218 protein-coding genes, 5 tRNA genes, 2 other RNA genes, 1 pseudogene and 1 riboswitch (1 of these 227 only partly in view) are annotated in these 225,507 nt (G+C 68.4%); of the genes and pseudogenes, 95 read left to right on the forward strand and 131 right to left on the reverse strand.

Translation table 11 applies throughout. The features are described from left to right. The 4 genes from F787_RS15360 to F787_RS0100020 all read right to left on the reverse strand — a co-directional run. Positions 1-330, reverse strand: a 330-nt coding sequence (locus tag F787_RS15360) for a GTP-binding protein (RefSeq protein ID WP_042805503.1), incomplete at its 3' end; no start/stop codon positions are given. A gap of 70 nt (positions 331-400) precedes the next feature. Next, a tRNA-Thr gene (locus tag F787_RS0100010) sits at positions 401-476 on the reverse strand. A 20-nt stretch (positions 477-496) separates the two neighbouring features. Continuing rightward, positions 497-570: transfer RNA gene (locus F787_RS0100015), tRNA-Gly, on the reverse strand. A 53-nt stretch (positions 571-623) separates the two neighbouring features. Beyond that, positions 624-708 (reverse strand) — tRNA-Tyr (locus tag F787_RS0100020). Positions 709-968: 260 nt separating this feature from the next. On the opposite strand from F787_RS0100020, the gene pilB reads away from it, so the two are divergent. From pilB to zapD, 5 genes are read left to right on the forward strand one after another with little or no spacing between them, the layout of a single operon-like run. Then, entirely contained in the window at positions 969-2,684 is a 1,716-nt protein-coding gene (pilB, locus tag F787_RS0100025; RefSeq protein ID WP_028490936.1) for a type IV-A pilus assembly ATPase PilB, read from the forward strand. Between the two features lie 19 nt (positions 2,685-2,703). Further along, complete coding sequence (locus tag F787_RS0100030) at positions 2,704-3,915, forward strand: type II secretion system F family protein (RefSeq protein WP_018869890.1); 1,212 nt, start codon at positions 2,704-2,706, stop codon at positions 3,913-3,915. A gap of 22 nt (positions 3,916-3,937) precedes the next feature. Beyond that, positions 3,938-4,804, forward strand: coding sequence for an A24 family peptidase (locus tag F787_RS0100035; protein ID WP_018869889.1), 867 nt, complete (start codon positions 3,938-3,940; stop codon positions 4,802-4,804). 9 nt (positions 4,805-4,813) lie between these two features. Then, a complete protein-coding gene (gene coaE, locus F787_RS0100040) occupies positions 4,814-5,425 on the forward strand; it encodes a dephospho-CoA kinase (protein ID WP_028490937.1) in 612 nt (203 codons plus the stop codon). A gap of 55 nt (positions 5,426-5,480) precedes the next feature. After that, positions 5,481-6,251 carry a cell division protein ZapD gene (zapD, locus tag F787_RS0100045; RefSeq protein WP_018869887.1) on the forward strand — a complete coding sequence of 257 codons (771 nt, stop codon included), beginning with the start codon at positions 5,481-5,483 and terminating at the stop codon, positions 6,249-6,251. Between the two features lie 28 nt (positions 6,252-6,279). On the opposite strand, the gene F787_RS0100050 is transcribed toward zapD, so the two are convergent. From F787_RS0100050 to F787_RS0100065, 4 genes are read right to left on the reverse strand one after another with little or no spacing between them, the layout of a single operon-like run. After that, entirely contained in the window at positions 6,280-7,266 is a 987-nt protein-coding gene (locus F787_RS0100050; protein ID WP_026279491.1) for a Nudix family hydrolase, read from the reverse strand. After that, positions 7,247-8,464 (reverse strand): bifunctional glutamate N-acetyltransferase/amino-acid acetyltransferase ArgJ, encoded by a 1,218-nt coding sequence (gene argJ, locus F787_RS0100055; protein ID WP_028490938.1) that lies wholly within the window; start codon positions 8,462-8,464, stop codon positions 7,247-7,249. The genes F787_RS0100050 and argJ overlap by 20 nt, the downstream gene beginning before the upstream one ends. Then, complete coding sequence (secA, locus tag F787_RS0100060; protein ID WP_028490939.1) at positions 8,464-11,268, reverse strand: preprotein translocase subunit SecA; 2,805 nt, start codon at positions 11,266-11,268, stop codon at positions 8,464-8,466. Before secA ends, argJ begins: the two co-directional genes overlap by 1 nt. Positions 11,269-11,326: 58 nt before the next feature. Further along, positions 11,327-12,196, reverse strand: coding sequence for a M23 family metallopeptidase (locus F787_RS0100065; protein WP_028490940.1), 870 nt, complete (start codon positions 12,194-12,196; stop codon positions 11,327-11,329). A 51-nt stretch (positions 12,197-12,247) separates the two neighbouring features. On the opposite strand from F787_RS0100065, the gene F787_RS0100070 reads away from it, so the two are divergent. After that, positions 12,248-12,691: a DciA family protein gene (locus tag F787_RS0100070; RefSeq protein WP_019021422.1), complete on the forward strand. Its 444-nt coding sequence runs from the start codon at positions 12,248-12,250 to the stop codon at positions 12,689-12,691. Between the two features lie 6 nt (positions 12,692-12,697). On the opposite strand, the gene lpxC is transcribed toward F787_RS0100070, so the two are convergent. From lpxC to rsmI, 19 genes are all read right to left on the reverse strand, one after another. Continuing rightward, a complete protein-coding gene (lpxC, locus tag F787_RS0100075) occupies positions 12,698-13,618 on the reverse strand; it encodes a UDP-3-O-acyl-N-acetylglucosamine deacetylase (protein WP_081617416.1) in 921 nt (306 codons plus the stop codon). A 119-nt stretch (positions 13,619-13,737) separates the two neighbouring features. Continuing rightward, positions 13,738-14,907 (reverse strand): cell division protein FtsZ, encoded by a 1,170-nt coding sequence (ftsZ, locus tag F787_RS0100080; protein WP_019021424.1) that lies wholly within the window; start codon positions 14,905-14,907, stop codon positions 13,738-13,740. Positions 14,908-14,984: 77 nt separating this feature from the next. After that, positions 14,985-16,220, reverse strand: coding sequence for a cell division protein FtsA (gene ftsA, locus F787_RS0100085; protein ID WP_018869879.1), 1,236 nt, complete (start codon positions 16,218-16,220; stop codon positions 14,985-14,987). Between the two features lie 14 nt (positions 16,221-16,234). Further along, positions 16,235-17,014: a cell division protein FtsQ/DivIB gene (locus F787_RS0100090; RefSeq protein ID WP_051245961.1), complete on the reverse strand. Its 780-nt coding sequence runs from the start codon at positions 17,012-17,014 to the stop codon at positions 16,235-16,237. Continuing rightward, a complete protein-coding gene (locus F787_RS0100095; protein WP_024328179.1) occupies positions 17,011-17,961 on the reverse strand; it encodes a D-alanine--D-alanine ligase in 951 nt (316 codons plus the stop codon). The genes F787_RS0100090 and F787_RS0100095 overlap by 4 nt, the downstream gene beginning before the upstream one ends. Then, the gene (murB, locus tag F787_RS0100100; protein WP_019570411.1) at positions 17,958-18,932 is read right to left on the reverse strand and encodes a UDP-N-acetylmuramate dehydrogenase; all 975 of its coding nucleotides are present in this window, start codon (positions 18,930-18,932) and stop codon (positions 17,958-17,960) included. Before murB ends, F787_RS0100095 begins: the two co-directional genes overlap by 4 nt. Beyond that, entirely contained in the window at positions 18,929-20,353 is a 1,425-nt protein-coding gene (murC, locus tag F787_RS0100105) for a UDP-N-acetylmuramate--L-alanine ligase (protein ID WP_018869875.1), read from the reverse strand. The genes murB and murC overlap by 4 nt, the downstream gene beginning before the upstream one ends. Then, on the reverse strand, positions 20,350-21,447 hold the full coding sequence (murG, locus tag F787_RS0100110) for an undecaprenyldiphospho-muramoylpentapeptide beta-N-acetylglucosaminyltransferase (protein ID WP_028490942.1): 1,098 nt from the start codon (positions 21,445-21,447) through the stop codon (positions 20,350-20,352). The genes murC and murG overlap by 4 nt, the downstream gene beginning before the upstream one ends. Further along, positions 21,444-22,652 (reverse strand): putative lipid II flippase FtsW, encoded by a 1,209-nt coding sequence (gene ftsW / locus F787_RS0100115; RefSeq protein WP_026332678.1) that lies wholly within the window; start codon positions 22,650-22,652, stop codon positions 21,444-21,446. Before ftsW ends, murG begins: the two co-directional genes overlap by 4 nt. Beyond that, on the reverse strand, positions 22,649-24,001 hold the full coding sequence (gene murD, locus F787_RS0100120; RefSeq protein ID WP_028490943.1) for a UDP-N-acetylmuramoyl-L-alanine--D-glutamate ligase: 1,353 nt from the start codon (positions 23,999-24,001) through the stop codon (positions 22,649-22,651). The genes ftsW and murD overlap by 4 nt, the downstream gene beginning before the upstream one ends. Beyond that, positions 24,001-25,083, reverse strand: a complete 1,083-nt coding sequence (mraY, locus tag F787_RS0100125) for a phospho-N-acetylmuramoyl-pentapeptide-transferase (protein WP_028490944.1) — start codon at positions 25,081-25,083, stop codon at positions 24,001-24,003. Before mraY ends, murD begins: the two co-directional genes overlap by 1 nt. Next, positions 25,064-26,437 carry a UDP-N-acetylmuramoyl-tripeptide--D-alanyl-D-alanine ligase gene (gene murF / locus F787_RS0100130; RefSeq protein ID WP_028490945.1) on the reverse strand — a complete coding sequence of 458 codons (1,374 nt, stop codon included), beginning with the start codon at positions 26,435-26,437 and terminating at the stop codon, positions 25,064-25,066. The genes mraY and murF overlap by 20 nt, the downstream gene beginning before the upstream one ends. Continuing rightward, positions 26,434-27,951 (reverse strand): UDP-N-acetylmuramoyl-L-alanyl-D-glutamate--2,6-diaminopimelate ligase, encoded by a 1,518-nt coding sequence (locus F787_RS0100135; RefSeq protein ID WP_028490946.1) that lies wholly within the window; start codon positions 27,949-27,951, stop codon positions 26,434-26,436. The genes murF and F787_RS0100135 overlap by 4 nt, the downstream gene beginning before the upstream one ends. Next, positions 27,948-29,660, reverse strand: coding sequence for a penicillin-binding protein 2 (locus tag F787_RS0100140; RefSeq protein WP_028490947.1), 1,713 nt, complete (start codon positions 29,658-29,660; stop codon positions 27,948-27,950). The genes F787_RS0100135 and F787_RS0100140 overlap by 4 nt, the downstream gene beginning before the upstream one ends. Further along, a complete protein-coding gene (gene ftsL, locus F787_RS0100145) occupies positions 29,648-29,932 on the reverse strand; it encodes a cell division protein FtsL (protein ID WP_018869867.1) in 285 nt (94 codons plus the stop codon). Before ftsL ends, F787_RS0100140 begins: the two co-directional genes overlap by 13 nt. Continuing rightward, a complete protein-coding gene (rsmH, locus tag F787_RS0100150) occupies positions 29,932-30,867 on the reverse strand; it encodes a 16S rRNA (cytosine(1402)-N(4))-methyltransferase RsmH (protein WP_028490948.1) in 936 nt (311 codons plus the stop codon). The genes ftsL and rsmH overlap by 1 nt, the downstream gene beginning before the upstream one ends. After that, on the reverse strand, positions 30,867-31,307 hold the full coding sequence (gene mraZ / locus F787_RS0100155) for a division/cell wall cluster transcriptional repressor MraZ (protein WP_019021436.1): 441 nt from the start codon (positions 31,305-31,307) through the stop codon (positions 30,867-30,869). The genes rsmH and mraZ overlap by 1 nt, the downstream gene beginning before the upstream one ends. A gap of 274 nt (positions 31,308-31,581) precedes the next feature. After that, positions 31,582-31,936, reverse strand: an RNA gene (gene rnpB, locus F787_RS16090) — RNase P RNA component class A. Between the two features lie 51 nt (positions 31,937-31,987). Continuing rightward, on the reverse strand, positions 31,988-32,884 hold the full coding sequence (gene rsmI / locus F787_RS0100160) for a 16S rRNA (cytidine(1402)-2'-O)-methyltransferase (protein WP_081694053.1): 897 nt from the start codon (positions 32,882-32,884) through the stop codon (positions 31,988-31,990). A 105-nt stretch (positions 32,885-32,989) separates the two neighbouring features. On the opposite strand from rsmI, the gene F787_RS0100165 reads away from it, so the two are divergent. The 3 genes from F787_RS0100165 to F787_RS0100175 are packed head-to-tail and all read left to right on the forward strand — an operon-like array spanning position 32,990 to position 36,539. Further along, positions 32,990-34,813: a penicillin-binding protein activator gene (locus tag F787_RS0100165; protein WP_042805506.1), complete on the forward strand. Its 1,824-nt coding sequence runs from the start codon at positions 32,990-32,992 to the stop codon at positions 34,811-34,813. Beyond that, on the forward strand, positions 34,813-35,169 hold the full coding sequence (locus tag F787_RS0100170) for a YraN family protein (protein WP_019570421.1): 357 nt from the start codon (positions 34,813-34,815) through the stop codon (positions 35,167-35,169). The genes F787_RS0100165 and F787_RS0100170 overlap by 1 nt, the downstream gene beginning before the upstream one ends. Further along, positions 35,166-36,539 carry an FAD-binding oxidoreductase gene (locus F787_RS0100175; protein ID WP_028490951.1) on the forward strand — a complete coding sequence of 458 codons (1,374 nt, stop codon included), beginning with the start codon at positions 35,166-35,168 and terminating at the stop codon, positions 36,537-36,539. The genes F787_RS0100170 and F787_RS0100175 overlap by 4 nt, the downstream gene beginning before the upstream one ends. 9 nt (positions 36,540-36,548) lie before the next feature. Here F787_RS0100175 and F787_RS0100180 read toward each other — a convergent pair whose 3' ends face one another. The 6 genes from F787_RS0100180 to F787_RS0100205 all read right to left on the reverse strand — a co-directional run bounded on the left by F787_RS0100180 (position 36,549) and on the right by F787_RS0100205 (position 41,432). Next, a complete protein-coding gene (locus F787_RS0100180; RefSeq protein WP_028490952.1) occupies positions 36,549-36,977 on the reverse strand; it encodes a ClpXP protease specificity-enhancing factor in 429 nt (142 codons plus the stop codon). After that, on the reverse strand, positions 36,974-37,600 hold the full coding sequence (locus F787_RS0100185; protein ID WP_018869859.1) for a glutathione S-transferase N-terminal domain-containing protein: 627 nt from the start codon (positions 37,598-37,600) through the stop codon (positions 36,974-36,976). The genes F787_RS0100180 and F787_RS0100185 overlap by 4 nt, the downstream gene beginning before the upstream one ends. Before the next feature lie 100 nt (positions 37,601-37,700). Beyond that, positions 37,701-38,438: a cytochrome c1 gene (locus F787_RS0100190; RefSeq protein ID WP_018869858.1), complete on the reverse strand. Its 738-nt coding sequence runs from the start codon at positions 38,436-38,438 to the stop codon at positions 37,701-37,703. Further along, positions 38,438-39,847, reverse strand: coding sequence for a cytochrome bc complex cytochrome b subunit (locus tag F787_RS0100195; RefSeq protein WP_018869857.1), 1,410 nt, complete (start codon positions 39,845-39,847; stop codon positions 38,438-38,440). The genes F787_RS0100190 and F787_RS0100195 overlap by 1 nt, the downstream gene beginning before the upstream one ends. Then, the gene (petA, locus tag F787_RS0100200) at positions 39,847-40,452 is read right to left on the reverse strand and encodes a ubiquinol-cytochrome c reductase iron-sulfur subunit (protein WP_026279485.1); all 606 of its coding nucleotides are present in this window, start codon (positions 40,450-40,452) and stop codon (positions 39,847-39,849) included. The genes F787_RS0100195 and petA overlap by 1 nt, the downstream gene beginning before the upstream one ends. Before the next feature lie 233 nt (positions 40,453-40,685). Next, on the reverse strand, positions 40,686-41,432 hold the full coding sequence (locus F787_RS0100205; protein ID WP_028490953.1) for a Nif3-like dinuclear metal center hexameric protein: 747 nt from the start codon (positions 41,430-41,432) through the stop codon (positions 40,686-40,688). Positions 41,433-41,843: 411 nt separating this feature from the next. Here F787_RS0100205 and F787_RS0100210 point away from each other — a divergent pair, with 411 nt between their 5' ends. Beyond that, on the forward strand, positions 41,844-42,965 hold the full coding sequence (locus tag F787_RS0100210; protein WP_028490954.1) for a trypsin-like peptidase domain-containing protein: 1,122 nt from the start codon (positions 41,844-41,846) through the stop codon (positions 42,963-42,965). Between the two features lie 42 nt (positions 42,966-43,007). Here F787_RS0100210 and hisC read toward each other — a convergent pair whose 3' ends face one another. The 11 genes from hisC to F787_RS0100265 form a co-directional block, all read right to left on the reverse strand. Then, entirely contained in the window at positions 43,008-44,069 is a 1,062-nt protein-coding gene (hisC, locus tag F787_RS0100215; protein WP_051245967.1) for a histidinol-phosphate transaminase, read from the reverse strand. 32 nt (positions 44,070-44,101) lie between these two features. Then, the gene (gene hisD, locus F787_RS0100220; RefSeq protein WP_028490956.1) at positions 44,102-45,406 is read right to left on the reverse strand and encodes a histidinol dehydrogenase; all 1,305 of its coding nucleotides are present in this window, start codon (positions 45,404-45,406) and stop codon (positions 44,102-44,104) included. A 22-nt stretch (positions 45,407-45,428) separates the two neighbouring features. Further along, positions 45,429-46,496, reverse strand: a complete 1,068-nt coding sequence (locus F787_RS0100225) for a 3-deoxy-7-phosphoheptulonate synthase (RefSeq protein ID WP_018869851.1) — start codon at positions 46,494-46,496, stop codon at positions 45,429-45,431. An 11-nt stretch (positions 46,497-46,507) separates the two neighbouring features. Further along, the gene (gene hisG, locus F787_RS0100230; protein ID WP_018869850.1) at positions 46,508-47,158 is read right to left on the reverse strand and encodes an ATP phosphoribosyltransferase; all 651 of its coding nucleotides are present in this window, start codon (positions 47,156-47,158) and stop codon (positions 46,508-46,510) included. A gap of 1 nt (position 47,159) precedes the next feature. Further along, positions 47,160-48,419 carry a UDP-N-acetylglucosamine 1-carboxyvinyltransferase gene (murA, locus tag F787_RS0100235; protein ID WP_019021448.1) on the reverse strand — a complete coding sequence of 420 codons (1,260 nt, stop codon included), beginning with the start codon at positions 48,417-48,419 and terminating at the stop codon, positions 47,160-47,162. A gap of 99 nt (positions 48,420-48,518) precedes the next feature. Next, positions 48,519-48,851, reverse strand: a complete 333-nt coding sequence (locus F787_RS0100240) for a lipid asymmetry maintenance protein MlaB (protein WP_018869848.1) — start codon at positions 48,849-48,851, stop codon at positions 48,519-48,521. After that, a complete protein-coding gene (locus tag F787_RS0100245) occupies positions 48,848-49,540 on the reverse strand; it encodes a phospholipid-binding protein MlaC (RefSeq protein ID WP_019021449.1) in 693 nt (230 codons plus the stop codon). Before F787_RS0100245 ends, F787_RS0100240 begins: the two co-directional genes overlap by 4 nt. 35 nt (positions 49,541-49,575) lie before the next feature. Further along, positions 49,576-50,034 (reverse strand): outer membrane lipid asymmetry maintenance protein MlaD, encoded by a 459-nt coding sequence (mlaD, locus tag F787_RS0100250; protein ID WP_028490957.1) that lies wholly within the window; start codon positions 50,032-50,034, stop codon positions 49,576-49,578. 17 nt (positions 50,035-50,051) lie between these two features. After that, a complete protein-coding gene (gene mlaE, locus F787_RS0100255) occupies positions 50,052-50,834 on the reverse strand; it encodes a lipid asymmetry maintenance ABC transporter permease subunit MlaE (RefSeq protein ID WP_018869845.1) in 783 nt (260 codons plus the stop codon). Next, complete coding sequence (locus tag F787_RS0100260) at positions 50,827-51,660, reverse strand: ABC transporter ATP-binding protein (RefSeq protein ID WP_019589122.1); 834 nt, start codon at positions 51,658-51,660, stop codon at positions 50,827-50,829. The genes mlaE and F787_RS0100260 overlap by 8 nt, the downstream gene beginning before the upstream one ends. 103 nt (positions 51,661-51,763) lie before the next feature. Then, entirely contained in the window at positions 51,764-52,393 is a 630-nt protein-coding gene (locus F787_RS0100265; protein WP_028490958.1) for a hypothetical protein, read from the reverse strand. Positions 52,394-52,492: 99 nt separating this feature from the next. On the opposite strand from F787_RS0100265, the gene F787_RS0100270 reads away from it, so the two are divergent. The 15 genes from F787_RS0100270 (at position 52,493) to F787_RS0100340 (ending at position 63,913) form a co-directional block, all read left to right on the forward strand. Next, positions 52,493-53,578, forward strand: coding sequence for an LLM class flavin-dependent oxidoreductase (locus tag F787_RS0100270; RefSeq protein WP_028490959.1), 1,086 nt, complete (start codon positions 52,493-52,495; stop codon positions 53,576-53,578). Positions 53,579-53,582: 4 nt separating this feature from the next. Then, on the forward strand, positions 53,583-54,530 hold the full coding sequence (locus F787_RS0100275; RefSeq protein ID WP_028490960.1) for an NAD-dependent epimerase/dehydratase family protein: 948 nt from the start codon (positions 53,583-53,585) through the stop codon (positions 54,528-54,530). A gap of 18 nt (positions 54,531-54,548) precedes the next feature. Then, a complete protein-coding gene (locus F787_RS0100280; RefSeq protein ID WP_028490961.1) occupies positions 54,549-55,523 on the forward strand; it encodes a calcium/sodium antiporter in 975 nt (324 codons plus the stop codon). Beyond that, entirely contained in the window at positions 55,514-56,491 is a 978-nt protein-coding gene (locus F787_RS0100285) for a KpsF/GutQ family sugar-phosphate isomerase (protein WP_019589118.1), read from the forward strand. The genes F787_RS0100280 and F787_RS0100285 overlap by 10 nt, the downstream gene beginning before the upstream one ends. Continuing rightward, positions 56,491-57,027, forward strand: coding sequence for an HAD family hydrolase (locus tag F787_RS0100290; RefSeq protein WP_042805511.1), 537 nt, complete (start codon positions 56,491-56,493; stop codon positions 57,025-57,027). Before F787_RS0100285 ends, F787_RS0100290 begins: the two co-directional genes overlap by 1 nt. Further along, entirely contained in the window at positions 57,024-57,602 is a 579-nt protein-coding gene (gene lptC / locus F787_RS0100295; protein WP_019589116.1) for an LPS export ABC transporter periplasmic protein LptC, read from the forward strand. Before F787_RS0100290 ends, lptC begins: the two co-directional genes overlap by 4 nt. Beyond that, positions 57,599-58,141, forward strand: a complete 543-nt coding sequence (lptA, locus tag F787_RS0100300; protein ID WP_042805513.1) for a lipopolysaccharide transport periplasmic protein LptA — start codon at positions 57,599-57,601, stop codon at positions 58,139-58,141. The genes lptC and lptA overlap by 4 nt, the downstream gene beginning before the upstream one ends. Then, positions 58,138-58,878: an LPS export ABC transporter ATP-binding protein gene (gene lptB, locus F787_RS0100305; protein WP_028490964.1), complete on the forward strand. Its 741-nt coding sequence runs from the start codon at positions 58,138-58,140 to the stop codon at positions 58,876-58,878. Before lptA ends, lptB begins: the two co-directional genes overlap by 4 nt. 84 nt (positions 58,879-58,962) lie before the next feature. Next, positions 58,963-60,492: an RNA polymerase factor sigma-54 gene (locus F787_RS0100310; RefSeq protein WP_028490965.1), complete on the forward strand. Its 1,530-nt coding sequence runs from the start codon at positions 58,963-58,965 to the stop codon at positions 60,490-60,492. Positions 60,493-60,495: 3 nt separating this feature from the next. Continuing rightward, positions 60,496-60,834, forward strand: coding sequence for a ribosome hibernation-promoting factor, HPF/YfiA family (gene hpf / locus F787_RS0100315; RefSeq protein WP_018869833.1), 339 nt, complete (start codon positions 60,496-60,498; stop codon positions 60,832-60,834). 4 nt (positions 60,835-60,838) lie between these two features. Beyond that, positions 60,839-61,303: a PTS sugar transporter subunit IIA gene (locus F787_RS0100320; protein WP_019570440.1), complete on the forward strand. Its 465-nt coding sequence runs from the start codon at positions 60,839-60,841 to the stop codon at positions 61,301-61,303. 2 nt (positions 61,304-61,305) lie between these two features. Further along, positions 61,306-62,346 (forward strand): HPr(Ser) kinase/phosphatase, encoded by a 1,041-nt coding sequence (gene hprK / locus F787_RS0100325; RefSeq protein ID WP_028490966.1) that lies wholly within the window; start codon positions 61,306-61,308, stop codon positions 62,344-62,346. A gap of 5 nt (positions 62,347-62,351) precedes the next feature. Further along, a complete protein-coding gene (rapZ, locus tag F787_RS0100330; RefSeq protein ID WP_019021463.1) occupies positions 62,352-63,239 on the forward strand; it encodes an RNase adapter RapZ in 888 nt (295 codons plus the stop codon). 4 nt (positions 63,240-63,243) lie between these two features. Continuing rightward, complete coding sequence (locus F787_RS0100335; RefSeq protein ID WP_018869829.1) at positions 63,244-63,669, forward strand: PTS sugar transporter subunit IIA; 426 nt, start codon at positions 63,244-63,246, stop codon at positions 63,667-63,669. After that, a complete protein-coding gene (locus F787_RS0100340; protein ID WP_018869828.1) occupies positions 63,641-63,913 on the forward strand; it encodes an HPr family phosphocarrier protein in 273 nt (90 codons plus the stop codon). The genes F787_RS0100335 and F787_RS0100340 overlap by 29 nt, the downstream gene beginning before the upstream one ends. 3 nt (positions 63,914-63,916) lie before the next feature. Here F787_RS0100340 and F787_RS0100345 read toward each other — a convergent pair whose 3' ends face one another. The 12 genes from F787_RS0100345 to aceE form a co-directional block, all read right to left on the reverse strand. Then, positions 63,917-64,849: an AEC family transporter gene (locus tag F787_RS0100345; protein ID WP_028490967.1), complete on the reverse strand. Its 933-nt coding sequence runs from the start codon at positions 64,847-64,849 to the stop codon at positions 63,917-63,919. A gap of 99 nt (positions 64,850-64,948) precedes the next feature. After that, complete coding sequence (gene trxA / locus F787_RS0100350) at positions 64,949-65,341, reverse strand: thioredoxin (RefSeq protein WP_018869826.1); 393 nt, start codon at positions 65,339-65,341, stop codon at positions 64,949-64,951. Between the two features lie 56 nt (positions 65,342-65,397). After that, complete coding sequence (locus F787_RS0100355) at positions 65,398-66,000, reverse strand: LON peptidase substrate-binding domain-containing protein (RefSeq protein ID WP_028490968.1); 603 nt, start codon at positions 65,998-66,000, stop codon at positions 65,398-65,400. Beyond that, on the reverse strand, positions 65,997-66,632 hold the full coding sequence (locus F787_RS0100360; protein WP_018869824.1) for a flavin prenyltransferase UbiX: 636 nt from the start codon (positions 66,630-66,632) through the stop codon (positions 65,997-65,999). Before F787_RS0100360 ends, F787_RS0100355 begins: the two co-directional genes overlap by 4 nt. After that, complete coding sequence (gene mpl / locus F787_RS0100365) at positions 66,629-68,029, reverse strand: UDP-N-acetylmuramate:L-alanyl-gamma-D-glutamyl-meso-diaminopimelate ligase (protein ID WP_019591029.1); 1,401 nt, start codon at positions 68,027-68,029, stop codon at positions 66,629-66,631. The genes F787_RS0100360 and mpl overlap by 4 nt, the downstream gene beginning before the upstream one ends. Then, positions 68,026-68,544 carry a hypothetical protein gene (locus F787_RS0100370; protein WP_019570445.1) on the reverse strand — a complete coding sequence of 173 codons (519 nt, stop codon included), beginning with the start codon at positions 68,542-68,544 and terminating at the stop codon, positions 68,026-68,028. Before F787_RS0100370 ends, mpl begins: the two co-directional genes overlap by 4 nt. After that, complete coding sequence (locus tag F787_RS0100375) at positions 68,541-69,317, reverse strand: VacJ family lipoprotein (RefSeq protein ID WP_028490969.1); 777 nt, start codon at positions 69,315-69,317, stop codon at positions 68,541-68,543. The genes F787_RS0100370 and F787_RS0100375 overlap by 4 nt, the downstream gene beginning before the upstream one ends. Before the next feature lie 43 nt (positions 69,318-69,360). Further along, positions 69,361-70,584, reverse strand: coding sequence for an argininosuccinate synthase (locus F787_RS0100380; protein ID WP_028490970.1), 1,224 nt, complete (start codon positions 70,582-70,584; stop codon positions 69,361-69,363). An 86-nt stretch (positions 70,585-70,670) separates the two neighbouring features. After that, a complete protein-coding gene (locus tag F787_RS0100385) occupies positions 70,671-71,663 on the reverse strand; it encodes an OmpA family protein (RefSeq protein WP_028490971.1) in 993 nt (330 codons plus the stop codon). Between the two features lie 30 nt (positions 71,664-71,693). Beyond that, positions 71,694-73,475, reverse strand: a complete 1,782-nt coding sequence (lpdA, locus tag F787_RS0100390) for a dihydrolipoyl dehydrogenase (protein ID WP_028490972.1) — start codon at positions 73,473-73,475, stop codon at positions 71,694-71,696. 16 nt (positions 73,476-73,491) lie between these two features. Next, positions 73,492-74,856, reverse strand: coding sequence for a dihydrolipoyllysine-residue acetyltransferase (gene aceF, locus F787_RS0100395; protein ID WP_019570450.1), 1,365 nt, complete (start codon positions 74,854-74,856; stop codon positions 73,492-73,494). 27 nt (positions 74,857-74,883) lie between these two features. Then, positions 74,884-77,547, reverse strand: a complete 2,664-nt coding sequence (aceE, locus tag F787_RS0100400; protein ID WP_019570451.1) for a pyruvate dehydrogenase (acetyl-transferring), homodimeric type — start codon at positions 77,545-77,547, stop codon at positions 74,884-74,886. A 229-nt stretch (positions 77,548-77,776) separates the two neighbouring features. Between aceE and rnt the strand changes: the two genes are divergently transcribed. Then, positions 77,777-78,463, forward strand: a complete 687-nt coding sequence (rnt, locus tag F787_RS0100405; RefSeq protein WP_018869815.1) for a ribonuclease T — start codon at positions 77,777-77,779, stop codon at positions 78,461-78,463. A gap of 63 nt (positions 78,464-78,526) precedes the next feature. Here rnt and grxD read toward each other — a convergent pair whose 3' ends face one another. From grxD to F787_RS0100450, 10 genes are all read right to left on the reverse strand, one after another. Then, a complete protein-coding gene (gene grxD / locus F787_RS0100410; RefSeq protein WP_018935295.1) occupies positions 78,527-78,865 on the reverse strand; it encodes a Grx4 family monothiol glutaredoxin in 339 nt (112 codons plus the stop codon). Positions 78,866-78,961: 96 nt separating this feature from the next. Continuing rightward, on the reverse strand, positions 78,962-80,056 hold the full coding sequence (gene ychF / locus F787_RS0100415) for a redox-regulated ATPase YchF (RefSeq protein WP_019570452.1): 1,095 nt from the start codon (positions 80,054-80,056) through the stop codon (positions 78,962-78,964). 31 nt (positions 80,057-80,087) lie between these two features. Continuing rightward, complete coding sequence (gene pth, locus F787_RS0100420) at positions 80,088-80,684, reverse strand: aminoacyl-tRNA hydrolase (protein ID WP_018869812.1); 597 nt, start codon at positions 80,682-80,684, stop codon at positions 80,088-80,090. Between the two features lie 23 nt (positions 80,685-80,707). Further along, positions 80,708-81,406 (reverse strand): 50S ribosomal protein L25/general stress protein Ctc, encoded by a 699-nt coding sequence (locus F787_RS0100425; protein ID WP_018869811.1) that lies wholly within the window; start codon positions 81,404-81,406, stop codon positions 80,708-80,710. A gap of 129 nt (positions 81,407-81,535) precedes the next feature. Then, the gene (locus F787_RS0100430) at positions 81,536-82,492 is read right to left on the reverse strand and encodes a ribose-phosphate diphosphokinase (RefSeq protein ID WP_018869810.1); all 957 of its coding nucleotides are present in this window, start codon (positions 82,490-82,492) and stop codon (positions 81,536-81,538) included. Between the two features lie 121 nt (positions 82,493-82,613). Beyond that, a non-coding RNA gene (locus tag F787_RS16270) (RtT sRNA) lies at positions 82,614-82,743 on the reverse strand. A gap of 30 nt (positions 82,744-82,773) precedes the next feature. Beyond that, positions 82,774-82,848, reverse strand: a tRNA-Gln gene (locus tag F787_RS0100435). Further along, positions 82,839-83,714: a 4-(cytidine 5'-diphospho)-2-C-methyl-D-erythritol kinase gene (gene ispE, locus F787_RS16080; RefSeq protein WP_028490973.1), complete on the reverse strand. Its 876-nt coding sequence runs from the start codon at positions 83,712-83,714 to the stop codon at positions 82,839-82,841. Before ispE ends, F787_RS0100435 begins: the two co-directional genes overlap by 10 nt. Beyond that, on the reverse strand, positions 83,714-84,337 hold the full coding sequence (gene lolB, locus F787_RS0100445) for a lipoprotein insertase outer membrane protein LolB (RefSeq protein WP_028490974.1): 624 nt from the start codon (positions 84,335-84,337) through the stop codon (positions 83,714-83,716). Before lolB ends, ispE begins: the two co-directional genes overlap by 1 nt. Before the next feature lie 5 nt (positions 84,338-84,342). After that, positions 84,343-86,064, reverse strand: a complete 1,722-nt coding sequence (locus tag F787_RS0100450) for a tetratricopeptide repeat protein (RefSeq protein ID WP_028490975.1) — start codon at positions 86,062-86,064, stop codon at positions 84,343-84,345. Between the two features lie 157 nt (positions 86,065-86,221). Between F787_RS0100450 and hemA the strand changes: the two genes are divergently transcribed. The 3 genes from hemA to prmC are packed head-to-tail and all read left to right on the forward strand — an operon-like array spanning position 86,222 to position 89,495. Further along, the gene (hemA, locus tag F787_RS0100455) at positions 86,222-87,547 is read left to right on the forward strand and encodes a glutamyl-tRNA reductase (RefSeq protein ID WP_028490976.1); all 1,326 of its coding nucleotides are present in this window, start codon (positions 86,222-86,224) and stop codon (positions 87,545-87,547) included. Then, positions 87,544-88,629: a peptide chain release factor 1 gene (gene prfA, locus F787_RS0100460; protein ID WP_028490977.1), complete on the forward strand. Its 1,086-nt coding sequence runs from the start codon at positions 87,544-87,546 to the stop codon at positions 88,627-88,629. Before hemA ends, prfA begins: the two co-directional genes overlap by 4 nt. After that, positions 88,629-89,495, forward strand: a complete 867-nt coding sequence (gene prmC / locus F787_RS0100465) for a peptide chain release factor N(5)-glutamine methyltransferase (protein ID WP_028490978.1) — start codon at positions 88,629-88,631, stop codon at positions 89,493-89,495. The genes prfA and prmC overlap by 1 nt, the downstream gene beginning before the upstream one ends. An 84-nt stretch (positions 89,496-89,579) precedes the next feature. Here the strand turns inward: prmC and F787_RS0100470 are convergent, their stop codons facing one another. Next, entirely contained in the window at positions 89,580-90,026 is a 447-nt protein-coding gene (locus tag F787_RS0100470; RefSeq protein WP_042805518.1) for a hypothetical protein, read from the reverse strand. A gap of 157 nt (positions 90,027-90,183) precedes the next feature. Here F787_RS0100470 and F787_RS0100475 point away from each other — a divergent pair, with 157 nt between their 5' ends. Then, a complete protein-coding gene (locus tag F787_RS0100475) occupies positions 90,184-90,930 on the forward strand; it encodes a molybdopterin-synthase adenylyltransferase MoeB (RefSeq protein ID WP_028490980.1) in 747 nt (248 codons plus the stop codon). Between the two features lie 167 nt (positions 90,931-91,097). On the opposite strand, the gene hslO is transcribed toward F787_RS0100475, so the two are convergent. The 4 genes from hslO to gatC form a co-directional block, all read right to left on the reverse strand. Next, positions 91,098-92,024 carry an Hsp33 family molecular chaperone HslO gene (hslO, locus tag F787_RS0100480; protein WP_051245963.1) on the reverse strand — a complete coding sequence of 309 codons (927 nt, stop codon included), beginning with the start codon at positions 92,022-92,024 and terminating at the stop codon, positions 91,098-91,100. Then, positions 92,021-93,457 carry an Asp-tRNA(Asn)/Glu-tRNA(Gln) amidotransferase subunit GatB gene (gene gatB, locus F787_RS0100485; protein WP_018869801.1) on the reverse strand — a complete coding sequence of 479 codons (1,437 nt, stop codon included), beginning with the start codon at positions 93,455-93,457 and terminating at the stop codon, positions 92,021-92,023. Before gatB ends, hslO begins: the two co-directional genes overlap by 4 nt. A gap of 11 nt (positions 93,458-93,468) precedes the next feature. Then, on the reverse strand, positions 93,469-94,923 hold the full coding sequence (gene gatA, locus F787_RS0100490) for an Asp-tRNA(Asn)/Glu-tRNA(Gln) amidotransferase subunit GatA (RefSeq protein WP_028490982.1): 1,455 nt from the start codon (positions 94,921-94,923) through the stop codon (positions 93,469-93,471). Between the two features lie 78 nt (positions 94,924-95,001). Further along, on the reverse strand, positions 95,002-95,289 hold the full coding sequence (gene gatC, locus F787_RS0100495; protein WP_028490983.1) for an Asp-tRNA(Asn)/Glu-tRNA(Gln) amidotransferase subunit GatC: 288 nt from the start codon (positions 95,287-95,289) through the stop codon (positions 95,002-95,004). A gap of 153 nt (positions 95,290-95,442) precedes the next feature. Here gatC and F787_RS0100500 point away from each other — a divergent pair, with 153 nt between their 5' ends. The 5 genes from F787_RS0100500 to rnd all read left to right on the forward strand — a co-directional run bounded on the left by F787_RS0100500 (position 95,443) and on the right by rnd (position 99,462). Beyond that, positions 95,443-96,489 carry a rod shape-determining protein gene (locus F787_RS0100500; RefSeq protein WP_018869798.1) on the forward strand — a complete coding sequence of 349 codons (1,047 nt, stop codon included), beginning with the start codon at positions 95,443-95,445 and terminating at the stop codon, positions 96,487-96,489. A gap of 81 nt (positions 96,490-96,570) precedes the next feature. Further along, on the forward strand, positions 96,571-97,434 hold the full coding sequence (gene mreC, locus F787_RS0100505) for a rod shape-determining protein MreC (protein WP_255325656.1): 864 nt from the start codon (positions 96,571-96,573) through the stop codon (positions 97,432-97,434). After that, entirely contained in the window at positions 97,431-97,922 is a 492-nt protein-coding gene (mreD, locus tag F787_RS0100510; protein ID WP_018869796.1) for a rod shape-determining protein MreD, read from the forward strand. Before mreC ends, mreD begins: the two co-directional genes overlap by 4 nt. A gap of 81 nt (positions 97,923-98,003) precedes the next feature. Continuing rightward, a complete protein-coding gene (locus F787_RS0100515; RefSeq protein ID WP_018869795.1) occupies positions 98,004-98,309 on the forward strand; it encodes a DUF1244 domain-containing protein in 306 nt (101 codons plus the stop codon). Continuing rightward, complete coding sequence (gene rnd, locus F787_RS0100520) at positions 98,302-99,462, forward strand: ribonuclease D (RefSeq protein WP_018869794.1); 1,161 nt, start codon at positions 98,302-98,304, stop codon at positions 99,460-99,462. The genes F787_RS0100515 and rnd overlap by 8 nt, the downstream gene beginning before the upstream one ends. A 62-nt stretch (positions 99,463-99,524) precedes the next feature. On the opposite strand, the gene F787_RS0100525 is transcribed toward rnd, so the two are convergent. After that, positions 99,525-99,971: a hypothetical protein gene (locus F787_RS0100525; RefSeq protein ID WP_018869793.1), complete on the reverse strand. Its 447-nt coding sequence runs from the start codon at positions 99,969-99,971 to the stop codon at positions 99,525-99,527. A 140-nt stretch (positions 99,972-100,111) separates the two neighbouring features. Here F787_RS0100525 and F787_RS0100530 point away from each other — a divergent pair, with 140 nt between their 5' ends. Continuing rightward, positions 100,112-100,609 carry a SprT-like domain-containing protein gene (locus F787_RS0100530; protein WP_018869792.1) on the forward strand — a complete coding sequence of 166 codons (498 nt, stop codon included), beginning with the start codon at positions 100,112-100,114 and terminating at the stop codon, positions 100,607-100,609. A 105-nt stretch (positions 100,610-100,714) separates the two neighbouring features. Beyond that, on the forward strand, positions 100,715-102,508 hold the full coding sequence (gene msbA / locus F787_RS0100535; RefSeq protein WP_028490985.1) for a lipid A export permease/ATP-binding protein MsbA: 1,794 nt from the start codon (positions 100,715-100,717) through the stop codon (positions 102,506-102,508). Positions 102,509-102,754: 246 nt separating this feature from the next. Here msbA and F787_RS0100540 read toward each other — a convergent pair whose 3' ends face one another. From F787_RS0100540 to F787_RS0100550, 3 genes are read right to left on the reverse strand one after another with little or no spacing between them, the layout of a single operon-like run. After that, positions 102,755-104,035, reverse strand: coding sequence for a 3-deoxy-D-manno-octulosonic acid transferase (locus tag F787_RS0100540; RefSeq protein ID WP_028490986.1), 1,281 nt, complete (start codon positions 104,033-104,035; stop codon positions 102,755-102,757). Beyond that, positions 104,035-104,607: a D-glycero-beta-D-manno-heptose 1,7-bisphosphate 7-phosphatase gene (gmhB, locus tag F787_RS0100545; protein WP_028490987.1), complete on the reverse strand. Its 573-nt coding sequence runs from the start codon at positions 104,605-104,607 to the stop codon at positions 104,035-104,037. Before gmhB ends, F787_RS0100540 begins: the two co-directional genes overlap by 1 nt. After that, a complete protein-coding gene (locus tag F787_RS0100550) occupies positions 104,604-105,179 on the reverse strand; it encodes an SIS domain-containing protein (RefSeq protein ID WP_028490988.1) in 576 nt (191 codons plus the stop codon). The genes gmhB and F787_RS0100550 overlap by 4 nt, the downstream gene beginning before the upstream one ends. A gap of 140 nt (positions 105,180-105,319) precedes the next feature. Here F787_RS0100550 and F787_RS0100555 point away from each other — a divergent pair, with 140 nt between their 5' ends. From F787_RS0100555 to F787_RS0100580, 6 genes are all read left to right on the forward strand, one after another. After that, positions 105,320-106,351 (forward strand): lysophospholipid acyltransferase family protein, encoded by a 1,032-nt coding sequence (locus F787_RS0100555; RefSeq protein WP_028490989.1) that lies wholly within the window; start codon positions 105,320-105,322, stop codon positions 106,349-106,351. After that, a complete protein-coding gene (locus F787_RS0100560) occupies positions 106,341-107,435 on the forward strand; it encodes a glycosyltransferase family 9 protein (protein WP_028490990.1) in 1,095 nt (364 codons plus the stop codon). The genes F787_RS0100555 and F787_RS0100560 overlap by 11 nt, the downstream gene beginning before the upstream one ends. Then, the gene (locus F787_RS0100565; protein WP_028490991.1) at positions 107,428-108,573 is read left to right on the forward strand and encodes a glycosyltransferase; all 1,146 of its coding nucleotides are present in this window, start codon (positions 107,428-107,430) and stop codon (positions 108,571-108,573) included. Before F787_RS0100560 ends, F787_RS0100565 begins: the two co-directional genes overlap by 8 nt. A gap of 64 nt (positions 108,574-108,637) precedes the next feature. Next, on the forward strand, positions 108,638-109,372 hold the full coding sequence (locus F787_RS0100570) for a sulfotransferase family 2 domain-containing protein (protein ID WP_028490992.1): 735 nt from the start codon (positions 108,638-108,640) through the stop codon (positions 109,370-109,372). Between the two features lie 2 nt (positions 109,373-109,374). Continuing rightward, positions 109,375-110,214 (forward strand): sulfotransferase domain-containing protein, encoded by an 840-nt coding sequence (locus F787_RS0100575; RefSeq protein WP_028490993.1) that lies wholly within the window; start codon positions 109,375-109,377, stop codon positions 110,212-110,214. Next, complete coding sequence (locus F787_RS0100580; RefSeq protein ID WP_028490994.1) at positions 110,211-111,110, forward strand: sulfotransferase; 900 nt, start codon at positions 110,211-110,213, stop codon at positions 111,108-111,110. Before F787_RS0100575 ends, F787_RS0100580 begins: the two co-directional genes overlap by 4 nt. On the opposite strand, the gene F787_RS17080 is transcribed toward F787_RS0100580, so the two are convergent. Both F787_RS17080 and F787_RS0100590 read right to left on the reverse strand, forming a co-directional pair. Further along, positions 111,074-111,469: a hypothetical protein gene (locus F787_RS17080; protein WP_231373374.1), complete on the reverse strand. Its 396-nt coding sequence runs from the start codon at positions 111,467-111,469 to the stop codon at positions 111,074-111,076. The genes F787_RS0100580 and F787_RS17080 overlap by 37 nt on opposite strands. A gap of 363 nt (positions 111,470-111,832) precedes the next feature. Continuing rightward, on the reverse strand, positions 111,833-112,927 hold the full coding sequence (locus F787_RS0100590; protein WP_019591009.1) for a glycosyltransferase: 1,095 nt from the start codon (positions 112,925-112,927) through the stop codon (positions 111,833-111,835). Positions 112,928-113,008: 81 nt separating this feature from the next. Here F787_RS0100590 and F787_RS0100595 point away from each other — a divergent pair, with 81 nt between their 5' ends. After that, positions 113,009-113,782, forward strand: a complete 774-nt coding sequence (locus F787_RS0100595; RefSeq protein WP_028490995.1) for a sulfotransferase family protein — start codon at positions 113,009-113,011, stop codon at positions 113,780-113,782. On the opposite strand, the gene F787_RS0100600 is transcribed toward F787_RS0100595, so the two are convergent. The 3 genes from F787_RS0100600 to F787_RS0100610 all read right to left on the reverse strand — a co-directional run bounded on the left by F787_RS0100600 (position 113,771) and on the right by F787_RS0100610 (position 116,700). Beyond that, a complete protein-coding gene (locus F787_RS0100600; protein WP_028490996.1) occupies positions 113,771-114,529 on the reverse strand; it encodes an AAA family ATPase in 759 nt (252 codons plus the stop codon). The genes F787_RS0100595 and F787_RS0100600 overlap by 12 nt on opposite strands. 3 nt (positions 114,530-114,532) lie before the next feature. Next, complete coding sequence (locus F787_RS17085) at positions 114,533-115,327, reverse strand: phosphotransferase (protein WP_231373375.1); 795 nt, start codon at positions 115,325-115,327, stop codon at positions 114,533-114,535. A gap of 242 nt (positions 115,328-115,569) precedes the next feature. Further along, positions 115,570-116,700: a glycosyltransferase gene (locus F787_RS0100610; protein WP_028490998.1), complete on the reverse strand. Its 1,131-nt coding sequence runs from the start codon at positions 116,698-116,700 to the stop codon at positions 115,570-115,572. A 176-nt stretch (positions 116,701-116,876) separates the two neighbouring features. On the opposite strand from F787_RS0100610, the gene F787_RS0100615 reads away from it, so the two are divergent. From F787_RS0100615 to F787_RS0100640, 6 genes are read left to right on the forward strand one after another with little or no spacing between them, the layout of a single operon-like run. Continuing rightward, positions 116,877-118,271 (forward strand): O-antigen ligase, encoded by a 1,395-nt coding sequence (locus tag F787_RS0100615; RefSeq protein WP_018947466.1) that lies wholly within the window; start codon positions 116,877-116,879, stop codon positions 118,269-118,271. Beyond that, entirely contained in the window at positions 118,271-119,011 is a 741-nt protein-coding gene (locus tag F787_RS0100620) for a 3-deoxy-D-manno-octulosonic acid kinase (RefSeq protein ID WP_081694058.1), read from the forward strand. The genes F787_RS0100615 and F787_RS0100620 overlap by 1 nt, the downstream gene beginning before the upstream one ends. Next, positions 119,008-120,150 carry a glycosyltransferase gene (locus tag F787_RS0100625; RefSeq protein ID WP_028491000.1) on the forward strand — a complete coding sequence of 381 codons (1,143 nt, stop codon included), beginning with the start codon at positions 119,008-119,010 and terminating at the stop codon, positions 120,148-120,150. The genes F787_RS0100620 and F787_RS0100625 overlap by 4 nt, the downstream gene beginning before the upstream one ends. Continuing rightward, on the forward strand, positions 120,147-120,749 hold the full coding sequence (locus F787_RS0100630) for a hypothetical protein (protein WP_028491001.1): 603 nt from the start codon (positions 120,147-120,149) through the stop codon (positions 120,747-120,749). Before F787_RS0100625 ends, F787_RS0100630 begins: the two co-directional genes overlap by 4 nt. Positions 120,750-120,797: 48 nt before the next feature. Then, complete coding sequence (locus tag F787_RS0100635; RefSeq protein ID WP_028491002.1) at positions 120,798-121,478, forward strand: sulfotransferase family 2 domain-containing protein; 681 nt, start codon at positions 120,798-120,800, stop codon at positions 121,476-121,478. Further along, positions 121,453-122,745, forward strand: a complete 1,293-nt coding sequence (locus F787_RS0100640) for a hypothetical protein (RefSeq protein ID WP_028491003.1) — start codon at positions 121,453-121,455, stop codon at positions 122,743-122,745. Before F787_RS0100635 ends, F787_RS0100640 begins: the two co-directional genes overlap by 26 nt. Before the next feature lie 18 nt (positions 122,746-122,763). Here F787_RS0100640 and F787_RS0100645 read toward each other — a convergent pair whose 3' ends face one another. The 5 genes from F787_RS0100645 to glnE are packed head-to-tail and all read right to left on the reverse strand — an operon-like array spanning position 122,764 to position 129,212. Further along, complete coding sequence (locus tag F787_RS0100645) at positions 122,764-123,573, reverse strand: sulfotransferase (protein ID WP_028491004.1); 810 nt, start codon at positions 123,571-123,573, stop codon at positions 122,764-122,766. Continuing rightward, positions 123,570-125,006 (reverse strand): bifunctional D-glycero-beta-D-manno-heptose-7-phosphate kinase/D-glycero-beta-D-manno-heptose 1-phosphate adenylyltransferase HldE, encoded by a 1,437-nt coding sequence (hldE, locus tag F787_RS0100650; protein WP_028491005.1) that lies wholly within the window; start codon positions 125,004-125,006, stop codon positions 123,570-123,572. The genes F787_RS0100645 and hldE overlap by 4 nt, the downstream gene beginning before the upstream one ends. 46 nt (positions 125,007-125,052) lie before the next feature. Next, entirely contained in the window at positions 125,053-125,280 is a 228-nt protein-coding gene (locus F787_RS0100655) for a zinc-finger domain-containing protein (protein WP_018869775.1), read from the reverse strand. 39 nt (positions 125,281-125,319) lie between these two features. Then, positions 125,320-126,240, reverse strand: coding sequence for a branched-chain amino acid transaminase (locus tag F787_RS0100660; RefSeq protein WP_028491006.1), 921 nt, complete (start codon positions 126,238-126,240; stop codon positions 125,320-125,322). Positions 126,241-126,275: 35 nt separating this feature from the next. Next, positions 126,276-129,212: a bifunctional [glutamate--ammonia ligase]-adenylyl-L-tyrosine phosphorylase/[glutamate--ammonia-ligase] adenylyltransferase gene (glnE, locus tag F787_RS0100665; RefSeq protein WP_028491007.1), complete on the reverse strand. Its 2,937-nt coding sequence runs from the start codon at positions 129,210-129,212 to the stop codon at positions 126,276-126,278. A 168-nt stretch (positions 129,213-129,380) separates the two neighbouring features. Between glnE and F787_RS0100670 the strand changes: the two genes are divergently transcribed. The 6 genes from F787_RS0100670 to F787_RS0100695 all read left to right on the forward strand — a co-directional run bounded on the left by F787_RS0100670 (position 129,381) and on the right by F787_RS0100695 (position 141,865). Further along, positions 129,381-130,451, forward strand: coding sequence for a Fe(3+) ABC transporter substrate-binding protein (locus F787_RS0100670; RefSeq protein WP_028491008.1), 1,071 nt, complete (start codon positions 129,381-129,383; stop codon positions 130,449-130,451). Positions 130,452-130,605: 154 nt separating this feature from the next. Then, positions 130,606-132,408: an iron ABC transporter permease gene (locus tag F787_RS0100675; RefSeq protein ID WP_019569517.1), complete on the forward strand. Its 1,803-nt coding sequence runs from the start codon at positions 130,606-130,608 to the stop codon at positions 132,406-132,408. Further along, the gene (locus tag F787_RS0100680; RefSeq protein WP_019022744.1) at positions 132,408-133,493 is read left to right on the forward strand and encodes an ABC transporter ATP-binding protein; all 1,086 of its coding nucleotides are present in this window, start codon (positions 132,408-132,410) and stop codon (positions 133,491-133,493) included. Before F787_RS0100675 ends, F787_RS0100680 begins: the two co-directional genes overlap by 1 nt. A gap of 120 nt (positions 133,494-133,613) precedes the next feature. Next, entirely contained in the window at positions 133,614-135,374 is a 1,761-nt protein-coding gene (locus tag F787_RS0100685; protein WP_369774270.1) for an autotransporter assembly complex family protein, read from the forward strand. Continuing rightward, positions 135,371-139,555 carry a translocation/assembly module TamB domain-containing protein gene (locus tag F787_RS0100690; protein ID WP_028491010.1) on the forward strand — a complete coding sequence of 1,395 codons (4,185 nt, stop codon included), beginning with the start codon at positions 135,371-135,373 and terminating at the stop codon, positions 139,553-139,555. The genes F787_RS0100685 and F787_RS0100690 overlap by 4 nt, the downstream gene beginning before the upstream one ends. 96 nt (positions 139,556-139,651) lie before the next feature. After that, complete coding sequence (locus F787_RS0100695; protein ID WP_028491011.1) at positions 139,652-141,865, forward strand: bifunctional diguanylate cyclase/phosphodiesterase; 2,214 nt, start codon at positions 139,652-139,654, stop codon at positions 141,863-141,865. Here F787_RS0100695 and F787_RS0100700 read toward each other — a convergent pair. From F787_RS0100700 to F787_RS0100720, 5 genes are all read right to left on the reverse strand, one after another. Beyond that, the gene (locus F787_RS0100700; RefSeq protein ID WP_028491012.1) at positions 141,822-144,263 is read right to left on the reverse strand and encodes a transporter substrate-binding domain-containing protein; all 2,442 of its coding nucleotides are present in this window, start codon (positions 144,261-144,263) and stop codon (positions 141,822-141,824) included. The genes F787_RS0100695 and F787_RS0100700 overlap by 44 nt on opposite strands. Before the next feature lie 130 nt (positions 144,264-144,393). After that, on the reverse strand, positions 144,394-145,041 hold the full coding sequence (locus F787_RS0100705; protein ID WP_019569511.1) for an OmpA family protein: 648 nt from the start codon (positions 145,039-145,041) through the stop codon (positions 144,394-144,396). Positions 145,042-145,326: 285 nt separating this feature from the next. Next, entirely contained in the window at positions 145,327-146,994 is a 1,668-nt protein-coding gene (gene groL / locus F787_RS0100710) for a chaperonin GroEL (protein WP_018869764.1), read from the reverse strand. A 51-nt stretch (positions 146,995-147,045) separates the two neighbouring features. Then, positions 147,046-147,336, reverse strand: a complete 291-nt coding sequence (gene groES, locus F787_RS0100715) for a co-chaperone GroES (protein ID WP_018869763.1) — start codon at positions 147,334-147,336, stop codon at positions 147,046-147,048. Between the two features lie 154 nt (positions 147,337-147,490). Then, entirely contained in the window at positions 147,491-147,991 is a 501-nt protein-coding gene (locus tag F787_RS0100720) for an FxsA family protein (RefSeq protein ID WP_028491013.1), read from the reverse strand. Between the two features lie 164 nt (positions 147,992-148,155). Here F787_RS0100720 and F787_RS0100725 point away from each other — a divergent pair, with 164 nt between their 5' ends. The 13 genes from F787_RS0100725 to F787_RS0100785 all read left to right on the forward strand — a co-directional run bounded on the left by F787_RS0100725 (position 148,156) and on the right by F787_RS0100785 (position 159,713). Beyond that, complete coding sequence (locus F787_RS0100725) at positions 148,156-148,710, forward strand: thioredoxin family protein (RefSeq protein ID WP_028491014.1); 555 nt, start codon at positions 148,156-148,158, stop codon at positions 148,708-148,710. Positions 148,711-148,786: 76 nt separating this feature from the next. Next, positions 148,787-150,091, forward strand: coding sequence for a TolC family protein (locus F787_RS0100730; protein WP_028491015.1), 1,305 nt, complete (start codon positions 148,787-148,789; stop codon positions 150,089-150,091). Continuing rightward, the gene (locus tag F787_RS0100735) at positions 150,088-150,891 is read left to right on the forward strand and encodes an efflux RND transporter periplasmic adaptor subunit (protein ID WP_042805525.1); all 804 of its coding nucleotides are present in this window, start codon (positions 150,088-150,090) and stop codon (positions 150,889-150,891) included. The genes F787_RS0100730 and F787_RS0100735 overlap by 4 nt, the downstream gene beginning before the upstream one ends. 34 nt (positions 150,892-150,925) lie before the next feature. Then, positions 150,926-151,258: a divalent-cation tolerance protein CutA gene (gene cutA / locus F787_RS0100740; RefSeq protein WP_028491017.1), complete on the forward strand. Its 333-nt coding sequence runs from the start codon at positions 150,926-150,928 to the stop codon at positions 151,256-151,258. Beyond that, positions 151,246-153,555 carry a protein-disulfide reductase DsbD gene (locus tag F787_RS0100745; protein WP_028491018.1) on the forward strand — a complete coding sequence of 770 codons (2,310 nt, stop codon included), beginning with the start codon at positions 151,246-151,248 and terminating at the stop codon, positions 153,553-153,555. The genes cutA and F787_RS0100745 overlap by 13 nt, the downstream gene beginning before the upstream one ends. Then, complete coding sequence (locus F787_RS0100750) at positions 153,552-154,124, forward strand: redoxin domain-containing protein (RefSeq protein ID WP_019569505.1); 573 nt, start codon at positions 153,552-153,554, stop codon at positions 154,122-154,124. The genes F787_RS0100745 and F787_RS0100750 overlap by 4 nt, the downstream gene beginning before the upstream one ends. Positions 154,125-154,263: 139 nt before the next feature. Beyond that, positions 154,264-154,707, forward strand: coding sequence for a type II 3-dehydroquinate dehydratase (gene aroQ / locus F787_RS15370; protein ID WP_018869755.1), 444 nt, complete (start codon positions 154,264-154,266; stop codon positions 154,705-154,707). 6 nt (positions 154,708-154,713) lie between these two features. Then, positions 154,714-155,172, forward strand: a complete 459-nt coding sequence (accB, locus tag F787_RS0100760) for an acetyl-CoA carboxylase biotin carboxyl carrier protein (protein ID WP_019022731.1) — start codon at positions 154,714-154,716, stop codon at positions 155,170-155,172. A 34-nt stretch (positions 155,173-155,206) separates the two neighbouring features. Next, the gene (gene accC, locus F787_RS0100765; protein ID WP_028491019.1) at positions 155,207-156,550 is read left to right on the forward strand and encodes an acetyl-CoA carboxylase biotin carboxylase subunit; all 1,344 of its coding nucleotides are present in this window, start codon (positions 155,207-155,209) and stop codon (positions 156,548-156,550) included. A gap of 7 nt (positions 156,551-156,557) precedes the next feature. Further along, positions 156,558-157,439 (forward strand): 50S ribosomal protein L11 methyltransferase, encoded by an 882-nt coding sequence (gene prmA / locus F787_RS0100770; protein ID WP_028491020.1) that lies wholly within the window; start codon positions 156,558-156,560, stop codon positions 157,437-157,439. Positions 157,440-157,466: 27 nt separating this feature from the next. Continuing rightward, positions 157,467-158,342, forward strand: a complete 876-nt coding sequence (locus F787_RS0100775; RefSeq protein ID WP_028491021.1) for a zinc-ribbon and DUF3426 domain-containing protein — start codon at positions 157,467-157,469, stop codon at positions 158,340-158,342. Positions 158,343-158,385: 43 nt separating this feature from the next. Next, positions 158,386-159,396, forward strand: coding sequence for a tRNA dihydrouridine synthase DusB (gene dusB / locus F787_RS0100780; RefSeq protein ID WP_028491022.1), 1,011 nt, complete (start codon positions 158,386-158,388; stop codon positions 159,394-159,396). Further along, entirely contained in the window at positions 159,393-159,713 is a 321-nt protein-coding gene (locus tag F787_RS0100785) for a helix-turn-helix domain-containing protein (RefSeq protein WP_019022727.1), read from the forward strand. Before dusB ends, F787_RS0100785 begins: the two co-directional genes overlap by 4 nt. A 13-nt stretch (positions 159,714-159,726) precedes the next feature. Here the strand turns inward: F787_RS0100785 and F787_RS0100790 are convergent, their stop codons facing one another. After that, positions 159,727-160,506, reverse strand: a complete 780-nt coding sequence (locus F787_RS0100790; protein WP_019022726.1) for an inositol monophosphatase family protein — start codon at positions 160,504-160,506, stop codon at positions 159,727-159,729. Positions 160,507-160,639: 133 nt separating this feature from the next. Between F787_RS0100790 and F787_RS0100795 the strand changes: the two genes are divergently transcribed. Beyond that, a complete protein-coding gene (locus F787_RS0100795) occupies positions 160,640-160,957 on the forward strand; it encodes a DUF2322 family protein (protein WP_028491023.1) in 318 nt (105 codons plus the stop codon). A gap of 1 nt (position 160,958) precedes the next feature. Here the strand turns inward: F787_RS0100795 and F787_RS0100800 are convergent, their stop codons facing one another. Genes F787_RS0100800 through F787_RS0100810 form a run of 3 tightly spaced genes read right to left on the reverse strand, consistent with a single transcriptional unit; the run spans position 160,959 to position 162,540 of the window. Beyond that, positions 160,959-161,558 carry a histidine phosphatase family protein gene (locus F787_RS0100800; protein ID WP_028491024.1) on the reverse strand — a complete coding sequence of 200 codons (600 nt, stop codon included), beginning with the start codon at positions 161,556-161,558 and terminating at the stop codon, positions 160,959-160,961. Further along, complete coding sequence (ampD, locus tag F787_RS0100805) at positions 161,555-162,163, reverse strand: 1,6-anhydro-N-acetylmuramyl-L-alanine amidase AmpD (RefSeq protein WP_028491025.1); 609 nt, start codon at positions 162,161-162,163, stop codon at positions 161,555-161,557. Before ampD ends, F787_RS0100800 begins: the two co-directional genes overlap by 4 nt. Next, complete coding sequence (locus F787_RS0100810) at positions 162,160-162,540, reverse strand: thioredoxin family protein (RefSeq protein ID WP_028491026.1); 381 nt, start codon at positions 162,538-162,540, stop codon at positions 162,160-162,162. The genes ampD and F787_RS0100810 overlap by 4 nt, the downstream gene beginning before the upstream one ends. 61 nt (positions 162,541-162,601) lie before the next feature. On the opposite strand from F787_RS0100810, the gene F787_RS0100815 reads away from it, so the two are divergent. After that, positions 162,602-164,713, forward strand: coding sequence for a UvrD-helicase domain-containing protein (locus F787_RS0100815; protein WP_051245965.1), 2,112 nt, complete (start codon positions 162,602-162,604; stop codon positions 164,711-164,713). Here the strand turns inward: F787_RS0100815 and F787_RS0100820 are convergent, their stop codons facing one another. After that, positions 164,714-166,441 carry a potassium/proton antiporter gene (locus F787_RS0100820; RefSeq protein ID WP_019569497.1) on the reverse strand — a complete coding sequence of 576 codons (1,728 nt, stop codon included), beginning with the start codon at positions 166,439-166,441 and terminating at the stop codon, positions 164,714-164,716. Here F787_RS0100820 and F787_RS0100825 point away from each other — a divergent pair. Together F787_RS0100825 and F787_RS0100830 are read left to right on the forward strand one after the other, a co-directional pair. After that, positions 166,440-167,477 carry a lipid A deacylase LpxR family protein gene (locus F787_RS0100825; RefSeq protein ID WP_028491028.1) on the forward strand — a complete coding sequence of 346 codons (1,038 nt, stop codon included), beginning with the start codon at positions 166,440-166,442 and terminating at the stop codon, positions 167,475-167,477. The genes F787_RS0100820 and F787_RS0100825 overlap by 2 nt on opposite strands. A gap of 57 nt (positions 167,478-167,534) precedes the next feature. Then, entirely contained in the window at positions 167,535-168,137 is a 603-nt protein-coding gene (locus tag F787_RS0100830) for a DUF502 domain-containing protein (RefSeq protein ID WP_028491029.1), read from the forward strand. Between the two features lie 40 nt (positions 168,138-168,177). Here F787_RS0100830 and ilvD read toward each other — a convergent pair whose 3' ends face one another. Continuing rightward, positions 168,178-170,034, reverse strand: a complete 1,857-nt coding sequence (ilvD, locus tag F787_RS0100835) for a dihydroxy-acid dehydratase (protein ID WP_028491030.1) — start codon at positions 170,032-170,034, stop codon at positions 168,178-168,180. An 84-nt stretch (positions 170,035-170,118) separates the two neighbouring features. On the opposite strand from ilvD, the gene F787_RS0100840 reads away from it, so the two are divergent. The 3 genes from F787_RS0100840 (at position 170,119) to argA (ending at position 172,448) form a co-directional block, all read left to right on the forward strand. After that, positions 170,119-170,394 (forward strand): heavy-metal-associated domain-containing protein, encoded by a 276-nt coding sequence (locus F787_RS0100840; protein WP_018869738.1) that lies wholly within the window; start codon positions 170,119-170,121, stop codon positions 170,392-170,394. A gap of 15 nt (positions 170,395-170,409) precedes the next feature. Further along, positions 170,410-170,946, forward strand: a complete 537-nt coding sequence (locus tag F787_RS0100845; RefSeq protein ID WP_028491031.1) for a DUF192 domain-containing protein — start codon at positions 170,410-170,412, stop codon at positions 170,944-170,946. A gap of 143 nt (positions 170,947-171,089) precedes the next feature. Further along, positions 171,090-172,448 (forward strand): amino-acid N-acetyltransferase, encoded by a 1,359-nt coding sequence (gene argA / locus F787_RS0100850; protein WP_081694059.1) that lies wholly within the window; start codon positions 171,090-171,092, stop codon positions 172,446-172,448. Between the two features lie 18 nt (positions 172,449-172,466). Here the strand turns inward: argA and dksA are convergent, their stop codons facing one another. Next, entirely contained in the window at positions 172,467-172,868 is a 402-nt protein-coding gene (gene dksA / locus F787_RS0100855) for an RNA polymerase-binding protein DksA (protein WP_018869735.1), read from the reverse strand. 110 nt (positions 172,869-172,978) lie between these two features. Here dksA and F787_RS0100860 point away from each other — a divergent pair, with 110 nt between their 5' ends. From F787_RS0100860 to murU, 3 genes are read left to right on the forward strand one after another with little or no spacing between them, the layout of a single operon-like run. Beyond that, the gene (locus tag F787_RS0100860; RefSeq protein ID WP_019569490.1) at positions 172,979-173,764 is read left to right on the forward strand and encodes a metallophosphoesterase; all 786 of its coding nucleotides are present in this window, start codon (positions 172,979-172,981) and stop codon (positions 173,762-173,764) included. A 7-nt stretch (positions 173,765-173,771) separates the two neighbouring features. After that, positions 173,772-174,803: an aminoglycoside phosphotransferase family protein gene (locus F787_RS0100865; RefSeq protein ID WP_028491033.1), complete on the forward strand. Its 1,032-nt coding sequence runs from the start codon at positions 173,772-173,774 to the stop codon at positions 174,801-174,803. Between the two features lie 8 nt (positions 174,804-174,811). After that, positions 174,812-175,510: an N-acetylmuramate alpha-1-phosphate uridylyltransferase MurU gene (murU, locus tag F787_RS0100870; protein ID WP_042805540.1), complete on the forward strand. Its 699-nt coding sequence runs from the start codon at positions 174,812-174,814 to the stop codon at positions 175,508-175,510. Here murU and F787_RS15375 read toward each other — a convergent pair. From F787_RS15375 to F787_RS0100885, 3 genes are all read right to left on the reverse strand, one after another. Next, on the reverse strand, positions 175,495-175,932 hold the full coding sequence (locus F787_RS15375) for a DsrE family protein (protein WP_231373376.1): 438 nt from the start codon (positions 175,930-175,932) through the stop codon (positions 175,495-175,497). The two genes, murU and F787_RS15375, sit on opposite strands and share 16 nt — an antisense overlap. Positions 175,933-175,995: 63 nt before the next feature. Then, positions 175,996-176,919 carry a hypothetical protein gene (locus tag F787_RS0100880; RefSeq protein WP_028491035.1) on the reverse strand — a complete coding sequence of 308 codons (924 nt, stop codon included), beginning with the start codon at positions 176,917-176,919 and terminating at the stop codon, positions 175,996-175,998. Continuing rightward, positions 176,912-177,502 carry an RNA polymerase sigma factor gene (locus F787_RS0100885; RefSeq protein WP_028491036.1) on the reverse strand — a complete coding sequence of 197 codons (591 nt, stop codon included), beginning with the start codon at positions 177,500-177,502 and terminating at the stop codon, positions 176,912-176,914. The genes F787_RS0100880 and F787_RS0100885 overlap by 8 nt, the downstream gene beginning before the upstream one ends. A gap of 147 nt (positions 177,503-177,649) precedes the next feature. Here F787_RS0100885 and F787_RS0100890 point away from each other — a divergent pair, with 147 nt between their 5' ends. Genes F787_RS0100890 through F787_RS0100900 form a run of 3 tightly spaced genes read left to right on the forward strand, consistent with a single transcriptional unit; the run spans position 177,650 to position 180,608 of the window. Further along, complete coding sequence (locus F787_RS0100890) at positions 177,650-178,108, forward strand: hypothetical protein (protein ID WP_018869728.1); 459 nt, start codon at positions 177,650-177,652, stop codon at positions 178,106-178,108. Between the two features lie 3 nt (positions 178,109-178,111). After that, positions 178,112-179,548 (forward strand): glutamate--cysteine ligase, encoded by a 1,437-nt coding sequence (locus tag F787_RS0100895; protein ID WP_028491037.1) that lies wholly within the window; start codon positions 178,112-178,114, stop codon positions 179,546-179,548. Positions 179,549-179,564: 16 nt separating this feature from the next. Next, positions 179,565-180,608 (forward strand): M14 family metallopeptidase, encoded by a 1,044-nt coding sequence (locus F787_RS0100900; RefSeq protein WP_018869726.1) that lies wholly within the window; start codon positions 179,565-179,567, stop codon positions 180,606-180,608. Between the two features lie 15 nt (positions 180,609-180,623). Here the strand turns inward: F787_RS0100900 and F787_RS0100905 are convergent, their stop codons facing one another. The 5 genes from F787_RS0100905 to F787_RS0100925 all read right to left on the reverse strand — a co-directional run bounded on the left by F787_RS0100905 (position 180,624) and on the right by F787_RS0100925 (position 183,939). Beyond that, positions 180,624-180,833 (reverse strand): hypothetical protein, encoded by a 210-nt coding sequence (locus F787_RS0100905; protein WP_024328285.1) that lies wholly within the window; start codon positions 180,831-180,833, stop codon positions 180,624-180,626. 163 nt (positions 180,834-180,996) lie between these two features. Beyond that, positions 180,997-182,391, reverse strand: a complete 1,395-nt coding sequence (gene yjjJ / locus F787_RS15380) for a type II toxin-antitoxin system HipA family toxin YjjJ (RefSeq protein WP_028491038.1) — start codon at positions 182,389-182,391, stop codon at positions 180,997-180,999. 314 nt (positions 182,392-182,705) lie between these two features. After that, positions 182,706-182,782 (reverse strand) — tRNA-Met (locus tag F787_RS0100915). A gap of 65 nt (positions 182,783-182,847) precedes the next feature. After that, complete coding sequence (locus tag F787_RS0100920; protein ID WP_018869723.1) at positions 182,848-183,153, reverse strand: ferredoxin; 306 nt, start codon at positions 183,151-183,153, stop codon at positions 182,848-182,850. A 48-nt stretch (positions 183,154-183,201) separates the two neighbouring features. Beyond that, the gene (locus tag F787_RS0100925) at positions 183,202-183,939 is read right to left on the reverse strand and encodes a YdiY family protein (RefSeq protein ID WP_028491039.1); all 738 of its coding nucleotides are present in this window, start codon (positions 183,937-183,939) and stop codon (positions 183,202-183,204) included. 103 nt (positions 183,940-184,042) lie between these two features. Here F787_RS0100925 and F787_RS0100930 point away from each other — a divergent pair, with 103 nt between their 5' ends. Together F787_RS0100930 and coq7 are read left to right on the forward strand one after the other, a co-directional pair. After that, positions 184,043-185,230 carry a (Fe-S)-binding protein gene (locus F787_RS0100930; protein WP_081694060.1) on the forward strand — a complete coding sequence of 396 codons (1,188 nt, stop codon included), beginning with the start codon at positions 184,043-184,045 and terminating at the stop codon, positions 185,228-185,230. A 27-nt stretch (positions 185,231-185,257) separates the two neighbouring features. After that, on the forward strand, positions 185,258-185,899 hold the full coding sequence (gene coq7 / locus F787_RS0100935) for a 2-polyprenyl-3-methyl-6-methoxy-1,4-benzoquinone monooxygenase (RefSeq protein WP_018869720.1): 642 nt from the start codon (positions 185,258-185,260) through the stop codon (positions 185,897-185,899). Positions 185,900-185,935: 36 nt separating this feature from the next. Here coq7 and speD read toward each other — a convergent pair whose 3' ends face one another. Both speD and F787_RS0100945 read right to left on the reverse strand, forming a co-directional pair. Next, a complete protein-coding gene (speD, locus tag F787_RS0100940; RefSeq protein WP_018869719.1) occupies positions 185,936-186,745 on the reverse strand; it encodes an adenosylmethionine decarboxylase in 810 nt (269 codons plus the stop codon). An 85-nt stretch (positions 186,746-186,830) separates the two neighbouring features. Beyond that, positions 186,831-187,259: an OsmC family protein gene (locus F787_RS0100945; protein WP_019569482.1), complete on the reverse strand. Its 429-nt coding sequence runs from the start codon at positions 187,257-187,259 to the stop codon at positions 186,831-186,833. 154 nt (positions 187,260-187,413) lie between these two features. On the opposite strand from F787_RS0100945, the gene crp reads away from it, so the two are divergent. After that, positions 187,414-188,028: a cAMP-activated global transcriptional regulator CRP gene (crp, locus tag F787_RS0100950; protein ID WP_018947530.1), complete on the forward strand. Its 615-nt coding sequence runs from the start codon at positions 187,414-187,416 to the stop codon at positions 188,026-188,028. Positions 188,029-188,043: 15 nt separating this feature from the next. On the opposite strand, the gene trpC is transcribed toward crp, so the two are convergent. The 12 genes from trpC to purE form a co-directional block, all read right to left on the reverse strand. Continuing rightward, positions 188,044-188,853 (reverse strand): indole-3-glycerol phosphate synthase TrpC, encoded by an 810-nt coding sequence (gene trpC / locus F787_RS0100955; protein ID WP_019022707.1) that lies wholly within the window; start codon positions 188,851-188,853, stop codon positions 188,044-188,046. A gap of 3 nt (positions 188,854-188,856) precedes the next feature. Further along, positions 188,857-189,888 carry an anthranilate phosphoribosyltransferase gene (gene trpD / locus F787_RS0100960; protein WP_028491042.1) on the reverse strand — a complete coding sequence of 344 codons (1,032 nt, stop codon included), beginning with the start codon at positions 189,886-189,888 and terminating at the stop codon, positions 188,857-188,859. Positions 189,889-189,952: 64 nt separating this feature from the next. Then, the gene (locus tag F787_RS0100965) at positions 189,953-191,170 is read right to left on the reverse strand and encodes a multidrug effflux MFS transporter (RefSeq protein WP_028491043.1); all 1,218 of its coding nucleotides are present in this window, start codon (positions 191,168-191,170) and stop codon (positions 189,953-189,955) included. An 85-nt stretch (positions 191,171-191,255) separates the two neighbouring features. After that, positions 191,256-191,849: an aminodeoxychorismate/anthranilate synthase component II gene (locus F787_RS0100970; protein ID WP_028491044.1), complete on the reverse strand. Its 594-nt coding sequence runs from the start codon at positions 191,847-191,849 to the stop codon at positions 191,256-191,258. Between the two features lie 111 nt (positions 191,850-191,960). Continuing rightward, positions 191,961-193,448, reverse strand: coding sequence for an anthranilate synthase component I (trpE, locus tag F787_RS0100975; protein WP_028491045.1), 1,488 nt, complete (start codon positions 193,446-193,448; stop codon positions 191,961-191,963). A 98-nt stretch (positions 193,449-193,546) separates the two neighbouring features. Next, entirely contained in the window at positions 193,547-194,230 is a 684-nt protein-coding gene (locus tag F787_RS0100980) for a phosphoglycolate phosphatase (RefSeq protein WP_026279475.1), read from the reverse strand. A gap of 48 nt (positions 194,231-194,278) precedes the next feature. After that, on the reverse strand, positions 194,279-194,968 hold the full coding sequence (gene rpe, locus F787_RS0100985; protein ID WP_028491046.1) for a ribulose-phosphate 3-epimerase: 690 nt from the start codon (positions 194,966-194,968) through the stop codon (positions 194,279-194,281). Positions 194,969-195,118: 150 nt separating this feature from the next. After that, a complete protein-coding gene (locus F787_RS0100990) occupies positions 195,119-195,442 on the reverse strand; it encodes a c-type cytochrome (RefSeq protein WP_018869709.1) in 324 nt (107 codons plus the stop codon). Positions 195,443-195,566: 124 nt separating this feature from the next. Continuing rightward, positions 195,567-196,232, reverse strand: a complete 666-nt coding sequence (locus F787_RS0100995) for an energy-coupling factor ABC transporter permease (RefSeq protein ID WP_019569478.1) — start codon at positions 196,230-196,232, stop codon at positions 195,567-195,569. Positions 196,233-196,235: 3 nt separating this feature from the next. Further along, a complete protein-coding gene (locus F787_RS0101000) occupies positions 196,236-196,856 on the reverse strand; it encodes a class I SAM-dependent methyltransferase (RefSeq protein ID WP_018869707.1) in 621 nt (206 codons plus the stop codon). Next, entirely contained in the window at positions 196,853-198,016 is a 1,164-nt protein-coding gene (locus tag F787_RS0101005) for a 5-(carboxyamino)imidazole ribonucleotide synthase (RefSeq protein WP_028491047.1), read from the reverse strand. Before F787_RS0101005 ends, F787_RS0101000 begins: the two co-directional genes overlap by 4 nt. A gap of 7 nt (positions 198,017-198,023) precedes the next feature. Further along, positions 198,024-198,539, reverse strand: coding sequence for a 5-(carboxyamino)imidazole ribonucleotide mutase (purE, locus tag F787_RS0101010; RefSeq protein WP_019022698.1), 516 nt, complete (start codon positions 198,537-198,539; stop codon positions 198,024-198,026). A gap of 96 nt (positions 198,540-198,635) precedes the next feature. On the opposite strand from purE, the gene F787_RS0101015 reads away from it, so the two are divergent. Both F787_RS0101015 and bioD read left to right on the forward strand, forming a co-directional pair. Continuing rightward, a complete protein-coding gene (locus F787_RS0101015; protein ID WP_028491048.1) occupies positions 198,636-199,544 on the forward strand; it encodes a phosphoribosylaminoimidazolesuccinocarboxamide synthase in 909 nt (302 codons plus the stop codon). After that, positions 199,541-200,257, forward strand: coding sequence for a dethiobiotin synthase (bioD, locus tag F787_RS0101020; RefSeq protein WP_028491049.1), 717 nt, complete (start codon positions 199,541-199,543; stop codon positions 200,255-200,257). The genes F787_RS0101015 and bioD overlap by 4 nt, the downstream gene beginning before the upstream one ends. On the opposite strand, the gene F787_RS0101025 is transcribed toward bioD, so the two are convergent. From F787_RS0101025 to tkt, 6 genes are all read right to left on the reverse strand, one after another. Further along, positions 200,188-200,976, reverse strand: coding sequence for a lipid-binding SYLF domain-containing protein (locus tag F787_RS0101025; RefSeq protein WP_018869702.1), 789 nt, complete (start codon positions 200,974-200,976; stop codon positions 200,188-200,190). The genes bioD and F787_RS0101025 overlap by 70 nt on opposite strands. Before the next feature lie 107 nt (positions 200,977-201,083). Beyond that, positions 201,084-202,148: a class II fructose-bisphosphate aldolase gene (fba, locus tag F787_RS0101035; RefSeq protein WP_028491050.1), complete on the reverse strand. Its 1,065-nt coding sequence runs from the start codon at positions 202,146-202,148 to the stop codon at positions 201,084-201,086. Between the two features lie 62 nt (positions 202,149-202,210). Beyond that, entirely contained in the window at positions 202,211-203,641 is a 1,431-nt protein-coding gene (gene pyk, locus F787_RS0101040; protein ID WP_018869700.1) for a pyruvate kinase, read from the reverse strand. 42 nt (positions 203,642-203,683) lie between these two features. Beyond that, entirely contained in the window at positions 203,684-204,862 is a 1,179-nt protein-coding gene (locus F787_RS0101045; protein WP_019589039.1) for a phosphoglycerate kinase, read from the reverse strand. A 131-nt stretch (positions 204,863-204,993) separates the two neighbouring features. Further along, positions 204,994-205,992: a type I glyceraldehyde-3-phosphate dehydrogenase gene (gene gap, locus F787_RS0101050; RefSeq protein WP_019022692.1), complete on the reverse strand. Its 999-nt coding sequence runs from the start codon at positions 205,990-205,992 to the stop codon at positions 204,994-204,996. A gap of 41 nt (positions 205,993-206,033) precedes the next feature. Further along, on the reverse strand, positions 206,034-208,034 hold the full coding sequence (tkt, locus tag F787_RS0101055; protein ID WP_018869697.1) for a transketolase: 2,001 nt from the start codon (positions 208,032-208,034) through the stop codon (positions 206,034-206,036). A 340-nt stretch (positions 208,035-208,374) separates the two neighbouring features. Between tkt and metK the strand changes: the two genes are divergently transcribed. From metK to F787_RS0101075, 4 genes are all read left to right on the forward strand, one after another. After that, positions 208,375-209,544 carry a methionine adenosyltransferase gene (gene metK, locus F787_RS0101060; protein ID WP_018947551.1) on the forward strand — a complete coding sequence of 390 codons (1,170 nt, stop codon included), beginning with the start codon at positions 208,375-208,377 and terminating at the stop codon, positions 209,542-209,544. A 30-nt stretch (positions 209,545-209,574) separates the two neighbouring features. Then, a riboswitch (S-adenosyl-L-homocysteine riboswitch) is annotated at positions 209,575-209,653 on the forward strand. A gap of 19 nt (positions 209,654-209,672) precedes the next feature. Then, on the forward strand, positions 209,673-211,085 hold the full coding sequence (gene ahcY, locus F787_RS0101065; RefSeq protein ID WP_018869695.1) for an adenosylhomocysteinase: 1,413 nt from the start codon (positions 209,673-209,675) through the stop codon (positions 211,083-211,085). A gap of 94 nt (positions 211,086-211,179) precedes the next feature. Further along, entirely contained in the window at positions 211,180-212,034 is an 855-nt protein-coding gene (gene metF / locus F787_RS0101070) for a methylenetetrahydrofolate reductase [NAD(P)H] (RefSeq protein WP_018869694.1), read from the forward strand. Between the two features lie 2 nt (positions 212,035-212,036). After that, positions 212,037-212,816 (forward strand): 16S rRNA (uracil(1498)-N(3))-methyltransferase, encoded by a 780-nt coding sequence (locus F787_RS0101075; RefSeq protein WP_028491051.1) that lies wholly within the window; start codon positions 212,037-212,039, stop codon positions 212,814-212,816. Positions 212,817-212,825: 9 nt separating this feature from the next. On the opposite strand, the gene F787_RS0101080 is transcribed toward F787_RS0101075, so the two are convergent. The 6 genes and pseudogenes from F787_RS0101080 to F787_RS0101105 form a co-directional block, all read right to left on the reverse strand. Further along, complete coding sequence (locus tag F787_RS0101080; protein WP_028491052.1) at positions 212,826-213,359, reverse strand: hypothetical protein; 534 nt, start codon at positions 213,357-213,359, stop codon at positions 212,826-212,828. 28 nt (positions 213,360-213,387) lie between these two features. Further along, positions 213,388-219,123 carry an Hpt domain-containing protein gene (locus F787_RS0101085; RefSeq protein WP_028491053.1) on the reverse strand — a complete coding sequence of 1,912 codons (5,736 nt, stop codon included), beginning with the start codon at positions 219,121-219,123 and terminating at the stop codon, positions 213,388-213,390. A gap of 60 nt (positions 219,124-219,183) precedes the next feature. Beyond that, a pseudogene (locus tag F787_RS0101090) lies at positions 219,184-221,175 on the reverse strand (methyl-accepting chemotaxis protein); the annotation flags it as partial. A 36-nt stretch (positions 221,176-221,211) separates the two neighbouring features. Continuing rightward, positions 221,212-221,790, reverse strand: coding sequence for a chemotaxis protein CheW (locus F787_RS0101095; protein ID WP_028491055.1), 579 nt, complete (start codon positions 221,788-221,790; stop codon positions 221,212-221,214). Beyond that, positions 221,787-222,152 (reverse strand): PleD family two-component system response regulator, encoded by a 366-nt coding sequence (locus F787_RS0101100; RefSeq protein ID WP_028491056.1) that lies wholly within the window; start codon positions 222,150-222,152, stop codon positions 221,787-221,789. The genes F787_RS0101095 and F787_RS0101100 overlap by 4 nt, the downstream gene beginning before the upstream one ends. A 48-nt stretch (positions 222,153-222,200) precedes the next feature. Continuing rightward, positions 222,201-222,623: a PleD family two-component system response regulator gene (locus F787_RS0101105; RefSeq protein ID WP_042805529.1), complete on the reverse strand. Its 423-nt coding sequence runs from the start codon at positions 222,621-222,623 to the stop codon at positions 222,201-222,203. Between the two features lie 129 nt (positions 222,624-222,752). Here F787_RS0101105 and gshB point away from each other — a divergent pair, with 129 nt between their 5' ends. The 4 genes in view from gshB to F787_RS0101125 are tightly spaced (at most 2 nt apart) and all read left to right on the forward strand, a layout consistent with a single transcriptional unit that may run on beyond the window. Beyond that, on the forward strand, positions 222,753-223,700 hold the full coding sequence (gene gshB, locus F787_RS0101110) for a glutathione synthase (protein WP_028491058.1): 948 nt from the start codon (positions 222,753-222,755) through the stop codon (positions 223,698-223,700). Beyond that, positions 223,697-224,758, forward strand: a complete 1,062-nt coding sequence (locus tag F787_RS0101115; RefSeq protein ID WP_028491059.1) for an FAD:protein FMN transferase — start codon at positions 223,697-223,699, stop codon at positions 224,756-224,758. Before gshB ends, F787_RS0101115 begins: the two co-directional genes overlap by 4 nt. Continuing rightward, positions 224,755-225,135: a NusG domain II-containing protein gene (locus F787_RS0101120; protein ID WP_019590955.1), complete on the forward strand. Its 381-nt coding sequence runs from the start codon at positions 224,755-224,757 to the stop codon at positions 225,133-225,135. Before F787_RS0101115 ends, F787_RS0101120 begins: the two co-directional genes overlap by 4 nt. Before the next feature lie 2 nt (positions 225,136-225,137). Further along, positions 225,138-225,507, forward strand: the 5' portion of a protein-coding gene (locus F787_RS0101125; RefSeq protein WP_028491060.1) for a Gx transporter family protein. 179 nt of this gene lie beyond the right edge of the window; only the first 370 of its 549 coding nucleotides appear in the window; the start codon lies at positions 225,138-225,140; the stop codon falls past the right edge of the window.

Consider the following 225,507-nt stretch of genomic DNA (forward strand, 5'->3'; position numbering starts at 1 on the left):
GTCGGCCGCCGACACCACCAGGATCGCGCCGTCCATCTGCGCCGCACCCGTGATCATGTTCTTCACATAGTCCGCGTGCCCGGGGCAGTCCACGTGCGCATAGTGGCGCGTGTCCGACTCGTATTCCACGTGCGCCGTCGCAATCGTGATCCCGCGCTGCTTCTCTTCCGGCGCGTTGTCAATCTGGTCAAAGGCACGCGCATCGCTGCCGTACTTCTTCGCCTGAACCACCGTCAACGCCGCCGTCAGCGTCGTCTTCCCGTGGTCCACATGACCAATCGTCCCCACATTCACGTGCGGCTTCTTGCGTTCGAACTTTTCCTTGGACATATCTCGCTTCCCCGGATCGTGACGCTGTCGTTACGACGGCAGCACTGACGCTGCTACGTGCCTGAAAAAATGGAGCTCATGACCGGACTCGAACCGGTGACCTCTTCCTTACCAAGGAAGTGCTCTACCTGCTGAGCTACATGAGCCTGACCTGCAAGCCAGAATCTGGAGCGGGTGATGGGAATCGAACCCACATCATCAGCTTGGAAGGCTGAGGTTCTACCATTGAACTACACCCGCAGAACCCTGGCTTTCTCGCCATCGCCCGCTCGGGTCGCTGGCATGAAACTGGGTGGTGGAGGGAGGAGGATTCGAACCTCCGAAGGCTGTGCCAGCAGATTTACAGTCTGCCCCCGTTGGCCGCTTGGGTATCCCTCCTGAACCAAGCCGTGCATTCTGAGAGACAGATCAGGGCAAGTCAACCCCGCGCGAGAGGCCGTTCGCAAAACCTTCGATCGGCCCGCATCGAGGGCGCTGACGGCGAAAAACCTTGCACCCATCCTTGTAATCCGCCGAATAACCGCTCTAATATCGAGCGAATGCACGGGTCGGCCGCGGCGCCGCCCCGGACATGCGTTTTCATTCCGGACCGCGCCACGTAGAGTGTGGATCATCCCCAATAACGTCTGCGAACACCCATGGCCAACAGCAACACGACGCCCCGCCTGCCGGGGCTGGCGAAACGCCTCGTCGACAACGGGCTGATTGCACAGGACATCGCCCAGCAGCTGGTCGAACAGGCGCGGACCCAACAGACCCCCCTCATGGCGCTGCTGGCCGACAAGGGCGACGTGCCGGAACCGCGACTGGTGGAGGCGGCGGCCGAGGAGTTCGGGCTTCCGGTGCTGGACATGGCGGCCTTTGACGAGGAAGTCATCCCGCGTGACCACCTGAACGAGAAGCTGATCCAGAAGCATCATGCCCTGCCTCTGATGCAGCGCGGCAACCGGCTGTTCATCGCCGTGTCCGATCCCACCAACCTGGTGGCCACCGACGAATTCAAGTTCGCCACCGGAATGCCCGTCGAGGCGGTGCTGGTGGAACCGAAGAAGCTGGACCGGGCGATCGACGACGCGCTCAATGCTGCGTCGCAGCTGATGGAGGACCTGGGCGACGACGAACTCGACAGCCTGAACGTCGAGGCGGATTCCGACGCCGACAACGCATCCGAGGAAGGCGACGCAGTCGACGACGCCCCGGTCGTTCGCTTCGTCAACAAGCTCCTGATGGACGCCATCAACCGCAAGGCGTCGGATATCCACCTGGAGCCGTTCGAGAAGGATTTCCGCGTGCGCTTCCGCATCGACGGCGTGCTGCACGAGGTGGCCCATCCACCGACCTCGCTGGCCCCGCGCATCCTGGCGCGCGTCAAGGTCATGTCGCGCATGGACATCGCCGAGCGCCGCATTCCGCAGGACGGGCGCATCAAGCTGAAGCTCTCGCGCACCCGCGCGATCGATTTCCGGGTCAGTTCGCTGCCCACGCTGTTCGGCGAAAAGATCGTGCTGCGAATCCTCGACCCGAGCTCGGCATCGATGGGCATCGATCAGCTCGGTTACGAGGAGGAGCAGAAGGCGCAGTACCTGGAGGCCCTCGGCCGCCCGTACGGGATGATCCTGGTGACCGGACCGACCGGCTCCGGCAAGACCGTCTCCCTCTACACCGGTCTCGGCATCCTCAATACGTCGGACCGCAACATCTCCACCGCGGAAGACCCGTCCGAAATCAACATGCCCGGGGTGAACCAGGTCAACATCAACCCCAAGGTCGGACTGACATTCGCCAGCGCATTGCGCGCCTTCCTGCGCCAGGACCCCGACGTAATCATGGTCGGCGAGATCCGCGACCTGGAAACCGCCGAAATCGCCATCAAGGCCGCCCAGACCGGGCATCTGGTACTCTCCACCCTGCATACCAACGATGCGCCGCAAACCCTGACGCGCCTGGCCAACATGGGGGTGCCACCGTACAACATCGCCTCGTCCATCCTGCTGATCATCGCGCAACGACTGGCGCGCCGTCTGTGCCCCGCCTGCAAGGCACCCGAGGAACTGCCGGAGGAAACGCTGCGCGACGAAGGCTTTACCGACGAGGAGCTGGAACAGGGCTTCACGGTGTACCGGCCGGTGGGCTGCGATCAGTGCACCAACGGCTACAAGGGCCGGGTCGGGATCTACCAGGTTCTGCCGATCTCGGAGGAACTTGAACGGATCATCCTTGAAAATGGCAACAGCACCGAACTCGCCCGCCAGGCCGAAAAGGAAGGCATCAAGGACCTGCGGCGGGCGGGCCTGCACAAGGTCATCGAAGGGCTGACCAGCCTGGAAGAAGTCAACCGCGTGACCATCGACTAGCGGCTAAGGGGGACAGGGAATGGCCGATTCCGGCACGATCTACACTTGGGAAGGCCTCAACAAGAACGGGGACCGCGTCAAGGGCGAAGTGCCCGCGGAGAACGAGACCTCCGCGCGCGCCGAACTGCGCAAGAACGGTGTCAACGTTCTGAAGATCAAGAAGAAGCCGAAGCCCCTTCTGGGTGGCGGGCAGAAGAAGATCATCCCCGCCGACATCGCGTATTTCCTGCGGCAGATGACCACCATGCTGCAGTCGGGCGTACCGCTGGTGCAGGCGTTCGAAATCGTGGGACGGGGCAACGAAAAGGCCTCGATGCGCGATCTGATCATGCAGATCAAGACCGACGTCGAGGGCGGCGACACCTTCGCCACCGCCCTGTCGAAGCACCCGAAGCACTTCGACGACCTCGTGGTGAATCTGGTCGAGTCGGGCGAGCAGTCCGGAACCCTGGAGACGCTGCTCGACAAGATCGCGACCTACAAGGAGAAAACGGAGGCCCTCAAGGCCAAGATCCGCAAGGCCCTGTTCTATCCGGCGGCGGTCATCGTGGTGGCCATCGTGGTAACGGCGATCCTGCTGATCTACGTGGTGCCGCAGTTCGAATCCCTGTTCCAGGGCTTCGGCGCGGACCTGCCGGTGTTCACCCGCATGGTCATTAACATGTCGGAGTTCGTGCAGGCCTGGTGGTGGGCCCTGCTTGGCGGGGCCGTTCTGGCCGGTTTCCTCTTCGTCCAGGCACGCCAGCGTCTCCCGAAATTCGATCGCTTCCTCGACATCGCGATCCTGCGTGCCCCGGCATTCGGGCCCATCCTGCGCAAGGCCGCGGTGGCCCGTTTCGCCCGCACGCTGTCCACCATGTTCGCCGCCGGCGTGCCTTTGGTGGACGCCCTCAACTCGGTCTCCGGCGCCACGGGTAACGCCGTTTATCGCGAAGCGACCGAGCGCATGCGCGATGAGACCGCGGCCGGCGGCCAGCTGCAATGGTCGATGCGCAATACCGCCGTGTTCCCCAACATGGTGGTGCAGATGGTCGCGATCGGCGAGGAATCCGGCTCGCTGGACACCATGCTGGGCAAGGTCGCCGACTTCTACGAAGAAGAGGTCGACAACGCGGTGGACAGCCTGTCCAGCCTGCTCGAGCCGCTGATCATGGTCGTGCTGGGCGTGCTGGTCGGCGGCCTGGTCATCGCCATGTATCTGCCGATCTTCCACATGGGGCAGGTTCTGTGACGGCCACCCGCGGCCGCCGGCCATGAGCGATCTGCTGGCCAATCCGGCGATCGCGATCGCGGTCGCCGCCGTTCTCGGGCTCGTGATCGGCAGCTTCATCAACGTCGTGATCGCGCGGCTGCCGGTGATGCTCGAACGGGAGTGGCAGGCCGAGGCCCGCTACGTCCTGGATGGCGAGGAACCGCCGGCGGATACCACCGCGGAACGTTTCGACCTGATCCATCCCCGCTCGCGCTGTCCGAACTGCCAGCGCGCCATCCGCGCGATCGAGAACATCCCGCTGCTCAGCTTTGCGTTCCTGCGTGGCCGCTGTCCCGGCTGTGGTGTGCGCATCAGCTGGCAGTATCCGGCGGTGGAACTGCTCACCGGGATCCTGTTCGCAGTCACCGTCTGGTATTTCGGCACGGGCATCGAAGCCGGCATGGCCCTGATCCTGACGGCCGTCCTGATCGCGGCCGGGGGGATCGACGCCCGCACCACCCTGCTGCCGGACCAGCTGACGCTCCCGCTGCTGTGGCTCGGCCTGCTGGTCAACAGCTTCGGGCTGTTCACCGACCTGCAGTCCGCGGTGTTCGGGGCCATGGCGGGTTACCTGCTCCTGTGGCTGATCTTCCACGGCTTCCGCCTGCTCACCGGGAAGGAAGGGATGGGGTATGGCGATTTCAAGCTGCTGGCCGCCCTGGGCGCGTGGCTGGGCTGGCAGGCCCTGCCCGTCATTCTGCTGCTCGCGTCACTGGTGGGTGCGGTGGTCGGGATCGCGCTGATCGCCCTGCGCGGGCGCGACCGCAACATCCCCATCCCTTTCGGCCCGTACCTCGCCGCCGCCGGCTGGCTGACGCTGATCACCGGCGACGCGTTGCTGCGCATCTATTTTCCTCACGGCCTATAATCCGGGGGTATGGAACGGGCGGGCCTGACCGGCGGCATTGGATCCGGGAAAACCCGGGTGGCGGCATTGTTCGCGGAACTGGGGGTACCGGTTCTGGATGCCGACCGCGTCACCCGCGAACTGCAGGAACCCGGCCAGCCCCTGCACGGGGCCATCGTTGAATACTTCGGCCCCGGGGTGCTCGATCCGCGCGGTCACCTCGATCGCCGTGCGCTGGCCGCGCGCGTGTTTGCCGACCCGGCCGAGCGCGAAGCGCTGGAAGCCATCGTTCACCCGCGGGTCCATCGGGAGATCCATTCCCGACTCCAGCAATACGACACGGACGCCCCGTATGCCCTGATCGTGGTCCCGCTGCTGTTCGAGGCCGGCTGGGAGGACGATTTTGTTCGGGTGATCACCGTCGAATGCACGCCCGAGGAGCAAATCGAACGAGTCACCCGGCGCGACGACCGGACCCGGGAGGAGGTCGCCGCCATCATGGAGCGTCAGCTCGGGTCCGACGAACGGCGCCGGCGGGCGGACGCCTGGATCGACAATCGGGACAGCGTGGACGATGGCCGGCTTCGCCAACAGGTACTGACCATCGACCGCGAATTGCGCTCCCTCACTTCCGACGGGTAGAAACCATGGCCCCCAATGTTCGATACTGCAGGATCTTCAATCCAATGGCGCCGCCGTGACCCGTCCGCTGATCTTCGAACAGCCCCTCCACGAACGGATCCGCCTCCTGCTCCGGCTGGAGGCGCTCACGCAACGTTTCGGTGACGCCCTGCAGGCAGGGCAACCTTACGACCATCACGAAGCCCTGGTCTCCCTGGTCGACATCTATGCGCTGGTCACGCGCGTCGACATCAAGCGCGAACTGATGGGCGAGATCGAACGCCAGACCGCCAATCTGCAACGACTGGCCGACCAGCCCGGGATCGACGCCAGCCGTTTCCGAAGCACGATGGACGACCAGCGACGCCTGCATACCGCACTCGAAGAGCAGGCCGGGGCGCTGGACGGGGCGGTCCGCGAGAACGAATTCTTCAACAGTGTGCGCCAGCGGATGGCCCTGCCCGGGGGAGCCTTCGACTTCGATCTGCCGATCTACCACCACTGGCTGTCACAGCCCGTGGAAGCACGCACCGAGCTGCTGCTGGAGTGGTTCCGGCCGCTGGAGAGCGTGACCGAGGCCACGCAGCACGTGCTGCGCTATATCCGCGGATCCGGCAACGACCGCAGCGTCACCGCGGAGGAGGGCTTCCTGGAACAGCCCCTGGACAGCCAGCACGCCTGGCAGATGATCCGGGTCAGCGTGGACCCGCAGCTGGGCATCTACCCCGAGATCTCGGGCGGGCGTCAGCGCTTCACCGTGCGCTTCATGGATCCCGGCGATTTCCGCTCGCGCCCGAATCCGGTGCGCGAGGATGTGACGTTCGGCCTTTGCTGCTGCGCCCTGTAGTTAGGACCGGGCGGCACCGCCCGTGCCGTCACTCCCCGCCGCCCGGCGGCTCTCCGAGCAGACCACGAATGGCCGCAATCCCGCAGGCACCGGCGGCGCGGGCCGGCGCGAGGCTGCCCGCGTCCAGCCCCCCCAGGGCGTAGACCGGCACCGGACTCGCAGCGGTCAGACGTGCCAGACCGTCCCAGCCCAGCGGCGTCGCCCCCGGGTGCGTCCGGGTCGGCCGGACCGGACCGACCACGGCCAGATCGGGCGCCAGCCTCCCCGCCTCCTGGAGACCCGTGACATCGTGCGCCGAGACGCTGATACGGCCGGCTACCGCGGGGCGCCGGGACAGCGCCCGCCAGCGCCGCTCCGGCAGATGCACCCCGGCCGGCGGCAGCTCGTCCAGCCAGTCCAGCGGCGCGTTCAGCAGCACTTCGGTACCCAGCGACTGCGACACCGCCACCAGATCCCGGGCAAAGCGGAGATAGTCGTCCCGTGCCAGCCCCGGCGCACGGATCTGCAACAGCCCCACGTCCCCGTGCCGGAGGCGGGCCGCCACACGGTCCACCACGGCGGCGATGCCGTCGGACCCGGCCGGGTCGGGCGTCACCAGAAGGAAATCGGGGAGCTGCAACAGGCGCAGTATCGGGCCGTTGGCGGCCGGGAAATCCGCCGGATCCAGCGCGGCCGCCTCGCGCCAGCACAGGGCACGTCCTTCGCACTCCCGGACCTCGCCGCTCCAGTCCGGCACCCGGAACACGTGCAACCTGACGCGGCGGTCGCCGTAGTCGTGCTCCAGCCGCAGGCAGGGGATGGCCTGCTCGACCCCCAGGCCGGTCTCCTCCCGGATCTCGCGTACCAGGCCCGCGACCGGGGACTCGTCCGCCTCCAGCTTGCCGCCGGGGAATTCGAGGCGGCCCGGCTGATGCTGCCCGGCCCCGCGCTGACCAACCAGGACCCGGCCGGCCCCGTCCTCGATCACGCCCAGCGCCACATCAAGCGGTGCCGCCTCAGGAGCGGTATTCGGCATTGATGCGCACGTAGTCGTGGGAGAAATCGCAGGTGTACTTGCGCGCCCGCGCATCGCCCCGTCCAAGGTCGATGGCGATGGTGATCTCGTCGGCCGCGAAGGCGGCCTGGCCGTCTTCCTCGCGGTATTCGGGCGCGCGGCCGCCAGCGCGCACGATCGCCAGACCGTTGATGTCCACCGTGACACCCTCGATCCGGAGATCGCTGACGCCGGCCCGTCCCACGGCTGCGAGGATGCGCCCCCAGTTCGGGTCGCTGGCGTACAGCGCGGTCTTCACCAGAGGGGACAACGCGACCGTCTCGGCAACGCGCTCGGCTTCCGCCCGCTCGCATGCGCCCGTCACCTCCACGGTCACGAACTTGGTCGCCCCTTCCCCGTCGCGCACGATCGCGGTCGCCAGTTCCAGACACAGTGACCCCAGCGCCTGCGCGAACGCGGTGCGGTCGGCATCGCCGGCGAGGCGGACACCGCTGGCCCCGCTGGCCATGCAGACCAGCGCGTCATTGGTCGAGGTATCGCCATCCACGGTAATGGCGTTGAAACTGTCACGGTTCGCCTCGCGCAGCAGCGCGTCCAGCTCGTCCGCATCGGTGGCCAGATCGGTGCCGACAAACCCCAGCATCGTCGCCATGTCGGGATGGATCATCCCCGATCCCTTCGCCATGCCTGTCAGCCGCACGCACCCTTCGGACAGATGCACCTCGCGGCTGGCGACCTTGGGCACCGTGTCGGTGGTCATGATCGCCCGCGCTGCCCGCAGCCAGCTTTCGCCATCCTCGGCCAGTCCGGCGTGGAGCGCAGGCAGGGCCGCCTCCAGCCGCTCCAGCGGAAACGGCTCGCCGATCACCCCGGTGGAAAACGGCAGCACCGCCGAGGCCTCGCTGTCGACCAGCCGGGCCAGGGCCGTGCAGCTGGCCTCGGCCGCACGCAGCCCGGGCTCGCCGGTACCCGCGTTCGCGTTCCCGGCGTTGATCAGCAGCCAGCGGGGGCGCCCGTCCGCCTGATGGCGGCGAGCGACCTCCACCGGCGCGGCGCGAAACGCGCTGGTGGTGTACAACGCGGCGACCACTGCGTGTTCGCCACCGTCCATCAGCACCAGGTCATCACGACCCGCATAACGGATGCCGGCCGCGCCGGCAGCCAGACGGATGCCCGACACGGCCGGCGGCGCCGACGGTTCCTGCAGTCCCACGGCCATCAGAGCCGGCCGTGGCAGTGCTTGTATTTCTTGCCGGAACCGCACCAGCAGGGCTCGTTGCGTCCGAGCTTGGGCTCCTCCCGCCGGTACGTCTCGTCACCACCGGCGACCTTGCGTGCGCCCTCGTCCGCGGCGCCCCCGTCGTCCTCGTCCGCGGCCAGCGGACTGTCGGGATTCTCGTGGCGGAAATTCATGGCCCCGGTGTCCGGTGCCTGGCGCTCCGGCTGCAGCTGTTCGGCTTCCTCGGCCGAGCGCAGCTGGATGCGCAGCAGCATCTTGATCACGTCGTGCTTGATGCGCTCCAGCAGCGACTGGAACATCGCGAACGCTTCTTTCTTGTATTCCTGCTTGGGATTGCGGTTGGCATACCCGCGCAGGCCGATCCCCTGGCGCAGATAGTCCATCGCCGCCAGGTGTTCCTTCCACTGCGAATCCAGCACCTGCAGCATCACGTCGCGCTGCAGGCGATTCATGGTGGCATCACCCAGCTGTTCGCGCTTGCCGTTGAGGGCCTCGCGCGCCCGCTCGATGATGCGCTCGCGCAGCGGCTCCTCGTGCAGGTCGTCCTCGTCATCCAGCCACTGCTTGACCGGCAGTTCCAGGCCGAATTCGTTGCGCAGCGCCTGCTCCAGCCCTTCCGGATCCCAGATATCCTCGATGCTGCCGGGCGGGATGTATTCGCTGATCTGCGCATTCATCACGTCGGCCACCAGGGCATCAATGGTGTCGCTGATGTCCTCGGTGGTCAGCAGCTCCGCGCGCTGCTCGTAGATGACCTGGCGCTGATCGTTGGCGACGTCGTCGTATTCCAGCAGCTGCTTGCGGATATCGAAGTTGTGCGCCTCGACCTTGCGCTGGGCGTTCTCGATGGCGCGCGAGACCCAGGCGTTCTCGATCGCCTCGCCTTCCTTCATGCCCAGGCGTCCCATCAGGGACTTCACCCGTTCGGATGCGAACACCCGCATCAGGTTGTCTTCCAGGGACAGGAAGAACCGGCTGGAGCCCGGGTCACCCTGGCGCCCCGAACGCCCGCGCAGCTGGTTGTCGATGCGCCGCGATTCGTGCCGCTCCGAGCCGATGATGTGCAGGCCGCCGGCGGCGAGGACGTCGTCGTGACGTTTCTGCCAGTCCTCGCGGATGCGTTCGCGCTGCTGCTCGTCGTTCGGATCGACACCGGCCAGTTCCGCGTCGAGACTGCCGCCGAGGACGATGTCGGTACCGCGCCCGGCCATGTTGGTGGCCAGAGTCACCGCCCCCGGACGTCCGGCCTGGGCGATGATGTGCGCCTCGCGCTCGTGCTGCTTGGCGTTGAGCACCTCGAATTCGATGCCCTTCTCCTTGAGGGACTTCGCCAGCCGCTCGGAGCTGTCCACCGAGGCCGTGCCGACCAGCACCGGCTGGCCGCGTTCGACGCACCACTGGATCTCCTTGGCGATCGCGTCGTACTTCTCGTCCTGGGTCAGGTACACCAGATCCTGCATGTCCTCGCGGATCAGCGGCTTGTTCCCGGGAACCACCACGACCTCCAGGCCGTAGATGGTCTGGAACTCGTAGGCCTCGGTATCCGCGGTGCCGGTCATGCCCGCCAGCTTGTCGTACTGGCGGAAGTAGTTCTGGAAGGTGATCGAGGCGAGCGTCTGGTTCTCGCGCTGGATCGGCACGCCCTCCTTGGCCTCGATCGCCTGATGCAGCCCCTCGGACCAGCGCCGACCGGTCATGATGCGGCCGGTGAATTCGTCGATGATCTGGACCTGGTTGTCGCGCACCAGATAGTCGACATCCCGATGGAACAGGGCATGCGCGCGCAGCGCTGCGTTCAGATGGTGCAGGACCGCGATCGCGCCGGCGTCGTACAGCGACTGGTCCTCCTCCAGCAGGCCGGCCTCGCGCAGCAGGGCCTCGGCCTTCTCGTGGCCCTCCTCGCTGAGGAAGACCTGTTTGGCCTTCTCGTCAACGAAGTAATCGCCCTCGCTCTCTTCGTCTTCCTGCCGCGTCAGCTGCGGCGGGATCGCGTTCATGCGCTCGTACAGCTCGGAGTCCGAGCCGGACGGGCCGGAAATGATCAGCGGCGTGCGCGCCTCGTCGATCAGGATCGAGTCCACCTCGTCGACCAGCGCGTAGTTCAGGCCCCGCTGCACGCGCTGATCGGCCGAGAAGGCCATGTTGTCGCGCAGATAGTCGAAACCGAACTCGTTGTTCGTGCCATAGGTGATGTCGGCCGCGTAGGCCTCGGTACGGGTGACCGGTCGCAGCCCGTCCATGCCTTCCTCACCCGCCACATGGTCGGGGTCGAAAACGAACGAGGACGCACCGCCCGACTGCCCGCCGGAAGAGTTGATGACACCGACCGTCAGCCCCAGGGCCTGGTAGAGCCGTCCCATCCAGGCCGCATCGCGGCGGGCGAGATAGTCGTTCACGGTCACCACGTGCACGCCATCGCCCGGCAACGCATTGAGATAGGCCGTCAGGGTCGCGACCAGGGTCTTGCCCTCGCCGGTACGCATTTCCGCGATCCGTCCGTCGTGCAGGACCATCCCGCCTATCAGCTGGACATCGAAGTGGCGCAGACCCAGCACGCGGTCGCTCATCGCGCGGCAGACCGCGAAGGCTTCGGGCAGCAGCGCATCCAGGTCCTCGCCCGACTGCAGCCGCCGGCGGAATTCATCGGTCTTGTGCCGCAGCTCTTCCTGCGGCAGATCGTCGATGGCCGGGGCCAGGGCATTGATGCGCTCGGCCTTTTTCGCGTAGCGCTTGATGATGCGGTCGTTGCGACTGCCGAAGAACTTGCGTACGAGCTGCTTCATGGGGATCCGGAAGATTGGCTGAAACCGACCTAGGATAAACGATCCGCGGAGGTCACGCTCAGCGATGGACGTAGTCGGCCGGATTTTCCGGCCCGCCGGGACCGTGGACTTCGAAATGGAGGTGGGTATCCGTCGCCCGTCCGGTACTGCCCATGCGGGCGATGGGCTGGCCCGCTTCCACCCGCTCCCCGGGATCGACCAGCAACTCCGAATTATGCGCGTAACGGGTCAGCAATCCGTCGGCATGAACGATGTCGACGCTGCGCCCGAACCCGCCGTTGGTGTCCGCCCGGACCACGATCCCGTCCGCGGCCGCACGGATCTCGGATCCCTCGCGTCCCGCGTAGTCGATGCCGGAATGGAAACGCCGCTCGCCGGTGAACGGATCGTCGCGGTATCCAAAGGCCGAACTGACCCAGGCCTCGGATTCCACCGGCCGGACGCCGGGGCGCATGCGCGCGTCCCGGGCATCGCCGCGCACCGCCTCGTCCAGGCGCGCGACCGTCGTGTCGCGCCGCCCCAGCAGGTGATCCAGCGCAGCGATGCGACGGTCCATCGCGGCCGCGGAATCCGGCGGCGCGGGTCCGCCGCGACCTCCGGTCTCCGGTTCCAGCGCCTCCGGGTCCAGATCCAGGGCGTCGCCCAGACCGGACAGGCGCAGGTCCAGACGCGCCTGGCGGTTTTCCAGCTCGACCAGACGGGACGCCAGCGACTCCACCCCCTCTCGCGCGAGCTCGCGTTCCGCGGGTTCGAGATCGGGCGAGCCCACGGTCGGAAGCACGGGGATTTTGACCACGTCGCGCTGCTGCTGGCCCAGCTGATAGCCGGCGGTCACGACCGCGGCCAGCACCCCCAGCAGCATCGGAACCACCAGCCACAGCGGGATCCGGGTACAGACACCGCCGGCTCGTAGTAGCATCAGGTCCATGCAACCTCCGTTGATTCCTGCAAGCCTCGAGCGGAAGGCGCCATGTCAGCCATGACGCCGCCCCGCATCGGCCGATACATCCGCGCCGCGTGGCAGAGCCACGTCACCCCGGACCGGGCACTGGAACGGGCGCTGGCCGGGCTGGTCGGAACGCACGTCGCCAGCGGGCGACTCCAGCTGGTGCGCCACGACACCACCCTGGTGGCGGTCTGCCGCGACCGTGCCCTGTGTACCGAGATGCGCTTCCAGCAGCGCGAGATCCTCAAGACCCTGCAGGCGGCCGGCTACCCCGAAGTGGAGCGCGTGCGGGTCGCCCTGGGCGGTGCGGCCCGCTCCACCGAACCGGATCCGGTGCGCAGCCGTCCGCCGATCCCGGACAGCGCCCGCCAGACCCTGGAACAGACGGCCGGCGAGGTCGACGATCCCCGGCTGGCGGGAGCACTGCGGCGGCTGGCCCGCGCCCGTCCCCGCGATGCGGGGAACGACAGAGAGTGACGTCCCTCAGCCGGTGGCGCCCGGCTCCAGCTGCCCGAACGAGATCGGCAGCGGCTCGGAGGGATCCTCGAAGGTGACCTTTTCCCAGGCCGTCCGATCCGCGGCCAGCTGACGGATGAGCTGATTGTTCAGGGCATGGCCGGACTTGTGCCCGGTGAAGGCCCCGATCAGGCTGTGGCCCAGCAGGTAGAGATCGCCGACCACGTCGAGGATCTTGTGTTTTACCAGCTCGTTGTCGTAGCGCAGCCCGGTCTCGTTGAGGATCTTGAAGTCGTCCAGCACCACGGCATTGTCCAGGCTGCCGCCCAGTGCCAGCTGATTCGCACGCAGGGCCTCGATGTCGCGCATGAACCCGAAGGTCCGGGCGCGCGAGACTTCCTTCACGAACGAGGTCGACGAGAAATCCAGCTCGGCGCGCTGGCTCCCGTCCGTGAACATGGGGTGTTCAAAGTCGATGCAGAAGCCGACCTTGAACCCTTCATAGGGATCGAAGCGCACCCATTTGTCGCCGTCGCGAACCTCCACGCTGCGCTTCACCCGGATGAATTCCTTGGGAGCATCCTGCTCCTTGAGACCCGCGGACTGCAGCAGGAACACGAACGGTCCCGCGCTGCCGTCCATGATCGGGACCTCCGCAGCGCTCACGTCGACGAAGAGATTGTCGATGCCCAGACCGGCCACCGCCGACAGCAGATGTTCCACGGTGGAAACCCGCGCATCGCCGTTGACCAGGGTCGTGGACAGCCGCGTGTCCCCGACGTTCTCGGCCCGTGCCGGGATTTCCACCGGCGGGTCGAGGTCATCGCGGTGAAACACGATTCCGGTATTGGGGGGGGCCGGACGCAGCGTAAGGACCACCTTCTCGCCCGTATGGAGCCCCACTCCGGTCGCCCGGATGCTGTTCTTGAGCGTTCTTTGCCTGATCAACGCACTGCCTCTTCTGCGAGAGCGCATGGAGGGGAGCCCGGGCCCTCCCGGGCTCCGTTCATGCACACAACGAATACTCCATTATTGCAGGATTCCGCTCCTCCTGCATGTCAAGTCCCTCAGTCAGCCTGCTTGCGCAGGAAAGCCGGGATGTCGAGCACATCGATATTCGACTGCTGGTTACCGCTGCCGTAATCGGTCGCGACCTCGTCCTGGCCGCGGCGCTGACGCTGGTGCGTGGGGCGGTCGAAATCCACGTCGGAACCCGCCGCCGCCTGCTGCGGCTGGGCATCCACCACGCGCACCTGCGGGCGTTCGGGCTGCTCGGTCTGCGCGCCCAGGCCGGTGGCCACCAGCGTGACCCGCATCTCGTCGCTCATCTCGGGATCGATGACGGTACCCACCACCACGGTGGCGTCCTCGGAGGCCAGCGCCTTCACCGCTTCGCCGACTTCCTCGAATTCGCCGATACCGACATCCATGCCGCCGGTCACGTTGACCAGGATGCCGCGGGCCCCGGAGATGTCGATGTCCTCCAGCAGCGGGCTGGCAATCGCGGCCTCGGCGGCCTGGCGCGCACGGTCTTCGCCGGAACCGGTGCCGGTACCCATCATCGCCATGCCCATCTCGCGCATCACGTTGCGTACGTCGGCGAAGTCGACGTTGATGAGGCCCGGACGGGTGATCAGCTCGGCGATGCCCTGCACCGCGCCGAACAGCACGTCGTTGGCGGCCTTGAAGGCATCCAGCAGGGTGGTGTTCTTGCCCATCACCGTGAGCAGCTTCTCGTTGGGGATGGTGATCAGGGAGTCCACCTGCTCGGTCAGCGCCTTGATCCCGGACATTGCGACCTGCATGCGCTTCTTGCCCTCGAACGGGAACGGCTTGGTCACCACGGCCACGGTCAGGATGCCCATCTCCTTGGCGATCTGCGCCACCACCGGGGCCGCGCCGGTGCCGGTGCCGCCGCCCATGCCGGCGGTGATGAACACCATGTCCGCGCCGTGCAGCAGGTCCTGCACCCGCTCGCGATCCTCCAGTGCGGCCTCGCGGCCCACCGACGGGTCGGCCCCGGCGCCCAGGCCCTTGGTGATGTCCCCGCCCAGCTGCAGCAGGGTCTTGGAATCCAGGCTCTTGAGCGCCTGGGCATCGGTATTGGCGCAGATGAAATCCACACCATCCAGCTGCGAATGAACCATGTGCTGTACGGCGTTGCCGCCGCCGCCACCCACGCCCACGACCTTGATCGTGGCGCTCTGGCTAAAGGTATCCATCAGTTCGAACGTCATGATTGCGTCCTCTTGTTTCGTGTGTACATGTCCTTCCTTCTCGGTAGCCGGAGAGCGGTCCGGCCCTTCGGTCCGGCCTAGAACTGGCCGGTAAACCAGCGCTTCATGCGCGCCCAGATCCCCTGGAACCCGGATTCCACCGGGCGGGCCTCCTGCAGGGCCCGTGACTCGCGGGCATACAGCAGCAGGCCCACCCCGGTGGCGTGCACCGGGTTGCGCACCACGTCCAGCAGCCCGGTCACGTGCTGCGGGACCCCCAGGCGAACGGGCATGTGGAAGACCTCCTCGGCGAGATCCACCCCACCTTCCATCCGCGACGATCCGCCGGTCAGAACGACACCGGCGGCGATCATCTCCTCGGTCCCGGAACGGCGCAGTTCGGCCTGAACCAGCTGCAGCAGCTCCTCGTAACGCGGCTCCACCACCGAGGCGAGGGTCTGCCGCGACAGCCGGCGCGCTTCGCGGTCGCCCACCCCCGGGACCTCGATGGACTCCCCGGGGTCGGCCAGCGAGCGCAGCGCGCAGGCGTATTTCATCTTCAGTTCTTCGGCGTACTGCGTCGGCGTGCGCAGCGCGACCGCGATGTCGTTGGTCACCTGGTCGCCGGCGATCGGCAGCACCGCGGTGTGCGCGATGGCGCCGTGGGAGAACACCGCGATGTCGGTGGTGCCGCCCCCGACATCGACCAGGCAGACCCCCAGATCCTTCTCGTCCTCGGTCAGCACCGAATACGACGACGCCAGCTGTTCGAGGATGATGTCGTCCACCCGCAGCCCGCAGCGTTCCACGCATTTCACGATGTTCTGCGCCGCCGACACCGCGCCGGTGACCAGATGGACCTTGGCCTCCAGGCGCACGCCGGACATCCCCACCGGTTCGCGGATGCCTTCCTGCTCGTCGATGATGTATTCCTGCGGGAGCACGTGGAGGATCCGCTGGTCGGCGGGGATCGCGATCGCCCGCGCGGCGTCGATGACCCGCTCGACGTCGCCCGGCCCCACCTCGCCGTCCTTGATGGCCACCACGCCGGTCGAGTTGTAGCTCTTCACGTGGCTGCCGGCGATGCCGGTATACACCGAGTGGATTTCGCAGCCGGCCATCAGCTCGGCCTCCTCCACCGCGCGCTGGATCGACTGCACGGTGGACTCGATGTTGACCACCACGCCCTTCTTCAGGCCGCGCGAGGGTGACGAGCCGATGCCGATGATCTCGATCTCGCCATCGTCCTTCAGCTCGCCGACGATGGCCTCGATCTTCGAGGTCCCGACATCCAGCCCGACGATCAGACCCGATTCCGCCTTCTTTGCCATCATCTCCCCGCGTCCTTTCACTGTGTCCCGGGATCGCCGGCGGCGTCCCCGTCTTCTTCGGCCCAGGCCACCGCCATGCCGTGCGGATAGCGCAGGTCCCAGCGTTCCACCGGCGCGTCGCGGCGCTCGCGCACGACGTCGGCCGCCCGTACCAGAGCATTCAGGCGGGCCGCCTCGGCGTCCCGCCCCATCAGGATCCGCCCCCCGGACTCCAGACGGATGGTCCAGTCATGCCGACGCCCCTCGGCCACGCCGGCCACCTCCAGGCCGGCATCCGCCAGACGTGCCGACACCTCGAGGTAGCGGCGCATCAGCACCACCTGGCGCCCGTCCTGCCCCTCCAGAGCGGGCAGGTAGTCCCACTCGGCCTGATCCACCGGCCCGAAAACCCGGCCATGCCGATCGACCAGCTGCTCCTCGCCCCAGCGCGCCACCGGCACCGGTTCGCGCACCTCGACCACCAGCGTCCCCGGCCATTGCCGGCGCAGCTGCACACCATCGATCCAGGGCTCGGCGACCAGCGAACGTTCCAGCGCCGCCAGATCGGCGGTAATGAACCCCGGCGCGTGGCGACGCGCGAGTTCACGCACCCGCTCCACGTCCGCGTAGCGCGGCTCGCCGGCGATCTCGATGCTCTCCACCGGCACCAGCGCGTCCGGCTCGATGCGGGTCGTCGCCAGCAGGACCAGCACGATCGCCGCGGCCAGCACCATTCCGGCCAGCAGACGCAGGGCCGGACCGGACACGCTGCGCAGCCGCGCGAAGCGCGCTGCCGGCGGGGTGCGCCGGCGATTCATCGCAGCCCTCCGCACTGGAAACTGGAGTCCAGGATGCGCAGGCACAGGGTGTCGAAATCGATCCCGGCCTCGGCCGCCGCCTTGGGCACCAGGCTGTGATCCGTCATGCCGGGCACGGTGTTGATCTCGATCAGATGGTTGTCGCCGTGCTCGTCCTGCAGGATGTCGACCCGCCCCCAGCCACAGGCCTCCAGCGCGGCAAACGCACCCAGCGCCAGTGACTGCAATTCGAGTAACGAGCTTTCATCCAGCGGCGGCGGGCAGACATACCCCGTGCGGTCCGACTCGTATTTCGCGTGGTAGTCGTAGAACCCGCCGTCGGCGCGGATCTCGACCACCGGAAGCGGCTGGTTGTCGAGAATGGCCACGGTGTATTCGTGGCCCTCGATCCACTGTTCGGCGAAGATCTGCCCGGGCTGGCTGCGCGCCGCCTCCCACGCGGCCGGGAGATCGGCCGCCCGATCCACCCGGGTAATGCCCAGGCTCGAGCCCCCGCGGGCCGGCTTCACGATCAGGGGCAGCCCCAGCGCCTCGGCCACCGCATCCGGGTCGAACCCCGGGTTCAGCAACCGGTAGGGCGCACTGGGCAGGTTGCTCCCGGTCCACAGTCGCTTGCAGGCCAGCTTGTCCATCCCCAGGGCGGAACCCAGCACGCCGGTGCCGGTGTAGGGCATGCCGGCCAGGTCCAGGCAGCCCTGCAGGGCCCCGTCCTCGCCACACTCTCCATGCAGCGCGATGAAGACCCGGTCGAACCCCTCCAGGGGGAGGTGCAGATGCCCCATGTGCGCCCGCGTGAGATCGACCGGATGCGCATCCACGCCCTGACGTCGCAGAGCCGCCAGCACGGCGTTGCCGCTGGCCAGCGAGACCTCGCGCTCTCCGGACCAGCCGCCCATCAATACCGCCACCCGGCCATAGTCGCGGGGTTCTGCGTCGTTACGATTCATGCCGTTCCCTCGCTGTCGTCGCCCGGGTCGATGAACCGGCCCAGGATGCGTACCTCCGGCTCCAGGCGGACGCCGAACCGCTGCTCCACCGTGTTGCGCACCGTGTCGATCAGGCGCTCGATGTCTTCCGCCCGCGCCGTACCGTCGTGAGTGATGAAATTGGCATGCACCGGCGACACCTCGGCCGCGCCGGCGCGCAGGCCCTTGAGCCCGGCGGCCTCGATCAGGCGTGCGGCGTGATCGCCTTCCGGGTTGCGGAACACCGAGCCGCAGGACGGCTGACCCAGCGGCTGTTTCGCCGAGCGTTCGCGCAGCAGTTCGCGGATGCGCCGGGTACCCGCCTCCGGGTCGCCCGGGCTCAGACGCAGGGTCGCCCCGGTGAACCACAGACGCTCGCGCGGATCGAGCCCCTGGACCCGGCGGTAACCGACCCGGAACGCATCCGGGCGGCGGGTTTCCAGCCGGCCCTCACGGTCGATCACCTCCACCGATTCCACCAGGGGCCAGGTCTCGCCGCCCCAGGCCCCGGCGTTCATCTGCAGGGCGCCGCCCACGGTGCCGGGGATGCCGGCGAGGAACTCCGCCCCCACCAGGCCCTCGCGGGCACAGAAGCGCGCCGCCTGGGCACAGGCCAGCCCGCCACCCAGGAACACCCGGTCGCCGTCCAGGCGTTCGCGCTCGGCCAGAACGCCCTGCAGATGCACCACCAGCCCGGCAACGCCGCCGTCGCGCACCAGGACGTTGCTGCCGAGCCCGAGGAAGGTGATCGGCAGGTCGGGCGCGAGGCGGGCGACCTGCGCCAGCAGGTTCGCGAGATCCTCGCGGTCCGCGGGGCGGAACAGCCAGTCGGCGTGCCCGCCGGCACGCCATGAGGTCAGCGGTGCCAGCGGTGCCCGCGCCTGCAGTTCGCCGCGTGGCTGCAGCTCGTGCAGATGACGCGCCGCGGCCAGGGCAGGGTCCAGCGGTGTCATGCGCCACCTCCGGTTAGCTCTTGCGGCAGCAGGGCCGCCAGGCGACCGATGTCGCCCGCCCCCTGGGCGATGATCACGTCGTCCGCCTGCAGCAGGCCCTCCAGCACGCCGGCCACGTCCGCGGCCTGTTCCACGAAAATCGGCTCGACCTGGCCGCGCAGACGGATGGCCCGCGCCAGGCTGCGCCCGTCGGCGCTGGCGATCGGCGCCTCGCCCGCGGCATACACCTCCAGCAGGATCAGCACGTCGGTCTCCGACAGCGCCTCCACGAAGTCCTCGAACAGGTCACGGGTGCGGGTGTAGCGATGCGGCTGAAACACGGTGATCCGCCGGCGACCGGGCCAGGCATCCCGCGCCGCGGCCTGGGTCGCGGCGATCTCGCGCGGGTGATGGCCGTAATCGTCGACCAGCGTCACCGGCCCGGCCGGCCCCGCCCACTCGTGGACCTGGAACCGCCGCCCGATGCCCTGGAAGCGTTCGAGCGCCGTGGCGATCGCCTCGCGCGGGGCCTCCAGCTCCCAGGCCACGGCCGCCGCGGCCAGGGCATTGAGCACGTTGTGGCGCCCCGGGAGATTGAGGGTGACCGGGAACGGCTCGCCGGCCTCCGGCAGCTGCAGGCGGAAACGCGTCTGCACGCCCTCCTGGCGCACGTCCAGGGCGCGCACATCGGCGTCGGCATCGATCGCGTAGGTCAGCCGCGGGCGTTCCAGCTCCGGCATCAGCTCGCGCACCTGCGGGTCATCGGCGCACAGGATCGCCAGCCCGTAGAAGGGCAGGTGGTGCAGGAACTCGAGAAAGGTCTCGTGCAGCTGGCGAAAATCATTGCCATAGGTCCCCAGGTGATCGGCATCGATGTTGGTCACGATCGCGAGCAGCGGCTGCAGATGCAGGAACGAGGCATCGCTCTCGTCGGCCTCGGCCACCAGATAGTCACCCGCCCCCAGGCTCGAGTGGCTGGCGGTGGAATTGAGTCGGCCGCCGATCACGAAGGTCGGATCCATCCCCGCCTCCGCCAGCACGCTGGCCACCAGACTGGTCGTGGTGGTCTTGCCATGGGTCCCCGCGACCGCAATCCCGAAGCGGAAACGCATCAGTTCCGCCAGCATCTCGGCACGCCGCACGATCGGGATACCGCGCTCGCGCGCCGCGGCGACCTCGGGGTTGGACGGATCGATGGCCGAAGACACCACCAGCACATCGGCCTCGGCCACGTTCTCCGGCCGGTGCTCGCCGACCACGCGCACGCCCATCTCCACCAGGCGGTCGATCATCGGCGACCGCCCCAGGTCCGAACCCGAGACCCGGTAACCCAGCTGATGCAGCACCTCGGCGATGCCGCTCATCCCGGAGCCGCCGATCCCCACGCAGTGGATCCGGCGGATGCGGCGCATCGCATGTTCCGGCAGGCGCGCGTGGCTCATGATCCCTCCCCCGCGGGGCCCGGCCCCGCCAGTTCCACACAGACATCGGCGAGGCGCGCGGCACTGTCGGGGCAGGCCAGCGCCCGCGCGCGTTCGGCACGGTCGCGCAGGGTCTCGCGGTCCAGCGAGCCCAGCAGCTGCGCCAGCGCCTGCGGCTCCAGCTCGGCATCGCGGAAACGCCAGGCCGCCCCGGCGTCCACCAGGGCCTGAGCATTCGCATACTGGTGATCGTCCACCGCATCCGGATACGGCACGAACACCGCGGCCACACCGGCGGCCGCCACTTCGGCTACGGTCAGCGCTCCGGCGCGACAGATCACCAGATCCGCCTCGGCCCAGGCCGCCTCCATGTCCGCGATGAACTCGGTGACCGTGGCTTCCACCCCGGCGTCGGCATACGCCGCGCGGGCTTCTTCCAGGGTGCGCGAGCCGGCCTGGTGCAGGACCTGCGGGCGCTGTTCCGACGGCAGCAGGCCGAGCGCGGCGGGCACCGCGTGATTCAGCGAACGCGCGCCCAGGCTGCCCCCCAGGACCAGGATATTGAGCGGCCCGCTGCGTGCGGCGTAGCGCTCGCCCGGGGCGGGCAGGGCCGCGATCGCGGAGCGCACGGGATTGCCAACCCGCGTGGCGCGCACCTCGGGCGGGAACGCACCGTCGAAACCGGCGAACACGCGGTCGGCGACCTTCGCCAGCCAGCGATTGGTCAGGCCGGCCACCGCATTCTGTTCGTGAATCACCAGGGGGCGTCCCAGGGCCGCGGCCATCAGCCCGCCGGGTCCCGCGGCAAACCCGCCGAAACCGATCACCGCATGCGGGCGAATGCGCCGGAGCAGCACCAGGGCCGCCCACAGCGACAGCCCCAGGCGCCAGGGGGCAAAGGCCAGGCCGAACAGCCCCTTGCCGCGAATACCGGCGATCGGGAGGGTATGCAGGTCAATCCCGGCCTGCGGCACCAGGCGCGCCTCCACGCCCGCACGAGTCCCCAGCCAGACCACCTCGACCCCGCGCTCGCGCAGGGCCTCGGCCACCGCCAGCCCGGGGAAGACATGGCCGCCGGTACCGCCGGCCATGATCAGCACGCGCGGGGCCGTCATGCCGCACCTCCGCTCTGCCGGGCGGCGCGCGAACGCCGGCGAGGCACCGGGGCCGGTGCCGGAGTCCGCGCCTCGCGGGCCACCCGCAGTACCAGACCGACCGCAATCAGACTGACGATCAGCGAACTGCCGCCGTAGGACAAAAACGGCAGGGTCATCCCCTTGGTCGGCAGCAGCCCCATGTTCACGCCCATGTTCAGGGCCGCCTGCAGACCCAGCCAGATCGCCACGCCGAAGCTCAGATGGGCACCGAAGGCATGACCGCTGCGCTGGGCCTCCAGGCCGATGCGCAGGCAGCGCCAGACCAGCCCTGCGAACAGTGCGATCAGCACCAGCACGCCGAAGAAACCGAACTCCTCGGCGAACACCGCGAACAGGAAATCGTTATGCGCCTCCGGCAGGTAGAACAGCTTCTGCACGCTGCCGCCCAGCCCCGAGCCGGTCACCCCGCCGGAGCCGATCGCGATCAGCGACTGGGTCAGCTGAAAACCGCTCGCGAACGGGTCCTGCCACGGGTCCAGGAAGGCCGTCAGGCGAGCCATGCGGTAAGGCGCCGCAACCGCGGCGACCGCCATGCCCGCCGCGATCGTGCCCCCCAGCGCGAGGAACTGCGACAGGCGGGCGCCGGCGAGGAACAGCATGCCCATGCCGATCGCCAGCATGATCGCGGCCCCGCCGAAATCCGGCTGCAGCAACAGCAGGACGGTACCGGCCCCCAGCACCACCAGCGGACGCACGAACCCGGCCAGCTGCAGGCGCAGGGTGGAGTAATGGCGCACGATGTAGCCCGCCAGGTACATCACCACCAGCAACTTGGCCAGCTCGGCCACCTGCAGGTTGAACGCTCCCAGCGGAATCCAGCGGGTTGCCCCGTTGACCGTGCGTCCGACGCCGGGCAGCAGGACCACCACCAGGATCAGCAGGAACAGCGCCAGCAGCCACGGGCCGGCGCGTTCCCAGCGCGCCAGCGGCACGTTCCATGCCGCCACCGCGGCCATCGTACCCAGGGCGGCAAACAGCACCTGGCGCTGCAGAAAGTGCCAGGCATTGCCGAAATCACGCGCACCCATCTCCATGGAGGCCGAAGCGACCATCACCAGCCCCAGCGCCACCAGCGCCGCGGTCAACGCCAGCAGCGGCAGGTCCACCTCCTGCTGCAGGCGCCGGACCATGGGCGAAGTCGGCTGGCTGACCGGGGCGCTCATGCGGCCAGCTCCCGCACGGCCCGGGCGAAGTCGTCACCCCGGGCGCGATAGTCCGGATACATGTCCAGGCTGGCGCAGGCGGGCGACAGCAACACGGTGTCTCCCGGCTGCGCCCATTCCGCGGCATGCGCCACCGCCGCATCCATGTCGTCGACCCGCTGCACCGGCACCACCGGGGCGAGGGCACGCGCGATCAACGGTGCGTCCTCTCCCAGCAGCACTGCGCCGCGCACCTTGCCGGCCAGCTGATCGGCCAGCGGGGCGAAATCCTGCCCCTTGGCCTGGCCACCGGCGATCAGAACCAGCGGCCCGGGCGTGCCGCGCAATGCGGCCAGGGTGGCACCGAGGTTGGTGCCCTTGGAATCGTTGATCCAGTCCACGCCGTCGACCGAGGCGATCCACTGCGAGCGATGCGGCAGCCCCGGGAAATCGGCCAGCGCCGCCAGGGCCCGCGCCCGGCGCCCGGCCGAGTCCAGCCACGGCCAGACCAGGCCCAGTGCGGCCAGGGCGTTGGCCCAGTTGTGCTGGCCACGCATGCGCAGGCGCGCGGTCTCCAGCAGGGCCTGGCCGCCACGACACAGGTGCGGTCCCTCCCCGTGGCCGCCGACACAAACGCCCCAGTCGGCGTCCGCCGCCGGCACGCCCAGACCGAAGGTCTCGCGTGCCATGCCCGGCGGTGTGGTCAGTTCCGCCACCATCGGGTCGTCACGATTGAGCAGTCCGCGCCGCGCGCCGCGGAACACCCGCTGCTTGGCGCGCAGATAGGCGGCCATGTCGGGATAGCGATCGAGGTGATCCGGCGACAGGTTGAGCACTACGGCAGCAGCGGGCGCCAGATCGTGACACCGTTCCAGCTGGAAGCTGGACAGCTCCAGCACGAACACCTCCGGGTCGCGTTCCAGCAGGTCCAGCGCCGGGGTCCCGTAGTTGCCCCCCACCGCCACCGCGTAGCCGGCCGCATCCAGCAGCTCGCCGACCAGCGCCGTCACCGTGCTCTTGCCGTTGGAACCGGTGATCGCGATCACCGGGGCTCCGGCCTCGCGGGCGAACAGGTCGATATCCCCGGTGACTTCGGCACCGGCCTCACTGGCGGCGGCGATCACCGGGTGCTCCAGGACCACCCCGGGCGAGACGATCAGGCGACGCACCCCGCTCGCATCCAGGCCGTCCAGCGGGCCGACCCAACGCTCGTTCAGGATCCGCGCCAGTTCGGGATCGTCACAGGCCGGCGGCTCGCGACGGGTATCGGTGACCGCGAACGACATCCCGCGCGCGAGCAGGTAGCGCGCCACCGACTGCCCGGTGGCGCCCAGCCCGACGATCAGGTTGTCGCTTCGCACCCGTTCCATCAGCGCACCTTCAGGGTCGCCAGACCGATGAGGACGAACACCACGGTCAGGATCCAGAAACGCACGATCACGCGCGGCTCCGGCCAGCCCTTGAGTTCGAAGTGGTGATGCAGCGGCGCCATGCGGAACATTCGCCGTCCGGTCAGCTTGAACGAGGCGACCTGCAGCATGACCGAGACGGTCTCCAGCACGAACACGCCGCCCATGATCAGCAGCACGATCTCCTGGCGCGTAAGGATGGCCATCATTCCCAGCGCCGCGCCCAGGGCGAGGGCCCCGACATCGCCCATGAAAACCTGCGCGGGATAGGTGTTGAACCACAGGAACCCGAGCCCCGCCCCCACCAGCGAGGCGGCGAAGATCCCCACCTCGCCGACCCCGGGCACCGCGGGAATGCCGAGATAGTTGGCGAACACCGCATGGCCCGCGGCATAGGCGAAGATGCCCAGCGCGCCGGCGACGAGAACCGCCGGCATGATGGCCAGACCGTCCAGCCCGTCGGTCAGGTTCACCGCATTGGACGAACCGACCACCACCAGCCACACCAGCGGGATGAACAGCCAGCCCAGACTGAATTCGATGTCCTTGAACACCGGCAGATAAAAGGTGGTTTCCACCGGATCCTGGGCCGTGAGCATGATCACCCCGGCGGCCACCAGGGCGAACAGGGTCTGCCACAGCAGCTTGGATCGGGCCGACAGCCCCTGGCTGTTGCCGTAACGCAGCTTGAGATAGTCATCCCAGCCACCGACGGCGCCGAAGGCCAGCGTGGTCAGCAGCACGATCCAGACGAAACGATTCGTCAGGTCGCTCCACAGCAGGGTGGCCACCGCCACGGCCACCAGGATCAGCGCACCGCCCATGGTGGGCGTGCCGGCCTTGCTCAGGTGCGATTCGGGGCCGTCCTCGCGGATGTTCTGGCCCACCTTGCCGAGGGTCAGACGGCGAATCACCGAGGGGCCGATCAGCAGCGCGATCGCCAGCGCCGTCACCACCCCGAGGATGGCGCGCAGGGTCAGGTACTGGAAGACCGTGAACCCGGAATGGAACTGGGCGAGATATTCAGTCAGTGCGAACAGCATCCGCCGCCTCCGGGTTCACGGGCTGCGCGTCCAGCGCCTCCACGATGGATTCCATGTGCTGGCTGCGCGAACCCTTGACCAGCACGGTGGTTCGCTCGTCCAGCAACCCCTGCAGACGCGCGACCAGTGCGGCATGATCGGGGAACCACTCGCCCTGCTCGCCGAAGGCATCAGCGGTTTCGCGGCCCAGCTCGCCCAGCGCCAGGCAGAAATCGATCCCCATTGCTCGGGCCTCCCGCCCGGTGGCCACGTGCAGGGCCGCGGCATCGCCGCCCAGCTCGCCCATTTCCCCCAGCACCAGGATGCGCCGACCAGGCACCGCCGCCAGCACCTCCAGACCGGCCCGCAGGGAATCGGGGTTGGCGTTGTAGCTGTCGTCCCAGATGCGGGCACCGCCGGCGTGCTGCAGCGCCTGCAGGCGACCGGCGACCGGGCGCCAGTCGCCCAGTCCCTGCGCGATGATGTCGATCGCGGCGCCCGCGGCATTGGCGGCGGCAGCGGCCGCCACGGCATTCGCCGCGACATGGCGGCCGGGACCGGCAAGGCGGATCTCGCGGCTGGCCCCGAGGATCGTGAGGCGCAGGCGATCCGGGGCGACCCACACGCCCTCGACCTCGCCGCCCCCCTCGAGGGAGAAGCGCTGCAGATGATGGTGCTCGTTGAGCGACAGCCAGTAGTCGGCGAACGGGTCGTCCAGATTCACCACTGCGGTTCCGCCCTGGGCCGGCAGACACGAGTAGATCTCGGCCTTGGCGTGCGCCACGCCTTCCAGGCTGCCGAAACCTTCGAGGTGGGCATGACCGGCATTGGTGATCATGGCGACGTGCGGCTGGGTCCACGCGGCCATGCGGCCGATCTCGCCGGCGTGGTTGGCGCCCAGTTCGATCACCGCGAAGTCGGTATCCTCCGGCATCGCCAGCAGGGTCAGCGGTGTCCCGATCTCGTTGTTCAGGTTGCCTTCGCTGGCATGCACCCGCCCCATGCGCGCGAGGATCGAGCGCAGCATCTCGCGGGTGGTGGTCTTGCCGTTGGAGCCGGTCAGCGCGATCACCCGCGCGTGGCACCGCCTGCGCCAGGTCGCGGCCAGTCGCCCCAGGGCCTCGCCGGTATCGGGCACCACCACCTGGGTCTGCGGCAGGTCTTCGCGTGCGCGGCGAACCAGCAGCACCGGTGCCGGCAAGTCGGCGTGCAGATGGTCATGGGCATCAAAGTTCGGACCGCGCAGGGCGACGAACAGCCCGCCTTCACGCGGGTTACGCGTGTCGCTGAACACGCCGGTGAATGCCGCCCCGGCGTCCCCCTGCAGGCGCCCGCCCACGGCGGTCGCCAGTTCTCCGGCCGTCATCCGGATCATCGCTCCCCCTCCCCGGAAATCCCCTCGCGCGCCAGCCGGGCGGCCAGCTCGCGATCACTGAATGGATGAAACCGGTCACCGATCTGCTGGGTGGTTTCGTGCCCCTTGCCCGCCAGCAGCACGATGTCGCCCGGCCCGGCATCGGCGACCGCGGTACGCACCGCGGCTTCGCGATCGCCCATCTCGCGGCAGCGCGCGGGATCGTCACAGCCCTGGAGCACCGCGTGACGGATGGCCGCCGCGTCCTCGCGGCGCGGATTGTCATCGGTCACGATCACCCGGTCCGCTGCACGCATGGCCACGCGCCCCATCGCCGGACGCTTGCCCCGGTCGCGATCGCCGCCGCAGCCGAAAACCACGAACAGGCGGCCACGCACATGCGGACGCAACGCACTCAATGCGGCCTCCAGGGCCTGCGCGGTGTGGGCGTAATCGACCACCAGCTGGGCTCCGCCCGGCAGATCGTGACGCTCCATGCGCCCGGGGACCCCGGGCAGCTCGGCCACCGCGTCCGCGGCGGCCTCCCAGGCATGTCCGAGGGCATGCAGGGCGGCCAGAGTGGCCAGCAGGTTCTCGACCTGAAACCGTCCGTACAGCCGCGACCGCACCGGCACGCGCCGCCCGTCGGCAACGAGCACGAAGTGCAGCCCCTCCGGGCCGGCCTGGATCGCCTCGGCACGCGCCATCGCTGCGGAAGACTCCAGACCCCAGGTGATGTCGGTGATGCCCTCGGGCACCGGACGGCGCAGAAGCTCGTGACCGAGCTCGTCATCGGCGTTGATCACCCGCGTGCGCAGTCCCGGGCGGTCGAACAGCATGGCCTTGGCCTCGGCATACGCGGCCTGACTGCCATGGAAATCCAGATGATCCGTGCCCAGGCGGGTCAGCACCGCGACGCGCACCGGAACCCCGTCCAGACGCCCCTGGACGAGCCCGTGCGAAGAGGCCTCCAGCGCCGCGGCTTCGCAGCCTTCGCGCGCCAGCCCGGCCAGATGCCGATGGAGCTCGAGCACGCCCGGGGTCGTGTGCCCGGCCGGGCGCAGCTGCCCCGGACGCCCGACGCCCAGGGTGCCAACCAGTCCGGTCGGGGTACCCAGACGTTCGAGTGCCGCTGCAATCAGATGCGTCACCGAGGTCTTGCCGTCGGTGCCGGTCACCGCGACGATCGGTGCGGCCTCCGGCCAGGCGCCGAATACCCGCTGCGCCATGACCGGCAACAGGGCACGCAGCCCCGGCACATGAACGCCGGGCACCCCGGGCGAGCCGGCGGGGGGCCCCGCATCGGCCTCGTCCCACAGGATCACGCCGGCGCCGCGCGCCGCGGCATCCTCGGCGTGGGCCAGACCGTGCTCGCGGGTTCCCCGGAGGGCCACGAACCCGGCGCCCGGGGTCACCGCGCGGCTGTCCTGCACCAGGTCGGTCACGACCAGCGGGCCGTGGCCATCCAGGGCCTCGGGGAACTGCGCGTGCAGATCCACCCCGGCCACCCGTGGATCGGTCGCCGCGGCGGTCATGGCTGCGCCTCCTCGCCGGTGGCGAGCTGCATCGGGATCTCGGGCATCGCGTCCGGGCGCACGTTGTACATGCGCAGGGCCGAGGCGGTGACCTCGCGGAACACCGGCGCCGCGACCGCCCCGCCGTAATGCACGTCGGCGGGTTCGTCCACCACCACCGCCATCACGAACCGTGGCTCGGATGCCGGGACCAGACCGACGAAACTGGAGTAGTAACGGTCCTCGGCATAACCGCCGCGCACCGCCTTGCGCGCGGTGCCGGTCTTGCCGGCGACCCGATATCCGTCGATCACGGCCTGGCGCGCGGTGCCCTCGCTGCCCACGGTATGTTCCATCATCGCGCGCAGGCGTCCGGCGGTGTCCGCGCTCATCACCCGTTGCGGCTCGCGGGCATCATCGGCGGTCTCGACCAGGCGCACCGGCAGGCGACGTCCGTCATTGGCAAAGGCCGTGTACCCGGCAGCCAGCTGCAGCGGCGTGACCGCGAGCCCGTAACCGTAGCCGAGCGTGGCCTGCTCGACCTCGCGCCAGGCGGTGAAGTCGCGCAGGGTGCCACGCGCCTCGCCCGGAAAATGCAGGCCGGTTGCCTGCCCGAAACCGGCGCGGTGCAGCGTCTGCCAGAAATCGGCCGGCTCGGTGTCCAGGGCAAGACGCGTTGCGCCCACGTTGGAGGACCGCGCGATCAGCGTGGTCAGGTCGATGGTGCCGTAGTCGCGCAGATCACGGACCGTCAGACGTCCCACCTGCATCGTGCCGGGCGCGGTGTCCAGGGTCACGTGAGGGTCGACCGCATCGGCATCCAGGGCCGCCGCGACGGTAAACGGCTTGATGACCGAGCCGGGTTCGAACGCGTCCACGACCGCCCGGTTGCGAGCGCGATCGGAGCGGATCGAACTGCGATTGTTGGGGTTGAAACCGGGCTGATTGACCATCGCGAGGATGTCGCCGCTGCGCGCATCCAGCAGCACGGCCGATCCGCCGCGCGCGTCGTGGCGCTGCACCGCGGCCTTGAGTTCGCGGTAGGCCAGGAACTGCAACCGGGCGTCCAGCGTCAGCCGCAGGGGGTTGCCTTCGCGCGCCGGACGGATGCTGGCGACGTCGCGGATGGTACGACCATGCCGGTCGCGCAGTACCCGCTTGGCGCCCGGCTGCCCGGAGAGCCAGTAGTCGAACGCGAGCTCGACCCCTTCCTGGCCCTGGTCGTCGATGTCGGTGTAACCCAGCACATGCGCGACCGCCTCACCATGCGGATAGTAACGGCGAAACTCGCGCGTCAGGGACACCCCGGGGACGCGCAGGGAGGCCACCGCTTCGGCCCGGGCCGGCAGCATGTGCCGACGCAGATAGACGAACTCGCGGTCGGCGCGATTTTCGATGCGCTCCGCCAGGGTCTCGCGGTCCATGTCCAGGGCCGCGGCCAGCTCGCCCCAGCGTTCGCGCGCCTCCAGCAGCGCCCCCGGATGCGCCCACGCGGTCTGCACCGGTGCCGAGATCGCCAGCGGTTCGCCGTGGCGATCGGTAATCGCACCGCGGTGGGCGGTCTCGGTCAGCGTGCGCACCTGGCGCGCCTCGCCCTGGGCGGACAGGAACTCGCTCTTGAACATCTGCAGATCGGCGGCGCGCAACACCAGCGCGATCAGCATCAGGACCAGCAGGACCACCAGCGCCCGCAGACGGCCCATCGAGATTTCGCGTTTCAGCGCGCCCATGCGTCCCTCCCGATCACCACGAGGCGATCCGCATCGGGGCGCAACATGCCCAGCTCCTCGCGCGCATGACGCTCGATACGCCCGGGCGTCGCCCAGGTGGACTGCTCGATCTGCAGCCGGGTCCATTCCAGGTTGAGCCGGTCGCGCTCGGCCAGCACGGCCTGCTGCTCAACGAACGCCTGACGCGCCTCGTGGCGCGCCACCACCACGCCAATCGCCGACGCAAACGCGCCCACCGACAGCGCGACGATCGCGAGCCCGCGCCAGACCATCAGTTGCGCTCCGCCACGCGCAGCACGGCCGAACGTGCCCGCGGATTGCGTTGCTGTTCCCCGGCATCCGCCCGCACCGGCTTGCCCAGCGGGCGCAACGGGCGCGGTGCCGCCTCCGGCATGACCGGCAGCCCGCGCGGGATGCGGGGGGCATCGTCACGGTCCCCGCGGAAGGCCCGCTTGACCATGCGATCTTCCAGCGAGTGGAAGGCAATCACCACCAGGCGCGCCCCGGCCGGCAGGACCTCGGGGATGGTTTCCAGCCACGTCTCCAGCTCGCGCAGCTCGGCGTTCACGTGGATGCGCAGGGCCTGGAAGGTGCGCGTCGCGGGGTGCTTGCCGGGCTCGCGGCGCGGCACCGCGGCACGCACCAGTTCCGCCAGGCGCGCCGTGCGGCTAATCGGACCTTCGGCACGGGCGCGCACGATCGCGCGAGCGATGCGCCGCGAGAAACGCTCCTCGCCGTACTGGTAGATCACGTCCGCGATCTCCTTTTCCTCGGCGCGCGCCAGCCAGTCGGCCGCGCTTTCGCCGGACGACGGGTCCATGCGCATGTCCAGCGGGCCGTCATGCTGGAAACTGAAACCGCGCGCGGCATCGTCCAGCTGCGGCGATGACACCCCGAGATCGAGGAACACGCCATCCGGCCGGCGATCCGGGTAGCGCTGCCGCAGCAGCTCGGCCATGGACGAGAACGGCGCGGACTCGAACGCGAAACGCGGATCCCCCAGAAACGAAGAGGCGGCCTCGGCCGCCTCGGGATCCCGGTCCATCGCCAGCAGGCGACCGTCCGGCCCCAGACGGTCAAGCAAGGCGCGGCTGTGCCCGCCCCTTCCGAAGGTGCCGTCCACGTAGAAACCGTCAGCGCGCACCGCCAGCCCCTCGAGCACGGCGTCCAGCAGGACCGGAACATGGGCCTGTTGCGGTTCCTGCATCACAGCGAGATCGACTCGAGTTCTTCGGTATCGATGCCATCCTCGAACATCTCCTCGCAGCGCTGATCCCAGGTCGCCTGATCCCAGATCTCGAACTTCTTGCCCTGACCCAGCAGGGCGACCTGCTTGTCCATGCCGGCAAACTTGCGCAGCGGCTGCGGCAGCAACAGGCGCCCGTTGCCGTCAAGCTCGCAGTCGGAGGCATGCCCGACCAGCAGGCGCTGCAGGCGGACCACGGCCGGCTTCAGGTTGGGGCGCGACATCAGGTTCTGCTCGACCCGCTCCCATTCCGGGCGCGGATACACCAGAAGACAGCGATCCGGGTGAACCGTAACCACCAGCTGGCCGTCGCAGGACGCCACGAGCTCATCGCGATAACGCGCCGGCATGGCCAGGCGTCCTTTCGCATCCAGATTGAGCTGACTGACGCCTCGAAACATGGCCGCTGGCGGTGGAATCCCACCTTCTCCCACTTTTCCCCACTTGAATCCACTATAGGTACACCCCTGTTGAGGGTCAAGGAAAAACGGGCTTGCACGAGAAAAATAAGCCTTGCATCACAGAGACTTACGAGACGCGGTCAATGCGACGGGAGAGGACCGGAACGGACCGTTGAAAACCAGGAGCCTGGCGATCACTCTTGAGAAATTACTTGATGATTTCGCGAGCACCCGGCCGGGGCGCGCGAGACACGCGGGGACAATGGTGGGGAAAAGTGGGAGCCGGCCTGTAAGCCGGGTTCTGTCGAGAACGATCATTCATCTGGGACGTCCGTCACCGGACGCCTCAAGCAGCCTACCCGGGTGCGATGCGGGCCACACCATGCACCCCTATTTGGCCTTGCTCCGGACGGGGTTTACCGTGCCACGGACTGTTACCAGCCGTGCGGTGCGCTCTTACCGCACCATTTCACCCTTGCCTGTGCCCGGACGAGCCGGGCCATCGGCGGTATGTTTTCTGCGGCACTTTCCGTCGGCTCGCGCCGCCCAGGTGTTACCTGGCGTCCTGCCCTGCGGAGCCCGGACTTTCCTCCACGCCACGCGGGCGCAGCGACCGCCCGGCCGACTCCCGCCTCCCTTTTACCCGCGCCCTGCTCCCGATGCAAGGATATCCGGGGCAGTCAGGCGGGATCATCGCCCTGTTCGCGGTCCGCCTGCTGCAGTTCCAGCGCGCGGGCGTAGAGCCGGTTGCGCGGCAGCCCGGTGGCATCGGCCAGCAGGCGCACGGCCCGCTTGACGGGAAGCTCGGCGACCAGGCCGGCCAGCAGCCGTTCATGTTCACCCGACAGCGCGTCGCCGTCTTCGTCGACGGTCGGCGCCGGGGCCAGCACCAGCACGAATTCGCCGCGGGTGCGCCAGGCATCCGCCTCCAGCCATTCGGGCAGGCAGCCGGCCGGACCGTAATAATGTTCCTCGTATTGCTTGGTCAGCTCGCGCCCGAGGAACACGGAGCGGTCCGGCGCCTGCGCGGCCAGCTCCCGGGCCGCCGCAAGGATGCGATGCGCGGACTCGAACACGATGCCGGTCTGCGGACGCGCCAGCAGTTCGGCCAGGCGCCTTTCGCGCGCGCCCGCGGCGTGCGGCAGGAAGCCGTCAAAACAGAACCGGTCGCTCGGCATCCCCGAGACCGCCAGCGCGGCCAGGGGGGCGCTCGGGCCGGGCACCGCGCGCAGGGCATGGCCGGCTTCGCGGGCCCCGCGGACCAGGCGAAACCCGGGGTCCGACACCAGCGGGGTGCCCGCATCCGAGATCAGCGCCACATCTTCGCCCGCGGCCAGCTGCGCGAGCAGCCCCGCGACGCGCTGTTCTTCATTGTGTTCGTGCAGACTGACCAGCGGCGTGTCGATGCCCAGCGGCGCCAGCAGCGCGCGGCTGTGACGCGTATCCTCCGCCGCGATGCGCGAGACATGCGACAATACATCCCGGGCGCGCTGTCCCAGATCGGCCCGATTGCCGATCGGGGTGGCCACCACCCACAGGGTTCCGCCCTGCGTTGACACTGTTTCGCGCGCTTCCAATACTGACTCCTTATCGCCAATCCGATGTCTGCCGTGAACCGACTCCCGCTCCCGCTACGCCCGCTACGCCGCTCCGTGCCGGGCCCGGGCCTGACGCGCCCGCTCATGGTACTGCTGGCGGCCGGCCTGATGGCCGCCTGCGCTGCGCCGCAACCGGATCCCGCGCCGACACCGGACCCGGACCCCGAAATCCCGGCCGAGATCGAGCTGGCCCCGGAGCCGCTGGCCGAGCATCGGCTCGAGCAGATCGAGGCGTTGCCGGACGAGCAGGCCGAGCCGGAGGAATTGCGGGCCGCGGTCGACGCGGTGCTGGCACTGGACCCGGTCCCGGAACCGCTGCTGGAACGCGCGGAGGCGGCCTGGATCCGCCTGCCCGACGCGGAGCCACGCCCGCTTGCCGACCGCGTGCGCGGCGGCTGGCTGGCCTGGCACCGCGGGGAGGCCGACCTCGCGGCCGAGCGCCTGGGGGCCGACGATCCGGACGATCCGACACGCACCCCGGAATTCCATCGACGCGGTATGGAGCTGCATGCCCGGCTGCTGGAATGGGAACAGCAATGGTATCAGGCCCTGAATGTGCGATTTCGGCTGGATTCGCTGCTGACCCTGGAACCCGATCTGCAGACCGCCAACCATGAGCGGATCTGGGGCCTGATGGCCGCCCTGCGCCCGACCCAGCGGGAACGACTCGAGCGCGAGGACATCGTCGGGGCCGATGGCTGGCACGAACTGTTTGGGGGACTGGGCCGGGCGGACGATGCCGCTGCAGCGGAAACGTTTGCCCGACGCTGGCAGCAAGCCTTCCCCCGGCATCCCGCGAACAGCCACCTCCCGGAGCTGCTCGCGGCGTCGCCCGCCAGCGCGGACCCGGCCGGAGATACGGTGGTCCTGCTGCCATTGTCGGGCAATCTGGCCGACCTGGGGGAGGCGGTTCTCGACGGCATCACCCGGGCTCATTACGCCGACGGCCAGGGGCAGCTCCGGGTGCGCGATACCCGCGGCGATCCACGCCAGGCCGTTGCCCTTTATCGCGATGCAGTACTCGAAGGTGCCGATCACATTATCGGCCCGCTGCAGCGCGATGCCGTCGCCGCGGTCGCCGACCTCGAGGATCATCGGCCCGGGGTGCTCCTCAACCGCACCGCCAACGCCCTGCCGCGCGGCGTAACCACACTGGCGCTGGATCCCGAGGCCGACGCCCGCGCCGTGGCCGACCGCGCGGCTCGCACCGGCTGGGGCGCCGGCCTCGGCATCATCGCCGAGGGGGCCTTCGGTGATCGCCTGGCATCCGCATGGTCACTGGCCGCCGAGGAACACGGGGCACCCCCACGGGAGGTGGCGCGAGTGGACACCCGTGCCGGGGACCTCAACGACCGCATCGCCGCCCACGTCGGGATTGATCGCAGTCGCGAGCGCATTGCGTCGGTGTCCCGCCGCCTCGGACTCGGCCTCGAAGGCGACCCGCAGATCCGCGCCGATGTCGGTTACATCTTCGTCGCGGGAAGCGCTGCCGACGTACGCCGCATCGCGCCGCATCTGCACTTCCACCAGGCCTCACGCCTGCCGATGATGTCCACACCACATGTCTATCCCGGTCGCCCCGACGCCTCGCGCGACCGCGATCTCAACGGGATCGCGTTCCCGGATGCGCCCGGGCTGTTCACTGAAATCGCCGCGCTGGGGAACACCGGAGCCGAGCCGCTGCGGGAACAATCCGGGCTGCCGCGCTTCTATGCCCTGGGCATGGACGCCCGGCGCCTGGCCGTACGCGCCGATACAAGCTACGCGGCCCCGCATACAACGCTCGTCGGTACCGCCGGCGAGTGGCAACTCAACCCGTTGACCGGTGACTGGCAGCGGACGCCGGCCTGGGCGCGGTTCGTCCGTGGTGAACCCCGGCGGCTGGATGCCGGAACTCCCTCCGACTGATGTTCCGTCCGGGAGAATCCGGCCAGCAGGCCGAACAACGCGCCGCGCGCTATCTCCAGGATCGCGGGCTGCGCCTCGTGGCCAGCAATGTCCGGCGTCCCTGGGGCGAGCTGGATCTGATTCTGCGCGAGGGGGACACCGTGGTCTTTGTCGAGGTCCGCATGCGCAGCAATCAGGATTACGGAGGCGGACTGGAGAGCGTCGACCGGCGCAAGCGCCGCAAGCTGGTGCGCATGGCGGAAACCTGGATGCTGGAGGAAGACTGGAACGGCCCGGCGCGCTTCGACGTGGTGGCGCTGGACGGTGATGGCGGCGTGGAATGGATCGTGGACGCGATCCGGGCGGACGACTCATGAGCGATCTGGCGCGCGAGATCGAACGCCTGCTGTCGCCGGAGGACCGCCTGCTGGACCCGGCGGACTGCTGGGCCTATGGCGCCGATAATTCGCGCCTGCACGCCGCGCCCGAAGCCGTGGCGTTCGCCCGCGACAGTCAGACCGTCGTCGAACTCGTCCGCCTGTGCCGGCGCCTCGGGGCGCCGCTGGTGGCGCGCGGCCGGGGCACGGGCACAACCGGCGCGGCGGTTCCCGACCGCGGCGGACTGGTGCTGTCCCTGGAGCGCATGAACCGCATCGTGGATGTGGATCCCGCGAATCGCTGGCTGATTGCCGAACCCGGGGTCACCAACGCCGAGATTCAGGCCGCGGCAGGCGAACACGGTTTCTTCTGGCCCCCCGACCCGACCAGTGCCGCGTATTGCACCCTGGGAGGGAATCTCGCCTACAACTCGGCCGGGCCGCACGCAGTGAAGTACGGAACACCGCGCGACAATACGCTTGGTCTGGAGGCCGTCGCGGGCACCGGGGAACACTTTCGCACCGGCGTACGCACCACCAAGGGTGTGGTCGGCTACGACCTCACCCGCCTGCTGATCGGCTCGGAGGGAACTCTGGGGATCATCACCCAGGCGACCCTCAAGCTGACACCGCGCCCGGAGTGTACCCGCCTGCTGCAGGCGGTCTACCCGAGCATCGATGCGGCGGCCCGGGCAGTCGCAAGACTGATGGCACGCGCGGAATCGCCTTCGGCGCTGGAGTTCATGGACCGCTCGGCGATCGGGATGATCCGCGGGTATGGCGGGGTGGAACTGCCGGAAGACGCCGGGGCCATCCTGATGATCGAGGCCGACGGTCCCGCCGAGATCATCGAGACCCGGACCGACGGGATCCGCGGGGCGGCCGCCGAAGGGGCCCTGAGCGTGGATGTCGCGGACACACCGGAGGCGATGGAGCGTCTCTGGCAGGTACGCAAGGCCCTGTCACCGGCGCTGCGGACCATTGCCCCGAAGAAGATCAACGAAGATGTCGTGGTGCCGGTATCGCGGATCCCCGCCCTGATCGGCGGCCTGGAGCAACTGGCCGAGCGGCACGCCATCCGCATCGTCAATTTCGGCCACGCCGGCAACGGCAACATCCACGTGAATCTGCTGGTCAATCCGGACGATCCGGAAGAGATGCAACGGGCCGAAGTGTGTCTGGATGAAGTGTTCCGCCTCGTCCTGTCGCTCGACGGCAGCCTGTCGGGGGAACATGGTGTGGGACTGGTCAAGCGACCGTTCGTGGATCGCGAACTGGATCCGGCCGCACTGACGCTGATGGAAGGGGTGCGGGCGGTGTTCGATCCGGACGGGATCCTCAATCCGGGGAAGGCGCCGCCCGCGCCGTGACGCGCGTCCTTACTTGACCACGGTCAGGGACGGGCCGCCCTTGCGCCGGGGCGCCTCGTCGCCGCCCTCACCCGCGTCGTCGCCGTCATCCGGCGGCCCGTCTCCGGGACCGGGGTCCGGATCCGGCCCGGGCTCGCTGCCGAACATCATCCCCTGGCCGTTCTCGCGCGCATAGATCGCCATCACCGCGGTCTGCGGCACGAAGACATCCATCGGACTGCCGGCGAACCGTGCCGAGAACGACACGTACTCGTCCCCCAGCTCCAGACCCTGCACGGCCGTGGGGCCCACATTCAGGGTGATCTTGCCCTGCTCGACGAAGGCGTCCGGCACGACCGTGCCGTCGACCGTGGCATCTACCAGCAGGTGCGGTGTCATGCCGTTGTCGGTGATCCAGCCCCACAGGGCACGCAGCAGATAGGGGCGGGAAGAAGTCAAAGCCGCAGCTCCCGTTCGGCTTCGGTCAGGCTGATGGAGAAGGATTCGCGCCGGCACACCCGTTCGGCATAGTCCTGGATCGCCTGCGGCAGGCTTTCCAGTTCGATGCCCACGGCCGGCAACCGCCAGATGACCGGGGCGATGGCCGCATCCACGATACTGAACTCGTCACTCAGGAAGTACGGCTTGAGTTCAAAGATCTCGCCGGACGCGATGAAGCTCTCCTTGAGCACCTTGCGGGCCTTGCTGACCCCGGAACCCGAAGCCTTCGCGAGGTTGTCCAGTCCCTCGTACCAGTCGCGCTCGACGCGATAGAGCGCCAGACGCGCGGCCGCGCGCGAGACCGGATCCACCGGCATCAGTGGCGGATGCGGGAAGCGTTCGTCGAGATACTCGGTGATGACATGGGTCCCGTACAGGGCCAGATCCCGGTCCACCAGGGTGGGGACCTCGTTGTACGGGTTCAGGTCGGAGAGATCTTCGGGCATGTCGTCGGGCCCGAGATTGACCACGTCCACCGCGATGTCCTTCTCGGCGAGGATGATGCGCACCCGGTGACAGCGCACGCAGTCGTGTGCAGAAAACAGCGTCATAACGGAACGGCGGTTGGCGACCAGCGCCATGGCATTCTCCCTAGCCCGGCATGGGGTTCCGCCGGGTCGACGGTACAGGATGCCGGCGCACCCCGGTCCTCCGGGGCACGCCGACTACGGCTCGTCCCGCCTAGTGTACGTCCTTCCAGTATTCCTTTTTCAAGAAGTACGCCAGCACGGTAAAGAAGGCGAGGAAGATCATCACGAAGACCCCGATCCGCTGGCGCTCCAGCTGCACGGGTTCGCCGATGTACGACAGATAGGTAACGATGTCGCGCACCGCTCGATCGTATTCGGTCGGACTCATGCTGCCGCTCTCGACCAGCTCCAGGCGTTCGTTGCCATCCTCGTCCTCGACCAGCTCCTGCCAGCCCTGCTTGTGCCACAGGACATGCGGCATGCCGACATTACTGAAGATGGTGTTGTTGGCGCCCAGCGGACGGGACTCGTCGCGGTAGAACGACTTGAGGAAGGTATACAGCCAGTCCTCGCCGTGGATGCGGGCGGTCAGGGTCAGATCCGGCGGGACGACGCCGAAGGCCTCTTCGGCATAGTCGTCTTCCATGGCGATCTCCATCAGCGAACCGACACCTACCGGCTCACCCTCTTCGTCGGTGACGAAGATGAAGTGCTCTTCCATGTGCTCTTCGGTCAGGCCGATACCCTTGCCGACCCGGTTATAACGCTCGTACTTGGTCGAGTGGCATCCCATGCAGTTGTCCGCGAACAGGCGGGCACCCCGCTGCAGCGCGTTCTGGTTGGAGATGTCCACGTTGGCCGACATCAGCTCGCTGGCGCCGGCGGTACCCGCCGGCCCCATGAACAGGGCCGCAAGGCCCACGAAGGTTGCAGCAATCAGCTTTTTCATCACGAAGTCACCCTTTGCGGAACGGCACGGTCACGGCCCAGACCACGTGCGAACACGGGGGCCACCATGGTCACGAACAGATAAACGGTCGGGATGAGCCAGCCCCACATGATCAGGGAGGCTTCGTCCGGATCGAAGCGGACCACGTCGTAGAACGTGTAGATCGCGACCAGCACCAGGAATGCCAGGATGCTGAAGCCGGCCGAACGCTCCCGCGACAGGAACCACAGCAGGAAGAAGAACAGGAAGTACACCTGAGCGAAGCGCAGGCTCATGTCGCTCACCGCGGTGGTGGCCTGCTGCAGGCCCAGCCAGCCGAGGATCACGAACGCAACCACGAACACCGCCAGGTTGAACTTGGCCGCGAACGAGCGATAGCGCATCGACTTGACGGGGTTCCGGTCCAGCCAGGGGATGACGAACAGGATCACCACCGCGGCCCCCATGGCCACCACGCCCAGGAACGGATCCGGCACGGAGCGCAGCACCGAGTACATCGACGTGAAGTACCAGACCGGCGGGATCAGGTCGGGGGTCACCAGCGGATCGGACGGGATGAAGTTGTCCGGCTTCAGGAAGTAGCCGCCACCCTCGGGGGCGAAGAACACGATGGCAAAGAAGACGATCAGGAACACGCCCACGCCCACGATGTCCTTCACCGTGTAGTACGGGTGGAACGGGATGCCGTCCTTCGGAATGCCGTTCTCGTCCTTGTGGGCCTTGATCTCGACGCCGTCGGGGTTGTTCGAACCCACCTCGTGCAGCGCGATGATGTGCGCGGCCACCAGCAGGATCAGCACCAGCGGCAGGGCCACCACGTGCAGGGCGAAGAACCGGTTCAGCGTGGCATCCGAGAGCAGGAAGTCACCGCGAATCCAGGTCACCAGCTCCGGCCCGATGTACGGGATGGTCTGGAACAGGTTCACGATCACCTGCGCGCCCCAGTAGGACATCTGGCCCCACGGCAGCAGGTAGCCGGCGAAGGCCTCGGCCATCAGCACGACGTAGATCAGCATGCCGAAGATCCAGATCAGCTCGCGCGGCTTCTTGTAGGAGCCGTACAGGAGCGCCCGGAACATGTGCAGATAGACCACGACGAAGAACATCGAGGCGCCGGTGGAATGCATGTAGCGGATGAGCCAGCCCCATTCCACGTCACGCATGATGTACTCGACGGACGAGAAGGCGAGCTCCGCGTCCGGCTTGTAGAACATGGTGAGGAAGATGCCGGTGACGATCTGGATGACCAGCACCAGCAGGGCCAGCGAGCCGAAGAAATACCAGAAGTTGAAGTTCTTCGGCGCGTAATACTTGGCCAGGTGGTCGTTCCACATCTGGGACAGGGGGAAGCGTGCGTCCACCCAGCCCAGGAAGCCGCCCTGGATCTTTTCGTCCGGATTACTGGCCATCAGACGGTCCCTCCTTCTTCGTCGTCTTCACCCACCAGGATCACGTCGTCCGTGAGGTACTTGTACGGCGGGATCACGAGATTGGTGGCCGCCGGCATGTTGGAGTAGACGCGTCCGGCCATGTCGAAGCGGGAACCGTGGCAACCGCACAGCCAGCCGCCCTGCCAGGCGGCCCCCATCTCGGGATCACCGATTTCCGGACGATAGCTCGGCGAGCATCCCAGATGGGTGCAGATGCCGATCACGACCAGGAACTCGGGATCGATCGAACGGTGTTCGTTCTGGGCGTAAGGAGGCTGCTGCTCCTCGACTTCGGAGTGCGGATCGCGCAGACGGTCCGTGATCTTGGACAGCCCTTCGATCATCTCGTCCGTGCGCCGGACCACCCAGATGGGCTGGCCGCGCCACTCGACGGAGATGCGCTGGCCCGGTTCGATCTCGCCGAGGGCGACCTCGACCGGGGCTCCGGCCGCCTGGGCGCGCGCACTCGGCTGCAGGGACGCCAGCATCGGTGCGGCTACTGCAGCCACACCGGCCCCGCCCACGACCGAAGTCGCGGCGACGAGGAACCGGCGACGGCCTCGATTTACGCCTTGGTTTGCCATGTTTGTCTCTCCAAACAACGTGTTGAAAGCGTGATGCGAGGATGCACCCGCCGGGCGCAGCCTGCTCGAAGGAGCCTTGTGGCTCTCTTGTTCGGACCCGACGGGCGGGCAGGAAAATCGTAATAGAATTCCCGAACACGCTAATAAGGTCAAGTACGACGCGGATCGTCGCGGCGTCGCAGGATCCGGGGCGTCCGCCGGCAGCAGACGGCTGCGGCCCGCGGCGCAGGGTATCAGGCCGGGTTGTCGAGATCGAGGAATTCGTGGGTCAGGTCGAACGTCCGCGCGCACCATTCGCCCAGCGCCCGCGGTCCGCCCCGCTCCGTCGCGTGGTGGCCGGCGGCCAGGTAGTGCACGCCCAGCTCGCGCGCCTCGTGCGTGGTCTGTTCGGAGATCTCGCCGCTGATGTAGGCATCGGCGCCCAGCTCGGCGGCGCGGGGCAGCAACGACTGGGCGCCCCCGCTGCACCAGGCCACCCGGCGCACGGGGTGTTCGCCGGCGGTGACCAGCAGGGGCTCGCGCCCGAGGGCGGTGGCGATGCGGCTGGCAAGCCCCGGGGCCGAGAGCGGCTCGTCCGGCGCGCCGACCAGGCCCACGCCGTCGTCGCGCAGCGTACCGTCGGCCACCAGCCCCAGGTCGCGTGCCAGGGAGGCGTTGTTGCCCACCTCCGGATGGGCGTCCAGGGGCAGATGGTAGGCGACGAGGTTCATCCCGCTCTCCAGCAGACGGCGGATCCGGCGCTGCTTCATGCCGGTGATGACCTGCGGCTCGCCTTTCCAGAAATAGCCGTGATGCACCAGCAGGACATCGGCGCCGCGCTCGGCGGCGGCCTCGATGGTGGCAGCAGAGGCGGTCACGGCACTGACCACGTGGCGTACCTCGGCGCGGCCCTCGACCTGCAGGCCATTGGGACAGTAATCGGTAAACCGGGCAGGCTCGAGTTTGGCGTCGAGGCCCGCAAGCAGCTCGTCACGATGCATGGGAGGGACTCCGGTTCCGGCCGGGCCGACGACCCGGGCAAGGGGTTGGGACTGGGGGTGCCAGGATCACATGATCCGCGCGGGCGGGCGTGCACATGGACCCGCGTTTCCTTAAGGAAACACTGGTCCATGTGCACGTTCGCGCTCGAGACGCTTTTGCGTGCGAACAAGGCGCGGCGACCGCCGTGCAGTCATTCTGCACAAGGAAGCCGCAACGCCGTGCGCGCGCCCGTTTTGATCAACAACGGGCGGCCGAGCCCCTTCGGGGTTGGCGCCCCGGGTTCCCCGATCCTGCGTTGCGCCGCTTGCGGGTAAGAACCACTACCCGCTGCACGACGCGCCTTGTCTCGGAAAACCCGGGGCACCAACGCGCACGTGCACATGGACCAGTGTTTCCTTAAGCTGCCCCATATGGTGAATTTTTCTCGCTTCTTCCTGCAAGCTGCGGCGACCGGCGTGCTGATCGCGGTGGCGATCGCGGTGTTCTTCCCGGACTGGCTCGGTACGGGTGAGGACGGCACGACCGTGGACCGGGTGGCAACGCCGGCCGAGGATGCCACAGCCGCGCCCGCTTCCTATGCGCCGGCCGTGGAACGCTCGGCCCCGGCCGTGGTGAACATCATGGCCTCGCGCACCGTGGAGCCGGACCCGGGCATGCTGCTGGAGGAATTCTTCGGCCGCCGGGTCCCGCCGCCCGGCGAACGCGAGGAGTCCAGCCTGGGCTCGGGCGTGATCATGACCGGGCAGGGGCACATACTGACCAACCATCACGTGATCGAAGAAGCCGAGGCGATCGCCGTGGTCCTGCCCGATGATCGGGCGCTGCCCGCGGAGATCATCGGGATCGATCCGGACACCGACCTGGCGGTGCTGCGGGTGGAGACCGAGGAGCCGCCGGTCGCCCCCCTCGGCCGGTCCAGCGATCTGCGGGTGGGCGATGTGGTCCTCGCCATCGGCAATCCCTTCGGGGTGGGCCAGACCGTGACCCAGGGCATCGTGTCGGCCACCGGCCGCAACCGTCTGGGCATCAACACCTTCGAGGATTTCATCCAGACCGATGCCGCCATCAATCCCGGCAATTCGGGCGGGGCGCTGATCAATGCGCACGGCGAGCTGGTGGGGATCAACACCGCGATCTTTTCCCGCTCCGGCGGTTCCCACGGGATCGGCTTTGCCATCCCGGCGGATCTGGCCCGTGACGTGATGACCCAGATCATCGAACAGGGCTATGTAACGCGCGGCTGGCTGGGGATCGAAGTCCAGTCCCTGAGCCCGGACCTCGCCCGTTCGTTCGGGCTCGACGATGCCCTGGGAGTACTGGTCGCCGGTGTGCTGCGCGAAGGACCCGCCGCACAGGCCGGCATCGAGCCCGGGGACGTGATCACTCACCTCAACGGTGACCGGGTGGAATCCCCGCGCGATGCCCTCGACATCATCGCCCGCACGGCGCCGGGCGAATCACTGGACATCCGCATCGAGCGCGCCGGCGACCGCCACGAGCTGGCAGCGGAAGTCGCCCAGCGCCCCATCTGACGCCGGCCGCCACCCTCTCCCGGGTGCCGCGGCCTCGGGGCCTCAGCTCTGCCCCAGCGCGGCCTCCAGCGCCTCGAGGAAACGGTCGTTGTCCTCCGGGCGGCCCACGGTGACCCGCAGGTGGTCGGCCAGCAGCGGATGCGCGCGCCCCACGTCCTTGATCAGCACCCCGCGCTCGCGCAGCCCGGCGAACACCGCCGGCCCCTGCCCTTCGTGCACGCGGAACAGCACGAAATTCGCCTGCGAGGGCACCACCGAAGTGACCCCGCCCAGCGCCTCCAGGGCCTGCAGCAGACGCTCGCGCTCGGCCACGATCGCCCGCGCCTGACCATCCAGCACATCGCGGTGATCGAGGGCAAAGCGGACGCTGCGCTGCGTCAGGGTGTTGATATTGTAGGGCAGACGCAGCCGGTCCAGCGCATCGATCCAGGCAGGCTCCGCCGCCAGATAACCCAGCCGGGTACCCGCCAGGCCGAGCTTGGATACCGTCCGCATCACCAGCAGGCCTGCGGTACCCCCGGCCTGGGGCATGAAGCTGTGACCCGCGAACGGCGCGTAGGCCTCGTCCACCACCGTGATGCCGGGATTGGCTTCGATCACCGTCTGCACCGTCGCGGGGTCTTCCAGACGGCCGGTCGGATTGTTGGGATGGGCCAGGAACACGATCGCCGGCTGCTCCTCGCGGATCGCCGCCAGCAGGGCCTCCAGGTCCAGGGAAAAGTCGGGCCGCAGGGACACGCCCCGGAAGGGTACACCCAGCGCGCGCGCCAGCACGCCGTACATCACGAATCCGGGCTCGGGCGCGATCACCGGCCGCCTGCTGCCGGCCACCGCCTGGATCAGGATCTGGATCAACTCGTCGGAGCCGTTCCCGAACATCAGGCCGGCGCCCTCGGGCACCGCCTCGGCCGCGCGCAGGCGTGCCGCGAGCCCCCGGGCCGCGGCATCCGGGTAGCGATTGAGCTCGGGCTCGCGCAGGGCTTCCAGCCAGGCGGCCTCCAGCTCGCCCGGCCAGGGCCAGGGGTTCTCCATCGCGTCCAGCTTGAGCAGCCCGGTGGCGTCCGCCACCGCGTAGGCCGGCTGCGCCAGGACCTCCGGGCGCATCAGGTCTTCCGGCCGGTCGTGGCGGCCCGCGCTCACGATTCCCGCCGCAGTTCCGCGGAGCGTGCGTGCGCGGTCAGCCCCTCGCCATGGGCCAGCTCCGCAGCGGTGCGCCCCAGCCGCGCCGCGCCTTCGGGCGAGCACTGGATGATGCTGGAGCGTTTCTGGAAGTCGTAGACCCCCAGCGGGGACGAGAAACGGGCAGTGCGCGAGGTCGGCAGCACGTGGTTGGGCCCGGCGCAGTAGTCGCCCAGGGCCTCGGAGGTGTGCCGGCCCATGAACACCGCGCCGGCATGCCGCAGGCCGGCGTCCAGCGCCGCCTGCGGGTCGGCCAGCGACAGCTCGAGGTGTTCGGGGGCGACCCGGTTGGCCACCGCAACCGCATCATCCAGGTCGCGCGCGGCGATCAGCGCGCCGCGGTCCTGCAGGCTCGTGCGAATGATCTCGGCCCGCGGCATGTCCGCCAGCAGGCGGTCCATCGCCTCGTTCACCCGATCGAGGAAGGCATGGTCCCAGGACACCAGGATCGCCTGCGCCTGCTCGTCGTGCTCGGCCTGCGAGAACAGATCGGCCGCGATCCACTCGGGGTCCGTCTCGCCATCGCAGACCACCAGGATCTCCGACGGACCGGCGATCATGTCGATCCCCACGGTGCCGAAGACCTCCCGCTTCGCCGCGGCGACGAAGATGTTGCCGGGGCCGACGATCTTGTCCACCGCGGGGATGGTGGCGGTTCCGAACGCGAGCGCCCCGACGGCCTGGGCACCGCCCACGGTGAACACCCGGTCCACCCCGGCGACCGCAGCAGCCGCCAGGACCAGATCATTCAGCTCGCCGTCCGGCGCCGGCACCACCATGATCAGCTGCTCGACCCCCGCGACCCGCGCCGGCACCGCATTCATCAGCACCGAGGACGGGTAGGCGGCCTTGCCGCCCGGCACATACAGCCCCACCGAGTCCAGCGGGGTCACCCGCTGCCCCAGCACCGTGCCGTCGGCGTCGGTGAACTGCCAGTCCTGCATCGACTGGTGTCGGGCGTATTCGCCGATGCGTTCGGCGGCCGTCTCCAGCGCCTCGCGCTGCGCAGCGGGTATCGCCTCCAGCGCCGCCTGCAGGCGTTGCTGCGGCACTTCCAGCCCGGCGACCGAGTCGCGCTCCAGGCGGTCGAAGCGCTCGGTGTAACGCAGCACCGCGGCGTCCCCCTCGGCCTTCACCGCGTCGAGGATCTCGCGCACCGCGTCGCGCACCCCGGCCTCCTCGCCTGACTCCCAGGCGAGCAGGCGCTCCAGCTCGGTTACGAATCCGGTCTCCCGCGTATCGAGTCGCTTGATCGAAGGCATGGCGTGTCCTCGTGCCCGGGCGTCAGGCCGGGGTGTTGTGCTTGCGGCGCGCGCGCACGGCTTCCGCCAGCCCGCGCAGGGTGGCCTCGGAGTCATCCCAGCCCATGCAGGCGTCGGTAATGCTCTGGCCATAGTTCAGCGGCTGCCCCGGGAGGATATCCTGGCGCCCGCCGAGGAGATGGCTTTCCAGCATCACCCCGATGATCCGCCGATCCCCCCCGGCGATCTGCTCGCCCAGCACCCGCGCGACCTCCATCTGCTGCGCCGGGTCCTTGCGCGAGTTGGCATGGCTGCAGTCCACCATCACCTGTTCGGGCAGCTCGGCCATCTGCAGCTCCCGGCACGCCTGGTCGATGCTTTCGGCATCGTAGTTGGGCTGTTTGCCACCGCGCAGGATGATGTGACAGTCGTCGTTGCCGGTGGTGGAGAAGATCGCCGAGCGCCCGGCCTTGGTCACCGACAGGAAGTGGTGCGGCCGCGACGCCGAACGGATCGCGTCGATCGCTACCCGCAGACTGCCGTCGGTGGAGTTCTTGAAGCCCACCGGGCACGACAACCCGGAGGCCAGCTCGCGATGCACCTGGCTTTCGGTGGTACGGGCGCCGATCGCGCCCCAGGCCACCAGGTCGGCAATGTACTGCGGGCTGATCAGGTCGAGGTACTCGGTGGCCGCGGGCATGCCCTTGACCGCGAGATCCCGCAGCAGGCCGCGCGCGACCCGCAGGCCCTTGTTGATGTGGAAGCTGCCATCCAGATCCGGATCGTTGATCAGGCCCTTCCACCCCACCGTAGTGCGCGGTTTCTCGAAATACACCCGCATCACGATGTTCAGCGCATCGGAGAGCTCGTCACGCAGAGGCTTGAGGCGGTCGGCATAGTCCAGCGCGGCATCCACGTCGTGGATCGAGCAGGGGCCCACGATCACCTGCAGGCGGTCGTCCTCGCCATGCAGGATCCGATGGCAGGCCTGGCGGGCCTCGTACACCGTGTCGGATGCCGCATCGGTGATCGGCAGTTCGTCGCGCACGGTGTCCGGAGCGGACACCTCCTGGATGTCACGGATCCTGAGGTCGTCGGTATCGGCGGTCATGGCAGTCTCGGTTACGTCGTCGCGGGCGTCACGGCTTCGCGCAGGTTCTCAATGAGATTTTGAATCAGTCCATGTCTCATCTTCATGGCTGCCTGATTCACGATCAACCGGGAACTGATGGGGGTAATCTCCTCCAGCGGCTCCAGGCCGTTGGCGCGCAGCGTATTGCCGGTATCCACCAGATCCACGATGTAGTCGGCCAGCCCCACCAGCGGCGCGAGTTCCATCGAGCCATACAGCTTGACGATCTCCACCTGGCGCCCCTGGCTGGCGAAATAGTTGCGCGTGATATTCACGAACTTGGTCGCGATGCGCAGGCGCGTGCCCGGGTCCGGCTGCTGCCCCGGGTGGCCCGCCAGCATCATGCGGCAGCGGGCGATGCCCAGGTCGAGCGGCTCGTACAGCCCGGCGGCCCCGTGCTCCATCAGCACGTCCTTGCCGGCCACTCCCACCGCGGCGGCACCGTGCTGCACGTAGGTCGGCACGTCGGTGGTCCGCACCACCACGATCTTCACGTCCTCGCGGGTGGTGTCGAGGATCAGCTTGCGCGTCCTGTCCGGATCCTCCAGCGGCTCGATCCCCGCCTGTGCCAGCAGCGGCAGGGTGTCCTCGAGGATGCGGCCCTTGGACAGGGCAATGGTCAGGGTGTTGGCGTCCATCATGTCAGGCAGGCTCCCGGCGAATCGTTGCGCCGATCTGGCTCAGTTTTTCCTCGATGCATTCATAACCGCGATCGATATGGTAGATACGTTCCACGGCGGTCTCGCCCTCGGCGACCAGACCGGCGAGGATAAGGCTGGCCGAGGCGCGCAGGTCGGTGGCCATCACCGGCGCACCCACCAGCTGTTCCACACCCTCGACGATCGCGGTGTTCCCCTCGATGGTGATCCGGGCGCCCATGCGCTGCAGTTCCAGCGCATGCATGAAGCGGTTCTCGAACACCGTCTCCACCACCGAACCGGTTCCCTCGGCGACCGTGTTCATCGCCATCATCTGCGCCTGCATGTCGGTCGGAAACGCGGGAAACGGCGCGGTCCGCAGATTCACCGCCCGCGGGCGACGCCCCCGCATGTCCAGATCGATCCAGTCCGGACCGGTCTCCACCCGGGCGCCCGCTTCGTCCAGCTTGGCCAGCACCGCATCGAGCAGCTCCGGCCGGGTGTTGCGGGTGCACACATGCCCCCGGGTCATCGCGGCTCCGACCAGGAAAGTCCCGGTCTCGATGCGATCGGGCATCACGTCGTAATCGCAGCCATGCAGGCGCTCCACGCCCTCGACCCGGATGGTGTCGGTCCCGGCGCCGCGGATCCTGGCCCCCATCGCGGTCAGGCAGTCGGCCAGGTCCACCACCTCCGGCTCGCGGGCGGCGTTTTCGATCAGGGTCTCGCCCTCGGCCAGGGTCGCCGCCATCAGCAGGTTCTCGGTGCCGGTGACGGTGACCTGGTCGAACACCACCCGCGCGCCCTGCAGCCGCCCGGCCCGCGCATGGATGTAGCCACCATCGACGTCGATCTCGGCGCCCAGCGCCTCCAGCCCGCGCAGATGCAGATTCACCGGCCGCGAACCGATCGCGCAGCCCCCGGGCAGGGACACCTCGGCCTCGCCGAAGCGCGCCAGCAGCGGCCCCAGCACCAGGATGGACGCGCGCATGGTCTTGACCAGATCGTAGGGCGCAACGCACTGGGTCAGGGTGGCGGGATCCACCTCGATGCGCATGCGCTCGTTCACCGTGAGGCTCACGCCCATGCGCCCCAGCAGTTCCATGGTGGTGGTCACGTCCTGCAGGTGCGGTACGTTGCCGATCACCATGGGGCTGTCGGCCAGCAGCGTCGCCGACAGGATGGGGAGTACCGCGTTCTTGGCGCCGGAGACCCAGACCTGACCGTCCAGGGGCTCGCCGCCGGTGATGATGAGCTTGTCCATGTATTGCCCGGTTCGCACGCCGGGCCAGGAGCGGACCGGCAAAACCCGCAATGATAACGAAACTGCGTCGCCGGCGCGCGGCGCCCCGCCCCGGGCCGGTCAGTGGCAGCCGGGCGGATCCGCCGCCTTCGCCGCGGATTCACTGATCACGCCCCGCAGGTCGTACAGTTCCAGCAGGGGCGCCAGCCGTGCGGGCACCGGCTCGAACACCAGGAAATGCCCCCGGTGCCGGGCCTGGCGCCACAGGGTCACCAGAAACGCCAGACCGGCACTGTCGATGCGCCCGGTGTCGTCCAGCGCCACCCGGGCATGTTCGGGCAGGCCCTGCCACAGCGGCCGCACCTGGCGTTCCAGCCCCGGCACGGTCACGAAGGTCAGATGACCGCGCAGCACCAGGCCCGCGTCATCGGCGGTAATCCGGGCGTCGCTCACCGGTCCTCCGCAGCGCCGGTCTCCTCGGCCACGTCGTCCACCGCCTCCTCGATCAGCTCCTCGTCGCCATCCTCCAGGCGCACGATCAGCTCCTCGAGCCCGTCACGGGAGATCTCGTCACCGAAGCGGCTGCGGAAATTGCCCACGAACGACAGCCCCTCGGCCTCCACGTCGAACACCTTCCATTCGCCATTGACCGGACGCAGGCGGTAATTGACCTGCAGGTTGGACTGCCCGGACCCCATCACGATCTCGCTGGCCACCACCGCCATGCGGTCGTCCTCGCGCGAGCGCCGTTCGATGATGCGCACTTCCTTGTCCAGGTGATCCGCCAGCTGCACCCCGTAGACCTGCAGCAGGGTCGTGGTGAAGGCCTCGGTGAAGCGGCTGCGCTGCTCGTCGGACGCATCGCGCCAGTGGCGCGCCAGTACCAGCCGTGCCATGCCGTCCACGTCGACATGCGGCAGCACCCGCTCGCGCAGCACCTCGATCACGAACTCGGGCTCTTCCTGCGCGCGCTCCTCGTTCTCGCGCAGGACCTCGTACACCTCGTTCACCGAGCGCTCCATCATCTGCACCGGGCTTTCGGCCTGAGCGGCCGGGGCCAGCGTCGCCAGCAGCAGGGCCGCCGCGGCCAGCCATGCCGGCGCGGTACGCGGGGAACGAACGAAATTCGGCAACAAACGCATGGCACACTCCCTCGGGGTTGGGTGGCCGGGATGACTCAGTCATCCCCCATGTTGGTCATGAACCGACCGATCAGGTTCTCGAGGACCACGGCCGACTGGGTGAACAGGATCCGGTCACCGTCCTGCAGGGTATCGTAGTCGCCACCCGGCTCCAGCGCGACGTACTGCTCGCCCAGCAGGCCCGCAGTATGAATGCTCGCCTGGGTATCCGCCGGCAGGTAGTCGTGTTCCGAACGAATCGCCAGGGTTACCTTCGCCTCGAAGGCCTCGGGGTCGTAGCGGATGTCGGCCACGCGGCCGACCCGCACCCCGGAGATGTTGACCGGCGCGCGCACCTTCAGCCCGCCCACGTTGGAGAAGTAGGCGGTTACCTCGTAGGTGTCGCCGTCGCGGTATTCGGTGATGTTGCTGACCTGCACCGCCAGATAGAACAGCCCCGCCACGCCCAGGAGCACGAACACCCCGACGGCCAGTTCGACGAAACGCATCTTCATGATTGCTTCTCCACTTCTCAGTCCCCGCCGAACATCAGGCCGGTCAGGATGAAATCGAGCCCCAGCACGGCCAGCGAGGAGACCACGACCGTCTGCGTGGTCGCGCGCGAGATGCCCTCCGAGGTCGGCGAGGCGTCCACGCCCTGGAACACCGCGATCCAGGTGACCACGAAGCCGAACACGATGCTCTTGATGACCCCGGAGAGGACATCCTCGTTCCAGTCGGTGACCGCCTGCATCTGCGAGAAGTAGGCCCCGCTGTCGACGCCCAGCAGCCCGACCCCGACGATGTAACCGCCCATCACGCCCACCGCGCTGAACATCGCGGCGAGCAGGGGCATGGACAGGAAGCCGGCAACGAAGCGCGGGGCGAACACCCGGCGGTAGGGATTCACCGCCATCATCTCCATCGCCGAGAGCTGCTCGGTGGTCTTCATCAGGCCCAGTTCGGCGGTCAGCGCGGAGCCGGCGCGTCCGGCGAACAGCAGCGCGGTCACCACCGGCCCCAGCTCGCGCACCAGTGACAGCGCGACCACCCCGCCCAGGGCCTCGGCGGCACCGAAATCCACCAGCGTGATGTAGCCCTGATAGCCCAGCACCATGCCCACGAACAGCCCCGAGACCACCACGATCAGCAGCGAGCGCACGCCCACCGAATAGACCTGCCACACGGTCAGGCCGAAGCGCCGCACTACGGCATCCAGCGCGGCGAAGGTCCGCAACAGGAACATCGAGGCCCGCCCCAGCACCGCCAGGGCATTCAGGCTGAAGCGCCCGACCGACGCGATCGCGTCAATCATGGTTGCGCCCTCCCGCGTCCAGCAGGTCGTCCTGATACGAGGCCCCGGGATAATGGAACGGCACCGGCCCGTCCGGCCGACCTTCCAGGAACTGGGCGGACCAGTCGGATGCCCGCGCCTGAAGCGCATCCGGCGGGCCGGCGTCCACCGCGCGTCCCTCGGCGATCAGCACCACGTGATCGGAGATACTCATGGCCTCGTTCACGTCGTGCGACACCAGCACGCTGGTGAGCCCGAGGCTGTGGTTGGTGCGCCGGATCAGGGTCACGATCTGACCCATGGTGATGGGATCGAGACCGGTGAACGGCTCGTCGTACATGATCAGTTCCGGATCCAGCGCCAGCGCCCGCGCCAGCGCCACGCGCCGGGCCATGCCGCCGGACAGCTCGGCCGGGTCCATGTCGCGTGCCGCGCGCAGGCCGACCGCCTCCAGCTTCATCAGCACCAGGGTACGCAGGATATCCTCGGGCAGATCGGTGTGCTCGCGCAGCGGGAAGGCCACATTCTCGAACACCGACAGGTCGGTCAGCAGGGCCCCGGTCTGGAACAGCAGTCCCATGCGCTTGCGCACCGCGTACAGACGGCGTGTGGACAGCCGCCCGATCTCCTCGCCGTCGACCAGGATGCGTCCCGCATCCGGACGCAGCTGGCCGCCGATCAGCCGCAGCAGCGTAGTCTTGCCACTGCCGCTGGGGCCCATCACGGTGGTCACGCGCCCGCGCGGCACCTCCAGCGAAAGCCCGTCAAACACGGGCTTCCGGCCACGGCGGAAATGCAGGTCCTCCACCACGATGTGCGGCGTTTCGGCGGATGCGGACTGGCTCACATTCGAGTCTCCCGGGATGCGGGCGCGGCGTCCCTTGCGGCGCGGCGCAGGCATGGACGCCGGAGTCTGGCCCCGGCCGCACGGTGCGTCAAACCAGCGTGAATCACGTCGCCCCACCCAACAGTTTCACGATGGTGCGCACATCGTCGAGCACGCCCGGCGAGGCCTCGAGGAACACCGGCACCGCCCCTGCGGGGCTGCATCCGGCCACGGCCTCCACCAGCACGCGCCAGTCGGCGGGATCCGGATCGCCCGCAGGACGCAGACGCCAGAACCCCGGCCCCTCTCCGGCATGGAGCTGCGGGTACCAGATCGCCTCGTCCACCCCGGGCAACCCCACGGATTCGCCCGGACCTGTCGCCTGCAGGCGTTCCAGGCCCGCGCCCCGCAGCCCGGCAACCGCCGCCTCGACGGCCGCCCCCGGCTCGAACGCCACCCCCTCGAGACGCTCGCCGAGGGTCGCGGCGAGGCGGGCCAGAGCGGCGGCCCCCGCCTCCGCGGGCATGTCCGCGGGCCAGCTGACGGTCACGCGCAGGTTGGGCGGCACCGCGTCGTCCCAGTCCCCGAACGGGGCGGAGAGCGCCCCGTCGGCCCCCAGCACCCCGGGCACGAACACCCGCGAACGAAAATGGCCGAGATAAGCCAGCTGCCAGTCCAGCGGCAGACTGGCCGGGAAATACCCGTCCCAGGCCGGCGTACCCGGCCGGGCGACCGCGGCCGGCTGAAGCCGCACGCGCCTCCCTTCGGTTGCCGCGTCCGATGGATCTCCTGCCGTCATGTGTCTCCCCCGTTGCGACTTGCCAGCACCCCGGTGGCGCGGCACAGTTTCCCGATGCACTTCGACCTCTTCCACGAGATCTCGGTCCCCGAATTCCTCGGTATCGACGAACACCGCGCGATCGAGGACACCCTGGCACTGTGGGATCTCGCCGACACCCTCGGATTCAACACCGCGTGGCTGGTGGAACACCACCTGATGCCGGAATTCTCGCATTCCACCGCGCCGGATCTGGTGCTCGCCGCGGCCAGCCAGCGCACCCGGAACCTGCGCCTGGGCCTGGGGGTCGTGCCCCTGCCCTATCACCACCCGCTGCGGGTCGCGCAGCGCGTCGGCATGCTCGACCAGCTCTCCGGGGGACGCCTGGAGCTGGGCATCGGCCGCGGCTTCTCGCCGCCGGAATATGCCACATTCGGCGCCGAGATGAGCGAGGGCCGCGCCCGGGTGGATGCCGGACTGGATGCGCTGCGCCAGGCCTTCGCCACCGGCCGCATCACCCAGCACGGGCCCTTCCACCACCTCGACGACGTCCCGGTGATGCCGGCACCGCTGCAGGACCCGCACCCGCCGCTGTGGACCGCCGCGGTCAGTCCCGAGTCATTCACCTGGGCGGCGGAACAGGGCATCGGTGCGCTGGCCGGCCCGTTCAAGCCGTGGCAGATGATCCGCGAGGACATCCGCCTGTACCGCGAGGGCTGGACCCATGCCGCCGGCGACACCCCGCATCCGCCGCGCGTGGGCATGACCCTCGGCGTGCTGTGTCTGCCGGACGGCAAGCGTGCCCGACGCGAGGCCAAGCCCGCGTTCGAATGGTTCTACCACAACATGTTCCGGCAGACCCTGCCGGTGCTGGAACGCCTGATCGAGGGCTACGACTACTACCGCTCGCTGGGCCGCTTCCGCCACCTGGTCAAGGCCGGGATCAATCTGAAGATCCTCGACATGCTGGGCATGACGCTGGTCGGCACCCCCGAGGAATGCCGCGAGCGCATCGAGGCCCTGCGCGAGGCGGGCGTGGACCATCTGCTGCTGGCCTTCGGCGCCGGGGCCGTGCCGCGCGAACTGGCGGAGGAGTCCATGCGCTGCTTCGCCGCAGAGGTCATGCCGGAATGCCTCGATGGCCCCGCCCCGACCCGATAACCGCATGCGCGTTGCCGTCACCGGTGCGGCGGGTCGCATCGGCCGGGTCCTGCTGCCCGAACTGCTGCACACCCCGGAGGTCGAGCGAACCATTGCCCTGGATCGCGAACCGGCCGACTTCCCCGGTGCCGCGACCCTGCCGGCGGACCGCTACGACCTGCGCCAGAAGGATCTGGCGCAACTGACGCCCGAAGACCTCGCCGGGACCGATACCCTGGTGCACCTGGCCTTCCAGCTGATGGGCGGGCACGGCGGACGCCGGCGCCACGACCGCGACTGGGTGCGCCGGCAGAACGTGGACCTGTCGCGCTCGGTCTTCGCGGCCGCCGCGCAGGCCGGTGTGCGCCATGTGGTGTTCCTCTCCAGCGCCGCGGTCTACGGCCCGTGGCCGGACTCGCCCGTCCCCCTGAGCGAGGACCAGCCGCCCCGCCCGCGCTTCCCCTATGCCGAGGACAAGGTCGCCACCGAACAGGCCCTGGAGGCTCTGGACCGCGAGCATCCGGAGCTGGTGACCACCGTGCTGCGGCCGCCCGCGGTGGTCGGGCCACATGCCCAGCCGCTGCTGCAGCGGATCGCCCGCAGCCGCCTTCACCCCGCCGGGATCGACGCACCGGTGCAGATCCTGTGGGAGGAGGACGCCGCGCGAGCGATCGCCGCCGCAGTCACCCGCCGTGCCCCGGGCTGCTTCAACCTGGGCACCGAACCGGTGTGGTCGCTGCGCGCCATGGCCCGTCACGGTCGGCGCCTGACCCTGCCGGTGCCCGCCGGCCTCATCCGCAGACTGCACCCGCTGGCCTGGCGCCTGAGCGCGCGCGCCGGCGACCCGGGCTGGGTGCGCGGGCTCGACGGCCCGCTGGTCCTGGACTGCACCCGCGCACGCCGGGAACTCGACTGGCAACCCCGGGTCACGACCCCGGAGTGCCTCGAGCGCCTGCGGGTCGGCAATCGATAGGGGGCGACCGGACCACGCATGCTGCTGCCGCTGCTCGCCGTCGTCGGTGGTCTCGTGCTGCTCGCCGCCAGTGCCGATCGCTTCGTGTTCGGCGCCGCCGGCCTGGCGCGCGGGCTCGGGGTCTCGCCGGTGCTGATCGGCCTTACCGTAGTCGCCTTCGGCACTTCGGCCCCGGAGATCATCGTCTCGCTGCTGGCCAGCCTGCAGGGAGCGCCGGGGCTGGCGGTGGGCAACGCGATCGGCTCGAACATCGCCAACCTGGGACTGGTACTCGGGCTGGCCGCCCTGATCACCCCGATCGTCGCCGGTCACGGGCTGGTACGACGCGAACTGCCACTGTTGCTGCTGGCCACGCTCGGCGTGCTGTTGCTGCTGCTGGACGGCCGGCTGGCGCGGGCGGAAGGGGTGATCATGCTGGCCGGCCTGATCGCGGTCGTGGTCTGGATGATCCGCGCGGCCCGCCACCCCGGCACGCCCCCGGAGTCCGACCCCGGGCTGGCCCCGCCCCCGCCGGCGGCCACGCCCGGCGGTCTCCCGACCGCCCTGGGGTGGCTCGCCGGCGGTCTGGTGGTGCTGCTGGCGAGCAGCCAGGCGCTGGTCTGGGGGGCAGTCGAGATCGCCACCGCCCTGGGAGCCGGCGAACTGCTGATCGGCCTGACCCTGGTCGCGATCGGCACCAGTCTGCCGGAGCTGGCCACCACCGTGGCCAGCGCGCTGCGGCGCGAAACCGGCATGGCCCTCGGCAACGTCGTCGGCTCCAATCTGTTCAACCTGCTGGCGGTGCTGGCGGTACCCGCCCTGATCGCGCCACTGGCGGTGGAACCCGCAGTGCTGACCCGTGACTATCCGGTGATGCTGGGCCTGACGGTGGCGGTGCTGCTGGCCGCCCGCTTCGGCGCCGGCCGCATCACCCGCTGGCACGGGGCCCTTCTCCTGCTGGCCTTCAGCGGCTACCTTGTGAGTCTCGCAATCACGGCACCGGCATGGATCTGAACCCCGAAACCACCCGCAAGCTCGCCCTCGCGGTCCTCGAAAATGAGGCCGACGCGGTGCGCGGCCTCACCGCGCGCATCGACGACGCCTTCCTCGCGGCCTGCCGGCACATCCTCGCCTGTCGCGGGCGGGTGGTGGTTACCGGCATGGGCAAGTCCGGCCACATCGGCAGCAAGCTGGCGGCCACCCTCGCCTCCACCGGCACGCCGGCGTTCTTCGTGCATCCGGGCGAGGCCAGCCACGGCGATCTCGGCATGATCACCCGCGACGACGTAGTGATCGCCCTGTCGAACTCCGGCGAGACCGACGAGATCCTCACCATCCTGCCGCTGATCCGACGCCTGGACGTCCCGCTGATCGCGATGACCGGCAACCCCGGCTCGCGCCTGGGCACCGATGCCAGCGTACACCTGGATGTCAGCGTGGAACACGAGGCCTGCCCGCTGGGGCTGGCGCCGACCTCCAGCACCACCGCGGCCCTGGCGATGAGCGATGCCCTGGCGGTGGCGGTGCTGGATGCGCGCGGCTTCACCGCCGACGATTTCGCGCGTTCGCACCCCGGCGGGCGCCTCGGGCGGCGCCTGCTGATCCACGTCGGCGACATCATGCATACCGGCGAGGCGATCCCGCGCATCGCACCAGACGCGCCGCTGAAGGATGCGCTGTTCGAGATCACCCGCAAGGGACTGGGACTGGTGATCGTCAGCGACGCCGACGCGCGAATCCTGGGGGTCTTCACCGACGGCGACCTGCGCCGCACCCTGGACCGGGGCGAGAGCCTGGAGACGCTGACCATTGGCGAGGTGATGACCCGGGGCGGGCACACCGCCCGCGCCGACTGGCTGGCCGCGGAGGCCCTGGAGGTGATGGAAAGCCGCCGCATCAACGCCCTCCCGGTCGCCGATGCGGACGGCCGGCTGCAGGGGGTGATCAACATGCACGACCTGCTGCGCGCGGGGGTGGCCTGATGCATGACGACATCGATCTCGCCGGCCTGCAGCGCGGCACCCGACTGCTGATCCTGGACGTCGACGGCGTGCTGACCGACGGCGCGCTGTTTCTCGGCGACGGTGGCGAACAGTACAAGGCCTTCCACAGCCGCGACGGCCACGGCCTGCGCATGGCCATGGACGAAGGCCTGGAGGTCGCGATCCTGACCGGGCGGCAGTCGGCGGTCGTCGAACATCGCCTGCAGGATCTGGGCATCCGCCACTGCATCCAGGGCCGGCGGGACAAGGGGGAGGCACTGGCACAGCTGCTGCAGCAGACCGGGCACCGCGCCGACGAGGCCGCGTTCGTCGGCGACGACGTGGTCGATCTGCCGGCGATGCGACGGGTTGGCCTGGGCATCGCGGTCGGCGACGCCCATCCGTTCGTGCGCCAGCACGCGCAATGGGTCACCACGGCCGGTGGCGGGCGCGGCGCGGTCCGCGAAGTCTGCGAGGACCTGCTGGCCGCGCGCGGCCGCCTTGAGACCGTGCTCGAAAGCTACCTGCAAGCATGACCCCGGATCCGCGCCGCGCCCCGCTCGCCGCCCGGCTGCTGGCCGCCGGATGCCTGCTCGCCGGGCCGGCAGCGGCCGAGCCGCCCGCCGAACCCGCGGCCGACGCGGAACCCACGCTGCAGATCGAGGGGTTTACCGCGCATGTCACCGGCGAGGACGGGCGGCCCACCCACCGCCTGCAGGGGTCGCGGCTGCGCGAATACGACCGGGATGCGGTCCAGTTCATCGATGACCCGGAGCTGGATCTGCTGGACCAACGGGGCCTGAACTGGACCTGGCGCGCCCCGCGCGCGGCACATCAGCCCGATCGCGAACTGCTGCATACCTTCGGCCACACCCGCGGCGTGCGCCCCGAACGCGACGCGCGCGTACGCACGGTGATCGAGTCGCGCGACGTGCGCGTGGCGCTGGACACCCGGCTGACGACCTCGTCGGCCCCGAGCACCCTGGAACAGCCGGGACTGTTCCAGCGGGGTACCGGCCTGCGCGCCGACCCGCAAGCGGATACCATTGAGCTGCTCGCCGAGGTCTACACGCTGTACAGCGACCTGCCGCAGGAGGACCGCCCGGAATGAACCCGGCCACAACCGAACATCGCCGCGCGGGCATCCGCCGACCGGCCCCGCTGCTTGCCGTGGCGGGCATACTCGCAGTGTTCCTGGCGGCCCCGCCGGCGACCGGCCGCGAGGATGCCCTGCCGGTGGAGATCACCGCGGACCACGCCGAGATGGACGAACGCGCGGGCACAGGCACCTACACCGGCGACGTGATCGTGGTGCGCGGCGATGCCACCCTGGAGGCGGACCGCGTGATCGTGCACATGCGCGAGCGCCGCCCCTACGAGATCGAGGCCCACGGCGAGCCCGCACGCCTGGAGTCGCCCGATCCCGAGACCGGCGAGACGCGCATCGCCGAGGGGCTGCGCATCGACTATTTCCTCGACGAGGAACGCGTGATCCTGACCGAACGGGCACGCGTCATCACCGCCGCCGAGGATGCCCGCGGGCAGCGCATCACCTACGATCTCGAACGCGACGTGATCCGCGCCGAACGCGGCGACACCGATGACGAGCGCGTGCACATCCGCCTGCAGCCACGCGAGGACGATCCATGACCCCCGCGGCCGACGGCCATCTGGTCGCCCGCGAGCTGAGCAAGCGCTATGGCCAGCGTACCGTGCTGGACGCGATGGATGTGGACCTGGTGCCCGGCGAAGTGGTCGGCCTGCTGGGACCCAACGGGGCCGGCAAGACCACCTGCTTCTACAGCCTGGTCGGACTGATCCGGCCCAATACCGGGCGCATCACCCTGGGCGGGCGCGACATCACCCGGGCGCCCATCCACGAACGCGCCCGCGCCGGGCTGGGCTATCTGCCACAGGAGGCCTCGATCTTTCGCCGCCTGTCGGTCGAAGACAACCTGCAGGCGGTGCTGGAACTGCGCCCGGAACTCGACCGCCACGAGCGCCGCCGCATCGGCGACGCCCTGATCGAGGAATTCCAGCTGGAGACCGTGCGCCACAGCCCCGGGATCGCGCTGTCCGGAGGCGAGCGGCGGCGCGCCGAGATCGCCCGCGCGCTGGCCGGCGATCCGCGGTTCATCTGTCTGGACGAACCGTTTGCCGGGGTCGATCCGATCTCGGTCGGCGAGATCCAGGAAGTCATCCGCCACCTGGCCGAACGCGGCATCGGCGTACTAATCTCGGATCACAACGTACGCGAGACCCTGGGCATCTGCCATCGCGCGTACATCCTCAGCGAGGGGCGCCTGCTGAGCGCGGGCACGCCGGACGAACTGCTGGCCGACGCCCGCGTGCGCGAGGTCTACCTCGGCGAAAACTTCCGCCTGTGACACCGACCGCCGCACCGGGGCGGTGCACAAGCCCGCAGCAAGGGATTACTATTCACTTATGGTGACCAACGCCTTTCCCAACTCATGCTGAAGCCCGGGCTGAATCTGCAGCTCGGTCAGACGCTGACCATGACGCCGCAGCTGCAGCAGGCCATCCGGCTGCTGCAGCTGTCCACGCTGGAGCTCCAGGCCGAGATCCAGCAGGCGCTGGAAAGCAATCCCATGCTGGAACAGGCCGAGGATGACGAACTCGGTGCCGACGCGGGGGACACCGCGGACACCGACAGCGACGCGAACACCGACGACGGCGAGAGCGGCAGCGACGCCGCCGGCACCGGCGAAACGGTGGATGCCGGCGGCTCGGAGGACATCATCCCCGACGAGCTGGTGACCGACAGCCGCTGGGAAGACATCTACGACGCCAGCGCCAGCCCGCGCGGTCTGGACGACCGCGACCCGCTGGAGAACACCTCGGACGACGACGGCGGCGGGCTGCAGGATCACCTGCTGTGGCAGCTGCATCTGTCGCACCTGACCCCGCGCGACCAGCGCATCGGCGCCGCCCTGATCGACACCATCAACGGCGACGGCTACCTCGAGGGCGACGTCGAGACCCTGGCCGAGACCATCAGCCGGAGTGAAGACCCCCCCGTCGACACCGACGAGGTCGAGGCCGTACGCCACTGGTTGCAGCACTGCGACCCGCTGGGGGTCGGTTCGCTGGATCTGCGCGAGTGCCTGGAGGTCCAGCTGGGCGAGCTGGCGCCGGACGCGCCCTCGCGCGAGGCGGCGCGCGCGCTCCTGGAACACGGCATGGACGCCCTTGCCCGGCGTGACTACAAGGCCCTGCAGCGCCAGAGCGGCGTACGCGATGGCGACGAACTGGCCGCGGCGCTGGACCTGATCCGCACGCTCAACCCGCGCCCCGGCGCCCAGATCAGCTCGACACCGCCGGAATACGTGGTCCCGGATGTCTACGTGCGTCATACCGACCGGGGCTGGCAGGTCGACCTGAATCCCGAGATCGCCCCGCGCATTCGCATCAACGACCTCTACGCCGGCATGGTCCGCCAGGTCTCCGATGCCCGCGACAGCGCCTTCATGCGCGATCAGCTGCAGGAGGCGCGATGGTTCATCAAGAGCCTGCACAGCCGCAACGACACCCTGCTGCGCGTGGCGCGAGCGATCGTCGAACGCCAGCAGGGGTTCCTGGAACACGGCGAGGTGGCGATGCAGCCGCTGATCCTGCGCGACATCGCCGAAGCCCTGGAGATGCACGAGTCCACGATCTCGCGGGTCACCACGCAGAAATACATGCACACCCCCCGCGGGGTGTTCGAATTCAAGTATTTCTTCTCCAGTCACGTGGGCACCAGCGACGGCGGGGAATGCTCCGCGACCGCGATTCGTGCCATGATCCGCGAACTCATCGAAGAGGAAACGCCGGGCAAACCGCTCAGCGATTCCCGCCTCGCCCAGATCCTGGCGGATCGGGGCATCAACGTGGCCCGGCGTACCGTGGCCAAATACCGGGAGGGCATGAACCTGCCATCCTCCAGCGAGCGCCGCCAGATGGCCGCCATGCCGACCGGAAGCAAACCGAAAGGAGCCTGACCCATGCAGATCAATCTCACCGGACACCACGTCGACATCACCGACGCCCTGCGCGACTACGTCAACGAGAAATTCCAGAAGCTGGAACGCCACTTCGACAAGGTGATCGACGTGCACGTGGTGCTGAACCACGAGAAGACGCAGAAGCTGCACAACAAGGCGGAAGCGAATCTGCAGGTCAGCGGCAACCACATCCACGCCGAGGCCAGCCACGATGACATGTACGCCGCCATCGACGGCCTGATCGACAAGGTCGACCGCCAGCTGATCAAGCACAAGGAGAAGGTCAAGGATCATCATCGCGCCGAGGGCGCCCAGCGCAACCGCGAACAACCCGAGTAAGCCGATGAATCCGGCCGAGCTCATCACCCCGGAGCGCATCGGACTGGAAACCGACTGCTCCAGCAAGAAACGAGCGCTGGAAACCCTCGCCGATCTGCTGGTGGACGGGGCCGCGGACGGACTGGCGGCCAGTGCCGCGTTCGAAGCCATGTCGGCCCGCGAAAAACTGGGCTCCACCGGGCTCGGCCATGGCGTGGCGATCCCGCACGGCCGTCTCGCCGAGCTGGATACGCCCCGCATCGCGGTCCTGCGTCTGGATCAGGGCGTGGATTTCGAAGCCATGGACCACGAACCGGTGGACATCCTGATCGCCCTGCTGGTGCCGGAAGAGGCCACCAGCGAACACCTGGACCTGCTGGCCCAGCTCGCGCGCGGGCTGTCGCAGCCGGACACCCTCGCCGGCATCCGGCGCGCCGCGGACAGCGCGGGGGTCCAGCAGGCCCTCACCCGGGCCCTGGGAGATACCTGACCATGGCCGACCGGGCGGAAGCGGCAGCCGACGGCACCGCGAGCAACATCACCATCGCCGCGCTCACGCGGGCGATGGGGAGCCGTCTGGACCTGCGCTACGTCCACGGAGAGGAGGCCGCGGGCGACCGCGAACTCCTGGGATTCGGGGATGGCGACCTGCCGCTGGCCGGCCACCTGAACCTGATCCGCCCCAACCGCATCCAGGTCATCGGCGACTACGAGGCCCGCTACATCGCCGGCCTGTCCGACGAGCAGCGTGACCACCTGGTGCTGGAAATGGCCCGCACCGGTACTACCATGGTGATCTTCGCCGAGGACACCTGCCCGTTCCCGCGCATGCCGCAGACAGGTGACGACCCCCTGCCGGTGATCCTGTGCACACGCACATCCTCGCACGAAGTCATCGCGCTGCTGCGCTATTTCCTGCAGCAGCGCCTCGCCCATTTCGAGGTGCGCCACGGGGTGTTCATGGAGATCCTCGGGATCGGTGTACTGATCTCGGGGGCCTCCAGCGTCGGCAAGAGCGAGGTCGCACTCGAGCTGATCTCGCGTGGCCACCGGCTGATCGCCGATGATGCCCCCGAGTTCGCGCGCATTGCCCCCGATATCGTGCGTGGACACTGCCCCGCCCTGCTCCAGGATCTGCTCGAGGTGCGCGGCCTGGGCGTGCTCAACATCCGCGCGATGTACGGCGACTCGGCGATCAAGGGCGGCAAGTATCTGCGCCTGATTATCGATCTGCGCGATCACAACGAGCCCTCGCCGGTGCCGGACGATCGCCTGAACGGGCGCCGCGGCGAGAGCGAGATCCTCGGCCTGCGCATCCCGCTGGTCAGCCTGCCGGTGGCGCCGGGGCGCAACATCGCGGTCATGATCGAGGCCGCGGTCCGCAATCACCTGCTGCACATGCAGGGCTACATCGCCGGGGACGACCTGCGCGCCCGCCAGCGGCGCCAGATGGGCGAGGATCAGCAGGAGGAATCCATCTTCCACATCGGCGGGCCCAGCACCACGGTCCCCAACCCCGATCCCGAGGGCTGACCGACATGCGTCTGCTGCTGGTCAGTGGTCTGTCGGGTTCCGGCAAGACCGTCGCCCTGCATACCCTGGAGGACGCCGGCTACTTCTGTGTCGACAACCTGCCGCTGCCGATGCTGCCGGAACTGGTGGAGAAGGTCCGCAGCGGTCATTACGACACCGGCGGTGACCGCCATCTGGCCGTGGGCGTGGACGTCCGTTCGGGCCTCGACGCCCTCAGCGGATTCGGCCAGCTGCTGGGCGAGCTGCGTGGATCGGGCCTGGAGGTCGAGGTGCTGTTCCTCAATGCCTCCGACGAGGTCCTGCTGCGTCGCTACCACCTGACCCGCAGACGCCATCCGCTGGCACGCGACGGCATCCCGCTGGTGGAAGCGATCGGCATGGAACGGACCTGGCTGGGGCACGTGGCGGTGGAGGCCGACCTGACCGTGGACACCAGCCGGCTGTCGATGCACGACCTCGCGCGCACGCTCCGGGCCCGGGTCGGCAGCCGCGAGACCGCCGGCCTGTCGCTGCTGTTCCAGTCCTTCGGCTTCAAGCACGGCTCGCCGCTGGATTCCGATTTCGTGTTCGACGTGCGCTGTCTGCCCAACCCCTACTACGAGCGCGAACTGGCGCCACTGACCGGACTGGATCCGGCGGTAGCGCATTTCCTCGACAGCCATGGCGAGGTCGGGGCGATGTTCGACTCCATCCACGGCTTTCTCGACACCTGGATCCCGCGGCTGGTGGCGGACCATCGCAGCTATGCCACGGTCTCCATCGGCTGTACCGGCGGGCGCCACCGCTCGGTCTACCTTGTGGAACGGCTGGCAGCTGCGTGGCGCGAACGGGAACATGTTACTGTTAGCACCCGTCATCGCGAGCTCGATTCTCTCTCCCCTGAAACGGAGTAGTTCCATGGGCGTCGGTCTGATCCTGATCACGCATCAAAACCTGGGCGATACACTCCTGCAGACCGCGCAGAGCATGCTGGGAGACCTGCCCGAGGACTGCGAGTCCATGGCGATGTCGCAAAGCGACGATCCGGACGATATCCAGGCGCAGGCCCGCGCCCGCATGGAGACCCTCGACAGCGGTGCCGGTGTGCTGGTCCTGACCGACATGTTCGGCTCCACGCCGGCCAACGTGGCCAGCCGCGTGGCGCGCGGACACAACGCGCGCGTGATCGCGGGCGTCAACCTGCCGATGCTCGTCCGCGTACTCAACTACCGCCATCTGCCCCTGAGCGAACTGGTCAACAAGGCGCTGTCCGGGGGCCATGACGGAATCCTTCTCTGCGACCAGGAATCCAGCGATGCCGCAGCGCGCAGTTCCCATCGTTAACCGGCTGGGCATGCATGCCCGGGCCGCCGCGAAGTTTGTCAGCCTCGCCAGTCAGTACACCGCCGATGTCACCGTCGCCCGCAACGAACAGGAAGTGAACGGCAAGAGCATCATGGGGGTGATGATGCTGGCCGCCGCCCAGGGCTCGGAGATCACCATCCGGACCGACGGCGCGGAGGATGCCGAGGCGGCGCTGGATGCCCTGACCGAGCTGGTCGCGGACCGCTTCGGCGAGGAATCCTGAGGCTCACCCCCCCAGAAGACCGCCGGCCAGGGCGAACCACAGCGGCAGGGTAATCAGCGAAAGGGCCGTGGTCAGGGTCACCGCGGCCGCGTACAGCCCCGTATCCAGCCCGAAGCGGTCACAGAACACCAGCCCCAGCACCATCGCCGGCATGGCCGCCTCCAGCACCGTTCCGGTCGCGGGGATCCCCTCCATCCCCAGCAGCCACACCAGCCCCAGCGCCACCGCCGGTGCCAGCAGCAGCTGGATCCCCACAACGACCGCCAGCGGCCGCGCGTCGCGCCCGTGAAAGCGGTGGAACACCAGTGCCAGGCCCAGCGCGAACAGCATCAGCGGCGACACCGAATCCGCCAGCAGTCCCAGCCACTCCTCCAGCCAGACCGTCTGCGGCACCCCGCCCAGGTTCAGGGTGACACCGGCGAGGGCGGCCCAGATCGACGGCACCGACAACAGGCCGCGCAGCGGATGCACCGCCGGCATGCGACCATCGCCGTAGCGACGCGCGAGAACCACGCCCAGGGTCAGCACCAGCGGCAGGCAGGCGAACAGGTCGTACTGGATGGCCACCGCGCGCCCCGCCTCGCCGAACAGACTGTCGAGGATCGGCAGGCCCAGATAGGTCGCGTTGGGCCAGGCAGCGGCCAGCAGCATCGCGCCCACCGCGGCGCGGTCGGCAGTGCATGCTCGGCAGGCACCGGCAGTAACGGCCAGGGTGATCAGGACCGTCGCCGCGGCGACCAGGGCAATGCGGACCGAGTCCAGACCCAGCGGTGCGGTCCACAGGACCTGCAGCACCAGCGCGGGCAGCAGCAGGTAATAGACGAGCGTGGTGAGGACCCGGCGGGTGGTTTCGGCATCCAGACCGCCGGGCTGCAGGATCCGCCAGCCGACCCCGGCAACGATCAGGGCCCCCATCTGGGTCATCACGCTGAACACGGGGGGGAGGGACCTCGTCGGTTTGTCAGGGTCGGTTCGAGTGGCGGACGGAGCGGCCCGGGAACGGGCCGCGGGAGGTTATTGCGGCAGGTGCCGGACTCAGGCGTTGCCGCCGGCCTGCTGCTCCTGTTCCTGCTGCTGCTTTTCGATGTCGGCGCGCACGGCCTCCATGTCCAGCTCGCGCACCTTGCCCAGCACCTCGTCCAGCTGCGCCGCGGACAGCACGCCGGGCTGCGAGAACACGATGACCTGCTCGCGGAAGATCATCAGGGTCGGGATGGACCGGATCTGGAAGGCCCCGGCGATGCCCTGCTCCTCGTCGGTGTTGACCTTGGCGAAGACGACGTCGTCGTGCTTGTTCGAGGCTTCCTCGAAGGTCGGCGCGAATTGCTGGCACGGGCCGCACCACGGCGCCCAGAAATCCAGGATGACGATGTCATTCCCGGTGATGGTGGATTCGAAGTTGTCCTGCGTGAGTTCCTGAACGGCCATGATCGGCTCCGGCTTGAAATTACGGCCCTTTACCTTAACAGGCCGCCCGGATGCTGTCAGGGAGACGACTGCGCGAGCATGGCCGCCCGCAGACGCTCGAGACGATCGATCGGATCATCGGATTCCAGCAGCGACTGCTTGACCGCGAGATCCACCGGCAGCAGCTCGGCGAGCCGTCCGGCCACCCAGGCCGAATCATTCAGGTGGCGTTCGAGATGCGACCACGGCGTGCCCAGCTGATCCAGCAGACGCTCCAGCAGATCGGCCAGCGATGCATAGTCCACCGGCAGGCTGACCGCCGGCCATTCGTCCAGCGGCTCCACCTCGCCCAGCCACAGTCCGTCATCTCCGCGCCGCGGGTTGTGGATCTGCTGGCGCTGCGCCCCCTTGGCGAGGATGCCCAGCAGGCCATCGGAGCGCTGGTCCCAGTCGATGATGCGCGCCTCGGTGCCCACCGCATGGAACCCCACCGTCGGATCCGATTCGTCCGGCGGCTCTTCGCCCTCGGCGGGCGGCTCGATCGCCACCACCACGAAGCCGCTGTCGTCGCGCAGGCAGCCACGCACCATGTCGAGATAGCGCGTTTCGAAGATCCGCAACGGCAGCAGACCACCCGGGAACAGTACGGTGTTCAGCGGAAACAGCGGAAGCGTCTTCATTCGGGGCCGTCCTCTCCGGCTTGGCCATGCCCGGCCCCCCAGCGGGGACCCAGTGCGTGTTCGATCTGCAGGTGATCCAGGACCCGCGCCACCATGAAATCGATCAGGTCCTGCAGACCTTCAGGGCGATGGTAGAACGCCGGATTGGCCGGCATCACCACGGCGCCCATGCGGGTCAGGCGCAGCATGTTCTCCAGATGGATCTCGGAGAACGGGGTCTCGCGCACCACCAGGATCAGGCGGCGGCGCTCCTTCAGGACCACGTCGGCGGCGCGTTCGATCAACCCGCGCGAGGCCCCGGTCGCCACCGCCGAGACCGTGGCCGTGGTACAGGGGCACACGACCATGGACTCGGGGGCCGCCGAGCCGCTGGCCACCGGGGCGGTCCACTGATCCGGGCCGTAACACTGGATCTGACCCGGCGCGGCAGCGTAGCGTTCACTGAAGAACCGGGCGATCTCCGCCGGCCGCCCGGGCACGCCGAGGTCGGTCTCCATCCCGAGCACCACCTGCCCCGGCTTCGACACCATCAGATGCACTTCGACCCCGGCCTGCACCAGACACTCCAGCAGGCGCAGGCCATAGGGGGCCCCCGACGCGCCGGTCAGGGCCAGGGCGATGCGCCGACTCATGACCGCTCCTCCCGCAGGCGGTCGATCAGGCGCTGATGCAGCCCGCCAAAACCGCCGTTGCTCATGATCACCAGGGTGTCGCCGGGTCGCAGGCCGTCCAGCAGCCCCTGCAGCAGCTCATCCACCGACGCCGCCACCGTCAGGCGTTCTTCCAGGCGGGTGCGCAGCGGACCGATGGCCCAGTCCAGGTCGGGTGGCCGGTACAGGTGCACGCCGTCGGCGCGATCCAGGGCATCGCCCAGCGCACCCGCGTGCACCCCCATGCGCATGGTGTTGGACCGGGGCTCCAGCGCCACCAGCAGGCGCCCGCCCTCGTCCAGTCCGCCGCGCAGACCCTCGAGGGTCATGCGGATGGCGGTGGGGTGATGGGCGAAGTCATCCAGGACCCGGACCCCGGCGATCTCCGCGCGCAGTTCCTGGCGTCGACGGACCCCGCGAAACTCCGGCAGCGCTGCGAGCCCGGTGGTCAGCGGCACGCCGGCGTGGCGGGCCGCGGCCAGCGCCGCCAGGGCATTGGCCTGGTTGTGCCGACCGCACATCGACCATTCAACGCGACCACACGGCTGTTCGTTTTCCAGGACCTCGAAGCAGCGCCCGTCGGCTGACAGCGAGCGAGCGCTCAGCGCGACCGGCGAGTCTGCGGGGCCATCCTCGCCGGTCGCGAGCCGCTCCACCGGTGTCCAGCAGCCGGACTCCAGCACGCGTTCCAGCGCGGCGTCCCCGGCGGGCATCAGGATCTTGCCCTGGCCCGGCACGGTGCGCACCAGATGATGAAACTGACGCTCGATCGCCTGCAGATCCGGGTAGATGTCGGCGTGATCGTACTCGAGGTTGTTCAGCACCAGGGTCCGTGGCCGGTAATGGACGAACTTGGCACGCTTGTCGAAGAACGCACTGTCGTATTCGTCCGCCTCGATCACGAAGAACGGCGACTCCCCGAGGCGCGCGCTCACGCCGAAGTTGCCGGGGACCCCGCCGATCAGGAACCCCGGCGCCATGCCGGCGTATTCCAGGATCCAGGCCAGCAGCGAGCTGGTGGTGGTCTTGCCGTGGGTCCCCGCGACCGCCAGCACCCAGCGGTCGTGCAGCACGTGCTCCGCCAGCCACTGGGGACCGGAGGTGTACGCCTGCCCGCGGTCCAGCATCGCTTCCACCGCGGGCGTGCCACGGGTCATCACGTTGCCCACCACCACCGGGACGTCCTCGGGCAGGGCTTCGGCCTCGTAACCCGCGTGGTAAGGGATGCCTGCGGCCGCCAGCTGCTCGCTCATGGGGGGATAAAGCGTCTGCGCGTCGGCGCCGCTCACGCGATAGCCGCGGGCGCGCGCCAGCTGCGCCAGCCCTCCCATGAACGTCCCGCCGATCCCGAGGATGTGCAGATCGGCGGAGCGGTTCATGCCGTCACCGCCCCGGCCACGCCCTGGGTGATCACCGACGAGATCAGCACGAACCCCAGCGCGATCACGACCCCCGCCATGCGGTTCGACAGTTCGAGGGCCTGGTGCAGGATGTGGCCATATACGAACAGCAACCAGCCCAGCAGGAGCAACATGCCCAGCACTGCCAGCGGCGGAGCCTCCCCGGCCTCCGGATCAATCGGAGCGACCAGCGTCAGCAACGCCATCAGCAGGCCGAGGATCGCGCCGGTGCCCACCATCGCGGTATAGGTCTGGACCTGGCGCCCGACAAAGCCCTGAAACCGCAGCGCCAGGGCCACGAAGCCGAACAGCACCGCCACGTCCACCAGATTCATGACCAGGGCCGGGGTTGCGCCGTACATCGGCACGCCGATGGCCAGCCCCACGGCCACCGCGACCCCGGTCCAGAACACCGCGAGCGCGGGGTCCGCCGGCAGGTCCTGCGGGCCACGCCGGGCCCGCAGGATGTCCAGCATCACCAGCAGGCCGTTCACTCCTCGGCCTCCATGGCTTCCAGCGCCTCCAGTTCCTCGAGTTCGTCCAGCATTTCTTCGGCCCGCTCGTCGGCTCGCCGGCCCCCGGTAAGGAAATCGCGCCGCTGCAGATACGCCCGGCGCATGGCGATGTAGGGGTCATCGGAAAGCTGTTCGATCATGGCCTCGGTGTCGATCAGCCCCGCGCGCATGTCGACCACGTCCACCACCACCAGGCCGACCCACAGCGGCGTGCGATCGCGCCGGATGCTGCGGACGTTGCGCGGATCGGTCTGACTGTCGACCAGGCGGGCGGGCGCATCCCGTGCGGTGCTGGGCCCCAGCAGCGGCAGCTGCAGATAGGGCCCGGACGGCACCCCCCAGGCACCGAGGGTCTGGCCGAAATCCTCGTTGTTCTTGTCCAGTCCCATCGGCGAGGCGACGTCGATCAGGCCGGCCAGACCGAACGTGGTGTTGAACATCAGCCGGCTGGTATCCGAGGCCGCGGCGTGCAGATTGCCCTGCAACAGGTTGTTGAACAGGACCGTCACGTCGTTGAGGTTGGAGAAGAAATTGCCGACGCCCGTCTGCACCGGGTCGGGCAGGCGGCGGTACTGCACGGCCGTGGGCCTGAGGATCGCCTGGTCCACCTCCTGGTTGAAGGCGAACATCGCGCGGTTGTAGGACTCCCAGGGATCATCCGGATGGCGGTCCTCGGACGGTACGCTGGCGCAGCCGGCCAGACCAAGCAGCAGACCGAGCGCCAGCCCGGGCACGACCAGCCACCGCAGCATGCCCCGCGCCGACCCTCGCGGACGCCCCGGGAAGCCCATGACCTCAGGTCCCGCTGCGGTTGCGGCTGGCCGCGATCCGCAGGCGCAGCGCGTTGAGCCGGATAAAGCCTTCGGCGTCCTTCTGGTCGTACGCGCCGGCGTCGTCCTCGAAGGTCGCGATGGACTCGTCGAACAGGCTGTCCGGCGACTGGCGACCGGCCACCATCACGTTGCCCTTGTACAGGCGCAGGCGCACCTCGCCGTTGACCACGCCCTGGGACTCGTCGATCGCGGCCTGCAGCATGCGCCGTTCGGGGCTCCACCAGTAGCCGTTGTAGATGATGCTGGCGTAGCGCGGCATCAGCTCGTCCTTCAGGTGGGCGGCCTCGCGATCCAGGGTGATCGACTCCAGCGCGCGGCGCGCACGCAGCAGGATGGTACCGCCCGGGGTCTCGTAGCAGCCGCGCGACTTCATGCCGACATAACGGTTCTCGACGATGTCCAGCCGGCCGATGCCATGGGCCCCGCCGCGCTCGTTCAGCTTCGACAGCAGCGCGGCCGGCGACAGCTTCTCGCCGTTGATGGAGACCGGGTCACCGTTCTCGAAGCCGATGGTGAGGACCTCGGGCTCGTCCGGCGCGGCCTCGGGCGACACCGACCAGCGCCACATGTCTTCCTCCGAGTCGGTCCACGGATCCTCCAGCGGACCGCCCTCGTAGGAAATGTGCAGCAGGTTGGCGTCCATCGAGTACGGAGACTTCTTGCCCGCCTGGGCATAGTCCACCGGAATGCCGTGCTGTTCGGCGTACGCCATCAGGCGCTCGCGCGAATTGAGATCCCATTCGCGCCACGGAGCGATCACCTCGATCCCCGGCTTGAGCGCGTAGGCACCCAGTTCGAAGCGCACCTGATCGTTGCCCTTGCCGGTCGCGCCATGCGCGATCGCGTCGGCGCCGGTCTCCTCGGCGATCTCGACCAGCCGCCGCGCGATCAGCGGTCGGGCGATGGAGGTCCCCAGCAGGTATTCGCCCTCGTAGACCGTGTTGGCGCGGAACATCGGGAAGACGTAGTCGCGCACGAAGATCTCGCGCAGGTCCTCGATGTAGATCTGCTTGACCCCCAGGGCCTCGGCCTTGGCGCGGGCCGGTTCGACCTCCTCGCCCTGCCCGAGGTCGGCAGTGAAGGTGATGACCTCGCAGCCGTACTGCTCCTCCAGCCACTTGAGGATGACCGAGGTATCCAGACCGCCGGAATAGGCGAGGACGACGCGCTTGATGTTCGAACTCATGGGCATGCAATCCTTGGGAAAGACACTGAATCAATGTTTACGCCGGCCAGTCGGCCGGGCGCATCGAGCCATGGCGGCGGGTCCGGCTACCAGGCCGTACCGTCCCCGGGTTCCACCGGCTGCGGAGCGGCCGGGGCACCCCCGGCGGGGTCGGCGTCACCGGCAGCCTCCGGTGCCGGATCCTCACCCGGAGCCCCGGAGCGGCTGCTGTCGCGCTCGCCCACCCACCAGATCTCGGCGCGACGGGCATCGCGTGACTCGTCCTCGACCCCGGGAGCGACGCCCCCGGCCTCGATTTCGATCTCGGCTTCGCCCAGGCCGGCCTCGCCAAGCGCGTCACGCACGGTTTCGGCCCGCTGCTGGCTGATTCGCCGGTTCACTCTGTCCGGGCCTTCGGCATCGGTCAAGCCGATCACCCGCAATCGTGGCCCTTCGACCCCGTCCAGCGCGGCCACCACCCGGTCCAGCGTCGCCCGGGCCTCACCGTCCAGAGCCGTGCGCCCGGAATCAAAATAGACCACCCAGCGCTCGCGTGCCGTTCCGTCACCGGCCTCCGGGGCCCCTTCGGCCATACGCTGCTCCGCCTGACAGATGCGGAATCCCTCGACCCGGCGGCCGAAACGGATGCCACGGAAATGCACGATGTCCTCGCCGTCGGGGAACCCGATGCGCACATCATGGCCGGCGAGCAAACGGGCCTTGAGGGCCTGCACGCGATCGTCCGGCACACGGAAGCGGTCGTCCGGGCCCGCCCGCAGCATCAGCGACAATGGCGCCGGGCCGTCGCCGGGCAGCCATTCCGGTGCCCCGGTTTCCAGCGGCGCCTGCGAGCGCCCGGACATGGGATAGGGCGGATCCCAGAACGCGCGGACCGCCAGACCGGGACGGGTCTCGAACTGCAGCGAACCGCCGTGGCGCACCCGCTGTTCCAGGCGGCACAGGTCGTCGATCTCGACGCGGGTCCAGTCCGAGCGCTCGAGCGTCTCCTGATGCAGCGTGCCGCCCGGCGCCGGAGCGGCCAGCAGGACCAGCGCGGCGCCGGTCAGCCAGGCCGCCAGCCGCCCGGCGACCCGCGGCAACCCCGGACGTGACTCGCGGCGCACCCGCCTCTAACCCTTCTTCGGCGGCAGGATGTCGGTAATCGAGCCGTGCGCGGCCTCGGCGGCAAAGGCCACCGTCTCGCTCAACGTCGGATGCGGATGCACGGTCAGGCCGATGTCCTCCATCTCCGCGCCCATCTCCAGCGCCAGCATCGCCTCGCCGATCAGGTCGCCGGCGGACGGGCCGACCAGGCCGGCGCCGATCACCCGGCCCTCGGCGTCGAACAGCAGCTTGGTCATGCCGTCCTCGGCGCCCAGCGCGATTGCCCGGCCGGAGGCGGCCCAGGGGAATACGCCCCTGGTATATTCGATGCCGTCGGCCTGCGCCTGTTCCTCGGTCACGCCCATCCACGCAACCTCCGGGTGGGTGTAGGCCACCGACGGGATCGCGCGGGCGTCGAAGTGCACCTTGTGCCCGGCGATCACCTCGGCCGCCACCTTGCCCTCGTGGGTGGCCTTGTGCGCCAGCATCGGCTGGCCGACCACGTCGCCGATGGCGAAGATGTGCTCGACATTGGTGCGCTGCTGGCTGTCGACCTCGATGAAGCCGCGCTCGCTGACCTGTACCCCGGCGGCCTCGGCGTTGATCTTCGCGCCGTTCGGGCTGCGCCCCACGGCCACCAGCACGCGGTCGAAGGTGTCCTCTTCCGGCAGGCCCTTCGCCTCGCCCTCGAAGCGGCAGACGATGCCCTGCTCGGTGGCCTCGGCCCCGGTCACCTTGCTCTTGAGGAAGATGTTCTCGAAGCGCTTCTTCGCGCGCTTCTCGAACGGGCGCACGATGTCGCGGTCCGCCCCCGGCATCAGGGTGTCCGAGAGTTCCACCACCGTGACCTTCGTGCCCAGCGACTCGTACACGCAGGCCATCTCCAGGCCGATGATGCCGCCGCCGACCACCAGCATGCGCTCGGGGATGTCAGCCAGATCCAGCGCATCGGTGGAGTCCATCACCCGGTCATCGTCCCAGGGAAAGCCGGGCAGTTTCACCGCCTGCGACCCGACGGAGATGATCGCGTGCTCGAAACCGATCACCTCGCGGCCATTGTCGCCCTCGACGGCAATGCTGTGGGCCCCGGTGAATTCGCCGACGCCCTGCACCACGCGCACCTTGCGCTGCTTGGCCAGCTGCTTGAGGCCGCCGGTCAGCTTCTTGACCGTCTTGTCCTTGTAGCCACGCAGGCCGTCGAGGTCGATCTCGGGCTCGCCGAACTTGATGCCCAGCGCGGCGAAGCGCTCGGCCTCGTGCAGCACCTCGCCGGCGTGCAGCAGTGCCTTGGACGGGATGCAGCCGACGTTCAGGCAGACCCCGCCGATCTGGGGATAGCGTTCGACCATCACCACGTCCAGGCCCAGGTCCGCGGCGCGGAACGCAGCGGTGTAGCCGCCGGGGCCGGAGCCCAGCACCAGCACCTGGCACTGGCTGTCGGTGTTCGGGTCGGCCGCGGCCTGCGGCGCCGGGGTGGAGGACGCCCCGGCCGCGCCGGCGGGCTCCGCGGACGCCGCCTCGGTATCCTCCGCCGGGGCGGGCGAAGCCTCGCTGTCCGCGGCCTCCGCGCCGGCCTCCAGTTCCAGGATCGGATCCCCCTGTGACACCCGCTGGCCGGTCTTTACGTGCACGGATTTGACCGTACCCGCCTGCGGTGCCGGGACATCGATGGTCGCCTTGTCCGATTCGAGCGTGATCAGCGGGTCTTCCGGGGCGATCGTGCTGCCCGGCTGGACCAGGACCTCGATGATCTCGACATCCTTGAAGTCGCCGATGTCGGGGACTTCGACGGTGGTGGTCTGACTCATGACAAAGCTCCGGTGATTACAGCAGCATGCGCCGCATGTCGGACAGCAGCGCGCTCAGCGTGGTGGTGAAGCGGGCACCCAGGGCCCCGTCGATCACCCGGTGGTCGTAGGACAGGGCCATCGGCAGCACCAGACGCGGCTCGAATTCCTCGCCGTTCCAGACCGGCTGCATCGAGGCCTTCGACACCCCGAGGATGGCGACCTCCGGGGCATTGACGATGGGCGTGAACTGGGTACCACCGATGCCGCCGAGGCTGGAGATGGTCAGGCAGCCGCCCTGCATGTCGGCGGGCTTGAGTTTCTTCTCGCGCGCCCGCTTCGACAGGTCCATCAGTTCGGAGGCGATGTCCACCAGACTCTTGCGGTCCACGTCACGCACGACCGGAACCACCAGACCATCCGGCGTATCCACGGCCACGCCCAGGTGGTAGTACTGCTTGATCACCAGGTTCTCGCCGGTCGCGTCCAGCGAGGCATTGAAGCGCGGGTATTCCTTGAGCGCGGAGACCACCGCCTTCATCAGGAACGGCAGGAAAGTGATCTTGATCCCCTGCTTCTCGTATTCGGCCTTCAGCGACTTGCGGAAGTCCTCCAGCTCGGTGATGTCGGCCTCGTCGAACTGCGTCACGTGCGGAACGGTGACCCAGTTGCGATGCAGGTTCTGGCCGGTGAGCCGGTTGATCTTTGACAGCGGCTGGGTCTCGATCGGACCGAACTCGGAGAAATCGATCTCCGGCATGGGTTCGACCCCCAGTCCGGAACCGGCGGGCTGGCTGAGCGCGCGCTTGACGAAAGCCTGCACGTCCTCGCGCAGGATGCGCCCCTTGCGACCGCTCCCCTCGACCTTGGACAGGTCGACGCCCAGCTCGCGCGCGAACTTGCGCACCGCGGGCGAGGCGTGGGCGCGACGGAACGCGGACTCGTTCTCGATATGGGCGGTGGGCGATGGCCGCGGGCCACCCTGGCCGCCCTGCCCGCCGGTACTACCCGAGTCGCCGGCCGATGCCCTGGCCGGCGCGGACCCCGTATCCGGCGCGCTGGCCGAGGCCGCGGGTGCCGTTTCTTCGCCTCCGGCGGAGGCGGCCGGCTCGGCGGTGGCCTCCGCCGGAGCTTCCCCGGCACCACTGGCGGCAGCCTCGTCCGCGGGGGCCAGTTCGAGGATCGCATCCCCCTGCGAGACGCGGTCCCCGGCCTTGACCTTCATGCCCTGCACGGTACCGCCCTGCGGTGCCGGGATCTCGATGGAGGCCTTGTCCGACTCCAGGGTGATCAGCGGGTCCTCGGGCGCCACGGTGTCACCCGGCTTGACCAGTACCTCGATGATCTCGACGTCCTTGAAGTCACCGATGTCGGGGACTTCAACCGTAATCGTGTCGCTCATGTCTGCTCCTGCCTCGGGACGCCGGCCTCAGGCCTGCAGGGGGTTGGGACGATCGGTGTCGATCTCGTATTTGTCGATCGCCTCGCGGACGGTCTTCGCCTCGACGGTCCCGGCATCGGCCAGGGCCTTCAGTGCGGTCACCGCGATGTGGTAGCGGTCGACTTCGAAGTGGCGCCGCAGCGCGGAGCGCAGGTCCGAACGGCCGAAACCGTCGGTGCCCAGCACGCGATAGTCGGCGGGCACATAGGCGCGGATCTGATCGGCGAAGTTCGACACGTAGTCGGTGGCCGCGACCACCGGCGCCTCGGAACCGCCCAGGCACTGCTCGACCCAGCTGCGACGCGGCTTCGCGTCCGGATGCAGCCGGGCATGGCGCTCGCAGTCGCGACCGTCACGCGCCAGCTCGGTGAAACTGGTCGCGCTCCAGACCTCGGCCGACACACCGAAGTCCTGCTCCAGCAGCGCCGCGGCCTCGATCGCCTCGCGCAGGATGGTGCCGGAACCCAGCAGGCGGACCTTCTTTTTCTTGCGTCCTCCGGCCTGGAAACGATACAGGCCGCGGCGGATGCCCTCTTCGGCGCCCTCCGGCATCGCCGGCTGATGGTAGTTTTCGTTCATCGCCGTGATGTAGTAGAAGACGCTCTCCTGCTCGCGGAACATGCGCCGCATGCCGTCCTGCACGATCACTGCCAGCTCGTAGGCGAACGTCGGGTCGTAGGCAATGCAGTTGGGCACGTTGGCCGCCATCATGTGGCTGTGGCCGTCGTTGTGCTGCAGCCCCTCGCCGGCCAGGGTGGTGCGGCCGGCGGTGCCGCCGATCAGGAAACCGCGCGCCCGCTGGTCGCCGGCGGCCCAGATCAGGTCGCCGATGCGCTGGAACCCGAACATCGAATAGAAGATGTAGAACGGGATGGTCGCCACGCCGTGGGTGGAGTAGGACGTCGCGGCGGCGATCCAGGAGGAGATCGAGCCGGCCTCGTTGATCCCTTCCTCCAGGATCTGGCCGCCCTTGTCCTCCTTGTAATACATCACCTGGTCCTTGTCCTGCGGCTCATAGAGCTGACCGACCGAGGAATAGATGCCCAGCTGGCGGAACAGGCCTTCCATGCCGAAGGTACGCGCCTCATCCGGGACGATCGGGACCACGTGCCGGCCGATCTTCTTGTCGCGCGCGAGGATCTGCAGCATGCGCACGAAGGCCATGGTGGTGGACATCTCGCGGTCGCCGGAATCCTCCAGCAGCCCGGAGAAGGCGTCCAGCTCCGGGACCTCCAGCGGCGTAGTCATGTGCCGCCGCTGCGGCAGGTAACCCCCGAGCGCCTTGCGCCGCTCGTGCATGTACTGCATCTCGTCGGAGTCGGGATCCGGCTTGAGATACTCGGCCCGTTCCACCTGCTCGTCGGACAGCGGGATGTTGAAGCGGTCACGGAAGTGCTTCATGTCCTCCGTGTCCATCTTCTTCTGGCTGTGGGTGCGGTTCTGGGCCTCGCCCGCCGACCCCATGCCGTAGCCCTTGACGGTGTGCGCCAGGATCACGGTCGGCTGCCCGGTATGCTCCATGGCCGCCTTGTAGGCCGCGTAGACCTTGACCGGGTCGTGACCGCCGCGATTCAGGCGCCAGATCTCCTCGTCGGACATGTTGGCGACCATCGCCTTCAGCTCGGGATACTTGCCGAAGAAGTGCTCGCGCACGTAGGCCCCGTCGTTGGCCTTGTAGTTCTGGTAGTCGCCGTCGACCGCCTCCATCATGCGCTTCTGCAGCAGGCCGTCGGTGTCCTTGGCCAGCAGCGGCTCCCAGTAGCGCCCCCACAGGACCTTGATGACGTTCCAGCCGGCGCCACGGAAGATCGCTTCCAGCTCCTGCACGATCTTGCCGTTGCCGCGCACCGGCCCGTCGAGGCGCTGCAGGTTGCAGTTCACCACCCAGGTCAGGTTGTCCAGCTTCTCGCGCGAGGCCAGGGTGATCGCCCCCATGGTCTCGGGCTCGTCGACCTCGCCGTCGCCGACGAAGCTCCACACATGACGATTCTCGGTCTGCGCCAGCCCGCGATCCTGCAGGTAGCGCATGAAGCGCGCCTGATAGATGCTCATGATCGGGCCCAGCCCCATGGACACCGTCGGGAACTGCCAGAAGTCCGGCATCAGCCAGGGGTGCGGGTAGGAGGACAGCCCCTTGCCGTCCACCTCGCGGCGGAAGTGATCCAGCTGCTCCTCGGTCAGGCGCCCTTCGAGGAAGGCACGGGCGTAGATCCCCGGCGAGGAATGCCCCTGAGCGAACACCAGATCACCGCCGTGCTCGTGCGACGGGGCGCGCCAGAAATGGTTGAAGCCGACGTCGTAGAGCGTGGCCCCGGAGGCGAAGGACGCGATGTGACCACCCAGTTCCGGCGACACCCGGTTGGCCTTGACCACCATCGCCATCGCGTTCCAGCGGATGTAGGAACGGATACGATGTTCCAGCGCGCCGTCGCCGGGGTACACCGGCTCGAGGTGCGGCGGGATGGTATTCACGTAGGCGGTGTTGGCCGAGTACGGGAGATAGGCTCCGCTGCGCCGGGCCTTGTCCACCAGGGCCTCCAGCAGGGCGTGCGCCCGTTCGGGCCCGTCGGCCTCCATCACGGAGGCAAGGGCGTCGATCCACTCCTGGGTTTCCTGCGGATCGATGTCATTCGGGATGGCGTTCAGGTCCATGCGTCTACCCCTGAAAACGGGTTGGGAAACGGTTCGCGGGCGCGGGGCCGTGCCACCGGGCGCGGGGCGGTTCTGCTACCATGCCGCGGCCCGGGCGGACAGAAAGGCGCAAGTATCCCGACTGTGTTGCCAACAGGTCAAGCGAAAGCGTTCTATGGCGCCGATCTCCCGCAAAACGGGAAGGATATGCAAAGATCTTCCCGGAATCGATCCGAACCAAGGTAACCGCATGGCCGCACCCGCCCAGCTCGACCCCTCGCACCGCCCCATGGCCCACCGCTTCCGCGGCTTCCTGCCCGTGGTCGTCGATGTGGAAACCGGGGGTTTCGACTGCGAACGCCACGCACTGCTGCAGGTGGCCGCGGTCTTCCTGCGCCGCAACGAGCAGGATCGCCTGGAGCGCGCCCATACCGTCAGCCTGCACGTGCGTCCGTTCGAAGGCTCGGAGATGGATCCGAAGTCGCTGGAGGTCAACGGGATCGACCCCTACCATCCGCTGCGCGCGGCGTGGCCGGAGGATCAGGCCATGGGCCGGCTGTTCAGTGAGGTCCGTCGCGAGGTCAAGCTGAATCTTTGCAAGCGCGCGATCCTGGTGGGACACAACGCCCATTTCGACCTCGGGTTCGTGCACAAGGCGGCGGACCGCTGCGGGATCAAGCGCAACCCCTTCCACCCGTTCAGCAGCCTGGACACCGTGTCGCTGGCCGCACTGGCCTACGGCCAGACCGTTCTTGCGCGCGCGGCGCGCGCCGCCGGGCTGGAGTGGGACAACGATTCCGCGCACAGCGCGGCCTTCGATGCCGAAAAGACCGCCGACCTGTTCTGCGCGGTCGCCAACCACTGGCAGGACCACATCGGCGTGCCGCAGGCCGCGCTGCAGCTGCCCGACCCCGAGGAACTGCCGCCCGGCAGCTGAGCACAAAAAAGGCCCGCCACCGCAATCGCGATGACGGGCCGGGCACGCCGCGGGCCAGGCGCCTCAGCCGGCGTTGCGCTGGGCGTGCTTGTCGTGGGCCTCGTCGACCATCTTCTTCAGCTCGCCGCTTTCGAACATCTCCAGGGTGATGTCGCAGCCGCCGATGAGCTCGCCGTCGATATAGACCTGCGGGAAGGTCGGCCAGTCGGCGAAGCGCGGCAGATTCTGCATGACCTCCTGGTCGGCGATCACGTTCACGTAGCCGAACTCGCGCTCGCAGCGCTTGAGCGCCTCCACCGCGCGGCTGGAGAAGCCGCACATCGGGAACTGCGGGCTCCCCTTCATGAAGATCACGACCGGGTTTTCTTCCACCTGCTGGCGGATACGGTCCATTACATCCATTGCTGTACTCCTGATACGGGCCTGATGGGTGATTGCGATAAGGAAACGTGCCGGGCGCAGCGGTGCCGCCCCCGCGACAAAGTCCGAGTATTATACTCAGACATTGAAGCGAAAATGTACAACGTCCCCTTCACGCATGACGTATTCCTTGCCTTCGAGCCGCCACTTGCCGACATCCTTGGCCCCCTGTTCGCCGCCATGCTCCACGTAGTCGTCGTAGGCGACCACCTCGGCACGAATGAAGCCCTTCTCGAAGTCGGTGTGGATCACGCCCGCGGCCTGCGGCGCGGTGGAGCCCCGACGCACGGTCCAGGCGCGCACCTCCTTCTCTCCGGCGGTGAAGAAGGTCTGCAGGTCCAGCAGCTCGTAGGCGGTGCGGATCACCCGGTCGAGACCGGGTTCCTCGAGACCCAGATCGGCCAGGAACTCGGCACGCTCGTCAGGTTCCAGCACCGCGATCTCGGCCTCGATGGCAGCGCACACGCTGACCACCTGCGCGCCCTCCTCGGCGGCCTTCTCGCGCACCGCGCGCACCTGCTCGTTGTCCTCGGCCAGCCCCGCTTCATTCACGTTGGCGATATACATCAGCGGCTTGATGGTCAGCAGGTGCAGATCGCGCAGCAGCTCGAGCTCCTCCGGCTCCAGCGCCTGGGCACGCACCGGGATGCCCTCGCCCAGCCCCTCGGCGACCTTCTCCGCGGCCTGCAGCCGGGCGATGGCTTCCTTGTCCTGGGACTTGGCGGCCCGAGTCAGGCGCGTGAGGGCCTTGTTGACGGTCTCCAGGTCCGCCAGCATCAACTCGGTGCTGATGGTCTCGATGTCCGCCAGCGGATCCACGCGCCCGGATACGTGAACGATGTCATCGTCCTCGAAGCAGCGCACCACCTGTGCGATGGCATCGGTCTCGCGAATATGCGCGAGGAACTGATTGCCCAGCCCCTCGCCCTGAGCCGCCCCGGAGACCAGCCCCGCAATGTCGACGAACTCCACGGTCGTCGGGAGGACCCGCTCCGGCGACACCAGCGCTGCCAGTTTCTCCAGCCGCGGATCCGGCACCTCCACCACGCCAACGTTGGGGTCGATGGTGCAGAAGGGGTAGTTCTCCGCGGCGATCTCCGCGCGCGTCAGGGCGTTGAACAGGGTCGACTTGCCGACGTTGGGCAGGCCGACGATGCCGCATTTCAGACTCATGGGATTTCCTCGGATGTAACTCGGTGCGGGCTCAGCCGGAGCCGCGACCGTGCAGATGGCGCACGGCCTCGTCCCAGCGGCCGGCCAGCAGGGCCGGGATCTCGCGCGCCGCGTCGTCCAGTGCCTCGCCGATCGCCCGAGCCGCATCGCGATCGGGACGATCCAGCACGAACGGGACCACCTGGTCGCGTTCGCCGGGATGACCGATACCGACGCGCAGACGGCAGTAGGCGGGGCCGCCCAGGTGCCGGTGCAGGTCGCGCAGACCGTTGTGCCCGCCATGCCCTCCGCCATGCTTCAGGCGGACCACCCCGGGCTCGAGATCCAGCTCGTCGTGGACGACCAGGATCTCCTCCGGGGCGATGCGATAGAAATCGGCGCATTTGCGCACCGGCAGGCCGCTCCTGTTCATGAAGGACATCGGCTTGAGCAGCCAGGCATCACCTTCGGGGAGGGTCAGCCGGGCAGCCTCGCCATCGAAGCGGTTCTCCGGGCGAAAGCGGACGCCGTGATCACGGGCCAGGGCATCCACAAACCAGAAGCCCGCGTTATGCCGGGTTTCGGCGTAACGCGGGCCCGGGTTGCCCAGCCCGACCACCAGGCGAATCGGCGCAGGTCGGCTGGTCATGCGGGAGGTCGTGACCGCGGCGTTCAGCCGTTGTCTTCCTCGCCGCCGGCTTCCTCGCCCGCGGCCTCGTCACCACCTTCCTCGCCTTCGGCGCCCTCGGCGGCGGCCGCACCACCACCGCCGCCACCCTTGGCGGAACGCGGCAGCTGCACGGTCACGACCGCGTAGTCGTATTCGTCGCCCTGCATCAGCGCGACCATCTCGACACCCTTGGGCAGATTGCCCTTCAGGTCGGACAGGTGCAGCGTCTCGCCCACGTCGACGTCGGTCATGTCGATGTCGATCGATTCCGGCAGGTCGTCCGGCAGGCACTCGACCTCGATCTCGTTGACCTGACGGTTGATCATGCCGCCGCCGGGCTTCACGCCCTTGCAGGTCTCCTCATTGAGGAAATGGATGGGCACGTTCACGCGGATCGGCTGGTTGGCGCTCACGCGCAGCAGATCCACGTGATAGATGGTGGGCTTGAACGGATGGCGCTGCACATCGCGCAGGATCGCCTTCTGCGACTGGCCGTCCAGCTTGACCGTCAGGATGTGCGAGTAGAACGCATCTTCCTTCAGGTTGTGGACCATCGCGTTGTGATCCAGCGTGATCGGCACTGCGGGATCTTCGCCGCCATACAGAATGGCAGGCAGCTTGCCGGCGCGACGCAGGCGGCGGCTCGCACTCGAACCCTGTTCGTCACGCTTTTCGGCTTCAAGGGTAAAACTCATGCTCATGATGACGTTCTCCAGAATGAACGCGCCCCACCCGCGACCAGGTGAGGCGTAAAGCGGGAGGCCCATCCTCCCGGATTCGGGGCAGCCGGCGACCGCCGGCGACGCAGGCCGGGTTCCGCCGGCCCGGGCTCAGTCCACGAACAGCGAGCTCACGGACTCCTCGCGGTTGATGCGGCGGATGGTCTCCGCGAGCATCTCCGCGACCGAAAGCTGCCGGATCTTCGGACAGGCCTGCGCGTTGGGCTGGAGGGCCAGGGTGTCGGTCACCACCAGCTCGTCCAGCGCCGAACCGTTTATGTTATCAATCGCCGCGCCGGAAAGCACGGGGTGAGTGGCATAGGCGCTGACCGAGGAGGCGCCATGCTGCTTCAGCGCCTTCGCCGCCTGACACAGGGTGCCGGCCGTATCCACCAGGTCGTCGATGATGATGCAGGACTTGCCGCGCACGTCCCCGATGATGTGCATCACTTCGGATTCGTTGGCGCGCGGACGGCGCTTGTCGATGATGGCCAGGTCGGCATCGTCCAGCCGCTTGGCGATGGCGCGGGCGCGCACCACCCCGCCGACGTCCGGCGAGACCACCGTCAGGTCGCCGGAGACGTGCCGCCAGACATCGCCCAGCAGCACCGGCGAGGCATAGATGTTGTCCACCGGAACGTTGAAAAACCCCTGAACCTGATCGGCATGAACGTCGATCGTCAGCACGCGATCGGCGCCCACCGCCTCGATCATGTTGGCCACGACCTTGGCCGAGATCGGCACCCTTGCCGAGCGCACGCGGCGATCCTGGCGGGCATAACCGAAATACGGAATCACCGTGGTGATACGCCCGGCCGAGGCGCGGCGCAGGGCATCCACCATGATCACGAGCTCCATCAGGTTCTCGTTGGTGGGCTGCCCGGTGGGCTGGATCAGGAAGACGTCGCGTCCGCGAACGTTTTCCAGGATCTCGACCTGGACCTCGCCGTCACTGAACCGGCCGACGGTTACCTTGCCCATCGGCAGGCCGAGATGCTCGGCAACGCCCTGTGCCAGTCGCGGGTTGGCGTTCCCCGCGAAGATCATCATGCGACTCTTGTCGACCACGACTTGTCCCGGTCTGGGTGGTGCGGAACCGCGCCCGGATGGCGCGGTCTCCAGTAAGGAACCCCGGCCGGGGCCGGGGTTCGGGAATATGGCCCCTCGCCTTCGGCGCGGGGCGATTGTATGGCTGGGCCGGCAGGATTACGGCGCTGCGCGCCGCCCTCCGGGCCGCCGCCTTCGGCGGCGTTCTCTCGCGGCTGCGCCGCTCGAGTCGAACCTTTCACGGTTCTCATCCTGCCGCCCGGTTGTCAGGTGCCCCTCGCCTTCGGCGCGGGGCGATTGTATGGCTGGGCCGGCAGGATTCGAACCTGCGCATGACGGGATCAAAACCCGTTGCCTTACCGCTTGGCTACGGCCCAGTAGAATGGCGGCCCGACTCGGGCAACCACGCCCGCAGGGGCGACTCGTTGCGCAGCCGGGTGACCCGGCTGCTCCAGGGCAGCGGCTGCTCCTCGCGTGCCCTTTCGGCGTCGGCGCGCTCGCGAAACAGCCCGAACACGCAACCGCCGGTTCCGCTCAGGCGGGCCCGGTCGGTCTGCGAGCCCAGCCAGTCCAGCGCCCGGGCGATATCCGGATAGCGCGTCCGAACCACCGGTTCGAAGACGTTCCCAAATGCCGCGCCGTCGACCGCGTGCGAAATTCTCTCGGTGGGACAGTCGCGTGTCAATTCTCCTGATCCGAACATGGTTCCGGTGGCGACCGGGACACCGGGGTCGATCAGCAGCGCCCAGGGGCAGTCGGGCCGCACCGGAACCAGGGTTTCGCCCACGCCTTCGGCCCATGCGGCGCGGCCGCGCACGAAGACCGGCACGTCCGCGCCGAGACGCAGGCCGAGATCGGCCAGGGTCGATTCGTCCAGGCCCAGCTCGAACAGATAATTCAGCGCAACCAGGGTAGTGGCGGCGTCGGAGCTGCCTCCGCCCACCCCGCCACCGACCGGAAGGCGCTTGTCGAGGTGGATCGTCACCCCCTCGTGCCGGCCGGCGGCCTCGAACACCAGGCGGGCAGCGCGCACGCACAGGTTTTCCGACCCGTCCACCGCATCCGCGGAGGCCATCGCCACCTCCCCGCCGGGGCGCGGCTCGAAGCGCAGCCGGTCCTCCAGATCGATGAACTGGAACACGGTCTGCAGCTCGTGGTAGCCGTCCGCGCGCCGACCGGTGATGTGCAGGAAGCGGTTGATCTTCGCGGGCGCGGGGAAGATCTGCGCAAAGAGCTTGTCCATCAGGCGGATCCGTCTCCCATCTGCCACTGGCGGATCACGGCGCGCAGCGTGAGCGCATCGCGCTGCAGCTCCATGCGCACCGGCAGGGACTCGCCGTCGAATTCCTCGTACTCGCCGTATTCGATTTCCCAGCCGGCCTGACGGATGCGGATCGGACGCCCTTCGGCATCCACTTCGCGCTCGTAGGCATGCGCCGGGTCCGGGAGCCCGCGTACCCAGTAGACCATCCCCGACACCGGAATCGCATCGCCGGTGAGACGCTGCGCCAGGACATCCGGATCGCGCGCGCTGTGATGCTGGCCGTCGCGCGTCACCAGCCGCGCCGGCTGCCCCTCGGCGAGGGTCAATCGACCGCCACCCCGTCCCATCGGACCGGACAGATCGAGGATATGCGTACCCTCCTGCACCCGCCAGTTGAGCTGTGCGGACCAGTATTCACGCTCGGTATCCAGCCCCAGGCGGGCCACCAGGCGCCAGGTTTCGATGGCGGCGAGCCTCTCGCTGCGCTCCTCGAAGGCCCTTTGCGCGGCGTCGCCCCGATCCACCTCGGGCAGGGCGGCACACCCGGCGAGCAGTATTACGATCAGCAGCGCGAGTGCCGCGCGCACACCCGACCCTCTCATTCGCGTCATTCGAGCAGCTCGCGCCGGACGCGCTGCAGCCGCTCGTGTCCGGGTTCGCGCTCCAGCGCCTTCTCGAGCAGATCGCGCGCCTCGTCGCGCTCGCCCTGCTCCCACAACACGACGGCCAGATTACTGGCGATCTCGCCGTCCTCCATCATGCTCCAGGCCCGCCGCAACTGCTCCTCGGCCTCGTCCAGCCGCCCGAGCTTGTAGAGCACCCAGCCGTAGCTGTCGACCACGGCTGCGTCATCGGGACGCTGCTCGAGGGCCTGCGTGATCAGCTCGTAGGCCTCCTCGTAGCGGTCGGTCCGGTCGGCCAGGGTGTACCCCAGCGCGTTCATCGCGGTGGCATTGTCCGGTTCGTTGTCAAGGATCGTGCGAAAGTCCTGCAGCGCCGCGTCCACCCGGTCCAGGCGCTCGTGGATCAGCCCGCGCAGATACAGCAGGTCGCTCTCCTCCGGGAAGGCATCCAGGGCCGCATTGGCGCGTTCCAGTGCACGTTCGTAGGCCTCTTCCTCGCGCAGGGTGTTGACCTCCACGACCCAGGCCTCGCGCGCCACGTCGGCGTCGTCGTGCGTCTGCAGTTCGTCGAACGCAGCGCGCGCCGCCCCGGCACCGTTTTCGCGCAGAGTCAGGGCCGCCAGGCGCAGCCGCGCATCCGCGCGAAACTCGCCCTCGCCGACCCGCTCGAAGAATGTCCTGGCCCGGTCCGCATCCCCCTCCAGTTCGTGCAGACGGCCCAGATAATAGGCCACCTCGTTCTCGCGCACGCCGCGGGCATCCAGGGCCTCCAGCTGCTCGCGCGCGGCCTCGTTCCAGCCGCTCTCGAGGCTCAGCAGGGCCAGCGTCAGGCGGGCCTCGTGGTCGTCGGGGGCCAGCTCTGCCAGCCGCGCGATCTCCTCCGGGCCCCGGTCGTCGTCGGCATGGTCGGTCAGCGCATGGGCGTAACCGATGCGGGCGTCGCGACTGTCCGGGTGGGCGGCGACGGCCTCGCGCATCAGGGCCAGGGCCTCGTCCCCGCGTTCGTCTCGCTCCAGGGCCTGTGCCCGCAACAGGTACAGGCTGATGGCGTCGGGATGCTGCTCGAGACCCCGCTCGGTGGCCTGCAGGGCCGCCCCGGTCGCGTCGAACCGCAGCGCGAGTTCGGCATACACCCGCCACGTGTCGCGATCCCCGGCCCGCCGCGTGGCGAGGTGGTCCAGGGTCTCCAGCGCGTGGTCCCGGTTGTCGGCCTGCACCATCAGCGAGGCCAGCGATGAATAGGGACTGGCACCTTCCCGCGCGCGCCGCTGCATCAATTCATCCAGCAGCTGTGCGGCGGCCTCGACCTGCCCGGCGTCGATGCGCAGCAGCGCAACGATCTGTACCGCCTCCATGTGTTCGGGCGACAGGGCCAGCCAGCGCTCCCCGGAACGCAGGGCCTGCTCACGATCCCGCGCGAACAGGGCAATGCGGGTGGCCCGCTCGGCGATCTCCGGGTCGTGGCTCAGCGCCGCCGCCGCACCGTAGAAGGCCGCCGCGTCGGCGGTCTGCCCGGAACGCACGGCGATCTCGCCGGCAAGCACGCTGAACATCAGCGCCGCCTCCGGATCCTCCTGCAATCCGCTCTCGGGCAGGGTCACGATCTCCGGGGCGTCGGTTTCCAGCGGCTCGCCGGCACCGAGCGAATGGTGCGCACAGCCGCTGACAAGGAGGACAACGGCCGCGGCCAGCAGGGTTCGGGTCATAAAGGCTTTCCATGCATGTCAGCTTTCAGTGAGACGGCACCGGGCCGCGCCAGGTTCCTTCGGGCCCGGCATCCGGATTCCTGCGCACTGTACCGAACCCTTTCACCGCGTACACTACTGACCCGCAGGGGACGTTTTGCGGCACAATACGCAGGTTATGCTCTTCGCACTCGGAATCAATCACAAGACGGCGCCGGTCGAGATCCGCGAGCGGCTGTCGGTCAGCCAGCACGAACTGGACGATGCGCTGCATTCGCTGCGCTCCGGCGTGCGGCTGCCGGAGAGTGCGATCCTCTCCACCTGCAACCGCACCGAGGTCTATTTCCGCGAGAGCGGGGAGGACAGCGAACACCGAGTGGTGGACTGGCTGGGCGGCTACCACGGGATCGACCGCGCCGAACTGCGACCCTATCTCTACCTGCACCACGACGGCTCGGCGGTGCGCCACACCCTGCGGGTCGCCAGCGGTCTGGATTCGATGGTGCTGGGCGAGCCGCAGATCCTCGGCCAGATGAAGACCGCCTACCAGTACGCGCACGACGCCGGCACCCTCGGACTGTCGCTGGAGCGGCTGTTCCAGCACGCCTTCGCCACCGCCAAGGACGTGCGCACCGAGACCGCGATCGGCCAGAGCGCGGTCTCGGTGGCCTTCGCCGCGGTGTCCCTGGGGCGGCAGATCTTCGGCGACCTCAAGCCACTGACCGCGATGGTGGTGGGCGCCGGCGAGACCATCGAACTGGCCCTGCAGCACCTGCGGGGCCTCGGTATCGGCCGGGTGATCGTGGCCAACCGGACCGAGGAACGCGCGCGCAGCGTGGCCGAACGCTTCGACGGCGAGCCCATCGGCCTGGACCATCTGGGCGAACGCCTGCCGGAGGCCGACATCGTGATCTCCTCCACCGCCGCGCCGGTACCGATCCTCGGCAAGGGGGCAGTGGAGCGTGCGCTGCGCAAGCGCCGCCGCAAGCCGATGTTCATGGTCGACATCGCGGTCCCGAGGGACATCGAACCCGAAGTCGGCCAGCTGGAGGACATCTACCTGTACACGGTGGACGACCTCCAGGAAGTAATCGACGACAACATGGCCTCGCGTCAGGCCGCCGCGGAACAGGCCGAGGAGATCATCAACCAGCGCGCCGGCGAGTTCATGCGCTGGCTGCGCGCGCGCGACTCCATCGACAGCATCCGTCAGCTGCGCGAACGCGCGGAGACGGTGAAGGACGAGACCGTGGAGCGCGCCCTGGCGATGATCCGCGCCGGACGTCCGCCCGACGAGGTCCTGCCCTGGCTGGCCCATACCCTGACCAACAAGCTGATGCACCACCCCTGCAAGAGTCTCAACACCGCGGCCCACGAGGGCGACGCCCGCCTGCTGGAGGCCGCGCATCAGCTGTTTCAGCTGCCCGAACGCGAGGACGACCCCGGACATGAACCGGGACCTGACCGCGGCGCAGAATCCAACAACACCAGGGACGACGCGTGAAGGATTCCTTTCGCGCCAAGCTGGAGGGCCTGGCCGAACGCCATGCCGAGATCGCCGGCCTGCTCGCCACCCCGGATGCCGCCGAGGACCCCGAGCAGCTGCGCCGCCTGTCGCAGGAATACAGCCAGCTGGAACCGGTGGCCGAGGCGTGGAAGGCCTGGAACGAAAACCGCGCCGCGCTGGAGGAAGCGCGCGCGATGCTCGAGGACGACGACCCCGAACTGCGCACGATGGCCGAGGGCGAGATCGAGACCCTCAGTGCACGCACCGAGGAACTGGAGGCCGAACTCCACCGCCACCTGATCCCGAAGGACCCGCACGACGACGCCAACGTCTTCCTCGAGATCCGTGCCGGCACCGGCGGTGACGAGGCGGCGCTGTTCGCCGGCGACCTGCTGCGCATGTACAGCCGCTACGCGGAACAGCGCCACTGGCAGCTGGAGATCCTGTCGGCCAGCGAGGGCGAACACGGCGGCTACCGCGAGGTGATCGCCCGCCTCGCCGGCCAGGGGGCCTATTCGCGGCTGAAGTTCGAATCCGGCGCCCACCGCGTGCAGCGCGTACCCGAGACCGAATCCCAGGGCCGCATCCACACCTCGGCGGCCACGGTCGCGATCCTCCCCGAACTGGAGGAGGTCGAGATGCCGGAGATCAACCCGGCCGACCTGCGCGTGGACACCTTCCGCGCCTCCGGTGCCGGCGGCCAGCACGTGAACAAGACGGATTCCGCCGTGCGCCTGACCCACCTGCCCACCGGCATCGTGGTCGAATGCCAGGAAGAGCGCTCCCAGCACAAGAACCGCGCCCGCGCCATGAACTTCCTCGCCGCGCGGCTGTACGAGGACGAACGCGCCGCGCAGGCCGAGGCCCAGAGTGCCGAGCGCAAGGGTCTGGTGGGCAGTGGCGACCGCTCGGAACGCATCCGCACCTACAACTTCCCCCAGGGGCGGATCACCGACCACCGCATCAACCTGACGCTGTACAAGCTGGAGCAGGTGATGGCCGGCGACCTCGACCCGGTGATCGACCCGCTGATCCACGAGTACCAGGCGGAACAGCTCGCCTCCCTCGCCGACGCCTGATGGACCACCCGGCCACGCTGGACGCCCTGCTGGCCAGCCTGCGCAACCGGCTGCAGGAGGCCGGCGTGGAGGCCCCCGGGCTGGAGGCACGCCTGCTGCTCGGCACGGCCACCGGCCTGAGCACCGCGCAACTCATCGCGCGCGGCGGCGATGCCCCCGGCCCCACGCAGGCAGCCGCGGCCGAGGCGTTGTGCCGACGCCGCCTGCAGGGCGAACCGATCGCCCACATCCTCGGCCGGCGCGGCTTCTGGACCCTGGATCTGGGGGTCTCCCCGGCCTGCCTGATCCCGCGCCCCGAGACCGAGGTGCTGGTCGAGGCCGCGCTGGGGGTCATCGACGCGGCGCCGGAAGAACACCCCCGGGTGCTGGACGCGGGCACCGGCTCCGGGGCCATCATCCTTGCGCTCAAGGCCGAACGGCCGGCGATCGACGGCTTCGCCAGCGACACCAGCCTCGACGCCCTGACCCGCGCCCGCGCCAACGCCCGCGAACTGGATCTGGACGTCCGCTTCTTCGCCGGGGCCTGGCTGCAACCGCTGGCGGCCTCCGCGCGCTTCGACCTGATCGTCTCCAATCCGCCGTACATCGCCGCGGACGACCCGCATCTGCAACGCGGCGACCTGCGCTTCGAGCCACGGGATGCGCTGGTCGCGGCGCAAACGGGACTGGCGGACCTGCATGAACTGATCGCCACCGCACCCGATCACCTGACGGACGACGGCTGGCTGCTGCTGGAACACGGATTCGACCAGGACGCGGCGGTACGGGCACGACTGGAGACCGGGCCGTGGACGGACATCACGACCTGGCCGGACACCGCCGGTCATCCCCGCGTGACCGGGGCGCGCCTGCGGGCCCGGCGCTGACTGACAGACATGCCGAAGCCCCCGGCGCATGCACCGGGGGCCCTGCGTGCCATGCTCCGGACCGGCGAGCGGCCCGGCTGCACATCACGGACGCGGCAGCGGCAGTGGCAGCTTGAGGTGGATGCTGCCGGAGGAACGCCGGTCACCACGATCCCGCGGCCCCGAACGGTGCGAACGACCGTAGTAGTGATGGTGGTAGTGCCGTTCCGCGCCGCGGTGGCCCGGCCCACGCCCGCGCGAATGACCGCGCCGGGAATGCTTGTGGCCGCGCGCGCCCGGATGCCCGCGCTTGTGCTTGTAGCCACGACTCCCGGGATGCCCGCGCTTGTGCTTGTAACCGCGTTTGCCCGAGCGCCGATCATGGCGGACCTCCTGCAGGCCCTCGACCGAGAACTGCAGCGTGGCCCCGCCGGATGCCCCCTTGACCGGCGTCGCGGCCTGGGCCGGTGCCGCGACCACAAAGGCGAGCAGTGCGGCGGGCACGACCACGGCGGTCAGACGCTGCAGGATGGATTTCTGTTCGGGGTTCATGGGACGCCTCCTTCCCTTTCTCTTCTGGCCGGATTGCCGGGAACCAGACTAGCTCTCCCGACTGAACCCCCCTTGAACCGCCTGCCGCGTTGCGTGAAGTCCGCCGCAGTTCCGGCACGCGGTCCGCGCGGCCATGTGACGGAGTTACAATCTACCCATGAATGACGACGAGCTCCTGCGCTACGCACGCCAGATCATGCTGCCCGGTATCGGGGTCGAGGGCCAGGAAAGCCTGCGCCGGGCGCATGCGGTGGTGATGGGCGTGGGCGGACTGGGTTCGCCGGTAGCGGCCTACCTGGCGGCGGCCGGGGTCGGCCGGCTGACCCTGGTGGACCCGGATCACGTCGAGACCAGCAACCTGCAGCGCCAGATCCTGCACGGCGAGGCCGACGTGGGCGCGGACAAGGTCGCCTCCGGTGCGCGGCGCCTCGCGGCGTTGAACAGCGCCTGCCGGGTGGAGACCCGGGCCGAACGACTGAACGCCGACGCGATGCGCGCGCTCTTCGCCGGCGCCGACGTGGTGCTGGACGGCACCGACCATTTTGCCGCGCGTGGCGCGATCAACCGCGCGGCGGTCGCCACCGGCACGCCGCTGGTCTCCGGCGCGGTGATCCGCTTCGAGGGCCAGCTCACCACCTTCGATTTCCGCGACCCGCAGGCGGCCTGCTACCACTGTCTGTACGGCGACGAAGGCGCGGACGAGGACACCTGCGCGACCAGCGGGGTGCTGGCGAGCCTGCCGGGGGTGGTCGGGAGCCTGCAGGCGACCGAGGCCCTCAAGCTGCTGGCCGGCCTGCCGACCCTGGCGGGGCGCCTGCTGCTGATCGACGGCCTGCACATGCAGTTCCGCGAGATCGGCCTGCAGCGCGACCCGGCCTGCCCGGTCTGCGGAGATCCCCCGTAGGAGGCCAGCCCCTGGCCAATTCGGCGCCGGAGACAGCCCGGACGCCCGATCGGCCGGAGGGGCCGGCCTCCCACAGGGGGTTTGCCGATCGGCCAGGGGGCTGGCCTCCTGCGGGGCACGGGGCGCCCCCCTGTTCGCAGGGCGTCGACCGACCGGCCGATGCGGCCCTATTGCGAGGTATCGGGTCCCGGCGGCCGCGCGCTGTCGGGGCGGCACAGGGCCTCGGCATCCACCGCATCGAAGACGTACTGCGCGTTGCAGAACTCGCAGGTGACCTCGATGCGGCCCTGCTCGGCCAGGATCGAGCGGATCTCGTCCACCCCGAGGCTCTGCAGGGTGGTGGCCACGCGCTCGCGCGAACAGTGGCAGTGGAATTCCACCGGGGAGCCGTCGAACAGGCGCACGCGTTCCTCGGCGAACAGCCGGCCCAGCAGCGAGCCGGCGTCCAGTTGCAGCAGTTCGGCCGCCGTGGTGGTTTCGGCCAGGGTGGTCGCGCGGTTCCAGTCCTCGCTGTCGCGCGACAGCGGCTGCCCGCTGTCATCCGGCAGCCCCTGCAGCAGCATGCCCGCGGCGCGCTGGCCGTCGGCGGCCAGCCAGACCCGCGTGGGGAGCTGCTCGGACTGTTCGAAATACCCGTCCAGGGCGTCGGCCAGGGTCTGCCCGCGCAGCTCCACCACGCCCTGATAGCGCTCGCCGCCGTCCCCGGGGTCCAGGGTCATCATCACCCGCGCGTCCTCGCCCAGGATCGCGTCCAGCGTGCCGTCCTCCGGCGGGGTCTCGTGATAACGGGCCACGCCGCGCAGATGGCCCTGCCCGTCGGCCTGTGCCACCAGCATGTGCAGCGGCCCGGAACCCGTGACTTGCAGGATCAGGGAGCCCTTGAACTTGAGCGTGGCGGCGACCAGGGTGACCGCGGCACAGGCCTGTCCCAGCAGGTCGCGCACCACCGGCGGGTAGGGGTGGCGCTCCAGCACCGCCTGCCATGCCCGGTCGAGGTGCACCCATTCGCCGCGCACCCCGGTGTTTTCCAGCATGAAGCGGTGCAGGGTATCGGCTTCGCGCGCGGATGCCGCGCCCATGCCCGCCTCACTCATGCCTGATCCAGGCGTTCCTTCAGCCGCTCGTTGACCTGGGCGGGGTTGGCCTTGCCCTGGGTGGCCTTCATCACCTGGCCGACGAAGAAGCCGAACAGCTTGTCCTTGCCGCCCTTGTACTGCTCGAGCTGCTTGGGATTGTTCGCGATCACCTCGTCGATGATGGCGTCGATCGCGCCGGTGTCGGTGATCTGCTTGAGCCCCTTGGCCTCGATCACGCTGTCGGCATCGCCCTCGCCGTTCCACATCGCCTCGAACACCTCCTTGGCGATCTTGCCGGAGATGGTCTCGTCCTGGATGCGCGCCAGCAGCCCGGCCAGCGCCCCGGCATCCACCGGGGCCTCGGCGAGCTCCACCTCGGAGCGGTTGAGCGCGGCGGAGAACTCGCCCATCACCCAGTTGGCGGCCAGCTTGGGCGCATTGCAGCCCCGCACCACCGCCTCGTAGAAGTCCCCCATCTCGCGGGTCGCGGTGAGCACGCCGGCATCGTATTCCGGCAGTTCGTACTCGCGCACGAAACGCTCGCGCTTGGCGTCGGGCAGCTCCGGCAGGCGGCCGCGGATCTCTTCGATGAAGCCCTGATCGACCTCCACCGGCAGGAGGTCCGGATCAGGAAAATAGCGGTAGTCGTTGGCCTCTTCCTTGGTGCGCATCGAACGCGTCTCGTCGCGGTCCGGATCGTACAGGCGGGTCTCCTGCACCACGCGGCCGCCACCCTCGATCACGTCGATCTGGCGTTCGATCTCGAAGTTGATCGCACGCTCGACGAAGCGGAAGGAGTTGAGGTTCTTCAGCTCCGCACGGGTACCGAATTCCGCCTGGCCCTTCGGACGGATGGACACGTTGGCGTCGCAGCGGAAGCTGCCCTCCTGCATGTTGCCGTCACAGATGTCGAGGTAGCGCACCAGCGAGTGCAGCTTCTTCATGTAGGCGACCGCCTCCTTCGCCGAACGCAGGTCCGGCTCGGAGACGATCTCCACCAGCGGGGTGCCGGCGCGGTTGAGATCGATGCCGGTCATCGCCTCGAAGCCTTCGTGCAGGCTCTTGCCGGCGTCTTCCTCGAGATGCGCACGGGTCACGCCGATGCGCTTGGTCGAGCCGTCCTCCAGCTCGATGTCCAGATGCCCGCTGGCAACGATCGGCAGCTCGAACTGCGAGATCTGGTAGCCCTTGGGCAGGTCCGGGTAGAAGTAGTTCTTTCGTGCAAAGACCGAGCGGCCGGCAACCTCGGCGTCCAGCGCCAGGCCCAGCATCACCGCGCGCTCGACCACCCCGCGGTTGAGCACCGGCAGCACGCCGGGCATGCCCAGGTCCACCGGGCAGGCCTGACGGTTGGGCTCGGCGCCGTAGGCGGTGGGCGCCCCGGAAAAGATCTTGGAGACGGTATTGAGCTGGGCGTGGATCTCCAGCCCGATGACGGTTTCCCATTCCATGCTGCGACCCCTCAGGCAAAGGCCGACGGCACGCGGGCGTGCCAGTCGGTCTCCTGCTGAAACTGGTGTGCGACGCCGATCATGCGCGCCTCGTCGAAATAGTTGCCGATCAGCTGCAGCCCGACCGGCAGCCCCTGCACTTCGCCCGCCGGCAGCGACATCGCCGGCAGCCCCGCCAGATTGGCGGCGATGGTGTAGATATCCGAGAGGTACATCTTGACCGGGTCGGCGCTCTTGGCCCCCAGCTCGAACGGCAGTTCCGGCGTGGTCGGGCCCAGCAGCAGGTCGACGTCGGCGAATACCCGGCGGAAGTCGTCGGCGATCACCCGGCGGACCTTCTGCGCCTTGAGATAGTAGGCGTCGTAGTAACCGGCGGACAGCACGTGGGTGCCCACCATGATGCGCCGCTTGACCTCGGCGCCGAAGCCCTCGCCGCGCGAACGGGTGTACAGGTCCAGCAGGTCCTGCGGATCCTCGCAGCGATAGCCGTAGCGCACGCCATCGAAGCGCGACAGGTTGGACGAGGCCTCGGCCGGGGCCACCACGTAGTAGGCCGGCACCGACAGGTGGCTGTTGGGCAGGCTGACCTCGCGGATCTCGGCGCCGCGTTCGCGCAGCACCCGGATCGCCTCGTCCAGTACGGCGCGGATGCCGTCATCCAGGCCTTCGCCGAAGAACTCCTGCGGCAGGCCGATGCGCAGCCCGGTGAGGTCGGCGTCCAGCGCCGCGGTGAAGTCCTCGGCCGGGCGTTCGAGGCTGGTCGAGTCGCGCTCGTCGAACCCGGCCATGGCATTGAGCATGTGCCCGCAGTCCTCGGCCGAGGCCGCCATCGGCCCGCCCTGATCCAGGCTGGAGGCGAAGGCGATCATGCCGTAGCGCGAGACCCGACCGTAGGTCGGCTTGAGCCCGGTGATGCCGCAGAACGCGGCCGGCTGGCGGATGGAACCGCCGGTGTCGGTGCCGGTGGCGCCGGGCGCCAGACGTGCGCCCACCGCGGCCGCGGAACCGCCCGAGGAGCCGCCCGGTACCCGCGCGGTGTCCCAGGGGTTGCGCACCGGGCCGTAGAAGCTGGTCTCGTTGGACGAGCCCATGGCGAACTCGTCCATGTTGGTCTTGCCCAGCATCACCGCGCCGGCGGCGTGCATGCGCTCGACCACCGTGGCGTCGTAGGGCGAGACGAACGGATCCAGCATGCGCGAGCCACAGGCGGTGCGCACGCCACGGGTGCAGAAGATGTCCTTCTGCGCCACCGGCACGCCCAGCAGCGGGGCCTCCTCGCCTTTCGCCAGACGCGCATCGGCGGCGTCCGCCTGCTCCAGCGCGGAATCGGCGGTCACGGTGACGAAGCTGTTGAGATCCGCATCCAGACGCTCGATGCGGTCCAGGTACAGGCGGGTGAGCTCGCGCGAGCTGATCTCTCGGGCGCGCAGCTTGCGTACCCAGTCGGAGAGGGTTTCCTGGGTCATGGACTCGGGACTCTTTCCTTCAAGCGTGGCTGAAAGCGGCGCACAGGGCGCGCCGCAGGCGATTCGGCGGATGACGCGTCATTCAATGACGCGCGGCACCAGGTAGAGCCCCCCTTCCACCGCCGGGGCAATGGCCTGGTAGGCGTCGCGCCGGTCGGGCTCGGTGACCGCGTCCGGGCGCATGCGCTGGGCCGCGTCCATCGGATGGGCCATCGGCTCCACCCCCTCGATGTCGGCGCCGTCGAGCTGCTCGACGAAGTCGAAGATGTCACTCAGCCCGCCGGCAAACTCGCGGGCCTGGTCGTCATCCATCGCCAGACGCGAAAGCTCGGCGATGCGCTGGACGTGTTCGGTGTCTACGGACATGGCTTGCGGACCCTCGCTGCGGGCGATAACGAAACACTCAGGGATACGCTGAGACGGAGCGCAAACTTACCACAACCCCGACCTTGCCCAAACCCGGGGCGGTTGCTAGAGTCCGTGGCTTTCCCGCCGACCATGCAAGCAGGTTCGTACCCCATGCTCAAACGCCTCCTGGGGCTGTTCTCCAACGACATCTCCATCGACCTCGGCACGGCCAATACGCTGATCTACATGCGCGGCCAGGGCATCGTGCTCAACGAACCCTCCGTCGTGGCCATTCGTCAGGACCGGGGCCCCGGGGGACCGCGTTCGATCGAGGCCGTCGGCATCGAGGCCAAGAAGATGCTCGGGCGCACACCGGAGCACGTGGTGACCATCCGGCCGATGAAGGACGGCGTGATCGCCGACTTCACCACCACCGAGAAGATGCTGCAGTACTTCATCAAGAAGGTGCACGAACGGCGGATCTTCCGCCCCAGCCCGCGGGTGCTGGTCTGCGTGCCCTGCGGCGCCACCCAGGTGGAGCGCCGCGCGATCCGCGAATCCGCCTTCGGCGCCGGGGCGCGCAAGGTCTACCTGCTGCAGGAACCGGTGGCCGCGGCGATCGGCGCCGGCATCCCGCTGGACGAGGCGGTCGGCTCCATGGTGCTGGACATCGGCGGCGGCACCTCCGAGGTGGCCGTGCTGTCGATGAACGGCATCGTCTACTCCGAGTCGGTGCGCATCGGCGGCGACACCTTCGACGAGGCCATCATGGCCTACGTGCGCCGCAACTACGGCGTCCTGATCGGCGAGGCCACGGCCGAACGCATCAAGCATGCGGTGGGTTCGGCTTATCCGGGCAAGGAGCTGCTGGAGATCGAGGTCAAGGGCCGCAACCTGTCCGAAGGCGTGCCGCGCTCGTTCACCCTGAACTCCAACGAGATCCTCGAGGCCCTGCAGGATCCGCTGTACGGGATCGTCTCCGCGGTGCGCACGGCACTGGAACAAACCCCGCCGGAGCTGGGTTCCGATGTCGCGGAACGCGGCATCGTGCTGACCGGCGGCGGGGCGATGCTGCAGCAGATCGACCGTCTGCTGATGGAGGAAACCGGCATCCCGGTGGTCGTGGCCGATGATCCCCTCACCTGCGTCGCCCGCGGAGGCGGCCGGGTTCTGGAAATGCTCGACGAGAAGCGGGTCGACTTCCTCTCCATGGAGTAAACTCCGGTCCCGGGCGCGTCCCCGGGAGTCGCCCCGCGTTCCGGAGGTTCGGTTATAAGCAAGCCGCTGTTCAGACTGGGCATCTCGCCCACGCTGCGTCTGCTGGTCGTGGTCCTGGCCGGGATCGCGCTGATGGTGCTCGACCACCGTCTGAACGAACTGCAGACGGTGCGCAGCGTGCTCGCGACCGTGGCCTACCCGATCCAGGTCGCGGTGGATGCGCCCATCCGCGCGGGCTCACGGGTGCTGGAATCGTTCTCCAGCCGCGAGGACCTGGTGGTGGAGAACCGCATCCTGCGGCGCGAGAACAGCGAGCTGCGCGCCCGCCAGCTGCGCTTCGAGGCATTGCAGGCGGAGAACGACCGCCTGCGCGCCCTGCTCAACACCGCCCGTCAGGCCGACGAGGAGGTCCAGGTCGCGCAGATCCTTGCGGTGGACCTGGATCCCTTCCGCCAGCAGATCGTGCTCGACAAGGGACAGCGCGATGCGGTGTATGCCGGCCAGCCGGTGATCGACGCCGACGGCGTTGTCGGTCAGATCCTCTCCGCCGAATACTCCAGCGCCACGGCCCTGCTGATCTCCGACCCCGGACATGCCCTGCCGGTAGTCAGCGCCCGCACCGGCCTGCGCGGCATCGTCGTCGGCACCGGCAACCCCCAGCGCCTGCACATGCGCCACGTCCCGCCACAGGAAGACATCGAGGAGGGTGACCTGCTGCTGACCTCGGGGCTGGGCGGTCGTTTTCCTGCGGATTACCCGGTCGCGCGCGTCACCTCGGTGGAACGCCCGCCGGGCGAGCCCTTTCTCGCCATTGAGGCGGAACCGCTGGCCGCGCTGGACCGCTCGCGCGAGGTGCTGCTGCTGTGGATGCAGGACCGCGAACGCAACGCGATCCCCACGCCGCTGCCCGCCGAAAGCGCAACCGAATCCGCGCCGGCGCCATGAGTGGCGGCACGGGCGTTCCCTGGCCGATCCCGCTGAGCCTGCTGGCGGCCCTCGCGCTGGCGATCGTGCCCCTGCCCGCGGGCCTCGCGCTGCTGCGACCCGAATGGGTAGCGCTGGTCCTGATCTACTGGGCCATGGCCTTCCCCCAGCGGGTCGGGGTGTTCACGGCTTTCGGCGCCGGTCTGCTGCTCGATGTCCTGCAGGGCCAGCTGCTGGGCCAGAATGCCGTTGCGATGGCCCTGGTGGCCTACCTCACCATCCAGCTGCATTCACGCCTGCGGGTCTATCCGCTGTGGCAGCAGATGATCGTGGTCACCGGCCTGATCGCCCTGTACAAGCTCACCGCCCTGTGGCCGCAGGGCCTGGCCGGCCTGCCGCCGGGCACCCCGTGGTACTGGGCGCCCGTGCTCAGCAGCGCTCTGATATGGCCGCTGATCTTCGTGCTGCTGCGCGACGTGCGCAAGCGCTGGCTGCTGCACCTGACCTGATCCACCCGTGGCCATCGCACCCGGAAGGCCGGCTGCGGCATACTCTCCCGGCCATTCAGTCGTGACCCCTTCGGAGGCCCCATGGACCCGAACAAGCAGACCGAGATCGAGGCCGCGGTTTTCCGGCGGCTGCTGCAGCATCTGGACGAGCGCAAGGACGTGCAGAACATCGATCTGATGAACCTCGCCGGTTTCTGCCGCAACTGCCTGTCCAAATGGTATGTCGCGGCCGCCGAGGAACGCGGCGAGTCCATTGACTACGAGGCCGCCCGCGAGATCGTCTACGGCATGCCCTACGCCGAGTGGAAGGAGCGGTATCAGAAACCGGCCAGCAACGAGCAGCTGGAGGCATTCGCACAGAACCGCCCCGACGACGACCATGCATGATCATGGCCTGATCGATACCCCGGAGGCACTGCAGGCATTCCTGCAGGCCGTCCGGGGTGCCCCGTGGATCGCGCTGGACACCGAGTTCCTGCGCGAAAAGACCTACTACCCGAAGCTCTGCCTGATCCAGGCGGCCACCCCGGAGCACATCGCCAGCATCGACCCGCTGGCGCTGGACGTAAAACGGCTGGCCCCGCTGCTGCACGACCGTTCCGTCACCAAGGTGTTTCACTCCGCCTGGCAGGACATGGAAATCCTGCTGCGCGAGACCGGCGACGTACCCGCACCGGCCTTCGACACCCAGATTGCCGCGGCGATGCTCGGTCACGGCGATCAGGTCGGCTATGCCAATCTGGTCCGCGCGGTGCTGGACCACGAACTGGACAAGAGCCAGACCCGCACCGACTGGTCGCGCCGTCCGCTGGATTCGGAGCAGCTGGCATATGCTGCCGACGATGTGCGCTATCTCGCGGCCCTGTACCAGCAGATGCACGCGGACCTGGAAAGCAGCGGGCGCCTGGAATGGCTGCAGCCGGAGATGGATGCCCTCGCCGATCCCGAGGCCTACCGCGCCGATCCGGAAGCAGCCTGGCGCCGGGTCTCCGGCCACAAGCGTCTGAAACCGCGCGAACTCTCCGTACTCCAGACCGTGGCCGCCTGGCGCGAACGCACGGCACAGAGCAGCGACCGGCCGCGCAAGTGGGTCCTGAGCGATGACCTGCTGCTGGAGATCGCCCGCCGGGCACCCGCAGGGACCGCACAACTGCGCGGGCTGCGCGGTTTCCCCTCGGGCATGAACGACGACCGGGTACAGGGCCTGCTGGAGGCGATTCGGGCAGGACGCGAACGTCCGCAGTCGGAATGGCCGGCATTGCCGAAGCAGAAGCCGCTGTCCGAGGCCGACGAGGTGCTCGCCGACATGGCCATGGCCCTGCTGCGCGAACTCGCCCGCCGGCAGGAGATCACGCCCGCGGCCATCGCCCAGCGCAAGGATGTTGTGGAACTGGTGCGCGGACGCCCGCAAGACAGCCGCCTCGGCAGCGGCTGGCGCCATCACGTGGCGGGTGCCGAGATCCAGCGCTGGCTGAACGGCGAAACCGCGTTGTCACGCGACCCCGCAAACGGACTCGAACTGAAATCCACGGCCGGATGAGGCCGTCGGCTTTCTCCCGCGGGACGGGAGGGGCGGACCGCCCGCTCCCGCGCGCCCCTTTCTCAGGCGGCCTTGTAAACGCCGCGACGCGGCGACGTCAGACGACCCTGACGCTTGAGGTAGGCCAGCGTCTGGCTGATGTTGCGGGTATCCAGCCCGGCCTTCTCGGCCTCGGCCTTGATGTCCTTCACGCTCATTTCGGGCTGAGAGGCCACGATGTCGCACAGTTTCTGGCTGATGGAACCACCGCCGCCGCGACGCCCGCCGCGTGCGGAAGAGGCCTTCCGCCGGCCCCCGACGCGCCCGCCCAGTTCCTCGATCTGGCGGTCGATTTCGCGCAGTTCGGCCTTGTGCCGGGCGAGCATTTCGCGGCGCTTTTCTTTCAGCGCCTCGCGTTTTTCCTTGCGCTCGGCTTCCTTGCGCTCTTCTTCCTCGCGCTCGCGTTCACGCGCCAGGGCATAAAGTTCCTCGGCCGAAAGTTCGGAGGCCTTCTTGTCATCCACGGTCATGCTTTTCTCCATTGTTCGTTGCGTTATCTGCCCGCTCCGGAGGACTTACATACCGGAGCGGGCCACAGGCACAAAATGTTGCGTTCGATCCATCTTTTGACAAATATGCCACGAAACCCGGCGCGAAACCAAAACATCGCATGAATCTCGACCCTGAAACCCGCGACCGCATTTGCCGACGCACGCGTTCCTTTTATATCGAGGCCACCGGCCACCCGGCGTCTTCCACCCCGGCGGTTCTTTTTGATCTGCGCGGCCGTGCCGCCGGTCAGTTCCGGGTCCACCGCGGCCATCCAGCCATCCGTTTCAATCCCGAGGCTTTTGTACGCGACTGGAATACGCATTTCCCGGAAACCATTGCACACGAAGTCGCCCACGCCGCGGTGCATGTCCTTTATCGCGGACGCCGGGTCCGTCCGCACGGCGCGGAATGGCAGGCCATCATGCATCACCTGGGGGTGGCACCGCGGGTGCGGCATGCCACCCCGCTCACACCCGCACGCCGGCAACGAACCTATGCTTATATCTGCGACTGCACCCACCACGCGCTCAGTCCGCAACGACATGCCCTGATCCAGAAAAAGGGGTATCGCTACCAGTGCCGGCATTGCGGGGGCTGGCTGCGCCCGGCCGAATAACGAGCCCACGGACTCCACAGCCGTGCCGCGGCAGTCTGTTATCATGCCTGCCCGGTTTCGCAGCCAATCCCGCAGCCGGCGTTCCGACCAGGACCCCGCAATCGCATGAAGAGAAAAGCCCTCGACGCCACCCACCCCAGCGCCGGCGAATCCTGGCGCCTGTTCCTCCGCATCTTCGAGTTCATCAAGCCCTACTGGCGCATGGGGATCGTGGCGATCATCTCGATGATCCTGGCCGCCGCCGGACAGGCCGCCTTCGCCTGGATCATCCAGCCGCTGGTGGATGGCACGTTCATCGAACAGGACCCCGGTGCCCGCATCTGGGTCCCGCTGGGGCTGGTCGGGATCTTTTTCTTCTATGCGTTCACCACCTTTGCCGCGCAGTACACCGTGGCCTGGGTCGGGCGCAAAGTGGTCAAGGACATCCGGCAGGCGGTATTCGATCAGTATCTGCGGCTTCCGGCGGGATTCTTTGACCGCCATTCCTCCGGCACCCTGCTCGCCAAGCTGACCTATAACGTCAATCAGATCAGTGCCGCGGCCTCCAAGGCGATCCTGATCCTGGTGAAGGACAGTTTCACCATCCTGTTCCTGCTGATGTACATGACCTGGCTCAGTGGCTGGCTGATGCTGATCGTGTTCGGGCTGGCACCGGCGGTGGCCCTGGTCATCAGCGGGGCCAACAAGCGTTTTCGCAAGTTCAGCCGGCGCATGCAGCGTTCGGTGGGGGATTATGCCCAGGTTGCGGAGGACAGCATCCGCGGACATTCGGAAGTCAAGATCTTTGGCGCCGAGGACTATGAATCCGACCGCTTTCGCAAGATCAATGACCGCCACCACCGCCAGTTCATGCGTTACAAGACGGTGGAGGCCGCCAGCCAGCCCCTGTCACAGTTCGGTGCGGTCATCGCGCTCGCGATCATCGTTTATCTCGCCACCATGGACATGGTGATGGAAACCATCACCCCCGGGGGCATGATTTCGTTCATCGCGGCCATGCTCCTGCTGCTTCCGCCGCTCAAGCGGGTGGTCAAGGTCAACTCGGAGATCCAGAAGGCGCTGGCCGCGGGCGAGAGCGTGTTCGAGGTACTGGATACCGCCCCGGAGCCGGATCACGGCGAACGCCGCCTGGAACGGGCCGAGGGACATATCGAGGTCGACCATGTCTGGTTCCGCTATCCCCAGACCGAGGACTGGGTGCTGCGCGACATCTCGCTGGAGATCCGGCCCGGGCAGACCGTGGCCCTGGTCGGACGTTCCGGCAGCGGCAAGAGCACCCTGGCAAGCCTGGTCCCGCGCTTCTACGAGCCCGAGCACGGCGAGGTGCGCCTGGACGGACACCCGGTGCGGGAATATCCACTGCGCGACCTGCGCGGGCAGATGGCGCTGGTCAGCCAGCAGGTGGTGCTGTTCAATGACACCGTGGCCAACAACATCGGCTACGGCCTGGCGCGCGAACCCTCCGCCGACGAGCTGCACGAGGCTGCGCGCGCGGCCAACGCCCTGGAGTTCATCGACGACCTGCCCGACGGCTTCGACACCGTAGTGGGCGAGAACGGCGTGATGCTCTCCGGCGGGCAGCGGCAACGGCTGGCAATCGCCCGCGCCCTGCTCAAGGACGCACCCATCCTGATCCTCGACGAGGCCACCTCGGCGCTGGACTCGGAGTCCGAGCAGAAGATCCAGGACGCCCTGGAACAGCTGATGCGCGGGCGCACGACCCTGGTGATCGCGCATCGCCTGTCCACGGTGGAGGACGCCGACCGCATCCTGGTGCTGGACGACGGTCGGGTGGTGGAATCCGGCACGCACAACGAGCTGATGGAGGCCGGCGGGCATTACGCCGCGCTGCAGAAGGGCCAGTTCGGCGAGGAGGAACAGGCCGGCCCCGAAGAGTGATCTTCCGGCGGTGACCGGAGATGCTGCGATTCAAACGGATGCGCCCGGAGAGTGAGTCATCCGGCGGTTCCGGGGAGTGACCCGGGCCCTGTCGGTTCGCGTGCGAGCACGCTTCCACCTTTCTGTTCGCATCACCCCGCCCGTGGGAGCGTGCTCGCACGCGAACATGGCCGGCAGACGCTCTCGATCCAGCCATAACCGATCGGCCGATTCTGTGCCAGGGAGCCGCGCGGCCCCGGCCCGCAATCAACCGGTCGCCGCCGTCTCTTCCAGCACATCCAGGACCCGCGCCACGGCACCGCGCCCGGAGGCCACCACATCCTGGCCGGCTACGGCCATGCGCCGCCCTCGTTCCGGGTCGTCGAACAGTTCGGCCAGAGCCGCGCCCAGCGCGTCGCCATTGGCGACCTCGATGCGGGCATCCACGGCATCCAGGGCGCGAGCGACGGCGGCGAAATTCGACACGTCCGGACCGGTGAGCACCGGTCGCCCCAGGGCCGCCGGCTCCAGCAGATTCTGTCCGCCCAGCGGAACCAGACTGCCACCGACGAAGGCCACGTCGGCCGCGGCGAGAAAGAGCCCCATCTCACCGAGGGTATCCCCCAGCAGCACGTCGGCCTCGCGGTCCGCTCGACCGGGCGCGTCCGCCTGCAGCGAACGTCGCGCCACCGACAGGCCCGCGTCCGCGGCCGCCCGCGCCACGGCATCGAAACGCTGCGGGTGACGCGGCACCCAGATCAGCCGCGCGTCCGGATGGCGCCGGCGCAAGGCGGCATGGGCCGCCAGCACGGCCTCGTCCTCGCCCTCGCGGGTACTGACCGCCGCCCACACCGGCACCTCCGCGGACCACAGGGCGGCGCGCAGTGCCGCGCCCCCCTCGGCGCCCGCAGGCGGATCGCGATCGAACTTCAGGTTGCCGCCCACCTCGACCCGCGACGGCGGCGCGCCGAGGATGCGAAAGCGCTCCGCCGCAGCGGCATCCTGCGCGAGGATCCGCCGCGGCACGCCCAGCACCTCCCCGATCAGCGGCTGCCGGCCCTGATAACGCCGGAACGCACGATCCGAGAGCCGGCCGCTGGCCAGCACCAGGGGCACCCCGGCGCGCTCGCAGGCCGCGAACAGATGCGGCCACAGCTCGGTCTCCACGATCACCCCGGCACGCGGTCGGGCCGCAGCCACGAAGCGCCGCACGGCCCGGGGGAGATCCAGCGGCAGAAAACGGTGGTGGACGTCATCGACGCCCGCCGCCGTGATCCGCGCCGCGCCCTCGGGCGTGGTGGTAGTCACCAGCACGGGCACTTCGGGGAAGCGCTCGCGCAGCCCCCGCACCAGCGGCAGGGCGGCCTCCACCTCGCCCACCGAGGCGGCATGCACCCACCATGCCCCCGACGGCGGCGCGGCACCCCGGCCCAACCATTCCAGGCGGCGCGCCGCGGGTACGTGGTTGCGCACGGCACGCCGCCACAGGACCGCGCCCATGACCGGCGCCAGCAGGCGTGACAGGACCGCGTAACCGGCGCGCCGCATCAGGAGCGTTCCGTCTCCAGCAGCGCCGCCGCCTCCTGCAGGGAACGGATCCGGCGTGCCTGCGGATCCGCCTGCAGCGCGGCGGCCTGATCCGCATCCGGGGTCTCCGGGGCGAACAGCAGCCGCGTTCCCACCCCGGCACGGCGCGCGGCCTCCAGGTCGGAGGGACGATCCCCCACCAGCACCGAATGCGCCAGATCCACGTCCAGCGCGTCCCGCGCCCGCAACAGCATGCCCGGGGCCGGCTTGCGGTCCGGGCAGTCGCGCCGCCAGGGCTCCAGCGCATCGCGCGGATGGTGCGGGCAGTGATAGACCGCATCCAGACGTCCGCCGCGCTCGGCAAAACGGGCCCGCATCCACTGCGTCAGCCGCTCGAAGTCGTCCTCGCCGTAGTACCCGCGACCGATGCCGGACTGGTTGGTGACCACCACCACGGGGTAGCCGGCGGCACCGGCCCGGGCCACCAGCTCGAAGATCCCGGGCATGAAATCGAAGTCCTCGGGCCGGTACACATAGGCGTGATCCACGTTGATCACGCCATCACGGTCGAGGAACAGCGCCGGCCGGCTCACGGCGCCGCGTCGCCCTGCGCGCGGGCGATCAGGGCATCTTCCACCACGGCGCACAACAGATGCCCGATCAGCCCGTGCACCTCCTGCACCCGTGCGGTCGCGGCGTCCGGCACCGCCAGCAGGTGGTCCACCGTGGGACCGGCGGGCAGCCCCCGCGCACCGGTCAGCGCGACCGTGGTCAGGCCCTGGCGCCCGGCGGTTTCCAGCGCGCGCAGCACATTGGGGGACTCGCCCGAGGTGGTGAAGCCGACCAGTACGTCGCCGGGGCGCCCCAGCGCCTCGACCTGCCGCGCGAATACTTGCTCGTAACCGAAGTCGTTGGCGATGGCCGTCAGCACCGAGGTGTCGGTGGTCAGCGCAACCGCTGCCGCGCCCGGCCGCACCACGCGGTAACGGCACACGATCTCGGCCGCGATGTGCTGGGCATCCGCCGCACTGCCGCCGTTACCCGCAAGCAGGATCTGGCCGCCGGCATCCAGGCTGGCCAGCCAGCGCCGCGCGACGGCCTCCACCTCCCCGAGGAATTCCGCATCCTCGGCCAGTTGTCCGAAAAGCCGGCTGGCGGCCTGCAACTCTGCTGCGATCCCTTCCTGCACGCGTTCCTCACTTTCGGGGGGCGACCCCGGAGACGGCCACCGGCGACGCCCCGTCCCGGCGGTCCCGAATGTACAATGCGCAACATTATCTACCCGACACCCGACTTCGACCAACGATGACATCGCAACGCCGCGAACAAGCCTGGCATCCGGCCAACTGGGGACAGGCCCTGGCCGTCGCCCTGCTGTGGCTGCTCGCCCGCCTGCCCTGGCGCCTGGCGATCCGTCTGGGCACCGGGCTGGGCCACCTGCTCTACTACCTGGCGCGGGACCGGCGCTACGTGGTGCGCCGCAACCTCGAGCTGTGTTTCCCGGACCTCGATCCGGAAGAACGCGAACGCTGGGTGCGCGCCAACTTCGGCTACACCGGTCGCGGGGTGGCCGAGGTGGCACTGGGCTGGTTCGGCGGACCGGCAGTGGATCGCGTGCCGTGCCGCTTCCACGGGATGGAGCACCTGAAGGCGGCGCACGACGCCGGTGACCCGGTGATCCTGCTGTCCGGGCATTTCTCCTGCATCGAGATGGCCGGTCGGCTGTTCGGCGCACAGGTGCCCATGGCCGCGATCTACAAGCCCATGGACAAGAAGCCGGTGCTGGAACGCGCCCTGCGCTCCGGCCGCGAGCGCAAGCTGGAACGCGTGATCTCCAAGGACGACATCCGCGGGATCCTGCGCAAGCTGAAAAAGGGCGGGACCATCTGGTACGCCGGCGACCAGAACATGCGGCGCACCGAGCAGGTGTTCGCCCCGTTCTTCGGCATGCAGGCCTCCACCACCACCGGCCTGTCGCGCCTGGCGCGCATGGGCCGGGCGCGGGTGCTGCCGATGTTCTATTACGTAAACGACGCCGGCGACGGCTACGAGTTCGTGGTGGGGCCGCCGCTGGAGGACTACCCGAGCGAGGATCGCGCCCGCGACGCCGCCCGCATGAACGCGGTGCTGGAAGACGCGGTCCGGCACGCGCCGCAGCAGTATTTCTGGGCCCATCGGCGGTTCAAGACCCAGCCCGAGGATGCACCCGACCCGTACCCGGGCCTGCACACCAAGCATATCGGGCGCATGCCCTGGCAGAAGAACAAGAAAAAGAAGGCCCTGAAGAAAAAGCGCAAGAAGGCCGCCCGCGAACAGGGCCCGGACGATGCCTCCTGAGTACTCGGCCGACCGCCCGCTGATTCAGACCCCGCCGGACGAGCTGTGCCTGCTGCGGCTGTCGGCCCTGGGTGACTGCACCCACGTCGTCCCGGTGGTGCGCAGCCTGCAGGCCGCCTGGCCGCAGACCCGCATCACCTGGATCATCGGGCGGCTGGAACACCGGCTGCTGGAAGGTCTGCCCGGGGTCGAATTCGTGGTCGTGGACAAGAACCGCGGCCGCCGCGCCTACGGCGACCTGCGCCGTGCCCTGCGCGGCCGCCGCTTTGACGTGCTGCTGCAGATGCAGGTCTCGCTGCGCGCCAGCCTGCTGGGCCTGCAGGTCCCCGCGCGTCTGCGCCTGGGCTTCGACCGCCAGCGCGCGCGCGACTTCCAGTGGCTGTTCACCCGCCACCGCATCGCCCACCGCCCGCGAGAACACGTGCTCGACGGCTTCTTCGGCTTCGCCGAGGCACTGGGCGTGCGCGAACGCATCCTGCGCTGGGACATCCCGGTGCCGCGGGAGGCCCGGGCCCGGGCCGAAGAGCACCTGCCCGCGGACCGACCCTGGCTCGCCATCAACCCGTGCTCCAGCGCGCGCTTTCGCAACTTCCGCAACTGGGCGCCCGAACGCTACGCGGCGGTCGCCGACCACGCCGCCGAACGCCACGGCATGGGCATCGTGCTGACCGGCGGCCCCACGCAGCTCGAGCGCGAATACGGCGAGGCCATCGCCGCGCAATGCCGCCATCCCGTCACCAACCTGGTCGGCCGGACCGACCTCAAGCAGCTGCTGGCCGTGCTCGAACGCGCGCAGGCCCTGGTCTCGCCCGACTCCGGCCCCGCCCACATGGCCAACGCGACGGGCACCCCGGTGATCGGCCTGTACGCCGGCTCGAATCCCGACCGCACCGGCCCCTATTGCAGCCGGCAATGGGTGGTCAACCAGTACCCCGAGGCCTGCCGGGCCGCGTTCGGCAAGCCGCCCGAAGACCTGCGCTGGGGCCGGCGCGTGCGTGAACCCGACGTGATGGAGCGCATCACGGTGGCCGAGGTCACCGAGCGCCTGGATGCCCTGAGGCAGGCGACATCTTTCGATGCGTAATCGCGCCAAAGACCCTGTCGCCCTGTTCTTCGCGACCTCCGGACACAGCGGAGTGGATCGCGTGGTGGCCAACCTGGTCCGGGAATTCGCAGAAGTGGACCAGCCATTCGACCTGGTGACGATCCGCGGTCACGGACCGTATATCGACGAGCTGCCGGACAACGTCCGCCATGTCCCGCTGCGGGCCGCCCACCGCAACACGGTCCTGCCCGCGCTGATCGCTTATCTCCTGCGCCACCGCCCCCGCGCCCTGTACACCGCCAGCCACCGGCTCAATCGCGCGGCGCTGCTCGCGCGCGCACTGGCCCGACCGCGCATGCCGGTCGCAATCCGCATGGGCATGTCGCTCGCCGCCACGCTGGAGGCCCTGCCCGGGCACAGGGCCCGGCGCCTGCAGCGCTCCATGCAACGCTGGTATCCGCGCGCGGATGTCGTGATCGCTCCGTCGGCCGGTGTCGGTGAGGACCTGCGGCGACTCGCCGACGTGGCTCAATCGCGTCTGCACGTCATCCCCAACCCGATCGTGACCCCGGCCCTCCTGCAGCAGGCCACCGAGGAGCCCGATCACCCGTGGCTGGCGGAAAACCGCGACCCGGCCGTCCCCGTCATTCTGGGCGTCGGCTCCCTGGAGCCGCGCAAGGATTTCGCCACCCTGCTGCGCGCCTTCGCGCGCCTTCGCCGACAACGCCCGGCCCGTCTGGTCATCCTCGGCGAAGGCCGCGAACGCCCGGCCCTCGAGGGGCTGGCACGCGAACTCGGCATCATGGACGACCTGTGCCTGCCCGGCTTTCAGGGCAACCCCTACGCCTGGATGGCCCGCGCCGATGCCTTTGCCCTGACTTCGCGACGCGAAGGCTCCGGCGCAGTACTGGTGGAGGCCCTCGCCTGCGGCACCCCGGCCGTTACCACGGACTGCCCCACCGGCCCCGCCGACATCCTTGGCCACGGCAACTACGGCCCGGTCGTGCCCATGGGCGACGACGCGGCCCTCGCCGATGCACTGCAGCAGCTCCTGGACAGCCCCCCCTCGGCGGACACCCTGCGACAGGCCATCACCCCGTTCGATGCGGCGCGCTCCGCCCGCGCGTATCTGGCCGCACTCGAACTCGCTCACCCGCCGGCATCCTCCGACCACTGATTGGTCGCGTTCCCGCGCCTGTGATCTAATCCACCCAGCCAGTCGCCCGACAAGGCCCGTCATCGTGATCATCTCGCACCGCAATCGCTTCATCTTCATCAAGACGCGCAAGACCGCCGGCTCCAGCCTGGAAGTCGGGCTTTCGCGCGCCTGCGGGCCCGAGGACATCATCACCCCGTTGAGCGCCAATCGCGGCGAGGAAGAGCTCCGCCGGGCCGAGGGCGGCCGGGGGCCCTCCAACCACCATAAACGGCTGCTGGAACACCGTGGCTGGAAGGAATGGCGACGGTTGCTGCTGCGCAGACAGCGTGCCGAATACGGCGAGCACTCAACCGCCCGGGAGATCCGCGCACTCGTCGGGCCCGAGACCTGGCGGACCTGTCTCCGCTTCACCATCGAGCGCAACCCCTGGGACCGGGCCCTGTCGCGCTACTGGTGGCAGAAACACCGCTGGGAAGAGAAGGGGCGCGATAACTTCCCGAGCCTGAGCGAATACCTCGCCTGGCTGGAGGAACACAAGCCGCACTGGCTCAGCAACTGGGACCACTACACCATCGATGACGAGATCGCCGTGGACCGGGTTCTGCGCTACGAAAAACTGAATGCCGAACTTACGGAACTGCAGCAGGAACTGGGCCTCGGCACCGACATCCGGCTGCCCGAGCAGCGGGCCAAGGGCGGCTTTCGCCAGGGGCGGCAGGACTACCGCGAGATCCTGAGTGATGCCGACCGAGCGGTCATTGACCGCATCTGCCGGCGCGAGATCGCCGCCTTCGGCTACCGTTTCGAGGACGGCTGAACATGGCTGCCATTTCCCGCAATCGCGGCCCGCTGCGCCGCGGCATCCAGCATATCCGGCGTCGCTGGCGGCGCCGGCGTGCGGACGTCCACCTGATCTCCTACCCCAAATGCGGGAGGACCTGGCTGGTCGTGCTCCTCAGCAAGGCCCTCGAACTGCATTACGGCATCCGTCTGCGCAAGCCGCTGCGCCTGCGGGGCTATGCCCGCCCCTGGCGCGACATCCCCTACATCCTGCAGCACCACGACGGCGGTCCGGAGTTTCTGCTGCCGGAGGAGCTGGAGCAGGACAAGAGTGACTATGCGGGGCGCAAGGTCGTCTTCATGGTCCGCGACCCCCGGGATGTCCTTGTTTCGTCCTATTTCCAGAAGACCCGCCGCAACGCGAACTACCAGGGCCGAATGGAAGACTATGTCAGGGAGCGGCGCGGCGGGATCGAGACATTGGTCGATTTCTACAACATCTGGGCGCGCAACCGTGACGTGCCGAGCGATTTCCTGCTGCTGCGCTATGAAGACCTGCACGCCGACGCCGCTGGCCAGCTCCGGCGGGTGCTCGAATTCATCGGCATGCAGGACGTATCCACGGAAACCCTCCGGGCCGCGGTAGACTTCGGCCGCTTCGACAACATGCGCCAGCTGGAATCCCGCAACGCGATGGGGAGCAGTTCGCTGGCCGCCCGCGACGCCGACGACGCCGAAAGCTACAAGACCCGCAAGGGCGAAGTCGGCGGCTACCGCGAATACCTCGACGGCGAGAACCTCGAATACGTCGAGGCCATCATCAACGAACGCCTGGACCCCTGGTACGCGGGCTACCGCTATTACAGCGCTGCATCATGACCACCCGTGCGATCCCCCCCGTCATCATCATCGGCATGCACCGCTCGGGCACCAGCCTGCTGACCCGGGTACTGCAGCAGGCCGGATTCTTCATGGGGGTCGGCGCCAGCCGCAACGAAGAGGCGGCCTTCACCAACGCGATCAACGCCTGGCTCTTCCGCGAAGCCTCCGCGACCTGGGACCGTCCGGAGTCGTTCGACTGGCTGCTGGAAGACGAAACACTCAGGCCGTGGCTGCTGGACTACATGGAAGGGGTCGTGCGCGGACCGGCCAGTCTGCGCTTCCTCGGGTTCCGCCGCGGACTGCGCGGCGGCGGCATGCCCGGGCAAATCGCTCCCTGGGGCTGGAAGGATCCGCGCAACACCTACACGCTGCCGTTGTGGCTGGAGCTCTTCCCGCAGGCCCGTGTGCTGCATATCACGCGGCACGGCGTGGATGTGGCAGCAAGCCTGCGCGCCCGCCGCCGCGGGGTCTTCGACAAGCGCGTGCACCGCTATCGATCCCTGCGGGGGTGGTATTGCAATCACCCCGGCGCCCCGGCACGTCGCGGCTTCGCTCCACAGGTACGGTGCCGTACGCTGGAAGGCGGCTTCTCCCTGTGGGAAAGCTACCTGCAGCGAGCCCGGGAGCATGTCCGGGCCCTGGGCCCCAATGCCATGGAGATCGCCTACGAGGACCTGCTGACGGATCCGGCGCGACTGCTGCCGCAGGCCCTGGAGTTCTGCGGCTGCCCCCCCGATGCCGAACGGGTGGCCGCAGCGGCCGCGGCTTTTCGTCCCGACCGGGCCCACGCCTGGCAGCATGATGAAGAGCTGCGCACCTTTGCTGCCAGCGTATCCGACCGGCTCGCCCGGCTCGGTTATGTCCCGCCTGCCAACGAATCGTCGAATCCATAACCAAAATATTCGATCTCGCGGCGGTAAAGCCGCTCCACCAGCGCCTTCTCGTCCACACCGTAATAGTCCTGCCATGGCCGCGGATAATCCCGACGCTTTTCGGACGCCAGGGCAACGTCCTTGAGCCCCACCCGGGTCATCGCCTCGCGAAAGTCGGCATCGAGGTTCTCAAAACGGCCGACAAAGTCTACCGCCACATGGTCATCAATGGTGTACATCGGCCAGTTGTCATGCTTGGTCTTGCCTGCTTCGGCCTCCCGATGGAGTTCCGCAAGATGTTCCCTGAAGGCAGGTGGGTTCGACTCGTTACGGGTGCGATAAAGGTAATCGGAAACCGCACGTTCGTAGGGATTGCGCACAAAACAGAACTTGAAATACCGATCCCATTCTCTCGGGAAGGCCGACCGAACCTCGGCCGCCGGGGGGGTGCGACGATGACGAGAGTCCGAGCCGGCGTTTCGCGCGCTTTTTGACCACCTTGTTCAGCGCGGAACGCCAGTCACGATTCTTGCGCCGCGCGTCGACCAGCTCCCGCAGCCCGCCGGGCGTCATCAGCTGGCGAAGAATCCACCCCTGGCGGGGGTCCACATCCCGCAGGGCCTCGTGCAGGCTCCCGAGCATCAGGTCGCGTCCGCTCAGATGGGGCGCGAGGGCCACCTTCATGGAGCTTCCCGCTACCTTGCGGCAATGGATAAAAATGAAACGATGGCGATGGCTGACAATCACGGAGTTTCTCCTTCTCGCGGCACCAGCCCCATGACCTGCGCATACCGAAGGGCGACGCAGTCGCTGCGGAAGCGGTCCAGGCCTTCGCGGATCCGCTCCTCGCCGGGCGGGTTTTCCAGCGTCGCCTGCAGGGCTGTGGCCAGGGCATCCGCGTCGCCCACCGGCACGAGCGGGCCGATCCGCCCATGCTGGAGGATCTCGGCCGGGCCGGACGGACAGTCGGTGGCCACCGCCGGCGCCCCGGCCGCCAGGGCCTCGATGAGCACGTTACCCAGCCCTTCGTAACGCGAAGAAAGGCAGAAGACCCCGGCCCGGGCGAAATAGGGTAGCGGGTCCGGGACATAGCCGGGAAGGTCAACGGCCTCCGCCACCCCCAGCCGCCGTGCCTGCTCCAGCAGGGCTTCACGCAGAGGCCCCTCGCCCAGGATGACCAGTCGCACCGGACGCCGTTCGTGCACCCGGGCGAAGGCCTCCAGCAGCGTGGCAAAGTCCTTCTGCGGTGTCAGACGACCGGCCCCGACAATAACCGGCGGTCCGTCACCAGCAAACCAGGGATGATCCACCGGCGCCTTCACGCGCTCGGGGATATCCGGGGTTACGGTCGGGTTGTAGATCACCTCGATCCGTTCGGGATCCACGTCAAAATGCTCGACCAGGTCATCCCGGACGCCTTCGGAGATCGCGATGACCCGGTCGGCATGCCGGTACAGCCAGCGCGCCGAATGGCGCTTGAATGAGCGGCGCAACGTCTGGCTCGGAGTATTGGTCACCTTCACGAACACCGGCGACGGCACCCACCCCAGCATGCGCCCCAGTACGGCCACCTTGGCCGAATGGTCCTTGGCGGTCAGGACGGCCCCGGGCGGATCCTGCCGCAGCAGACGCCGCAGCTTGAACAGGCTGTCGAATTTACCCCTGCTCTGAAGATCCACTACCTCCACGGCCGCCGGGAGTTCCTCCGGGTAGGGCACCTGTCCGCCGCGGGTCAGCACAAGCCGGGGCCGGATGCCCAGTTGCAGGAACTCCCGACTCAGGATCAGCATCTTGCGCTCGATCCCGCCCCAGGCCTTGAAGGGTGCAAAAATCACCAATTGCGAGTTCAATGCTGTCGCCCCCGTTAAGGAAACCAGGCCACGTGGAGGCCGGGCCTGCTGTGCTATATTTTGCCCGCCATGCACCTGCGCCGCGCTCTCGACGAAAGGTTCAACCCCCTGCTGTCCGGTCTCGACGGCCGGGTTGCGCGCCACCGCGTCAATCCGCGCATCCTGATATCGACATCAAGCCGGTTCGTCTTCTATCGCATCCCCAAGGCCGGTCATTCGACTGTCGGCAACACCCTGCTGAACCACGACCCGGGGATTTCGCAGGATCAGCGCGACGCGATCCGGGAACGGGGGGACAAGATCGGCGGCTACCGCCATCCAAGGGAGGTCGGTAGCCGCGTCAGCCGCGAGGCCTGGCGCCACTACTTCCTGTTCACGTTTGTTCGCAACCCGTTTCACCGCACCCTGTCAGCCTACCTCGACAAGGTCGTCCGCGGCCGACCACCAGCCAGAAAACACCTGGGCGCCGGGCAATATTCGTCAGCTCCGGACGAGGAGCCGCCCGGTTTTGCGGATTTCCTTGCACGCCTGGAGCAGGGCGATCTCTATCGCGGCCCACACTGGGCCCCGCAGGTGGCGCTCCTGCCGCGAGACCGCCGGCGTCTCGACCATGTCGGGCACCTGGAACGGATCGATGAAGACCTTCCGGAACTGCTGCACCGTCTTTTCGACGTCCGGGACAACCCCGAGATCGCCAACTGGGATCCGCATCGCACCGATTCGACTCAAAGGCTCGCGGAATATTATGACGGAAGGTCCATCGACCGTATCCGCCGTCTGTATCGCGAGGATTTCGATGCCTTTGGTTACAGCTTCGATCCGGATCGTTCCTCACCGGCCTGACATCACGGACAAGCCCTTCAGCGCCCGAGCAGTCTCCTGCACCGCGGACTCGACATCACCGGAGGCGTCGATATCGACCACCGGTATGCCACGCGTCCCCAATGCCTCGCCGGCCAGCTCTCCGATCTCGAACGCCCGTTCCACCATGGCGTTGAAACGCGTCACATCGGGGTTCCGGGTCCGAAGCCGGGCCTGAATCTCCGCGCTCGAGGCCCGGACACGCACGACGGCCGCCGGCGCCGGCATCCGCCGATAGAATTCACGTGTTCGAGCCACATCCATGCCCTGCCCCAGGCTGATTCCCCGCTGCGCCAGGCCCTCGTCGAAAACCACCGCTCCCTGACCATGCAGGCTGTCCGCCACCCACGCCTGCGCCGCGCTGAACGCAAAACTCCGGAGGCGTTCCAGAGCGAGGGCCTCGGGGATTTCCGGGTCCGGGGTCCCGAGCGCACCACGCAGAAATTCCGGCCAGGGCCCGGGTGCGTCTCGCAAGGCGCGCAGGGCATGACGGATCATCTCCTTCTCCAGCCTGGGACGCATCCAGCGCCGCAGACCCTTGCGGGCATACAGGATCGATTCCAGATTCCGGGTCACGGCGTTCGGTCGCTTGCGCTGGTGTTCGGCCCACAGCGGCAGCCACTGGGGCGCGTGCAGCGCGGGCAGGCCGGGAGCTCGATCGTCCTGCAGACGGCGCACCACCGTCGTCTTGCCCACGCCCGGCGGGCCCATGAATTCGATTCTCAGCACGGATTACTCCCAGCCGCAGTCGGCGCGCAGCTTTTCGCAGGCCCCGATGAATTTCTCCCGACGCTTGCGCGAGGACGCCCGGGCGAACTGCGGACGAAACGCGTGGGCCATTGCCATCCCCAGCAAGACGCCCTCACGCCCCTCGGGCTCCCAGCTGTGTCCCGCAGCGGCCCAGACCTCGGCCAGTGCCGTATCAAAATGACCCGCCAGAAAGGCACGTCGCAAAAACTGATTCACGGCGGCCGAACCACGCAACAGGGACAGGGCGTCAAAAAAGAAAGGCACCGACTGCACCCGTTCCAGATCGATCAGCGTTACCGAACCATCGGGCAGCACGAACACGTTGCCGTTGTGACAATCCGCATGACTCGCAAGCAGCGGGCATCCCTGCAACAGGGGTTCCCAGCGATACCGGTGACCTTCAACCGCCCGGGAAAGCCAGTGCGGCAAGGTCCAGCGATCGAGCTCCTGCCGGACCGGATCCAGGTCAAACCGGCCCTCCCATCGGCGCGCGTGGGCACTGCACATCCCCAGCAGATCCCGATAGGCCGTTTCCCAAACCGTCTCGGGAGCCTCGCGAATCGGCGTGCCCTCCACGAAGGATTCGTTCACGCCGGCGAACCGCCGCGGAAGGTCCGCCGCCGGTTCCAGCTGCGGGCACCGGTACGCCGAGGACAGCCAGCGCGCGTTTTCCAGCAGGCGCTGCACGCGTTCGGCATCCCGCGTGACCCGCAAGACCCGGTTGCGCGAGCGCTCCACCAACAGGGTCCAGTCGCCTCGAGCGATCAGGGTGTCCATACCCGGCTCTCCCCCCTCCGCCCGGACCGTCACATGGACCGGAGAACGAACCCGCCCGCCCTGACTGGCCAACAAGGTATCCCGGAGATGCTGCTGATAGGCGTCGGGCTTCCCGTCCGCCCCTGCAGGCAACCACGCCAGCGATCCCTGCAACCGCCACTCGCCGGGCACAAGACAGTGCTCCAGCGCCCGCAACAGTCCGACCATTCGACGCTGCTCTCTCCAGCCTCGCCAGGACATCCTCATGCGGCCTGCCCCGTTTGCCGGCGCTGAAGTCCGAAAAAGTCCAGGTAGGCGGCAGCCGCGGTTTCCGCACGGAACCGATCTACGGCCTCGTCCCGATCAAAAACAGGCCCCTCGCCCCGCAGAACGCGATCCAGCCCCTCGGCCAGCGCCTCCGGATCCTTCATCGGTACCAGGACCCCGTAGCGTCCGTCGGCCAGGATCTCCCTCGGACCGCTGGGGCAGTCCGTCGAGACCACGGGAACGCCAAGCCCCAGTGCCTCCATGACCACGTTCACCAGTCCTTCCCAGCGGGAGGAGAGGGCAAACACGTCGGCCCGGGCCATCCAGGCGTACGGATTGGCGGCAAACCCGGGGAAATCGACATGCTCCGCGATGCCCAGCTCACGGGCGAGCGCTTCCAGCTGCTCCTGTTCGCGACCCTTGCCGACGATGATCAGACGTGCCTCGCGTCGTTCGCGTAAGCGGGCGAAGGCTCGCAGCAGCGTCGGATAGTCCTTTTGCGGGACCAGACGGCCGGCCGACATAATCACCGGCACCGCGGAATCCTCGGCAAGCCACGGGTGGTCCACCGGCTCCCCGGCCCTCTCCAGGGTGCCCGATGCAACGGACCCGCTATAGATCCGTTGTACGTCCACTCCCTTCAGCCCGACGTTTTCGACCAGGTCCCGGCGCACCCCGTCGGACACGGCAATCACCCCGTGAGAACGCGGGTACCAGCGGCGAATCTGGCGGAACTTCTGTTCCCGCCGTCGCGGTTCCGCGGCAAGCTTTTCGGATTCACCAAACGTGTTGGGAACGCTCAGGAACCGCTTCGCCCCCGTTTCCGGCAGCATCCCCGCCTGAGCCAGGATCACGTTGGTGATGTGATTGACCGACAGGACAACGGCCGGGCGCCGCCGCCGCATGTACCGCCACAGGGCGAACGCTGTCGCAAGCTTCCCCCGGGTCCCCAGATGAACGCAGGCCACCGATTCCGGCATTTCGTCCGGATAGAACATCTCACCGTCGCGAAAGGTCACCAGCTCCACGGACCAGCCATCCCTGGTCCAGACGTGGATCTGGTTCATCAATCGCCGGTAGGTCCCGCCCCACGGCCGAAACATCCCGAACAGGACGATATCTGGCATGTTGTCCCCGCCCATATGTCCGGAGCCGGACTCCAGGACACGTGAATTCCGCCGCCATGATACAGCGGCCGACCGCTCAGGGCCCGCCTCCGGCTCCAGCGACGCCCCCTGCGCCCCACGGGAAACACTGGCAAAATACCACCCTCTGAGCCCCCCTTGGCAAAGTCGGCCCATCCATGATGAACATCCATGCCCCTGCATCCAGCCGAACCTTCCTGCCCGGGGATGCCCTCAGCCTCTGGGCCGCCGGAGCCCTCTATGCGGGTGCGTTCGTGGCTCCCCTGTCCATTTCTCTGGGACAGGCCTTCCAGCTGCTCCTCCTGATCCTCGGAGTCCTTTTCGTGCGCCGTAACTGGTCACACCTGAGAGGATCCCCGCTGATCTGGCTGCCTGTCGCTTTTGCCGTTTACGTGGTCCTGCGGACGGCATTTGCAGCCCTGTTCGAACGCCCGGATCTCGCCACCTCACACTGGGACGAGATGACCACCTGGATGAAGACCGCGATCGTACCCGTGATGATCTACGGCCTCGCCCTGGCTGCCACTGGAAACTGGCTCCGCCATGGTCTGGTCACAGTAGCCCTGCTGCTGGCCGGTTACTGTATCTATCTGGCAATGCACATCTCGCCCGCGGACCTGGTGGCAGCCCTCCAGACCACCGGCCGGTACAACATGGAACTGGGGTTCCGGTCCTCGGCCATCAAGCTCCCGGCCATCATTACAGCCCTCGTAATCACCACCGTGTTCTTTTTCGCCACCCTGTCGTCTGCGCCATCCCGAACGCGCTGGTCCCTTCTGCTCGGTGGCAGCCTGATTTCTCTGGCACTTCTTGCTTTTTTCATCGCCTCGATCATCGCAACCAAGAGCCGTAATGGCTGGCTCACACTGGCGATCGCGCTGGTTGCGGTACTTGCATTGAGTATCTGGGCATATCGCAGAGACCTCCATCGCATTCGGGGAGCACTGCTGGGCGCGATGGTGGCGATGCTGCTCGCCGCCGGCACTCTGGCCACCTTCAGCTGGGACCACATCAGTGAACGCTGGGGACAGACAGCCGATACCGTACAGCAGACGATTGCCCTGCCTTTCCACGGGAACATCGAGGAACTGGAGCGCGATTCCGTGGGCGTCCGGGTCGTCTACTGGGCATTTGCCTGGGAACGTTTCCTCGAGCGTCCTCTGGTGGGGCGGGGTGCCGCCGACCAGCGCCACCTGACGGAAGAATTCCCGATTCCGCCCCAACTTGAGGATCGCGACGACACCTTCCACAACTCCCATCTCGACATCCTGGTCCGTTTCGGCCTTGTCGGGTACGGCATGATCGCCGTCTTCACGATGATCCTTGCCGTAGCCGCGTGGCGCATGCTCGGCATGGCGGGGAGCACTCGTGCGATCGGAATCTACACCCTGGCCTTCCTGCCGGCGCTGTTTTTCTGGGCCATGAATGCCCAAATCCTGCATCGATATACCATGGAGCACTTCTACGGTCCGATCCTGGCTCTGCCCTTTGCATTCGCAATCTCGAGGATACTGACCAGGAACAAACCCGAGTCACCCGGACAATCATCGTAATGCGTACTTTTTCCGGGACACCGGGACAATGGAATACGCATCCGGGTGTCGGGCATTGCCACATCCTGTCCGACCCCGGAATGCTCCGGGAGTGCAATAACGACCTGTTCGACCCCGAGGCATTGCGGGCACGAGGTCAGTGGACCGGCAGCAGCAGCGGCCGACGGGCGGCCCACTTCCTGCATCACGAGGGGCGCGACTGGGTCCTGCGCCATTACTGGCGGGGCGGACTGATGGCCCGGGTTGCCACGGATACCTACCTGTGGGCCGGGCTGGAACGCAGCCGGCCGGTGCGCGAGTGGCGCCTGCTGGCGCAACTGCACGAACTGGGTCTGCCGGTCCCGCGTCCGGGGGCCGCACGGGTCTGCCGCCACGGGCCGGTGTATCGTGGCGACCTGCTGAGCGAACGCATCCCGGACAGCCACCCGCTGGATGAATGGATCGGGGACGGAAAGGACGCGCCCGAACTTTGGGACGCAATCGGCCGGGTGATCGCCCGGTTCCACGCCCATGGCGCCTGGCATGCGGATCTCAACGCCCGCAACATCCTGATCCAGGACAACGGACAGGCCTGGCTGATCGACTGGGACCGGGGCCGGATCGGCTGCCATCGTGGGCTTCAGGACAATCTGACGCGCCTGCGGCGTTCGCTGGACAAATGGGCGGCGACCCGCGAACGCGGCGCCCTCGGCTGGCCGCACCTGCTTCAGGCCTACAACGAGGAACGGAAACCGGCATGACTACCCCGCGGTTGGCCGTGCTCGTGTCCTACACCGGGGATGGCGGCGTCGAAAAGATGATGAACCATCTGCTGCGCGGGTTCGTGGATGCCGGCGTGCAGGTGGATCTGCTGTTGCTGAAGGCCCGCGGCGGCCATGTGGAGGATATCCCGGCAGAGGTCAACGTGATCCGGCTGGATGCGCGAACCTCCCTGCTGGCGCTGCCCGCGGTCACCCGCTACCTGCGTCGCCAGCGCCCCGACGCGTTCCTGGCGGCCAAGGATCGCGCCGGCCGCGTGGCCCTGCGCGCGCGCCGGCTGGCACGGGTCCCGACGCGGATCGTTCTGCGGATGGGGATGCACCTCAGCGGCTCGCTGGCCGACAAGACCGCCCTGCAGCGATGGCTGCGTTACCGCCCCGTCCGGCGACTGTACCCGCTGGCGGATGCCATCGTCGCCGTGGCGCAGCCGGTGGCCGACGACCTCGCCCGTATAGGGCGCATCCCCCCGGAGCGTTTCCGCGTCATCGCCAACCCGGTGATCTCGCCATCCCTGAGTGCCAGGGCCGAAGAAGCCGCGAAGCATCCGTGGCTGGAAGCCACCACACGGAGCGAAACACCGGTGATCCTGGCGGTGGGTCGACTGCGGCCGCAAAAGGATTTCGCTACCCTCCTGCGGGCCTTCGCGCTGCTGCATGCCCGGCGACCCTGCCGGCTCATCATCCTGGGGGAAGGACCGGAACGGGACCGCCTGCAAGGCCTGGCGCGCGAACTGGGTATCGCCGACCATGTCGATCTGGCGGGTTTCCGCTCCAATCCGTATCCGTTTATGCGCGCTGCCAACCTGTTCGTGCTTTCCTCCCGCTTCGAGGGATCGCCCAATGTCCTGGTCGAGGCCATGGCGCTCGGGACACCGGTAGTGTCGACGGACTGCCCGAGCGGTCCGCGCGAGATCCTCGCCGGGGGCCGCCTTGGCCCGCTCGTCCCGGTGGGCGACGCCCCCGCGCTGGCCGATGGCATGGCCCGCGGCCTGGAGGCACCGGTCGAACCGGCGCTGCTGCAACAGGCCGTCGCCGACTACACCATTGCCAGGAGCGCCCGCACCTATCTGGATACGCTGGGCCTCGCGCCAACGACCAATCCGGAAACACACACCCCATGAAACCGCCCGTCCTCGTCGACCTGCCCACCCGGGAACTCCGGCGCTACCTCGCCAAGCGCGATCCGGCATCCAAGGCCCGGTTCTTCATCGACGGTTTACTCCTTCCCCGACGCGTCCGCCGGGGTCAATGGCACCGGCGGACCGAACCCTTCGACCAGCACCCGATCTACGCCCTTCTGGAGCATCTGCTGGACGAAGAGCGCAGCCGCTCCGAACACGTGGAGGCGCTGCATCGCTACTATCGGGCTCGCGGAAAAACCGAGGATCAGGCCGAGGAAAAGATCGCGCGTTCGCTGGACAAGTACCTCGAGCGGTACCGCGGCCTCGCCCGCAACATGGCGGAGAACGGATACGTCGCCGGTCTGGGCAAGGACGAGATCGGCGTGGCCATCGGCCCGGACGGCGAATTCATCAAGGTGGCGAACGGCAATCACCGGCTGGCGGTCGCCCGTCTGGTCGGCATCCCGCAGGTGGTGGGCGAAATCCAGTTCGTGCACCGCGACTGGCTGCGCCGCCAACCCTCGCAACGCGACGTCGACGAGACCCTGCTGCATGCCCTGGGCTCGCTGAATGCCCGACGCAATCCCGCGGATTCCTGACGCACCCGCGGTTACAATACCGTGACCGATCCCCGCCAGCCCTGATCCATGCTGATTTCCTATCGCAAGAATTTCCTGTTCGTGCACATCGCCAAGACCGGCGGGACCAGCATCCGGGCGGCACTGCGGCCGTATCGCTGGGGCGGCTGGTACAGCATCCCGCTGTGGGCGGCCAGCCAGGTCAGCCAGCTGACCCGCCCCCGGCACAAGCTGGGGCTGAAGTTCCCGCGCCATGCGAAGGCGATCGCGGCCAAGGAAATGCTGCCGGAGCCGGTCTACCGCGAGCTGTTCAAGTGCGCGATCGTGCGCAACCCCTGGGATCTGCAGGTCAGCTCCTGGCACCACATCCGGCGGGAGAAGCCGGAGGTCCTGGAAGGGGTCAAAACCTTCGGCGATTTCCTGCGGCTGAAGTTCGACCCCGAACGGCCGTATGACTACATGCTGGACACCTCGGCGGAGCTGCAGCACGAGTACATCGTCGATCTGCAGGGACGCGTGATCGTGGATTTCATCGGCCGCTACGAGAACCTGCACGAGGATTTCGCCACGATCTGTCAGCGCATCGGGATCCCGACGCCCGAACTCCCGCATCTGCGCCGCGCCAGCGAACGCGACGACTATCGCAGCTACTACGACGACACCCTGGCGGAGATGGTGGCGCAGCATTACCGCCGCGACCTGGAACTGCTGGGCTACGAATTCGATGCCCCGACTTCCGCAAACCGGTGACCGCCCGGAGATCCCGGGCCTCGGGACCCTCGCGCTGGAGGACTGCCTCCACGAGTACCCGGGCAAGCGACGGATCTTTCGCGCCCGGTTGCCCGACGATCGGGCGGTAGTCGCCAAGTTCTATCTCGGGCGCATCGCCCAGTGGGCCGAATGGCACCGTGGCACGCGCGGGGCGCGCCGGCTGGAGGCGGCCGGCGTGCCGGCGCCGGCGGTGCACCATGCCGGCTACTGCCCGCAATACCGCGCGTGGCTACTGGTGCTGGACCTGGTCGAGGCGGATACCCCCTGGCCACCGCCCGGCGGTGATCCCGGGCACGAGGCCCATGCCCGGCTGCTGACCACCCTGGCCGAACACCACCGCGCCGGTATCGTGCAGAACGATCTCAACTGGCTGAACTTCATCCCCCACGGCGGAAAGCTGTACGCGATCGACGGGGACCGGGTCCGGCGCCGCGCCGGGGCGCTGGCCCGCGGGCCCGCCCTGCGCCACCTCCAGCGGCTGTACGCCTCAAAGACCCGCGTGCCCGAGGCGCGCATCCGCGAGGGCTTCCGGCGCTACCACGAGCTGCGCGGCTGGGACGCGAGCGAGGCCGAACTGGAACGTTTCCTGCGGGTACTGCGCCACGCCCGCGTGCGCCATGCCCGCCGCGTTGCGCACCGCGCGGCACGCGGCTGGAAACACTACCCGCGCTTTCGCAGCGACGACCTCGGGATCATCCACGACCGGCGCAGCCTCACGCGCGAGCAGGCCGGCGAGATCGCCCGCCACCTGTACGCGACCGGCGAGCTGCCGGAGACCGTCGCCTCATCGGACACGCCCGAACTCTGCGCCCGGCGGATTGATGCACCCTGGCAGACCCTGCCCGCCCTGCTGCGCCCGGCCCTCACCCGCCGGACCGCGCGTCGGGTCTGGAGCCATGCGCTCACCCTCCGGCGGCTGGGGCTGGCGGCGCCACGGCCGGTGGCCGTGGTCGCCGCGGATCGCGGCATGATCTGGCTGGTCCAGGAAGCAATCGCGGACATGCACCCGCTGACGGACGGCGGCCCTCCGCCCGGTCCGGAAGCGGCCGAGACACTTTGGGCGGGTCTGCGAGACTACGGGATCCGGTTCCGCGGGCGGGACCCGCGCATGCTGGGCAGCGACGGCCATGCGTTGTGGATCCTCGATCCGCTGCCGCTGGCCTTTGCCCGGCCGGGGGCGCGCGGTCTTCTGCGCGCCGCGCAGCGCGACCGGGAGTGGCTGCTGCAGGTCAGCGAGCGGCGCTGATCCGCCACTCGCCCGGCGTCAGTCCAGCCCCCAGCGACGCTCCTTGGCGTCGTTGGCGACCCGACCGGGCCAGGCGATCACGTTCTGGATGCGCTGCATGTACGGCGGGATCACCTGCTTCCAGGCATCGTCCGGCCAGATCACACTGCCCTCGGTCTTGCGAAAGACATCCGCCGAACCGATGTTGTGATGCGCCATCTCCGCCCAGGAATCCAGCTGCGGGCGCTCGAACTCCAGCCCCAGGCGCTCCATCAGCTTCGGCAGCTGGTCCTCGGGGTCGTAGGCCAGCTTCTCGTAGTTCACCATGATGTGCGGCTCGTTGCGCAGCAGGTGGTACAGCCGCAGCGAACGGTGGGAATAGGAGAAGGTAGGGAGGTAGTTCTGCTGCTTGCGCTTGCGCAGCGACTGCGCCCGCCCGCGCGGGTCGCGCAGCACGTGGATTGGCACCACGTCGATGTCGGGCGCGGCCATCAGCCGGCGCAGGCGCTGCACCGACTTGGAATTGTCGGTCACGAACGGGACCCCGCTGACCTCGGAGACCACCTCGAACAGCGTGCGGTTGTGCTCGTTGAAACGGGCCGGGTCGCGCGCATGCACGTCCAGGGTCTCCAGATTGCAGCCCAGGCGCTCCTCCAGCCGGGCGTTGACCGCCGACCAGAACTCGCATGCCCAAAAGCTGGGCGCGCCGCAGGGGCAGGGATGCTTGCGCGCGTAATGCGCCAGGCGCCGGACCCCGCCCAGCGCGCGCACCTGGCTGTGCGCGTCCAGCAGGATGTCCAGCAGGGTCGAGCCGCTGCGGCCCATGCCCACGAGATAGAGTACTTTCATGTGTCGGATTCGCCCTGTCGGATACGCTCCATCACCGCGCTGGTCGAACAGCCGTCCACGAAGCCCAGCACCTCGACCCGGCCGCCGGCCGCGGTGACGGCATCATAACCCGCGATGTCTTCCGGCCTGTAGTCGCCGCCCTTCACCAGCACGTCGGGCAGCACCTCGCCGATCAGGGCCGCCGGGGTGTCCTCGGCAAACGGCACCACCCAGTCCACCGCGGCCAGGCCGGCGAGTACGGCCATGCGGCCCTCCAGCGGGGTCACCGGTCGTCCGGGGCCCTTCAGGCGCTGCACCGAGGCGTCATCGTTGACCGCCACCACCAGCCGGTCGCCGCGAGCCCGGGCCTGCTCCAGATAAGCCACGTGCCCGGCATGCAGCAGGTCGAAACAGCCGTTGGTCATCACGATGCGCTCACCGGCAGCCCGTGCGCGCTCCAGCGCGGCCATCAGCCCGGCGCGGGACAGCACGCCGCGACCGGCGCCCTCCGGCTCGTGCCGCGCCGCGCGCAGTTCGTCCGGCGAGACCGTCGCGGTGCCCAGCTTGCCGACCACGATCCCGGCGGCGAGGTTGGCCAGATGCATCGCATCCTCCAGCGGCTCCCCGGCCGCCACTGCGGCCGCCAGGGTCGCGATCACGGTGTCGCCGGCACCGGTCACGTCGAACACCTCGCGGGCGCGCGCCGGCTGATGCACCGGCGGCCGGTCGGGACGGAACAGGGTCATGCCTTCCGCGCCGCGCGTCACCAGCAACGCCTCGATGCCATGCTCGCGAAGCAGACCGGTGGCCGCGCGCTCCAGCGCCACCGTGTCCGGACAAGGGCCGGCCACGGCCTCCAGTTCCGCGAGATTGGGCGTCACCAGGCTCGCGCCGCGATAGGCGGAGAAATCGGTGCCCTTGGGATCCACCAGCACCGGGCGGCCGGCGGCCCGTGCCGCGCGGATCAGCGGCTGCGGGTCGCGCAGCGCCCCCTTGGCGTAGTCGGACAGCACCACCACCTGGCAGTCGCTCAGCAACGGTTCGAAATCCGCCATCAGGTCACCGGCCGTGGCGCCGGGGAAACCGTCCTCGAAATCCAGCCGGATCAGCTGCTGATGACGACTGATGACCCGCAGCTTGGTGATGGTCGCGGCCCCCGACCGGCGCCGGAAGTGGCAGCGAACGCCCGCCTCCTCCAGCAATGCGGACAGATCGGACGCGGCCGTGTCGTCCCCGGTCACCCCCACCAGGTCGGGACGACCGCCCAGCGCGGCCAGGTTCAGGGCGACGTTACCGGCCCCGCCCGGACGCTGCTCGATGTCGCGCACGTGCACCACGGGCACCGGCGCCTCCGGCGAGATGCGGTCGGTCGCGCCGTGCCAGTAGCGATCCAGCATCAGATCGCCGGCGACCAGCACGCGGGCCTGATCCAGGGGGGGCAGGGTCATGGTCATGCGCTCGCGCCGGGGTTCTGTCGAGCGACAGCCCCGGGGCGCGAAATCAGTCGGCGGCGTCTTCGAGGATGTAGATCGTGCCGCAATAGGGACACTGGTAGCGCCCGTCCTCGGTCTCGTCGATCGGGATGTAGACCCGCGGGTGCGAGGCCCACAGCGCCGCCCTGGGACCCGGGCAGTGCAGCGGAAGGTCCGCACTGGTGACCCGTACGGTCGTCTCGGCGTTGGCGGTCTCGTACTGATCCTGATGTTTGGCGGTTTCGGGATTCACCATGGTTCGGGTCTCGCTCCGGGTCGGGGTCGCGTGAATCAATCAGACGTAGGTCAGCCAGTCCTGATGGCGGGAATCACGCCCATGGACCACGTCGAAGTAGCGCGACTGCAGCAATTCCGTGATGGGACCGCGGCTGCCGGAGCCGATCGGCCGGTCGTCGACCTCGCGGATCGGGGTGACCTCGGCGGCGGTCCCGGTAAAGAAGGCCTCGTCGGCGATGTAGACCTCGTCGCGGGTGATGCGCTTCTCCACCACGCGGAAGCCCTCCTCGGCCGCCAGCTCGAGCACCGTGCGCCGGGTGATGCCGTCCAGGGCCGAGGTCAGATCCGGGGTATAGATCACCCCGTCGCGGATGATGAAGATGTTCTCGCCACTGCCCTCGGCGACGTAGCCCTCGGTATCCAGCAGCATGGCCTCGTCGTAGCCGCAGCGGGTCGCCTCCTGCAGGGCCATCATCGAATTCATGTAGTTGCCGTTGGCCTTGGCCTTGCACATGGTCACGTTCACATGGTGCCGGCTGAACGACGACGTACGGATGCGGATGCCGTTCTCGATGCCGTCATCACCCAGATAGCTGCCCCAGCTCCAGGCCGCCACCATCACGTGCACCTCGAGATTGTCGGCGCGCAGGCCCATGCCTTCGGAACCGAAGAAGGCCATCGGCCGAAGATAGGCGCTCTCGAGATTGTTCTCGGTGATCGCCGCCTGTTGTGCACGGTTCAGACGCTCGGCGGTGAACGGCAGGGTCATGCCGAGGATCTTGGCGGAGTTGAACAGGCGCCGCGTGTGATCCTCGAGACGAAAGATGGCCGGCCCGTGATCGGTGGGATAGGCCCGGACACCCTCGAACACCCCCATCCCGTAGTGCAGGGTGTGGGTCAGAACATGGGTCTTCGCATCCCGCCAGGGCACCATCTCGCCATCCAGCCAGATCACCCCGTCCCGGTCGGCCATCGACATCGCTTGCGTCCTCGGTTTCGTGTTGTTCCGTCGGGTCAGCCTCGGGAAGCAGCATCAACATCGGCATCGCCGAATACGCTCTCCCAGGCACGCATCACCCGCGCGCGCACCGCCTCCAGCTCCGCATCCGGCTGTTCCACGCGGGCGTCGCGCCCGGCAAGGGTCAAACGGTGGATGCGGTTGCGCAGATCGCGGTAGGCATCGGCCAGTTCGCTGCTGAACCCGGCGTCGATCACGCCACTGGCGCCCAGGGCCTCCAGGGTGCGGATCTTGTCCGGGTATTCGCACACTGCCGGATACTCGTGCGCGGCAACCAGAACCCAGTATTGAACCATGAATTCGATATCGGTGATACCGCCACGGTCGCGCTTGAGGTGGAAGCCATCGCCCGGTTTCGACGCGTGCTCGGTCAACATGCGCTGGCGCATCTCCACCACCTCGCGGCGCAGGGCATCGGCATCGCGCGGACGGGTCAGAACCTCCCGGCGCAGGGCGGCGAAGTCCTCGCCCAGCAGACGATCCCCGGCGACGAAACGCGCCCGCACCAGTGCCTGGTGTTCCCAAGTCCAGGCCGACTCGTCCTGGTAGCGACGGAACGCCTCCAGCCCGGAAACCAGCAAACCGGCCGTACCCGAGGGGCGCAGCCGCGTGTCTACTTCGTACAGCCGCCCGGAGGCGGTGAACGCCCCCAGCAGATGCACCACCCGCTGGGCGACCCGGGCAAAGAACTCGCTGTTGTCGATCACCTTCGGCCCGGCGGTGCGGGCACTGGCGCTGTCATCGCTGTCGTGCAGGAACACCACATCGAGATCCGAACCGTAGCCCAGCTCGAAGCCACCCAGCTTGCCGTAGCCGATGACCGCGAAACGCGCCGGACGGCAGGCGCTGGCATCCTCGCCGCACTGCGGCGCGCCGAAACGCTGCACCATGTGCTCCCAGGCCAGGTGCAGCACCTGTTCCAGCAGCACCTCCGCCAGCCAGGTCAGATGATCCGAGACCTTCATCAGCGGCAGGAACCCGGTAATGTCGGCCGCCGCCACGCGCAGGGTCTGCACCTGCTTGAACTGGCGCAGGCGGTCCAGCATCTGCTCGTGGTCCTGCCCCGGGAAGCGTGCCAGCTCGTCTTCCAGTTCCGCCTGCAGGCCCTCGCGGTCCGGCGGAGCGTACAGCGCGCGCGGATCCAGCAGTTCGTCCAGCAGCAGGGGATGATGGGTCAGCTGGTCGCTGATCCACGGACTCGCGCCCACCAGGCGCACCAGCTGGGACAGCGCCAGCGGGTTTTCCACCAGCAGCGACAGATACACCGAGCGCCGCGCGATGGTGCGAATCAGCTGCAGCGCCCGCGGCAGGACATCGTCGGGCGCGTCCTGCTCGGCGATGGCCCCCAGCAGCAACGGCATCAGCCGGTCGAGACGCTGACGCCCGGTGGTGCTCATCGCCCGCACCCCGGGGCTTTCGCGCAGATCATTGATGCCGGCGAAGGCCGACCCGGGATCGTTGAAGCCGAGTCCGGCCAGCGCCTCACGGGCCTCGTCCTCGTTCAGCGTGCCCATCCACAGCCGCTGGATCTGCTGTTCGCGATCGGCCTCCGGCGAGTCCTCCATGCTTTCTTCGCCGGCCCGCTGCGGGGCAACGAAGACCTGATCGAAATGGGCATGGACCCGGTGCTGTTCGCGTACCAGCGCGGCCTCGAAACTGCCCTCGTCCTCGAACCCCATGGCCAGCGCCAGGCGCGCGCGGTCATCGCCCTCGCGCGGCAGACGGTGGGTCTGCTGGTCGTTGAGCATCTGCAGGCGGTTCTCCACCCGCCGCAGAAAACGATAACCGCGCTCCAGCTGTTCCACCACGTAATCGGGCAGCAGCTCGCGCTCCCCGAGCACCGCCAGCACGCCCAGCAGGTCGCGCCGCTGCAGGGCCTGATCGCGTCCCCCACGGATCAACTGGAAGGCCTGGCCGATGAACTCGATCTCGCGGATCCCGCCCTCGCCGTGCTTCACGTCCTCGAACCGGCCCTTGCGCGCGGATTCGTCGTTGATCATCTGCTTGAGCTGGCGCAGGTTGGCCAGCGATCCGTAATCCAGGTAACGGCGATAGATGAACGGGCGCAGCCGGCGCATCAGGCGCCCGCCGGCCTCGACGTCCCCGGCGATCACCCGCGCCTTGATCAGCGCGTAGCGTTCCCACTCCCGACCATGGGCCTGGTAGTAATCCTCCATCGCGTCGAAGTGCATCGCCAGGGGGCCGGTATCCCCGAACGGCCGCAGGCGCATGTCGACCCGGTAGCAGAAGCCGTCCGCGGTCACCTCGGACAGCGCGGCGATCAGCGCCCGGCCGAGGCGCTGGAAATAGGTCGGGTTGTCCAGCGGCTTCGCGCCGTCGGTCTCGCCATTCTCCTCGAAGGCAAAGATCAGATCGATGTCGGAGGAGAAATTCAGCTCGCCGCCACCCAGCTTGCCCAGCCCCAGCACCACCAGCGACTGCGGCGATCCGTCCTCGGCGCTGCGCGGCTGGCCGTGGCGCGCGCGGTAACGCGTATCCAGCCATCCCAGCGCCGCACCGATCAGGCCGTCCGCCAGGCGGCTGAGGTCGTGCATGACTTCTTCCAGGTCCGCCGCGCCGGCCAGATCCCGCCAGCCAATCCGCAGCAGCTCGCGATGGCGCGTCTCGCGCAGCGCCCGACGCAGGCCGTCCTCGTCCTCCGCGGCGTCCACCCGGGCCTGCAGGGCCGCATGAAAGTCCGCGTCGGTGCAGGCCGGTATGCGGCCCTCGGCATCCAGCGCCTCCACCAGGTAGGCCGGATGGCGCCGCACCGTCTGCGCCAGGTAATGGCTGAAGGCCAGCGGCCGGTGCTCGGCGGGGGGCGAGTCCGGCGCTACGCCTTCTGCCGGTTCCATTTCCTCCCACAGGCGCCGGATCTCGTCCTCCAGAGCGGCGGGCAGCGGGGCGGGGGTCTGCGGCAGTGGCTTGTCCATGGGTCTCAGATTAGGGAAACACCGATCGATGTGCACGTCCGGGTCGGGCCGCCGCGACAAACAATCCGGATGATGGGACTTGACCACGGAAGATAATACAAATAACAATCGTTCTCGCTTTTATGGCGAATCAATCACAGGAACCACCCGTTTCGAGGAACAACAGCCATGCATACCCGCCCCCTGAACTGGATCATCGGTGCCGCCGCCACGGTGGCCATCACCCTGCCGCTTGCCGGCTGTGGCCCCGACGCCGATAACGGTGCCGACGACGCGGCCACCGCGGACGCCGGTGAGGTCAATCTCTATTCCGCACGCCAGGAACAGCTCATCCAGCCGTTGCTGGAAGACTTCACCGACGAGACCGGGATCGAGGTCAACCTGGTGACCGGGGGTGCCGACGCTCTACTCCAGCGGCTGCGGCAGGAAGGCCGCAATTCGCCCGCCGACGTGTTCATCACCACGGACGCCGGACGTCTGCACCAGGCTCACGCGGCCGGGGTACTCCAGGGGATCGAGAGCGAAACCCTCGAAAACAACGTCCCCGAGCGCTACCGCGACCCGGATGGCGAGTGGTTCGGCCTGTCCATGCGCGCCCGGCCCATCATGTACCACACCGACCGTGTCGACCCGTCCGAGCTGTCGACCTACGAGGCCCTGACCGACGAGCAGTGGGAAGGCCGGATCTGCATCCGCTCCTCCGACAACATCTACAACCAGTCGCTGGTCGCCTCCATGATCGCCACCGAGGGCGAGGACGCAGCCCAGCAGTGGGTCAACGGCATCGTGGCCAACATGGCCCGGCGTCCGCAGGGAGGTGACCGCGACCAGATCCGCGCGGCGGCCGACGGCGTGTGCGACATCGCCATCGCCAACACCTACTACCTCGGCATGATGCTGGAAGGCGAAGGGCGTGATCGCGAAGTGGCCGAGCAGATCGGGGTCTTCTGGCCCAATCAGGACGACCGCGGCACGCACGTGAACATCTCCGGCGCCGGGGTCACCGCCCACGCGCCCAACCAGGAGAACGCGGCGCGGCTGATCGAGTACCTGACCTCCGAATCCGCCCAGGAGTGGTACGCCGAGGCCAACCAGGAATACCCGATCCGCGACGACGTTCCCGCCAGCGACATCCTCGCCGGCTTCGGTGATTTCGTCTCCGACGACATCGACCTGTACCTGCTGGGCGAGAACAACGCCGAGGCGGTGCGCACCCTCGACCGGGGTGGCTGGCGCTGATCCCGCCTGACCCGGAGACCCCCGCAGCGCCCCGGCCACCCCGTGGTCGGGGCGCTTGCGTGTGGCCCCCCGGAGCGCAGCAGTGGCCGTACTCCCCGCAGACTGCGGGGTCACCCATGGAATTCGAAACAAGAACCTTTACTATTTGCACTCCATGACCCAAGCCACCACCAGCACCGGGGCCCGCATGCCCGCCTTCCGCCGCCCGCGGCTGCCGCTCAGCCCGTGGTCGCTGGTGGCGGTGATCACCGCGCTGGTCCTCGCCCTGCCGGTGCTGGTGATCTTCGGACACGTGTTCATCCCCGCCGGCGAGGTCTGGGAACACCTGCGCCAGACGGTGCTGGCCGACTATGTCACCAACTCCCTGGTGCTGCTGGTCGGGGTCGGGATCGGCGTACTGCTGATCGGCGTGCCGGTAGCCTGGCTGATCAGCATGTGCGAGTTTCCGGGCCGCTCGGTCTTCCAGTGGGCGCTGATGCTGCCGCTGGCGATGCCCGCCTACATCATCGCCTACACCTACACCGGCATGCTCGACTTTTCCGGGCCGGTGCAGGGGCTGATCCGCGAGCTCACGGGGCTGGGCTACGGTGAGTACTGGTTCCCCGAGATCCGCTCGTTGGGCGGCGCCATGGTCATGCTGCTGCTGGTGCTCTACCCCTACGTCTACCTGCTCAGCCGGGCGGCCTTCCTGGAACAGTCGGTCTGCGTGCTGGAGGTCTCGCGTACTCTGGGCGCCGGCCCCTGGGAGGGCTTTCGCCGGGTCGCACTGCCCCTGGCCCGTCCGGCGATCATCGCCGGGCTGACCCTGGCACTGATGGAGGTACTGGCCGACTACGGCACCGTGGCCTATTTCGGTGTCAGCACCTTTACCACCGGCATCTTCCGCACCTGGTACGGCCTCGGCGACCCGGCGGCGGCCGCCCAGCTGGCGGCCGTGCTGCTGAGCTTTGTCTTCATACTGATCCTGCTGGAGCGCTGGTCGCGCGCGAAGGCCCGCTTCCATCACACCAGCCGGCGTTATTCCACGCTGCCGCGCTATCGCCTGCGCGGCTGGAAGGCGACCGGGGCGTTTCTGGCCTGCCTGCTGCCCATCCTGTTCGGCTTCCTGATCCCGACGGCGCAGCTGGCCCTGTGGGCGGTACAGACCACCGATCAGTGGATGAATCCGCGGTTCTACGGTCTGGTGTTCAATACCTTCTGGCTGGCGACTGCCGCCGCGATCATCGCCGTCGCCCTGGCTCTGGTGCTGGCCTACGCCCAGCGCATGGAGGGAGGACGGATCACCCGCGTGGCGGTGCGCATCGCCGGCATGGGCTACGCGGTACCGGGCACGGTGATCGCCATCGGCATCATGATCCCGTTCGCGGCCTTCGACAACGCGCTGGACAGCTTCATGCGCGAGACCTTCGGCGTCAGCACCGGACTGCTGCTGTCGGGCACGGTGTTCGCGCTGCTGTTTGCCTACGCCGTGCGCTTCCTCGCGGTGTCGCTGCAGACCGTCGAGGCCGGACTGGGCAAGATCCAGCCGAGCATGGACGACGCCGCGCGCTCGCTCGGCCTGCATCCGCTCAAGACCCTGTGGCGGGTGCACATGCCGATCATGCGCGGCACCCTGCTGACGGCACTCCTGCTGGTGTTCGTCGACGTCCTCAAGGAACTGCCGGCCACGCTGATCCTGCGGCCGTTCGATTTCAACACCCTGGCGGTGCGCGCCTTCGAGCTGGCCGGGGACGAACGCCTGCGGGAGTCGTCCAGCGCCGCCCTCGCCATCGTGCTGGTGGGGCTGGTTCCGGTTATCCTCCTGTCGATGACCATCGGGCGCTCGCGCCCCGGCCAGGGCGCCGAAACCGCGCAGGCCACCACCGACGACCCCGACCGCCGCCCGCGTTCGCGGCCGCTGGCGATGCCCGCGGGCACGGCCGCGAACCCGCGCGCCGACGACCCACAGGAACGCTGATGCAGGTACCCCATACGCCGCTTCTGGATCTCGACCACGTCGACATCGGCTACGACGGGCAGCCGGTCGTCCACGACGCCTCGCTGCAGCTCCCGGAGGGCCAGATCGGCTGCCTGCTGGGCCCCTCCGGCTGCGGCAAGACCACCCTGCTGCGTGCGATCGCCGGCTTCGAGCCGGTGATGCGCGGCGAGGTCCGCCTGAACGGTCAGGCCATGAGTCACCCGGGGTTCACCCTGCCCCCGGAAAAACGCGGTGTGGGCATGGTGTTCCAGGATTTTGCCCTGTTCCCGCACCTGTCGGTGGGCGACAACCTGCGCTTCGGCATCCGCCACTGGAGCCGCGAAGCCCAGGACGAGCGGGTCCGGCAGCTGCTGCGGCTGGTCGGCCTGATCGGCTATGAACCGGGTTACCCGCACGCCCTGTCGGGCGGGCAGCAGCAGCGCGTGGCGCTGGCCCGCGCGCTGGCGCCGCGGCCGGGCCTGCTGCTGCTGGACGAGCCGTTTTCCAGCATGGACGTCGAGCTGCGCGGCGAACTGGCGCGCGAGGTGCGCGAAATCCTGCGCGCGGAGAACACCACCGCGGTCCTGGTGACCCACGATCAGAACGAAGCATTCGCCTTCGCCGACCGCATCGCCGTCATCCACGAGGGGCGCATCGCCCAGCTGGACAGCGCCTACAACCTCTATCACCGCCCGGCCAACCGCTTCGTCGCGGATTTCATCGGCGAAGGCACCCTGATCCCCGGCATGGTGGAACCAGGCAATCAGGTCGACACCGCCCTGGGCCACCTGCAGGGCCCGCTGTCGGAGGCGCTGCCCCCGGGGACCGCAGTGGACGTGCTGGTTCGCCCGGACGACATCGCCATCGACAACGAGAACGGGGAGGTCCGCACCGAGGTGCTGGACAAGGCCTTCCGCGGCGCGGATTTCCTCTACACCCTGCGCCTGCCCGACGGCCTCAGCGTGCAGTGCATGGCACCGTCCCACGACAACTTCGTGATCGGGGAGCATGTCCGCCTGCGCCTGGATTTCTCCCATCTGGTGGTATTCTCGCGGGAAAGCGGCGTCGACTGCCCGAGCGGCTGACCCTCGCAGGAAACGAGCGAGCGCGGAACCCGCAGCCCGCGTCCGGACTCGGAAGAGAGACCCGTCAGGCCTGTCGACACCCATTCGGCCCTTCCCCCGTGATCGCGTGACCCGCCATCGATGACTTCCATCCCCGTTCCCGCCCGGTTGTGCCGTCCCTGCCTCGCGGCCCTGCTCGCGCTGCAGCTCCTGCTGGCCGCACCGGCGGCGGGGGACGAACGTCCACGCCTGGCGCTGGAGGGCGGCACTGCCGAACAGCGCGACAACATCGAGGCGACCCTCAACATCGCGCGCCAGCGCTGCGAGCTGCCCGAATTCCGCGAAAGCCGGGTGCTGCGCGACGCCGAAAGCCGCGCCCGCGACGCCCTGCGCGCCATCGGTTACTACCATCCGGAGCTGGAACTGTCGCTGGACCGAGACTCCGGCCCCTGCTGGACCCTGAACCTGGACTTCGACCCCGGCCCGCCGACCACGGTGGAGTGGCTGGACCTGCAGGTGACCGGCGAGGGCCGCATGGACCCCGCATTCGAGGCCATCCTGATGCAGACGCAGATCGCCACCGGCGACGTGCTGCGCCATGACCGCTACGAGGCCCTGCGTTCGCGCTTCACCCGGGTGGCCGCCGAACGCGGTTATTTCGATGCCGAGCTCACCATGCGCCGCCTGGAGGTGGACACCGAAGAGCGTACCGCGTCCATCCGGCTGCACATGGACACCGGACCGCGCTACCAACTGGGCGAGATCCGCATCGAGCAGGACATCCTGCGCGGGCGTTTCATGCAGCGTCTGCTGCCATTCGAGCCCGGCGAACCCTATGCCTCCGCGCGGATCATCGAACTGCAGCGCAATCTCAACAACAGCGGCTATTTCGAATCGGTGCGCGTGCGCCCGCTGCGTGACGAGGCCGAGGAGCGCCGGGTACCGGTGATGGTTGAACTGGAGCCGCGCAACCGCCTGGCCTTCGAGGCCGGCATCGGCTACTCCACCGACATCGGCCCGCGCACGCGCTTCGGCATGGAAAACCGCTACGCCAACCGCCGCGGTCACCGCTATACCGGCGAGGTGGAGGCCTCGCCCGTGCGTTCCGGCGTGGCCTTCAACTACGAGATCCCGCTGCGCGACCCGCTGCGCGAACGCCTGAACCTGTTCACCTCGTGGCGGACCGAGGACACCGGCACCCAGGAATACGACCGCTTCCAGCTGGGTGCCAGCCGGGTACTGCAGCGCGAGTCCGGCTGGCAGACCACCGAGATGGTGCGCTACGAATACGAGGATTACACCGTCAGCGATCAGACCGACACCTCCCGACTGCTGATCCCCTCCTACCGCGTCAGCCGGACCGAGGCCGACGACCCGATGACCCCGCGCCGGGGCTACCGCCTGGAGGGCACGGTCCAGGGGGCCGCGGAGGAACTCCTGTCCACCACCAGCTTCGCCCAGGTGCGCGGCAACGCCCGCTACATCCGCGGTCTGGGACCGGGTCGCGCGCTGCTGCGCGCCGATGTCGGCTTCACCGAGGTCGATTCGGTGCGGGAACTGCCCAGTTCCCTGCGCTTCTACGCCGGCGGCGACGGTTCCATCCGCGGTTATGGCTACCAGAAACTGGGGCCGAAGAACGAGGACGGCGACATCATCGGCGGACGACACCGCCTGGTGGGCAGTGCCGAATACGAGATCCCGGTGGTGGGTGACTGGAGCGCGGCGATCTTCGTGGACGCCGGCAACGCCTTCGACGACTTCTCCGACTTCGACACGGTCTACGGCGCGGGTGTCGGCGTACGCTGGCGCTCACCGGTGGGTCCGATCCGTCTCGATCTGGCCCACGGACCGGATTCGGACGACGATTTTCGCATCCACTTTTCCATGGGGCCGGACCTTTGAGCCGCTGGCTGCGCATCGGCGCCCGCGCGACCGGCATACTGGTCCTCCTGCTGCTCGGCGTGCTCGCCGGCCTCGCCGCCCTGCTGTCCAGCGAATCCGGGACACGCTGGCTGGCCGAACAGGCCGAACGCCACGCCCCGGTAGATCTGAGCATCGCGGAAGTCGAGGGTACGCTGTTCCGGGGGTTCGCCGTGCGCGGGCTCTCGCTCGAACTGCCGGAAGGACCCTCGATCGCGGTCGACGAGGCACGGGTGGCGCTGGACCCGGCGGGACTGCTCGCCGTCGATCTGCGCCTCGGCGAACTCGGTGCGCGCGGGGTGCGGGTGGATCTGCCCGAGACACCGGATGACGAGGCGGACGCACCCGGGGAACTCCCCCTGCCCCTGGAACTGCCCGACCGCATCCGGATCCCGCTGCTGGGCGTCCACCTCGACCGGGTGCATCTGACCGACTTCCGGGTCACGCGCGCCGGCGAGGAACTGTTTGCGATGACACGCATGCAGGCGCGACTGAGCGCGCGCGGCACCCGCTTCCACCTCCACCACCTGGACCTGGCCCTGCCGGAACCGGAACTCGAACTGAGCCTGCATGCCCGGCTGCGGGCCCGCGGCGACTATCCGCTGGAGGCCGGAGGCCGGTGGTTACTGCGGCTCCCCGATGCAGCCGGCGACCTGCTGGAGCGTGACGACGCCCGGGGCTCGCTGACGGTCGAGGGCGAACTGCTGCAAAGCCTGCACCTCGACCACGTGGTCGAGGCCGGCCCGCGGATGGAGACCCGCGCGACCCTCCACCGCGCCCTCGCGGATCCGATGCTGGAGCTGGAGCATGCGTGGGAAGCCTTCGAGCTGGTGCCGGATCCCGAGACCCGGCTGGCCATCGATGCCGGCCGGCTGCGTGCCAGCGCCACGCCGGACGAATGGGACCTGGATCTGACCGCCGGCGCGCGCATGAAACCCTGGCCCGCACTGGACCTGCTGCTCGCGGCGCACGGCGACCTGGAATCCGCCCGCCTGGAGACCCTGGCTCTGCGCTCCGCGGCGGGGAACCTCACTGTCAGGGGCGACGCGGGGTTCGCCGATGACCTCACCTGGGACCTCGGTCTGGACCTCGACGCGCTCGACCTCGCGGCGCTGGAAACGGCACTGGACGACATGCCTGAGCTGGATGCCGGAATCCGGCGCCTGAGCGCAACCAGCCGGGGACGCCTGGCACCGGGGGCGGAGAACCCGCTGGCCGCGCTGGAGGCCGCGGTCACCCTCACCGAACTGGACGGCCATTTCGAAGACCAGCCACTGTCCGGCGAACTCGACCTGCAGCTGGCCGAAGGCCGGGCCCGCTTCGAGCGGGGACGTTTCACGCTGGGCGATGCCCGCCTGACGCTGCAGGGTCATCTCGAAGGGCTCCAGGCCGCCGCCGACGACCCCGACACCCGCTGGCCATTCGACCTGCAACTCGAGCTGGAAGACGTCGACGCCTCCGCCTTTCGGGCCGGGGCCGACGCCCGCCTCGAACAACTGAGGCTGGCGCTGGACGGTGCACTGAACCCGGCCGAAGCCGACTTCGACGCCAGGCTCGAGATCGCGGCGCTGGATGCCACCGCGCGGGGCATAGGGGTACTCGGCGACGGCCGCATCGACCTCGACGCCAGCCGCGCCCGAATCCGGGCGCTGAACCTGCACAGCGATCCCGGGGCCCGACTCGCCCTGAGCGGCGAAGTCGGCTACGCCGAAGGGCTGGACTGGGCACTGGACCTGCAAGCCCGGGATCTCGATCCGGGACTGGCCGCCCCCGAGTTCGCCGGCCGCCTGGCGCTGGATGTGGACACCTCCGGGCATCTGGACCCGGAGACCGGGCCCCGTGTCGAGGCCCGTATCCGGCGCCTCGACGGGACCCTGCGCGACCAACCCGTTTCGGGGCAGGGCCGACTGCATCTGGCGGACGAGACCCTGGAAATCCACGAGCTGATCCTGGGGCTGGGAGCGAACCGGCTGAACATCGACGGACGCGCGGCCGACTCGCTGGATCTCGACATCGTCGTCAACGCCCCTGAACTCGACGCCCTGATGCCGGGCCTCGGCGGCGTGCTGAACCTGAACGCCCGTGTCCGCGGCGATCTCGAAGCCCCGCGTGTCACCACCCGAGGCCGGGGCGAAGACCTGCGTTTCGATGGGTTTGCCGTGGAGAACCTCGAACTGGACGCGGACGCGGGTCTGGCCGAGACCGCCCCGGCGGAACTCGATCTGCGCCTGCGCGGCATCGAGACCGACGGCGTGCGCCAGGTGGGGCATCTGCAGCTGACCGCCAACGGCACGGCCGGCGACCACCGGGCACGGCTCGACGTGGATACCCCCGAATTCGGGCGGCTGGAACTGGGACTGGGCGGCGGGCTGGACACCGAGGCGCTGCACTGGAGCGGCCGCATCGAGCAGCTCGCACTCGACCAGCCGCTCGCCGGCCGCTGGTCCCTGGCGGAGCCGGTGGCGGTGGAAGGCGGTCCCGAGTCGGCTCGCCTGGAACGGCTGTGCCTGCAACGCGACGGCGGCGAGATCTGCGCCGAAGGCCGCCTGGACCCCTCCGGGGAGGCGAGCTTCGCCGCCCGCCTGGGAGCCATCGACCTGGCCTGGCTGGAACCGCTGCTGCCCCCGGAACTGGCGCTGCAGGGCACCGTGGATGCGCAGGCCGACGGGCGTCTGGATGCCGACGGCCGGATGGATGCGGATCTCGCGGTTACCCCGAGCGATGGCGTTTTGCAGGTACGCGACGGGGACGACCTCCTGCAGGAGGTCCCGTGGCGGGACACCCGGCTGACGGCCCGGGTGCGCGACCGCGACGTGGATGCCGAGCTGCGCATGGACTTCCTCGACAACGGCATGGCCCGGGCCGATATCGCCCTGCGCGAGGAAGACGGGGTGACGCGCATTCAGGGCGACCTGGAGGCGCGGCTGGAGGATCTTGCCTGGCTCGCAGCCACCAGCCCGGAGATCGAGAACCTGCGCGGCGCGTTCGAGCTGGCGCTGGAGCTGGACGGGCCGCTGCAGGACCCGCTGGTGGAGGGCGGGCTGCGCTTCCACGACGGCGGGGTCACGATCCCCGAGGCGGGCATCGACGTGGCGATCCCGGAGCTGCGCGCCGATGTGCTGTCCGCGCGCGAGATGACGATCAGCGGGGCCCTGGAGTCCGGCGAGGGCCGGATCGACCTGGACGGCCGTGCCGATCTCGGCGAGGACGGCCCGCAGGTCCTGCTGCGGGTCGACGGGGAAGACTTCCTCGCGGTCAACCGTGCCGATGCGGAGGCCCTGATCGAACCGGCCCTGCGCATCCGCTTTCGCCCGGACGAGGGCCTGGCGATCCGTGGCGGTATCAGCGTGCCGTGGGCGCGCCTGCGCCCGCCCGACCTGCCGCCGGGCGCGGTGCGGGTATCGGGCGATCAGGTCATTGTCGGTGAGGAAGAGGAGCGTCCGGCGGCGCTCCCCATCGATATCCGCGTGCGCCTGCATCTGGGCGATGACGTACGTTTCGACGGCTTTGGCCTGACGGCCCGCTTTGCCGGCGAAGTGGACGTGGAACAGGTCACCGGGCGCCCGACGCAGATGTTCGGCGAGATCCGCATCCCCGAGGGCGAATACACCTCCTACGGCCAGGACCTGCAGATCGACCGCGGCATCCTGCTGTTCCAGGGACCGCCGGAGGCGCCCGATCTCGACCTGCGCGCGGTACGCCGGGTGCCCGAATACAACGTGACCGTGGGCCTGGAGATCGGCGGCACCCCGGAGGCCCTGCGCAGCCGGATCTTCTCCGAGCCGCCGATGGACGAGACCGAGGCCCTGTCCTACCTGCTGACCGGCCGGCCGCTGTCCGGGGCATCGGAATCCGACGGCAACATGCTGGCCGCGGCCGCCGCCGGCTGGGGCCTGGAACAGGGGGCGATGATCACCCAGCGCATCGGCACCGAGCTGGGCCTGGACGAGGTGGAGCTGGACACCGAGGCCGGCCTCGACCAGAGCGCGCTGACCCTGGGGCTCTACCTGTCGCCGCGACTGCTGCTGCGCTACACGGTCGGGCTGTTCGACAACACCTCGCGGGTGCTGCTGCGCTATGAACTGACCCGTTCGCTGAGCGTGGAGACCTCCTCGGGCAGCGAGGGCCAGGCGATCGACCTGATCTACCGTCACGAGCGCTGACCCCGCCCCGGACCGGGGCTGCGGGCCATGCACCTGTTACGCCGAGATATCCCGTGCGATAATTGCGGGAGTTGCCCCGACATGCCGGAGGGCCCCTTGCCGGATTCCACCGAACCGCCGCTGTTTCGCGACGAGGATCCGCCCGCCGCCGCCACCGAAGAACGCGCCTGGCGGGTGCTGATCATCGACGACGAGCCCGAGGTACACCGCGCGACCCGGTTCGCCCTGGGCGACGTCCGTTTTCAGGGACGCCCGCTCGAGTTCCTCAGCGCCTACTCAGCCGCCGAAGGGCGGCGCGTGCTCCAGCAGCAGGACGACATCGCGCTGGTCTTCCTCGACGTGGTCATGGAGGACGACCACGCCGGACTGGAACTGGTGCGGGGCATCCGCGAGGAGATCGGCAACCGCGACGTGCGCATCGTGCTGCGCACCGGCTACCCGGGGCTGGCCCCCGAGTACCAGGTCATCGCGGATTACGACATCAACGACTACCGGGTAAAGACCGAGCTCAGCGCGGAGCGGCTGTACGCCACCACGCTGGCGGCCCTGCGCGCCTATCGTGACCTGATGATCGTGCACCGCAGCGAGGAAGGCCTGCGCTTCATCGTCGATACCGTGCCCCTGCTGCTGCGCGACCGTGAACGGCGTCGCTTTGCCGAAAACATGCTGCAGCAGCTGGCCCGGGCGCTGGATGTCGCGCCGCACGGCGCGGTGATCGAGGGAACCGATCCCCCACGACTGCTGGCGGTCGCCGGCATCGACGCCGCTCCGGGCGAGGCGCTGGACAGCCAGGGGTCGGGCATGCCCGTGTCGGCAATTCGCCGCAGCCTCGAACGCGGCATGGGCGATGACGGCAACGGGGATCTGTTCGTGCATATCGGCTCGGGCGAAGACGAGGCACCGGCGGTGATCTGGCTGCATGTGGGGCGGCCACTGGAATCGGTCGAGCGCCAGCTGCTGCAGGTCTTCGGCATGAATCTGGGGGTGGCGCTGGACAACCTGTCACTGTACGAGCGCACCCGCCAGCTGGCCTTTTTCGACACCCTGACAGGGCTTGGCAACCGTGCGCTGTTTGCCCAGCAGCTGGATGCGCTGATCCAGCGCAGCGCGACGCCGGCAGAATCGCTGAACCTGCAGATCGCGATGGTCAACATCGTGCGCTTTCGCGAGTTCAACTCGGTCCTGGGGCGCGCCGCGGGGGATCGTCTGCTGGTGGCCCTGGGGCAGCGGCTGGTCGAGCATTTCCCCGAGGCCCATGCCGCCGGTCGCATCAGCGGCGACACCTTCGTCCTGCTGCTGCCGGCGGACACCCCGCCGGAACGCCTGTTCCAGGCGACCGCCGATCCCTTCGACATCGTCGACACCCCGCTGCGCCTGGAGATCAGTGCCGGACTCACCCGCTACCCCGAGGACGGCACTGACGCCGAGACCCTGCTGCGCAACGCCGACGTGGCCCTGGGCCTGGCGCGGCGCGACCACCCGGGCGAGATCGCGGCCTATTCGCGTGCCATCGACGAGGGGCTGGCACGTCGCCTGAACCTGCTCCAGGACCTGCGGGGCGCGGTGGAACGCGACGAACTCATGCCGTGGTTCCAGCCCCAGATCGACCTGGCCACAGGCGAGACCGTGGGTGCGGAGGTCCTGCTGCGCTGGCGTCGCCAGGGCGAACTGGTGTCACCTGCGGAGTTCATCCCGATCGCGGAATCCTCCGGTCTGATCCGGCCGATCGGGGAACGGGTGCTGGAACTCGCGCTGGAATACCAGCGTGCGCTGGCCCGTCGCTACGACCGCCCTTGCCGGCTGAGCGTCAACCTGTCCGCGATGCAGCTGGCGGACGAGGAGTTTCCCGCCCGCCTGCGCCGGCTGCTGCGCCGCCACGAGCCGCTGGAAGCCCCGCTGGAGATGGAGATCACCGAAACCGTGCTGATGGAAGACGTGGACTCCAGCATGGCGAGCCTGGACGCCCTGCGCGAGCTGGGCCTGGAGCTGGCGATCGACGACTTCGGCACCGGCTACTCGTCCCTGGCCTATCTGCGGCGCGTGCGTCCCGACCGCCTGAAGATCGACCGCGCCTTCATCACCCCGCTGGAGACCAGCGAGGACGCGCGCAGCATCACCCGCGCGATCATCGAACTGGGGCATCATCTGGGCATGCGGGTGATCGCCGAAGGGGTGGAGACCCCGGCGCAGCGCGACCTGCTGCTGAGCATGGGCTGCGACGAGGGGCAGGGCTTTCTGTGGGCCCCGGCCCTGCCGGCCGACGAATTCAGTTCGTGGCAGGCCCGCCCCGCCGGGGGAGACGCAGGATGAAGCGGGCGCCCTGACCCGGCTCGCTCTCCACTCGCACGCTGCCGCCCAGGCGCCCGGTCACCTGGTTCCAGACGATGTGCAGACCGAGCCCGCTGCCGCCCTGTGAGCGGCGGGTCGTGAAGAAGGGTTCGAACACCCGGGAACGCGTCGCGGCGTCCATGCCCTGTCCCTCGTCGGCGCACTCGATCTCCACCCAATCATTGTCCAGCACCCGGCCACGCAGCCATACCCGGCAGCCCTCGGGACAGGCATGCTCCTCGACGTTGATCAGCAGGTTGGTCAGGATCTGCGACAGGGACCCCGGCCAGGAATCAAGGATCACGCCTTCCGGAATCGCGTTCGCCACCTCGATCCCGGCGCGTGACAGGCGCGGCGACAGCCCGTGCAGCACCTCGTCGACAAAACCGCGCAGCTCGAATTCGCGCCGTTCGTCGCGCTGGCGGTCCACCGCCACCTGCTTGAAGTCGCGCACCAGACCGGCCGCCCGCTCGAGGTTCCATGCCACGATGTCGTGGCCTTCACGCGCGCGTTCCAGCAGCCGCTCCAGATCGGAACGGGTCATCTCGCCCGCGGAGTAGCGGCGCTGCAACGTATCCAGATCCGACTTGAGCTGCGAATCCGTGGTCATCGCCACGCCCAGCGGGGTGTTGATCTCGTGTGCCACCCCCGCCACCAGAGAACCCAGTGCCGCCATCTTCTCCGATTCGACCAGCTGCGCCTGGGCGGCCTCCAGATCGGCATAGGCCCGGCGCAGGCGACGATTGAAATACAGCACGATGGCAAGGATCACCAGGGCGACCCCGGCGACCAGGGCGGCCAGCCGCAGGGCCCGCCCCCAGTCGATGTCCTCCTCGATGGTGATCGTGGTCCAGCGCTGCTGGATCGCCGCCGCCTCGGCCGGGGTCACGCTGTCCAGGCCCCGGTCGAGGATCTCGCGCAGGCGGCCCTCGCCGGGCTGCACCGCGAGGCGCAGGCGCTCGTCCGCGCCCTCGACCGTGGAAGCGACCTCCAGCAGTCCGGCGTAGCGCGCCCTCACCGGCCCCGCTACGACCAGCAGGTTGTCCAGGGCGACCTCGGCGTCGCCATCGGCCACCGCCCGCAGCACCGCATCGGTGGAGGGGCGCTCGACAATCTCCGCGTCCGGCTGCTCACGCCGCAGATCGGCCAGCATCCCCGAATCGGCCAGCACCGCGACCCGCCGACCCGCCAGATCCGACAGTAAGCCGACGGACGGGCCGTCCACCGTGGTCACCAGCGCCAGCGGGATCTCCAGATAGGGACGGGTGAAGTCCATGAATTCATCGCGTTCCGGGGTTTGCTGCACGCTGGTCAGCAGATCGACCTCGCCGTCCCGGAACAGGCGCACGGCCTCGCTCCAGGAGTCCACCGGGACATGCTCGAAGACCAGCCCGGTGCGTTCCGCCACGTGCCGGAGGAAGTCCGCGCTGATCCCCCGATGCTGGCCCTCGGGGCCGAGGTCGTCGAACGGCGGCCAGTCCGGGGTGGCGGCGTAGCGGATTGCGCCGTGCTCGCCCAGCCAGGCGCGCTCCTCGTCGGTCAGCTCGACCAGCCGTCCGGTGCCCCAGGCCGTCACTGCGTCCGCCATCCACGGACGCCGAAGCTCGGCGTGGGTGGGATCATCCATCGCCTCCAGTTCCCGGTCGAGCGTATCCCGCAGCGCCGCATCCTCCGGGCCGGTCACGAAACGCAGGGAGCCGGTGGCAAAGGGCAGTGGCCCGCGCACCTGCAGGTTGGCGAGGCCATGGCGTTCCGCGACCCAGGCCATCACCAGCAGGCTGCCGGCCCATGCCTCCACCTCGCCGGTCGCCACGGCCCGCAGCGCGGTCTCGGCGTCCGCAAAACGCTGCAGATCGATCTGCGGATGGGCGTCGGGGATCAGCTGATCCAGGGCGTGACCGCGTTCGACCGCGAGGCTGCGGCCCGCGAGGTCCTCCAGACGGCGCAGGTCCTCCGTGTCCCGCCGGGTGACCAGAACGACGGGATTGTCGACATAGCTTTCGGTGTAGTTCAGCGCTTCGGCGCGGCCCTCGACCCGCGCGAAGGAGCCCGCGACGTCCGCGTCTCCGGTCTCCATCGCCTCCAGGACCGCGTCCCAGTCCGGGACCACCACGGTCTCCAGCTCACGACCCTGGCGCTCGGCGATCAGGCGCAGGTAATCCGAGGTCAGCCCGGACCACTCGCCCCGATGGTCGAGATACTCGAACGGGGGCCAGCCCGTCTCGGCCACGGCCACCCGCCACGGCTCGTCCGCAGCGTGCGCGGGGACGGCCGACAGCAGCAGCCCGGCCAGCAGCCAGGCGAGCGCAAAGAAAGCCGCGACCGACCGGAAGCAGATGGTACGGCGCGAATTCGGACCCCGGCGGAATGCGCTTGGCATGACCCTCCCTGTCGCGGCAGCGGACGACGCGCGCTCGGCGGTCATCGCGATTTTCCGGGAGCGTACACAAAAAAACCCCCGACCGCGAAAGCGGCCGGGGGTCCGGCACTCCGATCCGGAGCGGGGTCGATCAGTCGACCCGGCGCTCCACGTCGGAGGTCACTTCCACGCGACGGTTGGCCTCGCGGCCTTCACGGGTGGAGTTGTCCGCGGTGGGACGGTCTTCGCCATGCCCCATGGACTCGATGTCGCTCTCGCGGATGCCCTCGGAAGCGAGGAAGTCCGCCACGCTCTGCGCGCGACGCTCGGACAGGCCCTGGTTGTAGTCCGCCGGACCGATCGTGCAGGTGTGACCCTCGACCAGCACGGAGGTGTAGGAGGCACCGTCGGCGGTCAGGTCGGCCACCAGGTCACGCAGCTCGGCACGGCCTTCGGAACGCAGCTCGGCGCTGTCGAATTCGAACAGCACTTCGGCGCTCAGGGTCGTGGTTTCGAATTCCGGCTCGGGGCTCGGGGCCGGAGCGGGTTCCGGATCCGGCTCGGGCGCTTCGGCGGTTTCTTCGATGTAGCCGGCGCACTGCGAATGGCGCACGTACTCGGGCGCCCAGCTCGAGGTGCGCACGCACTCGCCGGAACCGTCGATGACCACGGCACCGGAGGAGTCGGTGACGTTGGCGGCGGGGGTGGAGTGGCTGCCCGCCACGGCCTGGCCGGCCGCGCCGAACATGAGCGAGGCCACCGAGGCGGCCAGCAGGTTCTTGACAAGCTTCTGATTCATTCTTTGCCTCCTTGGAGAAACGATGACGACGGATTGCGGGAATTCAGGAAGCGACGCCTGCACACCGATCCCGGCCCTATCCGGACGGAAGGACGGCTCACGGCCCGGACCCTCCACATCGCCTTGATAGTGGCACACCATTCACGGTTTTGCACGCAATCAAACGTGGATTCTGTCTCGGTGTCACAACGCTGTGCCATACATGAGACATTTTGACGTCGACTCCATCAAAAAGACCCCGCCGAAGCGGGGTCCCGGGGGCTGGCCGGTGAAGCCGGGCCGGCATTACATCATGCCACCCATGCCTCCCATGCCGCCCATGCCGCCCATGGCGCCCATGTCGTCACCGCCGCCACCGCCGGCGTTGTCGTCGCTCTTCGGCAGATCGGCCACCATCGCCTCGGTGGTGATGATCAGGGCCGCGACCGATGCCGCGTTCTGCAGCGCCGAACGGGTCACCTTGGTCGGATCCAGGATGCCCATGTCGATCATGTCGCCGAAGTCGCCGGTTGCGGCGTTGTAGCCGTAGTTGCCCTCGCCTTCCAGCACCTGGTTGAGGACCACGGACGGCTCGTCACCGGTGTTGTAGACGATCTGGCGCAGCGGCTCTTCCATCGCGCGGCGGGCGATGTTGATACCGGCGTTCTGCTCCTCGTTGTCGGTCTTGAGGTCGCGGATGGCATTGCAGGCCCGCAGCAGGGCGGTACCACCGCCGGGCACCACGCCTTCCTCGACCGCCGCACGCGTGGCGTGCAGGGCGTCCTCGACGCGCGCCTTCTTCTCCTTCATCTCGACCTCGGTGGCCGCGCCGACCTTGATCACCGCAACACCGCCGGCCAGCTTGGCCACGCGTTCCTGCAGCTTTTCCTTGTCGTAGTCGGAGGTGGCTTCCTCGATCTGCTTGCGGATCTGGGCGACACGACCCTGAATGTCGTCGTTGTTGCCCATGCCGTCGATGATGGTGGTGTTTTCCTTGGACACCTGCACCTTCTTGGCGCGGCCCAGATCTTCCACCGTGGCCTTCTCCAGCGACAGGCCGACCTCTTCGGAGATCACCTGGCCGCCGGTCAGCACGGCGATGTCCTGCAGCATGGCCTTGCGGCGATCACCGAAGCCCGGGGCCTTCACGGCGGCGACCTTGACGATGCCGCGCATGGCGTTGACCACCAGCGTGGCCAGGGCCTCGCCTTCGATGTCCTCGGCGATGATCAGCAGCGGCTTGCTGTTCTGGGCGACGCCTTCCAGCACCGGCAGCAGTTCGCGGATGTTGGAGATCTTCTTGTCCACCAGCAGGATGTAGGCGTCATCCAGTTCGGCGCTCATGCTCTGCTGGTTGTTGACGAAGTACGGCGAGAGGTAGCCGCGGTCGAACTGCATGCCTTCGACCACGTCCAGTTCGTTCTCCAGCGAGGAGCCTTCCTCGACCGTGATCACGCCTTCCTTGCCGACCTTGTCCATCGCGTCGGCGATGATCTCGCCCACGGCGGTATCCGAGTTGGCGGAGATGGAGCCGACCTGGGCCACGGCCTTGTGCTCGGTGCACGGCTTGGACAGGTTCTTCAGCTCTTCGGTGGCGGAGGTCACGGCCTTCTCGATGCCACGCTTGAGGTCCATCGGGTTCATGCCGGCGGTCACGGCCTTCATGCCTTCGTGCACGATGGACTGGGCCAGCACGGTCGCGGTGGTGGTGCCGTCACCGGCGCTGTCGGAGGTCTGCGAGGAGACTTCCTTGACCAGCTGGGCGCCCATGTTCTCGAACTTGTCTTCCAGCTCGATTTCCTTGGCCACGGACACGCCGTCCTTGGTCACGGTCGGGGCGCCAAAGGCCTTGTCGAGCACCACGTTGCGGCCCTTCGGACCGAGGGTGACCTTCACGGCGTTGGCGAGGGTGTTCACACCCTTGGCCATGCGGGTACGGGCATCGTTGCCAAAGCGGACTTCTTTTGCACTCATGTCGGATTCTGCTCCTGAAATTGAATAAAACTACGTGACGCGAATGCGGGCTCAGCCCTCGATGACGGCCATGATGTCGTCTTCGCGCATCACCAGGACTTCTTCGCCGTCGACCTTGACCTCGGTGCCGGAGTACTTGCCGAACAGCACCTTGTCGCCGGCCTTGATGTCCAGCGCGCGCTTCTCGCCGTTCTCCAGGATCTTGCCGTTGCCCACGGCCACGACTTCACCGCGGATCGGCTTTTCGGCCGCCGAATCCGGGATCACGATGCCGCCGGGCGTGGTGCGTTCTTCTTCCATGCGCTTCACAATCACGCGATCGTGCAAAGGCCGCAGATTCATGGTGGAAACTCCTTTCTGTCTGTTCATAACAGGGGTCTGAGGGAACCGGATGGATGCCCTGTTAGCAGCCACCCGCAACGAGTGCTAATCATAGGGGCGAACGAACACGAGTCAAGAGCACGGAAACGCGTCCGGGAGGGGCCGGGGGTTCCCCTCAGCGACGCCGATCGTCGTCGCCGGAATCGTGGTCGAGCACGTCGCGGCCGCCGGCCTCGTCATCGTGCCGGCGGAACTCGCCCTCGATCGGGCCGCCGGCATCATGGCCGGGCCCCTGGAACGGGCCGCTCCGCGCCCGCACCAGACCGCGGCGCAGGATGCCCGCGGCAATCAACCGGCGCAGTGGTGGCACCAGCAGCACCGCGCCGGCCGCATCGGAGAAGAACCCCGGGACCAGCAGGAGCACCGCGGCCGCCATCAGCAGCCAGCCCTCCAGCAGGCCGCGCGCAGGGACCTCGCCGCGCGCCAGGCTCTGCTGCAGCCGCCGCCAGTGGTAGAAACCCTGCACCCGGAACAGCACGATCCCGCCGGCCGCGGTCGCCACCACCAGCGCCACCGTGGCAAGCGCACCGACGGCTTCTCCGACCCAGGCGAACCCGAAGATCTCGAGCAGGATGAAACCGAGAAAGACCAGCAGCGGAAAAAGCGGATTGCGCATCGTGAGGAGGGTGTCAGCGGACAGGACGTCATTGGACCACGCCGCGGGTGCAAGTGTCGATCGAGCGCGCACCCTGCTCGCCGTTCCCTTGCTCGAGAAACGGAATTTCTCCACCCTCCCCGGCGTCATAAGGACAAGACACGACCCCAGTGAACGGAGGCCACATGACACGCACGCCGCTACACCATCGACTCATCACGGCCCTGCTGCTCACCCTCGCGTTCATGCTGGCCGGAACGGCCGTCGCCCAGGACGACCCGCGTGATCCGGAAGAACACTTCTTCCAGCCGACCTTCGGCGATTTCCAGGAGGAGCTCGAGCTCGCCCGCGAGGAAGGCAAGAAGGGCATCCTGATCTTCTTCGAGATGGATGCCTGTCCGTTCTGTCATCGGATGAAGAACCAGGTACTCAATCAGCCGCAGGTGCAGGACTACTACCGCGAACACTTCGCCATCTTCAGCGTGGACATCGAAGGCGACGTCGAGATCACCAACTTCGACGGCGAGACCCGGCGGATGGCCGATTTCGCCACGCGCGACTTCCGTGTGCGCGCCACGCCGGTCTTTCAGTTCTTCGACCTGGACGGCGAACCGGTCCACCGCTTTACCGGGGCCACCCGCGATGCGGACGAATTCCTGACCCTGGGGCGTTTTGTCGCCGAGGGGCACCACGAAGAAACCAACTTCAATCGCTTCCGCCGCGAGCAGCGCGGCCGCTGAACGCAAAGGAGCGGACATGACTCCTCGTCTCCCTGTCCGGGGGCGCCGTGCCGGCGCCCTCCTGACGGCGTGCCTCGTGCTGGCCGTCGGCACGGGCGGTCCCGCGTCGGCCGAGGTGGTGCCGGACATCGAGCCGCTGCCCCAGCCCCTGCGGCTGCAGCATGCCATCGAGGCGGTGAATGCGATGCACCCCCGCGTGCAGCAGGCCCGCGCCCGACGCGAAGCGGCCGAAGCGGAGCTGGAAGCCACGCGCGCCGACCGTGACCTGCGCGTGGACGCGCGGCTGGAAGCCCGCTGGATCGAGCCCAACGACAACATCGCCGACGACCGCAACAACGACTCGCGTGCGACCCTGGTCGCGCGCAAGCTGCTGAGCGACTTCGGCCACTCCCGGGCGCGCGAGGAGGCCGGGGCCAGCGCGCTGGAGGCCGCGCGCCAGGAGGAGTGGCTGGCGTTCGCCCGGCACCGCCTTGAGGTCCTGGAGCGCTACTTCGACGTGGTCCTCGCCGATCTGGCCTTCGCCCGCGACACCGAAGCGATGGCCGCCGCATTCGTGACCCTCGAACGCATGCAGGAGCGCAACGAGCTGGGCCAGGTCTCCGACATCGACCTGTTCGAGGCGGAAGCGGAATACCAGGAGCATTTCACCCAGCGGCAACGCTCGCTGTACCGCCAGCAGCGCAGTCGCGCGGAGCTGGCCGAGGCCCTGCATCACCGCGGACGCCCGCCGGCCAACGTCCTGGGTCCGCCGCTGCCGCTGGACCTGCCCGAGCTTCCGGAGCTGCGCAGCCTGCTGGCGGACCTGGAGTCCGGCAGCCCGGCCCTGGCCGCCGAGCGCCAGCGGGTCGAGGCCGCCACCGGCCGCGTGCAGGCGGCCCGCAGTGAAAGCCGCCCCCGACTGTATGCCGAGGCCGAGACCGGCTACTGGAACAAGGAGTTCGGCGGAGACCGCAACCCCTTCGCCGCCGCGCTGGTACTGGAGGTCCCGCTGTTCGAGGGGCGCCGCGGCGATGCCCGCGTCGGCCGCGCGGTGGCCCAGCGCCGGGAAGCCGAGGCCGAACGCGACCGCGCCATGATCCGGGCCCGCAACCGGGTACGCGAACTCGTGCACGAAATTCGGACCCTGGAGGTGCAGCGCGACGAGGCGCTGGCACGCATGGACTACCGCGACCTCTACATCAGCCGGGCTCGCTATCTCTATCAGATGGAAGACGAGGCCGATCTCGGCGACTCCATGGTCCAGCAGAGCGCGGCCGCGCATTTCAATGCCCGTACCGAATTCGAGCTGGCCCTGGCCTACGAACGCCTTGCCCTGCTGACCGGCCGCGAGGACCTGAGTCCGTTCGCCGCCGACGCCACCGCCTTTGGAGGGACCCCATGAACACCCGTATTCACCGAATCCCGCCCACCACCCGGCGGGCGATCGGCGCGAGCCTCGCGCTGTTGTTGCTGAGCCCGGCCGCGGGCGCCCAGACCGTGGACGCGGAGCTCGCCTGGAGCGAGCAGTACCGGATCACCGCACCCGTCGCCGGTCAGGTCCGGGAGATCGGGGTCCGGCCCGGCGACCGGGTGATGGAAGATGACACCCTGTTCCGCATCGACGATCGCCGGGCCCGTGCGGAACTGTCCGCGGCGCAGGCCGAGGTCGAACGCCTGGAGCTGGAGGCCTCGGAAACCGAACGCGAACTGCGCAAGGCCCGCGACCTGTACGACCAGACCCTGATCGCCGAGCGCGAACTGGAACTGGCCCGGATCGACCACACCGCGGCCGAATCGCGCCTGACGGAGGCCCGCGCCCGGGTCCGCCAGGCCCGCGCGGACGTGCACGACACCGAGATCGCCGCGCCCGGAGAGGGCCGCGTGCTGCGTCTGCACGTCACCCGCAACGAATACGTGAACCCCGCGCTGGTTCCGCCGGTTCTCGCGGTGATCGGACGCGACGATCCGATGCATGCACGCGGCCGCGTGGACGCGGATACCGCCGCACGCCTGGAACCCGGGCACCCGGTTACGGTCATCCTGAACGACACCCGCGTCGACGGCCGGGTGGTGCACGTGGACTGGGAGCGCAGCGGCGAAGAGGACGCCCCCGCCTATCGTCTGCGGGTCGAGTTCACGCCCCCGGATGGCCTCGCCCCGCGGGCGGACCAGGCGGCACGGATCGAACTCGGCCTGGAATGAGCATCCGGACTGAACCAGGAGGACGCACATCACCATGAGCGAATCCGACCCCGCACCGGCCTGGCTGGTCATCACCACGCTGGACGACCCCGACGCCGCCGAGCGCCTGGCCGGCCACCTGGTCGAGGCCGGCCGCGCCGCCTGCGTGCACATGCTCCCGCCCGGCCGCTCGATCTATCAGTGGCAGGGCCGCATCGAGGTCGACAGTGAAGTCACCCTGCTGATCAAGACCTCGCGCGAGGCCTGGCCCGAACTTCGGGCCACCCTGCACGATCAACATCCGTACGACACGCCCGAAATCATCGCCCTGCCGATCGAGGACGGACTGCCCGACTACCTGGACTGGATCCACGAATGCACCCGATGAACCTCCGTTACTGGCTTGCCGCCCTGTTCACCGCGCTGTTGCTGCTGCCCGGAGTGGCCGCGGCACAGTTCGGCATGGACGACGACCTGCTCGACCCGGACGACGCCTTCGCGATCAGTGCCGAGGCGGTGGATGAATCCACCATCCGCCTGACCTGGGACATCGCGGACGAGTACTACATGTACCGCGAGCAGTTCGAGTTCGAACCGGAAAGCCCCGGCCTGGAACTGGGCGATCCGGCGATCCCGGACGGCGAGATCAAGGAAGACGAGTTCTTCGGGCGGGTCGAGACCTATCGCGGCGAGGTCAGCATCGAGCTGCCGGTACTGGCCGCCGAAAACGAGACCATCGAGCTGACCGCACGCTCGCAGGGCTGCGCGGATGCCGGCATCTGTTACCCGCCGCATTTCCAGACCGTGTCGATCACCCTGCCGGGCCTGCCGGGTGACGCCGAGGCCGACACCGCGGCGGCCGGGGAAGGCGCACTGGACGAGCTCGGCCAGATGTCCGGCGACCTCGCCGGGGACGAGGACCTGCTCGACCCCGAGGATGCGTTCGCCGCCTCCGCCGAGGCGATCAGCCAGAACGCCGTGGTGCTGCGCTTCGACATCGCCGACGGCTACTATCTCTACCGCGACCAGCTGGACGTGCGCGTCGCCGAAGGGGAAGGCATCGAGCTGGGCAACATCAGCCCGCCGGACGGCGAACTGCACGAAGACGAGTTCTTCGGCGAGACCCGGATCTTCCGCGACGAGGTGGAAATCCTGGTGCCGGTGCAGCGCGATGCCGACGACGTCGCCGACATCGTGCTGGCGGTGGACTACCAGGGCTGTGCGGACGCGGGTATCTGCTACCCGCCGCTGACCCAGGAGGTCGCGGTCAGCTTTGCCGCCGATCTGGCCGAGGAGGCCGACCCGGCGGCCATGCCCGATGAAGGCGAAGCCGCACCCGAGGACGAGGACGCCGTCGCCCCGCCGGCCTCGGAACAGGACCGCATCGCGGCGCAGCTGGCCGACGGGCGCGTGTGGCTGGTGGCCCTGGCGTTCTTCGGCTTCGGGCTGCTGCTGACCTTCACGCCGTGCGTGTTCCCGATGATCCCGATCCTGTCCAACATCATCCTCGGCCAGAAGGAGATGAACACCCGCAAGGCGTTCTTCATCTCGCTGGTGTTCGTGCTCGCGATGGCGCTCACCTATACCGTGGCCGGGGTGCTGGCGGGCATGGCCGGGGCCAACCTGCAGGCCGCCTTCCAGAATCCCTGGATTATCGGCACCTTCGTCGCCATCTTCGTCGCGCTGGCGATGTCGATGTTCGGCTTCTACGACCTGCAGATGCCCGCGGGCGTGCAGAGCAAGCTGTCGAACATCAGCAATCGCCAGGAGGGCGGCACCCTGTTCGGCGCCGGTGTCATGGGCTTCCTCTCGGCCCTGATCGTCGGGCCGTGCGTCACCGCGCCGCTGCTGGGAGCCCTGCTCTACATCAGCCAGACCGGCGACGCCGTGCTGGGCGGGATCGCGCTGTTCTCCCTGAGCATGGGCATGGGCGCCCCCCTGCTGGCGATCGGCACCTCGGCCGGACGCCTGCTGCCGAAGGCCGGCCCGTGGATGGATACCATCAAGGCGGTGTTCGGCGTGGGCCTGCTGGCCATGGGCATCTGGCTGCTGGAACGGGTCATCCCGGGCGAAGTGGCGATGTTCCTGTGGGCTACCCTGTTCATCGTGGTCGCGGTGTACATGGGGGCGCTGCAGAGTCTGCCCGAAGGCAAATCCGGCTGGCACACCCTGTGGAAGGGGCTCGGCCTGGTGATCCTGATCTACGGCATCCTGCTGATGCTGGGGGCGGCCACCGGCGGCAAGGACATGACCCGCCCGCTGGCCACCCTCAGTCAGCCCGCCGTCACCACCGCGGACGGCGGACCGACGGAGATGGAGTTCACCTACATCGACAGCCTGGAAGATCTCGAACGGGAGGTGGCGGAGGCCGCCTCACGCGGCGAACCGGTGTTCGTGGACTTCTATGCCGACTGGTGCGTGGACTGCGTACGCCTGGAACGCACCACCTTCCAGGACCCGCAGGTCATCCGCGCCACCGCGGATGTCCATCTGCTGAAGGCCGACGTCACCGACAACACCTCGGAGCACCGCGAACTGATGCAGCACTTCGAGCTGTTCGGCCCGCCGGCGATGGTGTTCTACGACCGCGACGGCGAACCACTGCCGCAGTTTCGCCGCGTCGGTTACCTCAACGCCGAGGCCTTCCTCGAGCACCTGGACAATGCCCTGGGGGTGCGCCCGTGAACGGGAACCGCTGGTGGCTGGCACTGGCCATCGGGCTGTGCGCCCCGGCCCTGACCGCCTGCCTGGATAACGACCGGTCCGGCGACACCGCGACCGGCGGCGACCCGGATGTCGATGCCGCCGACGTCGCGGGGCCGGAGGACACCCCGACCGGCGAGTCGCGCGTCGACTTCACCCTGCCGGACCTGGACGGCGAGGAGCAGGCCTTCAACCAGTGGGACGACGACCTGGTGGTACTCAACTTCTGGGCCACCTGGTGCCCGCCCTGCAAGAAGGAAATGCCGCTCTTTCAGGAAACCTGGGAAGAATACCGGGACGAGGACTTCAACATCGTCGCGGTCGCGGTGGACGAACAGTCGGCCACCGAGCAGTTCGTCGCCACCTACGGCATCGAATTCCCGATCCTGATCGGGCAGGACGAGGCCATGCAGATCCAGACCGAATACGGCAACCGGATCGGGGCCCTGCCCTACACCGTGGTCATCGATCGTGACGGGACCGTGCGCGAGACCCACCGCGGCGAGGTTACCGAAAACGACCTGCACGGCTGGCTGGAGCAATACCTCTGACCCGCGCGGGCACGCTCCGGCGCACGGCGAAGGTGCTGGACACCCCGCGCGCCCTGCGGCAGAATCGCGGCCATGGATTCGCCGGCATGTTCCGGCGCGTTCGCCCCCATTCACGTCCGGATCGCCGCCGATTCCCGTCATGGCCACCATCCTGCTGCTCAACGGCCCCAACCTGAACCTGCTCGGACAGCGGGAGCCGGAGCGCTATGGCCATGCCACGCTGGCGGACATCGAGGCGGATCTGGAGAACCGGGCGCACGAGGCGGGGATCCGCCTGAACTGCTTTCAGAGCAATCACGAGGGCGCCCTGATCGACCGCATCCACGCGGCGCCGGGCGAGGACGTGCGCCGTATCCTGATCAACCCGGGCGGACTGACCCACACCAGCGTCAGCCTGCGTGACGCCCTGCTGGGGGTCGCGATCCCGTTCTACGAGATCCATATCAGCAACGTCCATGCCCGCGAGGCGTTCCGGCAGACATCGCTGCTGGCCGACGTCGCCGCCGCTACCCTGGCCGGTTTCGGCCCCCGGGGGTACCGGCTGGCGCTGGACGCGGCGATTGCAGCCATCAAGGAGTCATAGGCACCCATGGATATCCGCAAGGTCAAGAAACTGATCGACCTGCTCGAGGAGAGCGGGATCCACGAAATCGAGATCAACGAGGGCGAGGAGTCGGTGCGCATCACCCGCTCGCCCGGGGGCGTCCCCCAGGCACAGCCCGCACCGATGCCGGCCGCCGCGCCGCCGCCCGCACCGCCCGCTCCCGCGGCCGCGGCCGAGGAAGCGGGCGCGGATGAACCGGAGGAACTCGAGGGCCACCGCGTGACCGCGCCCATGGTCGGCACCTTCTACCGCGCCCCCAGCCCCGGCGCCACGCCGTTCGTCGAAGTCGGACAGCAGGTGGAGGTGGGCGACACCCTGTGCATCATCGAGGCGATGAAGATGCTCAACCCGCTGGAAGCGGACCAGGCCGGCACCGTCCGCCAGATCCTGGTGGAGAACGGCAACCCGGTGGAATACGGCCAGCCGCTGTTCATCATCGCGTGAGCCTTCACCGTCTTCGCCGAACACAGGTCCGAGCATGTTTGAAAAAATCCTGATCGCCAATCGCGGCGAAATCGCCCTGCGGGTCCTGCGCGCCTGCCGCGAGATGGGCATCGCCACCGTAGCCGTACACTCCGACGCCGACCGTGACCTCAAGCACGTGCGCCTGGCCGACGAGTCGGTCTGCATCGGCCCCGCCCCCTCGAACGAAAGCTATCTCAACATCCCGGCGCTGATCGCCGCGGCCGAGGTCACCGACGCCGGCGCCCTTCATCCGGGCTACGGCTTCCTGTCGGAAAATGCCGATTTCGCCGAACGGGTCGAATCCAGCGGCTTCGCCTTCATCGGGCCGCGCGCCGAGACCATCCGCCTGATGGGCGACAAGGTCTCGGCCAAGCAGGCCATGCTGTCCGCCGGGGTGCCCTGCGTGCCGGGCTCCGGTGGCGCGCTGGGCGAGGACCCCGACGCCAACCTGCAGCTGGCCCGCGAGATCGGCTACCCGGTCATCGTGAAGGCCGCCGCCGGCGGCGGTGGCCGCGGGATGCGCGTGGTGCATACCGAGGGCGCGCTGCTCAACGCGATCTCCCTGACCCGCAACGAGGCCCGTCAGGGCTTCGGTGACGACACCCTGTACATGGAGAAATTCCTCGAGCGCCCGCGCCACGTGGAGTTCCAGATCCTCGCGGACACCCACGGGAACGCGGTATGCCTGGGCGAGCGCGACTGCTCCATGCAGCGGCGCCACCAGAAGGTGATCGAGGAGGCCCCGGCCCCGGAGATCACCGCCACCCAGCGCCGCGACATGAGCGAACGCCTGATCCGCGCCTGCCAGGAGATCGGCTATCGCGGGGCCGGGACCTTCGAGTTCCTGTACGAGGACGGGCAGTTCTTCTTCATCGAGATGAACACCCGGCTGCAGGTCGAGCACACGGTGACCGAGCAGGTCACCGGCATCGACCTGGTGCGTGAGCAGATCCGCATCGCCGCCGGCGAACCGCTGGGCATCACCCAGGACGACGTCACCATCCACGGCCATGCGATCGAGTGCCGCATCAACGCCGAGGACCCCACAACCTTCGTCCCCAGCCCCGGCACCATCCAGCAGTATCACGCGCCGGGCGGCCCCGGGATCCGCATGGACACGCATATCTACAACGGCTACGCGGTCCCGCCGCATTACGACTCCATGGTCGGCAAGCTGATTGCCCACGGCACCACGCGCGACATCGCCATCGCGCGCATGCGCGGTGCCCTCGGCGAAATCATCGTCGACGGCATCCGCACCAACATCAGCCTGCACTCCGATCTGATGAACGACGCCAACTTCCAGCGGGGTGCCACCGACATCCACTACCTGGAAAAGAAACTGAAGGCACACTGAGGGCCGCATGAGTCTTGCCGAACTGGAATGCCGGGCCGAACCCGGCGATGCCGAGGCCCTGGAGGAGCTGCTGTTCGAACTGGGTGCGGTCAGCGTGGAACTGTTCGATGCCGCCGACGAACCCCTGTTCGAGCCGCCACCGGGCACCCACCCGCTATGGTCGGACATCCGCCTGAAGGCCGTGTTCTCCGACCGCACCGCGGCGGAGCTGGCCTCGGCCTCGATGCTCCAGCGCGACCCCGCCCCGTCCGAACTCCAGGTCACCGACATCACCGACCAGGACTGGGTACGCGCGGGCCTGGACGGGCTGGAGGCCATCCACTGCGGCGGTCCGCTGTGGATCGTGCCGTCCTGGGAGGAACAGCCGGACGTGAAGGACGGGGTCTTCGTGCACCTCGACCCCGGCCTGGCCTTCGGCACCGGCAACCACCCGACCACCGCCATGTGCCTGACCGCGCTGGCCGAGGACCCGCCGCGTGACCTCGAGGTGCTGGACTACGGCTGCGGCTCCGGGATCCTCGCGATCGCCGCCCTCAAGCTGGGGGCGCGCCACGCCCTCGGGATCGACAACGATCCCCAGGCGGTCCAGGCCACCGAATCCAACGCGGCCGCCAACGGCATCGGCAGCGACCGTCTGCAGGCCGGGCTCACCGATCACCCGCTGCCCGAGGGCGGCTCCGATCTGGTGCTGGCCAACATCCTCACGCGCCCGCTGATCGAGCTGGCCCCGGAGCTCACCGCGGCCACCCGTCCCGGCGGGCGCATCCTGATGGCCGGACTGCTGGATCGTCAGGCGGAAGAGGTCATGGAGGCCTATGCCCATGCTTTCGACATCGGTGTCCGCGATTCCCGCGATGGCTGGGCCCTGCTGGACGGCCGCCGCCGCTGACCCACCGGCCGGACGGCCGGCCGCGTAATGCTGGTCCGCTGCCCGCATTGCAGCGTTGCCCATGTGGTGGCCCGCCCGCCCGGCAACGCGCACCACGCACGGGTCCGCTGCGAGGCCTGCGGCCGTGCGTTCGCCTGGTTCCCCGCTCTGGAGATCGCCCCGGCGGGCGAACCCGCAAACGGGGCCGGCCTGCAGCCGGCCCCCGCCGCCGAAAACGCCCCCGCGCAAGCCGCTTCCGGCAGGCCGGACGAAGGAGCGCCCACCCTTTCGCACCCGACCGTCGGATCTCCCGACACCCAGTCCGCGCGCTCCGTGCCGTACCCGGAACCGTCCACGCGCCCCCCCGCAGCCCCCGATCCCGAGCCGGAGCGCGAGCGTCCCGCCCGGGGGGCTCCGGGGCGCCCGGACGGCCCGCAGATACGACCCGCCCGAAGCGCACACCGGACCCGTTTCGGCGGTGCCGCGCTGGCAAGCCTCCTCCTGCTGGGGCTGATCTTCCAGTTGCTGGCCTTCCCGCCACGCGCCATCACGCAAGAACCCGCGCTGGAAACCCTGCGGACCTCGCTGTGCGAGCGCCTGCACTGCCCCGAACGCGCCCATCGCGCGCCCGAGTCCGTTCGTGTCTCCACTCCTTCGCTGCACCCGGCCGGCGCCGGCAGCGGCCGCTGGCTCGTCTTCGAGCTCTACAACCGAGAATCACGCGCTCAGGCCTGGCCGCTGCTGGATATTGCCCTGTCGGACACCCTGGGCCGCACCCATGCCCGCGAGCGCATCCATCCGCGGGTCTATGCCCCGGACGGTGATCCCCCTCCGCAAATGGCCGCCCACCGGCCCTGGCCCGTCGCCCTGCGCATACGCACCGAGCACCCGCGCCTGAGCGGGGTCCACGTCCGGCCGCGCTGACGCGGATTCCTGCGCCGGGCGTGCGGGCTGCTAAACTGACGGCATGCAGCTCGGCCGCCACCATTTCTCCGACCCGCCGGTCTTCCTCGCGCCCATGGCCGGGGTCAGCGACCGGCCTTTCCGCCTGCTCGCGCGCCGCCTGGGGGCCAGCGCGGCGGTCTCGGAGATGGTCACCTCGCAGCAAAACCTGTGGGACAGCGCCAAGAGCCGGCACCGCCTGGATCACGCGGCCGAACCGTCACCGCGCATCGTCCAGCTGCTGGGAAACGAGCCCGGGGCCCTGGCCGACGCAGCGCGTGAAAACGTCGCCCGCGGTGCCGATATCATCGACCTCAACCTGGGCTGCCCGGCCAAGAAGGTCTGCAGCCGCGCCGCCGGTTCGGCGTTGATGGGCGACACCGGGCTGGTCCGCGAGCTGCTGCAGGCCCTCACCGAAAACGCCGGCGTACCGGTCACCCTGAAGATGCGTCTGGGCCTGGACACCGAGCGCATGAACGCGGAAACCATTGCCGGGATCGCCGCAGATGCCGGGATTGCGATGCTCACGGTGCATGGCCGCACCCGGGCGGCGGGCTATCGCGGCGCGGCGGATCACGAGGCGATCGCCCGGGTGGTGGCCGCCACGGACCTGCCGGTGCTGGCCAACGGGGACATCCGCGACGTCGAGGATGCCCGGCGGGCCCTTGCCCGCACCGGCGCCACCGGGATCATGATCGGGCGCGGCGCGCAGGGACGCCCGTGGCTGCCGGGACGGATCCGCGCCGCGCTGGCCGGCGAGGTCCTGCCGGACGCACCCGACCCCGCGTCCATCGCGGCGCTGATGCGCGAGCACGTCGCCGCCCTGCACCGGCAATATGGTCCGCATCAGGGCGTGCGTATCGCCCGCAAGCACATCGGCTGGTATCTTGAGCAGCTGGGGAGAGGCGAGGCAGAGACCCGCGCACTGCGGGCCGAACTGTTCGCCCTGGAGGACGTCGGCGAACAGCTCCGGCGCCTCGAGGCAATGTTTCCATCAGGCGATTCGCCTGCGGACGATTCGGACAGGGCCGCATGAGCAGCAACGGGAATCCCGCGCGTCGCAAGGACGGCAACGGACAGACGACATGGCCGGGACAGGGTCCGGCCGCGCCGCCGGAATCGGACAGCGTCCTCGCGCAGTCCGTCCATCAGGCCATGGAAGACTATTTCGACACCCTGGACGGGCAGTCCAGCCACGACCTCTACGCCCTGGTGATGGAGGAGGTCGAACGCCCGCTGCTGGCCTGCGTGCTGGAACGCTGTGGCCACAACCAGAGCCGCGCGGCGGCCGTGCTCGGCCTCAACCGCGCGACCCTGCGCAAGAAGCTGCGCAGCCACGGGCTGCTCGACTAGCCAGCTCGGCGGGTCACCCCCAGGCGAGACGCTCGCGCAGGGTGGCGTGCAGCTCGGGGGTGCCCGCCGCCAGCACCGTGCTGGTGTCGAGGTCCAGCTCGCCGCCGGCGAGGTCGGTGAACGTCCCGCCCGCTTCGCGCACGATCACGGCCAGGGCCGCAATGTCGAGGATGTTCACGTCCGACTCGACGATGCAGTCGATGCTGCCGCGGGCCAGCAGGTGGTAATGGTAGAAGTCGCCGTAACCGCGGACGCGGTTGACCTCGGCGACGATCCCGCCCAGCGCGTTCCAGCAGTCGCCGCGCGCCGCCAGCGAGCGGAGGTTGCCGGTGGACAGGGTCGCGCGATCGACCGCGGTGATGCCCTTCTCCACGCCGATGCGCTCGCCGTTGAGCCAGGCGCCCTGTCCCTTCTCGGCCCAGGCGCGCTCGCCGAACTGCGGCCCGCTGGACAGCCCCAGGATCAGCTCGCCCTTGTACATCAGCGCGATCTGGGTGGAGAAGAACGGGTAGCGGCGCACGAAGCTCTTGGTGCCGTCGATCGGGTCGATCAGCCAGACATAGTCGGAGTCCATGTCCGACTGGCCCGTCTCTTCGCCGTAGAAACCGTGATCCGGAAAGCGCTCGCGGATGATCGAGCGGATCGCCTCTTCGCTCTCCACGTCGGCACGCGTGACCGGCGTGTCGTCGGCCTTGGTTTCAACGTCCACGCCGTGTTCGTAGTAGTGACGGATCACCTTCTCGGCGGCGTCGGCCGCAGCCTGCGCGGCTTCCAGGAACGGGCTTGCCTGCATGTTCTCGGTCCTCGGGGAAAAGCCGCTATCGTAGCAGGAGCGGCACGACGCGACGAACCCGCCATGATTGCGGGCGGTTGTGGCCGGACGGGGCAGCCCCGATAATGCCGCCGATTCATCCGAGGAGCCCGGCATGTCCAAAAAGCTGCCCGACGTGAGCAATATCGAACGCCTCGAACTGTTTGGCGAGGACTACAACCCCACCGCCACCATCGAGAACCAGGAGGGCCAGAAGCTCTCCCTGCAGGTGTACTACCAGCTGGCGCTGGATTTCGGCGGGATCGGCCCCAAGGCGGCCAATTCCGGTCTGCTGATGTACGGCAGCCATGCCGACGAGGCCCGCGCCAACCCGGGCAGGCACCCCAACATCGACCGTCTGATCGACATCCTCGAGAACGACTACTACCTGTCGGTGAAGGCGGTCCCCAGGCGCAAGAGCAACGCCGGCTGACTCAGTCCGCCACGACCCGGTTGGTGAACGCCAGCCGCCAGCCGCGGTCAGCCTGGCGATGGATCCGGGTGAGGCTGGCGTAGTCGCAGTCGAGCTGGAACAGGTGGCCGTCCGGTACGGCCATTACGCCGCCGACCAGCGCGCGGATCACGCCGGCGTGGACCACCAGCAGCACGTGTTCGTCGGACCGGCCGGGCCCTTCCACGCTCTCGGCAAAAGCCGCCGCAACCCGCTGACGAAACGCATCCAGCATCTCCGCCCCCTCCGGCCGGTTGTGCTCGGGGTCGGCGTAGAAGGCGCGGTATTCCTCCGGACGCTCCGCCTGCAGCTGGGCGCGGGTGCGCCCCTCCCAGGCACCGAAGCCGATCTCGCGCAGATCGTGCGCCGTCGACAGCGCCACACCACGCTCGTCCGCCAGGTGTTCGGCAAACGCGCGACAGCGCGCCAGCGGCGAGGTCACGATCCGCTGCCAGCCGGTCTCGGCGGCCGCGGCGCGTTCCATCTGCCGCCAGCCGGTCTCGCTCAGGGGGTCGTCGCAGCCGTGGCCGCGAAAGCGCTGGCCACCGGCGGGCTCTCCGTGTCGCATCAGGTCGACGATCATGTACTTGCTCCAGGGGTGGATTCACCAGGGGTCGATGGCTCGAGGTTCCCCAGCAGGGCGTGCAACCGATCCCAGTCGAAGCAAGGACCGGGGTCGGTCTTGCGCCCCGGGGCGATGTCGCTGTGCCCCGCCAGGGCGTCCGCAGCGATCGCCGGGAAGCGCTGCCGCAGCCAGTGGGTCAGCGCCGCCAGCCGGGTGTACTGCTCCGCGGCGAAGGGGGTGTGGTCATCCCCTTCCAGTTCGATGCCGATGGAGAAATCGTTGCAGCGCTCGCGCCCGCGCCACGCGGAAACGCCGGCATGCCAGGCGCGCCGGCTGAACGGGACGAACTGGGTCGCCCGGCCCTCGCGGTCGATGAACACATGCGCCGACACCCGCAGGTCACGGATCCCGGCGAAGAACGGATGCGCGTCCGGGTCCAGGCGGTTGTGGAACAGGGCCTCGACGTGCGATCCGCCGAACTCGCCCGGCGGCAGACTGATCGCGTGCACCACGATCAGTTCCGGCTGCATCCCGACCGGGCGCGCATCCTGATTCGGGCTCTCGCTGCACTCGGCGGCCGGCCACCAGTCACGCGCCCCGCTGTCCTCGCCGACCGCGCTCATGGCGCCTCCTCCGGCGGCTGGCGCAGGCGTTCCTCCAGGGCCGCACGCAGCAGCGGCACGCGCGGCGGGGCCTGCAGCGGGCCGTGGTACTCGCCATCGACGAACACGAACAGCGCCGGCAGGTGGAAGACCTCGAACTCGCGCACCAGCGCGGTATCGACCTCGGCATCCACGCAGAACAGCGCCGGGGGATCGGCGTCCACCTGCCAGCGCCGCAGGGCGTCGCCCATCGCGTGACAGGCGCTGCAGCCGGGCCGCGTGAACATCACCACGGCCGCCCCGTCCACCTCCTGCAGGCGGTGGTGGAAGCCCCCGGCATCGAGGGCCGGAAGGCCCCCGCTGGCGGGTGATTCGTCGACACGGGACGGTTGCGGCACACTGCCTCCATGACGTGCCCGCCGGGAGCGACGACAGCCGACCGGCGGGGCTTTATGATCAATGACGCGTGGGGTAGTTTACGCGCCCGCGTCCCGAGGAAGCGACCCGCCGGTGTCCGAACAGCTCAACCCCCAGCAACACGCCGCCGTCTCCACCACCGACCGTCCGCTGCTGGTCCTGGCCGGCGCGGGCTCGGGCAAGACCCGCGTGATCACCGAGAAGATTGCGCACCTGGTGGAAAAGCGCGGCCTGGCCGCGCGCCAGATCGTCGCGATCACCTTCACCAACAAGGCCGCGCGCGAGATGCGCGAGCGGGTGCAGGGGCGGCTGTCGCGGGAACAGAGCCGCGGGCTGGGCGTGTCCACCTTCCACACCTTCGGCCTGCAGTTCCTGCGCCGCGAACTGGCGGCCACCGGCCTGCGCCCGGGCTTCTCCATCCTCGACCCCGGCGACTGTCGCCAGCTGCTGCGCGAGATCACCCACCGCGACGACACCGCGGCCGAGGTGGATGACCTGATCGGCCACATCAGCCGCTGGAAGAACGACCTGCTGACCCCCGACGAGGCGCTGGCCGAGGCCAGCCAGGCAGGCGACGAAGCCCCCGGGGCCCTGCTCGCGGCCAATCTCTACCCGCGCTATGAACAGGCCCTGCGTGCCTACAACGCGGTGGATTTCGACGACCTGATCAAGCGCCCGGTGGACTGCCTGCGCGCGGACGCCGACCTGCGCAACCGCTGGCAGGACCGCATCCGCCACCTGCTGGTGGACGAATACCAGGACACCAACTCCGCGCAGTACCAGCTGGTGCGCCTGCTGGTCGGGGTCAGCGACGGGCTGACCGTGGTCGGCGACGACGACCAGTCGATCTACGCCTGGCGCGGCGCGCGCCCGGAGAACCTCGCGCGCCTGCAACAGGACTTTCCGCGTCTGGAAGTGGTCAAGCTGGAGCAGAACTACCGCTCCACCAACCGCATCCTGGCCACCGCCAACGCGCTGATCGCCAACAACCCGCACGTATTCGAGAAGCGCCTGTGGAGCGCGCTGGGCGAGGGCGAGAAGGTCGAGGTGATCGACTGCGCGGACTCCGACGCCGAGGCCGCGCGGGTAGTCTCCGAGCTGATGCGCCGGCGCTTCCGCCTGAACGCCGGCTGGGGCGATTTCGCCATCCTCTACCGCAGCAACCACCAGTCGCGGCTGTTCGAGAAGCTGCTGCGCGAGCAGGGCATCCCCTACCGCCTGAGCGGCGGGCAATCGTTCTTCGAGAAGGCCGAGATCAAGGATCTGGTGGCCTACCTGCGCCTGCTGGCCAACCCGGACGACAACACCGCCTTTCTGCGCGTGGTCAACGTACCGCGCCGCGAGATCGGCCCGGCCACTCTGGAAAAACTCGGCCAGTACGCCAACCAGCGCGGGGTCTCGCTGCTGCAGGCCGCGCGCGGGGCCGGCCTGGCCGAATACATGGACGAGCGTGCCCGGGCGCGTCTGGAACGCTTCGTCGACTGGGTCGACGGCTTCCGCGCACGCGCGGCCGAGGAGGCCCCGGATGCCCTGCTGCGCGCACTGGTCGAGGACATCGACTACGAATCCTGGCTGCTGGACAACAGCGCCAACCCGCGCGCCGCCACCCGGCGCATGGAACAGGTGCGTGAATTCATCGACTGGGTCGCACGCCTGGCCGGCTCGCGCGCGCCGGAGGCCGAATACGGCGACGACACGGCGGACGACGAGGACGGCATGGAACTGGCCGACATCGTCAACCGCATCAGCCTGATGGACATCCTCGACCGCAACCGCGATGCCCAGGACGATACCGAGGCGGTGCAGCTGCTGACCCTGCACACCGCCAAGGGCCTGGAGTTCCCGCACGTGTGCCTGGTCGGCTTCGAGGAGGAGCTGCTGCCGCACCGCGTGAGCCTGGAGGACGACGCCATCGAGGAGGAGCGCCGCCTGGCCTACGTCGGGCTGACCCGCGCGCAGCAGACCCTGCTGATCACCTACGCGCGCAGCCGCAAGCGCTACGGCGAGACCCTCGACTGCGAACCGTCGCGCTTTCTCGACGAGCTGCCCGAGGAACACCTCGACTGGCTCGACGCAAAGCCGCCGGACCCGGAGACCCAGCAGCTCACGGCGCGCGCCCATCTCGCCGGGCTCAAGGCCATGCTGGAGAAATAATCACTCCTTCTTCAGCAGCTTGAGGCCGACCCGGGTGATGCGCGCGCCCTCCATCTCGCGCACCACCAGGCGCGTGGGCCCGAGATCCACAAAGTCCCCCACCACCGGCTCGGTCTGCAGTTCGGCGCGCAGGAAGGCCTCCAGAGTCTCGCCCTGACGTTCCGGCGGCACCGGCGCGCCGTAGGTCATGCCCACCGCCCCCAGCAGGGCATCGCCGTTGAGGGCAAACTCCCCGAACACGCTGCGCTCGGTCAGGCGTTCCGGCACCTCTTCCTGCGGCACGAACAGACGGTCCAGGTCCGGCAGATCGGCCGGCGCGACCATGATGTAGAGATGGTCGCCGGCCTGCAGGTCCAGCAGTTCCAGGGTCTCCAGCAGCTGGCCTTCCCGCAGATGCGCGACCACCCGGGCCGATCCGGGCAGACGGAAACCGGACCAGGCCTCGCGCACCACCGGCGTGGTCTCCGCCAGCCGGTAACCCACCAGCTCCATCTCCTGCTGCCCCGGGATGTCCAGCTCGGTGCGCTGGACCCGGGTGGTGGTCGGCGGCAGCTCCAGGCCCAGCCAGCGCGCCGAGGAGGCCACGGTCCAGCCCTGCACCATCAGCGAGATCAGCACCACGAAGAACACCACGTGGAAGAAGTATTCCGCCAGCTCCAGCCCGGCCAGCAACGGGAACAGCGCAAGGATGATGGGCACCGCCCCGCGCAGCCCGACCCAGGCGATGAACAGCTGCTCGCGCCACGGGAAGCGGAACGGGTACAGGCACAGCGCGACCGCCAGCGGGCGTGCCAGCAGGATCAGCACCAGCGCCACCAGGCCCGCATCCAGCGCCACCGGCGGCAGCTCCGAAGGCGTGACGATCATCCCCAGCATCAGGAACATGCCGATCTGTGCGAGCGCCGCGATGCCGTCGTGGAAACGCTTGATGTTCTGCGAGGCCTCCAGCGGCCGATTGCCCAGCAGCAGCCCGGCGAGATACACCGCGAGGAAGCCCGAACCGCCCACCATGCCAGTGAGGCCGAAGATCGCCAGCGCCCCGGCCAGCGCGAACAGCGGGTAGAACCCGGCCGACATCGGCACGCGGTTGATCAGCGCCAGCAGCGCGAGCCCGCCCCCGACCCCCAGCAGGGCCCCCAGCCCCATCTGCTGCACGAACTCGACCAGCACCACCACCCCGAAATCGGGCTGATCCATCAGGATCAGCTCGATCAGCACGATGGTGAGGAAGATCGCCATCGGGTCGTTGGATCCCGACTCGATCTCCAGGGTCGCCCCCACGCGGCTCTTCAGCTCCAGCCCGCGCGAGCGCAGCAGGGAAAACACCGCCGCCGCGTCGGTGGAGCCGACGATCGCCCCCAGCAGCAGCCCCTCCAGCCACGACAGCCCCAGCCACCACACCGCGAACAGCCCGGTCAGGCCGGAGGTGATCAGCACCCCCACGGTGGCCAGCCCCACCGCCGGCTTCAGTCCGATACGGAAATTGCGCGCCGGCGTGCGCATGCCGCCATCGAACAGGATGATGGCCAGGGCCGCGGAGCCGATCAGATGGGCCAGGGTGATATTCTCGAACGACACGCCGCCGGGGCCCTCCGGGCCCAGCAGCATGCCGATGCCGAGGAACACCAGCAGCAGTGGTACGCCCAGCCGCGAGGTGACCACGCTGGACAGGATGCTGCCGAGCAGGACCACGGCGACGAGAAAGATGATCTGACTGGAGAAATCCATGGCGCCATCATACCGGAGCGTTCCCTGCCTCCGGCCCGCGGTCTCCGTAATCGCCGTCACCGCCCTGCTGGCGGGGTCGCTGGTGGGCTCGCCCGCGGCGGCCGAACGCGGCGGCGTGGATGCCCTGCATTTCGAGTTCGAGAACGACCTGTTCGCCGGCGAGGACCGCTACTACACCAATGGCGTGCGCGCCGGCTGGACGCGGCGCGGCGAACGGGTCCCGCCCTGGCTCCGGGACGTGGCGGACTTCTTCCCGCTGTTCGTCGATCGCGAGGAACGCGGCCGCCTGAAGACCTCGGTGCACCTGGCGCAGAACATGTACACCCCGGAGGACATCGAACGCGAGCAGCAGGACCCGGACGACCGCCCCTACGCCGGCTGGCTGTACCTGAACTTCAGCCTGGCCGAGGACCACGGCGACCGGCTCGACCGGCTGCAGGTCACGCTCGGGACAGTGGGCCCGGCGTCCCTGGCCGACCGCACCCAGGAGACGGTCCATGACCTGACGGGCGCCCCCGATCCGCGCGGATGGGACGCGCAGATCGGCAACGAGCTCACGCTGATGCTGGGCTACGAACGCCAGCTGCGCCGCCGTTCGGGCCATCTGGGAGGGGGCTGGGACTGGGACCTGACTCCACACTGGGGCGCCTCCATCGGCAGCCCGTTCACCTTCGCCAATGCCGGCGCGATCCTGCGCACGGGCCGCAACCTGCCCCGCGATTTCGGCCCGCCGCGGATCAACCCGGCACTGTCCGGATCACACACCTTCGAGGCGGTCGACACCGCCGGCGGCTACCTGTTCGCCGGGGTGGACACCCGCCTGATGGCCTACGATCTGTTCCTCGACGGGCCGCTGTTCCGCGACGGCCCGTCGGTGGACAAGCACCCGGTGGTGGGCGAATTCACCGCGGGCGTGGTGTTCCACTGGCACGGGGTGCGTCTGGGCTATACCCATGTCTGGCGCTCGCGCGAATTCAGCGGCCAGGCCACCGGCGCCGCGGAGTTCGGCTCGCTGCACGCCACCTGGCAGTTCTGAACCCCGCCCGCCCCGGCGTTGTTACGATCGAGGCGTCGCCCCTTCCGGAGAACCCGCGTGCGCAAGATTTCCCGAACCTTCCTCACCGGCCTGGCCGCGATCCTGCCGGCGATGGTCACGCTGGCCCTGCTGTGGTGGCTGGGCAGCACCGCGGAACAGGTCCTGGGCGGCCTGCTGCAGGCCGTCCTGCCGGACCTGCTGTACGTACCGGGCATGGGGATCGCCGCCGGGATCGGCCTGGTGTTTGTGGTGGGCGTGCTGCTGCGGGCCTACGTGGTGCGCTGGCTGTTCAACTGGCTGGAGGGCCTGATGCAGCGCATCCCGGTGGTCAAGACCATCCACGGCACGGTGCGCGATGTCACCAATCTGGTCTCCGGCGACATCCACCAGCAATTCGGCCAGGCGGTGCTGGTCACGCTGCCGGGGCTGGAGGCGCGCGTCATCGGCTTCGTCACGCGCGAGGACTTCGAAGGCCTGCCGGACGCACTGGGCGGGGCGGAGACCCTCGCGGTCTACATGCCGATGAGCTACCAGATCGGCGGCTACACGCTGATGCTGCCGCGCGACCGGGTGGAACCGCTGGAGCTGTCGCTGGAAGATGCCATGCGCTACGCCCTGACCGCCGGGGTCTCCGCGCGCAAGGACGAGCCCGGAGTGTAAACGGGGACGTAAACCGGACGCTGCAGCGCGGCGGCCGGCGTCAGCCGTCCTCCAGCGGGGAGATGTCGCGCACCGCGCCGAACGCGGCCGAAGTGGTCATCAGAGCATAGGCGCGCAGAGCCTGAGTCACCGGCCGATTGCGCGACTCGGGCTTCCAGGCCTTCGCCCCGCGGGCCTCCATCGCCTCGCGCCGCGCCGCCAGCGTGGCGTCGTCGACGTCGATGCGGATCTCGCGCGCGGGGATGTCGATCACGATGGTGTCACCCTCTTCAATCAGGCCGATCGCCCCGCCCTGCGCGGCCTCCGGCGAGACGTGGCCGATGGACAGGCCGGAGGTGCCGCCGGAGAAACGCCCGTCGGTGATCAGCGCGCAGTCCTTGCCCAGCCCCTTCGACTTCAGATACGAGGTGGGATAGAGCATCTCCTGCATGCCGGGACCGCCCTTCGGACCCTCGTAGCGGATGATCACCACGTCGCCCGCCCGGATGCGGTCAGCGAGGATGGCCTCCACCGCGGCGTCCTGGCTCTCGAACACCCGCGCCGGGCCGGAGAAGGTCAGGATGCTCTCGTCGACGCCGGCGGTCTTCACGATGCAGCCATCCGGGGCCATGTTGCCGTAGAGCACGGCCAGGCCCCCGTCCTGCGAGTAGGCGTGCTCGATGTCGCGGATGCAACCGTTGGCGCGGTCGAGGTCGAGGCTGTCCCAGGCACGGTCCTGGCTGAACGCGGTCTGGGTGGGCACCCCGCCCGGCGCGGCACTGTACAGACGCTCGGATTCGGCCGCATGCCGCATCACGTCCCACTGTTCCAGGGCGGCGCCCAGGGTCGGGGCATGCACGGTCGGGATGTCGCGATGGATCAGCCCGCCACGGTCCAGTTCGGCGAGGATGCCGACCACGCCGCCGGCGCGGTGCACGTCCTCCATGTGGTACTGCTGCGTCGCCGGCGCGACCTTGCACAGGTTGGGTACGTGGCGCGAAAGGCGGTCGATGTCGGCCATGGTGAAGTCGACCTCGCCCTCGCGCGCGGCCGCCAGCAGGTGCAGCACGGTGTTGGTGGAACCGCCCATGGCGATGTCCAGGCTCATCGCGTTCTCGAACGCCTCGAAGGTGGCGATGGAACGCGGCAGGGCCGTGGCGTCGTCCTGCTCGTAATAGCGCTTCGCCAGGTCGACCACGCGCCGCCCGGCCTCCTCGAACAGCGCCTGGCGCGCGGCATGCGTGGCCAGCAGCGAGCCGTTGCCCGGCAGCGACAGCCCCAGGGCCTCGGTCAGGCAGTTCATCGAGTTGGCGGTGAACATGCCGGAGCAGGAGCCACAGGTCGGGCAGGCGGAACGCTCGACGGCCTCTACCTCCTCGTCGCTGGCGCTGGAGTCGGCGGCCTTGACCATCGCATCCACCAGATCGAGGTGGATCACGTTGTCCTGCCCGGGCGCCTGCACCTTGCCGGCCTCCATCGGCCCGCCGGAGACGAACACCACCGGGATGTTCAGGCGCATCGCCGCCAGCAGCATCCCCGGGGTGATCTTGTCGCAGTTGGAGATGCACACCAGCGCGTCGGCGCAGTGGGCGTTGACCATGTACTCCACCGAGTCGGCGATGATCTCGCGCGACGGCAGCGAATAGAGCATGCCGCCGTGGCCCATCGCGATACCGTCGTCCACCGCGATGGTGTTGAATTCCCTGGCCACGCCACCGGCCTGTTCGATCTCGCGCGCGACCAGCTGGCCCATGTCCTTCAGATGCACGTGTCCCGGCACGAACTGGGTGAAGGAGTTGGCGACGGCGACGATCGGCTTGTCGAAGTCACCATCCTTCATGCCGGTGGCGCGCCACAGGGCGCGGGCCCCGGCCATGTTGCGGCCGTGGGTGGTTGTGCGGGAACGATAGGCAGGCATGATGGGCAGGTCTCGCGAACGTTCGTGGAAATGCGAAATCGTACATAATGCGAGCATCAATACCCAGTAGGGGAGGAAGCGTTCATGAAATTCGAGGTCGAGAACATCAAGTGCGGCGGCTGCGCCAGCTCCATCCGCAAGGGCCTGATGCAGGTCGAGGGCGTGGAGTCCGCCGAGGTGGACGTCGAGAACGGGGCCGTGGAGGTCACCGCGCCGGAGTCCGCCACCGACGCGATCCGCGAGAAACTGGCCCACATGGGCTATCCGGAGGTCGGCTCGGTCTCCGGACTGCGCTCCGCCGGGGCCCGGGCGAAGTCGTTCGCCAGCTGCGCGGTCGGACGCATGAGCGGTGACAGCTGAGCGCAGGCATCCGGCATGAACCATGACGCGGGGCATGCCCGGAGCCGGCCGGCCCCGGCCGTCCGCCACCGACATCCGGCACGGTGGCGGGCCGGCCTGGTCGTTCTGGTGGCTGCGGTGGCGCTGGCCGCGCCGGCCACGGCCAGCCCGCCCGAACACGGCGGCCTGCCGGAGACCACCCTGGAGGTCGGCGACCGGGAGCTCACGGTGGAACTGGCCGCGGATGACGCCAGCCGCAGCCAGGGCCTCATGTTCCGCGAGGCGCTCGCGGACGACCGCGGCATGCTGTTCATCTGGGATACGCCGGATCGCCGGGCGATGTGGATGCGCAATACGCTCATCCCGCTGGACGTCGCGTTTATCGACGGCGACGGCGAGATCACCAACATCGAGACCATGGCGCCCGAGACCACCCGCCTGCACTGGTCCGTGGCACCGATCGAGTATGCACTGGAGGTCAACGCGCAATGGTTCGCGCAGCACGGGATCGAGGCGGGTGACCGCATCCCCGGCCTGGATGCCGCGCGCCAGGAGGCTGCCCGGGGCCGCTGAAGGCCACGCCGGGCGCCGGCCTGGCACCGCGCATCGCCGCCGGAATCGATTCAGGCCACCGGGGACGAGACCGTAGCTCGCCCGCCATATCGCGCAACTTTATCGCCCAACCGGATCGTCCAATCGTATTGCGAGGGAGCCGCGTGAACCCGCCAGACCAACCAACCCGCCCGCATCCCGCACGTCGCGCCCCGGCCCCGGGGGAACTCGCGTGGTTCCGCGACGCCGTGCCATACATCGCCGCGCACCGGGGCCGCACGATGGTCATCGCGCTGGCCGGCGAGGCCGCGCAGGCGGCGGAGTTCCCGGCCCTGATGCGGGACATCGCCAAGCTGCATGCACTGGGCGTGCGCGTGGTGCTGGTGTACGGGGCACGCCCGCAGATCGAGGCGCGCCTGGCCGAACGCGGCCTGCAGCCGCAGTACGCCGAGGGTCTGCGGATCACCGATGCTCCGGCGCTGGATGCCGTGCTGGACGCGGTCGGCCGCCTGCGGCTGCAGATCGAGGGTCTGCTGTCCCGCAGCCTGGGCCAGCCGGGCACCGGCAACGCACGCCTGCGGGTGGCCGGCGGCAACTTCGTCACTGCGCGCCCGCTGGGCGTCCGCGACGGGGTCGATTTCCATTACACCGGCGAGGTGCGCGGGGTAGACACCGCCGCGCTCACCGCACTGCTGGATCAGGAGCAGGTCGCGCTGGTCTCGCCGCTGGGGTATTCGCCCACCGGCGAGGTCTTCAACCTGTCGGGCGAGGAGGTCGCGACCCGCGTGGCGATCGCCCTGGACGCGGACAAGCTGATCTTCCTGACCGAGGCCGGCGTGCTGCGCGGGCCGCAGGACGACGTACTCGACCAGCTGACCGTGCCCGCCGCGGAGCGCATCCTGGAACAGCGCGACGATCTGCCGCAGGAACTCGCCAGCCACCTGCGCAGCGCGGTGGATGCCTGCCATGCACGCGACCTGCGCGTGCATCTGGTCGACCGCCGCGATGACGGCGGGCTGCTGACGGAACTGTTCACCCGCCAGGGCATCGGCACCCTGGTCTCGCGCGAGCCGCTGGAGCGCCTGCGCCCCGCGACCCTGGACGATGTCGGCGGCATCCATGCGCTGCTGGAGCCACTGGAGGCCGAGGGTGTGCTGGTGCACCGCGCCCGCGAGCACCTGGAACTGGAGATCGACCGCTTCCACGTGCTGGAGGTCGACGGGCTGATTATCGGCACCGCGGCGCTGTACCCGTTCGGCGACCACGCCGCGGAGATCGCCTGCCTGGCGCTGCACGCCGAATACCGCGGCCACGGCCGGGGCGACCGACTGCTGACCGCGATGGAAGATCTGGCACGCGAACAGGGGGTTCGCCGGGTATTCGTGCTCACCACCCGCACGGCGCAGTGGTTCCAGGAACGCGGTTACGCCCCCGGCAGCGTCGACGACCTCCCGCCGGAGCGCCGCCAGCGCTACAATCAGGCGCGCAACTCGCGGGTCTTCACGCGCGAGCTGGAGGGCTGACCCGGGGCAGCGCCGGGCTCAGCGGCCGCGGGCCTCGTCGCGTTCGTGGGCCTCCTGCGCGGCCACGCTGAGGGTGGCGATGGGACGGATCTCGAGGCGCTCGAGGCCGATCGGCTCGCCGGTCTCCTCGCAGTAGCCGTACTCGCCGCGCTCGATGCGCGCCAGCGCCTCGTCGATCTTGGTCAGAAGCTTGCGCTCGCGGTCGCGGGTGCGCAGCTCCACGCCGGCATCGGCCTCGTGGGTGGCGCGATCGGAGGGATCCGGCTCCTGCCAGTTCTCGGTGCGCAGATGCTCCAGGGTCTCTTCCGACTCGGCGATCAGCTCGGCCCGCCACGCCTCGAGTTTGCGCCGGAAATAGTCCAGCTGGCGCGGATTCATGTAGGGTTCGTCCTCGGAGGGACGATAGTCGGGATCCACCATGTTGCACCTCCGGATCGTGACCCGAGCCACGGGCCCGCCACAACGGGTAAACCTGCACTAGAACACATGTGCCGGACTCAGTACAGACCGCCAGACCACAGGGATCGAACATGCACGAACCGCTGCGCCTGATCCAGGTAACCGACAGTCACCTGGGGACCGAACCGGGCCCGGTGCGCGCGGGCTACCCGGACAGCGACCTCGCATTGCGCCACGTCCTGGAAACCGCGCGAGCGCGGGAAGGCCTGCCCGACCGCCTGCTGCTGACCGGCGACCTCGCCGAAAACCCGTCGCCGGAGACCTATGGGCGCCTGAAGGCACTGCTGGACGAAACGGGACCCTGGCCCACCAGCGCGCTGGCCGGCAATCACGACGACGCACGCGAACTGGCGGTGACCCTGGAGTCGGCCGGCCATGCGGTCCATCGCAGCGAACGCCTGGGCAGCTGGCAGCTGATCGCCCTGGACTCCTCGCAGCCCGGAGGGCCGGCCGGCCATCTGTCCGACGCCGAACTGCAACGCCTCGAGGGGGCCCTCACCGCGCACCCGGAACGCCCGGCCCTGATCGCCGTACATCATCCGGTGGTACCGGTGGGCAGCCCGTGGATGGACGGCATGGGCCTGACCAATGCCGACGCGCTGTTCGCCGTGCTCGACCACCATCCGCAGGTGCGGGCCTGCGTGTTCGGCCACGCGCACCAGGTGGTCGACACCTTTCATGGCGACGTACGCGTGCTCGGCTGCCCCGCCACCTGCGTGCAGTTCCGCCCCGGGGCCACGGAATATCAGCTCGACGATGACCCGGACACCGGGCGCCCGGGTTACCGCGTGCTCGAACTCTATCCCGACGGCCGCCTGGACACGCGGGTCGAGCGGCTGCCTGCGCCGCCCGCGTGAGGGCCGCATGAGCGCATCTTCGGTGCCGGAGGATACCCGCGCCACCGCCCTGCAGGCCTGGCTGGCGCAGCGACCCGGGTACTTCGAGGGGCTGCAACTGCTGCGCGCGGATGCCAGCTTCCGCCGCTATTTCCGCGCGCGACGCGACGGTGAGCCGGTGGTCATCATGGATGCCCCGCCGGAACGCGAACCGGTGGCCCCGTTCCTGCGCATCGCCCGTCTGCTGGAGGCCCTCGGCCAGCGTCCGCCACGCATCCATGACGAGGACCCGGACGCGGGTTTCCTGGTGCTGGAGGACCTCGGCGACCGCACGTTCACCCGGGCACTGGCCGAGGGCGAAGACGAGAAGGCCCTGTATCAGCGGGCCATCGACCGGCTGGCCGACCTGCACCGGGCCTGGCCACAGCGGCCTGCGGAGGCCACACCCGCACTGCCCGCCTACGACACCCCGCGCCTGCTGGACGAGGCGCGCCTGTTCATCGACTGGTATGTCCCGGAACAACAGGGCCATCCGCCGGCGGAGGCCGCCCGCGGCGCCTGGGAAACGGCCTGGACGCAGACCCTGGACGCCCTGCCGTACCTGGAGCCCACGCTGGTTCTGCGCGACTTTCATGTGGACAACCTGATGATCCCGCCGGAAGGCACGGGCTGCGCGCTGCTGGACTTCCAGGACGCGGTGCTCGGGAGCCCGGCCTACGACGTGGTATCGCTGCTGGAGGATGCGCGGCGCGACGTTTCACCGGCGGTCGCGCGGGAGGCCCTCGCGCACTACCTGCAGGCCACCGGGTGGCCCGATGAAGCCTTTCGCGTGCATTACCGGGTGCTCGGGGTCCAGCGCGCGCTCAAGATCCTCGGCATCTTCACCCGCCTGCACCGGCGTGACGGCAAGCCCGACTACCGCCGCCACGAACCGCGTCTGCAGACGCTGGTGCGACGCGGACTGGCACACCCGGACCTGCAGCCCGTGGCGCAGTGGTTTCGCCGGCATCTCCCCGGCGATCCCGCCACTCCCGAGCCCGCGCCGGAGGCACGCGCGTGAAACGGGCCATGATCCTCGCCGCCGGGCGCGGCGAACGCATGCGCCCGCTGACCGACGAACGCCCCAAGCCCCTGCTGGAGGCCGGCGGCAAACCCCTGATCGTCTGGACCCTGGAACGCCTGGCCCGCGCGGGGTTTGGCGAGGTCATCATCAACACCGCCCACCTGGGTGAGCAGATCCCCCGGCGGCTGGGCGACGGCTCGGCCTTCGGGCTGAAGATCCGCTATTCGCCGGAACCCGCCGGCGCCCTGGAAACCGCCGGCGGCATCCGCCAGGCCCTGCCCCTGCTGGGCCCCGAAGCCTTCCTGGTGATCAACGGCGACATCTGGTGCGACCACCCGCTCGTACCTCCCTCGCGGCTGCCCGGGGCCATCGAAGAACACGATGCTCCACTGGCCCATCTGGTGCTGGTGGACAACCCGCCGCAGCATCCCGACGGGGACTTCGCCCTGGGCGCCGACGGCCGCGTCACCACCGACACCGGCCCGGAACGCCTGACCTTCAGCGGCATTGGCTGGTATCACCCGACCCTGTTCGCGTCGCTGGAGCCGGGCCGCCGCCCACTGGGGCCGGTGCTGCGCGAGGCGATCGCGCAGGGCCGGGTGAGCGGCGAACACTACCTCGGCGACTGGCGGGACATCGGCACGCCGCAGCGCCTGGCGGCGCTGGACCGCGATCTCGCGACCACGGATCAGGGCTTGATGTAGGTAAACCCCTTGCGCTGCAGGCGATACAGCTCGGTGATCCCGCTGCTCACCATCTCGTCGCGGATCACGTCGTGGAGATCGGCGCGCTCCAGGCCACGGGCCTCCATGGATCGCCGGCTGACCAGAAACTCGAAGCCCTGCAGCCGCAGGGTGTCGATGCGAATGGCGGTGGCGGTGTCCATGGAGGCCGATTCCAGCAGGCGCACCCCCTCGCCATGCAGCACGATGCGGACGTCGGCCGGCCCGTGGCCCGGGGCGCCCAGGTGCTCCTTCAGATAGCGCAGGACGTTGGAGAAATGCGCCCGGTCGCCGGAATCCAGGTGGTAGACGATCCGGGTGACGGAGGGGCCGGCGTCGGTGCCGCGCCATCCGCCCCCGCGACCGCGACCGCGACCGGCTGCAGGGCCGCGAGCAGCAGGCACAGACCGGCCCACCGGAGCAGCGGAAGCGTCCGAGAGGAGGGCACTCGACGCTCCCGCCCCGGATCAGACCTTGATGTAGATCCAGCCTTCCGCCTGACGACGGGCAGCTTCGGCCACACCCGAATCAATGCGCTCGGCCTGCGGCAGGATATCGATGTCCTGTCGCCCCTCTTCCCGCGCCAGGCGGCCGAGGGTCTCGTTGCAGGCCGTAAACCGCAGACCGGGGTGTTCCCGGCTCATGCTGTCCACCCGCTCCGGGAACGGGGCCCGGTCCGCGCGCAGCATGTTGATGGCCTTGTTGTGCACCACGACCTGGACATTCAGCTGCCGGCCATCGCGCGCGGCCTCATTGAACATCGCCTCGATGTCGTCCAGCAGCTCCTCCATCGCGACCCGGTCGGCGTCATTGACATGCAGAAGGATCTGATCGGTCTCGCTGGCTGCATGGACCGGCTGCGGTGCGGCGGCGCCGCCCGCGGATTCGGCTTCCGCCATCTCCGTGAACAGGGCACTGACGGTGTCGTCGAGCTCGGGCACCCCCTGGCCTTCGGACGCCGTCGCATGGGCTGCGGAGCCGGTCCCGGCCCCGTCCACGAACCAGCCGGCGTCCCGGGTCACCTCGTAACCGGCCACCGAGCCCAGCACCAGGGCCACGACACCGGCGGCCACCGATGAGAACCAGCCGGTACGCCGGGGACCCCCCATCGGCGAGCGGAGCAATCCCGCACCACCGGAGCGGCCGCCGGCACCGCCGTGGTCACCCTCCCCGCTACGGTAATCCCGGGCCGGCGGTTCCACGTCCTCGTACGCCATCGCCACCAGCTCCTTGAGCTGGTGCATGTCACAGACCTCACGGCTCAGGTGCTCGCTGGAGGCGATCGCCTGCAGGGTCTGCAGCCGGTCCTCCGGAGAGAATTCGCCATCGACGAAGGCGTTGAGAATCTCTTCGCTCGGACGGTCCTGCGCCTTGAGTCGGTCTTCAGCCATTCTGGCTCCTTACTACCCTGAGTTGCGGCCCCTCTTCGGCGGGTTCCACGGCGGATTCCGTCGCCGCTGTGTCCTGCGGGGCCTGCTGCTGTTCCAGCAGCTGCTTTTTCAGTTGTGCCCGGGCGCGGCTGAGACGGCTCATCACGGTGCCGATCGGGACGTCCAGCACTTCGGAGACCTCGGCATAGGCAAAGCCCTCCAGGTCGACCAGCGACACCACCTGCCGATGATCGCTGCTGAGCCGGGCCATCGCCTGGTGCACGTCCGCCACCCGGCGGTTGCGCTCGGTCTGCTGCTCCGGGCAGTCCTCGCAGGCCAGCTCCATGTTGTCGACGTCCACCGTGTCCTTCTGCCGCCGTCCCCAGTCGCGGTAGCAGTTGGTCATGATGCGGAACACCCAGGACTTCAGGGCATTCTCGTCCTGCAACGACTTCAGCCGGGTGAGGGCCTTCATCATGGCCTCCTGCACCAGATCGTCGGCCAGCGCGGCGTCGTGACACCAGGCATAGGCCATGCGGTACATCTGCGGCCGCAGGTCGCAAACCTGCTGGCGCAGCCGCCTTTGCGCGAACCAGGTCGCCATTGTTCTGTCTCCTCACATCCTGCAGGCCGTCTGTGCGGCCCTGCTTGTTCTTGTACCCTGTAGGACGCGGTCCCCGGGGACGCTATTCCCGGTTCCGGACCGGGTTGCCGCGCGCACGCGACACACTTCTCTGGCCAAGGATACGCAATGCCCTTCGATCCGCAACAGCTCGAGGCCTCGTTCGCCTTTGACCCGGACACCACAACGGACCTGCGCGAGCGCTGGGCGCAACTGATGACCGACGCGGTGTGGGCCGACCTCAAGACCGGCACCATCGGCGCGGTGCCACGCCTGCGCAAGCGCCTGCTGGAGCTGGGCGAAAACCTGCGCTCCCTGCTGTCCGATCGCGCCTGGATCCCGCACGAACGCGAACGGGTAAAAGGGGCGATGGCCGCCAGCCTCAACCTGCGCGACAGCCTCAACCAGACCGACCGCGCCGCCAAACTGCTCAACGGCGGCGAGGACTTCGAGCGCTTCGAGGCCGACTACCTGGCTTTCCGCAAGGCGCTGCTGGCGTTCATCGAACACCACGAGCAGCTCTGGGGGGACCTCCTCGAGTCGCTTTACGAAGACGCCCCGGACGACGCGGACACGGACGAGGACTGATCCATGGGCGAGGAGATCGGCTCGGAGTACTTCACCCCGGAGGACCGTGAACGGTTCCGCCGGGCCCTGGCCCACGAGACCGATCTGCTGCTGACCTGGCTGGACAGCCACCGGGATACTCCGCGGGGTCCGACCACCCTGGGCTTCGAAATCGAGGCCTGGCTGTGCGACGCCGAGGGCCGGGCGCTGGCGGAGAACGATGCCTTCCTGGAGGCGATGGACAGCCCGCTGGTGTCGCGCGAGCTGGCCCGCTTCAACGTGGAACTGAACACCAGCGTGTTCACCGCGGGCCCGGGCTGCTTCACCGCGATCCTGCAGGAGCTGCGGGACACCGTGAAACGGGCGGATCGCGCGGCCGCGCGCTTCAATGGCGGGATCCTGATGGCCGGCAGCCTCGCCACCCTGCCCCCGGAGGAGCTGGGCCAGCACCGCATGTCACCCCAGGCGCGCTTTCGCGCGCTGAACGAGGCGGTACTGGAGAACCGGGCGCGGCGGCCGCTGCACGTCGACATCCGCGGCCGCGAACACCTGCTGCACGACCACGACGACGTGATGCTGGAGGCCCTCGCCACGTCGTTCCAGGTGCATATCGGCTGCGCACCGGGTGAGGCACATCGCAGCCTGAACGCGGCCATGGTCGCCAGCGCCCCGGTACTCGCGGCGGCCGGCAACTCGCCCTATCTGTTCGGGCACGAGCTGTGGGAAGAGAGCCGCATCCCGCTGTTCGAGCAAGCGGTGGAAAGCGGCGGCTTCGCCGACTCGGCCCGGGGGCCGATCCGCCGGGTCACCTTCGGCAGCGGTTATCTGCACCAGTCGGTGGGTGAGCTCTTCCGCGAGAACCGGGACCATTTTCCGGTGATGCTGCCGGTCGACCTGCAGCATCCGCCGGAGGATCTGGCCCATCTCGCGCTGCACAACGGCACCATCTGGCGCTGGAACCGGCCGATCGTCGGCACCGACGCCGGGGGGCGGCATCACCTGCGCGTGGAGTTTCGCTGCCTGCCCGCCGGCCCGTCGCTGATCGACATGCTGGCCAACGCCGCCTTCGCGCTGGGGGTGATCGAATGGCTGCGCGATGCTCCCGGGGACGGCACCGCCCACACCCCGTTCGCCGAAGCCCGCGACAACTTCTATCATGCCGCCCGCGAAGGCCTGCACGCGCGACTGCGCTGGGGCCACACGGACCCGCTCCCGGCCCCGCGCCTGATCCGGCACCAGCTGCTGCCGCGGGCCGCCGAGGGCCTGGAGAACCTGGAGATCGACCCCGGCGAGCGCGACGCGCTGCTGGGCATCATCGCCGCGCGCGTGGACAGCGGCCAGACCGGAAGCGTCTGGCAGCGCCGCTGGGTCGCGCGACACGGACGCGACTGGGCGGGACTCGTGCGCGCCTATCGCGGCTGGCAGAACACCGGCGCCCCGGTACACACCTGGGGCCTGTAACCCGAGATACCGAATCATGCCGCAAGACCGACCCGCGATCCGCGAATATTTCGAGCTGCCCGACGGCTTTCTCGATGCCACGCCACGCACCCTGAGCGAGGTCGTGCCGGAACCGGCCCTGATCCACCTCGGCGGGCGCCGCGAGCCCGCGGTGGCCGTGGTGCTCCTGCTGCACGGCAACGAACCGGTCGGCCTGCATGCCATCCAGCAGCTGCTGCGCCACTACACCCATCGCGAGCTGCCGCGCGCGCTGACCCTGGTAATCGGCAACCCGCAGGCCGCCGCGCTGGACCAGCGCCACCTCGACCAGCAGCCCGACTTCAACCGGATCTGGCCGGGCACCGAACAGCCGGGATCACCCGAGGCGGAGAGCTTCGCCGCACTGGTGGCCCGGCTGCGCGAGCGGGGGCTGTTCGCGGCCATCGACCTGCACAACAACACCGGACGCAACCCGCATTACGCCTGCATCAACCGCCTCGACCCGGCGTTCATGCAGCTGGCCGCCCTGTTCGGACGTACGGTGGTCTATTTCACCCGCCCGCGCGGCGTCGCCTCCATGGCCCTGGCCGAGCTGGCGCCCTCGGTCACCCTGGAATGCGGGCACCCGGACGATGCCGCCGGGGTACAGCACGCCTTCGAGATGGTGGATGCGGTGCTGCACCTCAGCGCCTTCCCCGACCATCCGCCGGAGCGCGACGCGATCGACATCTACCACACCGTGGCGCGGGTGCGGTTGCGTCCGGGGATGCGGGCGAGCACCGGAACGGATGCGGACGTCCGCCTGGAACCCGACCTGGACCGGCTCAACTTCCAGATGCTGCCGGCCGGTTCCTGCCTGGTTCGGCGACAGCCGGAGGTGGACGACCCGCTGGTGGTCACCGCGGAGGACGGAGCGGAGGTCACCGGAACCTATCTGGAGACCCGCGGGGAGGAGATCCGCCTGCGGCGCGACGCGATGCCGTCGATGCTGACCCTCGACAGCCGGGTCATCACCCAGGACTGCCTTTGCTACCTGATGGAACCCATGGACATGGGGACACTCACCGGAAACGTCGGCTGAGGCGGGAGACGGGAATCAGGCGTCGCGCTCGATGCGCTCGACGATCTGAGCGGGGCGGTCACCCTTGCGGTAGTTCGACAGATCGGCGGTGGTCTCGGCAAAGGCCTTTTCGCGGGCCTCTTCGGTCTCGTACCAGCGACAGGCCTCCCAGTCGGGACCCAGCAGATGCGGCATGCGGAAGGTCGCGTCTTCGGGCATGCGAATGCGAATACCGTAACGTTTCATGGTTCGGGCCTGCGCGGGTAGTGGAAACAGCGCGCCAAGTGTAGCCATCCCCCGGAATCGCGGCAATACGCGCCAACGGAGACCGAAGGTACGACCCGGCCAGAGCGTGAATACTTGTCCCGGCATCCGCCCCGTACAGCCTGACGGGCAACCGGACGGGCAATCAGGGCGCGACGAGGGCCAGGCGTCTTTGCAGCTCAGTGGCGTTTTCGGACGCGATCCTGCGAAACGTGGAGCTGATGCGGGTATCCTCCGCCACGGTTTGCCAGTACCCGATAGCAGCGCGACAGGCGGCCCCCCAGACGCCATGTTCGCGGGGCAATGGCATGGCGGGATCAAACGTCATTCGGGGAAGCTCGCCACCCGGGAGCGGCGCGTACGCCATCGGCAGCATGTCGTACACCGGGCACAGGACGAGGCGTCCCTGAGCCGGGCGAAAGGCGAGGTTGCCCGGATGCATGTCGCTATTGGCGATCAGTCGACCGAACCAGGTGATGTGACGGATGGCTGCAACCGCCTCCGGCGTCAGCAGACGCTTGTCGGCGAGCCCCGGGGCAAGGGTGTCCCATGCCGATGGCGCATGGCCGAGCAAGGCCGCGTTCACGGTCTCCAGCGTCACCACCGGGCTGCGGCCGAACAGGCCATGGCGATCGAAGCGTTCGACTTCCAGGAACGTGCGGCCCTGATGCTGGAGGATTCGGCTGGGCGGGCCCTGCACGCCGGGGAGTGCCGCGATCGCCTCCAGCGCCAGATGTTCCGCCACCAGCAGATCCGACCAGCGCTGCACGGTCACGGAATCATCCGCACCGGAGAATTTCACGATGACATGCGGGCTACAGCTGTCCTGCAATTCCCGGAGAGCGGTGAATTTCGGGAACTCACCCGCGGCGCTGGAGCCCGCGAGGCCCAGCGAGATGGCCTCCTCCGCCGCCTTCACATACATCCGTTCGATATCGTCCGCCCCGAGGACTGCGGGCGGATCCAGGCGAGCCTTTTGCCACTCATGGAACGCGGCGTCCCCGACGATCAGATTACCCGGGAGGTCCGACCCCACACGACTCAGAACCCACAGGATATCGTCGTCACTCCAGGTATCCGGGCTGGACGAGACCCCCAGGGCATCCTGGAAGCGATGCGCCAGCTGGCGCCCGAGATAGCCCTGAGGGCGCATGTCATACAAAGGGTATGGCAACCCGTCCCACCAACCATCGCGGGTATGGTCGCTCTCCTCCAGAGGCCAGTCCGAGCCACCGAAATCGGCATGGCAGCCCTGCGGCTGAACGGGCGAGAATTCCGTGAGTTCGTGCGGCCGGCCGGATTCATCAATCGTACGGATGGCGAGGGGCGCGAAATCACCTCGCAGCGCTCGGCGCAGGGCGTAGCGAGTGCGCCGGGCCCGCCCGGCCGCAAGCACGGGCTCGGCCGTCTCCTGCAGCAGGCGGTGCAGGGTGGGGACCGACAACCCCAGTTCGCGGGCAAGATCGCCCGCACGCGCCGGCGCGAACCTGGCAAGCGTCAGGCCGAGCTGCTGGTGCGCTGCTTCCCGCTTGCTCCTCATCGGAATCCGCCTAAATGAAAGGATTTTTGAGAAGATCTTAACCGATTAAGGTTCTGATTAATATGGCTGCAAAACCCACCCGGACATGGACTGAAACAATCGCGGCGCCAGGGCGCGGAGCCGCTCCTGGCCAGAGAGGGAGTTCGAAGGGGTTGCCCGGGAGCGACCGCGCGCAATGGCCTGGCAGCGTTTCGGAGCGATGGGAAATGTCAGCCAAACATGCCCGGGCACCAAATGAGTACGGCGTGGGCACAACTGGGCACGGTGGGTGCCCAAACGAAAAAGGGCTGCCGAAGCAGCCCCTTGAATCTGGTTGGTGGCTACGCCCTGATTCGAACAGGGGACCCCATCATTATGAGTGATGTGCTCTAACCAGCTGAGCTACGTAGCCACGCGGGCTGCGAATTCTCCCGGGCCGGGATGGTGAAGTCAAGGCCCGCCCGGGTATCCGCCGTGTCAGATCTGCAGGCGTTCGACGATCCGTCCGTTCGCCAGGTGTTCTTCCAGGATCTCGTCGATGTCGCGCTCGTCCTGGTAGGTGTACCAGACGCCTTCGGGATACACCACCGCCACCGGGCCTTCGTTGCAGCGGTCCAGGCAGCCGGCGGTGTTCACCCGTACCTGCCCTTTGCCGTGGATGCCCATCTCCTTGGCCCGGTTCTTGGCATACGAGCGCATCTCGGTCGCCCCGTGATCCTCGCAGCAGTTGCCGTCTTCCCGGCAATTGGTACAGAAGAAGATATGCCGCTGGTAGTAGCCCATGCGATGCTCCCGGATCAAATCGGCTTCATCATACTGTGTCCGGCCGGTTCAGCGAAAACGCCAGACCAGGCTGACCTCACTGATGGTGTCGGTGTTTTTCTTGCCGGGCTCGACATCGGTGTTGTGCTTGACGGTGAAGCTGGTCCGCAAAGCCATGCGGTCGGTCATGTCGGCGGTCAGGGCGAGGATGTTCTCGACCTCGGTGTTGTCCCGACCGCTGATGATCAGCAGCTCGTCGGTCAGACGCGCACTCTCGCTGATGTCCCAGCGCAGGTTGCCCCCGATCCGGCCGACCGCGTCGGTGTCGGACTCCCCGGATTCGGCCAGGCGTGCCTGGCGGGCGCCGACGCCGATCTCGCCATCCAGTCGCAGGCGCTCGCGATGCACCAGACGCCGGCCGTAACCCACGGTCTGCGAGGCCTGATAGTCATAGCTGCTGAAACGGTCGCGTTCGTAACGCAGCGCGCCGAACACGTAATCGTGTTCCGCCAGACGCCGGTCAAGCTGGTACCCCGCGACGTAACGCTGCCCCGTGGTCTCGCGGTCTTCCTCGGTGAACAGCGCGTCGCCCCGCAGCCTGTTGCGCCACAACTCGGCGGTATGCTCGGCGCGGATCCGACCGCTGGCGGTGGCCGACTCGGTATTCCCGGTCGTCAGCGAGGCCCCGGCCTCCAGCGTGGTTTCCCATCCCTCCGCATCCCAGGCCTGAGCCTGCGAGACTGGTATGCTGACAAGCATGACGGAAGACAACAGTACGGCGGCGGAACGCGGTACACGCGACAACATGGGACCCTCCGGGTCAGCAAACGGGCCCGGGACCCTAGCAAAGCCGCTGGGGAGCTCCGACCTACCCCCGAAGTACACGGGGCTTTCGGCGGTGGATCAGTGCGTGCACTGCGGTCTGTGCCTGCCCCACTGCCCCACCTACGGACTGCACCGGCAGGAAGGCGACTCCCCGCGAGGTCGCCTGACCCTGATGCAGGGCCTGGCCCGCGGCGAGCTCGATCCGCAGTCACCCCGCCTGCGCAGCCATCTGGAAGGCTGTCTCGGCTGCCGCTCCTGCGAGGCCGTGTGCCCGGCCGGAGTCCCCTTCGGCGCCCTGATGGATCGCACCCGCGAAATCCTCCTTCAGGAATCGGACGAGCCGGAGGGCGCCCCGCTGCCCATGCCGCGCATGCTGCACGACCGCCTGCTCGGATCGCCCCGGCTGCGGCGACTCGCCGGCCTCGGGGCCCGGGCCGCCGCACGCCTGCCGCGCGCCGGGCTCCCGGGACTGGACGCCACCGTGCGCCGGGCCCTGGAACATGCGCGCCCCAGCCTCGCCCCGCCTCCTCGGCTGCGCGCCGACGGCCCGCCCGACGCGGTCGACGTGCTGCTGTTCACCGGCTGCATGGACGCCTTCTTCACCGGGCCCGACCTGGAAGCGGCCCTGACCGTCCTGCATGCGCTGGGTCTGAAGGTGGGCATCCCCCCCTCCCGGACCTGCTGCGGCGCCCTGGACCGACACGCCGGACGACCCGCGGCGGCCACGGAACTCGAGCGGCACAATCGCGAAGCCTTTGGTGCGGCCGAGGATGGCCCGCCGGTGATCGTCCTCGACAGCGGCTGCGAGGCGACCCTGCGCGAGGCCGCTGACAGCTTCCCCGGGACCCGCGCGACCAGCCTCACGCGTTTCGTCGCCCGACACCTGGCGGAACACGGCCCGCCCCGTGACGGCTGGCGCGAAGACCCGGTGCGCGTCGCCCTGCACCGCCCCTGCACCCAGCGCAACGTCACCCGCGAGGGCGAGATCCTGCCGACGCTGCTGCGCGGCCTGCCCGGCGTGACCCTCACCGGGACCCCGTCCCTCCCCAACTGCTGTGGCGCGGGTGGCACCGCGATGCTCGCCTGGCCGGAACAGGCCGATGCCCTGGGGCAGCAGACCCTGCAGGCCCTGGGCACCGAGGCTCCTGACTGCATCGTCTCCGGCAACGTGGGTTGCCGGGTGCATCTGCGCGCCCTGCAGCCGCAATCGCCTGAAGACCCGCCGCTGCTCTCCCCGGCCCGTTTCCTTGCGGGGCGCCTCGCGGTAACCTGAGACAAGGCCCATACCCGAGCGCCCGCCATGCGCCGACTCTCCCCGCTGGATCATCTGATCACCCAGGCCGACGCCCTCGTCAAGGTCGTCTCCGGGCATGCCCGCTCCACCGGTCGCCCGTCGCCCGGCGGCGACGAACCCGGTCCGATGCTGGACGACCATGACCGTCAGGAGACCGGGCGGCTGATGCGGGTCAACCATGCCGGCGAGGTGGCCGCCCAGGGGCTGTATCAGGGGCAGATGCTCACCGCCCGCACCCCGGCGATCCGCGCGCAGCTGGACCAGGCGGCACGCGAGGAAGGCGACCACCTGCACTGGTGCGCACGGCGGGTCCACGAGATGGGCATGCACACCAGCCTGCTGACGCCCTTCTGGTACGTCAGCTCGCTGGGCGTGGGTGCGCTGGCCGGGCTGGCCGGGGACCGTTACAGCCTGGGCTTTGTCGACGAGACCGAGCGCCAGGTGGAGCAGCACCTGGACCGCCACCTGGACCGCCTGCCACCGTCCGACACCGTGTCGGCACGCATCCTCGAGCAAATGAAGCAGGAAGAGGTGGAACACGGGGCAAAGGCCATGGCGATGGGGGGCCGGACCCTGCCGTGGCCGGTGCGCAGCGTGCTGATGCCGCTGACCTCGAAGATCATGACGCACACCGCCTACCGGATCTGAGCCCGGTTTCCCCGGGCCGGGCATCCCCGCGGCGCGTCAGCTCCCGCGGCTCATGTTCTTGCCGTAGAAGATCTCCATCATCTCGTGCTTGAGCAGCTTGGCGATGCGCTTGGCCTCCTTCGCCGAGTAGTCGTCCTTGCCCAGCCCGAACAGGTAGTTGTCGAGGTCGAAATCCTTCAGCACCATCTTGGTGTGGAACAGGTACTCCTGGTACACGTTCACGTCCACCATCTGGTACTTGTCCTTGGTGTCGCGCGACAGGAAATCCTGGATGGAGTTGATCTTGTGATCGATGAAGTGCTTCTTGCCACGCACGTCCCGGGTAAAGCCACGCACCCGGTAGTCCATGATCACGATGTCCGACTCGAAGCTGTGGATCAGGTAGTTCAGCGCGCGCAGCGGTGAAATGCGCCCGCAGGTGGACACGTCGATATCCGCGCGGAAGGTCGCGATCCCGCCCTCCGGATGCGCCTCCGGATAGGTGTGCACGGTGATGTGGCTCTTGTCGAGGTGACCGACCACGGTCTCCGGCAGCGGTCCCGGGCCCTCGGTGTAGCCGATCTGCTCGGTCGCCACCGGCTCCTCGGAGATCAGCATGGTCACCGACGCGCCCTGCGGATCGTAGTCCTGGCGCGAGATGTCGAGGATGTTGGCACCGATCAGGTGCGCCACGTCCGTCAGGATCTGCGTCAGACGCTGGGCGTTGTAGGCCTCGTCGATGTAGGCGATGTACTCGTCGCGATGACGATCGCCCGACGCATAGCAGATGTCATAGATATTGAAGCTCAGGCTCTTGGTCAGGTTGTTGAAGCCGTGGAGCTTGATCTGCTTCTTGTGACGCGACATGGCGTACCCTCTTGCCCGGGCCGTAAGGAGCGGCGAATTGTAGAGACATCACGCGGCGAGTCAACGGCTTGCACCCGCCAGCGGCTCAGCGCGGAGCGGGCCCTTCCACGATCTCGAAATCATGGGTCACGCGGGCCGACGCCCCCAGCATCATCGACGCCGAACAGTATTTCTCGGCGGAGAGCTGTACCGCCCGTGCGACGTGCTTTTGCGACAGATCGTTCCCGTACACCCGGAAATGCACATGGATGTCGGTGAAGACCTTCGGCACCTCGTCGGCGCGGGTGCCGTCGATGTCCACCTGACAGTCCAGCACATCCTGCCGCGACTTCTTCAGCATCGCCACCACGTCGAAACTGGTGCAGCCGCCCAGTCCCAGCAGCAGCATCTCCATCGGCCGCGCCCCCAGGTTGCGCCCGCCGGCGTCCGGCGCCCCGTCCATCACCACCGCGTGGCCGCTGTCCGTCTCGCCGACGAAAGCCACACCGTCCAGCCATTTCACGCGTACCCGCATTTATCCACCCTGCCCGATATTTTTGTGAACCCGTCGAAGCAGAATCGTCACCGAACCCCCCGCCGGGTGCATTACACTCTCGTGCACTACACTTTAACGTGTTCTCCCGATCGAACCGGTAATCATGAGCAAGCCTTCCGCAGTCCAAACGGCCATGCCCAACCATTCTCCGGCGATGGAGCGCCTGCTGGAACACTGCCAGCGCCGCCACTATCCGCGCCGCACCACCGTGATCCAGGCGGGCACGGTACCGGACACGCTGTACTACGTTCTCGGCGGTTCGGTCTCCGTGCTGGGCGAGAACAACGGCCACGAACTGGTGCTGGCCTATCTCAACCGCGGCGAATTCTTCGGCGAGCTCGGGCTGTTCGAGGACGACCCGCGCAGCGCCACGGTTGTCACCCGCGAGGACACCGACACCGCGGAGATCCCCTACACGCGCTTCCGCGAGCTGGCGATGCGCGACCCCGAGATCCTGATGCTGCTGACCCGGCAGATCGCCGCCCGCCTGCGGCAGACCTCGCGCAAGGTCATGGACCTCGCCTTTGTCGACGTCACCGGCCGCATCGCGCACACCCTGCTCGACCTCGCTCAGCAACCCGACGCAATGACCCACCCCGACGGCATGCAGCTGCGCATCACCCGCCAGGAACTGGCGCGCATCGTCGGCTGCTCGCGCGAGATGGCCGGCCGCGTGCTCAAGGAACTGGAAGAACGCGGCCTGATCAGCGCGCACGGCAAGACCATCGTGGTCTACGGCACGCGCTGATCCCGCAGCCCCGGCTCAGCCCTCGCCGCGGAACAGCCGCCCGAGGGCTGCGCCCGGATCCTCCTCGCGCATGAAGGCCTCGCCCACGAGGAACGCATTCACGCCCGCCTCGCGCATCCGCTGCACGTCCTCGACGCTGTGGATGCCGCTCTCGGTTACCAGCAGCACGTCTTCCGGCACCCGGTCGAGCAGCTCCAGGGTGGTCTCCAGACGCGTCTCGAAACTGCGCAGATCGCGGTTGTTGATGCCGATCAGGTCCGCACCCAGGCGCACCGCGCGCTCCAGTTCCTCGGCGTCGTGCACCTCCACCAGCGGATCCATGCCCAGCTCGCGGGTCAGGAAGATCAGTTCGCCCAGGTTGGTGTCATCCAGCACCGCCGCAATCAGCAGCACCGCATCGGCCCCCAGCACCCGCGCCTCGTAGACCTGATACAGGTCGATCACGAAGTCCTTGCGCAGGATCGGCAGGTCGCAGGCCACGTGCGCCGCACGCAGGTCACCGTCGCGGCCCTTGAAGAAACTCACGTCCGTCAGCACCGACAGGCAGGTGGCCCCGTGCTCGGCATACGAACGCGCGAACGCGTCCGGGTTGAAGTTCGGACTGATCTGCCCCTTGCTGGGGCTGGCCTTCTTGATCTCGGCGATCACCGCGGCGCGCCCGGCGTCGATGTCCGCCTGCAGCGCGGCGCGGAAACCACGCGGCTCCTCCGCCGACGTCAGCCAGCCACGCAGCTCGCGCAGGGGCTGCACGTCGGAGCGCTCGATCAGCTCCTCGCGCTTGCGTTCGAGGATCCGCTCGAGGATATCGGGGGTGTCGTCACTCATGTTTCAACTCTCCTTTTGTGCCAGCCGCGTGGAGACGGCCTGCAGCTGTTCCAGTCGTTCGCGGGCGGCGCCACTGTCGATCACCTCGGCGGCACGGCGTACGCCCGCCTCCAGGCTGGGCGCACCGCCGCCCACGAAGATCGCCGCGCCGGCGTTGAGCAGGACGATGTCGCGCGCGGGTCCCGGCGTACCCGCCAGCACGTCGCGCAGCATCGCCGCCGAGGCCGCCACGTCGGCGACCCGCACGGTATCCAGGGCGGCGGTGCTCAGGCCGACATCCTCCGGCCGCAGGGTATATTCCGTAATCTCGCCGTCGCGCAGCTCCGCCACCCGGGTTGGCGCGCCGATGCTGATCTCGTCCAGTCCGTCCTCGGCATTCACCACCATCACGTGTTCGGAACCCAGGCCCTTCAGGGCCTCCGCCAGCGGCCGCAGCCAGTCGGCGGAGAACACCCCCAGCACCTGGTTGGGCGCACCGGCCGGATTGGTCAGCGGCCCCAGCACGTTGAACAGCGTGCGCACGCCGAGCTCCCGGCGTGGCCCGATCGCATGGCGCATCGCCCCGTGATGGGCCGGGGCGAACAGGAAGCCGACCCCGACCTCCCGGATGCAGGTGGCCACCGCGTCGGGGCCCAGCTCCAGGTTTACGCCCAGGGTTTCCAGCACATCGGCGGAGCCCGAACGCGAGGACACCGACCGGTTGCCGTGCTTGGCCACCCGCACCCCGGCGGCCGCGGCCACCAGTGCCGAGGCGGTGGAGATGTTGAAGGTCCCGGAGGCATCGCCCCCGGTCCCGCAGGTATCCACCAGGCCGGCGCGCGGGACGTCCACCCGCGTGGCCAGTTCCCGCATCACCCCGGCGGCGGCGCGGATCTCGTCGATGGTCTCGCCCTTCATCCGCAGGGCGACCAGCAGGCCGCCGATCTGGGCATCGGTGGCCTCGCCGCCCATCACCGCGCGCATCACGGCGGTCATCTCGTCGGCGTCCAGATCCTGGCGTTCAACCAGCTTCGCAATGGCTTGGGGCAGGGTCACGTTCGTTCTCCGGCTGCTGGGCGGTCAGGGATCAACGGGGCACAGTTTAGGGAAACGCGCGGCTTTACGCAGGCCGACCGGCCGCAGGGGCGCGCGGCACGTCGCGCGGACCGCCGCCCAGCCACCAGATCAGCGCCCCGACCGACCACACCACCAGGGCCCCCGCCACCAGGTGGCGCGGATCATCATCCAGATGGTCGACCAGGAACAGCGTCAGCAATGCACTGATGCCCAGCTGCACGAAGGCCTGCATGGCCGAGGCCATGCCGCGTGCCCCGGGGTAGCAGTCCAGCGCCAGCAGGGTCAGCGACGGCATGGCCGTGGCCAGGGCGAAACTGTACAGCGCGAACGGCCCGGTGATCGACACCACCGGTCCGTCCAGCCAGGCACCGACCCCGATCAACACCAGGGCCGTTCCGCTCAGGCCCAGCCCGATGCTCACGGCCGCCTGCGGCGTCAGGCGCGCGGCCGTGCGCCCGGCCACGAACGCCCCCAGCAGCAGCCCCGCCACCAGCGGCAGGAACAGCCACCAGAAATCGCGTTCGTCCCCGCCCAGATGCTCGTAGATCAGCGTCGGCGAGGCCGCGATGAAGATGAACATCGCCCCGAACATCGCCGCGTGCACCCCCACCGGCCGCAGGAATCGCGGGTTGCGCAGGGTGCGCAGATAGCCCTGCACGATCGCCGGCGGCCGGCTGCGCACCCGCCCGACCGGCGGCAGCGTCTCCGGCAGGAACGCCCGCGCCGCCAGCAGCAGCACGCCGCCGTACAGCGCGAGGAAGGCGAACACCGAGCGCCAGCCAAAGGCGGCCTGCAGCCAGCCCCCGATGATGGGTGCGGCAGCCGGCCCGATGGAGAACACCATGGTGACCAGAGCAAAGACCCGGCGCGCATCGGTCGGGTCGAAACGGTCGCGCACCAGCGCCCGGCCGACCACCACCCCGGTGGCCGCCGCCAGCCCCTGCAGGATGCGCAGGGTGACGACCTGCCAGTAGGCGGTGGACACCACCAGCAGAGCGGAGATCAGCAGATAGGCGAACAGCGCCCACAGCACCACCGGGCGCCGCCCGAAGGCGTCCGACAGCGGACCGGTGACCAGCGTGGACAGGGCAAACGCCACCAGGTAGGCGGACAGCGTGGCCTGCATGGCCGCGGAATCCACCGCCAGGGATTCCGCCATCGCCGGAAACGACGGCAGATAGGTATCCAGCGAGAATGGCGCCAGCATCACCAGCGGCGCCACCAGCAGCGCGTAGCGCAGCCGGGCACGGCGGTCGCTCAATGACGACACGGCAGTCGTCGCGCCGGGTGGTCACGCAAAGGCGTCTGGAGCGCGAACGCGCACATGGGCTCGCGTTTCCCCGGCGTCACGCCGGCTGCGGCAGGCGACGCAGGAAGTTGTCCAGCAGCTCGTGGCCCTGACGGGTAAGGATGGATTCCGGGTGGAACTGCACGCCTTCCACGTCCAGTTCACGGTGGCGCAATCCCATGATCTCGTCATGCGTGCCGTCGGCGTGTTCCGTCCACGCGGTGACTTCCAGGCAGTCCGGCACCGAGCCGGCATCCACCACCAGCGAATGATAGCGGGTGGCCTCCAGCGGATTCTCCAGCCCGGTGAACACGCCCTGACCGGTGTGATGCACCGGCGAGGTCTTGCCGTGCATGATCTCGCGCGCGCGCACCACGGCACCGCCGAAGGCCTGTCCGATGGCCTGGTGCCCGAGGCAGACCCCGAGGATCGGGATCTCGCCGGCGAAACGCTCGATCACCGCCAGCGATACCCCGGCCTCGTTGGGCGTGCAGGGGCCCGGCGAGATGACGATCCCGGCGGGGTCCAGCGTGGCGATGTCCTCCGGGGTGATGCGGTCGTTGCGATGCACGGCCACCTCCGCCCCCAGCTCGCCCAGATACTGCACGAGGTTGTAGGTGAAGGAGTCATAGTTGTCGAGCATCAGGATCATGTCGGGCTCCCGGATGGCCTGGACGGCGAGTTGCGGACAAGCGTAGCGCGGCGCGAGGAACGAAGCCCGGAAACCCGGGCAAAAGGGGGTCCACCCGCGCCGGCGGCGAAATCAGCGGCGGTGGCGGCGCGGCCCCAGCCCGCCGAGCGCAGTCTCCGCCGCGCGCACCACGGCGCGGCCCTTGTTCAGGGTCTCCTGCCACTCGTTCTCGGGCACCGAGTCGTGCACCACGCCGGCCCCGGCCTGGATGTGCAGCTCGCCTTCGTGCAGCACCGCCGTGCGGATGGCGATCGCGGTGTCCATGTTGCCGGACCAGGAGAGATACCCCACCGCCCCGGAGTACGGCCCGCGCTTGACCGGCTCCAGCTCGTCGATGATCTCCAGCGCTCGGATCTTGGGCGCGCCGCTGACCGTGCCGGCGGGGAAGGTCGCGCGCAGCACGTCCATCGCCGACAGCCCCGGCGCCAGCTCGCCTTCCACGTTGGACACGATGTGCATCACGTGCGAATAGCGCTCCACCACCATGGTGTCGGTGACCCGCACCGAGCCGGTGCGGCTGACCCGGCCGGCATCATTGCGCCCCAGGTCGATCAGCATCAGATGTTCGGCACGCTCCTTGGGATCGGCCAGCAGTTCGGCCTCCAGCGCGCGGTCCTCGTCCGGATCGCGCCCGCGCGGCCGGGTCCCGGCGATCGGGCGCACGGTCACGCGTTCGTCCTCCAGGCGCACCAGGATCTCCGGCGACGCGCCGACCACGTGGTGATCGCCCAGGTCCAGGTAATACATGTAGGGCGAAGGGTTCAGTTCGCGCAGGGCGCGGTAGAGATCCAGCGGCGGCGCGGAAAACGGCACGCTCATGCGCTGTGCCAGCACCACCTGCATCACGTCGCCGTCAAGGATGTACTGCTGCGCCTTCTCCACCGCCGCCTGGAAGCCCTCGGCCGACCAGCCGGGAACGTATTCCGGCACCGCGTGCGGATGCGGCGGATCGTCCGGCGGAACCAGCGGCTCGCCCAGACGGGTCTCGAGTTCGTCCAGGCGCTCGGACGCCACCGCCTGCCCGTCCGGCCGGGACGCATCGGCATGCACCACCAGGTACGCGCAACTGGACAGGTTGTCGTAGACCACGACTTCCTCGGAGACCAGCAGCAGGATGTCCGGCAGGCCCAGTTCGTCAGGCTTGTCCGGGCCGTCCAGGCGCGGCTCGATGAGACGCACGGTCTCGAACCCGAAGTAGCCGACCAGTCCGCCGGTGAAGCGCGGCAGGCCCGGCAGATCGGCCACCCGGAAACGCGCCTGATAGGCCTCGATCCAGGCCAGCGGGTCGGCCACGGTCTCGCGTTCGACCACCTCGCCGTCGGTCTCCACCGTGATCTCGTGGCCGTGCACCCTCACCAGGGTGCGGGCCGGCAGCCCCACGAACGAATAGCGCCCCCAGCGCTCGCCGCCCTGCACCGATTCGAACAGATACGAATACGGCCGGTTGGCCAGCTTGAGGAAGATCGACAGCGGGGTCTCGAGGTCGGCGAGCACCTCGCGCACCAGCGGGATGCGGTTATGCCCCTCGCGGGCGAGTTCGTCGAACTGTTCGGGGGTCATGGCGGACATTTCCTGGCAACGGGTCGGATGAAGGACGGCGGTTCAGAGGCCGTCGCGCCATCGTCCGGTCGCGGGGAAGCAGGCGTCCATGACCGGCCTCATGCCGCCCGTGCCGGCAGTCGCGCAGGGAGCTCGTCCAGACGGTCCAGCACCGCGTCCGGATTCTGGTCGCGGATGTCGTCCCCGTGATTATAGCCGTAGGTCATGCAGACGATCTGGAATCCCGCCGCGCGCGCCGCCTTCACGTCGCTCTTCGAATCCCCGACCATCAGCGAATCCTCCGGCTTCACGCCCAGCTCGCGTGCGGCATGCCACAGGGGCTCCGGGTCCGGTTTTTTCTTCTCCAGGTCGTCGCCGGCGACCACGATCTCGAAGTCGTCGAGGATGCCCTTCTCCGCCAGCAACGGGCGGGTGAAGCAGCCCGCCTTGTTGGTCACACAGCCCAGGCGGTAGCCCTCGGCCCGCAGACGGTCCAGGCCCTCGCGCACGCCGGGATACAGCGGGCTGCGCCCGGCGGTGTTCTCCTGGTAGATCCGCATGAAAACCGGCAGGGCCCGCTGGTACAGCTCCGGGTCGGGCTCGCCGTCGAGATCGTTGACCAGCGCACGCTGCACCAGCCGTTCGACGCCGTTGCCCACCCAGTTGCGCACCGCGGCCTCGCCGCGCTCGGGCAGACCGAGCTCGCGCATCATCGCGTCCACGCTCCAGGCCAGATCGGGCACGCTGTCGATCAGCGTGCCGTCCAGGTCGATCAGGATCATGGCGGGACGTTTCAGACTCACGCGAACCTCGCAGCGACGGGCGGAACGGACGGACGGGGCACCAACGCCTCAGGCGCCGGCCAGCTCCTCGCGCATCTTCTTGAGGATGCTGTCGTAGCGGTTCGGATCGGAATCCTCGCCCGCGCCGAAGATCGCCGAGCCGGCGACGAAGGTATCCGCGCCGGCCGCCTTGACCTCGCGGATGTTGTCGGCCTTCACGCCACCATCGATCTCCAGGCGGATATCACGCCCGGAGACGTCGATGCGCTGGCGCGCCTCGCGCAGCTTGTCCAGCGTGCCGGGGATGAACTTCTGCCCACCGAAACCGGGGTTCACCGACATCAGCAGGATCATGTCGACCTTGTCCATCACGTAATCCAGATGCGACAGCGGGGTCGCCGGATTGAACACCAGCCCGGCCTTGCAGCCCTCGCTCTTGATCAGCTGCAGAGTGCGGTCGATGTGGTCGGAGGCCTCCGGATGGAAGGTGATGTAGCTGGCACCGGCCTGGGCGAAATCCGGGATGATGCGGTCCACCGGCTTCACCATCAGGTGCACGTCGATCGGCGCCTGGATGCCGTGCTTGCGCAGGGCTTCGCAGACCAGCGGACCGATGGTCAGGTTGGGGACATAGTGGTTGTCCATCACGTCGAAGTGGACGATGTCGGCGCCCGAGTTGAGGACGTTCTCGACTTCCTCGCCCAGCCGGGCGAAATCGGCGGACAGGATGGACGGAGCAATCAGGTCGGGTTGTGCCATGCGGTGCCTCGCGAAGGTTAAATCGGGAAGGAGACCGGCGCGTGCCGGTTCTTCTGAACCGCAAAACTTTACCCGAAGGCGCGGCCCCGGGCAAAAATCCGGGACCGCGCAGCGGGGCCGACGAGCGTCGCCCCCGGGGCAAACCGCGCCTTATTCGGCGAACTCGGTCTCGATGAAGGCCGCCACGTTGGCGATGTCCTCGTCGCTCAGCGACTGCGCGTGGGGGCGCATCAGCGCGGTGTTGTCGCCCACCTGCTCGCCGGCGCGGTAGCGTTCGAGCTTGTCGGTGACGTAGGCGGCGTCCTGACCCTTCAGGGCCGGGAAGATCGCCTGACCACGCCCGTCCGCCTGGTGGCAGCTGGCACACACGGCCTGGTACATGGACTGCCCGGCCTTGATGTCGGCCGCCTGCGCCGGGAGGGTAAAGGCGAGGGCCAGACCGGCCCCGGTCATCAGCGCGAATGCGTTCTTCATTGTTGTTGTCTCCTGCTGTATCCTTCGGGTTTTGTGCACAGGGTCTCGGCCGCTGCGTGGAAGGAACATTAGCAGGCACTTCCTGAACGGTTCATTAAACAAATGCTGATTTGATCGGGGCAGGTCAGCGTCCGTGGAGATAGCGCTCGTCCGACCAGGTGGCCAGCCAACCCGGGCGCAGGACCACCAGGGCCGTGACCACGATGCCGTTGACCACCGACTCGGGCAGGATCAGCAGGGGGAGATAGCGCACGTAGTCGCGATAGACCTCGTGCCAGGCCAGTTCGGTGAACAGGCCGTACACCGCCGCGGTACCCAGCACCGCGACCACCGCCGACAGCGCCCCTCCGAGGAAGGCCACCCCGTAGAGATAGATGAACATGTGCGGCGGCAGGCGGGTTTCGGTCAGGCGCAGCAGCCCCCAGGTCACCGCCACCGGCAGGATGCCGGCCAGCAGCACGGTCAGGGGCACGGTCGACATCGGCAGCACGCCGAACAGTCCGAGCACGCCCACCACCAGAAACGCCAGCAGGATCGCCAGCTGCCAGCCGAACACCAGGGTCACTGCGGTCATGCCCATCAGGTGGAGGGCCAGGCCGTCCACGGTCTGCGCGCGCAGGGTCCAGATGACCAGCAGCGCGATGAATGCGCCGACGAACAGCTGCGCGCGACCGGGGATGAAAAAGGCCTCCCAGGGCATGCGACGCAGCATCACGACCAGCCCCGCCCCGGTCAGCAGGGCCACCAGCACCTGGAGCGCGACGGGCAGATCGGCCGCACCCTCGGCCACGGGTCAGTCCTCCTCGCGGCGCGCCAGGGCGACGGTGTAGTCGCGCCCCTGCTTGAGCTTGTCGTAGTTGCCGAACACCTCGCGAAACCCCTTTTCGATGAAGCGTCGCAGCCCGGTAATGGTCACGACATACAACCGCCCTCCGGGGTTCATCTGCTCGTGCGCATCCAGCAGCCAGGTATAGAGCAGCTCGCGCCCGACCTTGGCCGGGAGATTGGAGGCGACGACATCGAAGCGACGGTCGCGGATATGCGAGAAGCCGTTGCTCAGCAGGCATTCGACGTTGCTCAGCCCGTTACGCTCGGCATTCGCGCGGGCGTATTCCACCGCCATGAAGTTGGTGTCCACCAGGGTGCAGGCCCCGGGGGCGGCCTTGTGCGCCATCACCAGGCCGATCGGGCCGTAGCCGCAGCCGAGATCGAGGCAGCGATCACCGGATCCGATCTCGGCGTGCCGCAGCAACAGCCGGGTCCCGTCGTCGATCCGCCGCGGCGAGAACAGGCCCCAGGTGGTCCGCAGGCGCAGCGGCACGCCTTCCAGGGTCTCCTCGATCTCGAGGTCCTGTTTCAGTTCGGCCTGACGCGCGCGCCGCGCGGCGGCATCGGGAAAATGGTTCCGGCTCATTGCGATGGTTCTCCGGCGAGGCCCCGCCACAGGGATTCGGCGACGTCGGCTACCACGTCGGCGTCGTCCTCGTCCGGCAGGCCGACCACGTTTACATGCCCCATCTTGCGCCCCGGACGGGCCTCGGCCTTGCCGTACAGATGCAGCCGGGCCCGCGCCTCGCCGAGCACGCCGGTCCAGTCCGGCGCGGTGGCCGCCGGCCACAGGTCGCCCAGCAGGTTGACCATGGCCACCGGGGCCGTCGCCCGGGCCGGGGCCAGCGCCAGGCCACAGACCGCGCGCAGCTGCTGTTCGAACTGTGACACGCTGCAGGCATCCAGGGTGTAGTGGCCGGAATTGTGGGGCCGCGGGGCGATCTCGTTGACCAGCAGCTCGCCGCCGGCGGTCACGAAGAATTCCACCGCCAGCACCCCGCAGTAATCCAGACGATCGGCCACCCGCAGCGCGACGTCTCGGGCCTGCTGCTCCAGTGCGGCGGACAGACGCGCCGGGACCCGGGTCAGGTGCAGGATGCCGTGGCGATGATGGTTCTCGGCCACCGGGAACACCTCGCTGCGCCCGTCCGGCGCGCGCGCCACGATCACCGAGACCTCGCGCGCCAGCTCGACCTGCTCTTCCAGCACGCAATCCACCCCGCCCAGCCCGGCATGGGCCGCGGCCAGGTGGTCCGGATCCTCGAGACGGGCCTGCCCCTTGCCGTCATAGCCCAGACGAGCGGTCTTGAGCACCGCCGGGAAGCGCGGCTCGCCGGCCCCGGTGGCCGGGGGCTGCGGATCACGACCGGCCAGCACCGGTCGCCACGGCGCCACCGCGATGCCCGCCTCGCCCAGAAAGCGCTTCTCCTCCAGGCGATCCTGGGCAATCGTCAGCGCCCGCACCCCCGGCCGCAGGCAACCACGCGCCGCGACCCGTTCCAGCGACGCGGCGGGGATGTTCTCGAACTCGGCGGTGACCACCGCGCAGGCATCGGCCAGCTGATCCAGCGCCGCATGATCGTCGAATGCGGCGACGCGGTGCCAGTCCGCGACCGCTCCGGCCGGGCTGCGCGGGTCCGGGTCCATCACCATCACGGCGTAGCCCGAACGGCGCGCGGCCAGCACGAAATAGCGGCCCAGCTGGCCGCCGCCCAGCAGGCCGAGGGTGGCGGGCGGAGCAATCATGACCGGTTCACGCCGGGTCCGGCGGCAGGGACTGACCGAGAACGGCGTCGCGCTGTTCGGCGCGGAAGGCATCCAGCCGGGCCGCGAGATCGGGGTCGCCGGTGGCCAGCATCGCGGCCGCGAACAGCGCGGCATTGGCGGCACCCGATTCGCCGATGGCGAAGGTGGCCACCGGGATCCCGCGCGGCATCTGCACGATGGACAGCAGCGAGTCCTCGCCCTGCAGGTGACGCGAGGCCACGGGCACGCCCAGCACCGGCACCGGCGTCTTGGCGGCCAGCATGCCCGGCAGGTGCGCGGCGCCGCCGGCCCCGGCAATGATCGCGGACAGACCCCGCTCGCGCGCCTGTTCGGCATACTCGAACAGCAGATCCGGCGTGCGATGCGCGGACACCACGCGGGTCTCGTGGGGAATCTCCAGGCGCGCCAGCAGTTCGGCCGCACGCTCCATGGTTCCCCAGTCCGAGGTGCTGCCCATGACCACGCCCACGCGCGGCGGTGTTGCGGTGTCGGTGATATTCATCCGCGCAACCATAGCGGGAGCGCCGTGCGGCGACAAGCCGGCCGGCAGTCTTCGGCGGCGCGTTCCCTGTGTCGCCACAGCCGCTACAATACGCGGATGGACGATACCCTTCTTGAAAGTGACATCCCCGACCTGGAATGCGTCCACCGCGGCAAGGTGCGCGACCTGTACCGGGTGGACGACGACCACTGGCTGATGGTGACCACCGACCGGCTGTCGGCATTCGACGTGATCCTGCCTACCCCGGTGCCGGACAAGGGACGGGTGCTGACCGCGATCACCGTGTACTGGATGCAGCGCATCGAACGCGAGCTGGACATCCCCAATCAGCTGACCGATATACCGCTGGCCGAGGTAGTGCCGGACCCCGCGGTGCGCGCGCCGCTCGAGGGGCGCAGCCTGGTGGTCCGGCGACTGGAGGCCCTGCCGGTGGAAGCGGTGGTGCGCGGCTACCTGATCGGCTCCGGCTGGAAGGACTATCAGGCCACGGGTGCGGTCTGTGGTCTCCCGCTGCCACCGGGGCTGGAACTGGCCGGGGCACTGCCGGAGCCATTGTTCACGCCCAGCACCAAGGCGGCGGTCGGGGATCATGACGAGAACGTCGACTTCGACCATGTCGCCGCTGCCATTGGCGAGGAGCGCGCGCGCGAGGTGCGTGACGCCAGCATCGCGATCTACAACCTGGCGCGCGAGCACGCCGCCGCGCGCGGAATCATCATCGCCGACACCAAATTCGAATTCGGGCTCGACCGCGAAGGCCGCCTGCATCTGATCGACGAGGTCCTGACACCCGACTCCTCGCGCTTCTGGCCGGCGGACGAATACACCCCGGGCCGCAGCCCCGCGTCGTTCGACAAGCAGTACGTGCGTGACTACCTCGAGACCCTGGACTGGGACAAGACGGCCCCGGGCCCGGTGCTGCCCGCGGAGATCGCCGAGCAGACGGCGGCGCGCTATCGCGAGGCGCTGGAACGCCTGACCGGGTCGCCGCTCGACCGGCCATGAATCCCGCGGGCCTGTTCGTCAGCGCAACCGACACCGGCGTGGGCAAGACCTTCGTCGGCTGCGCGCTGCTGCGGGCCTGGTGCGCGGCGGGGCTGAACCCCGTCCCGTGCAAGCCGGCGGAATCCGGCTGCGAGACAGGGCCGGACGGCCTGTATCCCGCTGATGGCGTGGCCCTCACTGCAGCCGCGGGGCTGCCCCCGGCGGCAGTGGCACGGGTGACCCCCTGGCGGTTCCCCGATGCCCTCGCCCCGGACCAGGCAGCGCGCAACATCGGTCGCCCGCTGTACCTCGCGGACCTGGTCGACGCCTGCGAGGCACAACGGGAAGAAGCGGAGGGGCCGCTGCTGGTGGAAGGCGCCGGCGGCTTCTATTCGCCGTTGGCCGAGGACGCGCTGAACGCCGACCTGGCCGCGGCGCTCGGCCTGCCCGTACTGCTGGTGGCGGAAGATCGCCTGGGGACGCTGAACACCTGCCTGCTGACACTCGAAGCCCTGGAGCGGCGCGGACTCGCACTGGCGGGGATCGTGCTCAACCGGCGCCAGCCCGACACCGATCCACGCCTGGACAACGCATCCGCCCTGCAACGGCGCACACCAGTGCCGGTGATCGAACTGGCCGAAGGGATCACCCCGGAGCCGGCCGGTCAGAGGGTCTCGACCTCCATCGCATCGGGCCTGATCCCCCCTTCGGCCGGATCGGCCTCCGGCCGCTGATCCTCACCGCCGCGCGCCGGGGCCTCGCCGGCCTCGTCGCGGCGGAGCTCGAGCAGGGCATCACGCAGGGCATGAGTCCCGGGGTGATCCACCCGACGGCCCTCCAGGATGTGCACCGGCCGCAGGTCCTCGCCGTAGTAGGCCTCGTTGAAGTCTTCGCGGACTGTCAGGCGCGAGCCTTCGAAGCTCATCCCCAGATACGCCCCGCGGGCCCGCGCGTAAGAGATGAAATCCGCATTGACGGAGGCGCTGCGCCCGGCGCCCACCGGGCCCGCGGCGACTTCGGCATCCCCTCCCAGGCGCATGGACGAGGCAAACAGCGAATCGCGGGCATCGGGCCGCCGTGCAACCATCACCACCTCGGCGGCATCCCCGCCGATCTGTACGCCGAAGCTGACGGATCCGAGTGAATAGAACCCCACCGGACTGTAATCGCCCTCGTCTTCGTCCCAGGCCAGGGCCACGCCCAGCCCGCCGGATCCGCCAATGAAGAACCCGCCACGGATCACGCGCGGGAAGATCACCACCGCATGCGCTTCCCGCAGGTCGGCGCGCAGCGCGGGATAGTCGGGGTGCCCGGCCATGCGGGTGAGGGTGTCCTTCGCGCGGTCGACGATGTCCTGCGGATCGACGTCGCGCGCGAACGGGTTGGCGCTGGCCGGGGCCATCAGGGAGAGGGCCACGGCAAGAGCGAGAGCAATGACGATAAACGGGCGCATCGGGGCCTCCGTGGAGGTGCCTGGGTTCGAACAGGATCCCGACATGATGGCACAAAAAAAGGGGGCCGAAGCCCCCTTTTTCGTGCATCCGTGCGCGGATCGCGAGATCAGTTGATCTTCGGATCCAGCTCGCCGTTGTTGTAGCGGGCAACCATGTCGTCCAGCGACATCGGCTTGATCTTGGACGCCATCCCGGCGCAGCCGAAGGCTTCGTAACGCTGCTTGCAGACGTCCTTCATGCCGGCGGTGGAGGCCTTCAGGAACTTGCGCGGATCGAATTCCTTCGGGTTCTCGGCCAGGAACTTGCGCACCGCACCGGTTGACGCCATGCGCAGGTCGGTGTCGATGTTGACCTTGCGCACGCCGTGCTTGATGCCTTCCTGGATCTCCTTGACCGGCACGCCGTAGGTCTCGCCCATGTCACCGCCGTACTGGTTGATGATCTTCAGCCATTCCTCGGGCACCGAGGAGGAGCCGTGCATCACCAGGTGGGTGTCCGGGATCCGGGCATGGATCTCCTTGATGCGCTCGATCGCCAGGATGTCACCGGTCGGCGGACGGGTGAACTTGTAGGCGCCGTGCGAGGTGCCAATGGCGATGGCCAGGGCGTCGCACTTGGTCTTCTTGACGAAGTCCGCGGCCTCGTCCGGGTCGGTCAGCAGCTGGTCGTGGGACAGCGTGCCTTCGGCGCCGGAACCGTCTTCCTCGCCGGCCTGGCCGGTTTCCAGGGAGCCCAGGCAGCCCAGCTCGCCTTCCACCGACACACCGCAGGAGTGAGCCATCTCGGAGACCTTGGCGGTCACGTCGACGTTGTAGTCGTAGGTCGACGGGGTCTTCATGTCGGGCATCAGGGAGCCGTCCATCATCACCGAGGTGAAGCCCGACTGGATGGAACGCAGGCACACCGCCGGCTCGGCGCCGTGGTCCTGGTGCAGCGCGATCGGGATGTCCGGATACTGCTCGGCAGCCGCCTCGATCATGCGGCGCAGGAAGGGCTCACCGGCGTACTTCCGCGCACCGGCGGACGCCTGGATGATCACGGGGGAGTCCACTTCCTTCGCGGCCTCCATGATCGAATGGATCTGTTCCATGTTGTTGGCGTTGTAGGCCGGCATGCCGTAGCCATGCTCGGCGGCATGGTCCAGCAGCTGGCGAAGCGAGATCAGTGCCATGGTTCCTCCTTACGGGATTCGCACTTCAGGTTGGGAACTGGACGTCCGGGTGACGGTCGCCGTCAGGCGACTTCGCCGGCCCGGACGATTTTCATTGCGTTGGTGCCGCCATGGGCACCCTGCAGGTCGCCCTTGGTGATTATGACCAGCTGGCCATCCTGCACGACCCCCTCGGCCTGGAGCAAGTTGACCGCTTCGCGGTTCAGGCTCTCGTGGCTCTCCGGCAGCGAGTCAACATACACCGGGTAGACACCGCGGTACAGGCTCATGCGCCGACTGGTGTCCATGCGCCGGGTCAGCGCGTAAATCGGGATCCCGGAACTGATCCGCGACATCCACAGGGCGGTGGCGCCGGACTCCGTGAGCGCCGCGATCGCCTGCACGTCCAGGTGGTTGGCCGTGTACATGGTGGCCATCGCGATCGCCTCGTCCACGCGTCCGAAGGTGGAGTCCATGCGGTGGTCCGACTGCCGCGCGGCACGCTGGCGCTCCGCGGCTTCGCAGATCCGGTCCATGCTGGAGACCACCCGTCCGGGATAGCGTCCGGTTGCGGTCTCGCCGGACAGCATCACCGCGTCGGTGCCATCCAGCACCGCGTTGGCCACGTCGAAGACCTCCGCCCGCGTGGGGATCGGATTCTGGATCATGGTCTCCATCATCTGGGTCGCGGTGATGACCAGCCGGTTGAGGGCGCGCGCCCGCGAGATCAGGGTCTTCTGCACCCCGGGCAGTTCGGCGTCGCCGATCTCCACCCCGAGATCCCCGCGCGCGATCATGATCACCTCGGTCGCCGAGATGATCTCGTCGATCACGTCCAGGGCCTCGGAACGCTCGATCTTGGCGCAGATCCCGGCCTCCCAGCCGGCCTCCTTCAGGAGCCCGCGGGCCAGGTGGATGTCCTGCGCCGAGCGCGGAAACGACACCGCCAGATAGTCCACCTCCAGTTCAGCCGCCAGGCGGATGTCCTCGCGATCCTTGTCGGTGATCGCCGGGGCGGACAGGCCACCCCCCTGGCGATTGATGCCCTTGTTGTTGGACAGCTCGCCGCCGACCACGACCTCGGTTTCGACCCGGCTCGCCGCGACTGCGGTCACCTTGAGCACGATGCGGCCGTCATCCAGCAGCAGGATGTCATCCGGGCGTACGTCCTTCGGCAGGTCGGTGTAGGTCAGGCCGACCTGGGTGTCGTCACCGTCGTCGCGGCCCAGGTCCGCGTCCAGCGCGAACGGTGCGCCTTCTTCCAGGTGCACCTTGCCATTGGCGAAGCGCTCGATGCGGATCTTGGGCCCCTGAAGGTCGCCCAGCACGCCGACCACGCGATGGGCACGTTCGGCGGCCGCGCGCAGTCGCTGCACGCGGGCACGGTGGTCATCCGGATCCCCGTGCGAGAAGTTGACGCGCACGACATCGACGCCGGCCTGGATGATGGCATCCATGGCTTCGTCACTGTCGGTCGCGGGGCCAAGGGTGGCTACGATCTTGGTGCGTCTCACGCGGGGCTCTCCGATGTTGGATGGCGTGGCGTTCAAGGCCGTTCAGCCCTTTGCCCGCTCCTCGAGCATCGCCACGGCCGGCAGCGTCTTGCCTTCCAGGAACTCGAGGAAGGCGCCGCCGCCGGTGGAGATGTAGCTGATGCGCTCGGAGAGATCGTATTTGTCGATCGCCGCCAGGGTGTCGCCACCGCCGGCAATGGAGAAGGCATCGCTTTCCGCGATCGCCTCGCCCAGGGCCCGCGTGCCCGCGGCGAACTGATCGAACTCGAACACGCCCACCGGGCCGTTCCAGACGATGGTGCCGGCATTGCGCAGGGCTTCCGCGTAGGTGGAGGCGGTCTCCGGACCCACGTCGAAGATCATGTCGTCGGCGCCGATCGCGTCCACCGACTTGGTCTCCGCCGGCGTGCTGTCGGAAAACTCCTTGCCCACGGTGACGTCGGTCGGCACCGGGATCTCGCCGCCCTTGGCGCGCGCGGCTTCCATCAGTCGCTTCGATTCGTCGACCAGATCGGCCTCGTACAGCGAGTTGCCGACATCATGGCCCTGGGCCGCGATGAAGGTGTTGGCGATGCCGCCCCCCACGATCAGCTGGTCCACGACCTTGGACAGGGACTCCAGCACGGTCAGCTTGGTCGAGACCTTGGAGCCGCCGACGATCGCGACCAGCGGGCGCTTCGGGTTATCCAGCGCCTTGCTCAGGGCTTCCAGTTCGCGGGCCAGCAGCGGACCGGCGCAGGCCTGCGGCGCGAACTTGCCGGCCCCGTGGGTGGAGGCCTGGGCGCGGTGAGCAGTACCGAAGGCGTCCATCACGTAGACGTCGCACAGCGCGGCGTACTTCTTCGCCAGCGCCTCGTCATCCTTCTTCTCGCCCTTGTTGAAACGGACGTTTTCGAGCATCACCACCTCGCCGGGCTGGATCTCCACCCCGTCGAGATAATCCCGCACCAGACGCACTTCGCGGCCGAGCAGCTGCCCCATGTGCTCGGCGACCGGGGCCAGGGAATCCTCCTCGGAGAATTCGCCCTCGGTGGGCCGACCCAGATGCGACATCAGCATCACGCCGGCGCCGCCTTCCAGGGCCTTCTGCACGGTCTCGAGACTCGCGCGGATACGCGCATCGGACGTGACCTTGCCGTCCTTGACGGGGACGTTCAGGTCCTGGCGCACGAGCACGCGGCGACCCTGCAGATCGAGATCGGTCATCTTGGTGACGGACATGGAATACCTCGCGAAAAAGGTTGGAACGAAAAAAGCCTTCGGTGCAGCCTCCCCTACGGGGAAGCTGCGCCCAAGACTCTGGTGGGACGCCGCCGGGAGCGGCACGCGCCCCGGCGGACTCCCCGCAGGTCTTATTGGGCGACGTGCTCCACCATGCGGAGCATGTTGCAGGTGTAGCCGTACTCGTTGTCGTACCAGGCCACGACCTTCACGAACGTCGAGTCCAGCTGGATGCCGGCGCCGGCATCGAACACCGACGGGGCGGTGTAGCCGCGGAAGTCGGTGGAGACCACCAGGTCCTCGGTGTAGCCCAGAACGCCCTTCAGCTCGCCCTCGGAGGCCTTCTTCATGGCCTCGCACACGGCCTTGTAGTCGGCCTCGCCATTGAGTTCGGCGGTCAGGTCGACCACCGACACGTCGGAGGTGGGCACACGGAAGGCCATGCCGGTCAGCTTGCCGTTCAGCTCGGTCAGCACCTTGCCCACGGCCTTGGCGGCACCGGTGGAGGACGGGATGATGTTCTCCAGGATGCCGCGGCCGCCGCGCCAGTCCTTCATGGACGGGCCGTCGACGGTCTTCTGCGTGGCGGTGGCGGCGTGTACGGTGGTCATCAGGCCGCGCTTGATGCCCCAGTTGTCGTGCAGGACCTTGGCCACCGGCGCCAGGGCGTTGGTGGTGCAGGAAGCGGCGGAAACCATGTTCTGGCCGCTGTAGTCGCCGTGGTTCACGCCGTAGACGAACATCGGGGTGTCGTCCTTGGACGGGGCGGACATCACGACCTTCTTGGCGCCGGCGTCCAGATGCTTCTGCGCGGTCTCGCCGGTCAGGAACAGGCCGGTGGACTCGATCACCACGTCGGCGCCGATGTCGCCCCACTTCAGGGCGGCCGGATCCTTCTCCGCGGTCAGGCGGATGCGGTTGCCGTTCACGACCAGGTCGTTGCCCTCGACACTGATGTCGCCTTCGAAGCGGCCGTGGACCGAATCGTAGCGCAGCATGTAGGCCAGGTATTCCGGATCCAGCAGGTCATTGATGCCGACCACCTGCAGGTTGGGGAAGTCCTGGGCGATGGCGCGGAAGGCCATGCGGCCGATGCGGCCGAAACCGTTGATACCAACCTTGATAGCCATGGGAGTCTCCTCTTTCAGCTCTTATTGAAAATCGTCGGGGCTCAGCCGTTCAGCACGTCGCGGGCGATCTGCGCGACATTCTCCGGCTTGAAGCCGAAGTAATCGAACAGCGCACCGCCCGGGGCGGATTCGCCGAAGCAGTCCATGCCGAACACCGCGCCGTCCATGCCGGTGAACTTGTACCAGCCCGCGGTGGCGCCGGCTTCCACGGCCACGCGCTTGCGCACGGCGGACGGCAGCACGGATTCGCGGTAGGCCGGATCCTGCTGTTCGAACAGTTCCACGCAGGGCATGGACACGACGCGCGCCTTCTTGCCCTCGCCGGCCAGCGTCTCGGCCGCCTGCACCGCCAGCTCGACCTCGGAACCGGTCGCGATGAAGATCAGATCCGGGGTGCCGTCGCAGTCCTTCAGCACGTAGCCACCGCGCGCGATGTTGGCGAGCTGCTCGCCGTCGCGCTCCATGTGCGGCATGCCCTGGCGCGACAGGATGAACGCGGACGGCCCGTCGGTGCGCTCGACACCGGCCTTCCAGGCCACCGCGGTCTCGACCGCGTCACAGGGGCGCCACACGTTCAGGTTGGGGATCAGGCGCAGGCTCGGGGTCTGTTCGATCGGCTGGTGGGTCGGGCCGTCCTCGCCAAGGCCGATGGAATCGTGCGTCAGCACGTACATCACGCGCTGCTTCATCAGCGCGGACATGCGGATGCCGTTACGCGCATAGTCCGAGAAGATCAGGAAGGTGCCGCCGTACGGGATGAACCCGCCGTGCAGCGCAATGCCGTTCATGATCGCGGCCATGCCGAACTCGCGCACGCCGTAGTACACGTAGTTGCCGGCGGCGTCTTCCTTCGAAACGGGCTTCGAGCCGCTGTACATGGTCAGGTTGGAGCCCGCCAGGTCGGCGGAGCCGCCCAGCAGTTCCGGCAGCGCCGGGGCATAGCCACCGATGGTCGCCTGCGACGCCTTGCGCGTGGCGGTCTTCTCGGCCTTCTCGACGGTTTCCTTGATGAAAGCCGTGGCCTTCTCGGTCCAGTCGGAGGGCAGGTCGCCGGCCATGCGGCGTTCGAATTCGGCGGCCAGTTCGGGGTGCGCCTTGCGATACGCCTCGAAGCGTTCCTTCCATTCGGCCTCGGCCTTCGCGCCCTTGTCCTTCGCATCCCAGCCGGCGTAGATATCGTTCGGGATCTCGAACGGGGCGTGGTTCCAGCCCAGCTCCTTGCGGGTCAGCGCGACTTCGTCATCGCCCAGGGCAGCGCCGTGGCACTCTTCCTTGCCGGACTTGTTCGGGGAACCAAAGCCGATCACGGTGCGGCAGCAGACCAGGGTCGGCTTGCCGGTTTCCTTGCGGGCCTGCTCGATCGCGGCCTTGACCGCATCGGCGTCATGGCCGTCCACGTCGCGCACCACGTGCCAGCCATAGGCCTCGAAGCGGGACGGGGTGTCGTCGGTGAACCAGCCTTCGACCTCGCCGTCGATGGAGATGCCGTTGTCATCCCAGAACGCGACCAGCTTGCCCAGGCCCAGGGTGCCGGCCAGCGCGCAGGCCTCGTGCGAGACGCCTTCCATCAGGCAGCCGTCACCGAGGAACACATAGGTGTTGTGATCGACGATCTCGTGGCCCGGACGGTTGAAGTGGGAGGCCATGACCTTCTCGGCCAGCGCCATGCCCACGGCGTTGGACACGCCCTGACCCAGCGGGCCGGTGGTGGTCTCGACGCCTGCGGTATAGCCGTACTCGGGGTGCCCCGGTGTCTGCGAATGCAGCTGCCGGAACTGCTTGATCTCGTCCATCGGCAGGTCGTAGCCGGTGAGGTGCAGCAGCGAGTACACCAGCATCGAACCGTGGCCGTTGGACATCACGAAACGGTCGCGGTCGGCCCAGTCCGGGTTCGCCGGGTTGTGCTGCATGTAGTCGTTCCACAGCACCTCGGCGATGTCCGCCATCCCCATCGGGGCCCCCGGGTGACCGGAATTGGCCTTCTGGACCGCGTCCATGGAAAGGGCGCGGATGGCATTGGCAAGCTCTCTACGGGTGGGCATGCGGGTCTCCTGCTCAAGTGATGAAAGATTCTGGCCGGGGCGGGAACCGGTCTCGCGGCTCCGGCGCTGCAGCATCAAGGCGCGCCGGGCGGACCGGACAACGGGCGGGCAAGGCCGCACAACCCCAGTGACGGCGGAGCATTTTGGCCACTTTCAACCAGCGGGGCAAGTCGCGTCCCGACGCGCCGCAGCGGGCGCGCCGGCGCGGATCGCCGACACCCCCGCAGCCGGGGCTCGTGGGTTCCGCCGACAGGGGGGCTTAGAAATTCCCGGCGAGTCGCGTTACACTAGCGGTCGTTTTGCGCAAAACTAAATCGAAACGACAGAAAAGGAACGCTTAATGTCCAACTACATCTTCACCTCGGAATCGGTCTCTGCGGGTCACCCCGACAAGATGGCCGACCTGGTCTCCGACACCATCGTCGACGCCATCATCGAGCAGGACCCGCACGCCCGCATCGCGTGTGAAACCGCCACCAAGACCGGCATGGTCATGCTGCTGGGCGAGATCACCACCGGCGCGCAGATCGATTACGAGCGCCTGGTGCGCGAGACCGTCTGCGAGATCGGCTACGACGATTCCCACAAGGGCTTCGACGGCAACACCTGCGCCGTGCTGAACGTGCTGGGCGAGCAGTCCCAGGACATCGCCATGGGCGTGGACCGCGACGTCTCCGACCGCGCCACCCAGGGCGCCGGTGACCAGGGCCTGATGTTCGGCTACGCCGCGCGCGAAACCGATACCCTGATGCCCGCCCCGATCTTCTACGCCCACAAGATGGTGCGCATCCAGTCCGAGCTGATGAAGAGCGGCAAGCTGCCGTGGCTGCGCCCGGACGCCAAGAGCCAGGTCTCCCTGCGCTATGAAGACGGCAAGCCGGCCGGCCTGGACGCGGTCGTGCTGTCCACCCAGCACAGCCCGGAGATCTCCCAGAAGGACCTGCAGGAAGCCATCTATGAAGAGATCTTCAAGAAGGTCCTGCCGGCCGAGTGGCTCAGCCAGGTCTCCGATGACCAGATCCACATCAACCCGACCGGCAAGTTCGAGATCGGCGGCCCGGTGGGCGATGCCGGCCTGACCGGTCGCAAGATCATCGTCGACACCTACGGCGGCATGGCCCGCCACGGTGGCGGTGCGTTCTCCGGCAAGGACCCGTCCAAGGTGGACCGCTCCGCTGCTTACGCCGGCCGCTACGTGGCCAAGAACGTCGTCGCCGCCGGCCTGGCCGACAAGTGCGAGATCCAGGTCTCCTACGCCATCGGCGTGGCCGACCCGACCTCGATCACCATCGACACCTTCGGCACCGGCAAGATCGACGACCGTCGCATCGAGACGCTGGTCCGTGACATCTTCGACCTGCGTCCGTGGGGCCTGGTCCAGATGATGGATCTGCTGCGTCCGATCTACAAGGCGACCGCCGCCTACGGCCACTTCGGCCGCGAAGACGTCGACCTCCCCTGGGAGCGCACCGACAAGGCCGAGGAACTCAAGAAGGCCGCCGGACTCTAAGAGTCCATATTTCGTAAGCGAAACACCCATCCGGCTGAGGAGCGCTGCAGCGGTTCCACCGTCAGGCTCAGCCGGATGTTCCCCTGAAGTAACACGGCGCTCATCCAGACCAACGGAGAAGTAACACCATGAATGCTGTGATGGATGCCAAGAAATCGGGCGACTACGTCGTCAAGGACATCAACCAGGCCGAGTTCGGCCGCAAGGAAATCGCGATCGCCGAGACCGAAATGCCCGGTCTGATCCAGACTCGCGAAGAGTACGCGGCCTCCCAGCCGCTGAAGGGCGCCAAGATCGCCGGCTCCCTGCACATGACCATCCAGACCGCCGTGCTGATCCAGACCCTGGAAGCGCTGGGTGCCGAGGTCCGCTGGGCCTCCTGCAACATCTACTCCACGCAGGACCACGCTGCCGCGGCCATCGCCGACAACGGCACGCCGGTCTTCGCCGTGAAGGGTGAGACCCTGGAAGAGTACTGGGACTACTGCCACCGCATCTTCGAATTCGATGGCGGTGCCAACATGATCCTGGACGACGGTGGCGACGCGACCCTGCTGCTGCACCTGGGTGCCCGCGCCGAGAAGGATGCCTCCGTGCTGGAAAACCCCGAGCACGAAGAAGAAGTGGCCCTGTTCGCCAAGATCAAGGAACGCCTGGCCGAGCAGCCGACCTGGTACTCGGACATGCTGTCCAAGATCCACGGCGTGACCGAAGAGACCACCACCGGCGTGCACCGTCTGTACCAGATGGCGAAGACCGGCGAGCTGGCCTTCCCCGCCATCAACGTCAACGACTCGGTCACCAAGTCCAAGTTCGACAACCTGTACGGCTGCCGCGAGTCCACCGTGGACTCCATCAAGCGCGCCACCGACGTGATGATCGCGGGCAAGATCTCCGTGGTCGCCGGCTACGGTGACGTCGGCAAGGGTGCCGCCCAGTCGCTGCGTGGTCTCGGCTCCACCGTGTGGGTCACCGAGATCGACCCGATCTGCGCCCTGCAGGCCGCGATGGAAGGCTTCCGCGTCGTGACGATGGACGAAGCCGCCGACAAGGCCGACATCTTCATCACCGCCACGGGCAACAAGGACGTGATCACCGAAGATCACATGACCCGGATGAAGGACCAGGCCATCGTCTGCAACATCGGCCACTTCGACTCCGAGATCGACGTCGCCTCGATGCGCAAGTACGAGTGGGACAACATCAAGCCGCAGGTTGACCACATCATCCTGCCGAACGGCAACCGCATCCTGATGCTGGCCGAAGGCCGTCTGGTGAACCTGGGCTGCGGCACGGGCCACCCGTCCTTCGTGATGTCCAACTCGTTCACCAACCAGACGCTGGCGCAGATCGAGCTCTGGAACAAGGGCTCGGAGTACGACAAGCAGGTCTACATCCTGCCGAAGCATCTGGACGAGAAGGTCGCGAACCTGCACCTGAAGAAGCTGGGCGCGAACCTGACGCGCCTGACCGACGACCAGGCGCAGTACCTGGGCATGTCGGTGGATGGTCCGTTCAAGCCGGAACACTACCGCTACTGATCGGCCAGCCTCACATTAGTCAACTGACTGTGTGACAGCCCGGGCGGGCCGCATACTCGTGCGGTCCGCCTTCTTTTTGTCTGGAGGACAAGCAATGAGCAATCAGGAACGCGTCTTCAGCGTTGAATTCTTCCCGCCCAAGGACGATGCCGGCGCCGAACGCCTGGCCAAGGCCCGCAAGCGTCTGGGCGCCCTCAAGCCGGAGTTCTACTCCGTCACCTTCGGCGCCGGCGGTTCGACCCGTGACCGCACCCTCGAGACGGTCAAGGACATCATCCAGAACGATGGCATCCCGGCCGCCCCGCACGTCTCCTGCATCTCGTCCACGAAGGACGAACTGCGCGACCTGCTGAACGCCTACCGCGACATCGGCGTGGACCGCATCGTGGCGCTGCGTGGCGACCTGCCGTCCGGCACCAAGCATTCCGGTGGTGATTTCCGTTACGCCTCGGAGCTGGTCGAATTCGTACGCGCCGAGTTCGGTGACCAGTTCAAGCTGGAAGTGGCAGCCTATCCGGAATTCCATCCGCAGGCCCCCAGCGCCGAGAAGGACCTGGAAAACTTCAAGACCAAGGTGGACGCCGGCGCGAATACCGCGATCACCCAGTATTTCTACAACGTGGATGCGTACGTCGCGTTCATGGAGCGGGTGGAGGCGATGGGCATCACCATCCCGATCATCCCGGGCATCATGCCGATCACCAACTACACCCAGATCATGCGCTTCTCCGAGATGTGCGGGGCGGAAATCCCGCGCTACATCCGCAAGCGCATGGAGGCCTACGGGGACGACAAGGATTCCATCCGCAAATTCGGTATCGAGGTGGCTACCCGTCTGACCGACGAGCTGCTGGAGAAAGGCGCCCCGGGCATCCATTTCTACTCCATGAACCAGGCCGGCCCGACCGAGCAGATCTGGAAGGACCTGGACCTCGACAACCGTCGCTGACCATGCGCTGTCCCCGTCTGCTGATCGAGAATGCCGATCTCGCGGCGGGGCTGCGTCTGCCGGCACCGGAGGATCGGCTGCATTACGCCACCCGGGTTCTCCGGCTGAAAGACGGCGCCGCGTGCCGGGTATTCGACGGTCGCGGCAATGAATTCGACGCCCGCCTGGAGACCACCGGTCGCCGGGCGGGCGTTTTTCATCTGGCAGAGCGCGCCGCCGAACCTACCACCCCGCGCTTTCCGGTCACCCTGTGGCAGGGCATCGCGCGCGGCGATCACATGGACCTCGCCCTGCAGAAGGCAGTGGAACTGGGCGTGTCGCGGATCCGGCCCGTCTTGTGCGAACGCAGTCGTTCGGCCGGCGGGCACAAGGGTCTGGACCGGCGCCAGAGTCACTGGCGGGGGGTCATTGCGGCGGCCGCGGAGCAGTGCGGCCGCAACGAGCTGCCGGTGCTGGAAGCGGTCTGCGAGCCCGACGAGATACGGGCAGGCGAGACCCCCGAACCCGGGGGTGGCGACCTGGCCCTGCTGGCCGACGAGGCCGGTGTCCCGCTCTCCCAGGCCATTGCATCAAACGAGGCCTCCGGACCCGACAGCGCCAGCCTCCTGGTGGGCCCGGAAGGGGGGCTGACGGATGCGGAACGCGACCTCGCGCGGGACAGTGGTTTCCTTCCGGTCCGCACCGGGCCACGCACCCTGCGCACCGAAACCGCGGCCATGGCGATGCTGACTCTGGTTCAGTGGCGCTTCGGCGATCTCGAGCCGCCGGACGCGGACGGCTGACGCGGCCCTTCAGCCCACAGGCGTATCCGCTGTCGTCCCTGAACCGGCCGCCCGCTCTCGCGGGCCACCTTGCGGCAGCTCCCGCAGACGGGCTTCGATCGTATCCAGCCGCAACAGGTGCGTAGTCACGCCCGATGCCTTGACCCGCCATGACCACGGCGTGGTCTCCACACCCTCCAGGGCGAAGATGTTCTGCGGCGTGATGCGCACCGGGTGCGGTGTCCCCCGCACCTCCAGGGCGTAATACGGCAGGCTGTCCGGTTCATCGGCACCCTGCAGGACCAGCAGACGCGTGAATCTGCGGTGGTCCTCACCGGTGTCACGCGCCGGATCCAGCAAGTGGTTGACGTTGATCACCGGGATCTGCAGCTCGTTCCAGGTCAGGGGCGCCGCCAGCCACGGCAGTTCGGCCGACACCTCGTCTTCCTGAAGGCTGGAACCGGGTCGCGTGGTGACCTCCAGGAGCGCACTGCGCGGCAGCAGGATCGAGCCTGCTTCCAGCTGGACGATCACCGCCTCGACGCGCTCTTCGCTTTCGCTCATCGTTCTCCTCCGCGACCGGTGACCCGGGTCATGCCGGCGCCCCTTCCAGCTGATGCTCGATCTCGTTGAGCAGGTCGTTTTCGAGGTAAGGCTTCCCGAGATAGCCGTTCACGCCCAGACGCATGGCCCGCTCGCGGTGCTTCGAGCCGCTGCGCGAGGTGATCATGATGATCGGTACGTCGCGGAACTCGGGATGTTCGCGCACATGAGCAGCGAACTCGAAACCGTCCATCCGCGGCATCTCCACGTCCAGCAGGATCAGGTGCGGCCGGCGCTCGTCCAGCAGGGTCACCGCGTCCAGACCATCGCGCGCGGTCACCACCTCGAAGCCCCGGCGGGTCAGCAGACGGGCCGTCACCTTGCGGATGGTGATCGAGTCATCGACCACCATGATGCGCGTCGTGCTGCTTTCGGGCTCGACGGCCCCGGCCTCGGCACCGGGTGCCACGGTTGCGAAGCGCATCAGCATGCTCAGATCCAGGATCAACATCACCGACCCGTCGCCCTGCAGCGTGGCCCCGGCCACGCCCGGGATCCGGCTGAGCACCGGACCGACCGACTTGACCACCACCTCCTGGCTGCCCGCCAGGCCATCCACACGCAACGCGACCTTCTGCTCGTCCGTACGTACCAGCAGCAGCGGGAACGGCTCGTCCGGGAGCGGGTGGACCCCGGCCTGGGTCTCGATACCGAGGATCTCGCCCAGGGAATGCAGGGCGTATTCTTGTCCCACATAGCTGTAGGTCGGCGCCGCCCCCGATTCGTCGATCTCCTCGCGCCGCGCACGTACGACGCCCTCGACCGAGGCCATCGGTACGGCAAAGGTTTCCTCTCCGACCTGCACCAGCAGCGAATGACTGATTGCCAGCGTAAACGGGAGCCGCAGGGTGAAGCGCGACCCGGAACCCGGGATGGAATCAATGTCCAGCGTTCCACCGAGCTGCTTGACCTCGGCGTTGACCACATCCATGCCCACACCACGTCCGGCCACATGGTTCACCGATGCGGCCGTCGAGAACCCGGACTGCAGGATGAGTTGCAGTGCCTGATTGTCGCTCAGTTCGGCGTCCGGCGTGATGACTCCGCGGTCGATGGCCTTCGCGCGAACCACTTCCGCATCGATCCCGCCGCCGTCGTCGGCGACTTCCATGCGGATCTCGCTGCCGGCCTGCTCCAGGGTCACCGTGATGTGACCTTCCCGCGGTTTGCCCCTCTCTTCCCGCTCGTCGGGCGTCTCGATGCCGTGCGCGACGGCATTGCGCAGCAGGTGTTCCAGCGGCGCCACCAGCCGTTCCAGCAGGGCACGGTCGAGCTCGGAATCCTGGCCCACGAAATCCACCCGGACCTCGCGCTGCATGTCGTCGGCTGCCGCGCGCACCACACGCCGCAGGCGTGGCGCCATGCGAGCGAACCGGACCATGCGCTGTCGCATCAGCTGGTCCTGCAGCTCGGTACCCACGCGTTTTTCCTGCAACAGCACGCCGCCGGCGGTCCGGAGCTCGTCATCCACCTCCTGCTTGAGGCTGTCGAGGTCACTCACACTCTCCGCCAGCGCGCGCGAGAGCTGCTGGATCCCGGAGTAGCGGTCCATCTCCAGCGGATCGAAATCCACCTGCTCCTCGCCGGTTTCCTGCTCCACCCGGAACAGCACCTGCGCTTCGGTTTCGATCTCGAGCTTGCGCAGCTGTTCGCGCACCCGCGTGATGGTCCGGTCCAGCTCCTCGATCTGGTTTTCTACCCGGCCCACCGTCTGTTCGAAGCGCCGGTGGAAGGTCGCCAGCTCGCCGGCATTGTTGACCAGGCTGTCGAGCACTTCGGCGTCCATCCGCACCTGGTCCTGCAGCTTGCGGCTGGCGGGCTCCGCCTCATTCGCCAGGGCGGCGGTGTCATCCGCCGTCACCTCGTCGGCGTCGCGTTCGCCGGTGGCTTCGTCAGCCTCCTCCGGCTCCTCCGCTCCCTCCTCGACGCTCCAGTGCCTCAGCCCCGACAGCTCCCGGCTTTGGTTCTCGTCCGTCTGCCATGGCCCGACGCCGCGCTCGACCAGGCCCTGCACCTCCACCAGCGCCTTTTCCGCGGCATCAAAGAATGACGGGCGCGGATCCTGACCGGCTTCGGTCTCGACCCCGAGCGCGGTCTCCAGTGCGTGGGCGATGGCACCCACCACGGTGAAGCCCGCCATGCGGGCACTCCCCTTCAGGGTATGGACTTCCCGCTGGAAGGCCTCCTGGTCAGGACCGGGGCGGCCGCCGGCCTCGCGCCAGGCCGCCAGGGTGTGGAAGGCCTGCTCGAGAATGTCATGAGCCTCCTCGATGAAGACCTCGCCGAACTCCGGATCGATCTCGTCTTCCGACGGAGGAGACGCCGCTGCGACGGGTTCGGGTTCCGGCTCGGGTTCGGGTTCCGGCTCGGGTTCGGGTTCCGGCTCGGGCTCGGGTTCCGGTTCCGGTTCCGGTTCCGGTTCCGGTTCCGGTTCCGGTTCCGGTTCTGACTCTGGCTCTAGCTCTGGCTCTGGCTCTGGCTCGGGCTCGCCCGTAACCTCGGCGAGCGCCTCGGCTTCCAGCCCCCCGGACGGCCGATTCCAGCGGTCCTGGGCTTCGGCGAACAGGCCCTCGACCTCGTTCACCCATTCCGGCGGCGTCTCGAGCCGAGCTACCGGAGGTGGCACCGGCGATTCGACCACCGCACCGAGGTGGTCGGCCACTCGACGCAGCAGCTCAATGGCCTGCGGGCCCAGCGGTTCCTCCATCTCGCGATGCAGGTGCACCAGGTTTTCGAACGGACGACACACCGAATGCGCGGTCGAGACGCCCGCGGTGCGCGCGCTGCCGTGCAGGGTATGCAGGGCCCGCTCCAGCGCATAGCTCGGCGGGCGCGGCGGGCCAGCCTCCGCTTCCTCCAGCCACGACCGAACCGTGTCCAGATGACTGAGGGCCTCGGCCGAGAAGACCTCCCACAGCTGCGGGTCGATCGCCGACTCCTCCGCCGGTGCCTCGTCCTCGTCCTCGTCCGCCGGGACGTCAAGTACATGACCTTCTTCCTGGTCCGTCGCCGGCCATTCCTTGCCAGAGCCCGGCTCCGGGGCGGATGCGTCGCCCTCCGGGAGCGGAGACTCGAGTTCGATCAGCGAGTCGTGCTCGAGCCCGCCTTCGGGCTCGGGCTCGGGCTCGGGCTCGGGCTCGGGCTCGGGCTCGTCGGGAGCATCCAGGGCATCCATGCTGCGCGCCAGGGCCGCAAGATCGTCCTCCGCGCCTGCCGGAGGAGCCGCCGGGGCCGGCTCTGCGTCCGTAGCGGTCGCGGCGGGCTCGCCGGCGGCCAGGGCGTCCAGGCGCAGTACAATATCGAGGACCGGCGTTTCCGGTCCCTTCTGGTCACGCACCTCCGCCACCAGTCCGGGGAGCACCGACACCGCATCGCCCACGGCGGAGAGCGTGTCTCCATCCGCCTGATCGGTGCCTTCGAGCAGCCGGTTGAGGAAGGATTCCACCACCCAGGCGAACTCGCCGAGCCGCAACGCTCCCGCGAGGCGGCCGGAGCCCTTCAGCGTGTGGAAGGAACGACGCACGATGGAAAGCGTATCCATGTCGCCCGGTGCCGAACGCCAGATCGGGTACTGCTCGTCCAGGCTCTGGATTTCTTCCTCGGCCTCCTCCAGGAAGATATCGAGGATCTCCGCATCTGCGTCCGGCCCGAGGACCTGCTCCTGGAGGACCGCCTCGTCGAACGTCAGACCACCGGGACGTTCCGCGAGCGAGGCACCGACCGTCGCTTCGTCCTGCGCGGCAGGGATCTCGAGAGCGGGCTCGGGCTCAGGTTCAGGCTCAGGTTCAGGCTCAGGCTCAGGCTCACCGGCAGGTTCCTCGCGCGCCCCCTCTTCAGCCAGCTCGGGGCCGAATGCGGCTTCGGCATCCGGTTCCGACCACGGAGCCGGCCCAAGGTCCTCTTCCGGGAGTTCGAGATCCGGTACGGCATCCGCTTCGGCCGGCTCCGGCGCGCTGTCCGACGTCTCCGGAACGTCGAGATCCGGTATCGGCGCCGGCTCCCCGTCGGCCCGTTCCGGCCGTTCGGGCTCGGCTGGTTCCCCCACTGGGGGTTCCGGAGCCGGCGCAGTATCCTCGGATGCCCCCAGGCGCTGCAGGGCACTGCGACCGCGTTCATGCACACTGTCGAGTTCGCGCCAGGGCTGGCCGGACGATTCCAGCGCAACCTCGATCGAGCTGAGCACCTCCGCCAGTGCATCCACGGCATCGGGTGCCAGATCCGCCGCGGTCATCCCCTCGCGGTCATCGAGGAAACGCAGCAGGGGATCGATCAGGGAATGCAGGCTGCGGAATCCCCCCATGGAAAGCGCGCCCCGCGTGCGATGCAGGGCGTCTCGCGCCTCGTCGAGGCTGCTGGCACGGGCATCGCCCGACAGAAAGCCCATGAGGTTTTCCCGGACCCGACGAACCTCCACCAGCGATTCGCGGTACAGCGCCTCTGCCAGCTTCCGGTCGTAGGCCGCCTCGCCGCTGGCGGTCTCGCGTTCGCCTTCCAGGCCGGATTCAACGATGGACTCCAGCGCCAGCAGATGCTGCGCCAGCTCCATCTCCAGACGTTCGTCGTGGTGGGCCAGACGCGTGGGTTCCAGACATTCGTCCAGGGCCCGGGTGTGGTGTTCCCCCTGTTCCAGCCCGAGCATGCGCATGGTGGCGCCGATCCGGCGAACCTGTTCGCGCAACGGTTCGAGATCGCCCGCCTCGCGGGTCGCGGAACGAATCAGCACGTCCAGGCGTTCGCGGACCTCTCCGAGATCATCCTCCAGGGCCGCACGCAGCTTGTCGAAGACTTCGCGCCCCAGACCGCTGGATGCGCTCTCGTCCCGGGCATTCAGGTCATCGAGGTGAAAGACCTCGCGCACCGCGCGCGTCTGTTCGGTATCTGCCTCGGCCCGTGCCACGTGGAACAGGAGGGTCTTGATGGTGTCGACGGGGGCTTCGTAATCGAGGTCGTCGGCCTGGCCACCCTCACGCAGCTGATTGGACAGCGCATTGAGGTAGCGGCCCAGTTCACGATCGACCCGCCCCACCAGACGCCGGATGTCGTTGTTGAGCTCCACCCCGCCGCGCGCCAGCCCCTCCAGCAGGGCACCGGCCACCCAGAACAGACGCCGGAAATCACCGGCCGGGACCGCCCGCACGACCTCGCGCGCGACCTCGTGCAACCGCTCCGCGGCCGACGCCGCATCCACGCCCTTCACCAGTCCCAGCAGATCCCGCTGAAAACTGCGCCGGGCCTGCTGCAGGGTCCGCAGGCGTTCGGCCGGCGACAGCCCTTCTTCCGGCTCACCCATGCGCGAATCATCGACGTCGTCGAAGTCGGGCATCAGTTCAGCGACGTCCATCAGCATGCTCGCTCCACGAACGCTGCGGAGTTCGTTGAGCAGCGGGAGCAGCACCATCGGAGACGGCAGATCGGCGGCATCGCCGTGTTCGAGATAGTCGGGGAGCTGCAGCGCGGCGCGCAACAGTGCCTCGGTGGTCGCGGCCGATGCGGACTCGCCGCTGCGCAGATGCTCCAGCACCGCGAGCATCTCGTCGCACACCTTCACGACGCTTTCGACCTGCACCATCACGAGCGTCCCGCGAATCTGCCGGACACGCTCGTGGGCCCGGTCCAGCGATTCCACGCTGGTCGGGTCGTCGGAGTATTGGCGCAGGGCTTCCTGGACTTCACCGAACAGCGCGTCCAGCTCGTCCCGTACCCAGTTCAGTGCACTGGCAACCATTGCGTGGCCCGGCCGTTAACCCTGCGTTCCGGAACGACCTGCGCCGTCCTGATCCGAAGCCGGCAGTTTGAAGTCCGCAACCGAGGACTGCAGTTGCTGCGACAGCTGGGCCAGGTCGTCGATGGAGGCCGCCGTTGTGTGCGTGCTTTCGGTGGTTTCAGTGGTGATCTCACGGATCTGCGCCATGATGGACGTGACGTTCTTCGCCATTTCCGCCTGCTGATGGGCCGAGGAGGAAATGCCGTCGATCAGGCCGGCGAGATCGTTGGAAACCTGCTCGATCTCGGACAGGGCCTCACCCGCCGCCTGGGCCATCTCGGCCCCGGACACCACGTTGGCCGTACTCTGTTCCATCGAGCTGACGGCCTCGCTGGTATCGGCCTGGATCGCCTTGACCAGCCCTTCGATCTGGCGCGTCGCACTACTGGAACGTTCTGCCAGACGCTGGACCTCATCCGCCACCACGGCAAATCCGCGTCCGGCCTCGCCGGCCGCAGAGGCCTGGATCGCTGCGTTCAGGGCCAGCACGTTGGTCTGTTCGGCGATATCGTTGATCAGGCCGATGATGTCGCCGATTTCCTGCGAGGATTCGCCGAGGCGCTTGATCCGTTTCGCCGTCTCCTGGATCTGTTCGCGGATCGAATCCATGCCCTCGATGGAACGGCGCACGGTGGCCGCCCCGCGCGAGGCAATATCCACGGAATTTCGTGCCACCCCCGCGGACTGCCCCGCGTCCGAGGCCACCTTGTCGACCGACTGCGCCATCTCGTCGATCGCGTCGTTCGCCTGCTGGATCTCCTGGGTCTGCTGCTCGGCCTTTTCGGCCAGCCCCAGAACCTGAGAGCGGCTGTTTGCTGCCGAGTCGTTGATGTCATCGGCCACGGAGTTGATGGTGGCGACCAGGGTACGCAGGTTCTCGATCGCGAAGTTCATCGAGTCGGCGATGGCGCCGGTGAAGTCTTCCGTCACCGTTGCGTTGACCGTGAGGTCCCCGTCGGCAAGGTTCATCATCTCGTCCAGAAGGCGCAGGATCGCCTGCTGATTGCGTTCATTCTGGGCTTCGGTCTCGGCCAGCTCCCGGCGTGTATCGCGGTACAGGAACAGGCCCATGCTCGCCAGCAGAATCAGCGCCAGCAGACCGAAGGCGGATCCCACCCAGGCCAGGACCCCGACCTGCGCGGCACGGTCGGTCAGCGCAGCCTCAAGGTCGCCGGACACCTGCAGCATGTCGCCGGAGCCGGCTTCCACATCTGCAGCGGCGGCGTTCACCTCGAACACGCGGGAAGACGTATCCAGCACACCCTCCACCGCTTCGCTGAAGGCAATAAACAAGGTACCGATCTCGTCGAGCATCGCCTGGGTTTCGGCATCATCCACGGCCTCGATGCCCAGCGGCGCGAAGCCTTCGATCAGCCCGTCCAGCACCCGCCCGAACAGGGTGGCGTCCCGCTCAAAACGCTCGATCGCGGTCGCGGCGCGGGCACCGCCCTGCAGCACCTCGTTCAGACTGTTGCCGATCCGCTGGATCAGCATGGTCTGGCGTGCCGCCACATAGATTTGATCGGGGTCCTCGCCGATCTCCGACATGCGCCGCACCACGCTGTCGGACAGCCGGGCCAGCTCGGGGGAGAACTCGTTCACGGCTTCGGAGAATTCAGTGACCTCCTCGATGGCATCACGCCCATGGAGGATCGTATTCACGTTGCCGCGATAACCGCTCCACTCGCCCTCAACCTGTTCCAGGTCGGCTTGCAGGTCGTCCGGCAGAGGCCCAAGGCCCTCGCGACCGCCGCGGAGTACATCGACATTGTGGTCGAAGGCATCGCGCAGTTCCGCGAGGTCGCCAAAGGCCTGTTCGGAACCCGCCGCAGCTTCCAGCGAAGCGGTGGCCAGCCGCTGGGACAGAAGACGCATGTCGTTCGCCAGCGCGATCCGGTCTCGATACTGGCTCTGCTGGTATTCGTGCGAGACGACGGCGCCACCCGTGGCCAGCAGGGCCAGAACCACCAGCCCTCCCAGCAGGAGGTTACGCGTACGACGACTTGGTCCCATAAGACGTTAACTCCCTTAACAGTAATGCCGCCCCCGTCAGGAGACGGCCGCCTGCTGTTGGTCTTCGGCGGGTTCCGCGATGTCCAGACCGGAAAACCGCCCGGTATCATTCAGTAGCCGATTGAGGTCCACCACGGGGTGAAGCCGGTGCCCCAGATCGAACCCCCCCGTAACAAACGGACGCGCCGCCTCGGGCACATCCACTTCCAGTCGCCTCTGATGCGGTGCGCAACTGCGCATGCCCTCCACCCGACTCACCAGCAGTCCGGCCATGCCCTGCCCCTGCGGGGCCACGACAATGCGCTGGCGCGAGCTGTCCCCGCTGATGGGCTCCCCCAGCAGCAGTCGCCCCAGATCGAACACCGGCAGCACCAGACCGCGCAGGTTCCCCACGCCCAGCACCATGGGATCGGCCAGAGGGACGTGGGTCAGGGACAGGGGATCGGTCACCTCCGAGATCGCTTCCATGTCCGCGAGAAAACGGAACTCGCCCACGGCCAGAAGCACGCCGCGCCAGCCGGATGAAGAATCGCGCTGATACTCCCGGTTCACCCGCCGGCTCTCGCGATCCAGGCTCGCGAGCAGCACAAACGGAGTGGAAGTATCGACCTTCATGCCGAGAGGTATTTCTCGATCGTCTGCAGCAGGATGTCCTCGGTGACCGGCTTGGTGATGTAGTCCCGCGCCCCCTGGCGCATGGCCCAGACGCGGTCGGTCGCCTGATCCTTGGTACTGACCACCACCACGGGAACATTGGCGGTCTCTTCCTGCCTGGAGAGCTCTCGCGTGGCCTGAAAGCCGTTCAGACCGGGCATCACGACGTCCATCAGGACCAGGTCGGGCACCTGGGCCCGCGCGGTCTCGACACCTTCCTCCCCGCTGGCCGCCGTGGATACCGAATACCCGTTCTTCTCGAGCATCGTGCGCAGGACATGGATCTCGGTCGGAGAGTCGTCAATGATGAGGATACGGGCCATGGCGTTTTTCTTTCCTGGGTTGGTACACGCGAGTCAATCGCGATGGGTTCATTCCGGGGCTCGCTGGTGCGCGTACTTGCGCATGGCATCCAGGAGGTCATCCCGGGTGAAGGGCTTGGTGAGATAGTCCTCCGATCCCACGACACGCCCCTTGGCCTTGTCGAACACGCTGTCCTTGCTCGACAGCATGATCACGGGGGTATCCCTGAACTGTTTGTTGTTCTTGATCAGGGCGCAGGTCTGGTACCCGTCGAGACGGGGCATCATGACGTCGATGAAGATGATGTCGGGGCGGGAATCGGCCACCCTCGAGAGGGCCTCGAAGCCGTCCACCGCGGTTTCCACCGCGGCACCGTGCTTCTGCAGCAAGGATTCGGCGGTGCGCCGGATCGTCTTGCTGTCGTCGATCACCATGACCTTCACTCCCTGAAACTCGGTGGCCGAGTCGGCTTCCGCTGGCGCGTCAGACACCTTACCCCCCCTAAGGCTATATGCAGGCTCGAATCTAACGAAGTCCCGCGGGATACACAAACATCGAGCGGTAATATTGCTCCGCGTGGCATACTCGACTGACACGGATCACGAAAAAGGCCCGTTATCGTGCCCCACAACATCGCCATCATCATGGACCCCGTCACGGGGATCAAGCCGGCCAAGGACACGACCTTCGCCATGATGCTCGCCGCCCGGGCCCGGGATCACGCCGTGCACTATCTCGAAATGAACGATCTGTGGGTGGAAGACGGCCGCGCCATGGGACGCAGCCGTCCGATCGAGGTTCGGGACCGGGCCGAAGCGTTCCACGAACTGGGGACGGAAACCACCGCCCCGCTGGATCGCTTCGATGTCATCCTGATGCGCAAGGATCCACCGGCGGATGCCGAATACCTGTACGCCACCTACACGCTCGAGCTGGCGGAACATGCGGGAGTATGTGTATCGAACCGACCACAGGGGCTGCGCGACATCAATGAGAAGGCGTTCACGGCGCTGTTTCCGGACTGCACCCCGCCGACGCTGATCACCCGTGACCGCGCCCGCATCCGCGCATTCCTCGAGCAGCACGGCGATATCGTGGTCAAGCCGATGGACGGCATGGGCGGGAGTTCGATCTTTCGCATCCGCGAGGGCGACCCGAACACCTCGGTGATCCTCGAGACCATGACCCGGTTCGATCGGCGCACGGTCATCGCGCAGCGCTTTCTGCCGGAGTTCACGGCCGGCGACAAGCGCATCATCATGATCCACGGCGAACCCTTCGAGCATGCCCTGGCACGGATTCCGGCACCCGGTGAATCGCGCGCCAACCTGGCGGCCGGGGGACGGGGAGAAGCCGTGCCACTGACCGCGCGCGACCGCGAGATCTGCGAACGCGTCGGGCCGGAGCTGCGACGGCGCGGCATCCACTTCGCCGGACTGGACGTCATCGGGGAATCCCTGACCGAAATCAACGTCACCTCCCCGACCGGCGTCCGCGAGCTGGATGCAGCCTGCGACGCAGACCTCGCCGGCCGCTACATCGATTTCGTGACGGGGGAAACCGCATGAATCCGCGCCGCACCTTGCTTCTCCCTGTCCTCGCAGCACTGACCGCGATGCTGCTGGTGGCCTGCGAACGCACGCCGGAAACCGAGCAACTGCAGTTCCGGGCCTTCGGCACCCTGGTCGAGGTCGCGGTCGCCCCGGCCGGGGAATATGACCTCGCCGAGATCGAACGCGAGCTGCAGGCGGAGCTCGACATCCTGCATGCCTCCTGGCACGCCTGGGAAGAAGGTTCGCTCGGGCGCACCAACCAGCTGCTGCCGCTGCAACGCGAATTCAGCGCCCCGCCGTCGGTGCTGCCGCTGATCGAGCAGGGCCAGGCGGTGGAGGAGGCCACCGACGGACTGTTCAATCCCGCCATGGGACAACTGATCGCCGCCTGGGGCTTTCACCGGGACGAGCCCGCCGGCCCGCCCCCGGATGCCGACACGCTGGCCGAGCTGCTGGAGGACCCGCCGTCGATGGGAGACATCGAACGCAACGGGGTCCGCCTGACCGGACACCACCCGGACCTGCAGCTGGACTTCGGCGGACTGGCCAAGGGCGCCGCCGTGGAGCGCGCGCGTGACCTGCTGGCCGATCTGGGCGTGGAGGCGGCCATCGTCAACGCCGGCGGCGACCTGATGACGCTGGGCCGGCCCGCCGGCCGCGACTGGCGCATCGGTATCCGCCACCCGGACGGGGGCACCCTCGGCGGCATCGAACTGGGCGGAGGCGAGGGCCTGTTCACCTCCGGGGACTATGAGCGCGGTTACGAACACGATGGCGAACGCATCCACCACGTGATCGACCCGCGCACCGGCCGCCCGACCGAGGGCGTGCGCTCCGCGACCGTGCTGCATGGTGACGGCGGCCTGGCCGATGCGGCCGCCACCACCCTCATGATCGCCGGTCCCGAACACTGGCCGGAATACGCCGCCCGGCTCGGGATTGACCACGCCCTGGTGGTGCTCGCGGACGGTCGCATCGAGGCCACACCGGCGATGGCCGCGCGCGTCGAGATCGGGGAGACTCACCCCGAGCCGGAGGTCCGCGAACAGCCGGAGGCCGGCTCCACACCGTGAGGATTCCGGACCTGCGCTGGGGGGACGCGGTCATCGCCGCAACCGGGGCCGGACTGGTCGTGACCGCCTTCATCCTCGCCTGGAACCCCGACGCGGGGACCGAGGCCCGGAGCCTGGTCATCACCCAGGCCGGCGAGCCCGCGCGCCGGGAGCCCCTGGAAGGCCCGCGCGAACTGCGCCTGCAAGGCCCCGCCGGGACCACCCGGGTGGAGATCGAGACCGGGCGCGCGCGCTGTGCGGAATCCCCCGGCACGCAGAACATCTGCGAGGGGGCCGGCTGGCTCTCCACCCGCGGCGACATGGCCATCAGCCTGCCCAACCGCCTGACCCTCCGGGTAGAGGGCGCCGAACCCGCCTGGGACAGCATCCACTACTGACCGTGAACGCCGACCGCCCCGCCTCCCGCCGCGATCGCCAGATCGCTGCCCTCGCCGCCATCGCGATCGGCATTCAGATCCTCGAGGCCGCGATTCCCGGCCCCGTCCCGGGCATCAAGCCGGGCCTGGCCAATATCGTGACCCTCGTCACACTGCTCACCCTCGGCTGGCGCGCCGCGGTCGCCGTCACCCTGCTGCGGGTGGTCGGCAGCAGCCTGCTGCTGGGCACCCTTCTGAGCCCCGCCTTCTGGCTCTCATTGACCGGCGCCCTGGCCGCTCTCGCCGCGCTGGCCCTGCTGGCGCCGTTCGCCCCGCGACATGTCGGCGCCACGGGGCTGGCCATCGCAGCCGCCATGGCGCATGTCACGGGGC

Source organism: Thioalkalivibrio sp. ALE19 (genome assembly GCF_000428605.1).
Classification (GTDB): domain Bacteria; phylum Pseudomonadota; class Gammaproteobacteria; order Ectothiorhodospirales; family Ectothiorhodospiraceae; genus Thioalkalivibrio.

Excerpts from the sequence above, each read along its gene's own strand:
- secA (WP_028490939.1), bottom strand. The coding sequence starts at position 11,268 with ATGAAGCAGCTCGTACGCAAGTTCTTCGGCAGTCGCAACGACCGCATC.
- F787_RS0100615 (WP_018947466.1), top strand. The coding sequence starts at position 116,877 with ATGATGAACATCCATGCCCCTGCATCCAGCCGAACCTTCCTGCCCGGG.
- F787_RS0100675 (WP_019569517.1), top strand. The coding sequence starts at position 130,606 with ATGACCCAAGCCACCACCAGCACCGGGGCCCGCATGCCCGCCTTCCGC.
- murU (WP_042805540.1), top strand. The coding sequence starts at position 174,812 with ATGATCCTCGCCGCCGGGCGCGGCGAACGCATGCGCCCGCTGACCGAC.
- lptC (WP_019589116.1), top strand. The coding sequence starts at position 57,024 with ATGACCCCGGATCCGCGCCGCGCCCCGCTCGCCGCCCGGCTGCTGGCC.
- F787_RS0100070 (WP_019021422.1), top strand. The coding sequence starts at position 12,248 with ATGACGCCGCCCCGCATCGGCCGATACATCCGCGCCGCGTGGCAGAGC.
- hldE (WP_028491005.1), bottom strand. The coding sequence starts at position 125,006 with ATGACCATGACCCTGCCCCCCCTGGATCAGGCCCGCGTGCTGGTCGCC.
- aroQ (WP_018869755.1), top strand. The coding sequence starts at position 154,264 with ATGGCCACCATCCTGCTGCTCAACGGCCCCAACCTGAACCTGCTCGGA.
- lpdA (WP_028490972.1), bottom strand. The coding sequence starts at position 73,475 with ATGAGTCAGACCACCACCGTCGAAGTCCCCGACATCGGCGACTTCAAG.
- F787_RS0100860 (WP_019569490.1), top strand. The coding sequence starts at position 172,979 with ATGCACGAACCGCTGCGCCTGATCCAGGTAACCGACAGTCACCTGGGG.
- F787_RS0100575 (WP_028490993.1), top strand. The coding sequence starts at position 109,375 with ATGGCTGCCATTTCCCGCAATCGCGGCCCGCTGCGCCGCGGCATCCAG.
- F787_RS0100425 (WP_018869811.1), bottom strand. The coding sequence starts at position 81,406 with ATGAGCATGAGTTTTACCCTTGAAGCCGAAAAGCGTGACGAACAGGGT.
- mlaD (WP_028490957.1), bottom strand. The coding sequence starts at position 50,034 with ATGAAGATGCGTTTCGTCGAACTGGCCGTCGGGGTGTTCGTGCTCCTG.
- rapZ (WP_019021463.1), top strand. The coding sequence starts at position 62,352 with ATGCGTCTGCTGCTGGTCAGTGGTCTGTCGGGTTCCGGCAAGACCGTC.
- F787_RS0100885 (WP_028491036.1), bottom strand. The coding sequence starts at position 177,502 with ATGGCGACCTGGTTCGCGCAAAGGCGGCTGCGCCAGCAGGTTTGCGAC.
- accB (WP_019022731.1), top strand. The coding sequence starts at position 154,714 with ATGGATATCCGCAAGGTCAAGAAACTGATCGACCTGCTCGAGGAGAGC.
- F787_RS0100195 (WP_018869857.1), bottom strand. The coding sequence starts at position 39,847 with ATGGCCAGTAATCCGGACGAAAAGATCCAGGGCGGCTTCCTGGGCTGG.
- ilvD (WP_028491030.1), bottom strand. The coding sequence starts at position 170,034 with ATGCCTGCCTATCGTTCCCGCACAACCACCCACGGCCGCAACATGGCC.
- hisG (WP_018869850.1), bottom strand. The coding sequence starts at position 47,158 with ATGATGGACGCCAACACCCTGACCATTGCCCTGTCCAAGGGCCGCATC.
- F787_RS0100500 (WP_018869798.1), top strand. The coding sequence starts at position 95,443 with ATGCTCAAACGCCTCCTGGGGCTGTTCTCCAACGACATCTCCATCGAC.
- F787_RS0100820 (WP_019569497.1), bottom strand. The coding sequence starts at position 166,441 with ATGGATTTCTCCAGTCAGATCATCTTTCTCGTCGCCGTGGTCCTGCTC.
- F787_RS0100625 (WP_028491000.1), top strand. The coding sequence starts at position 119,008 with ATGACTACCCCGCGGTTGGCCGTGCTCGTGTCCTACACCGGGGATGGC.
- bioD (WP_028491049.1), top strand. The coding sequence starts at position 199,541 with ATGAATCCCGCGGGCCTGTTCGTCAGCGCAACCGACACCGGCGTGGGC.
- F787_RS0100990 (WP_018869709.1), bottom strand. The coding sequence starts at position 195,442 with ATGAAGAACGCATTCGCGCTGATGACCGGGGCCGGTCTGGCCCTCGCC.
- msbA (WP_028490985.1), top strand. The coding sequence starts at position 100,715 with ATGAAGAGAAAAGCCCTCGACGCCACCCACCCCAGCGCCGGCGAATCC.
- ahcY (WP_018869695.1), top strand. The coding sequence starts at position 209,673 with ATGAATGCTGTGATGGATGCCAAGAAATCGGGCGACTACGTCGTCAAG.
- gap (WP_019022692.1), bottom strand. The coding sequence starts at position 205,992 with ATGGCTATCAAGGTTGGTATCAACGGTTTCGGCCGCATCGGCCGCATG.
- lolB (WP_028490974.1), bottom strand. The coding sequence starts at position 84,337 with ATGAGAGGGTCGGGTGTGCGCGCGGCACTCGCGCTGCTGATCGTAATA.
- F787_RS0100640 (WP_028491003.1), top strand. The coding sequence starts at position 121,453 with ATGCCCCGACTTCCGCAAACCGGTGACCGCCCGGAGATCCCGGGCCTC.
- F787_RS0100815 (WP_051245965.1), top strand. The coding sequence starts at position 162,602 with ATGACGCGTGGGGTAGTTTACGCGCCCGCGTCCCGAGGAAGCGACCCG.
- F787_RS0101075 (WP_028491051.1), top strand. The coding sequence starts at position 212,037 with ATGCGCTGTCCCCGTCTGCTGATCGAGAATGCCGATCTCGCGGCGGGG.
- F787_RS0100905 (WP_024328285.1), bottom strand. The coding sequence starts at position 180,833 with ATGAAACGTTACGGTATTCGCATTCGCATGCCCGAAGACGCGACCTTC.
- F787_RS0100530 (WP_018869792.1), top strand. The coding sequence starts at position 100,112 with ATGAATCTCGACCCTGAAACCCGCGACCGCATTTGCCGACGCACGCGT.
- ampD (WP_028491025.1), bottom strand. The coding sequence starts at position 162,163 with ATGAGCGCGGTCGGCGAGGACAGCGGGGCGCGTGACTGGTGGCCGGCC.
- mraZ (WP_019021436.1), bottom strand. The coding sequence starts at position 31,307 with ATGTTTCGAGGCGTCAGTCAGCTCAATCTGGATGCGAAAGGACGCCTG.
- F787_RS0100685 (WP_369774270.1), top strand. The coding sequence starts at position 133,614 with ATGACTTCCATCCCCGTTCCCGCCCGGTTGTGCCGTCCCTGCCTCGCG.
- purE (WP_019022698.1), bottom strand. The coding sequence starts at position 198,539 with ATGAATATCACCGACACCGCAACACCGCCGCGCGTGGGCGTGGTCATG.
- F787_RS0100035 (WP_018869889.1), top strand. The coding sequence starts at position 3,938 with ATGAGCGATCTGCTGGCCAATCCGGCGATCGCGATCGCGGTCGCCGCC.
- F787_RS0100515 (WP_018869795.1), top strand. The coding sequence starts at position 98,004 with ATGGACCCGAACAAGCAGACCGAGATCGAGGCCGCGGTTTTCCGGCGG.
- F787_RS0100290 (WP_042805511.1), top strand. The coding sequence starts at position 56,491 with ATGCATGACGACATCGATCTCGCCGGCCTGCAGCGCGGCACCCGACTG.
- F787_RS0100135 (WP_028490946.1), bottom strand. The coding sequence starts at position 27,951 with ATGACCGCCGCGGCGACCGATCCACGGGTGGCCGGGGTGGATCTGCAC.
- mpl (WP_019591029.1), bottom strand. The coding sequence starts at position 68,029 with ATGAACCGCTCCGCCGATCTGCACATCCTCGGGATCGGCGGGACGTTC.
- F787_RS0100945 (WP_019569482.1), bottom strand. The coding sequence starts at position 187,259 with ATGCGGGTACGCGTGAAATGGCTGGACGGTGTGGCTTTCGTCGGCGAG.
- ispE (WP_028490973.1), bottom strand. The coding sequence starts at position 83,714 with ATGGACAAGCTCTTTGCGCAGATCTTCCCCGCGCCCGCGAAGATCAAC.
- F787_RS0100190 (WP_018869858.1), bottom strand. The coding sequence starts at position 38,438 with ATGAAAAAGCTGATTGCTGCAACCTTCGTGGGCCTTGCGGCCCTGTTC.
- F787_RS0100270 (WP_028490959.1), top strand. The coding sequence starts at position 52,493 with ATGCACTTCGACCTCTTCCACGAGATCTCGGTCCCCGAATTCCTCGGT.
- F787_RS0100725 (WP_028491014.1), top strand. The coding sequence starts at position 148,156 with ATGACACGCACGCCGCTACACCATCGACTCATCACGGCCCTGCTGCTC.
- F787_RS0100560 (WP_028490990.1), top strand. The coding sequence starts at position 106,341 with ATGCCTCCTGAGTACTCGGCCGACCGCCCGCTGATTCAGACCCCGCCG.
- F787_RS0100680 (WP_019022744.1), top strand. The coding sequence starts at position 132,408 with ATGCAGGTACCCCATACGCCGCTTCTGGATCTCGACCACGTCGACATC.
- F787_RS0100050 (WP_026279491.1), bottom strand. The coding sequence starts at position 7,266 with ATGCCGAATACCGCTCCTGAGGCGGCACCGCTTGATGTGGCGCTGGGC.
- hpf (WP_018869833.1), top strand. The coding sequence starts at position 60,496 with ATGCAGATCAATCTCACCGGACACCACGTCGACATCACCGACGCCCTG.
- F787_RS0100225 (WP_018869851.1), bottom strand. The coding sequence starts at position 46,496 with ATGACCGCCGATACCGACGACCTCAGGATCCGTGACATCCAGGAGGTG.
- F787_RS0100890 (WP_018869728.1), top strand. The coding sequence starts at position 177,650 with ATGCCCTTCGATCCGCAACAGCTCGAGGCCTCGTTCGCCTTTGACCCG.
- argJ (WP_028490938.1), bottom strand. The coding sequence starts at position 8,464 with ATGGCCGTGGGACTGCAGGAACCGTCGGCGCCGCCGGCCGTGTCGGGC.
- hemA (WP_028490976.1), top strand. The coding sequence starts at position 86,222 with ATGCTCTTCGCACTCGGAATCAATCACAAGACGGCGCCGGTCGAGATC.
- accC (WP_028491019.1), top strand. The coding sequence starts at position 155,207 with ATGTTTGAAAAAATCCTGATCGCCAATCGCGGCGAAATCGCCCTGCGG.
- F787_RS0100790 (WP_019022726.1), bottom strand. The coding sequence starts at position 160,506 with ATGCAGGCAAGCCCGTTCCTGGAAGCCGCGCAGGCTGCGGCCGACGCC.
- murC (WP_018869875.1), bottom strand. The coding sequence starts at position 20,353 with ATGAGCCACGCGCGCCTGCCGGAACATGCGATGCGCCGCATCCGCCGG.
- F787_RS0100380 (WP_028490970.1), bottom strand. The coding sequence starts at position 70,584 with ATGAGTTCGAACATCAAGCGCGTCGTCCTCGCCTATTCCGGCGGTCTG.
- petA (WP_026279485.1), bottom strand. The coding sequence starts at position 40,452 with ATGGCAAACCAAGGCGTAAATCGAGGCCGTCGCCGGTTCCTCGTCGCC.
- F787_RS0100450 (WP_028490975.1), bottom strand. The coding sequence starts at position 86,064 with ATGACCCGAACCCTGCTGGCCGCGGCCGTTGTCCTCCTTGTCAGCGGC.
- F787_RS0100340 (WP_018869828.1), top strand. The coding sequence starts at position 63,641 with ATGCCGCAGCGCGCAGTTCCCATCGTTAACCGGCTGGGCATGCATGCC.
- coaE (WP_028490937.1), top strand. The coding sequence starts at position 4,814 with ATGGAACGGGCGGGCCTGACCGGCGGCATTGGATCCGGGAAAACCCGG.
- F787_RS0100525 (WP_018869793.1), bottom strand. The coding sequence starts at position 99,971 with ATGACCGTGGATGACAAGAAGGCCTCCGAACTTTCGGCCGAGGAACTT.
- hslO (WP_051245963.1), bottom strand. The coding sequence starts at position 92,024 with ATGAGTGAGGCGGGCATGGGCGCGGCATCCGCGCGCGAAGCCGATACC.
- F787_RS0100630 (WP_028491001.1), top strand. The coding sequence starts at position 120,147 with ATGAAACCGCCCGTCCTCGTCGACCTGCCCACCCGGGAACTCCGGCGC.
- aceF (WP_019570450.1), bottom strand. The coding sequence starts at position 74,856 with ATGAGCGACACGATTACGGTTGAAGTCCCCGACATCGGTGACTTCAAG.
- F787_RS0100095 (WP_024328179.1), bottom strand. The coding sequence starts at position 17,961 with ATGAATCGTAACGACGCAGAACCCCGCGACTATGGCCGGGTGGCGGTA.
- F787_RS0101005 (WP_028491047.1), bottom strand. The coding sequence starts at position 198,016 with ATGATTGCTCCGCCCGCCACCCTCGGCCTGCTGGGCGGCGGCCAGCTG.
- fba (WP_028491050.1), bottom strand. The coding sequence starts at position 202,148 with ATGGCACTGATCTCGCTTCGCCAGCTGCTGGACCATGCCGCCGAGCAT.
- F787_RS0100175 (WP_028490951.1), top strand. The coding sequence starts at position 35,166 with ATGAGCGATCTGGCGCGCGAGATCGAACGCCTGCTGTCGCCGGAGGAC.
- prmA (WP_028491020.1), top strand. The coding sequence starts at position 156,558 with ATGAGTCTTGCCGAACTGGAATGCCGGGCCGAACCCGGCGATGCCGAG.
- glnE (WP_028491007.1), bottom strand. The coding sequence starts at position 129,212 with ATGGACAAGCCACTGCCGCAGACCCCCGCCCCGCTGCCCGCCGCTCTG.
- F787_RS0100775 (WP_028491021.1), top strand. The coding sequence starts at position 157,467 with ATGCTGGTCCGCTGCCCGCATTGCAGCGTTGCCCATGTGGTGGCCCGC.
- F787_RS0100880 (WP_028491035.1), bottom strand. The coding sequence starts at position 176,919 with ATGGCTGAAGACCGACTCAAGGCGCAGGACCGTCCGAGCGAAGAGATT.
- pth (WP_018869812.1), bottom strand. The coding sequence starts at position 80,684 with ATGACCAGCCGACCTGCGCCGATTCGCCTGGTGGTCGGGCTGGGCAAC.
- F787_RS0100620 (WP_081694058.1), top strand. The coding sequence starts at position 118,271 with ATGCGTACTTTTTCCGGGACACCGGGACAATGGAATACGCATCCGGGT.
- F787_RS0100635 (WP_028491002.1), top strand. The coding sequence starts at position 120,798 with ATGCTGATTTCCTATCGCAAGAATTTCCTGTTCGTGCACATCGCCAAG.
- F787_RS0100735 (WP_042805525.1), top strand. The coding sequence starts at position 150,088 with ATGAACACCCGTATTCACCGAATCCCGCCCACCACCCGGCGGGCGATC.
- F787_RS0100795 (WP_028491023.1), top strand. The coding sequence starts at position 160,640 with ATGTCCAAAAAGCTGCCCGACGTGAGCAATATCGAACGCCTCGAACTG.
- murF (WP_028490945.1), bottom strand. The coding sequence starts at position 26,437 with ATGATCCGGATGACGGCCGGAGAACTGGCGACCGCCGTGGGCGGGCGC.
- F787_RS0100555 (WP_028490989.1), top strand. The coding sequence starts at position 105,320 with ATGACATCGCAACGCCGCGAACAAGCCTGGCATCCGGCCAACTGGGGA.
- groL (WP_018869764.1), bottom strand. The coding sequence starts at position 146,994 with ATGAGTGCAAAAGAAGTCCGCTTTGGCAACGATGCCCGTACCCGCATG.
- ftsL (WP_018869867.1), bottom strand. The coding sequence starts at position 29,932 with ATGGTCTGGCGCGGGCTCGCGATCGTCGCGCTGTCGGTGGGCGCGTTT.
- F787_RS0100275 (WP_028490960.1), top strand. The coding sequence starts at position 53,583 with ATGCGCGTTGCCGTCACCGGTGCGGCGGGTCGCATCGGCCGGGTCCTG.
- F787_RS0100475 (WP_028490980.1), top strand. The coding sequence starts at position 90,184 with ATGAATGACGACGAGCTCCTGCGCTACGCACGCCAGATCATGCTGCCC.
- F787_RS0100720 (WP_028491013.1), bottom strand. The coding sequence starts at position 147,991 with ATGCGCAATCCGCTTTTTCCGCTGCTGGTCTTTCTCGGTTTCATCCTG.
- F787_RS0100030 (WP_018869890.1), top strand. The coding sequence starts at position 2,704 with ATGGCCGATTCCGGCACGATCTACACTTGGGAAGGCCTCAACAAGAAC.
- F787_RS0100090 (WP_051245961.1), bottom strand. The coding sequence starts at position 17,014 with ATGAATCGCCGGCGCACCCCGCCGGCAGCGCGCTTCGCGCGGCTGCGC.
- F787_RS0100920 (WP_018869723.1), bottom strand. The coding sequence starts at position 183,153 with ATGGGCTACTACCAGCGGCATATCTTCTTCTGTACCAATTGCCGGGAA.
- F787_RS0101085 (WP_028491053.1), bottom strand. The coding sequence starts at position 219,123 with ATGGTTGCCAGTGCACTGAACTGGGTACGGGACGAGCTGGACGCGCTG.
- F787_RS0101015 (WP_028491048.1), top strand. The coding sequence starts at position 198,636 with ATGGACGATACCCTTCTTGAAAGTGACATCCCCGACCTGGAATGCGTC.
- F787_RS0100705 (WP_019569511.1), bottom strand. The coding sequence starts at position 145,041 with ATGAATCAGAAGCTTGTCAAGAACCTGCTGGCCGCCTCGGTGGCCTCG.
- F787_RS0100610 (WP_028490998.1), bottom strand. The coding sequence starts at position 116,700 with ATGCCAGATATCGTCCTGTTCGGGATGTTTCGGCCGTGGGGCGGGACC.
- F787_RS0100800 (WP_028491024.1), bottom strand. The coding sequence starts at position 161,558 with ATGATCGTCGACCTGATGCGACACGGAGAGCCCGCCGGTGGCCAGCGC.
- cutA (WP_028491017.1), top strand. The coding sequence starts at position 150,926 with ATGAGCGAATCCGACCCCGCACCGGCCTGGCTGGTCATCACCACGCTG.
- metK (WP_018947551.1), top strand. The coding sequence starts at position 208,375 with ATGTCCAACTACATCTTCACCTCGGAATCGGTCTCTGCGGGTCACCCC.
- F787_RS0100165 (WP_042805506.1), top strand. The coding sequence starts at position 32,990 with ATGGTACTGCTGGCGGCCGGCCTGATGGCCGCCTGCGCTGCGCCGCAA.
- F787_RS0100970 (WP_028491044.1), bottom strand. The coding sequence starts at position 191,849 with ATGATCCTGATGCTCGACAACTATGACTCCTTCACCTACAACCTCGTG.
- prmC (WP_028490978.1), top strand. The coding sequence starts at position 88,629 with ATGGACCACCCGGCCACGCTGGACGCCCTGCTGGCCAGCCTGCGCAAC.
- F787_RS0100840 (WP_018869738.1), top strand. The coding sequence starts at position 170,119 with ATGAAATTCGAGGTCGAGAACATCAAGTGCGGCGGCTGCGCCAGCTCC.
- aceE (WP_019570451.1), bottom strand. The coding sequence starts at position 77,547 with ATGGACCTGAACGCCATCCCGAATGACATCGATCCGCAGGAAACCCAG.
- rsmH (WP_028490948.1), bottom strand. The coding sequence starts at position 30,867 with ATGCAGGAACCGCAACAGGCCCATGTTCCGGTCCTGCTGGACGCCGTG.
- F787_RS0100645 (WP_028491004.1), bottom strand. The coding sequence starts at position 123,573 with ATGAAAGTACTCTATCTCGTGGGCATGGGCCGCAGCGGCTCGACCCTG.
- F787_RS0100280 (WP_028490961.1), top strand. The coding sequence starts at position 54,549 with ATGCTGCTGCCGCTGCTCGCCGTCGTCGGTGGTCTCGTGCTGCTCGCC.
- F787_RS0100745 (WP_028491018.1), top strand. The coding sequence starts at position 151,246 with ATGCACCCGATGAACCTCCGTTACTGGCTTGCCGCCCTGTTCACCGCG.
- rnt (WP_018869815.1), top strand. The coding sequence starts at position 77,777 with ATGGCCGCACCCGCCCAGCTCGACCCCTCGCACCGCCCCATGGCCCAC.
- F787_RS0100360 (WP_018869824.1), bottom strand. The coding sequence starts at position 66,632 with ATGAGTCGGCGCATCGCCCTGGCCCTGACCGGCGCGTCGGGGGCCCCC.
- ftsA (WP_018869879.1), bottom strand. The coding sequence starts at position 16,220 with ATGATGGCAAAGAAGGCGGAATCGGGTCTGATCGTCGGGCTGGATGTC.
- ychF (WP_019570452.1), bottom strand. The coding sequence starts at position 80,056 with ATGAGTCTGAAATGCGGCATCGTCGGCCTGCCCAACGTCGGCAAGTCG.
- speD (WP_018869719.1), bottom strand. The coding sequence starts at position 186,745 with ATGTCGCGTCACAAGAAGCAGATCAAGCTCCACGGCTTCAACAACCTG.
- metF (WP_018869694.1), top strand. The coding sequence starts at position 211,180 with ATGAGCAATCAGGAACGCGTCTTCAGCGTTGAATTCTTCCCGCCCAAG.
- ftsW (WP_026332678.1), bottom strand. The coding sequence starts at position 22,652 with ATGAGCGCCCCGGTCAGCCAGCCGACTTCGCCCATGGTCCGGCGCCTG.
- F787_RS0101025 (WP_018869702.1), bottom strand. The coding sequence starts at position 200,976 with ATGCGCCCGTTTATCGTCATTGCTCTCGCTCTTGCCGTGGCCCTCTCC.
- dusB (WP_028491022.1), top strand. The coding sequence starts at position 158,386 with ATGCAGCTCGGCCGCCACCATTTCTCCGACCCGCCGGTCTTCCTCGCG.
- F787_RS0100580 (WP_028490994.1), top strand. The coding sequence starts at position 110,211 with ATGACCACCCGTGCGATCCCCCCCGTCATCATCATCGGCATGCACCGC.
- F787_RS0100210 (WP_028490954.1), top strand. The coding sequence starts at position 41,844 with ATGGTGAATTTTTCTCGCTTCTTCCTGCAAGCTGCGGCGACCGGCGTG.
- F787_RS0100310 (WP_028490965.1), top strand. The coding sequence starts at position 58,963 with ATGCTGAAGCCCGGGCTGAATCTGCAGCTCGGTCAGACGCTGACCATG.
- ftsZ (WP_019021424.1), bottom strand. The coding sequence starts at position 14,907 with ATGACGTTCGAACTGATGGATACCTTTAGCCAGAGCGCCACGATCAAG.
- F787_RS0100700 (WP_028491012.1), bottom strand. The coding sequence starts at position 144,263 with ATGCCAAGCGCATTCCGCCGGGGTCCGAATTCGCGCCGTACCATCTGC.
- murA (WP_019021448.1), bottom strand. The coding sequence starts at position 48,419 with ATGGACAAGCTCATCATCACCGGCGGCGAGCCCCTGGACGGTCAGGTC.
- murB (WP_019570411.1), bottom strand. The coding sequence starts at position 18,932 with ATGACACCGCTGGACCCTGCCCTGGCCGCGGCGCGTCATCTGCACGAG.
- gatA (WP_028490982.1), bottom strand. The coding sequence starts at position 94,923 with ATGACCCAGGAAACCCTCTCCGACTGGGTACGCAAGCTGCGCGCCCGA.
- F787_RS0100185 (WP_018869859.1), bottom strand. The coding sequence starts at position 37,600 with ATGGCGCTGGTCGCCAACCGCCGTTCCGTTATGACGCTGTTTTCTGCA.
- trpC (WP_019022707.1), bottom strand. The coding sequence starts at position 188,853 with ATGAGTGACGACACCCCCGATATCCTCGAGCGGATCCTCGAACGCAAG.
- hisD (WP_028490956.1), bottom strand. The coding sequence starts at position 45,406 with ATGCCTTCGATCAAGCGACTCGATACGCGGGAGACCGGATTCGTAACC.
- F787_RS0100285 (WP_019589118.1), top strand. The coding sequence starts at position 55,514 with ATGGATCTGAACCCCGAAACCACCCGCAAGCTCGCCCTCGCGGTCCTC.
- F787_RS0100865 (WP_028491033.1), top strand. The coding sequence starts at position 173,772 with ATGAGCGCATCTTCGGTGCCGGAGGATACCCGCGCCACCGCCCTGCAG.
- F787_RS0100140 (WP_028490947.1), bottom strand. The coding sequence starts at position 29,660 with ATGGGCGCGCTGAAACGCGAAATCTCGATGGGCCGTCTGCGGGCGCTG.
- F787_RS0101045 (WP_019589039.1), bottom strand. The coding sequence starts at position 204,862 with ATGTCCGTCACCAAGATGACCGATCTCGATCTGCAGGGTCGCCGCGTG.
- mlaE (WP_018869845.1), bottom strand. The coding sequence starts at position 50,834 with ATGATTGACGCGATCGCGTCGGTCGGGCGCTTCAGCCTGAATGCCCTG.
- F787_RS0100900 (WP_018869726.1), top strand. The coding sequence starts at position 179,565 with ATGCCGCAAGACCGACCCGCGATCCGCGAATATTTCGAGCTGCCCGAC.
- tkt (WP_018869697.1), bottom strand. The coding sequence starts at position 208,034 with ATGCCCACCCGTAGAGAGCTTGCCAATGCCATCCGCGCCCTTTCCATG.
- F787_RS0100375 (WP_028490969.1), bottom strand. The coding sequence starts at position 69,317 with ATGCTGCGGTGGCTGGTCGTGCCCGGGCTGGCGCTCGGTCTGCTGCTT.
- F787_RS0100670 (WP_028491008.1), top strand. The coding sequence starts at position 129,381 with ATGCATACCCGCCCCCTGAACTGGATCATCGGTGCCGCCGCCACGGTG.
- F787_RS0100335 (WP_018869829.1), top strand. The coding sequence starts at position 63,244 with ATGGGCGTCGGTCTGATCCTGATCACGCATCAAAACCTGGGCGATACA.
- F787_RS0100895 (WP_028491037.1), top strand. The coding sequence starts at position 178,112 with ATGGGCGAGGAGATCGGCTCGGAGTACTTCACCCCGGAGGACCGTGAA.
- F787_RS0100925 (WP_028491039.1), bottom strand. The coding sequence starts at position 183,939 with ATGTTGTCGCGTGTACCGCGTTCCGCCGCCGTACTGTTGTCTTCCGTC.
- F787_RS0100170 (WP_019570421.1), top strand. The coding sequence starts at position 34,813 with ATGTTCCGTCCGGGAGAATCCGGCCAGCAGGCCGAACAACGCGCCGCG.
- rpe (WP_028491046.1), bottom strand. The coding sequence starts at position 194,968 with ATGGCACAACCCGACCTGATTGCTCCGTCCATCCTGTCCGCCGATTTC.
- F787_RS0100785 (WP_019022727.1), top strand. The coding sequence starts at position 159,393 with ATGAGCAGCAACGGGAATCCCGCGCGTCGCAAGGACGGCAACGGACAG.
- F787_RS0100355 (WP_028490968.1), bottom strand. The coding sequence starts at position 66,000 with ATGAAGACGCTTCCGCTGTTTCCGCTGAACACCGTACTGTTCCCGGGT.
- F787_RS0100660 (WP_028491006.1), bottom strand. The coding sequence starts at position 126,240 with ATGTCGATGGCCGACCGGGACGGGGTGATCTGGCTGGATGGCGAGATG.
- F787_RS0100245 (WP_019021449.1), bottom strand. The coding sequence starts at position 49,540 with ATGCGTTTGTTGCCGAATTTCGTTCGTTCCCCGCGTACCGCGCCGGCA.
- gatB (WP_018869801.1), bottom strand. The coding sequence starts at position 93,457 with ATGGAATGGGAAACCGTCATCGGGCTGGAGATCCACGCCCAGCTCAAT.
- F787_RS0101095 (WP_028491055.1), bottom strand. The coding sequence starts at position 221,790 with ATGAAGGTCGATACTTCCACTCCGTTTGTGCTGCTCGCGAGCCTGGAT.
- mraY (WP_028490944.1), bottom strand. The coding sequence starts at position 25,083 with ATGCTGTTCGCACTGACTGAATATCTCGCCCAGTTCCATTCCGGGTTC.
- F787_RS0100205 (WP_028490953.1), bottom strand. The coding sequence starts at position 41,432 with ATGCATCGTGACGAGCTGCTTGCGGGCCTCGACGCCAAACTCGAGCCT.
- rnd (WP_018869794.1), top strand. The coding sequence starts at position 98,302 with ATGCATGATCATGGCCTGATCGATACCCCGGAGGCACTGCAGGCATTC.
- groES (WP_018869763.1), bottom strand. The coding sequence starts at position 147,336 with ATGAATCTGCGGCCTTTGCACGATCGCGTGATTGTGAAGCGCATGGAA.
- F787_RS0100845 (WP_028491031.1), top strand. The coding sequence starts at position 170,410 with ATGAACCATGACGCGGGGCATGCCCGGAGCCGGCCGGCCCCGGCCGTC.
- crp (WP_018947530.1), top strand. The coding sequence starts at position 187,414 with ATGCCCAACCATTCTCCGGCGATGGAGCGCCTGCTGGAACACTGCCAG.
- F787_RS0100565 (WP_028490991.1), top strand. The coding sequence starts at position 107,428 with ATGCGTAATCGCGCCAAAGACCCTGTCGCCCTGTTCTTCGCGACCTCC.
- F787_RS0100470 (WP_042805518.1), bottom strand. The coding sequence starts at position 90,026 with ATGAACCCCGAACAGAAATCCATCCTGCAGCGTCTGACCGCCGTGGTC.
- mreD (WP_018869796.1), top strand. The coding sequence starts at position 97,431 with ATGAGTGGCGGCACGGGCGTTCCCTGGCCGATCCCGCTGAGCCTGCTG.
- dksA (WP_018869735.1), bottom strand. The coding sequence starts at position 172,868 with ATGGTGGATCCCGACTATCGTCCCTCCGAGGACGAACCCTACATGAAT.
- trpE (WP_028491045.1), bottom strand. The coding sequence starts at position 193,448 with ATGACCCCCGAACAGTTCGACGAACTCGCCCGCGAGGGGCATAACCGC.
- F787_RS0101000 (WP_018869707.1), bottom strand. The coding sequence starts at position 196,856 with ATGAGCCGGAACCATTTTCCCGATGCCGCCGCGCGGCGCGCGCGTCAG.
- F787_RS0101100 (WP_028491056.1), bottom strand. The coding sequence starts at position 222,152 with ATGGCCCGTATCCTCATCATTGACGACTCTCCGACCGAGATCCATGTC.
- F787_RS0100540 (WP_028490986.1), bottom strand. The coding sequence starts at position 104,035 with ATGCGGCGCGCCGGTTACGCGGTCCTGTCACGCCTGCTGGCGCCGGTC.
- F787_RS0100655 (WP_018869775.1), bottom strand. The coding sequence starts at position 125,280 with ATGGTGAATCCCGAAACCGCCAAACATCAGGATCAGTACGAGACCGCC.
- F787_RS0101080 (WP_028491052.1), bottom strand. The coding sequence starts at position 213,359 with ATGAGCGAAAGCGAAGAGCGCGTCGAGGCGGTGATCGTCCAGCTGGAA.
- lptB (WP_028490964.1), top strand. The coding sequence starts at position 58,138 with ATGACCCCCGCGGCCGACGGCCATCTGGTCGCCCGCGAGCTGAGCAAG.
- yjjJ (WP_028491038.1), bottom strand. The coding sequence starts at position 182,391 with ATGAGGAGCAAGCGGGAAGCAGCGCACCAGCAGCTCGGCCTGACGCTT.
- murD (WP_028490943.1), bottom strand. The coding sequence starts at position 24,001 with ATGGAACGGGTGCGAAGCGACAACCTGATCGTCGGGCTGGGCGCCACC.
- hprK (WP_028490966.1), top strand. The coding sequence starts at position 61,306 with ATGGCCGACCGGGCGGAAGCGGCAGCCGACGGCACCGCGAGCAACATC.
- F787_RS0100065 (WP_028490940.1), bottom strand. The coding sequence starts at position 12,196 with ATGGACCTGATGCTACTACGAGCCGGCGGTGTCTGTACCCGGATCCCG.
- gatC (WP_028490983.1), bottom strand. The coding sequence starts at position 95,289 with ATGTCCGTAGACACCGAACACGTCCAGCGCATCGCCGAGCTTTCGCGT.
- F787_RS17085 (WP_231373375.1), bottom strand. The coding sequence starts at position 115,327 with ATGGACACCCTGATCGCTCGAGGCGACTGGACCCTGTTGGTGGAGCGC.
- trxA (WP_018869826.1), bottom strand. The coding sequence starts at position 65,341 with ATGGCCGTTCAGGAACTCACGCAGGACAACTTCGAATCCACCATCACC.
- murG (WP_028490942.1), bottom strand. The coding sequence starts at position 21,447 with ATGACGGCCCCGCGCGTGCTGATCATGGCCGGCGGTACCGGCGGCCAT.
- F787_RS0100825 (WP_028491028.1), top strand. The coding sequence starts at position 166,440 with ATGGCGCCATCATACCGGAGCGTTCCCTGCCTCCGGCCCGCGGTCTCC.
- grxD (WP_018935295.1), bottom strand. The coding sequence starts at position 78,865 with ATGGATGTAATGGACCGTATCCGCCAGCAGGTGGAAGAAAACCCGGTC.
- F787_RS0100320 (WP_019570440.1), top strand. The coding sequence starts at position 60,839 with ATGAATCCGGCCGAGCTCATCACCCCGGAGCGCATCGGACTGGAAACC.
- hisC (WP_051245967.1), bottom strand. The coding sequence starts at position 44,069 with ATGCGCCCGGAGGTCCTGGCGCAGCCGGCCTACGCGGTGGCGGACGCC.
- F787_RS0101115 (WP_028491059.1), top strand. The coding sequence starts at position 223,697 with ATGAATCCGCGCCGCACCTTGCTTCTCCCTGTCCTCGCAGCACTGACC.
- coq7 (WP_018869720.1), top strand. The coding sequence starts at position 185,258 with ATGCGCCGACTCTCCCCGCTGGATCATCTGATCACCCAGGCCGACGCC.
- lptA (WP_042805513.1), top strand. The coding sequence starts at position 57,599 with ATGAACCCGGCCACAACCGAACATCGCCGCGCGGGCATCCGCCGACCG.
- F787_RS0100595 (WP_028490995.1), top strand. The coding sequence starts at position 113,009 with ATGCACCTGCGCCGCGCTCTCGACGAAAGGTTCAACCCCCTGCTGTCC.
- pilB (WP_028490936.1), top strand. The coding sequence starts at position 969 with ATGGCCAACAGCAACACGACGCCCCGCCTGCCGGGGCTGGCGAAACGC.